The following is a 230,686-nucleotide window of genomic DNA, read 5'->3' as shown; positions in this document are numbered from 1 at the left end:
TGTCATAGTCGGCGATGAGGTCCATCCATGCGACTTTCGTATTGGGCAGCGTGGCGCGCGCGATGCCTGCAACGATAGCGGGCTCCGAGCGCAACTGGTCGGAAGCGGGCGTGAGTTTTCCCGCCGACGCGTGAACCATGGACATCGAATCTTCCACGGTGATGGATTGACGCCCGCTGCTCTGCATGTCGAGCTCCGTGCGGCCGAGACACGGAAATATGTAGGTTTCCTTCGCAACCAGCAGATGCGTGCGATTGAGCTTCGTGCCGACATGAACGCTCAAGTCGAGCGCCGCCATCGCGGGAAACGACTGTTCGGAGTCGGGCAGCGCAACCGCAAAATTGCCGCCGAGGCAGAGCAGCGCCTTGGCCTTGCCGTCGATCATCGCCTGCATGGCTTGCACCGCGTCGTGGCCGTGTCCGTCGGGCGGCGTGAATCCGCAGGCCTTCTCGATCAGCTTGAGGAAATCTTTCGATGGCTTCTCGGTGATGCCCACGGTGCGATTGCCTTGCACGTTCGAATGGCCGCGCAGCGGACAAATGCCCGCGCCAGGCTTGCCGAAATTGCCGCGCAGCAACAGCAGATCGGCGATCAGGCGCACGTTGGCCGTGCCTTTGTTGTGCTGGGTGACGCCCATGCCATACGTGACGATGGTCGCGTTCGACTTCGCATAGGCAATCGCCACGTGCTCGAGGTCGGGCCGCGTGAGGCCGCTGGCTTTCTCGATGTCTTCCCACGAGGTTGCTTCGAGGTCTGCGGCGAAAGCGTCGAAACCTTCGGTATGCTGCGCGATGAACGCCTGGTCGATTACGCCGCCTTGCTCGGCCTCCATCTGCAGCAACACCTTCATGATGCCCTTGAGCGCAGCCGCGTCGCCGCCCGCGTCCAGCTGGAAGTAGGTGGATGCGATGCGGGTCGAGCCGAACGTGGCCATTTCGATCATGCTCTGTGGGTCGGCAAAGCGTTCGAGCGCGCGCTCGCGCAGGGGATTGAAGACGATGATGGGCACGTTGCGCCGCGATGCTTCGTGCAAGGTGCCCATCATGCGCGGATGGTTGGTGCCCGGGTTGTGGCCGATCGAAATGATGAGTTCGGTCGAATCGAAATCTTCGAGCGAGACGGTGCCTTTGCCGATGCCGATCGATCGCGGCAGGCCAACGCTGGTTGGCTCGTGACACATGTTCGAGCAATCGGGGAAATTATTGGTGCCGTACTCGCGCGCGAAGAGTTGGTACAGAAACGCGGCCTCGTTGGACGCGCGCCCCGACGTGTAGAACTCGACCTGATCCGGCGGGAGCGAGCGCAGGATTTCGCCGATGCGTGCGAACGCGTCTTCCCAGTCGACGGCGCGAAACGTGTCGCTTGCGCGGTCGTAAACCAGCGGGTGGGTGAGCCGGCCCATGTCTTCGAGCTCATAGTCGGTCTTTTGCAGCAGCGAGGCGACGGTGTTCGCAGCGAAGAATTCCGGCGTCACGCGCTTCGTTGTGGCTTCCCAGGTCACGGCCTTCGCGCCGTTTTCGCAGAACTGAAAGGTGGAGCGATGCTCTTTGTCGGGCCACGCGCAACCGGGGCAATCGAAGCCGTCGGGTTGATTGGTCCGCATCAGCGTAATAGGCGCCGCGATGCTTTCCATTTGATCGTGAATCGCCTGCGCGGTTGCTTTGAGCGCGCCCCATCCGCCTGCGGGACCGGTGTAGGGATGGACGCCGGGCACATCACGTAGTTTCGTCATGGGAAACTCCATTGTGTTTTCTATGCATGCGGCGCAAGGCCGGAGCCACGCTGCATCGGGACCGCACAGGTCTGAGAATCTGTAGCGTGAATTGATTTAAGGCGAACATTTTCCAGCTCATTCTAGGGAGGCGGCGTGCTGGCGTGAACGGTTGCCGATCCGATATTAGTTATCGGTTATCGGTCGCGAAACATCTATGCACAAGCATAAGCGCTAAAAGCGGCATCCATGACATACAGAATTCAGCTGCAACCTTGAGTACAGTTTCGCCCGGCACAGTACACTGCACGAACTGTGCTGCAAGCGACCACTGGGGAGATCGCAGTGAAACTTTACGAAAAGCTCGCGGACGATATCCAAACGCTGATTCGCAAAGGCGTTTATGGGCCAGGCGACCGCGTGCCTTCGGTGCGCCAGGCGAGCCAGCAGCACCGCATCAGCATCACCACCGTGATTCGGGCGTACTTGCTGCTGGAAAGCCGGGGGGTGCTCGAGAGCCGCCCGCAGTCCGGCTATTTCGTGAGCGCGCGCATGGGCGCAGCGGACGTGCATTCGGACGAACTGCGCACGAGCCGGCCGATCGCGGTATCGGCCACGGTGGACGTGAGCCGCCTCGTGCTGTCCACCTTGCGTTCCATTGGCACCGACGACGCCGTGCCGCTCGGTTCGCCGTATCCGGATCCGCAGCTTTTTCCCTACGAAAAGCTCAATCGCTATGCGTCCGCGGCGGGACGCAGGAAGTCACTCTGGGGCGTCACCAACGCGCTGCCGCCGGGCACCCCGGAGCTGGTTCGCCAGATCGCCCGACGCTACCTCGAGAACGGCATGGCCGTGGACCCCAACGAGATCATCGTAACGGTCGGCGCGACGGAGGCGATCAATCTGTGTCTGCAGGCGGTCGCCAAGCCGGGCGACGTGATCGCCGTGGAGTCGCCCACGTTCTACGCCATGCTGCACGCCATCGAGCGATCGGGCATGAAGGCGATCGAGGTGGCGACGCACCCCGAGTACGGCATCGAAATCGAGGCGCTGACGAAAATCATTGAAGCGGGGCCGATTGCTGCTTGCATGGTGATGCCGAATTTCCAGAATCCGCTCGGGTTTCAGATGCCTGACGAGCGCAAGCGCGCACTCGTCGATCTGCTCGCCAAGGCGGGCATTCCGGTGATCGAAAACGGCGTTTACAACGAGCTGTATTTCGGCGACTCGCATCCCACTACGCTCAAATCCTATGACAAGAAAGGCACCGTGCTGCACTGCGGGTCATTTTCGAAAAGTTTGACAGCGGCGTATCGCATCGGCTGGGCTTTGCCGGGCCGCTATCGCGACGAGCTCGAAAAGCTGAAGTTTCTGAATACCCTGACGACCTCGGTGATTCCTCAACTGGCCATTGCCGAATACCTCGAGCGCGACGGCTATGAGCATCATTTGCGGCGTATCCGCAAGAACTACGCGCAGCAGGCCAATCTGATGAAGTCGATGGTCACGCGCTTTTTTCCAGCGGGCACGCGCACGTCGACGCCGATGGGCGGGTACGTGCTATGGATCGAGTTGCCGGCGCAAGTGGATTCAATGAACCTCTACCAGCTCGCTCTGGCGCGCGGCATCACGATCGGACCGGGTTATATGTTTTCCGTGTCGAACAACTATCGCAACTTCATCCGGCTCAATTACAGCACGCCATGGTCGCCGGAAATCGAGCGGGCGGTCATCACGGTCGGAAAGCTGGCAGCATCGTGCGCGCGCCAGGCGTAAGCACGCGCCTTTACTTCTTCATCATGGCCACCACGAGAAAGTGAAACGGTAGCGTAAGTAAAGCGGTTGCGCCGAATCCAACGCACCAGAGAATGACCGTCCACTTCAGGTCGCGCAGAAGCGGGTGCCGCCGGTCCTTATGTTCACGTGTCACTTTCGGCTCCCGTTGGTTCGTCATCCGTAGAGGGATTATGGCACCGTCGTGCGCGGCCGATCAATCGCATCGAACCGAACGGGCTTTGAATTGCCGGCTTTGCTCAGGCGATTTGAAGTATCGGAAAATAGCAGGTCGATTTTTTAAAAACTGGCGAGACAGCGCACGGTTGCGAAGGCAATCCGGACGGCGAGCAACGTAACGCACCGGGTTGCGGTCGATTCAGAACTTCTTAAGTTCAGGCAAGAAAAAGCTGAATGTACAGGGATTGCTGTGCCACCTAACCTTGCACTCCATAAATCGATGGCAGGCAAGAGAAAGAGGGGGGTGGTGAATATCGGGCCATGCGGTGCATGGCCCGGCCCGTCTCCGGCGGCGGAGACCGATCCTTATTGGAGCAGCAATGTACGCGGAAAGTATCGACCTGTTTGCGAAAAGAGGCGCCAACCGTGCGTCGACGGCGCTGCATGCGCCTCTGGCGTTTCTGATTGGTGCTGCGATGGCAGGCGCCTATATCGGCTTCGGTGACATTCTGATGTTTACGGTGGGTGCGCACGTCGATCCGGCTTTCGTGCATCTCGTGATGGGCGCGGTGTTCGCCTGCGCGCTCACCATAGTTGTGTTCGCCGGCTCCGATCTGTTCACGGGAACGGCCATGTATATGCCGCTGGCCCTGTTGCGCGGGGAGACCGGCGTGGGCGGCCTGCTGCTGGTATGGATAGCGTCGTGGACAGGCAACCTGTGTGGCGCCATTGTGCTCTCGGCCATCTTGCTTGCGGGCGGCGGCGGCGTGCTGTTGACCGATGGCTCAGCGGTATTCTTCAAGGCTGTGGAGGCAAAGATGGCGGCCCCGGGCCTCGTGCTCTTCTCCAAGGGTCTGCTTTGCAACTGGCTGGTGTGCCTCGCGATCTGGATGGCCGCTCGCACGAAGAACGATGCGGCAAAGCTCGGACTCATCTTCTGGCCCATCTTCGCATTCGTGGCCTGCGGCTTCGAGCACAGCGTGGCCAACATGTTTGCCTTCGCGCTGGCGCTGATGGCCGATCACCCCGCGTCGATCACGCTCGCCGGAGCGATCCACAACGAAGTTTTCGTGACAGCGGGGAATATCGCCGGCGGAGCGGTTTTCATGGGCCTCGGCTACTGGCTGCAGGAAGGCGGCATCGGCCACGCCTCGAATGCGGCCACACCGGCGTCGGAAGGCGCCGGTACCTGAGTTATCCGAACGAATGTACGCCGTTGCGCCAGTGCCGGGCAACGGCGGTTTCGCCGTTTCAAATCCGATTACATCGGCGGCGTAGTCGATTCAAATCCGATTCTAAATATCGGCTACGCCCACGCTTTTCATGTCTGTCCGAATTCTTGCGACAGATAATTTTCCGCGTGCTCGAGCATGAAATAGCGAAACGCCTCGGCGGGCGGCGACAATATCTTCGACAGCAGGTTTACCATATACCACCGGCGCAATACCGGTGTGTCTTCGACGTCGACTACGACCAGGCGTCCGCTGCTCAGTTCGAGCCCCAGCGTGTGAAGGGACAGGAGGCTGACGCCCATATTGGCCATCACGGCCTGCTTGATCGTTTCGTTGCCCGACATTTCCATGGTGATGTGCGGCGTCAGGCCGTGCTTCTCGAAGTAGGCCTCCAGCACCGCGCGGGTGCCTGAGCCGGGCTCGCGCACGATGAAGTCATAGCCCTCAAGCGCCTGGGACGGCACGGGGCCGAGCCGCGCCAGCGGATGGTCCGGCGCCGCGACGAACACGAGCGGGTGGGCCGCGAACGGCTCCGCGCGCGTGGCAAGCTCCCTGGAAGGGCGTCCCATCACGGCCAGATCCACTTCGTTACGCTGCAATTGCTCCACCAGCGTCTGACGATTGCCAACGGTTAGGCTCACCTCGACGCCCGGGTGGTCCTTGCAAAAGCGTCCGAGCAGTGGCGGCACGAAATACTGCGCGGTACTGACCATTCCGATCACGAGCCGCCCGGTCTGGACCTTCTTGAAGCGGGCCACCATGTCCTCGGCGTCTTTCAGCGTCGCCAGGATCTTGCGCGCATAGACGAGGAAATATTCGCCCGTGATGGTGAGCGAGACATTCCTGCCTTCACGGTCGAAGAGCGGCAAGCCGATCTGCGTTTCGAGCTCGCGGATCTGCATCGTGACCGCGGGCGGCGTGAGGCTCAGCATTTCGGCCGCGCGCGAGAAGTTCAGATGGCGTGCCACTGCGACGAAGACACGGATCTGCCGGAGCGTCACGCCTCTCATTAAGAAATCCTTAATCGACGAAAAGAAATTCGTGAATGTACATGAATTATCCCGCCGCATAACCTTGGTGTCCATGAGGTCAGCCACCAAGGAGCGAGACGATGACCAAGCCTGTGGAAAGCGGTGTGATTACGGACGCCAAGCAACGTTATGCGGCCGGCGTGCTCAAGTACAAGCAGATGGGGTACTGGCAGCCGGATTATGAACCCAAAGATACGGACGTGATCGCCCTGTTCCGCATCACGCCTCAGGAAGGTGTGGACCCGGACGAGGCGGCTGCGGCCGTCGCGGGCGAATCGTCCACCGCGACATGGACCGTGGTGTGGACCGACCGGCTCACCGCCTGCGACAAGTATCGCGCGAAGGCGTACCGCGTCGACCCGGTGCCCAACACGGGCCCCGGCACGTCTACCGAGCAGCAGTACTTCGCCTATATCGCCTACGAGCTCGAGCTGTTCGAGGAAGGATCGATCGCGAACCTCACCGCGTCGATCATCGGCAATGTGTTCGGCTTCAAGCCCCTGAAGGCATTGCGCCTGGAAGACATGCGCATTCCGGTCGCCTATGTGAAGACCTTCAAGGGGCCGCCGACCGGCATCGTCGTGGAGCGCGAGCGGCTCGACAAGTTCGGCCGCGCACTCCTCGGCGCGACCATGAAGCCCAAGCTCGGCCTCTCCGGCAAGAACTACGGGCGCGTCGTCTACGAGGGGCTCGCCGGCGGTCTCGACTTCACGAAGGACGACGAGAACATCAACTCGCAGCCCTTCATGCATTGGCGCGACCGCTTTCTGTACTGCACGGAAGCGGTCAAGCGCGCGGAGGCGATGAGCGGCGAGATCAAGGGGCATTACATGAACATTACCGCCGCGACGATGGAGGACATGTACGAGCGCGGCGAATTCGCCAAGGGGCTGGGTTCGTGCATCGTGATGGTTGACCTCGTGATCGGCTGGACCGCGATCCAGTCGATCTCGAACTGGGCGCGCAAGAACGACATGATTCTGCATATGCACCGCGCGGGACACAGCACCTATACGCGGCAGAAGTCCCACGGCGTGTCGTTCCGCGTGATCGCGAAATGGCTGAGGCTCGCGGGCGTCGATCACCTGCACACGGGCACGGCGGTCGGCAAGCTCGAAGGCGATCCGCTCACCGTGCAGGGCTTTTACAACGTCTGCCGCGACGAGCGCAACGGAGTGGATCTGCAGCGCGGCCTGTTTTTCGAGCAGGACTGGGCGGCGCTGAAGAAGGTCTTGCCGGTCGCCTCGGGCGGCATCCACGCGGGGCAGATGCATCAATTGCTCACGCTGTTCGGCGACGACGTCGTGCTGCAGTTCGGCGGCGGCACGATCGGCCACCCGATGGGCATTCAGGCCGGCGCGACCGCGAATCGCGTCGCGCTTGAAACGATGACGAAGGCACGCAACGAAGGGCGCGATATCGCGGCCGAGGGGCCACAGATTCTCGAAGAGGCTGCGCGCTGGTGCACGCCGCTCAAACAGGCGCTCGACACCTGGCGCGACGTGACCTTCAACTACGCGTCCACTGACACGCCGGACTTCGTGACCACGGCAACGGCCTCGTAACGCACGCCACAAGGATAGGAGAACGATATGCGACTCACACAAGGGACTTTTTCTTTCCTGCCGGATCTCACCGACAACGAGATCCGCGCGCAGATCGACTACGCGCTGCGCGAGGGCTGGGCCTGCTCCGTGGAATTCACCGACGATCCGCACCCGCGCAACGCGTATTGGGAAATGTGGGGCCTGCCGATGTTCGATCTCAGGGACGCCGCCGGCGTGATGCTCGAAGTCGATGCGTGCCGCAAGGCTAAGCCGAGCCATTACGTGAAGGTGAACGCGTTCGATTCCACCTTCGGGTTCGAGACGACACGCCTGTCGTTCATCGTCGCGCGGCCGGCGAACGAGCCGGGCTTCCGCCTCGGACGCGACGACGGCGCGGCGCGCAAGCTCCACTACAGCCTGCACCCCTACGCGGACGACAAGCCATCGGGCGAGCGCTACGCGTGATGGGCGCACGCGCAACGGCTTGATACCGATACCCGAGCGGCGCGCGGCGCAAGCCGCACGCCAGGCAATCCTCACTATTGACGGGACTGGACGCCATGAGCACTGAAACCGCCATCGATCTGCAGGCCATCGTGCGCGACGCACAGATTCACGATGTGCTCGAGCGCCTCGATCGCGAGCTGATCGGATTGAAGCCCGTGAAGACCCGCATCGCCGAGATTGCCGCGTTTCTCGTGGTCGAGCGCGCGCGCAAGGAGCTCGGCATGGCGACCGCTGCGCCGTCGCTGCATATGTGCTTCACCGGCAACCCGGGCACGGGCAAGACCACGGTCGCGATGCGCATGGCCGAGATCCTGCATCGCCTCGGCTACGTGAGGAAAGGCCACGTGGTGGCCGTGACCCGCGACGACCTGGTGGGCCAGTACATCGGCCACACCGCGCCCAAGACGAAGGAGGTGCTCAAGCGCGCGATGGGCGGCGTGCTCTTCATCGACGAGGCGTACTACCTGTATCGCCCCGAGAACGAGCGCGACTACGGCCAGGAGGCGATCGAGATCCTGCTGCAGATCATGGAGAACCAGCGCGACGACCTCGTTGTGATCCTCGCCGGCTACAAGGAGCGCATGGATACTTTTTTCCAGAGCAATCCAGGTTTCAAGTCGCGCATTGCGCATCACATCGATTTTCCCGACTACACCGACACAGAGCTCTTCGAGATTGCGGAACGGATGCTGCACGACATGCACTACCGGCTCGACGACGAAGCGAAGGCCGCGTTCCACGACTACATTGCGCGGCGCAAGGCGCAGCCCAACTTCGCGAATGCGCGCTCGATCCGCAATGCGCTCGACCGTGCACGGCTGCGCCAGGCCAGTCGCGTGTTCTCGTCGCACGCGCCGGTGACGCGGGAAGCACTCGAGACCCTCGTGGCTGCCGACATTCGCGCGAGCCGCGTGTTCGGCGGCAACGCATAAAAGACAGATCGATAAAGGAGACGTTCATGCAACATGGCCGAACGACGCTCTCGAAGTTCATCATCGAGGAGCACCGCCGTCATCCGGCGCAGGACGAGCAGCTTGCCGCGCTCGTCAACGATATCCAGACCGCCTGCAAGTATATCGGCGCACGCGTCGCTCGCGGCGCGCTCGATGGCGCGATAGGCGCGGCGGGCATGAAGAACGTGCAGGGCGAGACGCAGCAGAAGCTCGACGTGATTTCCAACGAGATCATGCTCTCGTGCTGCGAGTGGGGCGGCCAGCTCGCGGGCATGGTCTCCGAGGAGCTCGAGCACGCCTACGAGATTCCTGCGGGGTATCCGCGCGGGCGCTATCTGTTGCTGTTCGACCCGCTCGACGGCTCGTCGAACATCGACGTCAACGTGACCGTCGGCACCATCTTCTCGGTGCTCATGGCGCCTCCCGGCGTGACCGAGCCGACGGTGGAGGACTTTCTGCAGCCGGGCACGGCGCAGGTCTGCGCGGGCTATGCGCTGTTCGGGCCCGCCGACATGATCGTGCTGACGCTCGGCCGCGGCGTGCACGGCTTCACGCTCGATCCGGAAATCGGCGCGTATATCCTCACGCACCCGGATATGCGGATCTGCGAGGAAACGCGCGAGTTCGCCATCAACGCGTCGAACATGCGCTATTGGGAGCCGCCCGTGCAGCGCTATGTCGACGAATGCCTCGAAGGCAAGGCCGGTCCGCGCCAGAGGGACTTCAACATGCGCTGGATTGCGTCGCTGGTGGCAGAGGTGCACCGCATCCTCATGCGCGGCGGCGTGTTCATGTACCCGAAGGACAAGAAGGATCCGGCGAAACCCGGCCGGCTGAGGCTGCTCTACGAGGCGAACCCCATGGCGATGCTCGTCGAGCAGGCGGGCGGGCGTGCATCGACGGGGCGCGGACGCATTCTCGAAGTCGAGCCCGATGCGCTGCATCAGCGCGTGCCGGTCATCCTCGGCTCGCTGCGCGAGGTCGAGCGCATCGAACACTATCACAGCGAGTTCGACCGAGGTGCCGGCGAGCCCTTCGATTCACCGCTTTTCAATACGCGTTCGCTGTTCCGCGCGCCGCACTGAGGCGCGCGCCAACGAGATCGAGCATCAGGAGGAGACATGTCGACCAAACATCCGATTGTGGTGATCACGGGTTCGTCGGGCGCAGGCACGACAACCATCACCCGTGCGTTCCAGCACATTTTCCGGCGCGAGAGTGTGAACGCCGCCATCATCGAAGGCGATTCGTTTCATGCCTACGATCGCCTGCAGATGCGCCAGAAGCTCAAGGAGGCCGAGGCGGCCGGCGAGCACGCCTTCAGCCACTTCGGGCCGAGCGGGAACCTGTTCGAGGAACTCGCGCAACTGTTCGCGGCCTACGGCGAGAACGGCACGGGCCGCTGCCGCAAGTATCTGCACGACGAGGTCGAAGGCACCGAGTACGGCCAGGCGCCGGGCACGTTCACGCCGTGGGCCGATCTGCAGGAAGGCACGGACCTGCTGTTCTACGAAGGGCTGCACGGCGCGGTCGTGACCGACCGCGTTGACGTCGCGCAGCATGCGGATCTGCTCGTGGGCGTGGTGCCCACGATCAATCTCGAATGGATCCAGAAGCTGCATCGCGACCAGAACCTGCGCGGCTATTCGCAGGAAGCGGTCGTCGACACGATCCTGCGACGCATGCCCGACTACGTGAGCTACATCTGCCCGCAGTTCTCGCGCACGCATGTGAACGTGCAGCGCGTGCCGGTCGTCGATACGTCGAATCCGTTCATCGCGCGCGACATTCCTTCGCTCGACGAGAGCATGCTCGTGATCCGCTTCGCGGACCCGAAGGGTATCGATTTTCCGTATTTGCTTTCGATGCTGCACGACTCGTACATGTCGCGGCCGAACACGATCGTGTGTCCGGGCGGCAAGATGGGGCTCGCCATCCAGCTGATCTTCACGCCGATGATCCTGCGCTTGATGAGCAATCGCCGGCAGGCGCTGCTGTAACCGCACGCTCACGAAGGAGGTGTCCTCATGAATCACCCCAGTCATGCGGGCCGCGAGATCGCGGCGCCGCCAAGCCGGCGCCAGCTCGCGAATGCGCTGCGTTTTCTCGCTATCGACGCTGTGGAGGTCGCCAGGTCGGGGCATCCCGGCATGCCCATGGGCATGGCCGACATCGCCGAAGTGCTGTGGCGCGATCATCTGCGGCACAGCCCGCGCGATCCGTCCTGGCCGAATCGCGACCGCTTCGTGCTCTCGAACGGGCATGGTTCGATGCTGCTGTACGCGGCGCTGCACCTCTCGGGCTATGATCTGCCGCTCGATGAGTTGAAACGCTTCCGGCAACTGCATTCCAGGACGCCTGGGCATCCTGAATATGGCTTGACGCCTGGTGTCGAGACGACGACGGGACCGCTCGGCCAGGGGCTCGCGAATAGCGTGGGCATGGCCTTCGCGGAGCAGTTGCTGGCCGTGCGCTTCAACCGGTCTGGATTTCCCGTCGTCGATCACCATACCTACGTGTTTCTGGGCGACGGCTGCCTGATGGAAGGCGTGAGCCATGAGGCGTGTTCGCTGGCCGGTACGCTCGGGCTCGGCAAGCTGATCGCCTTCTACGACGACAACGGCATTTCGATCGACGGCCACGTAAGCGGCTGGTTTACCGACGACACGGTGGCGCGTTTTCGCGCGTATGGCTGGCAGGTGGTCGGGCCGCTCGACGGCCACGACGCGGCGGCCGTGGAGGCCGCGATACGCGAGGCGCACGCCGACGAAGCACGCCCGACGCTGATCGTCTGCCGCACGACCATCGGCTGGGGTTCCCCGAACAAGGCCGACACGCACGACGTGCATGGCGCGCCGCTCGGCGCCGATGAAATCGCAGCGACGCGCCGCGCGCTCGGCTGGGATCACGCGCCGTTCGAGATTCCCGAGGCGATCCGCGCGAGCTGGAGCGAGGTCGAGTGCGGCGCGGCCCGTGTGCGCGAATGGCGGGCGTTGTTCGAAGCGTATCGCATCGAGTATCCGGACGAGGCGGCGGAGTTCGAGCGCCGGACGAACGGCGAGCTTCCTGAGGACTGGCCGCGTATATCCGGGCAGCTGATTCGCGCGGCATGTGACGCCACCGCGCCGTGCGCCACGCGCAAGTCGTCGCAGCTTGCGCTCGAAGTGCTGGTGCCTGCATTGCCCGAACTGTTCGGCGGCTCGGCGGACCTGACCGGCTCCAATCTCACTGCCGTCAAGGCGTCCCGCGCGTTCGTGCCTCGCGGCACGCCCGATTCGCATGCGAACTACCTTTCGTACGGCGTGCGCGAGTTCGGGATGATGGCGATGATGAACGGCATGGCGCTGCATGGCGGCTTCATTCCGTACGGCGGCACGTTCCTCGTGTTCTCCGATTACGCACGCAACGCCATTCGCATGAGCGCGCTGATGAAGCTGCGCGTGATCCATGTGCTCACACACGATTCGATCGGGCTGGGCGAGGATGGGCCGACCCATCAGCCGGTCGAGCACGTTGCCAGCCTGCGCCTGATTCCGGGGCTCGATGTGTGGCGCCCGTGCGATTCGGTCGAGACCGCGGTTGCGTGGCAGATGGCCATCGAGCGCGCGCACGGACCGACCTCGCTCGTGCTGTCACGTCAGAACCTGCCGCAGGCGCCATCCAACGACGCACGGATCGAACAGATCCGCAAGGGCGGCTATGTGCTGAGCGACTCGGTGGATGGCGCACCGGAAGTCGTGCTGATTGCTACGGGATCCGAAGTGTCGTTGGCGGTTGAAGCGCAGGGGCGGCTCGTGCAGCAGGGCGTGCGCGTACGCGTGGTGTCGATGCCGTCGACCTCCGTGTTCGACCGGCAGGACGCTGCATATCGCGTAGCGGTGCTGCCCGCGGACGTGCGCCGCGTGGCGGTGGAAGCCGCGCACGGCGACTTCTGGCACAAGTATGTGGGCCCGGACGGCAAGGTAATCGGCCTCGCGTCGTTCGGAGAATCGGCGCCCGCTTCGGAGCTGTACGCGCACTTCGGCGTGAGTGTGGAGCGCATCGTGGAGGCGTGCCTGGCATGAAGACACAGCTCATCACCTTCGATCTCGACGGCACATTGTTCGACACGGCACCCGAAATTACGCTTGCGGTCAACCGCGCGCTCGAAGCCCGCGGTCTCTCGCCGGTTTCGCTCGACACCGTGATCGGCTACATCGGCAACGGCACGCGGGAGCTGATGCGCCAGGTGCTCGCGCGCCACGGTCTGGAAGCACAGGTCTCGCTCGACGAGATGATGCCCGTATTCGACGCGCATTACGACGCCACGGCGGGTACGACGGCGAAGCCCTATCCGGGTGTGCCGGCCGCGCTCGCGCGGTTGCGCGCTGCCGGCATGCGCATGGCCGTGGTCACGAACAAGGACCATCGCTTTGCCCAGCGGCTGATCGAGCGCGCGGGATTTGCGCAGTATTTCGACGTCGTGCTCGGCGGCGACAGCCTGCCTGACAAGAAGCCGCATCCGGCGCCGATCCTCTATTGTGTGGAGCGCCTCGACGTGTCGACGGACGCGGCTGCGCACCTGGGCGATTCGCGCACCGACGTGCAGTCGGCGCGCCGCGCGGGCGTCGCCGCATGGGCCGTGCCCTACGGCTACAACCACGGCGCGCCCATCGCGCAGGCGCATCCGGACCGCGTGTTCGCGTCCATTGCGGAGATGGCGGACCACGTGCTGCCGCCGGAATGAAGCTATTTGGAATCCGAACAGAATCAGAACTGAATCAGCATTGGGCGATGCCCATTCACAACATCAAGGAGACGACATGCCTGTCAAGGTAGCGATCAACGGTTATGGCCGCATCGGGCGCAATGTGTTGCGTGCGCTGTACGAATCGAAGCGCACGCGTGAAATCCGCATCGTGGCGATCAACGATCTCGGCGACGCGCACATCAACGCGCATCTCACGCGTTACGACACTGTGCACGGCCCGTTCTCGGGCACCGTCGAGGTGGACGGCGATGCACTCGTGGTCGACGGTGATCGCATCCAGGTGCTGTCCGTGCGCGATCCCGCGCAACTGCCGTGGCGCGCGCTCGATGTCGACGTCGTGTTCGAGTGCACGGGACATTTCACGAGCAAGGAGATGGCGTCCGCACATCTGGCTGCAGGCGCGCGCAAGGTCATGATCTCAGCGCCGGGCGGCAAGGACGTCGACGCGACCATCGTCCATGGCGTCAACGATGCGCTCCTGCGCCAGTCGTTCACGGTCGTCTCGAACGCGTCGTGCACCACCAATTGTCTCGCGCCGCTCGTCAAGCCGCTGCATGCGGCGCTTGGCGTCGAGCACGGCCTCATGACGACGATTCATTCGTATACGAACGATCAGGTGCTCACCGACGTGTATCACGAGGACCTGCGCCGGGCGCGCTCGGCCACGCACTCGATGATCCCCACCAAAACGGGCGCCGCTGCCGCCGTCGGCCTCGTGATTCCGGAGTTGAACGGCCGGCTCGATGGCTTTGCGATACGCGTGCCCACGATCAACGTGTCGGTGGTCGATCTGACCTTCACGGCCGCACGGGCAACGAGCGTCGAAGAGGTCAACGAGATCGTCAGGGATGCCGCGCATGGCGAGTTGAAGGGCATTCTCGGCTACAACGACTTGCCGCTGGTGTCCGTCGATTTCAATCACGACCCGCGTTCGTCGATTTTCGACGCCACGCAGACGCGCGTGATCGGCGGCACGCTGGTCAAAGTGTTGAGCTGGTACGACAACGAATGGGGCTTCAGCAACCGCATGCTCGACACGACGCTCGCCTGGATGGAGGCGTCGCAATGAACGCGTCGGTGCCTGAGCTCGACGATCTGGCCGCGCGCGGCGCGTTGCGCGGCAAGCGCGTATTCATCCGCGCGGACCTGAACGTGCCGCTCGACGAACAGGGGCGTGTGGTCGAGGACACGCGGATTCGCGCGTCCCTGCCGGCCATCGCAATGTGCGCGCAAGCCGGCGCGGCGGTGATGGTGACATCGCATCTCGGGCGTCCGGTTGAAGGCGAACCGAGGCCGCGGGACTCGCTCGCGCCGGTCGCCGCGCGTCTATCGGAATTGCTCGGCTGCGAGGTGGGGCTGGTGCAAGACTGGGTCGATGGCGGCTTCGACGTCGCGCCGGGCGAAGTCGTGCTGCTAGAAAACTGCCGCGCGAACTCGGGCGAGAAGTCCAACGACGATGCGCTCGCGCAGAAAATGGCGCGCCTGTGCGACATCTACGTGAACGACGCATTCGGCACCGCGCACCGCGCGGAAGCCACCACCGAAGGCATTGCCCGTCACGCGGGCGTCACCTGCGCGGGGCCGCTGCTGATGGCCGAACTCGATGCGCTCGGCAAAGCGCTCGATGCGCCGGCGCGCCCGTTGGTCGCGATCGTCGCGGGCTCGAAGGTGTCGACCAAGCTGACGATCCTCAAGTCGCTCGCGACGAAGGTCGATCAGCTGATTGTCGGCGGCGGCATTGCGAACACCTTCATGCTGGCAGCGGGGCTGCCGATCGGCAAGTCGCTCGCCGAGCCGGATCTCGCGGGCGAGGCGCGCGAGATCATGGACTTGATGGCGGCGCGCGGCGCGTCGGTGCCGATTCCGGTCGACGTCGTGTGCGCGAAGACCTTCAGTGCAACGGCGCCGGCCGCCGTGAAGGATGTTAAGGATATCGAACCGGACGACCTGATTCTCGACATCGGCCCGCAGACCGCAGCGATGCTGGCGGAGCGGCTTGCCCGGGCGGGCACGATCGTCTGGAACGGGCCGGTCGGCGTGTTCGAGTTCGACGCGTTCAGCCACGGCACCGAAACGATCGCGCGCGCCATCGCGGCATCGCCCGCGTTTTCGCTCGCGGGCGGCGGCGACACGCTGGCGGCGATTGCGAAATACGGCATCGCCGCCGACGTGGGCTACATCTCCACGGGCGGCGGCGCCTTCCTCGAAGTGCTGGAGGGAAAAGTGCTGCCGGCCGTCGACATCTTGCAGCGCCGAGCGGGCTGATTCGCGGTTCGGGCCGCATTCGTTTTTATAGAGGAGACTCTCATGGCACTCATCTCACTGCGCCAGTTGCTCGATCATGCTGCCGAGCACGGCTACGGCGTACCGGCGTTCAACGTCAACAATCTCGAGCAGATCCAGGCCATCATGGAGGCCGCCGAGGACACGCAAAGCCCGGTGATCCTGCAGGCGTCCGCCGGCGCGCGCAAGTATGCGGGCGAGCCTTATCTGCGCCACATGGTGCTCGCGGCCATCGAAGCGCATCCCGACATTCCCCTCGTGCTGCATCAGGACCACGGCGGCAGTCCCGCCGTGTGCCAGATGGCCATCCGCTCCGGTTTTTCCAGCGTGATGATGGACGGCTCGCTCGAAGAGGACATGAAAACGCCGGCCAGCTACGAGTACAACGTGCGCGTCACGCGCACCGTCTGCGAGATGGCGCATGCGGTAGGCGTGTCGGTGGAAGGCGAGCTCGGTTGTCTCGGCTCGCTCGAGACCGGCGAGGCCGGCGAGGAAGATGGCGTCGGCGCACAGGGCAAGCTCTCCCACGACATGCTGCTCACCGACCCCGGCGAGGCGCGCGATTTCGTCGAACGCACCGGCGTGGATGCGCTGGCGATTGCAATCGGCACGTCGCACGGCGCCTACAAGTTCACGCGCAAGCCGAGCGGCGACATTCTCGCCATCGACCGCATCGCCCGGATCCACGAACGCATTCCCGATACGCATCTGGTGATGCACGGCTCGTCTTCGGTGCCGCAGGAATGGCTCGAAATCATCCGGCGCTACGGCGGCGACATCAAGGAGACCTACGGCGTGCCGGTGGAGGAAATTCGACGCGGCATTCGCAGCGGCGTGCGCAAGGTGAATATCGACACCGACATCCGGCTCGCGATGACGGGCGCCATGCGCAAGCTGTTCGCCGAACAGCCTGCGGAATTCGATCCGCGCAAGGCGTTCGCGGCGGCGAGAAAGGCGGCGCGCGGCATCTGCGCCGCCCGTTTCGAGGCATTCGGCTGCGCCGGGGCGGCCTCGCGCATCAAGCCGGTGCCGCTCGAACGGATGGCCGAACGCTACAGCAAGAAGGGGTGACGCCATGGACGCGCTCAATCCCTTGCTCATCGCGCCGAGCCTCCTGTCCGCCGATTTCGCGCGGCTCGGCGAAGAGGTCCGCGCGCTTGAAGCGGCCGGCGCCGACTGGCTCCATTTCGACGTGATGGACAACCACTACGTGCCGAACCTGACGGTCGGCCCCATGGTGTGCGCAGCGCTGCGCCCGCATACGTCATTGCCGATCGACGTGCATCTGATGGTGCGGCCCGTCGATGCGCTCGTCGGCGAGTTCGCGCAGGCCGGCGCGAACTCGATCAGCTTTCATCCCGAGGCGAGCGATCACGTCCACCGCACGCTCCATCTGATCAAGGAGCGCGGATGCCGCGCCGGTCTCGCGCTCAATCCGGCCACACCGCTCGCGTGGCTCGACGAGGTGCTGGGCGACCTCGACTTCGTGCTGCTAATGTCGGTGAATCCCGGTTTTGGCGGGCAGAAGTTCATCGAGCCGGTGCTCGGAAAGATTCGCGCGGTGGCCACGCTCATCGACCATGCGGCGGCGCAGACCGGTCGCCGGCCGCGCCTCGAGGTCGATGGCGGCATCAAGCTCGATAACGTGGCGCAGGTGGCGGCGGCGGGCGCGGATACGCTCGTTGCCGGCTCCGCGGTGTTCGGCGCGCCGGACTACCGGAGCGTGATCGAAGGGCTGCGCAGCCGCGCGGAGCACGCGCGGCTTCAGGCGCGTGAACACGCGAGTGAACGAGCGCGCGAACCTGGTGTGGCCGGTTCGCGAACGGCGCCGTGACCGGCGCTCATGGCGTCATGGCGTCATGGCGCAACACAGCAAGGAGAGGCGACCCATGCAGGCGCTCATATTCGACGTGGACGGCACCATGGCCGACACCGAGGCGGTGCATCGCGAAGCGTTCAACGCCGCGTTTGCCGAAGTCCGGCTCGACTGGCATTGGGACGAGGCTTTGTACACGCGTCTGCTCAACGTGGCAGGCGGCAAGGAGCGCATCGAGCGCTACTGGCGCTGCGTCGAGCCGGAAGAGACTGATGGCAGGCGCATGAAGGAGACGATAGCCGCGATCCACGCCATCAAGACGCGGTATTACACCGAACGCGTGCAGGGCGGCGCGGTGGCGCTGCGGCCGGGCATCGCGCGCCTGATCGACGAGGCGAACGCGGCGGGTTTGCCGCTGGCGATTGCCACCACGACCACGACGGCCAATCTCGACGCGCTGCTCAGCGGCCCGCTCGGCGCCGGCTGGCGCAAGCGTTTCGCGGCGGTGTGCGATGCATCGAGCGCACCCGTGAAAAAGCCGGCGCCCGACGTGTATTACGCGGTCTTGCAGCAGATCGGCGTGCCGGCGGCCGCATGCCTCGCGCTCGAAGATTCGGAAAACGGCCTGCGCGCCGCGTGCGCCGCGGGTATTCCTGCTGTGATCACCACGAATGCCTATACGGAATCGCAGTGCTTCGACGGTGCGCTGCACGTGCTGCCCCATTTGGGCGACCCGCGACAGCCGTTGCCGGAGAGCGTGGCAGGCGCGGAGGGTGGATGGGTGGATCTGGCGTCGCTAAGGCGTTTGCACGGCGGCTCTTCAACCCATGAAGGTTGGAAAGCGAATATCTGAGTTCCGAACTCGAACGCAGGTGGTCAGATCCCGTTCAGGGCAGTTGAGAGGCCAGGCGCTCGTCAGAACGCCTGGCCGTTTTGTTCAATCTTCGTCTTCGTCCAACCGTTCGGCTTGCTACACGAGTTCTTCAGCGCGCTGACGTTGCGCGATCCGCTCGTCTGACGCCGCCTTGCGGTTGAACCCCAGCACGTAATAAAGCACCCCCAGCGCCACGAGCCAGGCCGGGCCCACCACGAGCGCCACGCGGGTATCCGGGAAGTAGCCCATCAAGCCGATCACCACCAGCAGAAAGCCTAACGCGATGTACGAGCCATACGGCCAGAAGGGCATTTTGTAGAAGAGGTTGGCCTGCTCATGACGATTGAGGCTGCGGCGGAACTTGAGTTGCGACAGCAGAATCACGGCCCAGGTCCAAACCGCGCCGAAAGTGGAAATGGCCGTCAGCCAGCTGAACACCTCTTTGGGCGCCAGGTAGTTGAGCAGCACGCCGCCCAGCAGCACCACCACCGACATCAGCACGGCCGGCACCGGCACGCCTCTCTTGTCCACTTTTGCAAACAGCGGCAGGGCCTGCCCCTGCTCGGCCAGGTTATAGAGCATGCGGCCAGTGCTGAAGATGCCGCTATTGCACGAGGACAGTGCAGCGGTCAGTACCACGAAGTTGATGATGCCAGCGGCAGCGGGAATCCCCATGCGCGCGAAGGTCATCACGAACGGACTGCCCTGCGTGCCGATCTGGTCCCACGGATAGAGCGACATGACCACGAACAGCGCGCCAACATAGAAAATCAGGATGCGCCAGAACACAGAGTCAATGGCGCGCGCCAATGTCTTCTTCGGGTTTTTCGCTTCACCGGCGGTCAAGCCGATCATTTCCACGCCCAGGTAGGCGAACATCACCATCTGCAGCGACATCAACACACCCTTGACACCGTGGGGCATAAAACCGCCATGGCTCCACAGGTTTGAAATGCCGGTCGCCACGCCGTGATTGCCCAGTCCAAAAAAGATCATGCCGAGACTGGAGACGATCATCAGCACGATCGTGACGACCTTGATCAGCGCGAACCAGAATTCAAACTCGCCGTAGGCTCTCACGCTGATGAAGTTGACGCAGCCCATGATCGTCAATGCGGACAGTGCCCAGATCCAGTGCGGCACGCCTGGAAACCATATCCCCATGTAAATGCCGACGGCGGTGATTTCCACCATGCAGGTCACGACCCAGAGGAACCAATAGTTCCAGCCGGTCAGATAACCGGCGAGCGGACCGAGATAGTCTTGCGCATAGCGGCTGAACGAACCGGCCACCGGGTTGTGAGTCGCCATTTCGCCCAGTGCACGCATGATCAGGAAAATGGCGAGGCCGCCTAATGCATAGGACAGCATGATGGCCGGACCGGCCATTTTGATGGCGCTGGCCGAGCCCAGGAACAAGCCCGCACCAATGGCCGCACCGAGCGCCATGATATTGATGTGCCGCTCCTCCAGCCCGCGATGTAATGTCTCTTCCTTCTCGTTCACAGGTGTCTCCTCTTGAACATAAATCTCGTTCCCATCGATCAGATTGGGAAGGCGTCTTGCGTGGCGTGATCGCACCGCTTTTGTCCGCAGTTCCGACGCGCAACGGGGGCAGCGCAGCCGGTTTTGTCCCCATGCGTCCTGGCATCGCGTTCACTGCTTCGGGCGCGGGGCCGGGCGGGCGTATCGAGCCATCACGCGCATGGCATCATCGAAACTGCAAATTCGCAGCTTGTCAGTAAGGTTTGCTATGTTATGTGCAGGTATCAAGTTGAAGATAACGAATTTTAGAGAAATAAAGGAAAAACAACTGTTCCTGGGGGCTGTTGGAATAGCTCCCGCCGCCATCGGAGCGGCAAAGGTTGAAACGAAGGAACGGACAACACAGGGACCGAAACGGCGCGGCGCGCACGGCTGCACCGTGGCGATGGTCAAAATGCGAAGCGGGATGAGTTGGCGCCGGCCTGTCGGGCGAGCATGTCAGCGGATGGAGCGGGTCGGTGGTGACCAGACTCTGGAGAGACGAGGCAGACAAAGGCGCCGGGTTTCATTACCCTGGCGCCCCAAACACACCATCAATCCTTTTCAGGCAGGAACCAGTTCATCACGAGCGCACAGATGCCGCCCGTGGCTACGCCCGATTCCAGCACGTTCCTGAGCGCATGCGGCAGGTTCGCGAGGATCTCCGGCACCTGCGAGACGCCCAGGCCCAGCGACAGCGAAACCGAGATGATGAGCAGCGCGCGGCGGTCCAGCCGGATGCCCGCGAGGATGTTGATGCCCGAGGCGGCCACTGCGCCGAACATCACCATGGCCGCCCCGCCCAGCACGGGTTCGGGCACGGCTTGCAGCGCGCCCGCGACCGGCGGGAACAGCCCGAGCACCACGAGCATGGCCGCGATCCAGATGCCCACATGGCGGCTCGCGATGCCGGTGATCTGAATCACGCCGTTGTTCTGCGCGAAGACCGAGCTCGGGAAGGTGTTGAACACGCCGGCGATCAGCGAGTTGGCGCCGTTCACGAGCACGCCGCCCTTGATGCGCCGCATCCACACGGGGCCTTCCACGGGCTCATTCGAGATCTTGCTGGTGGCCGTAACGTCGCCGATGGCTTCGAGCGAGGTGACGAGATAGATGATCAGCATCGGCACGAACAGCGACCACGAGAAGCTCAGGCCGAAGTGCAGCGGAATCGGGATCTGAAACAGGGCGGCTTCGCGGGCGCCCGTGAAGTCGAGCCGGCCCATGAGGCCGGCCACGATATAGCCGATCGCGAGCGCGATGACGAGCGCCGTGCTGCGCACCCAGACGATGGGCACGCGGTTGAGCACGATGATGGTGCCGAGCACGACAAACGAAAGCGTGAGGTTCTCGGCGCTCGCGAAGGTGTGGCTGGCAATGGCGCCATAGCCGCCGCCCATGCTGATGAGGCCGACCTTGATGAGCGTGAGGCCGATCAGCAGCACCACGATGCCCGTGACGAGCGGCGTGATGAGCCGCTTGATGAAGGGCAGGATGCGCGAGACGCCCATTTCGACGAACGATCCGGCGATGACGACGCCGAAGATGGCCGGCATCACCGTGGTCACGGGCGTGCCTTCATGGACCATCAGGCTGCCGCCGGCGATCAGCGGGCCGACGAAGTTGAAGCTCGTGCCCTGCACGATCAGCAGGCCCGCGCCCAGCGGCCCGAAGCGCTTGCACTGGAGAAACGTGGCGATGCCGGAGATCACGAGCGACATCGAAACGATCAGCGTGGTGTCGCGGCTCGAGACGCCCAGCGCCTGGCAGATCAGCAGACCCGGCGTGACGATCGGCACGATGATGGCCAGCAGGTGCTGCAGGGCGGCCACGAAGGCAAGCGTGGGGGCGGGGCGGTCGTCGGGACCGTAGACAAGGTCGCGGGTGAGGTCGGCGTCATCGGCGGCGCCGTGGGACGTGCGTTGAGCGGAGGAAGCGGGTTGCATCTAGGGCCAGCGGGTCGAGAAGGTCAAAAGGGAAAGGGAGGCCTAGCCGAAGGTGGAAACGGCGGACAATGTGGGTAATACGGAAAAGCGCGGGAAGTGCGGGATTTTAACGGCAAGACCACGGATTCGCCTCGAAAATCAACGATCGGCATAAGATTGGAGCCGGCTATTCGTGCAACGCGATGCGTCGAATAAGCCGGCGCATATGATTGCGTTGGCCGCAAGCCGCGTCGCAAACGCCCGGCAGGAGGAACGACATGACGAACAGGTTCAAGCCCGGTGACCGGGTCGGCTGGAATTCCGAGGCGGGCTGGGTCACGGGCACAATCGTTGCGGTGCACACGGCGGACTTTGACTATAAGGGGCACACGCATCGTGCGTCGCCGGACGACCCGCAGTACGAGATCAAGAGCGACAAGACCGATCACATTGCCGCCCATCGCGGCCGCGTTCTTCAACGGATTTGAACCGGAGGCAGCCCTTGACGCTCCCGTTCTTTACGATCGGCCACTCGAATCGCACCCTCGACGACTTCATGGGGTTGTTGAGCGGCGCGGAGATCGCGTTGCTCGCGGACGTGAGAAAAATGCCGGGGTCGAGAACCCATCCGCAGTTCAACGAGGCGACGCTTGCCGATGCGCTGGCGGCATCCGGCATTGCTTACGAGCACGAGGCTGCACTGGGTGGCCTGCGCGGCAGGACGCGCACGGTCGCCGAGAACGTCAACAGCTTCTGGACGAACAAGAGTTTTCATCGTTACGCCGATTACGCGCTAACCGCGCCATTTCATGCGGGCCTCGATCATCTGATCGAACTGGGGCGGTCGCGGCGCTGCGCGGTCATGTGCTCCGAGGCCGTGTGGTGGCGTTGCCATCGGCGCATCATCGCCGACTATCTGATCGCGCGCGGCGAGTCCGTCTTCCACATCATGGCGCCGGGCCGCGTCGTGCCCGCCACGCTGACCGAAGGCGCGGTGGTCCAGCAGGACGGAACGATCGTCTACCCGCGCTAGCCGGGCGGCAGACTATTTGGTGATGTGCTGGATACTAAGGATGCCAAATAATCAGGCGGCGCTGCGCGCGCCCGAGGCGCAATGGCGATCTGCGCCTCAGGCGATGTGCAGCGTCGTGTCGATGCGCGTGCCGCGCTTGATGAAGCGCGTGACCGGCGTTTTCTCGCAGATCTCGGCAAGCCGCGCGCGTTGCGTCTCGTCGAGCGGGCCCGCCACGGCGACGCCCCGACGGATGTATTGCGTGCCGTCCTGGTCGGCGTGCAGGCTGACTTCCACGTCGATCACCGCGTTCGGCCATGCCTTGCGCTGCATATACATGCGCAGCGTGGCGGCCGTGCAGGCGGCCAGCCCCGAAAGCACGAGCGCGAACGGCGCCGGGCCGCGATCCTCGCCGCCTTCGTGCGGGCCTTCGTCGCCAGTCAGCGCATGGCGGCCGGCCTCGAGGGCGACGACATAGTTGGGCGCCTCGGCGGCAAGACGGGCGGTGGCGGTGGCGAGCGGCATGGTCGACTCCTCGGGGCAGGGGTTTTTGTGGCAGTGCGGCGGCAGCGACGATTGTGCCATCGACTCACGGCATGTGCCGGACGGCCTGCGCGGAAGTCTGCGTCGCCTGCGCGACACGATTTATGCGTTACGGGTGATTTTGCTTCGGATAATTCCTAAAAGTCCCGAAATCGCCGCTGGATTGACAATATTTGTCCATTCCGAGATACGAAGTGCAAGAAAATCGCTTGTACGGGAACAGTGATCGAGCGTTAAAAAAAGGGCGATATCGAGTCGGATACCGTCCCAATACAACAGGAAGACCAAAGCCTAGCCATGATTAATATTTCGCAGAAGAAAATCGCATGTGGTGTCTGGAAACTCGTTGAGAGCGGCATTCTGCAGTACGTGGCCGATCACGGTCGCAAGCCCGCGGCGCTTATTCTGCATCCGGAGCAACAGGCCGAATTGATGCGTGAAATGGGACTGAAAAGCGAACTGCTCGACGGCGTCTCCATTTTGAGCAGCCCGTGTTTCGAAATGCCGATACTCGCGGACAGCTACGGCAATTTTGTCGATCTTTAAGCAAAGCGCTGAACAGCCGATAAGCGGCTTCAAACCACACGATGAAAATCCACAAGAGGCTGGCGGCGCTGCCGCTCACAGCCCTGGTTACGCTCGCGTCGCATGCGCAGCACGCACCGGGCCCGGCTGACGAGGCTGCGGCCGCACGAGCGAACGCCGAGCAGAATCGCCAACTCCAGCAACAGCTCGTGCCGCCGCAGGGTTTGTCGTCGGGCGTGCTGACGCTGTCGCTCGTGCCAGGCGTGGTGCGGCAGGTGCGGTTTGCCAAGCCGTCCACGCGGGGTACCTGGAAGACCGCCTTCGCGGTGACCGGCGGCGACTTGCTGAACCTGCGCGACCTCGAACAGGGCCTCGAGCAGATGAAGCGCGTCGCGAGCCGGAACATCGACATGAAGATCGAGCCTACCGACCTGCCCGGCGAAAGTGACGTGGTCGTGAGCGTGACGCGCACGAAACCATGGACCTTCGTGGCATCGGTCGACAACTCGGGCAACGAGGGCACGGGCAAGCGGCAGGGCAACGTGAGCCTCGGCATCGACAATCCGCTCGGGCTGAACGACATCTTCACCGTGGGCGCGAACCAGGACCTGTACTTCAGCAACAAGTCGCTGGGTTCGCACGGCTTCAACGGTTCATATTCGGTGCCTTGGGGCTACTGGAGCGCGACGCTCTCGGGCAACACGAATACCTACTATCAGAACATCGCGGGTGTGAACCAGACGTTCGTCTCCAGCGGCAATTCGCAGACGGCGGCGCTGAGGCTTGCGCGCGTGCTCGCACGCAGCCAGAACGATGTTTTCGGGGCTTATTTCCAGTTCTCGAAGCGGTTTGGCGAAAGCTTTATCGAAGATACGAGCATTGCTGCGCAAGCGCGCAACAACACGTTCATCGAAGCGGGCTTGACCGACCGGCATTACATCGGCACCTCGCAGTTCGACGGCTCGCTGGCCTGGCGTCATGGCATCGGCGGGCTGGGCGCGCGACCGACGATCCGGTGCAGAGCGATGGCACACCCTTCTTCAACAATCCGACTTACCGCTTTCAGATGGCGGTGCTCGACGCGAATCTCTCCGTGCCGTTTGCAATCGCGAACCAGCGTTTCGCTTACGTGACCACGTTTCACGGCCAGTACACCAACGGCGCGCCGTTCTATATCGACGATCTGACGATCGGCAGCCGCTACACCGTGCGCGGCTTCGACGGCAACACGATGCTTGCCGCGGAGAAGGGCTTCTACTGGCGCAACGAGGTGCAATGGCCGGTGTTCCAGACCGGGCAGACGCTTTATGCCGGGGTCGATTACGGACGGGTGTTCGGGCCCGCCACCGAGTTCCTCGCGGGCACCCGGCTCGCGGGCGCGGTCATCGGCATTCGGGGCGGCCTGCTGGCGAAATGTGCGAGCTTCAGCTACGACTTGTTTATCGGAACGCCGGTCTACAAGCCCAGCGGTTTTCCGACCGCGAGTGTGACGGCCGGGCTGCAGGCCACGGCGCGGTTTTGATCGACGCGGTTTTGATCGATATGGCGCGCGCGGCGGCTTGCCGAAGCAACCCGCCGCGTGGCCATCATGCCGTTATCGCGCGCCTGCCGCTTCCCGCGCGATCTGGCCAAAACGGCCGCTATTGAAGTCCTGCACCGCCTCGCGGATTTCATCGGCCGTGTTCATCACGAACGGGCCATACGCCACCACGGGTTCGTCGATCGGCTCGCCGCCGAGCAGCAGGATCGTTGCGTCGCTGGACGCGTCGATTTGCACGCCGGTATCCGCGCGCTCGAACAGCACCATCTCGCCGTCGCCCACGCGCTCGCTGCCGTTCACCACGATGCGCCCGCGCGACACGATCAGTGCAAGCGAGCGCCCGGCGGGGTAGTCGAGGCGCGTGCCGTGGCCGGCCTTCACGCGCATGTCCCACACGTCCATGGGCGTGAACGTGAGCGCAGGACCCGCGTGGCCCGCGTACTCGCCTGCAATCACGCGCACGCTGCCGGCGTTCCCGGGCAATTCAACAGTCGGAATCGCGCTCGCGAGCAGCGTTTGATAGCGCGGCGGCGTCATCTTGTCCTTCGCGGGCAGGTTGACCCAAAGCTGCACCATTTCCAGCGTGCCGCCCGACTTCGCGAAATCCTCCGAGTGAAACTCCTCGTGAAGAATGCCCGCGCCCGCGGTCATCCACTGCACGTCGCCGGCGCCGATCTTGCCGCCGCCGCCCGACGAGTCGCGATGTTCGAGTTCGCCCTCGTACACGATCGTCACGGTTTCGAAGCCGCGATGCGGGTGCTGGCCGACGCCGCGCCGTTGCGTGGTCGGCTCGAATCGGGCGGGGCCCGCGTAGTCGAGCATCAGGAACGGGCTCAGCTGGCGGCCCACCGTGCGGTCCGAAAACAGCGAGCGCACCGGGAATCCGTCGCCGACCCAATGCTGGCTGGGGTTGCTGTACTTGCCGATAATTTTCTTCATGGTGCGAATCCTTATCTTCCGGCCGCAATGGCCTCGTTGACATGCATGGAAGATAGGACCGGAACCGGGTTACCGGTAGGGGGCGCCGGTAAGCCACTGTGTCTCATGAATGGAACAATCAAACGAACGTTCGAGTTTCGTTTTTCCGACTGTTATATCAGCCTGGTTATGCGGATGTTTAGATCGGCAATTTATATGGCCGGAGATCATAGGAGATCGTGCGCGCGCCTGGAATGCCTTTCGCGGGAAATCAGTATTGCGCGTGAGGGATAACCTTATTGGGGCATTGATCCATAAGCTATTGGCAGTTCATGAGATTCGCGCGCCCCTCATGGGTGGGGGCGGCGCGCCACGCAGTCCGCGGAGAGGAAATGAAGCGAAACCGTAATGCAAAGATCATCGCCACGCTCGGGCCGGCCAGTTCGGACCCGAAGGTTATCCGTTCGCTTTTCGAGGCCGGCGTCGACGTCTTCCGACTGAATTTCAGCCACGGCACGCACGACGACCATAGCCAGCGTCATGCGCAAATCCGCCGGCTCGAACAGGAATACGGCCGTCCGGTCGGCATTCTGCTCGATCTCCAGGGGCCGAAGCTGCGTCTCGGCACGTTCGAGACGGGTTTTGCGGAACTCGCCGTGGGCGCGCGTTTTCGTCTCGACCTCGATACGACGCCGGGCAATCAGGAGCGCGCGCCGCTCCCGCATCCCGAGATCTTCAAGGCTGTGAAGCCGGGCTCGGAGCTGCTGCTCGACGACGGCAAGGTCCGTCTGCGCGTGGAAGCCTCGGGCGACGATTTCGCCGACACCGTCGTGCTGGTGGGCGGGCGCATTTCCGACCGCAAGGGCGTGAACGTGCCGGGCTCGCACCTGCCGATCTCGCCGCTCACGAAGAAGGATCGCGCCGACCTCGCGTTCGGCCTCGAACTCGGCGTCGACTGGGTGGCGCTGTCGTTCGTCCAGTGCGTGGAAGATATCGAAGAAGCGCGCGAGCTGATCGGCGAGCGCGCATGGATCATGGCGAAGCTCGAAAAGCCGCTGGCGATCGATCACCTCGAGGGCATCGTGCAGCGCGCCGACGGCGTGATGGTGGCGCGCGGCGATCTCGGCGTCGAGCTGCCGGCCGAGCAGATTCCGGAACTGCAGCGCCGCATCATTCGCGAATGCCGCCGCGTGGGCCGCGTGGTGGTGGTGGCGACGCAGATGCTCGAATCGATGACGAATTCGCCGGTGCCCACGCGTGCGGAAACCTCGGACGTCGCCGGCGCGATTTACGAAGGCGCCGACGCGGTGATGCTGTCGGCCGAATCGGCGAGCGGCAAGTTCCCGCTCGAAGCGGTCAGCACGATGAACCGCATCATCGAGCGCGTGGAAGGCGATCCCGCTTACCGCGAGCAGATCGACGCTTCGCACACGCGTGCCGAAGCGACCGTTGCCGACTCGATTTGCTGCGCGCTGCGCAAGGCTGTGCAGTTGATCGAACCGGTTGTCACCGTCACCTACACGAGCTCGGGCTTCACGAGCCTGCGGGCGGCGCGCGAGCGCGCGCCGTCGCGCATCGTCGCGCTGACGCCTTCGGAGCAGGTGGCGCGCCGTCTGGCGCTGACCTGGGGCGTGCATGCCGTGCCGCGCGTGGAAGCGTCCAACGTGGACGAGATGATCGGTCTCGCATGCCGTGCGGCCGTGACCGAGGGCTTCGGCCGCGAAGGCGACCTCGTGGCGATTGCGGCCGGCCTGCCGTTCGGCGAGTCGGGCACGACAAACCTGCTCCAGATCGCGAAGATTTCGGGCTGAGAGCGTCGAACCCGTTCGCTTGCGCTAGCTGCGCAGGTTTGCAGCGCCCCTCACAGCAGTGGCAGCGTCAGCCGGATGTGTCCGGCAAACGCAGCGACGAGATGTGAGGGGCGTTTGCGTTCGAACTTCAGCGTAATGCCGACACTGGGCAAGGGCGGCAGACCGGGTTCGCCGTGCAGGATGGCAAGGTCCGCGGGCACGGCCGTCTGCGTCATCACGGCGAAGGCTTGCCCGGAGCGCACCAGTGCGGTCAGACCGGAGAGGCTGCTGCTCGCATAGGCCACGCGGTAAGCGCGGCCGATACGCTGCAGCGCCTCGCACGCGGCCATGTGGTCGAGCGTGTCCGGGTCGGAGAGCGCGAGCGGCAATGGATCGAAGTGCATGGGTTCCAGCCCCGGATAGCCGATCCATACGAGCTGCTCGTGGCGGATGATGTCCTCGTTCGCATGGCCGTTCGCATCTTCCGGCAATGAAATCATCGCGAGATCCACGGCGCGGCTTTCGAGTTGCTCGATAAGGCGCGGCGTAGGTCCGCAAACGACCTCCACGAGAGCCTGCGGATGTTGGCGCGAAAACTGGCGCAGCAGTGCGGGCAGAAACACGGCGGCATAGTCGTCCGGGCAGCCGAAGCGGATCGTCCCCGTCAATCCCTTGCCGCATAAATCGGCCATGGCTTCGTCGTGCAGCCGCAGCATGCGCTGCGCGTGAATCAACAGGCGCTCGCCGGGATTCGTCAGGGCCACGCCACGCCCGGTGCGCTGAAACAGCGGCTGGTCGACTATCTCCTCCAGACGCTTCATCTGCTGGCTCAGCGCGGACTGCGTGCGGCCGACCCGGCTGGCCGCACGGCTCAGCGAGCGCACTTCCGCAACGACGGCAAACGAACGCAGCAGATCGATTTCGAGCGACCGGCTCACGGTATTCGTCACGATATTCGTCCCGGATATTAACGGCCGACGATGGCCGCTGAAATTGGCCGCCGATATTAGCCAGACTGCTGGCTCGCATTAAAACTATTCGTTTCTATAAAACCAGAGGCGCGCCTACACTGCAAGTCATTCCCACCAAGCCCTCGTTTGGCAGCCAACCACCAGGAGAAGCACGGTGTCCCGGAACAACGACGCAACGTTTTGGCGCAATGCCAGGCAGCACCTCATCCGCTACGGCGGCACGTTCGAGCCGATGATCATCGAGCGCGCCAAAGGCAGCTTTGTCTACGATGCGGATGGCCGCGCGATCCTCGATTTCACCTCGGGGCAGATGAGCGCGGTGCTGGGGCACAGCCATCCGGAAATCGTCTCGGTCATCAACGAGTACGCCGGCAAGCTCGACCATCTCTTCAGCGGCATGCTCTCGCGGCCCGTGGTCGATCTCGCCACGCGTCTGGCCGAGGTCACTCCGGAGGGGCTCGACCGCGCGCTGTTGCTCAGCACCGGCGCGGAGTCGAACGAGGCCGCTATCCGCATGGCGAAGCTGGTCACGGGCAAGTACGAGATCGTCGGCTTTGCGCAGTCGTGGCACGGCATGACGGGGGGCGCGGCGTCCGCGACCTACAGCGCGGGCCGCAAGGGTGTCGGGCCCGCGGCGGTCGGCTCGTTCGCGATACCGGCGCCATTCACGTATCGGCCGCGCTTCGAGCGCAACGGCCATTACGATTATCTTGCGGAGCTGGATTACGCATTCGACCTGATCGATCGCCAGTCCAGCGGCAATCTCGCCGCCTTCATCGCCGAGCCGATCCTGAGCTCCGGCGGGATCATCGAACTGCCCGTAGGCTACATGGCGGCGCTCAAGCGTAAATGCGAAGAGCGCGGCATGCTGCTGATTCTGGACGAGGCGCAAACCGGGGTGGGGCGCACCGGCACGATGTTCGCCTGCGAGCGCGACGGCGTGACGCCCGACATTCTCACGCTCTCGAAGACGCTGGGCGCCGGGCTGCCGCTCGCGGCCGTCGTGACCTCCGCGGAGATCGAAGAGCGTGCGCACGAACTGGGTTATCTGTTCTATACGACGCACGTGTCCGATCCGCTGCCAGCCGCCGTGGGCCTGCGCGTACTGGACGTGGTGGAGCGCGAGGGACTGGTTGCGCGCGCGAACGTCATGGGCGATCGGTTAAGGCGTGGCCTGCTCGATCTGATGGAGCGTTTCGAGTGCATCGGCGATGTGCGCGGGCGTGGGCTCCTTCTCGGCATGGAGATCGTCAAGGATCGCCGCACGAAGGAGCCCGCCGATGGCCTGGGCGCGAAGATCACGCGCGAGTGCATGAGCCTCGGACTTAGCATGAACATCGTGCAGTTGCCCGGCATGGGTGGCGTGTTCCGGATTGCGCCGCCGCTGACTGTGAGCGAGGAGGAGATCGACCTGGGTGTTTCGATGCTGGGGCAGGCGATCGAGCGCTCGGTTTGAGCGCTCGATTCATCGCACAGTGGGTTTTTCCCGCTTGTTTTCGCGCTTATTTCCCAGGCACCAGCACGACTCTGAAACGCGCCTTTCCGCTCATCATCTGCTCGTAAGCTTCTGCTGCACGGCTGAGCGGATATTCCTCGATCATGGGCTTCACGCCCGAGAGCGCGCTGAACGCGAGTGTGTCCTGGGAGTCGGCCGCCGTGCCGGACGGCCAGCCCTGCACCGAATTGCGCCCCATGATGAACTGCGTGATGGGCACTTCCACGGGCTCGTCCGACACGCCGACCATGATCAGCTTGCCGTTCACACCGAGCCCGCCGATTGCGGCGCTCATGGCCTTGCCGCTCGTGGCCGTCGCGAGAATCACGCGTGCGCCGCCGAGCGCTTGCAATGCTTCGGCCACGTTCTGCGCTTCGCTGTCGATGTAATGATGGGCGCCGAGTTGCGTCGCGAGCGGCTCCTTGTCCTTGCCGCGCGCGATGGCCACGGTCACGAAGCCCATCTTGCGTGCGTACTGCAAGCCGAGATGGCCCAGCCCGCCAATGCCGAGGATCGCCACGACATCGCCCGCGTGTGCGCCGCTGCGGCGCAATGCATTGAAGGTGGTGATGCCCGCGCACAGGAGCGGGGCGGCGTCGACGTCGCAGAGATCGTCGGGCATGCGGGCGAGGGCTTCCTGCGGCGCCACCATGTACTGCGCGTAGCCGCCGTCGTAGCTGATGCCAGGCACGAGCGCGCTTTTGCAGAGTACGAAGTCGCCGCGCCGGCAGCTTTCGCAGTGGCCGCAATGCCCGCCGTGCCAGCCCACCCCCACACGTTGCCCGACCTGCCAGTCTTCTATGCCAGTCCCGAGCTTTTCGACGATACCGGCGATTTCGTGTCCCGGCACGCGCGGATACTGAAGCCCGGGCCACAGTCCTTCCTTCGTGAGCGAGTCGCTATGGCAGATCCCGCAGGCCTGCACCTTGATCAGCACGTGTCGTTCGGGCGGCTCGGGTATGTCCCGCTCGACCAGTTCCAGCGGGCCGCCTGCTTTCGTTACCTGCACTGCCTGCATCTTGCGCATCGTGTGCTCCTTCGCGTGTTCCTGATGGGATTCGCCCCCGGGCAGTGATCTGACGGGTGGAGTGCAGCGCCATTGGGGCGTGCTTCTACTGGGTCATTGTAGGACGCGATATGGGTGCGGCGGGCTGAGGGAACCGATCACGAGCGCGGAGGAAGGTGCAGCCACGTGATTGCCACGACGAGCAGGAACCTCAAATAGCCCATCAGGCATCCGGCTTGCTCAAATGGGGCGATATGCCTTTATGGGTGATGCCAATCCCGGGGCCACCGCTCAGGCCGGCCTCGATATCAACCAGAAAAATACGATGTACGAAACGTCATTCGTCGACTTCGTTGGCTCGCGGATTCAGGCGGTTGCAACTCACTCGCTCGTCGACGTGCGCCCGGGGCCGAGCGGGAAGCGCTGCCTATGAGCCGCCGCATCGAGGACTACGCGCTGCTCGCGGACGGCCGTGGCGCCGCGCTAACGAGCCGTGACGGCACGATCGAGTGGCTCTGCTGGCCGCGCTTCGACAGCGAGCCGTGCTTCGCAGCCATGCTCGGTACAGCCGGGAACGGCCACTGGCGCATGGCGCCCGCCGAGCCGGCACACAGCGTCAGCCGCCGCTACGAAGAGGACACGCTCGTGCTGCAAACCGATTTCGAGGGGCGCAGCGGCTGCGTGCGGCTGACCGATTTCATGGCGGCCGACACCCGCGAGCCGTGCATCGTGCGTATGGCCGAAGGACTGCACGGCAGCGTCGCCATGCGGTCGGTTCTGCATCCGCGTGCCGATGCGGATGCACCGCCGCCCGTGATCGTCCCTGAGCAAGGCGCCGTGACAGTGCGCACGGCGAGCGGTGCGATGACGCTGTGCGCAGACTTGCCGCTCGCCGTGCACGGTCACGCGCTCGAGGCCTCGTTCACGCTGCGCGAAGGCAAGCGTGCTGTGTTCACGCTGTGCCATGGCGACCAGCCGGGCGTCGATACGGTTGCGGCTGCGCTTGCGCTGCAAGACACGCGCCGCCATTGGCGCCGCTGGATCGACGGCTTCGACGACAGCCGCACGCATTGGCCACAGGCCGTGCGTCGCTCGCTGCTCACCTTGAAGGCGCTGATCTACCGCCCGAGCGGCGCGATGGTGGCCGCGCCCACGACCTCGCTGCCCGAGGCGCCGGGCGGCAGCCTGAACTGGGACTACCGCTACTGCTGGCTGCGCGACGCGAGTTTCGCAATGGAGGCGCTCATAGAAGCGGGCTTTCACGGCGAGGCGATGGCGTGGCGCGACTGGCTGCTGGACACGCTCGGCGAAACTTTGGACACCTTCCACATCATGTATTGCGTCGATGGCGGGCACGTGCCGCGCGAGCGCAGTGTATCCGCACTCACGGGATGGCGCGGCGCGCAGCCGGTGCGTATCGGCAATGCGGCGGCGAGGCAGTATCAGCCCGACGTATTCGGCGAGGCGCTCGATTGCCTCTATCTCGCGCGCAAGGCTGGCCTCCCGCCAGCGGAGGGCGAGGCGGCGCTCGAAGCGCGCATCGTTCGCTGGCTGCTCGATCATCGCGACCGGCCGGGCTCGGGCATCTGGGAATCGCGTAGCACGCCTTGCCACTTCACCAGCTCGCGCGTGATGGCCTGGGTGGCGCTCGACCGCTTCATCTCGCACTGGCGCGATGCTGGACCCGGCCGGGGCGACGCCCTCATGCAACAGGCGGTCGCACTGCGCCGCGCGCTGCACGACGAAGTCTGCACGCGCGGCTGGCATGCCGGGCGCGGCGTGTTCGTGCGCGGCTATGCCGACCCGGAGCTCGACGCGAGCGTGCTGCTCATGCCGCTGGTGGGTTTCATGCGCGCCGACGACGTGCTCATGTCGACGACGCTCGATGCCATTCGCGCCGAGCTCGGCGACGGCGGCCTGATCCGCCGCTGGAAACGCGGCGGTGAAGCGCCGGACGAAGGCGCGTTTCTAGCGTGCTCGTGCTGGATGGCCGACTGCCTGTACCTGCGAGGCGACGAAGACGCCGCGTGCCGCCAGTTCGAGCGCGTGCTCGCCGTGGCAAACGATCTGGGCCTGCTTGCCGAAGAATACGATGTGCATGAGCGGCGCCTCGCGGGCAACTTTCCTCAGGCGCTCACGCATATGGCCGTGGTGAAGACCGCCTTGCTGCTGAGCGGCACGGCGAAGCGCCACCGCAGCGCGGCGGCGCATTAACACGCGCGTGTTGCGGTGTCCATGCGCGCCACCCCGCGCCGGGCGACCACCGGCTTTGCGCGCCGCGCTTACTCGATGCTCGGGAAGTAGTCGTCCTGGTCGGCGTGGAATATTGCATCGTCCAGCACCACATCGAATGCGCAGGCGCCGCCAGGCTGGGAGGGATCCTGGCGTTCCTCGAATTGCGTGCGCACACACTGGCGGATGCGTTGCTGAATGGTGCGCCGTTGCGCGGTCTCCAGACCCGCGTAACGTTCGAGCTGTGCGCGTGTCGCGTGGAGCGTGGCCGCACAACGCGCATCGAGTGTGGAATCGCGTTTCGACTCCACGACCCAGCTCAAACGCAATACGACGGTGTCTTCATCTTTGAGGCAGCTCACGGTCGACGCCTTGGGTGATTCGAAGAGATTCGCCAGTGACATCTGGATCTCTTCAAGACGCTGGTCGAAATCGAAAGTTTTCATGGTTGCTCCATTGGTCTTCCAAGACGACAGCATCGCGCGTTCCCTGGTCGGGCGGGCATGCCATGTGCTTGCGATGCATTTTTACGCGAGATACAGCGACCCGAGACCTGCCTGCGCGATGCACACGACCGAAACGCAATCCATCGTCGAAACCAACCTTCCCGCCCGCCTCGACCGCCTGCCGTGGGGGCGTTTTCATGTGCTGATCGTGGTGGCGCTGGGCGTCACGTGGCTGCTGGACGGGCTCGAAGTGACGCTCGCGGGCGCCGTGGCGAGCGCGCTGAAGACGAGCCCGGTGCTCCATTTCGATAACACTCAGGTCGGGATTGCCGGCAGCGCCTATATTGCCGGCGCGGTGTGCGGCGCGTTGGGCTTCGGCTGGCTCACGGACCGGCTGGGGCGGCGCAAGCTCTTTTTCATCACGCTCACGGTCTATCTGGCCGCCACCGCCGCCACGGCATTCTCGTGGAGCTTCGCAAGCTTTGTAGTGTTTCGCGCGCTCACGGGCGCGGGCATCGGCGGCGAATACGCGGCGATCAATTCGACCATTCAGGAATTCACGCCCGCGCGCGTGCGCGGCTGGACCGACCTCGGCATCAACGGCACATTCTGGGTGGGCGCGGGCATTGGCGCGGCGGGCTCGCTGATCGTGCTGGAACCGCATCTGCTGCCGCCCGACTGGGGCTGGCGCGTGTGTTTCTTCATCGGCGCGGTGCTCGCGCTCGTGATCCTGCCGATGCGCGCATGGATACCCGAAAGCCCGCGCTGGCTGCTCACGCACGGCGAGCACGACGAAGCGCGCGCCATCGTCGAGACCATCGAGGCACGCTTCCGGAAGACCGGGCATGTGCTTGGCGATCCTCCGGGAAAGCCGCTGCGGCTGCGCGCGCAAAGCCATACGCCGCTCTCAACCGTGCTGCACGCGATCTTCGTGCAGCACCGCCGCCGCGCGGCGGTCGGACTTTCGCTGATGACCGCCCAGGCATTTTTCTACAATGCGATCTTCTTTACCTACGCGCTGGTGCTCACGGACTTCTACCACGTGCCGGGCGGCGACGTGGGCCTTTACCTGCTGCCGTTCGCGCTCGGCAATTTTCTTGGGCCGCTCCTGCTGGGGCGGCTGTTCGACGTGATCGGACGCCGCAAGATGATCGCCACGACGTACGCGCTCTCGGGCCTGTTGCTGACGGGAAGCGGCTATCTGTTCGCGCAAGGGATGCTGAACGTCATGACGCAAACCCTCGCGTGGATGGTGATTTTCTTCTTCGCATCGGCGGCGGCAAGTTCCGCCTATCTGACCGTGAGCGAATCCTTCCCGCTCGAAATCCGCGCGCTGGCGATTGCGGTGTTCTACGCGTTCGGCACCGCGCTGGGCGGAATTGTCGGGCCGGCTTTCTTCGGACATCTGATCGATACCCATCAGCGCGGCGCGGTGTTCACGGGCTACCTCGTGGGGTCCGCGCTGATGGTGGGCGCGGCGCTGGTTGCCGCGGTGTGGGGCGCGGACGCCGAGCGCAAGTCGCTGGAGCACGTGGCCGCGCCGCTTTCTGCGGTGCCGGACGAGCCGTGAGTGGGTGGCAGCCATTCAACCATTCACGGCCCGCTGGCGCGCGGGGGGCTGACTCAGGATCCCCACACCTGCATTTCGTCGAGCGAATAGCCCCACTGTGTTGCGCGCTTAGTGCCGTACATCCGCACATAGCGGCCCTGGCCGTTGAGATTCGACAGCTTGACGTGGCCGTAGGCGACGCCGTTGGTCGTCGAGTAGAGCGTGGTCCAGTTGACGTTGTCGCTCGAGGTCTGGATCTGATACACGCTGGCGCCCGCATCCCAATACAGGTCGACGCCGCTGATGCTCTTCACCGCGCCCAGATCCACGGAGATCCATTGGGGATCGACGCCCGCGCCTTCGGGCGAGTCCCAGCGCGTGCTGGTCGTGTTGCCGTCGAAGGCCTTGTCGGGCGTGAGCGACGTGTTGTAGCTGGCCGACGCGCTGGCGGAATGCCCCTGCGAAAGCAGCGCGGTCTGGCTCGCGGCCGGGCCGCCGTAATAGTTCGACCCTAGCTTGGCCTTGGTGGAGTCGGCGTTCACGCCGAACTGCGTGAGGCTCCAGCGCTGGCCCGTGGTCACGTCGGCCATGTAGAGTTGATAGCCGCCCGCCGTCGTCGACGAGAAGAACAGGTAGTTCGTGCCGTTCACCGGGGCCGGGTCGGAGTTGTTGCTGATGCAGTCGTTGAGCGACAGCTGGTTCGGCGTCGAAGCCGGGTCCGACGTTTTCTCGTAGATCTGGTCGAGGCCGCCGGTGTCCTTCCAGCGCGCGTAGAACACGTTGCCGTCCGCGCGCACGATCGGATAGTAGGTTTGCAGCGAAGGCGGATGATCGAATACGGCCGTGACGCCGGTGGCGATCGTGCGCTTCATGAGCCCCATGTTCGCGCCGGTGCCGGTCGCGTAGTAGACGGCGCTTGCATCAGGCGCGAGATAGGGCATCGAATACTCGGCGCCCGAGGGGGCGTTGGTCAGGCTCACGATCGACGTGAAGGCCGGACCCGCGCTCGTGTACGAAAGCGTGGCCTGCTTGACGTCGCCGTTCTGCTTGAACACGAGGGTCTTGCCGTCCTTGCTGAATTTCGGATCTTCATTGCGCGTGGCGCCCGTGCTGTTCGTCATGTTCACCGGCGGGTTGCTGGTGCCGAGCTGATACATGAACACATTCCACGCGTTGTTGGTCACGCCCATGAAGGCGATCCACTTGCCGTCGGGGCTGAACACGGCGTTCATCGGGTCCTTGATGCCCCACGAGGCATTGCTGAGCTGCGTGAGCGAGCGTGCCGAAAAATCGTAGAGAAAGATCTGGCTCGTGCCGTCGCCATATGTCACGTAGCTGTGATACACGAGCTTGCCCGTGAGCGTGGCGGGAAACGAACCGTCGGGCTGGGCGGCGGGGTTGGTGACGCAAGCTGCACCGGCGGCGCCGGCAAACACATTGAGGGCGACGCCGGTCATCAGGCCGGCAACGAGGTTCTTCACTTTCACAATCAGTTATCCTTATCAAACGGAACTGGGTAATGCGCAGGGCCTTGCTGCGAGTTTGAAAAAACTCGCGAGGGTTTGCAGGCTGTCTGCTGACTGGAGGCGCTTGCGGGACTCGCTAGGCAAGCGCCTCGGTTGGACCAATCTCCTGGTCCTTCGGGCTGAACCGGTAGCCGCCGCCCGAACGCTTGGCGTCGTACATGGCCTGGTCGGCTCGTACGACGAGATCGGCAAGCGTTTCGCTCGCCGCTTCACGGATTGCAATGCCGATGCTCAGGCCCACAAAGCCGAACTCGCGCGCAAGCGGGGCTACCGCCGCAATCAGCCTGGCGCAAAGCTGATCGACATCCGTGCGGTTGGCGAGACCCGGCGCGATCAGTACGAATTCGTCGCCGCCCACGCGCGCGAGCAGGTCGCCGGAGCGCTTCACTTGCCGCAGCCGCTCCGAAACACGGCGCAGCAGCGCGTCGCCGCTTGCATGTCCCTGGGTGTCGTTGATGAGCTTGAAGCCATCGAGATCCATGAACAGTGCGGTGATAGGGGCGTGCGCCCTTGCCGCGTGGCCTTCGAGCGCGCGAAGCTGAAGATCCAGATCGCGGCGGTTCGGCAAGCCGGTGAGCGCGTCGCGCAACGCGGCGCGCGTCATGCGTTCCGCGCCGCGCACGACACCGGTGAACGCCTTTCTTTGCATGACGGTGGTGTACGCCAGCAGCGCGAGGACGCCCAGCAGCAAACCGGCGAATGCGTAGCCCGCGCGCTCGACGCGGAAGGTTTCGTCGCGCAGCGCCGCCGCGCCTTTGGCGTCGCAATCGGCGGCGATCGCGCTGACGCTTTCGCGCAGCCGGTCCATCGCCGCCTTGCCGGCATTGGTCTTGACCACGGTGAGTGCGCGCTTATGCTGGCCGCTGCGCTCGAGCTGCACGGTCAAGGCCAGTTCAGCGAGCTTTTCGTCCATGTCGTCGCGCACGTTCCGTAGCGCGGCGACCTGCTCGGGGCCACGAATCAAACCGGAGAGCCGGGCGAGCGCGTCGAGCGCCGCCGCCTTGCCGCGCACATAGGGCGCCAGATATTGTTCGTCGGCGGTCAGAAGAAATCCGCGCTGCCCGCTCTCCGCGTCTTTCATGCCGCTGAGCAAGGCGTTGCTGGTACTCACGAGCAGGGCCGCGCGGTTTTGCGCGCGGGCATCGGCGACAACCGCGCTAGCCTGCCAGGCAGAAGCCACGGCGCTGGCAAGGAGGGCGGCGACGATGCTTCCATAGACCAGCAGCGAGCGGCGCCGCTCCGCAACAATGGCTCTTCGCACCTCGATCACCGTCCGCTCCCCATGTCGCTGGCGGAAATACTCCGCTTCAGCATTGCGAACCCAGTCTATCTTTCTGTATGAACATCAATTGGGGGATTAGAGGTAATTCGTGCCGGCAGCTCACTCATTTAACCGCGGGCGGTAGCTCTTGCCGATCGTTTCGCTGATCTGCGTTGGCATATGAAAATGCGGGTCGGAAACGCAAATTTCTACCTGCCACCGCGGCCGGAATTATAACGTCTGCGGAAAGTCTTTCCGGCTAACGACGGGAGAAATCAAGCGCAATAAAGTTGATGTATCAACGAATTGCGTAGTCATGCAGAATGAATTTATGAAAGCGCACGCAACTGTTTGCGCAGCCGGTCGACCTCTGCAGAGGAGAACGGTTGCTCGATCTCGGCATGCGTGCGCTGCCACACAGGGAATGCTTCGGCGAGCAGGCGTTCGCCTTCGGGTGTCAGGCTGAGCAGCCGGCTGCGTTTGTCGTCCGGGTCTTGTTCGATGCTGACGAGGCCGCGGCGCTCCAGGGGTTTTAGCGCAGCCGTGAGCGTGGTGCGGTCCATGGCCAGCAGCGCGGACACATCCTTGATGGCTGGCGGATGCGGCCGGTTGAGCGACATCAGCAGCGAGAACTGACCATTCGTGAGATCGAGCGGGCGCAACGCTTCGTCAAAAATGCGCGCGAGGTTGCGCGCCGCGCGCTGCATGTGCAGACACAGGCAGCAATCGCGCACCATGAGCGTGGTTTCGAAAGGGATTTTCTTTGCGCGTGACATGTTGCAATTATGTTGATATCAACCTATATTGTCAAGGCCAGATGAGCAACATCCCGTTGCTCGCAATAGCAGACGGAGGACGCATGAGCGACCAGAAATTGTTTCTCGCCGTTTTTCTCGGCAGTCACGACAACCCGCGCGCGCAGGCGTGGTGGGCGCTTCCCGAAGACGAGCGGCACGCCCGCGAGCGCGAGGGCATCGCGGCATGGAAGGGGTGGGTGGAGCAGCACAAGGCGGACATCGTCGAGCTCGGCGGACCGCTCGGCAAGACCAAACGCATTGGCCCGGACGGCATCAAGGACACCACCAATGCGCTAACAGGCTTCACGGTCGTGCGCAGCGCTTCCATCGACGAGGCCATGAAGCTGTTCGAAGGCCATCCGCATTTCACGATCTTTCCCGGGGATGCGGTCGAGGTGATGCCGGTGCTGCCGATTCCTCCGGGCTGAACCGCGCAGGCGCTTTTCGACGGATTACTTTGGAGAATCGTGATGAAGCTTTACGGATTTGGTGGAACCCGTTCGCAGCGTGCGCTATGGGGTCTCAAGGAAGTCGACGCAGATTTCGAGTTCATATCGGTCAATTTGCTCGAAGGCGAGCATAAGCGGCCGGAATTCCTGCGCGTCAATCCGGCCGGCAAGGTCCCGGTGCTGATCGACGGCGACCGGGTCATTCCCGAATCGGCGGCGATCGTGCTGTACCTCGCGGACAAATATCCGGAGAAAGGCTTGATGCCGGCCGATCTGGACGCGCGGGCGCAGGCTTATCGCTGGATCCTGTTTGCGGTGACGGAACTCGAGCAGCCCCTGTGGCGCATCACGAAGCATTCGATGCTTTATCCGGCGGACAAGCGCCTGCCCGCCGATATCGAGTTGGCACGCGACGAATTCGCAGCCATGGCGGCGGTGCTCGAAAAGCATCTGGAAACACGCGCATTCATCGTGGGGGACCGGCTCACGGCGGCCGATTGCGTGACCGTCTACCTGATGGACTGGGCCAACGAATTCCAGATGCTCGGTGGTTTTCCGCGTTTGCAGGCCTATCTGGAGCGGCTCTATGCACGCTCCGAAGCGCCGCCGCGCATTGCCGACGCCCGCAAGGCGGCATGAGCCCGATCGATTGAGCCGGACTGGCGGCTCGATCGATCACTCGATTGGCTATTCAGTCGCAGCGCAATCACAGTTCAATCGCCCGCGATCAGCTTGCGCCGCGCCGCCTTCACGCGGGCGAGATGCGCCTCGTCCCAGTCGTAAAAGCCCGCGCCGCTGCGCGCGCCAACGCGTCCGGCGGCCACCTGCTCGCGCAGCAGATCGATCACGTCTTCGTCCTTTGCGAGCGTGGGCATGAGATGCGAAGCGATATCGACGAAGGTATCGAGGCCGCCCATGTCCGCGCTTTCGAGCGGCCCGACGATGCCCCAGCGGCGGCCAAGGGACGCCTTCATTACGCGATCGACCACGTCGGGGCTCGCTGCGCCCGAGCGCACGATGTTGAGCGCCTCGCGCAGCACGGCGAATTGCAGCCGGTTGCCGACGAAGCCGGGAATCGACTTGGCGAGCACGACGGGCTCCATGCCGATCGCGCGCATGAGCGTCTCGGTGCGCGCCGTGACCTCGGGCGCGGTCGCGCGGCCCGGCACCACCTCGACGAGCGGAATCATATGAGGCGGGTTCCAGAAATGGGCGATCACGAAGCGCTCGGGCGCGGGCAGGGGGCCGGCTAGCAAATCGGGTTCGAAGCCGCTCGTATTGCTCGCCAGAATCGCATCGGCGGCTAGCACGGCGCCGAGCCGCGCATAGAGCCGGTGCTTGAGGTCGAGCACTTCGGGCACCGCTTCGAAAACGAACTGTGCCTGCGCCATGGCGTCGAGCTGCCCCGTGGTTTCGATGCGCGCGAGCGCGGCTGCACGCTCGGCGGCATCGATGCGCCCGGCGTCGATGAGTTCGTCGAGCACGGCCTCGGCCTTCGCCGCCACGCTCGCGAGCCGGGCGGGATCGACGTCATGCACGATCGTGCGCAGGCCATGCAGCGCACATTGCGTCGCAATGCCGACACCCATCAGCCCCGTGCCGACCACGCCCGCCACCGTCGCCGTTCTTCCCATGCCCACTGGCCTCCTTGCCGGGTCCTTGTCGAACGGCAAGCATAGCGCGTTGCGTTTCGCCTCCGGATGCAGATGGGCAATCGTTGGCGTGCGAGGCAAGCGGCACATCTGCAAACGTCTGAATTTTGACGCGGATGCATGATGGCAACTTTGGCCGAACAATGGCAATGTGTCGGCTAAGATTGGATTCATCTTGTCACCGTGCCACGACATTCGCGCCCGCCGCGCCGAGGAGATGAACATGGCTGACCACGACTTTGCCGAGTTTTCCTGGGATGAACAGGCGGACGTCAAGGCGATTCTTCTAAGCCGGGGGTTCGAACTCGGTGAATTCAGGATCACGGATAAAGAAAGCGATTCTGCTGGCGCCGGGAAGGCGGTAATCCGGCAGGTTTCGGTGACACGTATAGTCAACGGCAAGACGGAGATCTACGACACCGACCATTTCGCTCCGTGGATCACCGATTTCGATGAGGCGCTTCAGGCCGGGAAGTTCGACGATTGAGATTGCCGCCATGTGCGATCGGCAAATCGGCGAGGGTTATTTTTTGGCGGTTTTTTCGCGTTTCCTCGTATTCCGGCGCAATATAAAGCATGTGGCAACCGTTGAAGACGACGGAGGCGGACATGGCCATCTCCACGCGGCTAGAGTTGCTCTGCCGATTGTTTATCGGACTTTTTGTGGGTTTCTTTTGTGTAACGACAGCCCTTTTTGTCCGATATAAATCGATGCATCCGCTCCCGCAGGTCGCCGCGGTGCAGTCGAGCGGTGCCTCGCCTGCCTTGCCGCGCGGCACCGCGATCATGTCGTTCTCCGCGGCCACCCCATCCAGTCGTTCAGCGCCGCCGCTGAATTCCGCGCAAATGACGCTCATTGCGTCGTCCAGTTCCACTGTCGTGACGTTCATTGCGGCGCTGGTGGTCAACTTGATGAGCTGGCGCAGCAGGCAACGCAGGCAATCAGGCAAAGACGGCGCGCGTCCACCGGATGCTCATCACGGAGATGCGCGCAAGCGGGTCCGGGATGGCAGGAACGGGTAGTGCTTATTCGATCTTTTTCCACGGAGGTCACATGAACGCTAGCAACAACGCCGACGTGCGCGCATTCGTGCACACCGCCGAGCGCACTGGCGGCTGGGTATGGGTTATCTCGCTGGTCGACTTCGCCGCGCGAGACGTGCGCCGCGTACTGGTATCCGACGAAACCTATGTCAATCAACGCGCGGCGAAAGACGCGGGTGATGCGCGTCTCACCGCGCTGGCACAAGACCAGTAGTTGCGCGGGCAGCTATCGCGTTTCGCATGTTTCGCGGGTTTCGCGCATTCCGTGACATTCCGGAATCCGGCCTCTGCATGATTTGCGCGGCCGCGCGAAGACTCGGCCGCGCGCTCATGGGAATATCGGCGTGGTCGGTTCGGCGCCTTCCGGATCGGCTCTGGGGACATGCTTTGCGACCGTCTGCGCAATTTCCTCCTCGCGCGCGGCGGGCACATCGGCCATGATCAGGAATTGCCCGTTGCGGATCGCTTCGCGAAAGCGCTGGAGCCGGGCGTTCGGTTCGTCCACGCCGATCATGGCGGCGGTCCACGCGCCGAAGCTCGCGCCCGCCAACGTCAACGTCACGACCGCTCCGCCGCCGATGACCAGTCCGGCAGGCGGAAAAACCAGCGCCGCGAGACCCACAATGGCGCCGGCCGCGCCGCCTAGCGCCACGCCGCGTTCGAGCGCGTGCACGACGTCGCTGCTTTGCAGCAACGAGGCGCCCGGCAATTGATCGAGCTGGACGGTGTGATTCGCGAGAACGTGCAGATGCCGCCACGTAATCCGCGCCAGCAGCAAGTCGTCCACGACGGCTTTCGCCGTGGGTATGTCAGGTGCCAGAAAGTAAAGACGTCTCATGTTGGCTCCCCTTTGATCAAGCGGTGTTCGCCGCAGGGTAAGCATTGATGGTACGCCTGCTGCAGCGAAGTGGCGTGCCGCTTTTTTCAGCGATCGTGTGGATGAAATGGCAAGTCGGCGCGCAATTGCGTCGTGGCCGTGTACGATAGAAGCCGTAATGCCGTGCAGTTCCAATCAGCGCAGGTGCCCTCATGATTTCAACCTCTCGCGAATCTCACGACGCCGATGCCGAGGCATTGGCCACGCTGGCCGAATATCTCGAGCTTCTGCTCGACAAGGGCAAGAGCCTGATTCTGGTTCGAAGCCAGGCGGAAAGCAGCGACGTGTTCCTCGGCGACGCGGGCGAGCCCGAAGAGGACTGGACACGGTACGGGAAAATCCGCAATGCCGTGGCGAGCGCGGTGCTGGGCGTGACAAGTTCGGGGTTCAATGAACTCACCATTGGCGGGCAGACTTATCGCTTCGTGCGGGCATTCACCGAAGTTTCCCATCGGGGCGCGGTGGTTTTCAGCGCTGCGTAAAATCTTCGTCACAGCACACCCGCGCGATAAGACCTACGATATTTGAAAACACCAAGGAGGCCGTCATGACCACGGCTGCCAGTTTTCAAATCGGCTACACGCAGTACCTCGGGCACGACGGCGAGCCCGTTCATCCACTGCCGCCTTTCGCAAGCGACCCTGCCGCGCTGTTGCCGCTCTATCGCGCCATGGTGCTCACCAGGGCGTTCGACACCAAGGCCGTGGCCCTGCAACGTACGGGCCAGCTCGGCACCTTTGCTTCGTCGTTGGGCCAGGAGGCGATCGGCGTGGGCGTGGCCAGCGCGATGCGGCCCGAAGACGTGCTGTTTCCCTCCTATCGCGATCACGCTGCGCAATTGCTGCGCGGCGTCACCATGACCGAAAGCCTGCTTTATTGGGGCGGCGACGAGCGGGGCAGTGACTTTGCCGGGCCGCGCTTCGACTTTCCCAATTGCGTGCCGATCGGCACCCAGGTTTGTCATGCGGCGGGCGCGGCTTATGCTTTCTTGCTTCGGCAAGAGCCGCGTGTGGCCGTCACGATTTTTGGCGACGGCGCCACTTCCAAAGGCGATTTTTACGAGGCGATGAATTTCGCGGGCGCGTGGCGCGCGCCGCTCGTGCTCGTCATCAATAACAACCAGTGGGCGATTTCGCTGCCGCGCAGCCAGCAGAGCGCCGCGCAAACGCTCGCGCAAAAAGCCATCGCCGCCGGCATCGACGGCGTGCAGGTCGATGGCAACGATGTGATTGCCGTGCGCCAGGTGGTGGGGGCGGCGCTAGCGAAGGCGCGGCGCGGCGAGGGCCCGACGTTGATCGAGGCGCTAAGCTATCGCCTCGGCGATCACACGACCGCAGACGACGCCACGCGCTACCGCGACGCCGAGGTGCTCAGCCAGCAATGGGAACACGAGCCGCTGCGCCGCCTGCGCGCTTACCTCATGCGCATGAACGTGCTGGACAAGGCGCAAGACGAGCAGTTCGGCAAAACTTGTCACGAGCAGGTCGAGCAGGCGGTTGCGGCGTATCTCGCGGTTGCGCCGCCCGAGGTGGCGTCGATGTTCGACCATCTCTACGAGGTGCTGCCGCGCGCCATGCATGAGCAACTGGCGATGGCGCAGCGGTTTGCACCGGCGGGTCCGGCCACGGAGAACGATCATGGCTGATCTGAACATGGTCGAGGCGATCAATCTGGCGCTCGCGTGGGCGCTCGGGCATGACCCGGACGTGGTGCTGCTCGGCGAGGACATCGGCGTGAACGGGGGCGTGTTTCGCGCCACGGCGGGCTTGCAGTCACGCTTTGGCGCGCAGCGCGTGATCGATACGCCGCTTGCGGAAACGGCGATCGGCGGCGCGGTGGTCGGCATGGCTGCAATGGGCTTGAAGCCCGTCGCGGAGATTCAGTTCAGCGGCTTCATCTACCCCGCGATCGATCATCTGCTCAATCATGCGTCGCGTTTGCGGCACCGGACGCGCGGCAGGCTGGCGTGTCCGCTCGTGGTGCGCTCGCCGAGCGGCGCAGGCATCCATGCGCCGGAACATCACTCCGAAAGCCCCGAAGCGTTGTTCGCGCACATACCGGGCTTGCGCGTGGTGACCCCTTCGTCGCCCGCGCGCGCTTACGGCCTGCTGCTCGCGGCGATTCGCGATCCGGACCCGGTGATCTTCTTCGAGCCCACGCGCCTTTATCGTCTCTTCAGGCAGTCGGTGGAGGACAACGGCGAGGCGCTGCCGCTCGACTGCTGCTACGTGCTGCGCGACGGCGCGGACATTACGCTGGTTGGTTGGGGCGGTGCGCTGCAGGAAGCGCTGGCGGCGGCCGAGCTGCTGGCGCTCGAAGGCGTGAGTGCGGAGGTGATCGACGTGGCCACGCTCAAGCCGCTCGACATGGACACCATTCTTGCTTCGGTATCCAAAACAGGCCGCTGCGTAATCGTGCACGAAGGTTCGCGCACGGGCGGCGTGGGTGCCGAAATTGCCGCCGGCATTGGGGAGCGCGGTCTTTATTCGCTGCTGGCGCCGGTGCAGCGCGTCACGGGATACGATGTGGTGGTTCCGCTCTATCGGCTCGAAAGCCACTATATGCCCGGCACGGCGCGCATCGTCGCGGCGGCGCGGCAAGCGCTGGAGGCGCAGTGAAGCCATGAAAATCTTCAAGCTGCCCGATCTGGGCGAAGGCCTCCAGGAAGCGGAAATCGTCGAATGGCACGTCAAGAGCGGCGACGAGATTCTCGCGGATCAGCCGCTCGTCTCGGTCGAGACGGCCAAGGCGATTGTCGAGATTCCGTCGCCGCAAGCGGGGCGCGTCGCAAAGCTGTTCGGCAAGCCGGGCGACATCGTGCACCTGGGCGCGCCGCTATGTGCGTTCGAAGGCGATGGCGCGGGCGCCGAGGATGCCGATGCGGGCACCGTGGTCGGCCACATGGAGGTGGGCCGGCAAACGGTGCAGGAGGCGCCCGCCGCGCTCGGCAGTGGCGCGGGAGCGGGGCATGGGACGATCAAGGCGATGCCCGCGGTGCGCGCGCTGGCACGCAAGCTCGATGTCGATCTGGCGATGGTGACGCCGTCCGGCCCCGAAGGCGTCGTCACGGCGGCCGATGTGCAACGCGCGGCGCGGCTGCTCGCCGAACTCGGTCCGCCCGAAGTGCTGCGCGGCGTGCGGCGGGCGATGGCGCAGAACATGGCGCGCGCGCAGAACGAGGTGGCGGCCGCCACCGTCATCGACGATGCCGACATCCATGCATGGCCGCCGCACACCGATGTCACGATCCGTCTGGTTCGTGCGCTGGTGGCCGGGTGCCGTGCGGAGCCGGGATTGAACGCCTGGTTCGACGCGAAGATGGAGCGGCGCCATGTGCTCGCGAAAATCGATCTCGGCATTGCCGTCGATTTGCCCGAGGGCCTGTTCGTGCCGGTGCTGCGCGACGTCGCGCAGCGCGACGCGGCGAACTTGCGCGCCGGACTCGACCGCATGCGCGCCGATATCCGGGCGCGCAAGATTCCGCCCGAGGAAATGCGCGGCAATACGATCACGTTATCGAACTTCGGCATGATTGCCGGCAAATATGCGGCGCCCGTGGTGGTGCCGCCCACGGTGGCGATCCTCGGCGCGGGACGCATGCACGATCAGGTCGTGGCGCACGAGGGCGCGCCCGCCGTACACCGGATCTTGCCGCTGAGCTTGACGTTCGATCATCGGGTGGTCACCGGCGGAGAGGCGGCGCGCTTTCTGGCCGCCGTCATCAAGGATCTGGAAATGGCGCAATGAGTGGCGCGATGCCCAGCGCGAAGGGCCGCACTTCGGCGCAATCCCGTTAGAATTGCGCACGACCGGCGCCGCGTTGCGCGCCGGCGCTTTCCGAATTCCTTGCCATGGCCGGTTCATTCCACGCGTGACGACCTCCACCCTCGAACAACTGCGCGCGGGCCAGCTCGCCGGCGCACGACAGATCAAGCTCGCCTGCGGGCTGACCGAATTTCCGCGCGAAATTTTCGAGCTTGCCGATACGCTCGAATTGCTCGACCTTTCCGGCAATGCACTGAGCGCGCTGCCCGACGATTTGCCGAGGCTGCGCAAGCTGCGCATTCTGTTTGCCTCGAACAATCCGTTCACGGCGTTGCCGGACATGCTGGGCGACTGCGCCTCGCTGAGCATGGTCGGCTTCAAGTCGAACCAGATCCGGCACGTGCCGGCGAGTGCGCTGCCGCCGCAATTGCGCTGGTTGATTTTGACCGACAACGCCATCGAGACACTGCCGCAGGAATTGGGCGAGCGTGCGAATCTGCAGAAACTGATGCTCGCCGGCAACCGGCTGCGCGCGCTGCCCGAAACCATGGCCGGATTGCGCTGCCTCGAACTGCTGCGGATCTCCGCGAATCGACTGGACGCGTTGCCGGACTGGCTGCTGCGCCTGCCGCGGCTCGCGTGGCTCGCCTATGCCGGCAACCCGCTGAACGCCGCGCGCGAGCGCACGGCGCTGGCTGGCGCGCCGGTGCCCGATATCGACTGGCATACGCTTGCGCTCGGGCAGACGCTGGGCGAGGGCGCATCGGGCGTGATTCATCGCGCGACGCGTCTTTTGCAGGACGGCCATCCGTCCGGCGCCGTTGCGGTAAAGCTGTTCAAGGGCGCGGTAACGAGCGATGGCTTGCCGGACCTCGAAATGGCGGCTTGCCTGCAAGCCGGGCAGCATCCCAATCTGATTCCGGTGCTGGGCAAGATCACGGGGCATCCGCTCGACGAGCATGGTCTCGCGATGGCGCTGATCGACCCGGCGTTCGGCAATCTCGCGGGGCCGCCGAGCCTGGACTCATGCACGCGCGACGTGTATGCAAACGATGTGTCGTTCACCCGGCCAGCCGCATTGCGGATCGCGCGAGGGATTGCTTCCGCGGCGCGGCACTTGCACCGGCGCGGGATCATGCATGGCGATCTTTACGCACACAACATCCTTCATGACGGCGCGGGCCACGCGTTACTCGGCGACTTTGGCGCAGCATCGTTTCATGAAACGGACGATCCGGCACGGGCGCAGGCGTTCGAGCGGATCGAGGTGCGCGCGTTCGGCTGCCTGCTCGAAGAGCTTGCACAACGCGTAGCCCCGGTTTCCACCGATGGCGCGGCCGGATTCGACTCGCTGATAGCGGATTGTCTGAACGAGCACGTCGACGTGCGGCCATTGTTCGATGAGATTCTCAATCGCTTGAACGCACTTTGATTACGCGTTGAAGGCGATTCGAATGACGCTGCATGGCAATTGTCACGATTGCAGCGAGTAAATTAAAGGATCGATTTTTCCCGCCGATAGACAGATGAGGCATCATTGTGAACCGGCCCGGCTTCCGATGAAGTGCCATCCTCATCAATCTGAAAGCGAGCCTTGCATGGGACGAGCCAAGCTCTTCTGGTGGTGGCGATACGGTTTGACTGGCCTGGTTGTCCTGCTTCTCTTTTCCGGCTGCCACGCGCACAAAGATGCTACGCCAGCCACGCCTCCTGCCGCCCGGACCACCATCACCGCTTTGGTGTGGGCGCCCGACTGGCCGCAGGAAATGCTTCAGATTGCCGCCGAATTCAGCAAGCTCAATCCCGACGTGCGCGTGGACGTCCAGTTCATGATCGGCAATTCGGTCGAGGAAAATATCAAGCCGCGCGTGGCGGCGGGCACGCTGCCCGATTTCGTGAGCGTCAATCCCAACGGCTACTCGGCCGAACTCGCGGACCAGGGCGTTCTTGCTGATTTACGGCGGACCGGCGCGTGGAATAACATGCTGGCTCCCCTCAAGGCGGATTGGACCAGCCGCCGCGGTAAGGGGTTTGGCATTTCGGGCGGCGTTGCGACGACCATGATCTATTACAACCGGGAAATGTTCGCAAAGGCCGGCATCACCCAGGTGCCGACCGACTTCGATGCTTTCCTGCGGATGTGCGCGCAGCTCAAGCGGGCGGGCTTCACGCCCATCATGTGGAGCGGCGGATTTCCGAATATGCTCGGCAACGGGCCCTTTGCTTCGGGTTTTGCCAACGACGTAGTGGCCAACGAGGCGGACTGGCGCAACAAAATGGCTGACGGCACGCTGAATCTCGACACCCCGGCGGTGGCGGACATCTTCGCCAAGATGGCTTTGATTCCCGAACGCGGATACGTTCAGCCCGCCTTCATGACGACGGGCTATGACGAAGGCATCCAGCTCTTCAAGGAGGGCAAGGTGGCAATGGCTTTCGAAGGCAGTTGGTCGGCTGGCTCGATGCTGCACGGCAACGCCTTTCGGACCGGCGTATTCGTGCCGCCGTGGAATGCGCGCGGCGCGCAGGTTGTGCCGGTGCTCGGCAGCGAAACCGGGTTTGCCGTGTGCGAAACGCCGCGCAAGGCCGCAGCCGTGCGCTTTCTGGAATTCATGGCGGGCCCGGGCTTCCTGATTCTGCAAAAGAAACGGCATAACATTTCACCGTTCCGCGAAAATGCCGGCACCGCGGTGAGCGACCCGGTGATCGTCGATTACACCAACGCGGTCCGCCGCTATCCCGTCACGGCGAGTCCGTATTATTCGTCGCTGCCGTCGAATACCATCGAATACGTGCATGGGCTCATGCAGGATGTGCTGCTTTACAAGATCACACCAGGGCAAGCCGCGAAGCGACTGGACCAGTCGGTCAAGAACGAAGCGAAAATGCACTACAAATAATGAACTTGATCCCCGCTCCGCTACGACCCGCATTCGACTACCTCTCGCAGGATCTGCTTCGTCGCGTCGAGATCCGTCACCGGCTCATGGCGGCGTTCGTGCTGCTGTGCCTGCTGCCCGTGATCATTTCGGGCTGCATCTCGTACGTGAAATCGGTCGCGGCGATCAAGGAGAATGCCGAGGTCCTTTCGCGCGAAGTGGTCGAGCAGGTCTCCAAGAACGTGCGCATGCGCATGGAGCAGATCGAGACCGAGAGCAGGCTGCTCGTGGTGTCGAGCCGGCTGCAAGGCGCGCTTGCCGGCGCGGCGAGCGCCGGGCGCGGCAGCGAGGCGCGCGAAGACATCGCGCGCCTGCTGCTCGAACATTTCGGTTCGGTGGATTTCATCAACCAGAAATATCTGCTCGACAAGAACAATCGCATTCTCGACACGCAGGCGTTCGCGCAATTGACGCGCGGCGTCACCAGCCTCGTCGAGCGCGCCGGGGCCCAGAACGAACGCACTTACTGGGGCAGCTACGATAACGGCGTCGGCGAGCAAAACCTGGGTGTGGTCACCGGGATCTTCGACAAGAGCAACGACCGGAAAATCGGCAATCTGGTTCTGGTGGTGAGACCGCAGTACTTCTCCACGATCTTCAGCAACGTGGCTTCGCGAAGCGGCATGGAGATCTGCATTCTCGATGCAGATAGCAAAGCCGTCATTATCCGCGCCGACGATGCCACAGTTCACGGCGACAAGCCATGGGTGTCCGGCCTGCCAGGGCGCATCGAAGCCAACGGGCCAGCAGGCGATGCAAGCCGCTTCCTGAGCGTGCCGGGCATTCAGGGCGAGCGCTACCTCGTCGCCTATACGCGCATTCCCGGCACAAGCTGGCTCGTGGTGAGCACGATTGCGGAAACGAGCCTGACGACCGAGGCGCGCGCGGTGCGCAACCAGATCGTGCTGGTGGGCATCTCGGGTTTTCTGCTTTCGCTCTTTCTGGCGTATTTCATTTCGCGCAGCATTTCGGAGCCGCTCAGCAAGCTCGTGCGCAAGATGCACGATGCCGGCGACGATGCGGGCGTGCCGTTCGAGGACGGCGCGCCGACGGGAACAGCGGCGCGAGGGCAGGACGAGCTCGCGAGGCTCGAATTGCGCTTCGAGCGAATGCGCGGCGCGATCGGCCAGAAAATACAGAAGATCAACGAGATCAACGCCTCGCTCGAACAGACCATTGTCGAGCGCACGGCCGAACTCGTGGCGCGCGAGCGCGAGTCGCGCACCTTGATCGAGAATTCGCCGGATACCATTACCCGTTACGATCGCGACGTTCGCCGCATTTATGCGAATCCTGCGTTTTGCGCGTCGTCCGGGAGCCGTCTTGTCGAGGCGCTCGGCAAGCGGCCATCGGAACTCCCTGGCGGCCCCAACGCACTGATTTACGAAAGGAAGATCCGCGAAGTCATTGCCAGCGGGAAAAGCGCGCAATTCGAGCTGAGATGGATCGGCAAGGAAGGCGCCGAGCAATGCTCGCATATTCGCATCACGCCGGAAATCGACCTCTTTGGCGAGGTGAATTCGGTGATGGCTGTCGGGCGCGACCTCTCGGACCGCATGGCGTTCGAGGCGACAATCTGGCGGCAGGCCAATTTCGACGCGCTCACGGGCTTGCCGAACCGCCAGATGTTCCATGAGCGTCTCGAGCATGAAGCGCAGCGCTCACGCCGCTCGGGCCGGCGCATGGCGCTGATGCTGATCGACCTCGACCGCTTCAAGGAGGTCAACGACTCGCTCGGACATGACACGGGCGACGTGCTGCTGGTGGAGGCGGCTCGGCGCATCAACGCGTACGTGCGCGAAACGGACACGGTGGCGCGCCTGGGCGGCGACGAGTTCACGGTCATTCTCCCGGAACTCGACGACGATGAGCAGGTAGAGCGGATCGCGCGAACGATCAATGCGGGCCTGGCCTTGCCATTCAAGCTTGGTGCGGACGAAGAATTCATTTCCGCGAGCATCGGCATTACGTTTTATCCCGATGATGCCGGCGAACTCGACATGCTGTTCAAGAACGCCGACCAGGCCATGTACGCGTCCAAGAGCGCCGGACGCAATCGCTTCTGCTACTTCACACCCGCCATGCGCGTGGAGGCGGAAAGACGCTTGCGACTCACGAGCGATTTGCGCGCCGCCTTGCCGGAAAATCAGTTTCAACTCTTCTACCAGCCGATCATCGAACTGGCGACCGGCACGGTGTGCAAAGCCGAGGCGCTGATCCGCTGGTTCCATCCGGTGCGCGGCATGATCAGCCCGCTCGAATTCATTCCGCTGGCCGAAGACACGGGATTGATCGTGCCGATAGGCGACTGGGTATTCCTGCAGGCGATGCAGCACGCGCGGCGTTGGCGCGAGCGGTATCACGGCGCGTTTCAGGTGAGCGTGAACGTGTCTCCGGTGCAGGTCCGCCAGGACAGCATGCAATGTGCGCGATGGTCCGAATATCTCGCGCGCGAAGGCGCGGCCGGCGGCAGCGTTGCCGTGGAGATCACCGAGGGCCTGCTATTGCAGTCGGAATCGAATATCGATGAAAAGCTGCGGACCTTGCGCCGTGCCGGCATCGGCATTTCGATCGACGATTTCGGCACGGGCTATTCGTCGCTGGCTTATCTTCAGCGCTTCGAAATTGATTATCTAAAGATCGACCGGTCGTTCGTGCAGAACTTGAGCGTGAACGCAGATAATCAGGCGCTTTGCGAAGCGATGGTGGTGCTCGCGCACAAGCTCGGTATTCAGGTGATTGCCGAGGGCGTGGAGACGGTGGAGCAAGAGGCGTTTCTTAAAGCGGTGGGATGCGACTTCGCTCAGGGCTTTCTTTATTCGAAACCCGTGCCGCCCGAGCAGTTCGAGGCGTGGGCCTGGCGGCCCGACGCTGAACTGGCGGACGAAAACCGGGGCGGCCAGGAAAGCGACCAGGAGCGCGGTCGGACCGAAACGCAGGAGAATTCGGGCTGAACGATGCAGAGGGCACATCATGCAACGCGATTCGAATGACGCACAGGCCGCTGTGGTTACGGTTCATCCCGCAAGGGAACTCGCCACGACTCAGCGCTTGCCTTACTTCGTCGGCATTTCCTCCACGACGGCCGGAGCGAAGGGATTGTCGATGCATCTCGTCGTCATCCCGCCCGGCGCGCACGCCGAGCCGCATAGTCATTGCGGCTACGAAACCGGCATTTACGTGCTCGAGGGTAGCGTCGAGACGCGCTATGGCCCAGGGCTGCGTCAGTCGGTAATCACCGAAGCCGGCGATTTTCTGTTCATTCCGCCCGATGTGCCGCATCAGCCGTTCAATTTGAGTGCGACGACGCCCGCAAGGGCAATCGTCGCGCGCAATCATCCGGAGGAACAGGAGCAGGTCGTGCCGTACGATCCGACTCGCGACGAATGAGGGCACCAGGCTGTTGCGCGTCACACATCGGCTGCGGGAGCCTTGCTGACCTGTACTGGAAGCGCCGTTCGGCCTCGTCCAGCGAAGTACCGGGCTGGAATCATGGTGAAATAAAAAATGCGCCCCGGATCCGGATATGCCAGATACGGGGCGCATTGCAATACCGTCTGCAATAACGCGTTAGCTCTGCTTCACCAGCTCGCGTTTTTTCTCACTGGAAGCGGGCTCGCCATTGAGCTTGCTGCACGCCCACCAGCCCACGGTCATCAGCGCGATCCAGCCGATGCCGACGAACAGGGCAATGCGCGTGTCCTGCTCGTAGCCCAGAATGCCGATCACGAAAATCATGAACGCGATCGCGACGGCGGGGCCGACGGGCCACAGCGGCACCTTGAATTTCAGCGCGCGCACTTCGTCGCTCGACAGACGCCGGCGCATGGCCACCTGCGAAAGCAGGATCATCAGCCAGACCCATACCGTGGCGAACGTCGCGATCGAAGCGATGATCAGGAAGATCTGGTCAGGGATCAGATAGTTGAGCAGCACGCCGCCAAGCAGCGCCACACCCATCACGAGCACCGTCACCCAGGGCGCGCCTGCACGCGACGTGATCGCGAAGACGCGCGGCGCCTGGCCTTGCGCGGCCATGCCGTACATCATGCGGCACGCGCCGAAGATGTCACTATTGATCGCCGAAACCGCTGCGGAAATCACGACCACGTTCAGGATCGTCGCCGCGGACTTGATGCCGAGTCCCGAGAAGATCTGCACGAACGGGCTACCCTGGCCGTCGATCTTGCTCCACGGGAATACAGCCATCAGCACCACCATGGTGAGCACGTAGAACAGCAGGATACGCACCGGCACCGCGTTGATCGCGCGCGGCAGGACCACTTCGGGATTCTTCGCCTCGCCGCTCGTGATGCCGATGATCTCGACCCCGCCATACGCGAACATCACCACCGCGAGCGAGGCGATCAGGCCGCCCACGCCGTGCGGCGCGAAACCGCCGTGGGTCCAGAGATTCGAGAGCCCGTGCGCCTGCTCGCCATTCATGCTGATGCCCAGCACGAGAATGGCGGCGCCGCCGATGATCATCGCGCCAATGGCGAGGATCTTCGCGAGTGCGAGCCAGAACTCCATTTCGCCGAAGATCTTCACATTGCACAGATTGAGGCCGCAAATCAGCAGCACGATTGCCAGCACCCAGATCCATTGCGGCACGTGCGGAAACCAGAAGGCCATGTAGATGCCGAAGGCGGTGACGTCCGCAAGGCCCACGATGATCATTTCGAGGATATAGGTCCAGCCGGTGAGAAAGCCGGCGAGCGGGCCGAGGTAGTCGCCGGCGTAGCGGCTGAACGAGCCCGAAATCGGATTGCGCACGGACATCTCACCGAGCGCGCGCATGACCATATAGACCGCTGCGCCGCCGAGGATATAGGCGAGGATGACCGCCGGGCCTGCGAGCTGGATCGCGGATGCCGATCCGTAGAATAGTCCCGTGCCGATGGCCGAACCGATTGCGAGGAACCGGATGTGGCGGGCGCCGAGATTACGTTGAAGATTTTCCAATGTCTCTTTCCTTGAGCGGGCCGGCCCCGGTGGCTGGCGCCAACCTGGCTAACCGCCGGCCCGCTTCGTCTTCTCCTGGACACGGCCGCAGAGGATCACCGGGCATTGCTCGGGATTCCTCAGGGCCGTGCGTGCTTGATACGCGATGCGGCCTTTACAGGCTCGGCAGCGTGGCGGCGGGCAGCAGTGCGCTCAGGTGGCGCTGGGCAATCAACGCGCTCGCTGCTTCGATATCGGGCGCGAAGTAGCGGTCCTTCTCGTAGAACGGCACATCCTTGCGCAGGATATAGCGTGCGGTTTCCAGGGCGTCGGTGGTCTTCAGGCCTTCGCGGAAGTCCAGCCCCTGGCACGCGCCAAGCCATTCGATCGCGAGAATGCCCTTGACGTTGTCGGCCATTTCCCAGAGACGGCGACCGGCATTGGGCGCCATCGACACGTGGTCTTCCTGGTTGGCCGAGGTCGGCAGGCTGTCGACGCTGGCGGGGTGGGCGAGCGCCTTGTTGTCCGAGGCGAGCGCCGCGGCCGTCACCTGCGCGATCATGAAGCCCGAATTCACGCCGCCGTTCGCCACGAGGAACGCGGGCAATTGCGACATGTGCTTGTCCATCATCAGCGAGATGCGGCGTTCGCTGAGCGAGCCGATCTCCGCAATCGCGAGCGCGAGATTGTCGGCGGCCATCGCAACGGGTTCGGCGTGGAAGTTGCCGCCCGAAATGACGTCGCCTTCCTCCGGGAACACGAGCGGGTTGTCCGACACCGCGTTCGATTCCACTTCGAGCACTTCAGCGGCGTTGCGGATCTGCGTGAGGCACGCGCCCATGACTTGCGGCTGGCAGCGCAGCGAATACGGGTCCTGGACCTTTTCGCAGTTCGCGTGCGATGCGCCCACCGGGCTCGATGCGCCCAGCAGGTGGCGATACACCGCGGCAGCGTCGATCTGGCCGCGCTGGCCGCGCGCGGCGTGAATGCGCGGATCGAACGGTGCGCGCGAGCCGAGCATGGCTTCCACGCTCAGCGCGCCGCACACGCTGGCGGCGGCGTAGAGGTCTTCGGCAAGGAACAGGCCCTTGAGCGCGTAGGCGGTCGAGGCTTGCGTGCCGTTCAGGAGCGCGAGACCTTCCTTCGCGGCGAGGCTGAGCGGCTCGAGACCGGCGATCTCGAGCGCTTCGCGCGCCGGCATCCAGCGGCCGTCGTGGCGCGCCTCACCTTCGCCCAGCAGTACGAGCGACATGTGCGCGAGCGGCGCGAGGTCGCCCGAAGCGCCCACCGAACCCTTCACGGGAATGCGCGGATACACCTCGGCGTTCACGAGCGCGATGAGCGCGTCGATCACCGAGCGGCGGATGCCCGAAATCCCGCGTGCGAGGCTGTTGATCTTGAGCACCATGATCAGGCGCACGAGCGCATCGTCCAGCGCTTGGCCCACGCCTGCGGCGTGCGAGAGCACCAGCGAGCGCTGGAGATTTTCGAGGTCTTCGCGCGCGATGCGCGTCGATGCGAGCAGACCGAAGCCGGTGTTGATGCCATAGGCCGTGCGGTCTTGCGCGATGATCTGCTCGACGCAGGCCACGCTGCGCTCGATGGCCTCATTGGCGCTGGCGTCGAGCGAGAGTCGCACGGGGTTCTGATGCACGGTGCGCAACTGCGGGAGCGTGAGCGTTCCGGGGGTGATGCACAGCGCCGTAACTTGATGGGTATCCTGGCAACGCGAAGTCACGGACTTCCTCCACATAAAAAATTGATCGCTAAGGCAAGTAGCTTTACTGCCACGCTCGAAGCATATTGTATAGACAACTTTGCGGATATGAGGGTTTACGCAAAGGTGATTTGTAGCCAAATTTGCTGGGATTTCTTGCGGCTTACTCGGCGTAAGCCTGCTAAAAGTTGTCTAATCAATGCAAATTGGGGGCGGAGCGAAAGGCCGCGAGCGATAAAGCCCCGGCTTGCGGCGCGCGTTCTGTTCGGATTGATTCCTGGCCCTCGATCAGACCATGGGACGAATCGGAGTGCGCTAGATCGGATTCGGCGGCGCGTTCTCAGGGAGAGCCGCGTTGCTGACCGCTAGATGGGTTTTCAACTGAAGCGCGAAAAACAGAGCAATCGAACGTCGCCCCGATCAAGGCAGCACTATTGCAGTCAAGGAATGACTCGACCGCCATTCAGAATGGAAGCTGGGTCGATAACGCTCTTGATCTTGCGCATGAGATCGAGTTCTGCTTCGGAGCGCGTCAGACCGATGAAGGCGCGCTTGACCACGCCAATGCCGTGTTCCGCGGATATGCATCCCCCTGCATCGCGCACGGCTTCATAAACGAGTGCCTCGACTTCGAGCAGCGCCGCTTCACCGGCAAACGGGCCGCTCAGGACATGCAGATTGCCGTCGCCGAGATGGCCAAAAAACAGATGACGCTGCTCAGGAAAGCGCTCGCGAAGGCGCGCACGCAGCGTCGCGACGCAGTGCTCCATTTCGTCCATCGGCACGCCCACGTCGAATGCCGCGTGCGGGCGCGTAGCGGCGAGCAATTCGCCGACCGATTCGCGTGCGGCCCACAGCTGCTTTGCCTGCTCGATCGATTGCGCGACGACCACATCGTCGATCACTCCGGTTTCCAGCATGTCGCCGAGCGCGCTTTCGAGCGCGCGTTGCGCGTCATCATCGGCGTCACCGAGCGTTTCGACCAGCGCATAAATCGGATAACGCGTCGAAAACGGCGACTTCAGGCGCGCTACCTCGCACGCCGCCGCCAGGAAGTCGTCCCACATGAGTTCAAAGGATGAGAGGCCTGGCAGGCGCATGCGCAGCGCCTTTAGCAGCCGCGCGGCGGCGTCGAACGAGCCCAGTGCGCAGAGCGCCGTCTGCGCGGCGGCGGGCTTCGGTTCGAGCTTGAGCACGAGCCGCGTGATCACGCCGAGCAGGCCTTCCGATCCGATGAACAACTGCTTGAGGTCGATGCCCGTCGTATTCTTTGTCACGCGATTGAGCATCGAAAGCACGGTGCCGTCGGGCAGCGCGACTTCGAGGCCCAGGATGCGCTCGCGCATGGTCCCGAAACGCACGACGCGATTGCCGCCCGCATTGGTCGCCGCGTTGCCGCCGAGCTGACACGAGCCGCGCGCGCCGAGATCGAGCGGGAAGAACCAACCTTCGGCTTCCACCTGCGTTTGCAGTTGCTCGAGCACGACTCCGGCCTGCACCGTCACGGTGCCGCCCGTCGTATCGAACGCCTCGATGGCGTTCAGGCGCGCAAGCGAGAGCGCGACCTCACCGGCCTGCGGCGTGGCCGCGCCGGCAAGGCCGGTCAGGCCGCCTTGCACGGCCACCGGCTGGCCGTAGCGGGCAAGCACCGCTAGTGCGCGGGCAACTTCTTCGGGAGTGCGCGGCAGAATCACGAGCGACGGCGCGCAGCGCGGCGCGTCGCTCCAGTCGGCGGCGTGCGCGTCGGCGATTGTCGGGTCGGCGCTCACGCGGTCGGCGCCAATGGCGTTCGCGAGTGCGTCGTGCAGGGAGATGGTGGGCGAAGCGTGCATGGGTTCGGATGGCGATCGTTTAATCGGGGGCGGGAGGGAAGTGCGTGCAGGGCGTCTCAGTCGGCATGGCTCACGCGCTCGACCTTGCCGCCGAGTCGCTTTAGCACGAGACCGGCGACGAGCCCGATGCACGCAATCGCCGTCATGTAGATGCCAGGCGCAATGGGGCCGATGCGATGCAGCAGATCGGTGACGACGAGCGGCGTAATGCCGGTAAAAACCACTGTCGCGAGATTGAGCGAGAGCGCGATGCCGGAGAAGCGCACGTTCGTGGGGAACAGGTCCGCGAGCAAAAACGCGTATGTTCCGTTCACGAAGCCGCCGACGAAGCCGATTACGGCGAACATCGTGAAAGGATCGATTGCGTGCGCGGCAACGAGCCGATAAAACGGATAGCTGCCCGCAAGCATGATGAGCGCGCCCGCGCGATGGACGAGACGCGGCGCAATGCGGTCGCCGAGCCACGCGCACACGAGCAGCGACGCCGACATCGTTGCGATACCAACGTTCTGCGCCGCGCTCGCGAGCGGCGCCGCCACGTGCAGCACAGTCGTGAGATACGAAGGCAGCACGACGAACAGTAAGCTGTTGGCGGCATTCACGATACCCGCCACCCCCACGCCCGCCACGATGTGCCATGGCCACGCGCGCAGGACCGTGCGGAACGGCCGCCTGGACTTGTGGCTGCGCAGGCGCTGGAATTCCGTCGATTCCTCGAGCGAGGTGCGCAGCCAGTAAGACAGCAGGCCGATCAGGCCACCGAAGATGAACGCGATGCGCCAGCCATAAGTCACGACGTCGGCGGCATCGAGGGTGGCATGGAGCGCGAGGCTCATCAGCGTAGCCGTCAGCACTCCAGAATTCAGGCAGAACACGACGAGTCCGCCCACGAGGCTCGCGCGCTGCGGTATCTCTTCGACGACGTAGGTGATCGAGCAGGGCAGCTCGCCCGCGAGAAAGAAGCCTTGCGCGAGACGCAGCAGCACCAGCAGCACGGGCGCGAATACGCCAATGCTCGCGTAGCCCGGAATCAGGCCGATGCCGATCGTCGAAGCGGACATGGCGAGCACGGAGACGAGAAAGATCACGCGCCGCCCGAAGCGGTCGCCGAGGCTCGCGAGCACGATGCCGCCAAGCGGACGCGAAACGTACCCGATCGCAAACACGCCGAAAGCGCTGATGAGCGAGGCAAGCGGATCGGCGGCCGGAAAGAACTGCCGCGCAATCTCGCGTGCGAATACGCCGTAGATGATGAAGTCGTAGATTTCGAGCGAGCCGCCGAGACTCGCGAGTATCACCGTCTTCCATTTGCGCCGCAGGCCGTCGCGAGCGGCCGGCGCGGCCACGGTGGTGTGTTGGGCTGGGTGCATCGTCGTCTCCGGTCTGTTTTGTCGTCGTGGTCTATGCGGTCGCGCTGTGTGCCTGGTTGTGTGCCTGGTTGCGCGTCTCAGGCAGCCGGCACGGGCGTTGCCGCCGGTGTGCCGGTTTTCAGGGCCGCTTCGCGCCCGCCGAATGCCTCCACGAGGCGCGCCTGATCGGCTTTCGCGGCGGCATCAATGGCTTCGGGGTCGAGCAGCGCGCGCAATCGCGCCTCGTAATGCGCGAGCACGCTGGCGTAGGCGGGATCGTTCGCCACGTCGTTCAGCTCCTCGGGGTCGGTTTGGAGATCGAACAGCTCCGGGCGCAGGCCCACATAGTGGTGATACTTGTAGCGTGCATCGGCGAGCATGTAGGCCGCCGTTTCCGATCCAACGGCATGGTACTCGCTGAAGGCGAGGCGATCGGGTTGCGCGGCCTCATTAGCGAGCTGCGCCAGCGACGTTCCCGGCCCCGTCATCAAGCCGGGCGGACAACCGGCCAGATCGAGCAGCGTGTTCTGAACGTCGACCAGCGAAACCGGCGTCTCGTTCACGTTGGCCGCCGGAATGCCGGGGCCGGCAAGGATCATGGGCACGCCCGTCGATTCGCGATACATCAGGCATTTGTTCCACATGCCGCGCTTGCCCAGGTTGTCGCCGTGGTCACTGCTGTAGATGACCGTGGTCGTCTCTTCGAGGCCGTGTTCGCGCAGCGCGTCGAGCACCTTGCCCGCCTGCGCGTCCATGAACGAGACAAGCGCGAGATAGCAGGCCACCGCGAGACGCCGCCGTTCCTCGCCACCGATGGCCGCGTCGTGGTCCATGTGGCGCGCCTGCCGCTCGACCCACGGATGACGCACATAACCCGTCGAAGGATGCAGCAACGGGAGATCGAGCGACTCGGGCGGATAAAGATCGAGCCACTCCTGCGGCACGACGAGCGGAAAATGCGGCGCAACCAGTCCGACGTAAAGCACCCATGGCTGCTCGTCGCGCGAATGCTCGGAAAGCCAGGTGGCGGCCGTGTCCGCGACCCGCATGTCGAAGCGGTTATAGCTCGATGTGCCCGCGCCGATCTTGTCGTAGAGCGGCGAGCGGCCCATCGTCTCGGGCATCGGCTCGCGCACCGAACCCCACACCTGCCCGATGCCTTCCAGGATATGCACGGCATGATGCTGCCGATGAAGCCCGACTGGCGCATCTTCCGAACGGTAATGCAGCTTGCCGACCGATTCGCAGAGCACGCCGTGCTCGGCGAGATGATGCGCCCAGCCTTTGGGCACGCCGTCGTAGGCGAGTGCGTTGTCCCAGCAGCGGATGTCGTGGACGTGACGGCCGGTTGCGAGACTCGCGCGCGCGGGCACGCAGATGGGCGAGGGCGTGTAGGCGTTGGAAAAGCGCGTGCCACGGGCGGCCAGCGCGTCGAGGTTCGGGGTGCGGATGAACGGGTGACCCGCACAGCCCATGAGGCCGTGCTGGTGCTCATCCGAAAGAATGAAAAGGACGTTGGTCGGTCGCATGATGGATGTTTTCGCTGGCAGCCCGTGGGGTGGCCGGGCTGCGTCTCCTGCCGTCAATGGTGGTACGCTTGCGCATGAGAAGCAAGTGACCATTTTTGTTGTACGAATAACTTTCAGTTATTCGTAAAAGAACCGCCCGCCGCGCCAGAACCCCATGGATCCGATCGAACGCTTTTTCGAGGCAGGCCTGAAGCTTAGCCACCTGCGCCTGTTGACGCTGTTTGACAGCCTCGGGCAAATCCGTCTTGTCGCGGAACGGCTGAATCTGACCCAGCCTGCGGTGTCGAAGCAGCTCGCCGACCTTGAGGCGGGACTCGGCACGCCGGTGCTGGAGCGGGTGGGCAACCGGCTTCATTTCACTGCTGTGGGCGAGGTGCTCCTTCGTCATGCGCGCGAGGTGTTCCATCAGATCGAACGGGCGCGCTATGAAGTCGATGTGCTCACCAGCGGCCTGTCGGGGCGCATTGCGGTGGGTGCCGTGCCGACGGTGTTGTCCGTGTTCGCGCCCGAACTCGTGCTCGAACTGAAAAAGCGCGCGCCGCACGTGAACGTGTCGTTCTTCGAGGCGACGAGCGACCGGCTCTTTTTGATGCTCGCAGCGGCGGGGCTCGACATCGTGCTGAGCCGCAATGAGCCTTCGGACGACGTAGCCGGGCTTGCGTCGCGCGCGCTGCTGGATGATCCGATTGTGATCGTGTGCGGACGAGATCATCCGCTGGCCGCACGCCGCGCCGTCGCGCGTGCCGATCTGGCAGGCCTGCCGTGGATCTTGCCGCCGCGTGAAGCGCCCACGTTCATTGCGCTCGAACGCTGGCTTCAGCAGGGCGGCCTCGAACTGCCGGCCGGTTGCGTGCAGTCGGTTTCGCTTCAGGCGAATGAAACGATGCTTGGCCTTTATCCCTTTCTTGCGCTGATGCCGCTGACCGTGGCGAGACGCGGCGTGGAGCGCGGTGCGCTGGCGATTCTCGCGCTCAAGGGCGCACGATTTCTGGAGACAGTGCGCCTCTATTACAGCGATACGTCACCCAACCCCGTGCTGGCGACAGCGCTTGACTGCGTGGCGGCCGTGAAGGTGCGCATTGCAGGATCGTTGGCCACGTGGTGACTTGTGCGGGAGCACGCGGCCCAGGGACGCGTTCAACGACGAATCTGCCGTATCGAAACGGCTTGGTCTGGTACGCATCTGTGGCGACGATTCGCAATTGTTGTGGGGTCACGCACTATGAAATAACGTATTCGAATTTATTAATCATGTGGTCGATAAGCTTCATGTCAATATTTTTCTTGTTGGGGACTATGAACAGGCACTGTCTGCCGAAAGTGTCGGCACGAGGAATGAAGTCCTCGACTATATGATAATGAGGGCGATTCGTGTAATCGTCGAAGATGATTTTCGTCCCTTCATTGGATAATTTTAGTGTTGTTAAAAAGCATAGAACGCGAAACCGACCGTCAATAAGAACAATGTCGGGGTTATGGTGGCCTGTCCATGGGGCATTGGCGTATCTAAAAAAATTTTCCTTCCTTTTGTAGCTAATTGGAGCGCCCCATTCCCCCAGTTCTCCGCAATCGACCCACTCAATTATGGCGTCTTTTTCGCCAATTCTATTCCGCACAAAATCAATCCATTCTTTGCTCGTGTCGATGCTATGGATCTTTGCCTTGGTATTCTCTGCTACCCAAATCGTGCTTTCTCCGCAGCCGTACTCAAAATAGAGGCTCGATGAGGCTGTGAGTCGCTTGAACATTGCGTCATCGCCATCGAAAAGACCCTTCCTTTTTTCGGGGGCGAGTAGTTTCCTGACTCCAATGGTAATCAGCGGAGGGGTGATAAGTTTAAGGACTTTAATTGCTGACATGGTTGTCTCCATTGAACAAGGACACGCAGTTCGGCCACCTGACGGTGCGTTATCGCGGGTTGATGAAGAACACGCAGCAACGGCATACGCTGTTCGCCCTGAGCAATCTGTGGATGACACGTCGCCGAATTCTGCAGAGGTCTGCCGGTTGCGACTTCCTGTCTGTCGCGACAAGATCCTTACTCCATGACCATGCAGGACATACTGGCGAATTTCTGTGGCCTTGCGCACAGTAATGCCACTAACCAGGGTGCGCCCCTCATGCAAGCGGCATAACACGCCCCTGAACCGCCATTCGGCTCACCGTCTCGCACGTGTCCGCTTTCAAGATCATCGCCGTCATTGGCTGAGTCTCTGTCCCTTGAAAGCTCGCCCGAGCAAGCAGTCGCAGGGCCTGCCCATCCCTTCAGCAATCGCGCAAACCAACCGTAAACAAAAGGAAGGATGTTCTGACACGGTCTGGGAGCCGCAATGAAAAACATGAAAGTATCCACCCGCCTGATGACTGGCTTCGGGTTGTTGGCAGCACTATTGCTGACCGTGGCGGCGACCGCTTTTTACGGGCTGTGGCAGTTGAACGTACAGCTGGACGCGATCGCGCGGGTGAATAACAGCGAAGCGCGTTTGGCTAATCGCCTGCGCTCAACGATACAGGATCGTGCGATTGCCGTGCGAAACCTGGCGTTGCTTACGGATGCGCAGGAAATGGCGAAGGAAGCCGAGCGCATCAGCAAACAGGAGCAGATCTATGCAGACGCATACCAGAAGCTCTCCCGGATGTTTGCAGATGAACCGGGCACTACCGAGCGGGAAAGGACACTCATTGCACAGCTGAGGCAGGACGAGGCGGCTGCAATGCCTCCACTGCGCAAAGCAGCGCAGCTAGGATTGTCGAATGATACGGTCGGTGCCAGGACAGAGCTGCTGCACAATGTCAGATCACCGCAGGGGGTATGGCTGGCACATGCCACAGAGCTGGCGGATTTCGAGGACCAGCTTAGCGTACAGGCTCAGCAGGACGCAGTTGCCACTTACTCGAGCGTTCGGGTACTGATCTCGGTCATCGTTGCGTGCTCCATGCTTGCGGGGGCCGCGGCAGCGATCCTCATCACCCGCAGCATCCTGCGGCAGCTTGGCGGTGAACCAGCGCTCGCCCAGTCTGTCGCGTCGGAGATCGCCAATGGCAACTTGACGGTGGATCTGCACCTGAGGCGCGGTGACTCAACCAGCCTTATGGCGTCTTTGGAGGCCATGCGCGCAAGGCTCACGTCTATCGTTCAAGGGATCAAGACCTCTGCCGAGTCCATATCCGTTGCCGCTAATGAAGTCGCGCAGGGCAATGTCGACCTCTCCCAACGCACAGAAGAGCAGGCCGCATCGCTCGAAGAGACCGCTGCCAGCATGGAAGAGCTCACCTCGGCGGTGAAGCAGAACACCGACAACGCCCGTCAGGGAAGTACGCTCGCGGTAACGGCTTCGCAGACCGCTTTGTCCGGCGGTGAGGTGGTCAGGCAGATAGTCGGTACGATGGAAGACATTACATCGAGTTCCCAGAAGGTTGCCGAGATCATTTCAGTTATCGAGGGCATCGCCTTCCAGACAAACATTCTGGCGCTCAACGCGGCGGTCGAAGCGGCGCGCGCAGGAGAGCAGGGGCGTGGTTTTGCTGTCGTCGCTGCGGAAGTGCGCACCCTGGCGCAGCGCAGTGCGGTGGCGGCCAAGGAGATCAAGGAGTTGATCGAGACGTCGGTATCGCATGTTGCTGCTGGTTCGCAGCTGGTTGCCGGCGCTGGCACGACCATGGACGAGATTGTCCGTTCAGTGAAGCGCGTCACCGACATCATGGGTGAAATCGCCGCTGCGTCCGCGGAGCAGAGCACCGGAATCGAACAGGTCAACGTCGCCGTGACCCAGATGGACGAGGTCACCCAGCAGAACGCGGCTCTGGTCGAGCAGGCAACCGCCGCGGCGCAGTCGATGGCCGATCAGGCGGCAAGCCTGCGAGCAGCGGTGTCCATCTTCCGGGTCGACGCTATGTCCCAGAAGGAGCCTGTAGCCCCTAAGGTGCATGGCACGGTGAAGAAAACCACGCGTCGTCCGGAACCGTCGAAGCCGGAAAAGGCCGCGATCAAGGCGGCAAGCGGCGAGTGGGCAACGTTTTAAGAGAATGCATCCAGCCGTTCACCATAGGGATGTGACGACTGCCGCATCCGCAATCGGCCTAAAACGCGCCGCACTCGCGAAACACACGAGCGCGGCGCGCAAATTTCCCGAGCAGTTACTTCTTCGTGCCCACGGTCTGCAACGGCACCCACTTGCCGCCCTGGACCTTGTACACCGTCACGCCGCCATACTTCAGGTCTCCGTACTGATCGTAAGAGAGCTCGCTGGTGGTGACGCCCTTCATGTTGGTCGCCTTCAGTGCCGTGAGGAACACATGCGGATCAGTCGAGTCCGCCTTCTTCATGGCGTTGAACACCGCCATCGTGCCGTCGTACGCATACGGCGCATACAGTTCCACCGGGTGATTGAAGCGCTTTTCATAACGCTCGGCAAACGCCTTGCCGCCCGGCATCTGGTCGAGCGGGCTGCCTTCCGATGCGGCCAGCGTGCCTTCCGCCGCATCGCCCGCAATCTTGATCAGGTTTTCCGACTGCACCATGTCCGGCCCGATCAGCGTGGACTTGATCGCCAGCGAGCGCATCTGCTTGAGCATCGGCGCGGCCTGGGTGTCGGCGCCGCCGTAGAACACCGCATCCACGTTCGATGACTTGATCCTCGTGAGAATCGAGCGGAAGTCCACGGCCTTGTCGTTCGTGAATTCCTGATCGACGATGGTCGCGCCCGCTGCCTTGGCGGCCTTGGCGAACTCCACGGCCACGCCTTGCCCGTAGGCGGTGCGGTCGTCCACGATCGCAATGCGCTTGAACTTGAGACCCTTCACCGCGTAGTCGCCAAGCACGCTGCCCAACTGCGTATCCGAAGTCAGCAGACGGAACGTGGTGGGCAGGCCAAGACGCGTGTAGGTAGGCGCCGTGGCCATGGCAATTTCGGGGATGCCCGCCTTGGCGTAGATCGGCGCGGCAGGAAGGCTGGTGCCCGAGTTGTAGTGGCCGATCACGGCGGCTACGCCGTCGTCCACGAGTTTTTGCGCGACCGTCGTGCCGGTGCGCGGGTCGGCCTGGTCGTCCTGGGCGTCAAGGACGAAATGCACGGGCTTGCCGCCGATGACCGGGTTGGTGGCGTTCATGTCCTCGACGGCGAGCTCCACACCGCTGCGGAAGTCGGCGCCGTAGTGCGCCTGGCCACCCGTGAGCGGTGCTGCGAAGCCGATCTTCACGTCGACCGGCGAGGCTGCAAAGGCGCCGGAAGCGCTCGCCAGGGTAAAACCCAGGATACATGCGGCGGAAAGGGCAGTGCGATAAAACGTCATTCTTGTTGTGCTCCTCGATGGTAAATCGTGCAGGTGCCCGCACCCACGACAGCCTTGCAGGCACATGTCTCCTCGCGTTCCGTTCTTTACGGTCGGCTGTCACCAATATACGAACCCGGAGCTTGTCGGGTCTTGTGGGAAATAAACTCTGCCGATGCAGAAATCAGCATAGTTGCAAGACCTGTCCGAGGCAACGTTAGCCGTGCGCGTCCGCTACCGTTCTGAACACCGCGACCGCTTCCTGAAGACGATGCGACTGCTCCTCGAGCGATTGCGTGGCCGCAGCCGCTTGCTCGACGAGTGCCGCGTTCTGCTGGGTCTTGTCGTCCATCTGTGCGACGGCGGCATTGATCTGTTCCAGCCCATTGCTCTGGTCCGCTGCCGCCGCCGCGATCTCGTGAACGATGCTGCTCACGCGTCCGATCGCGCTTTGTGCTTCGCTGATCGTCGCGCCGGTGGCCTCGACGAGTTCCGCACCGTTGCCCACGCGCTCGACCGCCTGTCCAATCAACGCGCGGATTTCCTTTGCCGCGTTCGCGCTGCGCTGCGCGAGCGTGCGCACCTCGGCCGCCACCACTGCGAAGCCCCGGCCTTGCTCGCCGGCGCGTGCCGCTTCCACGGCGGCGTTCAGCGCAAGAATGTTGGTTTGAAACGCGATGCCCTCGATCACGCCGATGATGTCGACCATCTTGCGCGATTCGTCGCGAATCTCCTGCATGGTTGCGACGGCGCGAGTGACCATGTCGCCCCCGCGGTTCGTGATCTGCGCGGCGGTGCCGGCCAGTTCGCTCGCTGCTCGCGCGTTTTCCGAGGTGTTGCGGACCATTCCAGTCAACTCATGCATGCTCGACGCCGCTTCTTGCAGCGCAGCGGCCTGGCTTTCGGTGCGCGCGGACAAGTCCATGTTGCCGTTGGCGATTTCTCCCGCAGCGGCCGCGACGTTGCCGGCGCTTGCCCGTATCTGCGCGACAGTCATCGCAAGTGCGTCGCGCATCTGCCTGATCGCGAACATGAGGCTGCGTGAGTCCTCTTCGCGAATGGCGAAAGGTGTCGCCAGGTCACCGGCGGCAATCGCACCGGCCATGTGCGCTGCCGTGCGAGGATCGCCGCCGATCGTGTGCTCGATGCTGCGGTTCGTGTACACGACGATCAGCGCGAGCAGCGCGGCCACCGCGGCGAACACGCCGCCCGACGCATAGAGCGACTGGATAAACGCGCGTTCGATGTCGTCGATGTAGGCGCCTGTCGAGATGATCCAGTCCCACGGCGCGTAGCGAACGACATAGCCGAGCTTGTCGACGGCCTTGGCCGGCACGACGTTCGGATGCGGAAACACATAGTCGACGAAACCGCCTTCCGGGGACTGGGCGACGGACGCGAAGGTCAGGTAATGGCGCCTGCCATCGGCATCCACCACCTCAGAGAGGTTCTTGCCCTCGGTGCCAGGCTTGATCGGATGCATGATCATGCGGGGCGTCGAGTCGATCACGAGCAGGTAGCCGTCGCTGCCATAGCGCAGGCCGCGCAACCGTTCCAGCGCTTGCTTGCGCGCCTGCGTCGGCGTTAGCGCGCCGCCGTGCGCGAGCGCGGCATATTCCTCGACGATGCGCAGTCCGACCTGCGCGATATTCTTCAGATCATTGCGGCGTTCCTCCATGCGTGTCTGATAGGAGAGCCATGCGGAGCCGATCGATACAAGGAGCAATGCAGTCAGGCTGACTACGAGAGGCAGCCAGAGTTTTTGCCGGAAGCTGAGCGTGTACATCGGAGAATATTTCCTGGTAGCTGTACCGTGGATTCGGTCGTGAGATTACCCGTGGGATTACCCATTCCGCACCTTTACTGACGGCACAACAAACCGTTGATTGATAGTGTTAAACCCGCATGAAAACGGGCTGCATATTATTCAGGATGCCGGCGCAATAATGCTGTCTGGTGATGCCCAATGCGCATTGAAATGTCAGTTCATCTGTGCCCCGATTCGCTCCGACCCCGCAGGAACGCGCTGCCGCGAGAGACGTACCGGCGTGTTCGAACCACGATTAGGCGGCCGCCATGAATTGGGGAAACCCCCAAACATCCTGAATGAACGGGACAGATTTAACAAAGTTAGAATGAAGTCTCTAAATTGAGCGGCGCATCCCTATGCAGGCAGCAGAGCTTCTGGCTGCCGTGGCGCCGGTCATTGGCCGCTGTGGCAACGGCCAGCCTGTCGATGCAAAACGGGAGACGATGCGTGACGGTTCCTGAAAGAACGTCTTTTGCCACTACGCCGGAATCCAGCGCGGCTGTCCTGCTCGCCCTGGCCGGCTACGTTGCGCCTGCAACGGTACTGGCTCCGCAAAAACGACGACGCCCTTTTCGGGGGCGTGACGTATCGGCTCGATAGCCAACGTTCCCAGCGCCACACGGCGCTCCATCGACAGCGCTGATCTGCAGCCGCTGCTGCAGGTATTTGTTCATTCTGTTTTCGGCTTTACGGGTGGAGGTAGGGTCATGTTGAGTCCTCACGAGCTTGCGACGCTGATGCTGGTGAAGAGTGCGCCCGAATGGATCGAGCCGGACCGGATCGAGCTCGGCGCGCTTCGCGAGCTTCAGTTGATCGATATCGGCCCGCAGGAATTCGGCGTTCCGCTACCGCGCGTGACGCCGCGTGGCGATGCGCTATTGCGCGCGGTGGCGCGCGTGCGCTAGGAGAGCGGCTGCGCAGCCTCGATCATCACGACGGGTACCGATAGATTCGAGTCATACGCTAAGTATCACGAATCAAAAAGACGGCAGGGGCAACGGCGTCTTTCGAGCGGAAACGAGGTTGAATTGGCAGCGACGCCGACAGGACATGTAGTCCTGCAACAAGCGACGGGGATCTATCTTGAGCAACGATTTCGCCGAAAGAGATCTGGCGCACATTGGCAATGTTCTCTGCTATCTGGAGCAGTCGGCGGTGGGAGGACGCGTGCCTGAAACTGGCCCGATGACGAGTCTCGACTATTGGCAGGCCAGGGTCCGCGCGATCCTGGCCATGCCGGCACTGCCGATGCACGCACAGGAGCAGGCCAAAGACCTGCTTGCGCGTCTCGACCGGTTGAAAGACTTGCGCCGATGCACAACCAGCCGATGACGCGCGGGCTCAAGTTCCGCACGCATGAATCAGAAACTGTTGCAGCGCGGCGGCGGGCCCGCTCATCTGCCCATTCTTCTGCCAGATCATGCCGGCTTCCATGGGCGGAATCGCGTCGAGCACGGGGCGCGCCTCGATGCGCTTGCCTTCGAGCGACCACGGCCGAAACACCATATCCGATAGCACCGTCACGCCAAAGCCATGAGCGACGAGCCCGCGCAGCGCCTCCATCGAAGACGTGCGGAACGCGATATTCGGCTTGGCGCTTTTCTTTTTCCAGTAGCGCAGTGTCGACTGCTCGGCTTCGTCCACTGTAATCAGAATGTAGGGATGCGCGGCGATGTCCTTGAGCGACGGCGCATCGATCTGCGCGAGCGGATGCGAGGGCGCCATCCACAACTGCCGCCGCGAGCGATTGAGCACATGGCTGCCGAAGCGGTTCAGGCGTTCGACGTTCGATAGCAGCACCACGCCCAGATCCAGTTCGCCGTTCAGCACCGCGGTTTCGATATCGGGACGTTCGCGGTCCTGCAAGTCGAAATCCACGAACGGGTAAGTGGCGCGAAAGCGCGCGAGCAATTCGGGCAGGAAATAGCCGAGCAGCGTATAGGTCGCGGCAATGCGCACGGTCCCGCGCATGTCGTACGCGCGGAACGGCGGTTTGTGCACCGCATCACGCGCGGCATCCAGCACGCGGCGCGCGTGGTTGTAGAAATCCTGACCGTCCGGCGTGAGCACGACGCCATGGGGCAGGCGCTCGAAGAGCCGGGTGCCCAGCCCGCTTTCCAGCGCCAGCACGGCATTGGTGATCGCCGATTGCGAGACGTGCTCGTTGGCCGCCGCCATCGAGAACTGGCCCGTTTGCGCCGCCGCCACGAAGTAGCGGAGCTGCCGCAGAGTGAGATCGAACGCCATCTGTTTTTCGCATATCAGAGTTGCCTATTTGTGATTTTACGATACGAATATGGCTTCCTATACTCGCCGGAAAACGATCATCCATTGGAGACACAAGCCCCATGAATGCGCGCGACCAGATTGCACACGATGCACAGGACGTAACGATCGACTCGCCGGCCACCCCGGTTTCGCTCGACGACAAGTACACGCTTGAACGCGGGCGGGTTTACATCAGTGGCACGCAGGCGCTGGTGCGCTTGCCGATGCTGCAAAAGGCGCGCGACCGCAAGGCGGGGCTGAACACCGCGGGCTTTATTTCGGGCTATCGCGGCTCGCCGCTGGGGGCGCTCGATCAGTCGCTGTGGAAAGCCAAAAAGCATCTGCACGACAACGACATCGTGTTCCAGCCGGGCGTAAACGAGGATCTGGCCGCCACCGCCGTGTGGGGTTCACAGCAGGTCAACCTGTGGCCGGGCGCGACGCGTGACGGCGTATTCGGCATGTGGTACGGCAAGGGCCCGGGCGTCGACCGCACCGGCGACGTCTTCAAACACGCGAATTCCGCGGGCAGCGCGGCCCACGGCGGCGTGCTCGTGCTCGCTGGCGACGACCACGCGGCGAAGTCGTCCACGGTCGCGCATCAGTCCGAGCACGCGTTCATCGCGGCGGGCATTCCCGTGCTCTATCCGTCCAATGTGCAGGAGTACATCGACTACGGCCTGCACGGCTGGGCGATGAGCCGCTACTCGGGCCTGTGGGTGGCCATGAAGTGCGTGACCGACGTGATCGAATCCACGGCATCGATCGATCTCGATCCGGACCGCGTGGAGATCGTCACGCCCGACGACTACGCCATGCCCGCGGGCGGCCTCAATATCCGCTGGCCCGATACGCCGCTCGTGCAGGAAGCCCGCCTGCTCGACGAGAAGTGGTATGCGGCGCTTGCCTACGTTCGCGCGAACAAGCTGAACCGCGTGGTCATCGATTCGCCGCAGCCGCGCTTTGGCATCATGACCGCGGGCAAGGCCTATCTCGACGTGCGCCAGGCGCTCAGCGACCTCGGCCTCGACGATCAAACGTGCGCGCGGATCGGCTTGCGCGTCATGAAGGTGGGTTGCGTGTGGCCGCTCGATGCGCAGGACGCACGCGCATTCGCCACCGGCCTCGAAGAAATTCTCGTGGTGGAGGAAAAGCGCCAGATTCTCGAATATGCGCTGAAGGAAGAGCTCTACAACTGGCGCGAAGACGTGCGCCCGAAGATCTACGGCAAGTTCGACGAACGCGACAACGAAGGCGGCGAATGGTCGGTGCCGCGCGGCAACTGGCTGTTGCCCGCGCATTACGAACTGTCGCCGGCGCTGATCGCGAAGGCCATCGCTCGCCGTCTCGCACGCGCCGATCTGCCTGACGATGTGCGGGCGCGCATGCTGGCGCGCGTGGCCATTATCGAGGCGAAGGAGCGCGAGGCCGCCAAGCCCCAGGTCGGCGTCGAGCGCAAGCCGTGGTTCTGCTCGGGCTGCCCGCACAACACCTCGACCAACGTGCCCGAAGGCTCACGCGCGCTCGCGGGCATCGGCTGCCACTACATGTCGATCTGGATGGATCGCAAGACCGAAACCTTCAGCCAGATGGGCGGCGAAGGCGTGACGTGGATCGGGCAAATGCACTTTGCCGGCGACAAGCATGTTTTTGCGAATCTCGGCGACGGCACCTATTTTCATTCCGGACTGCTTGCCATTCGCGCGGCGATCGCGGCCAACGCGAACATCACGTACAAGATTCTCTATAACGATGCCGTCGCCATGACGGGCGGCCAGCCTATCGACGGCGTGCTGACCGTTTCGCAGATCGTGCACCAGGTCCATGCCGAAGGTGCGAAGCGCATCGTGATTGTTTCGGATGAGCCGGAGAAATACGATTCGCGTATCACGCTGCCCGCGGGCGTGGACATTTTCCACCGCGACGAACTGGACACAGTGCAGCGCACGCTGCGCGAAGTGCCGGGCACGACCGTGCTGATCTACGACCAGACCTGCGCGACGGAAAAGCGCCGCCGCCGCAAGCGCGGCACGTATCCCGATCCTGCGCGCCGCGCGTTCATCAACGACGCGGTTTGCGAGGGGTGCGGCGATTGCTCGGTGCAATCGAACTGCCTGTCCGTCGAACCGCTCGACACGCCGCTCGGCACCAAGCGCAAGATCAATCAGTCATCGTGCAACAAGGATTTTTCGTGCGTGAAGGGTTTTTGCCCGAGCTTCGTGACGGCGGAAGGAGCGCAGTTGCGCAAGCCCCAAGCCGCGCGCAATGCCGCCGCGCCCGATTTCGACGCGCTGCCCGCGCCCACGCTGCCCGCGCTTGCACGGCCTTACGGCATTCTCGTCACCGGCGTGGGCGGCACGGGGGTGGTGACCATCGGCGGGCTGATCGGCATGGCTGCGCATATCGAGCGCAAGGGCGTGACCGTGCTCGACATGGCGGGCCTCGCGCAGAAGGGCGGCGCCGTGCTCAGCCACGTGCAGATTGCGTCCGCGCCCAGCGCGCTGCATGCGACGCGCATCGCCACGGGCGAAGCGCGGCTCGTGATCGGTTGCGACGCGCTGGTGAGCGCATCGAGCGATGTGCTTTCGCGCACCCAGCACGGCGTGACGGTGGCCGCGGTCAATAGCGGCGCGACGCCCACGGCGGACCTCGTGCGCAATCCCAAGTGGGCATTCCCTGGCGCGCAGACGGAAGCGAGCCTGCGCGAGAGCATCGGCGAGGGCTGCGAGTTCATCGACGCCAATGCACTCGCCCTGACGCTGCTGGGCGACACCATCTACAGCAATCCGCTGCTGCTGGGCTTTGCGTGGCAAAAGGGCTGGCTGCCGCTTGAGCTTGCGAGCCTGCTGCGCGCGATCGAGCTCAACGGTGTGGCGGTCGAGAAGAATCGTCTTGCGTTCAACTGGGGCCGCCATGTGGCGCATCACGGCGAAGCCGCCATTCAGGCGCATGCGAAGCCCGCGCAGCAGGCGATTGTCGTGCGCATGCCCGAGTCGCTGGACACGGTGATCGCCTCGCGCGAAGCGTTGTTGACCGCGTATCAAAGCGCGGCGTATGCCCGGCGCTATCGCGATGCCGTCGAGCGGATTCGCGCAAAAGAAACGCAAGCCACCGGCAATGCGAAGCTGCCGCTCACGCGTGCGGTTGCCGTGAATCTCGCGAAACTCATGGCCTATAAGGACGAGTACGAAGTTGCGCGTCTCTATGCCGATCCAGTCTACCTTGCGAAGCTGCGCGAGCAATTCGAAGGCGAGCCGGGCCGCGATTACAAGCTGAAATTCCATCTCGCGCCGCCGTTGCTCGCAAAGCGCGATGAACAGGGCCGCTTGAAGAAAAAGCAATTTGGTCCGTGGGTACTTCCGGCCCTGCGTGCGCTCGCGCGCCTGAAGGGGCTGCGCGGCACGGCGCTGGACGTGTTCGGCCACACGGCGGAGCGGCGCGGCGAACGTCAGTTGATTGCCGATTACCTCGCGCTGGTGGAGGAATTCTGCGCGACGCTCGATGCCGAACGTCTTGCGATGGCGCTCAAGCTGGCGGGCATTCCCGACGATATTCGCGGTTTCGGTCACGTGAAGGAGAACAATATTCGCGCTGCAGCCGGCAAGCGGGAGCAATGGCTGCGCGAATATCGCAACCCGGTGCGCATGGCCGCGAGCGCGTAAGCAAACGGCCATTTCCACCTGCCGTGTGTCGTCCCTCTCGCCGCAAGACGTTCCGCCGGCGAGAGGAACGACCAGATTTGTTCCATCACGTTGTGATATAAATATCCCCGTGGGTGCCACCGACCCTCCCGCACCCGCCAAGGGGAATCATGAGCGAGCACAGCGCGCACAAGGGCGATTTCGCAACCGATGTCCGGCTTCTGCGCATCAGCGCCATCGCGGCGGTGGGCGGTGCACTGAGCACCGTTGCCGCCGACTTTCTGCTGCACCTCATCCGCTTCTTTACGAACCTGTTTTTCTTCCAGACCTTGTCGACCGGGAATCATTCGCCTGCGCAGAACACGCTAGGGTGGTTCGTGGTGGCTGCGCCCGTGATCGGCGGGCTGCTGGTGGGGCTGATCGCGCGCTTTGGCTCGGAGCAGATTCGCGGCCACGGTATTCCCGAAGCCATCGAGGCGATCTTGTTCGGCAAGAGCAAGATGCCGCCGAAGGTGGCCGTGCTCAAGCCGCTCGCCTCGGCCATCGCGATCGGCAGCGGCGGGCCGTTCGGCGCCGAAGGGCCGATCATCATGACGGGCGGCGCGATCGGCTCGCTGATCGCGCAGTTCTTCCATCTGTCGAGCGCCGAAAGAAAGGCGCTGCTGGTGGCGGGCGCCGTCGCCGGCATGACCGCCGTGTTCGGCACGCCGGTGGCCGCCGTGCTGCTCGCCATCGAGCTGCTGCTGTTCGAACTGCGGCCCCGCAGCCTCCTGCCGGTTGCCATCGCCTGCGCCGTGGCGGGCTTCGCGCGCCCGCTGTTTCTGGGCAGCGGCCCGCTGTTTCCGCTGCATACACTACCCATCGGCCCGATCGGCATCGTCTCGGCGGCCATTGCGGGCGTGATCGCGGGCGCGTTGTCGTGGGCCTTGTCCACGTGGCTCTACAAGGTGGAGGACCTGTTCGGCAAGTTGCCGGTTCACTGGATGTGGTGGCCCGCGTTGGGCGCGATTGCCGTGGGCATCGGCGGATATTTTCAGCCGCGCACGCTCGGTGTCGGCTACGACGTGATCGGCGACCTGCTGCAGAATCATCTGGCCATGCAGGCCGTGATCGGCATCGTCGTGGTGAAGGCCATCATCTGGGTGATCGCGCTGGCCTCGGGAACGTCGGGCGGCGTGCTCGCGCCGCTGCTGATGATGGGCGCGGGCGTGGGGGCACTGGTGGGGCCCTACATGCCGGGCCATGACCCCGCGCTATGGCCGCTCATCTTCATGGCCGCCTCGCTTGGCGGCATGATGCGCGCGCCCGTGATGGCTGCGGTGTTCGCCTTCGAGCTGACCGGCGACGCCAACGCGTTGCTGCCGCTGCTTGCTGCTGCCGCCGTGGCCTATGGCTTCACGGTCATGTTCATGCGCCGCTCGATCCTGACCGAGAAAATTGCGCGGCGCGGCTATCACATCTACCGCGAATACAGCATCGATCCGCTCGAGCGCCATTATGTCGACGAGGTAATGACGCGCAATGTAGTAACAATCGATGCGGCCACAACGGTTGCCCACGTGCTCGACGACTATTTCGGCAAGGGGCAGAAGTTTCGCGCGTTTCCGGTGCTCAGGAACGGCGTGCTGGTGGGCATGGTGGATCGCACGTTGCTCGACCGGATTGCGCCGGGCAAGGCCGGGATGCCGATTGGCTCGGCTTTTGCCCGGACGCAGCCCGAGATCGCCTTGCCCGGCGAGACTTGCCGCAATGTGGCGGCGCGGCTCGCCATTACGGGTCTCGACCGCGTGCCGGTCGTGGATGACGCGAAAACCTTGCGCCTGCTCGGCGTGGTGTCGCGGCACGACCTGGTCAAGCCTTCGATGCAGGTCTTCGCCGAGGAGCGCGAACTGGAGCAGTTCCGCCAGGTATGGATTCCGCGCAGCACGCTGTTTGCGCCCACGCGCAAGCGCCAGGACGTGCCCGATGAGCACGCCGATGCGAGCCGATAGCACGACCAACGCAAACCCAGCGGAATAACGCCTTGGCGCACGTCGCCCACGGCGTTTGCTTGCCTGCCGTCGGCGCGATTACGCAAGAAATATCCGGCTCACCCGGAATAATCTCGCACGCAGTTGGTTCACCCCATTAAGACTCAATGACTTGCAGGGGGAACCATCGTGCGAATAGTCCAGCGCGCCGTTACGGCCGGCGTTGTCATTCTCGGGTTGTGCGGTCCGGCTGCATTCGCGGCGGGCTCGCAGGCCGCATCTTCCGACGAAACGTCCTTCATGGCCGAGAACGACGCCGCCATGACAAGGATGATGGACGGCATGTCGGTCAAACCGACCGGCGACATCGACCGCGATTTCGTCGCGATGATGGTCCCGCATCATCAAGGCGCCATCGACATGGCCCAGGCCGAGTTGCGCCACGGGCACAACGAACAATTGCGCCGCATTGCACAAGAGATCGTGGTCGAGCAACAGCAGGAAATCGTTGCCATGCGCCTCGCGCTCGGGCAACCCTTGCCTCCTCCTGCAAGCACGCCCGATCAGCAGCAAGGGCCAGCCTCCGGACCCGCAGCCCACCTTGATCCGTCGACGCAGCAGGGCATGCCGATGCGCATGCCGAATCCCACACAGAAGGAGCCGTGATGAAACGCATATCGTTTTGCACCGTCGCCATGTCGGCGGCGGCTATGGCAGCCGCGCAGCTGGTCTGGGCCGGGCAGGCCCCTGGATTGTTATCCGCCCCCGACATTCCGGTAAGCCACCGCGATCGCGTCTATGCCGCCGAGCAATTTTCCAACACCGTCTCGGTGATCGACCCGGCCGATAACAAGCTGCTTGGCCTGATCCGTCTCGGCGATCCGTCGCCGGGTAACTTCAGCCCGCTGTACAAGGGGCAATTGCTCGTGCATGGCATGGGTTATGCGCCGGACCATCGCACGATCGCGGTGGTGTCGATCGGTTCGAACTCGGTCTCGTTCATCGACACGCAGACCAACGCCGTCAAGCACGTCACCTACGTGGGCCGCTCGCCGCATGAGGCGTTCTTCACGCCTGACGGCAAGGAAGTATGGGTGACCGTGCGCGGCGAAAACTATGTCGCCGTGCTCGACGGGACGACGTATGAGGAGAAAACGCGCATTACCGTTCCGGCAGGCCCCGGCATGCAGATTTTCTCGCCTGACGGGAAGTATGGCTATGTGTGCTCGTCCTTCAATCCGCAGACCGAGGTGATTTCGGTGGCCGACCACAAGATCGTGGGCACGGTCAAGCAGGCCAGCCCGTTCTGCCCGGATCTTGCCGCCACGCCGGATGGCAAGCAGGTCTGGTTCACGCTCAAGGACGTGGGCAAGGTGCAGGTGTTCGACGCCAAGCCGCCGTTTGCCGTGCTCAAGACCATCGACACGGGCCCGATCACGAATCACGTGAACATCGTGCATAACGCGAAGGGCACGTTTGCCTATGTAACGGTAGGAGGACTGAATGTTGTGAAGGTGTTCCGGACCGACGACTTTTCGCAAGTCGCGACGATTCCGGTCGGCAGCTTGCCGCACGGCCTCTGGCCATCGGGCGACGGCAGCCGCATCTATGTCGGCCTGGAAAACGCCGATGCGATGGCGGCGATCGACACGCTCACGAACACCGTGGTTGCCACGGTGCCGATCGGCCAGGCGCCGCAGGCTGTGACCTATGTGCCGGACGCGGTGCCACAAGGCGATGGCACGCAGAACCTGCAGCCGCTGGGACTCGCGGGGCAGACCGCCCACGTTGCGCTGGTGCCGGCGGGTTCTGCGGCTTCGGGCAGCGCAACGGACGCCGCGCACGCGCCTACCACGGTTGCTTTGTTCGACCAGGGGCTCGTGCAGGTTCTGCAGGCCGCCGTGACCGGCTTGCAGCCGAAACAGCACTATGCACTGGGACTTGCCGATCATTCCGATGGCACCGGCGACGTGCAGGTGCTTGCGAACTTCATGACGAACCCTGCGGGTTCCGCAATCGTCAACGCGCTCGGGCAGATTCGCCAACTGGTCACGCCGGACACGAGCACGTCCGGCGACAAGCGCCGCTATCTGGTGGTGGTCCCGCTCGTGGAGGGCAAGCCGGGCGCGCCGGTTCAGGTGCAGACGCTATGAGCGGGCAGGGCGCGCGGGCCGGCGCCCCGCGCGCTTCGCCGCGGACTGCACGGGCGCGCCGCTCATGCCGTTCATGAGCTCGAGAATCTGGGCGCGCAGCCACAGACTGGCCTGGTCCTGCTCGCTGCTGCGATGCCAGTACAGATGCCATTGCAGATCGGGAAGCTCGAACGGCAGTTCGAAAATGCGCGCGTCGTGGCGTTGCAGAAGCTCGACCGGCGCGGTTAGCGCAAGGTCGGTGCGCAGCGCCACGAGCGGCGCCACCATGTAGTGCTGCACGCGCATTTGTATGCGCCGCTGCCGGCCGAGTTTCTTCAGCTCCGCATCGACGAAGCCGCTTCCCTGGCGGCGGCTCGACACCTGGATATGGCCGAGCGCGAGGTAATCGTCCATGGTCAGCGTCTCGCCCGCAAACGGGTGATCGTGGCGCAGCATGCACGCATAGTGGTCGTTGCCGAGCGGCGCCTGATGCAGTTGCGGATCGTCGACGAGCGGCACGTCGATCGCAAAATCGATCTTGCCGGTGGCCAGCGCCGTGGACATTTCGCTGCGCGGCGTGAAATAGCATTCGATGCTCATGCCGGGCGCCTGTTGCTGGAGCACCTCGCCCAGCGCGGGCAGCAGCATGGCCTCGCTCAAGTCGGGCATGCTCAGGCGGAAGGTTCGCTCCGAAGTGGCGGGCACGAACACATCGCCTTCGGTCGCGCTCGCTTCGAGCAGTTGCAGCGCCTCGCGCACCCGGCCAATGATGTTCTCGGTGAGCGGCGTGGGCACCATGCCCGTCGACGTGCTCACAAAAAGCGGATCGTCGAACGCCTTGCGCATGCGGGCCAGTGCATTGCTGACCGCGGGTTGCGTGATGAAGAGCGCCTCGGCTGCGCGAGTCAGATTGCGCTTTTCGTAGATCGATTCGAATACGACGAATAGATTCAGATCCAGTTTGGGGGAACGCATCTCACAGTCTCCGTTTGCCGCCATCATAAACGAGAGGCGCCGTGACGATGCGTTCGTTCCGCTTCGGCCTTCTTTCGCCGTGCTGCGCGAGGGATCAATCGCGCAGCGGGGCGTTCAGGTAGGCCGCCATCGCGCCGAGCCGTTCCTTGCCGCTCGCAAGCTCCATTTTCGCAATGGCCTGGAGGTGGACTTCGTCGGGGCCATCGGCGTAGCGCAGCGCGCGCCCCCAGGTCCAGTGATCGGCCAGCGGCGTGTCGGGGCTCACGCCCATGGCGCCGAATACCTGCATCGCGCGGTCGCAAACCGCGGTATGAACCTGCGGCACCAGCGCCTTGATCATCGAGATCTCCTTGCGCGCCGCCTTGGCGCCCACCTCGTCGATCAGCCACGCGGCCTTGAGCACGAGCAGCCGGGCCTGATCGATTTCGATGCGCGACTTCGCGATCCATTCGCCCACCGTGCCGTGCTGATGCAGATACTTGCCGAAGGTCTTGCGCTCTTGCGCGCGCTCGATCATCAATTCGAGCGCGAGTTCCGCGGCGCCGATCGAGCGCATGCAGTGGTGAATGCGTCCTGGTCCCAGACGCGCCTGCGCGAGCGCGAAGCCGCTGCCTTCCTCGCCGAGCAGGTTCGATGCCGGCACGCTCACATTGGTGAACGTGATTTCGCAGTGACCTTCCGGCGAGACGTGGTTCATGACCGTGATATTGCGCACGATCTTCACGCCGGGCGTACCCGCCGGCACGAGAATCATGCTTTGCTGGCGGTGGGTTTCGGCATCGGGATCGGTCTTGCCCATCACGATGAAGATCTTGCAGTTCGGATGCGCCGCGTTCGTGATGAACCATTTGCGGCCGTTGATCACGTAGTCGTTGCCGTCGCGGCGGATCGACGTGGTGATATTCGTTGCATCGGAGGAGGGCACATCCGGCTCCGTCATGGCGAACGCCGAGCGAATCTTGCCTTCGAGCAGCGGCACGAGCCACTGCTCGCGCTGCGCCGGCGTCGCGAACATGTGCAGCAACTCCATGTTGCCGGTATCGGGCGCATTACAGTTGAAGACTTCAGGCGCCCACGAAACGCGTCCCATGATTTCTGCAAGCGGCGCATATTCGAGGTTGGTCAGGCGCGTGCCGGGTTCGTCGTCGTGCAAATGCGGGAGGAACAGATTCCACAGGCCTTCGGCTTTGGCGAGGGCCTTGAGATCTTCCATGAACGAGACCGGGTAGCGGCCCGCGTGTACTTCCTCGTGCCATTGGCGCTGGCGCGGCACGATGTGCTCGTCCATGAAGTGGCGCACGCGGCGGATCAGGTCATCGACCTTGGGGCTATAAGCGAAATTCATGTTGGGTTCACTCCGTAAGCTAGATCGTCAGTCCGCCATCGACGACGATGCACTCGCCGTTCGTATAGCTCGCCGCGTCGGACACCAGATAGAGCACGGTGCCGGCCATTTCCTGCGGCTCGGCGTGGCGGCGCAGCGGGATCGCACTGATCCAGCTGTCGTGGATGTCCTTGTTCTCGAACAGCGCCCCGGCAAACTTCGTTTTCGTGAGACCGGGCAGCAGCGCATTCACGCGAATGCCGAGCGGGCCGCACTCCTTGGCGAACGCGCGGGTCATGTTGACAACCGCCGCTTTCGTGATCGAATAAATGCCCTGCTGATCGCCGGGCTGCAGCGCATTGACCGAAGCGGTGTTCACGATGGCGCCGCGGCCCTGCGCCTTCATCATCTTGCCGGCTTCGACCGACATGAAGAAATATCCGCGCACATTGACTTCGACAGTCTTGTTGTAGGCAGCCAGATCGGTATCGAGAATATGGCCGAAATACGGATTGGCTGCCGCGTTGTTGACGAGAATGTCGAGCCGCCCGTGCTTCTCGCGGATATGGGCGAACGTGGCGGTGATGTCTTCCATGCGGCCGACGTGGCAGGCGAGCGCTTCGGCGCTGTGGCCGTTCTCGCGAATGCTGGCGGCAACGGCTTCGCAGTCTTCGAGCTTGCGGCTCGACACGATCACATGGGCGCCTTGCTCGGCCAGCAGCCTCGCGGTGGCTTCGCCAATGCCGCGGCTTGCGCCGGTCACGAGCGCGATCCGGCCCGAGAGGTCAAACAGGTTCGTGGTCAATCTCGTCTCCTTGATTCGGTGTCAGTGTCCGGACGCGGGTGAGGCGTCATGCAATCAGTTCCGCCGCGAGGCTCGCGAGCGGTTCGACCATACCGCCCACTTCGAGCGCATTCGCGCTCGAAGCATTGCCTTGCAGCGCGCGTGCTTTCACGCCCTGGGCAATCGATGCCAGGCGAAAGAAGCTGAACGCCAGATAGAAGTTCCAGTTGGCAATGCCGGGCAGGCCGCGTAGTTTGCAGTACTGCGCAATCATTTCTTCTTCTTCGGGAATGCCCAGCGCGGCACGGTTCTGGCCGCGCAGCCCCGTGATATGCCCTTTCGACGGCAGACGCAGGCACATGCAGAAGTACGCGAGATCTGCGAGCGGATTGCCGAGCGTCGACAGCTCCCAGTCGAGTATGGCGCGCACGCGCGGCGTATCGTGGTCGAAGATCAGGTTGTCGATGCGGAAGTCGCCGTGCACGAGGGCGGGACGCTGCGTGTCGGCCGGGCAATACGCGGGCAGCCATTCGATCAACGCCTCCATGGGCGCGATTCGCTCCGTTTCGGCCGCGCGGTATTGTTTGGTCCAGAGTTCGATCTGGCGCTGGAAGTAATTGCCCGGTCGGCCGTAGTCGCTTAAGCCCACACGTTCGGGGTCGACATCGTGCAGCGCGGCGAGCGTCGTGACGATCGCGGCGTAATAGTCGCGCCGTGCATCGCGGTCGACTTCGGGCAGCGCGGGGTTCCAGAAGATCCGCCCATCCTCGTAGCTCATCAGATAGAACAGGCTGCCGAGGATGTCGCGGTCTTCGCAGAGGTGCCAGACGCGTGCCACCGGAACCGGCGTTTCGGCCAGCGCGCTCAGCACACGAAATTCGCGGTCGACGGCGTGCGCGGATTTGAGCAGTTGCCCCGGAGGCTGGCGGCGCAGCACATAGCGGCTGCTTGGCGCTTCGATCAGCCAGGTGGGGTTGGACTGGCCGCCCGGGAACTTAGTGGCTCGCACGGGGCCGCGAAAGCCCGAGAGATGCTGTTCGAGGTAGGGCGTGAGCCGGTCGAGGTCGAGCGACGGGCTGGAAGGTTCAGTGGTCATATCGTTCGATGCTTGACGGGTTCGGGCTGATCGTGGCGGGGTTTGGCAGAGGATCTAGCCGTAGGTTCGAAACGCGTGGCGCTGCGGATCGTCGAGATGGGCGAGGCCGTTGAAGCTCGACAGTTGCAGCGCCTCGCGGTTGAAGTAGCAATGCGTCACGCTGCTATTGAGGATTTGCATGTTCAGCGCGATGGCCATTGCAGCAGGGGCTTGCAGGATCTGCTGAACGAATGCGCCAATCACGCCGCCAGAGGTGACCACCAGTACGCGCTGCGCGCCGCTTTGCTGGATGGCGGCCCGGGCGTTGGCAACGCGCTGTTGAAATGCGCTCCACGTTTCAGGCACGCGCCCGTCGAGTGCGCCTTCGGTCCACAGGTGCAGAACCTTCCGCAAGGCCTTGAAGAACTCGCGCGAATCATGCTTTGCGGCATCGGCTAGGTGGCGATGCTCGTCGGGCAGCGCAGTAAAGAGCGCGTAAAAATCGTATTCGTTCAGCCCGGCGTGTGCTTCGCAACCGGCGGGAAGGCCTGGCATGGCATGGCGGATTGCGTCCAGCGTTTGCGCGTGGCGGCGCAGCGTGCCCGACATGATGCAATCGAACTGGACGCCGTCGCGCGCGAAATGCTCGCCAAGCCAGCGGCTTTGTTGTTCGCCCGAGGCCGAGAGGCAGTCGTAGTCGTCCGCGCCAAGAGACGCTTGCCCGTGTCTGATCAAAAAGAGTTCAGCCATCGCTTCGCTAGCCATTGAAGGAGTAGGGCTAGATTAGCGGCGGTGGGGGTATTGATGAAGTTTATTTGATGAATGAGGTGGAATTCATTGCGGTGATGGTGCTCAGGCAAGCTTAACGCGTCCTGCGCAACCTGTAAGACATATCGGGGCGATCGATTCCGGAAGGACGTGTGGAGAGGAAGGCATTGAAGCCGAGCTGGCCACGGCTGCCGAGTTCAACCGGGTTCACGCCTTCGCGACGGAGCACGAGACAGACTTCATATTCGAGCGTCATGCCGACCAGCAGATGCAGCATGCGGGCAAGCGCGTGCGAGCGCTCCGACCCCGGGAGGAATTTGTCGTACTGCGCTGCCGTTAGCGGCCCGAGGACCAGACGCACGCGCAGGTTGCGCAGCCATATCCGTTCTCCGGCCAAGGCGTTCGTGCCAAGGACGATATTGCTTTGTCCGAGCTTCGACTGCTGACTGAGCGAGACATCGTACATATGGCCGACAAATTGCTCGATACGGACGCGTACATCGAAATAGTCGGACAGCGTGCGCTGGAGGTAGTACGCCGAGACGGCGCGATGACGTGCCACCGCGCCATGTCCTGCTACCGCATCGCCGATGAGCGCACCGGGTTGCCGGCGCAGCGCTTGCTGCGTGCTGGCGTCGGCGATGCCGGCTAGAGATTGCAGAATCGGCAGATAGCGCTGGTTTCGGTCGAGTTCGTAGTGGTAGGGCAGCCGGTACTTCTTCCATGCGGAGTAAAAGTAGGCTGTTGCCCGGTTCGAGAAGATGTCGAGAAACGCTCGACCGGAACGGTCGCGGTTAGCATGCTCTTCGTTCGTGATTTGTTCGGTATAGCGTAGGGGCAGTGCGCCCTGGCTGCCGAGCAGGCCAAAGAGGGCTGGGGTGAGGTCGACGCGGAATACCTCGGAGGCCGTATGTTGCGACATGTCGGTCAGACGTTCGCCAGCGACGTTATACAACACGATTTGCTTGATCTCGCTGGGCGGAAACGTGGTCGATAGCGTCGTGCGAAACGTGATTCGGTAGGCGAGTGCGTCGCGTGGCCGTGCTCCGCCGTGCTCGACGAACCAGCGTTCGAGCAGGCGCACCGCGTTGAAGAACCCGAAGCGCCAAGGCTCGGTTAGCAGGTGGTCGAGGGTGCTGGGGGTGGGCGGCCAGGTTGACATAGAGTGATGTGTAAGATCCCGGGCATATTCCAGTTATCGACAATGGGGGCGCTGTCGATCGAAAAACGCTGTGATGCAGGCACCGAATTGGTTCAATCGCCGAACGAATCCTCGGTAAATTTAACTGCGGCTCCATTCACGGAGAATTTGCACAGAATGGTGCTGAAATTGCGGATAGGTCGCATAGAGTACGACACGCGTACACCATCGACGGAGAATTCTGTTCGAACCATATTGCTATCGATCTTGCCTGAAATGATACCGGCCGAATAAGGTGAGGTCGAACCCGGCTCGGTCAGAGACTTGGCTATTTCGTGCATGCGATAATTTTGCTCACTCGGATCGACAAGCTTTGCCTCGTAAATATACTTCCAGCCCGTGATGGATTTTATATGTTCGACGTCATAGCTTTTCCATGGATATTTCTTGAGCAGATCGGCAAGCGTGATTGGCACGCTCTTGCTGACCTTGACGCAGCAAAGCACCACGCTCCTGCCGCCCAAATCTAGCAGCGCCGTGAACACCGCGCTATCCGAGAGCTTGCGGTCAACAAATACAAGGTCGTGGCGTGTCACGTTCTGACCATCTGCATCTCCCGTTGCAAGATGTTCCCATAATCCGACAGTCGGCACCTGTTGCGCTTGCGTGATGCCGCAGGCAAGCGAAACAGAAGCTGTCACCAAGATTTTTTTCATAAAATTCTAGCCAATGATACTTAATCTGGGAAATTATCCTCGGTGAATTTCATCAATCGGCCATTTATAGAGAACTTGTACTGAATGGCACTGTATTTGCGAATCGTCTGCACCGAATACGACACGCTTACCCCATCAATCGAGAATGTTGTTGGAACTTCGTCACGATCAACTTTGCCGGATATGATGCCAGCCGAGTAAGGCGACAGTGAAGGCGGATGAGTCAGATTCTTGACTAGTTCGCGCATGGCAGGGTTTTGTGAAGTCGAATCGATAATCTTTGCTTCGTAAATATACTTCCAGCCCGTGATTGATTTGAGGTGGTCCGCATCATCGCGTTCCAATGGGTATTTCTTGAGAAGATCGGCAAGCGTAATCGACGCGTCCTTGCTGACCTTGACACAGCAAAGTACGCCGATGCTCGTATCTGGATTCATTAGTGCACTGAAAACCGTGTCGTCGGTTAGCTTACGGTCAACAAACACAAGGTCATGACGCACGACGTTCCCACTTTGCAGGTCTCCCATTGCAAATTGTTCCCATAGTCCAACAACAGGGATCTCATGTGCCTGAACAAGGCTGCAAGCAAGGGAAAAATAAATAAGTGTTGTGAATTTTTTCATGGATTTTTACTCAATGTCCATTATCAGACCAGTGCATGTTTTCTCTTTGAAAATAAATTACACCATATTGCCTTCCCACATGTTCAAGATCCTCGAATGAATTCAATAGTACCCATGCATCCGTTGTGTCTTTAATGCGCTTTCCCGTGTATCCTGAAATATTAAGATCAATTGCGGCCCCAAAATTATGCCGAGAACTTCCTGGAATCCCAACCATTTGATTCGATGAATGAATATTAAGGCCATAGCCTCGGCACATTTCTTTGGCTGCCTCAACGGATTGCAGTAGATCCATGTTGCCATTCGTGTTGCGATGGACCCAATCGATATGAACTCCGGCTCGCATCGGCACCTGATTCGGACGCTCTATTCCCTTGGCAATTCTGAACGCGTGGTACATAAGATACGAACGTTGAATTGGCCGGAACGCGGCATTGATCCTGACCGAAATGCCTGCATCGCGCATTGCCTTAATGAATGCACTGGCCTTTGGCCTAAACGAGTCGTTAAGTGAATTGAGTTCCGCGCTACCAGGAAATCGGCTACACCACACCGCACCGCTGGGTTCGAGATTGGGCGAACTCACCACAGTTTGCGGATAACCATTTGGCGCGTGTTGATGCACGACACCAGACGTTGAAGCAGGCGAATGCTGTACTGAAGCCGTCGATGTCGCTGAAGCTGCGGCCGGTATGGCACCTGTTGATGCGACAGCATTGGCCCTGCTGGCACCAGACTGCCCCTTCACACTGGCTTCCTGAGCCGGAACCTTGAGATGCTGGCTGGCATAGATACGGTTCGCATCCGTCAGCTTGTTAAGCGCAACCATCGCATCGACCGTCGCACCATAGCGGCCTGCAATTGCCGTTAATGTCTCACCGGACTGGACGATATGCACACGAGGCCGCGAGGACTCGTCTTTCGCATGCAGGCGTGGCCGTGTTGGTAGCAGAAAGTAAGGTGCGTTGAAGGTGAACGCATTGGCTTCCGATATCGTGGATACCTGCCCGATGGGTTCATATTCTCCCTCGCGCTTGTAGGCAATACTCACATCTTGCCCGAGAAGTCCGCTATACAGACAAGGCAGGTCGCCACTCTGGTCCGTCTTGACATCCAGGTTGAAGTCGCCACTCTTAATCTGAATAGTTTGTCCCGCAAAAGGCTGGCTAAGTTTGTCCAGAACCTGAACCTGCACTGGCTTGCCGAGATACTTGATGACGCCTGGCACCCACCCTTCCTGCTTCTCCATCGCGATTGAAACGGATTCGATTTTTTCGGCAGGCAATAAACCGACGACATCGCTGGGCGCAACACCAGCGGCCCTGGTCACGAAGCCGATATAGCTTTCCGTATCGTTTTCGGAAGGCGGCGCATAGGACGTGAGCATGCCGCGAATCGTGCTATCGCGGTACACGGTCTTGAGCAGGTTCCGGTGCGCCTCCTGTCCCGCGGCGCGGTCGGGGAAAATGACGAACTGGACCCTTGAGCTTGCTGTTCGCTGCGCATAGCCGATCGCCGACGATATGATGTAGCCGCCAGGCTTAGTCAAATTGCCGGGGTTGGTGGTGCGCCACGCAAACGACCCGCCGATGTAAAGCGTTTCGTTGCCTTCTTCGTCAAAATAGTGAACGGCCCGCTTTTCGCGATCATAGGTTGCTCGAACGAACATGATTCACCTTCACTTCGAAAAGAACACTTTGTTCAATGCGTCGCCGGCGTCGAGCCATGCGGCTTTGCTGCTGGTGGTCTGCTCCAGTTTGAAGCGCGCCACGTTGAGATTGCCGTTAAAGCGATACACCTTGAACGTGATCGGTGCAGGCTTGAGAAAAAGATCAGGAAGCTTGTTGCCCGTCTTAGTCGCAACGACCGCATAGAGCTTTCCGGCCGAACGGTACATTGCGACTGCCTGCACGGTGGAGTCCGCGGATTCCACCGTGCGCAATTCAGCCGTCGTACCGTCGCGGTCTTCCAGTGGAATCTGAAGCCAGGTGCCCTCTGGATTCTTCGGGATGACATAGCTCACGTAAGTCTCATAGCTATGAGCTGTGAGCGTACCGACATAGCCCTTTATGACCCGTACCGTCATGCCGTCTAGTGTGACGTCGTTGGCACCGTCAACCAGTTTCAGTTCCGCGCTCGCACCTACCTCTTGAGCAGTGGCGCTTATCGCGAAGAAGGTGAGTGCCAGGCAGATAATTGCAATTAACTTCATGGTTTACTCCTCACCATCCGCGATGGCTTGTTTGATCGCCGGATCGTCAAACACCAGTTGATGAAGCAGTTGCTGCTGGAATTTCTCTGTCTCGGCATCGAAAGATAGGGGAGCATCCGGCGCGAGCGCCGTCTGCAGCGGCTGCCCGTTCTCGCCCGCATTGCCGCTGTCCGGTGACCCCACAAGGCCATTGAAATCCGCATGCGCCTGCGGCGGATGATCAATTGAGCAATCGCACACCGATTCATCGAGATGTTCGGTCTTGAGCCAGTCGCCTTTGTCGCCCAACATCAAGTGCAAGCGCTCTGTGTTGGTATGGAACATGCGCTGCGTCGCGCCCATCTGGTCCATGACTCCCTTCGCGACCACTGCGCCGCGTCCGTCGATGAACTGATAGGGCGTGGTACCCGTTGCACCGATGCGCTCTTGAATCTGTTTATCCACAAAGACTTTGGCGCTGAAGTTGGCGGGGATATGCCCAGGCCACAGCGTTTCGGAGTCGGATATTCGCGCTGGACCTTCCGAACGGAAGCTGGCGGATTTGAGCCTGATGTTGCCAGGACAGTGAAGTTCGATATTGCCATCGACGATCCTGATATAGGCACCACCGCTCATCAGCGTGATGCCTTGCTTTGCCGAGATCGTGACTTGATTGTTAATGCTGCTCATCATGACCTCCTGTTCGGCAGCAAGTGCAAGCTGTGCGTCGGTACTGCGCAATGTAAGGTTCTTTTGTGCGGTCAGGGACATTTCATCGCTCTGCGCCTGGATGTCGACCTTACCCCTCGCGGCAAACAGCTTGATCCCCGCCTTTTGCACGAACAGGCTGATTTTCTCGACGACGCTGACGATCAGCGAACGTCCGGCAGCAACATTGGCATCCCTGCCACTGACTATGTTGACGTACCGATCGGCGCCGATGTGTGTCGATTGTGGCGTGGACATCGCAATGCCCTCAGGGCTCGCCATCAGTAGGATCGGCTTCGAGAAACCGTTCGCACTGCCCAAGCCACCACCCGCCGTGAGCCCGCCGTTGGAGCCGCTTCCAGCCACACTGTGTTGACTCGCTTCCGTGAAGCGGCGTAGATCTTCCTGCCCGTCACGCATGCTTTCAGCTTGCCCAGCGACGCTTGCCCCCGATACCGCTTCGAGCACGTTCTCAGCGTTGATCAGTTGCTCGCTTGCGGGCTGTACGCTCAGTTGCTGGGTAGCCGTAGTTGCATGCGTCGATACATACAACCCCCGTCCCGCGAGAATCGCGCCATACGCATCCGACTTCAGTTCGAAGCCAATCCCCAGATAAGTACCGCGTGTATTGCCGTTCTGCGCAATCAGATACCCCAGGTGTAATTGCGAATTCGCACTCGAACTGTAAATTTGCAAGCGGTTCTGGTTCGTTGCGTCGTCCAGTACGATCTGGTTGTATCCGCTACCGCCATATTCCTTCGACCTGTATCCTGACAAAATTCCATTCGAGTGCCAGCTCGGCGCTTTCGAGCCGTTGTAGACGCGCCCGGTGACAATCGGCCTGTCGCAATCCCCGTCGATCCAATCCACGAGGACTTCCTCGCCCACGCGCGGCACGTGCACGCCGCCGTAACCGCCACCCGTATCCGACATCGCCACGCGCAGCCAGCACGAGGCATTTTCATCGCCGTCGTTCAGCCGGTCCCACTCGAAGCGCGCCTTGATGCGGTTCAACGGATCGGTGTACACCTCCGCGCTCGCGGGGCCCGTCACGGTTGCCGTCTGTATCCGCATTCGTGGCTTCCTGTGCTCGAACGGGCTGCGGTACGGCACGCTCATGCGTTGCGCCTCGACCCGCGTGAGAAAAAAGCCGTCGCTTTTGCCCATCGTGGACGCGCCTGGCTTTTCACCCGCCGGTTCTTCGCCGAGGTAGTCCGCGCGTACGCTTGCCAGCTCCGTCTCGAGACTCTTGGGAAACGGCCGCGTGTTGCCCGCCGGCAGGTTGCTGGCGATGAACCACCGCACTTCGATCGCCAGGAACTGACGCTCCTGCTGTGCGTTGCTTTCGTGGTCCGGATGATTGCGCAACTCGAAATACCGGCCCGCGTCCATGCAACGGATATCCCCGGCGCCATGAAACCGCTTGGCGCGCGACTCCCGTTCTTCCATCTGGAGCATGGCCAGATGATCCCCCCGCTTGTCGTCCAGCCAAGTGTATTTCCCAGTGTATTCGTAGACTTCGGTCTGGTCGGGTAGATCACCCTGATTGCGCAGCGTCTTCCTGCTGAGCGTCCTGTTTTCGCGCGGCACCTTGTAATCTCCGGTGACGCCCGTATAGCGCACGCTCTGCAGCGTGCGCGTGCCCGACCACAGCGAAAATTCGTCGACCTCGGTGCCGGGCGCTGTGCGGGAGAATTTGATCTGCCCGAGCGGAAGCTCATCGCAGAAGTAGTTGTAATCGGTAATGACCAGCGTATGGGATTTTCCGTCCTGCGCCTGCTCGAAGTAGCTCCACAGTCCCTCCGACTCCATGAGCCGGTGCACGAAATTCCAGTCGTCCTCGTATTGCATGCAGAACGAGCGCTGCGGCAATGGATTGCTCAGTCGTCCATATAGATTGAACCGGAATTTGCCGCGAGCCTGAGGATGCGCATTGAACACGTCGGCGAGAATTTCGGTTACGGTCTTGTCCTGCCAGATGCGCGCATCCTTGCGAAAGCGCAAGAAGTGCAGCCACGAGGCAAATTCTAGCTGCGTATGGACGAGCCCGCCGTCCGCCCCGAGCCGGCGCACGGTGTGCACGTAACCGTGATGCGGTTGATAGCTTTTGTCGTTCTGGCGGATCCACAGCGTGACGGGCTGGGCGATCAACTGCTTGAGTTCGATCTGTGCGGAGGTCGATACCATGTCGACCGTGAAGCCGTAATCACGCCCGATCCGCGAGTAGCCCGTCGCGCGCAGCGGCAGCAGCACGTCTTCGCCCACGGAGGTGTCGAGCTTCATCGGGCGGTTGTGCTGTCTCGCACGTGGGCTGAGGGACTTGATGTGTTCGTAGGCGTTCATGGCTCTTCCTTCGTTTCGGTGCGCGGTTACACGAGGATCGAATCGCCGCTGCGGGGCGGACAGCGGATGATTTCCAGGCCGCTATGCTTCGAGATCGCGACCAACTGCGTAAAGCTGTTGATATGCACGTAGAGGCCGAAAAAGCGGTCGAGCACGCCGATGAAGGTGGCAAGGCTCACGCCGGCGAAATGCTCTTCGTCCAGCGTCAGGCGGATCTCGATCCCGCGCACGAAGGTCGGGAAGGGCTTGCCATCCATCCACTGGATCGACTCGTCGGCTTCCACTTTTACAATGCCGTCGATATGGCGAGCGGACACCGGCGTATGGCGCTGGTCGTAAAGCCGCAACATTTCCCTGAGCGTTCCCGCACCGTCCGCCATCAGTGAAAGGTGGTTCAGCGATAAGTGGGAAATCAGCCGCCAGTGCGCGGCCTCGCGGCGATCGAAGCGGGTTACGGCTGTTGGTCGCATTAGCAGCGCGATGTGCTCGATGTTGCCGTCGCCGGCCTTGAACAGGTCGCCGCTTGCCGAACCGATCGACAGCCTGCCGGGCAGATCCCGGTTGGTCGCCGTGACGTCGATGCTCAGCGTGTCGCTTTGCGCGACAGCCGGATTGAAGCACACGTCGACCACCGAGATCTCGGTTTCGTAGCCGGGACTATTGCGTGCCACCCATTCGTTGCGCCGCACGAACCAGTAATGTCCGGCCTGCGAATGCTCGCCGTGGCGCAGCGAATGGAACGGCCTGAGTTCGGTGATCTGCCCGTTGCCTCCGGCCTTGCGCACGAGGTGAACAGTATCGAGGGAATACACCTCATGGTCCGCCGCTCGCTTCCCGTTGACGACGACTGGACATGACGCGGCTGTGTGCGCCCAGACCACGGGTTCGGCGTGCGCCTTGAAAAGATTGACGACGGGCGTGCAGAACAGCCGCAGATGATTGGCCGAAAGTGCCCCGAGCAGGCGGGCGGTGTGCGAGTCGGCACGGATGTTTTTCAGGACGAGGTGCAGGGTCAGCCGCTGGCAGGGATCGACGGCTTTCGCCATGGCAGCGAGGTCGATGTCGACGAAGCTGAACTGTTCCGGAAACGCAAAATACTCGGTCAGCAGCCGGTAGGCCGGATGCGAGCGCGCGGAATAGTCGATTAATGCATCGCTTTCGTCGAAGCCCGCCTGGCTCAACGGGATTGCGGACAGCCTGGTCCACCGGCCGCTCCGCTCGGGCTCGACGTATGCGGCTAGCGTATGGAGAAACAGACAGTCCTGGAGTGCTGCGATCAGGGGCGCGTCGCCGTTCAGATGTACGCGCAACCGGTCGAGCTTCAGTGCCGCGATACCGGATTGCGGCGCGGTCGACTCCAGGGTGATGGAAATGATGCCGGTAGCGCCCGTCGGCAGATTGACGAGACCCGGCACCACGGTGGTTGGGGCGTGGCGCGCTTCCGACACCCGCAGCGGGGCCAGCACGACGTCATGAACGGTGCGGAAAACGCATTCTGTTTCGCCTCTCTTGTCGGACTTCAGTTCTGTCCCGCGCGCGATGACAAGTGGCTGCGCCTCCGCGGCCGCTTTGGCGCTGCCGGTGAACTGCGCAATCGAGCACGCCGGAAAGGGCCGAAGATAATGCGGGTAAAGTACTTCGAGCAGCGCATCGGTAAACTCGGGATAGTCGTCCTCGATTTTCTTGCTGATGCGCGCGCCAAGAAACGCGAACGATTCGATCAGGCGCTCGACATGTGGATCCTCTACATGCTCGCCGATGATCCCGAGCCGGCCCGCGGTTTTCGGGTAGTGCTGTGCAAAATCGGCCGAATAGCGCCGCAGGAACGCCAGTTCACGCTCGTAATAAGGCAGCAGTTCATCCATCGATAGCACCGGGGCGCCTGCCGCCGGCACGGCTGACCGAGTATTGGCCCGTCGTGGCCTGAAATTGCGCGTCGAAGCTGACCGGCTCCCGCGCCGGGTGAACCACCAGCATGGCCTTGATGGCGAATTGCAAACTACCGATAGACTGCGGACGCTGCTCCAGCGTTACCTCGGCCCCCACCAGACGGGGCTCGTGCCGCTTGATGGCCACCCTGATGGATTCGCCGATGGCATCGCGAGCTTCGGAGTTCGAGAGACTGAGCCCCGTGAAATCGTTCAGACCGTAGGTGAGAATCGATTTGGTGCATTCGGGAAATCGGGTCATGTACTCCTCTGAAAATATCATGCGCGTATTCAGAATTGACTCGATATTCCGCGCCACCGAATTCTTGAGTTCATCGAGCGATATCTTGCGTACCGTAGATGAATCGGGCGCGTTATAAAAGAGCTTGTCAAACAGGTCTGGTTCGAAGCGCATGGTCTTGTTGCCGGAACACGGCAGAGGAATACCCTGGAACTGCCGGGAGCAGTTAATCGAATTTTATTAATATCGTGCGATATCCGGCGTCATAGTACGAATCATTTATCCGGGCGATCAATATTCTCCGGATAGATAATCCTCAATTACTGCGGCATGCCAAGCAAAGCGAAAATAATTATTTCTATGACAAAGTAAATAGTGGAAGTCATTGAATTGTATTCAACCCTATGCTTGGGTCGATAATGATTGCCGCTGTGGGGCGTTGTCGTCACTATTCCACTAGCCGTCACGGCTAGCGAGTGAGAAGTGGTCTGCGCGATTGCAGACCGGATTGCATGGTCGTATGCTGGGTGTCACGCTCGGTGGCTTCGAAACAGGCGCCGCCGCAACGGCGCAACGGCGCCTTCAGGACAGCCCGTCTTCCCCGCTCAATTCACGTCGCGCAACTGCACCTCCGCCGCCTCCAGCGCTTCCTCCCGTTCCCGCTCGAGCAGCGGATACGCGAGCGCACAAATGTGCGACTGAATCCGCACCAGGTCGCGCAGCACGTCCAGATGCAGCGAGCTCGACGCAATGCTGTCCGGCAGGCCATTGCGCAGCCGTTCTAGGTGCCGGTCGCGCGCCGAGCGTTCGAGCCGCCGCAACGCCTGTTTGTCGGCGATGAGTTGCGCAGCGGTCTGGGTGCGGCCCGACACCAGCAGCGCCTGGGCGCGATGGAAGCTGCCGCTCACGGAGCGGTGCATCATGCGCAACTCCTCCGCGCCTTCGGGCGAAAAGCTCAACTGCATCTTGATCTTTTTCTGCGCGATTTCCAGCAGGTTCTTGTCGATGATGTCGCCGATATGCTCGAGGTTGATCACCGCCGTCATGATCGCCGAGGCCCAGCGCCGGTCCTCGTCGCTCAACGGTTCGCGCGTGATGTCGGTGACGTAGCGCTTGATCGCGTCGTGCAGCATGTCGACGGTGTCGTCGCGGTCCGCCAGCTCGCTGACCGCGCGGCGGTCGTTGGCGAGCAGCACCGGCACGCTCTCGCACAGCATCGTGTCCACGACCTCGCTCATTCTGATCACTTCGCGCGCCGCGCAGGCCAGCGCCTGGGCGGGCGTCTGCAGGGCTTCTTCGTCGAGGTAGCGCGGCGAGTCGGAATCGTCGGCTACGCCGGGCGCGGGCAGCAACCGCTCGAGCAGCCGCGACACCGGATCGAGCACGCCGATGAAGAGCACTGCAATGCCAACGTTCACGCCGGTATGGAAGTTGGCGATCGCGTGGCTCGCGTCGCCGGGCATGCGCTCGAGCAGTTGCGCAAGCGGTGTGCACAGGCCGAGCAACAGCAGGCACACGCCGCCGCGCAGCAGCAGGTTGCCGGCGGGCAGCCGGCGGCGGCTGCGGTCGTCGCCTTTGGCGGCTTCGAAATACGGGTTGAGCGCGCTGCCCACGTTCGCGCCCAGCACCATGGCGATGGCGCTGTCCATCGGCACCGAATGGAGGTTCGCAAGCGACATCACGAACAGCACGACAGGAATGCTCGAATGCGCGGCCCATGTGAGCAGGCAGGCGAGCGCGGCGTTGAGCACGGGTTCGCCGGCCAGCGCGCCCAGCACCGTGCGCAGCGCGGGCGCGCTCTCGGCGGGCTGCACCGTGGAGACGAGCAGGGTGAGCGCGAGCAGCATCAGGCCGAGACCGATCAAGGCGCGTCCGATGTCACGGTTGCGCGAGCCCTTGCCCTTTTCGAACATGCCCATGCCCACCAGCAGGCAAGCCGGCGAGATCCAGCTGAGATCGAGCGAGAAGGCCTGCACGATCAGTGTCGAGCCCACGTTCGCGCCGAGCATCACAGCAAGCCCGGTAACGGGCCGCATCAGCCCGCGCGCTGCGAATGACGACGCGATCATGCCGGTCGCCGTGCTGCTCTGCAGCGCGCCGGTGATGGCGAGCCCCGCGAAAAAGGCGTTGAAGCGGTTGCCGAGGCTCTTCCCCATGAAGCGCTTGAGCGATGCGCCGTACGCGCGCATCAGTCCCGATTCGACCATGTGCAGGCCCCACGTCAGCAACGCGACGCCGCCTGCGAGATGAAGGACGATCAGAATCACGGGTTCCTCCCTGTGCTTTTTTTGTGCCTGCAGCAACCTGCGTGCCCGCCGTGATTGCCCTTTGCGTTTCCTGCCAGCTATCTCCCTGGATATCCTGAGCGTCTTAGCGCACCGCAGCCTTGTTCGAGATGCGCGAAAGCCCGAGCAGCACGAGCAGCGTGGCTGCACCAAGGACCATCGTGAGCGTCGATGCATCGAAGATCGCCCCGCGGTCGGAGAGCGCGAAGATGCCCACGGGCAGCGTCACCCATCCCGGCGGATAGATCATCAGCGTGGCGCCTAGTTCGCCCATCGAGAGCGCGAAGCTCAGGCTGAACGATGCGAGCAGGTAGGGCGCAACGAGCGGCAGCGTCACGCGCGTGAGCTGGTAGAACGGTTTCGCGCCGAGGCTTTCGGCCACCTCGCCATATTCGGGCGCGACCCGGGCGAGCCCTGCCGAGACGTTGCCGTATGTGAACGCCGAGATCAGCAGGAAATGCGCGAGGAACACGATCGTGGCCGTGCCGTTGAGCAGCACCGGCGGCTGGCTGAAGGCCACCAGCAGTCCGAGACCGATCGAGACCGAGGGCACCGCGCTCGGCACGAAGAAGATCACGTCGAGCACGCGCTTGGACATGCCCTTCATGCGCTTGAGCGCGAGCGCGGCCCACGTGCCGCTCACGAGTGCCGCGGCGCTCGCCAGCGCGCCGGTGAAGACGCTCACGCGCAGCAGTTCGGCGGAATCGCCGTGCAGCGCCCGCGTGTAGTGCGAAAGCGTGAAGTGGCTCGGCAAGATGCCGTTCCATTGCCCGCTCACGCTCGCGAGTGCGATCATCGCGACGGGCAGCCCGTAGATCGCGCAAAACAGCAGCGCAGCGGCGCTCCACGTCGACATTCTTGCCCATCTAGCCCAGAGCAGCACGGTGACCTCCGAAAAGTGACAGGACAGTGCGATAGCAGGCATAGAGCCCAAGCGACAGCGCGATGTTGATGACGGCGATCACGCATGCGGTGGTGTAGTCGAACTCCTGAATCGCCTTGCCGTAGATGAGCAGCGGCAGCGTGATCACGTCCTTCGCGCCGATGAACAGCACGATGCCGAACTCGTTCACGGTGAGCAGCAGGCAGAGGCTGCCGCCCGCAAGCAGCGCGGGCAGCGCCGCCGGCAGGATGATCTGCCGGATGATGCGCAGCGGCTTCGCGCCGAGGCTGCTCGCCACTTCGATCTGCGCGTTGTCGATCTGCGAGAAGCAGGCGAGCAGCGGCCGCATGATGAACGGCGTATAGACCGTGATTTCCGAGAGCACGACGCCCCATTGCGTGTACAGGAAGTCGAAGGGCGGGAGGTTCAAATGAAAGATCGCCATCAGCGACTGGTTCAGCAGACCGGCCGATCCGTACACGAACGTGAACGCGAGCGCGACCAGAAAAGTCGGCAGTGCGATGAAGGTGTCGATCAGGCGGCCCACGAAGCGCGCCCCCGGAAACGGCACGAACGCGATCACGAGCGAGAACACGAAGCCGAGCACGAGACAGCCCGCCGATGCGCACACCGCAATCGCGATCGTGTGATAAAGGCCGCTCAGAAACTGCCGCGAATGCAGCACCGTGGTGAAGTTCTCGAGCGATAGCGTGTGCGTGTCGCCGCCCAGCGCCTGCGCCACGATCAGGCCGAACGGGTAGAAGAAGATGGCCGCGAGCACGACGAGCGGCGGCGCGATCCACAGGTTGCGCGCGAGCGCCCTGGCCGCGCCGGCGCGCGCCGGCGGCGGCGCTATCGCGAGATCGGCGATATCAGACATGGCCTTCGCCCTCCGGTACGAGCGTGACGTCCGCCGCATCGAAGTGCACGGGCAGCACGGCGCCGGGTTCGGGTGGGCTCGACAGCGGCGCTCGCGTGAGGCGCAGCATCTCGTCGCCCACTTCGAGCATCACGCTGTGCAGCTCGCCGAGCCACTGCACGCTGCGCACGACGCCCGTCACGCTGTTGGACTTCTGCGCGCGCGGCTCGAAGTGCAGGTCGTGCGGCCGCACGCATACGTAGCAGGCGCTGCTCGCGGCCAGGTTGTGATGGTTGCGTCCCTCGATCACGAAATCGCCGCAACGCACGCGTGCGAAGCCATCGTCGAGCGGCTCCAGTTGGCGCGCCGGCAGCACGTTCGCGCGGCCGAGGAACTCGGCTGCGAAGCGGTTCGGCGGATGCCGGTACAGCCCCTGGGTGTCGCCATAGGCCACGAGCTTGCCGTCGCGCATGATGCCGATGTGATTCGCGAGCGTGAGCGCCTCGGTCTGGTCGTGCGTCACATACAGCACGGTCAGCGAGGGCAGGCTGCGGTGCAGCTTGGCGAGCTCGTCGAGCATCGAGCGGCGGATCTGCGCGTCGAGCGCCGAGAGCGGCTCGTCGAGCAGCAGCACCTGCGGCCGGATTGCCAGCGCGCGGGCAATCGCGACGCGCTGCTGCTGGCCGCCCGAGAGCTCGCGCGGGTAGCGCTTCGCATACTTGGACATCCCCACGAGCCCGAGGCACTCGGGCACGCGTGCGCGGATCAGGTCAGCTTCGGCGCCGCGTGCGCGCAGTCCGAAGGCGACGTTGTCCTCCACGCGCATGTGCGGAAACAGCGCGTAGTTCTGCACCACCATGCCGATATTGCGCGCATAGGGCGGCAACTGCGTCACGTCCTTGTTGCCGATCACGATGCGTCCCGCGCTCGGCTGCACGAAGCCCGCGACGGCCCGCAGCGCGGTCGTCTTGCCCGAGCCCGAAGGGCCGATGAGCGCGACGATCTCGCCAGGCTTCACGGTGAGCGTGAGCGAATCCAGAATTGTCTGCCCGCCGTATGCCACCGACACATTTTCGAAACCGATGCCGCTCGCACCTTGCGCGAGAGAAGCCGGCACCGGGGAGGCTTGCTGCTGCCTCCGTTCCATGGTGAGGGAATTGGCCATGAGTCGCTCGATCAGTTGCTGGAAATCGCGTGGTTGTATTTCGCCACGTCGGCTTTCAGGTCGCGCATGACCTGATTCCAGTCGGGCGACCAGACGTCGACGCCCTGCATCATGGCGTTGAGCGTCTTGAAGTTGTCGTCGGTGGGATGCACGTCGGTGCGCACCGGCATGCCGTAGGCGGTCTTGCTGACCTCTTGCTGGGCGGCGGCGCTCAGCAGGAAGTCGATCAGCTTCTTGCCGTTATCGGCATGCGGCGCACCGGCCACGAGCCCGACGTAATAGGGCAGCGAGAAAGTCGTGCGCTTGCCATCGGGACCGGCGGGGAAAAACACCTGGATGTTCGGGTTCTCGCGTATCTGCGAGAGGTTCATCTGCAGGTCGCCGTTGGCCACGTAGAGCTCGCCCTTGTTCACGAGCGCCGTGAGCTTGCCCGTGGAGGCGGACGGCCCGAGGTTGTTCACCTGGAGCTTGCGCAGATAATCGAAGCCGCCGTCCTTGCTGCCGAACGCGTGAAAGGTTTGCAGCATGAGCGCGGTGCCGTCACCGGCCTGGCCCGGCGTGGAGTACTGCACCTTCTGCTTGTATTGCGGCGCGAGCAGATCGGAATAGGCTTTGGGCGGGGTCTTGAGCACCGCCGAGTTGTAGATGAAGGTCGGATAGTTGTCGACCATCGCGACATACATGCCCTTCGGATCCTTGTCGCGTGCCTCGATCTTGTCCGCGCCGGCCGGCGTGTAGGCCTGCAGCAGACCATCGGCGGCGGCCTTTTGCATGAACGGCGGCAGCGTCACGAGCACGTCGGCCTGAATGTTCGACTTCTCCTTGCCGAGGCGGTCCACCACGCCGCTCGAACCGGCTTCGATGTATTGCACCTTGATGCCGGTGGCTTTCGTGAATGCTTCGAATTGGTTGCCGTACCAGCTCGGCGTGCCGTCATGAAGGCCGTCCGCGCTATAGATGGTCACGACGTTGGATTGCGCGTGGACAGCGCCCGCTGCGAGCGCGAATGCGCAAGTCACCGCGGCGATCAGTTGAGTCTTCATATCCATCCTTCCTTGCGTTGGGTTCGGATGCTGGGAAAATCTCGTGTGTTCTTGCAGTTCTGCCTGCAGTTCTGCCGTGTGACAACAGCGTGGCAATGTTGCCTGTTCGATTTGTTGGGGACCAGCCAGGGTTACTGCGCGGCCGCGCCTGGAGCATCAGCAGAGGCCGCGCAACACGTGCTTCGTGAGTGCCTTATTCCCAGGGCATCGACCACGTTCTCACGTTCGTATAGCTCTTCATGGCCTCGACCATGCCTTCCTTGTAGCCGTTGCCCGAGTCCTTGATGCCGCCGAACGGCGACATCTCCGTGCGATAGCCCGGCACTTCCCAGACGTTCACCGTGCCCACCTCCAGCTCCTTGACGAAGCGCGTCGTATAGTCGAGCCGGTTCGTGCAGATGCCCGAAGAGAGGCCGTATGCCGTCGAGTTGGAGATGCGGATCACCTCTTCGATGTTGTCCGGCACGCGGATGATCGGAATCACCGGGCCGAACGTTTCTTCATGCACGAGCTCGCAGTCGTAGGGCACGTGGTCGACCACGGTGGGCGCGAAGAGGGCGCCGCGACGTGGTGCGCCGTACAGCACGCGTGCGCCGCGCGCTTCAGCGTCGGCCACGCGGCGCTCGAAGAGTTGCGCGGCGGCCTCGTTGATCACGGTGCCCACGTCCACGTTTGGATCCATCGGGTCGCCGCACTTGAGCTTCTTCGCGTGCACGAGCACACGCTCGACGAATTCGTCGGCCACGCTCTCCACCACGAGAATGCGCTTGACCGCCGTGCAGCGCTGGCCCGAGTTTTTGGTCGCGCCCGTGACCGCGAGCTGCGCGGCGCGCTCGAGGTCGGCATCTTCCATCACGATGAGCGGGTCGTTGCCGCCGAGCTCCAGCACCGTGCGGCGATAGCCGGCGTTCTGCGCGATGTACTTGCCCACGCGCACCGAGCCCGTGAAGGTGATCAGGTCGCAGTGCGGGTCCGTGATCATCGAGTCGCCCATGGTGCGCGGATTGCCGGTGACCACGCTCAGCATCTCGGGCGGCAGGCCCGCTTCGTAGAGCACGTCGGCGAGCGCGAGCGCGGTGAGCGGCGTGAGCTCGGTGGGCTTGAGCACGACGCGGTTATTGGTGGCGATGGCTGGTGCGAGTTTGTGGCTCACCATGTTCAGCGGGTGATTGAACGGTGTGATGGCCGAGATCACGCCGAGCAGCGGCAGGCGCGTCGTGAAAATCTTGCGGTTCTTGCCGTTCGGGCTGATGTCGCACGAATAGATTTCGCCATCGTCCTTGATCGTGAGCTGCGCGGCGAACGACCAGACATCGTAGGCGCGGCTCGCTTCATAGAGCGAATCCTTCCAGCAGAGCCCCGATTCGGCGGTGATGAGCCGCGCGAAATCTTCCTTGCGATCGCGCAGCGCCTCGGCCGTGGCTTGCAGGATGCGCTGACGCTCGAAGCGCGTGAGCGTCGGCTTGTAGGCATGGCCTTTGGCAAAGGCCTCTTGCACATGCTCGGGACGACCCGCCGGCACGGTGCCGACGACTTCGTTGCTGTATGGGTTCAGGACTTCGATCACTTCGTCGGTCGCGACCTGCCGGCCGGCGATGCGCATGGACTCCTGCTTGAATGCGGGTTTCGTCATGACGTTCATCGCTACCTCGTTCCGTGTTTCGGTTTCGGTGAGTTTTTCGTTGGCTGTGCTTTGGCCTGCATGCGCCGTTCGCCCAGGCGCGGCGGCATGCAGGGTGGGTCCGTTGCTTGTGGTGCTGGTCGCGCCTGTAGTGGATCAAGCGATGGCGGTTTGCACCACGCAGTTCAGCGCGACGTCGAAAATGTCGAAGTTGCGCAGCGCGCGGCCCTGCGGCCAGTCGATCTTGCGGTTCACGAGCAGCGGCACGTCCTGCTCCGAGAGCCCGCCGTGCGAGCGCAGCGGCTCGGTGAGCCCGGAGAAGTCGTGGCGCGCCGCGCTCGTGCCGAAGACCTTGCTGCGAGTACCGACCACCACGATGTCGCCCACACGGTCGGGCGGCAGCTCGAAGCGCTCGCAGGCGGCCGCGTTGTCGAGCGCGAGCTCCACGCCATCGGTCTTGCGCAGGCGTTCGAGGAGCGCCGCCGCGTCCGCGCCTTCGGGCAGATAGACGGTGGCGAACGAGCCGAGCGCGCCATGGTGCGCAACGTAAGGGTCGGTGATCGGCAGGATCACACGCGCCTTGCCCTTGCCAATCCACTCGTCGAACAGGTCCTGGAGGTAGAGCACGTCGGGCTCGCCGTTGGCGCGATGCTTGTCGTTCATGCCGTGGTCGGCGGTGATCGCGAGCACGCAGCCGGCCGCGTCGAGCTGGCCCACGTAGTGGTCGAACATCGCGTAGAAGTCGTTGGCCTTCGGCGCGCCGGGCGCGGCCTTGTGCTGCACGTAGTCCGTTGTCGAGAGATACATCAGGTCGGGGCGGAAGGTATCGAGCAGCTTCACGCCCGCCGCGAACACGAATTCCGAGAGGTCGGCCGAGTACACGTCGGGCAGCGGCTTGCCCACGAAGGCCAGCACGTCGCCGATGCCGTTGGCCTCGCGCGTGGCCTGGTCGGCCTTTTCGGCGGAGAACCCGATCGCGCGGCCGCTCGAAAAATCGAGCCCCTTGCCCAGCAGCGTGCGCAGTTTGTCCTTGGCGGTCACGACCGCCACTTTCGCGCCGGCTCTAAAGAAGGTCTCGAAGATGGTGGGCGCGCGCAGGAAGCGCGCGTCGTTCATCATGACTTCTTCGCCGCTCGTGCGGTCGTAGAAGTAGTTTCCAGCGATGCCGTGCACCTTCGGCGGGCGGCCCGTGAGGATCGAGAGATTGTTCGGGTTCGTGAAGCTCGGGATCACGCACTGGGCGATGCGGCTCGTGCCGGTGCGCAGCAGCTTCCCGAGGTTCGGCGCGCGTCCGGCCTTGACGGCCTCTTCGATATAGGCGGGCTCGGAACCGTCGAGGCAGATCACCACGACGGGCGCGGTGGGGAAGCGGTATTCGCGGCCATTCACGGCCAGTGCGTTGTCGTTCAGCGTGCTCATTGCGTTTTCCTTCAAGCGGTTTTAGCGACCGGACTCGTCACACCTACGCTGGCCGCACCCATCTCGTCGAGCACCTCGCCGATCGCAACAAGCGCAGCGCGCATTTCTTTCTCGCCAATGCGGCCGATACAGCCGATGCGGAACGAGTCCGCTACCGTGAGCTTGCCTGGGTAGATCACGTAGCCGCGCACCTTGAGGCTTTCGTAGAACTGATTGAACACGAAGCGCGGGTCCTCGGGCATGTGGAACGTGACGATGATGGGGGCCTGCAAGGCATCGGGCAGCAGCGGCTTGAAGCCGAGCGCGCGCATGCCTTCGAGCAGGATCCGGCAGTTGTTGCGGTAGCGCGCGCCACGCCCGGCCACGCCGCCTTCGGCTTCGAATTCCTCGAGCGCCTGGTGGAATGCCACGATCACATGCGTGGGCGGGGTGAAGCGGTACTGGCTCGTCTTCTCCATGTTGACCCACTGTTCGTGCAGGTCGAGCACGAGCGTGGTGGCGTTGCCCTGCGTCTGCTCGAGCGCCTTGCGCCGGCAGATCACGAAGCCGAGGCCCGGCACGCCTTCGATGCACTTGTTCGACGAGGCGGCGACCGCATCGATATGCATGGTCTGCACGTCGAGCGGCAACGCGCCGAATGCGCTCATCGAATCGACGAGAAAGCGCTTGCCGTATTTGTGTGCGAGCGCACCGATCTGCGCGATGGGGTTCAGGATGCCCGAGGTGGTCTCGCAATGAATCGTGAACACGTGCGTGATAGACGGCGTGCTCGCGAGGATGGCCTCGACCTGCGCGAGATCGGGCGGCGTGTCTTCGGGCGTTTCATGAACCACGGTCTTGCGGCCGGCAATATCGAGGATGCGCTTTGCGCGCTTGCCGTAAGCGCCGTTGATCAGCACCAGCACCTCGCCGTTCGCGGGCACGAAGGTGGTGAGCATCGCTTCCACGGCGAACGTGCCCGAGCCTTGCATCGGCACCGTCACCCAGTCGTCGGCGCCGTTGGCGATGCTGGCGAGACGCGCGAGCACCGAGCGATTGATCTCGATGAAGTTCGCGTCGCGCGAGCCCCAGTCGTGAACCATCGCCGCCTTGACGGTGCGCGAGGTCGTGAGCGGGCCGGGGGTGAGCAGCAGCGGATCGCCAGTTTCAGAAGTGGCGGGCGGGCAAGACGTGGAAGAAGCTGTCATGAGGTGTCTCCGTGAAGCTTGGTTCTGACTTCGGTTCTGACTTCGGTTCTGACACTGCGTCACTGCATTGTTAAAGCCACTTTAGGCCTCGCAACAAAAACAGTCAATACGCCATAAATTGCCACATACCCAGGGAATATACCGATGTGTCGGGGAGGGCGTGCGCCGCGCCGGCAATCGATGGCAGTGCAGGCAGCGAAGTCGATCGGGGGGATGCAAGGACGGGCGGCCTGGGCCGCCCGGAGCGGGGATGCGCGAGGGCGCGTCAGCTTTGGCCGGTGGCGACGATCACGTTCCACTGGTTCTGCGCGAATACGCGCGACATATGCGCGGGCGGCGGCGCATCGACGATCAGCCCGGCGATGTGCGGCACAGGCGCGATCCGCACCGGCGTGCCGTGCTCGAACTTGCTGTGGTCCGCGAGCACGTAGACCTCTTTGCCGGCCTTCATCATGAGATGGCGCTGTTCGGCGGCGAGCCGCGAATAGTCGGTGAGCTCGCCTTCGGGCGAGATGCCGCCTACGCCCAGAAACACGAGATCGCAGCGGAAATGCGCGAGTGCCGCCATGGTCTCGACGCCGAACGCTGCCTCGTCGTTGGGCTCGATGTCGCCGCCGAGCATGATGACCTTCACACCCGGCGAGCGGCACAGTAGCAGCGCGATCGGCAGGCTGTTGGTGATCACGGTGAGGTCGCTATGGTTCGCGAGCGAGGCCGCGAGCCCGAGCGTGGTCGAGCCCGAATCGATCAGCACGACCATGCCGTCGGTCACGAGGCGCGCCGCCGCCGCGCCGATGGCCGCCTTGCCCACGGCGTTCGCCGCTTCGCGCGTGGCGAGCGACGGCTCGTCTTGCACGCGCTTCGCGGCGCCGCCGTGCACGAGGCTCAGGCGGCCCTGCTCGGCCAGCGCTTTAAGGTCGCGGCGGATGGTTTCGCGCGAGACCCCGAGCGTGGCCGACATGTCCGCGACGCTCACCGAGCCGCTCGCGTCGAGGCTTTGCAGGATGTAGTCGATGCGGCCCACGGCGAGCCGCCGGTTCAGCAGCGTGGCCGGCGTAACGGATGCAGCGGGCGGAGCGGCGTGGTTATCGGCCATGGTGGGGTTCCCGGATGAAACAGCTGAAGTCACAAAATACCACAAAATACCGCGTGACTCGATCCGGCGTGGTGCGCGGTACCCCGAAGGAGACGGCGCGATACGGTGAATTCCCGATGAGACGGATAGGGAACCCTTGTCGGAGCAGGCGGATGTGTCGTTCGGGCCGGGCAATTCCGTTAATCCCTGGATGTGACTTTGATGTTGTTTTTTGTTGTTTTGTGTTGCATTCTTTGGCCTGTCCGCTGTTGGTATGAATTGCCCGCCACGTCCTCTCTCTTTGCATCGAGGCTCATGCCCATGTCTACCTCTGTTCCCACGCATGCACGCGTCGTCATCGTCGGCGGCGGCATTGTCGGTTGCTCCGTCGCGTATCACCTCACCAAGCTCGGCTGGCGCGACGTCGTCCTGCTCGAGCAGGGCGCGCTCTCGTGCGGCACCACCTGGCACGCCGCAGGCCTCGTCGGCCAGTTGCGCTCGCAGCAGAGCATGACGAAGCTGATCCGCTATTCGACGGCGCTCTACGCCGAGCTGGAGGCCGAGACCGGGCTGGCCACGGGCTGGAAGCAGTGCGGCTCGCTCTCGGTGGCGCGCACCGGGGAGCGGATGACGCAACTCAAGCGCACAGCGGCCTCCGCGCGGGCCTACGGCGTGGTGTGCGACGTGATCGGCCCGCGCGAGGCCGGCGAGCTCTGGCCGGTGATGCGCACCGACGACCTGCTGGGCGCGGTCTGGCTGCCCGGCGACGGCAAGGCGAACCCCACCGACCTCACGCAGTCGCTCGCGCGTGGCGCCCGCCAGCGCGGCGCGCGCATTGTCGAGAACACGCGCATCACCGCGGTTCATACGGAAGCGACGCCCTCGGGCCGCGCGGCCACCGGCGTATCGTGGCGCAACAAGGACGGCGAGGAGGGTACGCTGCACGCGGAGATCGTCGTCAATTGCGCGGGGCAGTGGGCGAAGGCGGTCGGCCGCATGTGCGGCGTGACCGTGCCGCTGCATTCGGCGGAGCACTACTACATCGTGACCGAGCGCATCGCCGGTGTGCATCCCGATCTGCCGGTCATGCGCGATCCGGACGGCTTCATCTATTTCAAGGAAGAGGTGGGTGGCCTGGTGATGGGCGGCTTCGAGCCCAACGCGAAACCGTGGGGCATGAGCGGCATCCCCGAGAATTTCGAGTTCCAGCTACTGCCCGACGACTGGGATCAGTTCGAAATCCTGATGGAAAACGCGCTGCAGCGCGTGCCCGCGCTCGAAACCGCGCAGATCCGGCAGTTCTACAACGGGCCGGAATCGTTCACTCCCGACAACAATTTCATCGTGGGCGAGGCGCCCGAGTTGCGGCGCTTCTTCGTGGGCGCGGGCTTCAACTCGATGGGCATTGCCTCGGCGGGCGGAGCCGGCATGGCGCTGGCCGAGTGGATCGTCGCGGGTGAGCCGACCATGGATCTGTGGCCCGTGGACATTCGCCGCTTCGCGCGCTTTACCGGCAACGACACCTGGCTGCACGACCGCGTGAAGGAAACGCTGGGCCTGCACTATGCGATGCCCTGGCCGAACCGCGAGCTCGACACGGCGCGTCCGTTCCGCCGCTCGCCGATCTACGCGCAACTCGCGGCGGATGGCGCGTGCTTCGGCAGCAAGATGGGTTGGGAGCGCGCGAACTTCTTCGCGCCGAGCCCGCATGAAGCGCGCATCGACTACGCATTCGGTCAGCAAAACTGGCTGCCGTGGAGCGGCGCGGAGCACCGCGCGTGCCGCGAAGGCGTCGCGCTGTTCGACATGAGTTCGTTTGCGAAGCTGCTTGTGAAGGGTCGCGATGCGGAAGCGGTGCTGCAATCGATCGTCGCGAACGATGTGGCGGTGCCGGTTGGCTCCACCATTTACTCAGGGTTGCTAAACGAGCGCGGCACCTACGAGTCGGACCTCACGCTCACGCGTCTCGCCGACGATCAGTACCTCGTGGTGACCGGCTCGGCCCAGGCAACGCGCGATCTCGATTACCTGGAGAAAGCGATTCCCGCCGATCGCCACTGCGTGCTCGTGGACGTGACGAGCCAGTACGCGGTGCTCGCCGTCATGGGGCCGCATTCTCGCGCGCTGCTGCAAAGCGTGTCGAAGGCCGATTGGGGCGCCGAAGCGTTCCCGTTCGGTCAAAGCCGCGAGGTCGACATCGGTTATGCGACGGTGCGCGCGACTCGCCTCACCTACGTGGGCGAACTGGGCTGGGAGCTGTACGTGCCGGTCGAATTCGCGGTCGGCGTGTACGAGACCCTGCATGCAGCGGGCAAGGCCTTCGGGCTCGTCAATGCCGGCTATTACGCGATCGATTCGCTGCGCATCGAAAAAGGCTATCGTGCGTGGGGCCGCGAGCTCTCGCCCGATTGCAATCCGTTCGAGGCTGGTCTCTCGTTCGCGTGCAAGCTCGACAAGGACATTGCGTTCCGGGGCCGCGAAGCGCTCTTGCGGTTGCGCCAGCAGCCCTTGCAGCGCCGCCTGGTCGTGCTCACCGCAGAAGGCGCGAGCGAGCAGATGCTGTGGGGCGGCGAGGCCATTCTGCGCGATGGCGAGGCGGTGGGCTCGGTCACCTCGGCGGCCTTCGGCCACACACTCGGCTGCCCGGTCGCGATGGGCTTCGTCTCGCGCGAGGATGGCGCGGTCGATGCGGCGTGGCTCGCTGGCGGGCGCTATGCGATCGACGTGGCCGGGGAACGGGTTCCGGCCAACGTGCATCTGAGCGCCCCGTACGATCCGCGTGCATTGCGCGTGAAAAGCTGAGTCAGCACATGCCGCCGTTGGCGCGGATCGTCTGGCCATTGACCCAGCCGCCCTCCGGACCAGCGAGGAAAGCGACGACCTGCGCGATGTCGTCTGGCTGGCCAAGACGTTCGAGCGGGTTCATCTTCGCCATGTGATCGATGAGTTCGGCGCTCTTGCCGTCGAGGAAAAGCTCGGTGGCGACAGGACCGGGCGCGACCGCATTCACACTGATGCCGCGCCCCCGCATTTCCTGAGCCAGGACTTGGGTCAGGCCTTCGACAGCCGCCTTGGTGGCGATGTAGATCCCATAGGACGGCAAGCGAACGCCAATGACGCTGGACGAGAGATTAATGATTCTCCCGCCGTTGCGCAGGCGTTTTGCCGCTTCGCGGCAGACGTTGAAGGTGCCTTTGAGATTGATTGCGACGGTCTGATCGAAAGTCGTGTCGTCACACTCGGCAATTTTTGCGAGCTTCATGATGCCGGCACAGTTGACGACAACATCCACGCCGCCAAAGGCGCGCTCTGCCGCGTCGAACATGGCGATGACGGCCGCCGGATCGGCGACGTCGGCCTGAGCGACGATCGCTTCGCCGCCCGCGGCCTTGACCTTGTCGGCGACTGCCTGCGCCGGGCCGGCGCTGCCCGCATAGTTCACGACGACCTTGAACCCATCCGCTGCGAGACGAAGGGCGAGTGCCGCGCCGATACCGCGCGACGCCCCGGTGATGATGACGACTTTCTTTTCCAGCGTCTTCATTGCTGCTCCTTATGTCTACTCATGCCGTGCATCCGGCGACAAGAAGCAATGTAGATCGGCTCCATAAATAAAAAAAATGAATTATCATTATTTTAATAATGACTAAATGTATGTCTCATGGCGTTCGACAGCAGACTCCTGGGTGGAATCGGCGTACTTTCGGCAGTCATCGAAGCCGGCAGCTTTGCGCGGGCGGGTGAGGCCATGGGCTTGACGCAGCCTGCGGTGAGCCGCGCCGTGGCCCGACTCGAAGAGCGCGTTGGCATCCGCATTTTCAACCGCACGGCGCGCGCAATTTCGCTAACCGATGAAGGACGTCGCTTCTACGAAGCCGTGGCGCCGCACCTGGCCGGCATCGAGGAAGCCGCAGTCGACGCCGCGCAATCCAGGGCGCGCGTGAGGGGAAAGCTAAGGGTCAATGTGGATGGAACGTTTGGACATTACGCACTGGCCCCGAGATTGGCGGAGTTCCTCGAGCGTTTCCCCGATCTTTCCGTCGAGATCAGCGTTCGCGACCGAATGGGTGATCTCGTTGCCGACGGGTTCGACGTAGCGGTGCGTTTCGGCATTCCCGAGCCTTCCTCGTATCGCGCGCGACTGCTGCTGGAAACGCGCGTGCTCACCTGCGCATCGAAAGCGTATGTCGCTCGGTACGGTGAGCCCAGGCACCCCAACGATATCGCGACAGGACACCAGTGCGTGTTGATGCGCGATCCCAAGACCAGCCGCGCTTTCGAATGGGAATTCCATCGTGGGAACGAAATCATTCCGCTCGCCGTCGCCGGCCGACTGATGGTCAACGATACCGGTTCGCTGCTTGGCGCCTGTCTCGGCGGCACGGGCATTGCGCAATTGCTGGAACTCTATGCGAAAGAGCTGATCGCCGACGGGAAAGTCATCCTTCTTTTACCCGAATGGGTGGACGAAACATTCCCGCTATATGCCTACTATCATGGCTCGAATTTCGTTTCAGCGAAGGTCCGTGTTTTTCTCGACTTCGTGCGCGAAATCGCCGCCTGAGGTGCTGCAATTCGATGCGAGCTCATTGTGCCGACTGGCGCCGCGTGACCTATTCTGAAGAGACACCAGACGTTCATTTCTTTTCTGGTTTTCGACAGGAGGTATGCCATGTCGATCTCGCCAACTTTGCAGGAGTGCCTGCGCAGCAAGGGCTCCCGTTACGAAATCGTGCGTCACCCTTACAGCCATTCCAGCATGGAAACGGCTGCCGCGGCGCACATTCCCGGTGACCGCCTCGCAAAAACCGTGCTGCTCGAAGACGAGCACGGTTATGTGGCCGCCGTGCTGCCCTCGACCCACGCCGTGCAATTCTCCGAGCTATGGAGCAAAACCGGACGCCGCCTCGCGCTCGCCACGGAGGTCGAGCTGCGCGAATTGTTCAAGGATTGCGATGCGGGCGCCTTGCCGCCGGTGTGCATGGCCTATGGCATGAAAACCTGGCTTGATTCGAGCCTCGCGGGGCAACCGGATGTCTACTTCGAAGCCGGCGACCACGAAGCGCTGATTCACATGGACGCCGATCAGTTTCTCGCGCTGATGGACGACGCCGAGCGCGCGCATTTTTCACGGCGCATGCGCGGCATGGGTGCGATGAGCAGCATGAGCGCACGGCACTGACCTAACTCCGCAGCGCAAGGCCGGGGAGCGCGGCGCCAGATTTCGACGGCTGGCTGCCGCGGTGTGATAATGCCTTCGCCGGAGTTCCGGCGACCTCTTTGAACTTCCACACCCTCACACCGAGCCGCGCGCGACGCGCGCGGCGCTCACCTTGCCACGCTCATGAACATCGATTCCGCCATCGTCGACGCGTTCGCGCCCACCGGCACGCTGCGCGCTTCCATCAATCTCGGCAATCCCATTCTCGCGGGGCGCGACCCGGCTTCGGGCGAAGCGTCTGGCGTGTCCGTCGATCTTGCGCGGGCGTTCGCGCAGCAACTCGGCGTGCCGCTCGAACTCGTCGTGCTCGACACGGCGGCGCAGTCGGTGGAAGCGGTGAGCGAGGCGCGCGCCGACTTCGGTTTCTTCGCCGTCGATCCCAAACGCGGAGAGACCATCGCCTTCACCGCGCCCTATGTGCTGATCGAAGGGTTCTATCTGGTGCGCGACGACTCGCCGGTGCGCGTCAACGCGGACGTGGACCAGCCGCATAACCGCGTTGCGGTCGGCAAGGGTAGTGCATACGATCTTTTTCTCACACGCGAGTTGAAGGCTGCGCAAATCGTGCGTGCGCCGTCGTCGCCCGCGGTCGTGCAAACGTTCCTCGACCAGGGGCTCGAAGTGGCGGCAGGCGTGAAGCAGCAACTCGAAGCGGATGCACGCAAGGCGCCGGGGCTGCGTTTGCTCGACGAGCGCTTCATGGTGATCCGCCAGGCGATGGGCGTAGCGAAGCAACGCGGGCCGCACGCGGCTGCGGTGCTTGGCGAATTCGTCGAGACGATGAAGGCGTCGGGCTTCGTGGCCGAAGCACTGGCACGCCATGGCATCGAGGGCGCTTCGGTTGCTCCGGCGGCATGAAAGACGGCTTGAACACGATGCCTCGCCGCGCACAACGCGGCAACTGTTAAAGAAAGTCAGCCAATCGTCAGCAATTGCAACCGGAGTAACAGTCCTCAAGAATCGACGATTTCTTGCCCAAGGCTCGCTAAAGTGGCCCTGCCTGCCGCACGGTGCGGTGAGCAAAAGATGAACGGCCGGGACGATTCGGTCGAGATCATCCAAGCCTGATTGATGCCTTTAGTGACTTTAGGGAGAAAACCATGAACACGATTCGCACGATGTTGCTCGGCGCCGCATTGACCGCTTTCGCTACCACGGCTGCTTTTGCGCAAACCAACCAGGCGGGCGCGCAGGGTTCGGCCGGCGTGGGCGCGAATGTCCAGACGCCGGTTCTGGGCGCAGGTGCGCAGGCAGGCGCCGGTGCGAACGCCGCTGGCACGGGCGCGGGTGCCGGCGGTCTCGTCGGCGGCGCGGTGAATGGCGCTGGCAAGGCGGTGGGCAGCGCTGGCGAAGCTGCTGGCAACGTCGCCAACGGCGCGGCGAATACCGCGGGCGCGACGGCTGATACCGCCGAGGAGACCGCGAAGTCGGCGACTCATTCGACGAAGCAGCACGCGAAGCACGTCGCTAAAAAGACGAAGCATCAAGCGAAGGAGGCCACGTCGAGCGCCGAAGACGCCGTAGGCGGCGCGAAGGCGAAGGCTGGCGAAACGCTCGACGGCGCGGCTGCGGCGCAAGGCGGCGCATCGGTTGGCGTGAAGGGCTCGGGCCAGGGCTCGTCGATGTAAATCGCCGCAAGTCTGCCGGCGCGGCGCTCGATTCGCACGAGCCGCCGTGCCGGCATGTGTCGGGCGAGGTGCGGTGCTACGGAAGCGGTTTGATCACGGTGTAACTTTTCAGATGGCCTGGACGAACTAGAAGCGAGCACGCCACGTTTCGGAGGTCCATCGTGTACGCCCGTCTTGTTGCCGGTTTCGCCTTGCTTGTTGCAGTGCCTGTCGCCGCGTCGGCCCGGCCTGTCGTAGTCGAACTGTTCACCTCGCAAGGATGTTCTTCGTGCCCGCCTGCCGATGCCTACCTGTCCGATCTTTCGAGGGGCCGCCAGGACGTGCTTCCTTTGGCGTTTCACGTGACCTGGTGGGACGGCCTCGGATGGAAAGATCCGTATTCGCTGGAAGCGGCCACGCGACGACAGGCCGCCTACAGTTCGCGTTTCGGCAGCAGTTCCTATACGCCGGAAATGGTCGTGGACGGTCGCAAGAGCTTCGTCGGCTGGGACCGTCACGCCGGAGAGAAAGCCATCCTCGCGGCTCAAACGAGTGACGCCAACCCGGTGTCCGTCAAGGGCATGCGCTCGGGCAACACGCTGTCGATTACGCTGGGAGCCGGAAACGGACAAGGCCAGATCCTTCTCATCGGCTACGACCGCGAGCATGTCACAGCGGTTGGACGCGGCGAGAACACCGGCCGCGCGCTCAAGGAGTCGAACATCGTTCGCTCCATCGAGCCCATCGGCGAGTGGAACGGCGCTTCGATGACGCTCAGTCATCGCGTGCCTTCTGGCGATCTGGCTGCGGTGCTGGTTCAGGCGCCGGACGGCAGTATTCTGGGCGCAACCAGAGTCGACTACGGCGCGCATTGAGACGGCTTTGGCGCGCGGCCCGAATAGCGCACGACATCGCGTAAAATCGGCTTCGTTCTCATTCCCGCATCGACACTCATGCCTGCGGAAAAGCCGCTCAAGAAGGAAGAAGGCGTTGCCGTCATTGACCGTGCGTGCGCCATCCTGTTCGCGTTTCGCCCCGACGACGGCGCGCTCACGCTCGCCGAACTCGCGGCGCGCACGGGCCTTTACAAGAGCACGCTGCTGCGCCTCGCGGGCGCGCTGATCCAGCACCGGCTGTTGCTGCGTCTCGACGATGGCCGCTATCAGCTCGGGCCGGCCACCTTCACGCTCGGCGCGCTTTATCAGCGCAGTTTGAATCTGGGGGATATCCTCGTGCCGCTGATGCGCGAACTCATGGACGCGAGCGGAGAGAGCGTTTCGTTCTACGTGCGTGAGAATGCGGTGCGCGTGTGCCTGCATCGCGTCGATTCGAAGCACGTCGTGCGCCATCACGTGCGCGAAGGCGACGTGCTGCCGCTGGAGACGGGTTCGGGCGGGCGCGCATTGCTCGCGTTCAGCGGCGAGCCGGGCGAGATTTTCGAGCAGACGCGGCGGGACTTCTACTGCATGTCGATTGGCGAGCGCGAGCGCGAAACCGCCGGCGTGTCGATGCCGGTATTCGGCGTGCAAGGCGCATTGCGCGGCGTGCTCACGTTAGCGGGGCCGAGCTCGCGCATCGACCGTGCGTTCATCGAAGCCCATCTCGACGCGCTGTTCGACTGCGCCGCGCGTGCCACCGACGCGCTGGGCGGCGACTCGCGCGCGTTGCGCGCCGCACAGCGCGCCCGCGCCGCGAATGCGGGCGCCTGAGCCCGGCGTATGTTTTAGCGGCTGTTTTCAGGCGCCGCCGGTTTCGAGGTGGCGCTCGCCCGGTCCCGCATACGCATAAGGAATCTGCCGTGGCATGGGCCCTTTGTTGCGCTCGCCGCGTGCGCGCTGCTCCCACGCATGCGCGAGAATGCCCACCGCACGCGACAGGCAGAACACGCCGCGCGCGAGTTCGGGCGCGAAGCCCAGCTCCGCGTAGATCACGGCGGTCACGCCGTCGATGTTCATCGGCACCGGCTTGTCCTTGCGCTTTTTCAGCAGGGCTTCGATCCCGCGCGCGATTTGCGCGTAGCGTCCGCCAATGTCGCCCGCCAGCACGCGCGCATCCACGAGTTCGAGCAGCCGTCCCGCACGCGGATCGACAGGATGGAAGCGATGCCCGAAGCCCGGCAAGTATTTTCCGTGTGCGGCGACGAACGCATCCACGCCTGCTTCGACCGCTTCTTCGAGCCCATTGCCCGCATCGATGCGCGCGGCAATCGCCTCGTAAAGCTCGACCGCCTGCTGGCCCGCGCCGCCGTGCACGTCATCGAGTGCGTTGAGCGCCGAAGCCATCGCGCCATTGAGCGGCAGCCCGCAACTCGTCGCCATGCGCGAGATCGCGATCGACGGCGCGTGCGGACCATGATCCACCGAAGCCACCAGCGCCGCTTCGAGCAGCGACGCGTGTGCTTCATTGGGCAACTCGCCGCGCAGCATCAGCCAGATCATCTGCGGGAAGCTCACGCGGCCGATGAGCTCCTGGATCGGGTAGCCGCGCACGGCAATCGAGCCCGGATGAATGTCGATGATCGAGGTGCGCCAGTAGTCGGCGCATAGCGCAGCGGCGTCGGGGTGCTCTGCCCGGAGCGATGTCGGTTGGCCCGTCGCGTCGTTTGTCGTGGACATGTTCAGATGACTCCTTGCGCGTGCAGCGCGTCGATGCGCGCGGCGTCGTAGCCGAGCTGAGCGAGCGTTTCGCGCGTGTGTGCGCCCAGCGCGGGCGCGGGCGCGGTGGGCGCGGCGTCGCCGTCCGAGAGGCGCAGGCCCGCGCGGGTTACGCGTTGCGCAGCCTCGCCTTGGGCTGGAGCGAATTCGCGTACGAAACGCCGCTCGGCCAGATGCGGATGCGCGAGAATCTGCGGCACCGAGAGCACGCGGCCCACCGGCACGCCGCGCGCGAGCAGACGCGTTTCCCAGTTCTCGGCGCTGTCGCCCGCGAGCGCGGCCTCGATCTCGGTTTTCAATTCGGCGCGGTAGTGTTTGCGTGCATGGCGTGCCGCGAAGCGTTCGTCGCGCGCCAGCTCGGGACGCCCGATCGTCTCGCACAGGCTCTCGAACTGGCGCGTCTCGTTCGCGGCAATGTTCAGCAGCCCGTCACCCGTCTTGAACGTGCCCGAGGGCGCGGCGGTGAAGTTCTCGTTGCCCATCGGCGTGGGCTCGACGCCTGCGTTCAGGTAGTTCGACACCACCCAGCCCATCGTCGCGAGCGTGGCTTCGAGCATCGAAACGTCGAGACGCCGGCCGCGCCCGCTTGTGCGCGCATCGACTAGCGCCGCGCAAATGCCGAACGCCGCCGTCAATCCGCCTACCGTGTCCGAGACCGGATAACCGACGCGCAGCGGCGCGCTCGTCGAATCGCCCGTCACGCTCATCACGCCCGCCATGCCCTGGATGATCTGATCGTAAGCCGGGCGGGGCGAAAGCTCGCCGCTATCGCCGAAGCCGGAAATCGCGCAATACACGAGGCGCGCATTTGCTTCGGATAGCCGATCGTATCCGAGCCCCAGACGATCCATCACGCCGGGGCGGAAGTTCTCGACCAGCACGTCGGCGTCTTTCACGAGTGCGAGCAGGATCTCCTTGCCGCGCGGGTCCTTCAGGTTCAGCGTAATCGAACGCTTGCCCGCGTTCACCGCCACGAACGAGGCGCCCATATTGCGCGCGGCTGCATCCTTGTCGGCGCCCAGGCGCCGCGCGAGGTCGCCGCCTTCGGGATGCTCGACCTTGGTGACGTCGGCGCCCAGCAGCGCAAGTTGATAGGCGCAGAATGGACCCGCGAGTACGTTGGACAGATCGAGAACGCGCACTCCGGCCAAAGGCAGCATAGTCACAGTGATTCCAGCCTCTTGATCAATGAGAAATATCGTCGAGCGCGCGATTGTTGGTGCGCGGGCCGAACAAACCGATTGCCGCCATAACCACCGCCATCGCGCCCGTGATGAGCGCGAACACGCCGGGAACGCCGAAGTGGCGCAGCGCGAACGCAATCATGAAGCCCGAGAACATCGCCGAAAGCCGCGACATCGAGTAGACGAAGCCCACCGCCGTCGCCCGCATGCGGGTAGGAAACAGCTCGACCTGATAGGCGTGATAGCCGACCGAGAGCAGCGTGCCGCCCAACGTGATGAGGACGCCGAACAGCATCAGCATGGCGGGCGCGGTCTGCATGGCGAACAGCGCGCCGCACACGGCGATGGCGAGCGCCGAGAGCACCACGAGCGTCTTGCGCTCGATGCGGTCGGCGAAGGTCATGCCGATAAGCGGGCCGAACGGATTCGAAGCGGCGATCACGAATGCATAAAGCAGGCTGTGCGTGACCGTAACGCCCTTGGAGACGAGCAGCGTGGGCACCCACGAGGCGAAGCCATAGAAGCCGATCGCCTGGAACAGGTTGAAGACGAGCATCGTGAGCGTGCGGCGGCGATACGGCGGCTGCCAGATTTCGGCGAAGCGCGCCTTGCTTTGCGGCGCGCTGGCGCTTGCGCGAGCGTAGTCGGGCGCGGGCAGCGGGCGGCCGTATTGTGCCTCGACCTTGGCTTCGAGCTTCGCGAGCACGCGCGCGGCCTCTTCGGTGCGGCCGCGCTGCGCGAGCCAGCGCACGCTCTCCGGCACGCGGCGGCGGATCGCCCAGGCGATGAGCGCACCGCACGCGCCGAGCAGCACCACCCAGCGCCAGCCGTCGATGCCGAGCGGCGCGCGCGGCACGAACCACCACGCGAGCAGCGCCACCGACGGCACCGCCGTGTACTGCACGAAATGGACGAAGGCGAACGCGCGGCCGCGCATGTGCATCGGCACGAGCTCGCTCACATACGTATCGATGGTGACCAGCTCGACGCCCACGCCGATGCCGGCGATCAAACGCCAAACGTTGATGGCCGGCGCGGTGGTCTGCAACGCCATGATGAAGGTCGCGGCCGAGTACCAGAGCAGCGACGCCGTGAACATCGTCCGGCGGCCATAGCGGTCGGCGAGCCGGGTGAAGCAGAACGTGCCGATGAACAAGCCTGCGAACGAGGCGGCCACGAAGGCGCCGAGCCCGGAGAAGCCGAAGAACGACGCGGTGGTGGTCGAGTAGAGGCCGCTCTTCACGAGACCGGGGCCCACGTAGGCGGTGAAGAACAGATCGTAGAACTCGAACCAGCCGCCCAGCGAGAGCATCAGCACGAGCGCCCAGATCGCGCGCGTGGCGGGCAGGCGGTCGATGTGCGCGTTGACTTGCGCGGCGCTGGCTGCAAGGGCGTGAACTGGGGGCGGTTCGTGGATGACGTCGAGCGGCAGGCTGGACATGATGGGGCGCCTCCTGGGGGCGGAATAAGGGCTTTGCTGTCTTGGTGTTCTATCTAGCAGAACAGCGTTCTAAAAAATGTGTGCGCATGATAGCGCAGGCCACTTGGCGGACCGCCCAGGGGTTTCACTGAGGGGGAATTGGTGTGCGGTTGAGTGGTATTGGCGGAACGGACAGCAATCCGGGGCCGTTGCGCACATTGCAGCCGCTCGATTCAATGTCGAGCTATCGTCGTTTGTCCAACGTACGGAGTGGTTCCATGCGTGTCGAACGGGTTCCAGCGCGGCTCATTCATTTGATCGATCTATATCGTCGCGAGCCGGTGGCGAAATGAGGGAGGGGGCGTCGCATTCCCGGGCGCGCTGGCTGCCTTCGCTCGTCTGGACCATTCCGCTCGTCGCAGCCTTGCTTGGCGTCGTGCTGATCGTCCGGTCGGTAAACTCGCGCGGTCCCACCGTCACGATCAGCTTTGCTGCCGCCGGAGGCCTCGAGCGCGGCAAGACCCGCATCAAATGCAAGTCCGTCGACATCGGCATTGTCCGCGCGATCAGGCTTTCTCACGACCTCTCCCGCGTGCTGGTTACCGTTGAACTCACCAGGGACGCGGAAAAATTCACCGCGAAGGACAGCCGGTTCTGGGTGGTGGCGCCACGAGTTGGCGCAAGTGGCGTGTCGGGACTCTCCGCACTGCTGAACGGCCCGTATATCGAAGCCGACGCCGGCCGATCGAAACAGCAGGCAAGCGATTTCGTCGGCCTGGAAGCGCCGCCCGCCGTGACTATCGATGAAAAGGGCCATCGCTACCGGCTGCACGCCGAAACGCTCGGCGCCCTCGACGTCGGCTCGCCCATTTTTTACCGGAGAGATCGGGTTGGTCAGGTGATCGGCTATTCGATCGGCAAGGACGGGGCGAGCGTCAACGTCGACGTGTTTGTGAAGGCCCCCTTCGATCAGTACGTGATGACGAGCACGCGATGGTGGCGCGAGAGTGGCGTGAAGGTGAAAATCGCCTCGAACGGCGTCAATATCGATACGCAGTCGCTCGCAAGCATCCTTGCGGGAGGGCTGGCATTCGAAGCGCGGCCCGATAGTCCGCCGCAGCCTCAAGCCCCCGACAACACGGCGTTCACGCTGGCTGCAAACCAGGCCGAAGCAATGCGTGAGCCGGACGGTTTACCGCTGCGCGTGGTGATGTATTTCGATCAGTCGCTTCGTGGGCTCGCGGTGGGCGCACCGGTGGACTTTCAGGGAATCGTGATCGGCGAGGTAACGAACATCGGCATCGGTTACGATCGCCGGGCGCGTACTCTCATCATGCCGGTGAGCATGAATGTGTACCCGCAACGCCTGCAGCGCCTTTCGCACGGCGAATTTCCTGAAACGCACTCGATCGAGGGTAAAGCCGCGATGAAAGCCATGGTCGCGCGCGGCTTGCGCGGACAACTGCGCATCGCCAACGTGCTGACGGGGCGGCTCTACGTGGCGCTGAGCCTGTTCCCGGAGGCGAAGCCCGCCAAGGCAGATTTCGATCACGATGTAATCGAATTGCCGACCGTGCCAAGCAAGGTCCTCGCGCTGCAAAGCCAGGCCGGCGAGATGGCGGCAAAGCTCGACAAGGTTCCGCTCGATGAAATGGGCATGAACCTGAATACGTCATTGCAAGGCATGAACCGAAAGTTGACGTCTTTGAGCAATGATGTCCTGCCGCCATTGAGCGACGCTCTGGACGCCACCCAGCAATCGCTTGCTGGAGCCGGGGTCTTCTTGCAGCAAGGCTCGCCATTCCATGTGGAGGTGCATCAATCCTTGCAAGGCCTGACGCCCACGTTGCAATATTTCAACGCGATGGCGGATTACCTGGAGCGCCATCCTGAATCACTGCTTCGGGGCAAAAGCGGGCAATAAGCCGTGGGCGCAAACTTTTGCGCACAGGCTTATTGCCTATTCCTTCGCCCTCTGGGCAACCTGCGCAATGCGGTCGCGCACGACACCGATCGCCTGCTTCAGCGCGTAAACGTCCTGAAAATAGCGATAGGGAATCCGTATCCGGCTGGCGTTCGCGTCGATGTTTTCGATCTCATCGCGCCATTGCGCAATTTGTGCGCGAGACGGCTCGCGGTTGTTCCACACTTCGTCTTCCAGCGCCTTGATTTCGCGGTACCAGACCACGAGCCGCTTTTTCATCCGCGCTTCCACCATGCGTGGCAATGCCTGAAGCAGACCGATCAGGAGCGCCGCGAATGGCACGAGGATCAATAACCGCCGTTCAATCAGGCTCGCGAGCCAGAAGGGCAGATAGCGGTAAAGGAATGGCTGGCCGGATTTGAAATAGCGGATGCTTTCATCGGAGATTGGAAATTCCTCGGTGCGCAGGTTCGGAAACGTGCCAATCGGCGTGAAGTAATCTTCGCCGCCGTGAATGGTGTGAGCCGCGTCGAGCAGCAGATAGGCAAGCGCCGGATGCATCGTGTCTTTCGATACGAGCAGTGCCGTTGCAGCGAGCAGCGTGACGTCGGTGCGTGGCAGGTCCTCGGCGACACTGGTGGAGGCGCGCGGCAACACAATTTTCGAAAGCGACGGGAATTTCTGAACCAGCGCGTCGGCCTGCGCGAAGTTCATCAACTTCAGGGTCTTGTTATTCAGCAGGGCTTTCTGCATATCGGCATCGGGTCTGCCAATGAAGAACGCCGCGTCGATCTGGCCGCTTTGGAGTCCCTGATAAGCGGCGGGCGCATCCATTTGCAGCAGCGTGGAATTTTCGCTCGTGATGCCGCTATAACCGAGCAATATCTTTGCCACGTTGAGCAGACCGCTGCCGGGCACGCCCATGGAAATCCTCTTGCCGCGCAGTTGCGTCAGCCGGTCGACCGTGGTGTCGCTGCGATAGAACACCCAGATCGGTTCGTACGACACGGCAGCAATCGTCTGCAGACCGTCGGTTGCCTGCGGACTGGTCGTGCCCGACTGGATAAAGCCGACTTCATAGGCGCTATTCGGGTCCCGCAGCCGCTCATAGTTCTCCACCGAGCCGGATGAACTGCGGATGTCGAGTTTGATGCCTGCGCGCGTCAGGATCGGCGCATAGCGATCCGCAAAGCCGCGATAGATGCCGTTGTCCGCGCCCGTGGTGATGACGATGGTGTGCTGGAAGGCTGGGGCGATCACGCTCGCCAGTATCGCGCCAAGCGCCGCTAACAAAGCGATTGTCCCAAAGATCAAGAGGCGCCGCTTCGCCCGGGTCATGGGCGGCTTCTGGCTGCGATGCAGCGTGGGATTGGGTCTGGACATCCGTGACTCGCTTCTCCAGTTTTATCGCATCAAGATTCGTGACAAACCGTGATTCGCTATGGTGGAAACGCTGGCAATACCCGTGATTCGAAACCAGATTATCTGGCGACAGATTATGGCGTATTTTTCACTCGGCCTGCTCACGCTGCTGCTTGCCCTTTATGGCATTTCAGAGGTCGCAGCTGAATCAGGCCGATACGCCGATTCGCGAGTATCAAAACTGGCAAAACCAGTAACCCGGAAGCGAATCAATACCTTTTAAACGACCGAGCGCAACCACTCAGAAAACGCCGCAATGGTGCGCTCGCGCGGATGGTTTGGTTTGCGTACCACATAAAATCCATAGCCAGGCAAGCTCAGTGGGAAGGCTTTTACCAGCGTACCGGCGGCGAGTTCGGGCGCCACGAGCATGTCGCTGAAAATGCCGATGCCCTGGCCTGCGATGACCGCCTCAATCGCATGCAGTTCCTCGCGGAAACTCAGGTGCTGCATGTCCTTGAACTCGGGTACGCCGCGCCACCTGCGCGCAGCCACGGCCAGCCATCGCTGCCACGTGGGTGGGTCACGGTCGGCCGGCCCCCACCAGGCGTGGACCAGGACATGCCTCGCGAGATCGGCGGGCCGCTTTAGTTCGCCTTCTAATAGCAGGTGTTGACTGCAGACGGGCCAAAAGGTATCGCTCACGAGTGCATCGACGATTCCGTCCGAGGGCGTTTTCCGGCAGGTCGCATAACGAATGGCGACGTCGCCATCGCCGGCCTGCAGATCGAGCACGGCATCGGTGCCGATCACTTCCAGCGGCACGTGTGGATGCAATTTCCGCCATGCCGGCAGTCGGGGCACCAGCCAGCGGCTGGCGAAGGCGTTGGTGGCCGTTACACGAAGGGGCTGCTGGTCGCCATCCCGTTTCACGGCCGCGATGGCAACTGCGAAAGATTCCAGTCCGTTACGCACGCCAGGGAGCAGCCGAGCGCCGGCTTCGGTCAGCGCAAGAGGCCGTGGCCTCCGGCGAAACAGCGCGCAGCCGCAGTAGCGCTCGAGCAGCCGGATCTGGTGGCTGATCGCGGTGGGCGACACGCACAATTCCAGCGCGGCCTTCTGGAAACTCATATGGCGCGCGGCAGCTTCAAAGGTGCGGAGCTCGACGAGAGGCGGCAGCTTGTGCATATGGGCAGTGTAGATGAAATCATTTCACCTTCAGCTGAATTCTTCGCGTTTGCTCCTGGGGTCGTTTCGATGGAGACTTGAAGCGAACTCGAGGAGAAAACGCCATGCTGCCGATTGGGTCCCTGGCCGAAGCTGCGGCCGAGCTTGCAACCACTTTCCGCGGGCAGCTGCTGTGTCCCACGGACGCTGGCTATGACGATGCGAGGAAGGTTCACAACGGTCTGGTCGACAAGCGGCCAGCATTGATCGCCCGATGCCTTGGCGTGGCCGACGTGGTGGCCGCCCTCGACTTGACCCGCAGACTCGGCCTCGAAGTCGCCGTACGAGGCGGTGGCCACAACGTGGCGGGGCGGGCGACGATCGATGGCGGGGTGGTCATCGACCTGTCGCTGATGAAGGGCGTCCGCGTGGATCCGCAGCACAGAACGGTCTGGGCGCAAGGCGGCGTCACCTGGGGCGAACTCAACCGCGAGACGCAGTTGCACGGCCTGGCGGTCACCGGAGGCGTGGTCTCCAGCACGGGCATTGCAGGGCTGACTCTCGGAGGTGGAATCGGCTGGCTGATGAGCAAATACGGACTGGCGCTCGATAACCTGCTGGCGGTGGAACTCGTCACAGCCGACGGCAAGGTCCTGCAAGCGAGCAGGGAGCAGGAGCCCGAACTGTTCTGGGCGCTGCGCGGCGGCGGCGGGAACTTTGGAGTCGCCACGGGTTTCGAGTATGCGCTGTACCCGGTAGGCCCGACCATCATCGGCGGGCCAATCGTCCATCCGATCGAGCGCGCTCGCGATCTGCTGGAATTTTTCCGCGATCGCACACGCGCGCTGCCCGACGAGCACACGCTGTTCGCGACGCTGACACATGCGCCGGACGGCTCAGGCCTGCCGGTGGCCGCCATGGTGACTTGCCACTGCGGGCCGCTGGAGGACGCCGAAACGGCCATGCGCCCGCTCAAGCAGTTCGCCGCACCCCTGCTGGATGCTGTGGGGCCCATGCCCTACACGCAACTCAATGGCATGCTCGACGCCAACTACCCCAAAGGCGCGCTCAACTACTGGAAGTCCAACTTCCTTGCTGAACTAAGCGATGCCGTGATCGACACCATGATCGATTGCTTCGCGCGTTGCCCGACGCCTATGGGCCAATTGCTGCTCGAGCATTTTCACGGCGCGGTCACTCGTGTCGATGTGAGCGATACGGCTTTCCCGCATCGCCGCGAAGGCTACAACTTCCTCGTGCTCAGCCAATGGATGCAGCCTGCCGAGACCGGGGCATGTGTGGCTTGGGCGCGTGAGACCTACGAAAAAATGCAGTCATTCTCCGCCTCCGGCCGCTACGTCAACTACCTTGATGACGACGAGGCGGGCGAGCCCATTGCCGCGGCATACGGTCCGAACTACCGGAGGCTTCAGCAGATCAAGGCCCGGTATGATCAGACGAACTTCTTTCGCATGAATCAGAACATCCGGCCGTTGCCTTGATGGCGGCCATTCGCATTCAGGCGGTTCAGCCGGGAGTTGGCGGGCAGCAGTGAAATCCCCAAGCCGTTCGACACGAGCGCGAAGACTGTCGACGGAAACGAAACCTAAAAGGCCACGTTGAGGTGGACGCGTTGCGCACCGATATGGGCATCAAGATCGCTGAAAATGGCGCGGCATGCCTGCTCGAGCAGAATGAAATCATGACCGAGGCGCAATGCAGGTGTCGTGAAATGGCGCAGCGCTTGTCCCTCGCCGGCTAGTGCAACTTGCCCGCCAAAGGGGTGGCACGGCTTGGTGTGCCAACAGATGGCGTCGATGCGAGCGCGTATTCAGGCGCGCGAGCGCGGAAACCCGCGCCTTGCCCGGCGTTGCTCAGTCTGCCCGCACCTTGACATAACGGCCCGGTGCCGGCTCGAACGGCTCGTGCTTGCGATTCCCAAGCCGCGCGCGGGCCTTGACCCGGCCGCCCGCGTGAGTCGCCAGCCAACTGGCCCAATGATTCCACCAGCTCCCAGGCATTTCCTCCGCAGAGGCCAGCCAGCCTTGGGCGTCGCCGCCGAGATCGCCTTCGGCCCAATAACTGCGCTTGTTCTTCGTTGCCGGATTGATGACGCCGGCAATGTGACCGCTAGCCCCGAGGACGAAGTTCACGTCGCCGCCAAGCAGCTGCGTGCTGCGCCATGCCGATTGCCACGGCACGATGTGATCGTCCTGCGTGGCCAGCACATAGGCGGGCGTGTCGATCAGGCCAAGATCCACCGGCATGCCGCACATGCTCAGCTTGCCGGGCTCGCACAAATTGTTCTCGAGATACATATTGCGCAGGTACCACGTGTACATCGGTCCCGGCAGGTTGGTGCTGTCGGCGTTCCAGTACAGGAGATCGAAAGCCGACGGCGTTTTGCCTTTCAGATAGTTGTTGACGACATAAGGCCAGATGAGATCGTTGGCGCGCAGCATCTGAAACGTAAAGCCGAGTTCGCGGCCAGGGTAGATGCCGCTGCGCCCAATCGTCAGCTCCCGCTGTGAAACGGTTTGCTCGTTGATGAAAACACCGAGATCGCCGGGATCGGTGAAATCGAGCATCGTCGTGAGCAGCGTCAGGCTCGCGACCTTGTCTTCGTTGCGCGCACGCGTCACCGCCAGCGCCGACGAGAGGATCGTGCCGCCCACACACCAGCCGACGGTGTTGACCTTGTCTGCGCCCGTAATCGCCAGCGTGACGTCGATCGCCTGCATAACGCCCGATTCCAGATAGTCGTCCCAGCTCGTGCGTGCCAGATCGGCGTCGGGATTACGCCAGGAAATGATGAATACAGTTTGTCCCTGCTCGACCGCAAAGCGCACAAACGAGTTTTCGGGCTGCAGATCGAGAATGTAGAACTTGTTGATGCAGGGCGGCACGATCAGCAATGGCCGCTTCGCGACCTGTGCGGTTAGGGGTGCGTACTGGATCAACTGAAAGAGATCGTTTTCGAATACGACTGCCCCTTCCGATACGGCGACGTTGCGGCCCACTTCGAAAGCGGTCTCATCGGTGATGGAAATGGTCTTGCGAGCGAAGTCCTCTTGCAGGTTGGCGATGCCGCCCCATAGACTTTCGCAGTTTGATTCGAGCGCCGCCCGCAGGGCTTCCGGGTTCGTGACGCCATAGTTTGCCGGGCTGGCAGCATCGATGAACTGGCGCGTGAAGAACCGCAGCTTTTGCTTTTCCTTATCATCAAGGGATACTGCCTCGACGTACTGTTCGAGGAGGCGGGCGTTGAGCAGGTAGTTTTGTTTGAGAAAGCTGTACCAGGCATTGCTCGACCAATCGTCCGCCTGAAACCGGCGGTCGTGCCGCTCAGGGCTGATCGCAGGCAGCGTGTCCATGCCAACGGAGCGGGTTAGCGTGGCGGCCCACAGCGTCAACTGTTGTTGCAAGTATTGCGTGCTCGCGTCAAGTTGCGGACTCGGGAGAGCGTCTGCAACAAATGCGACACCGGAGAACATCTTCAGGAAGTCCAGCATCGCGTTGGACCACGCCTGAACGGCGCCTTCCGCCACATTGGGTTGAGTAATCATTTGCGCGCTCGTTGAATATTTATCGATTCACCACGCTCAACTTGGCGCTACTGCGCTTCTGAAGTGATGTGGGCATGACGACGGCTTCGCCATCGATGACCACTTTTCCTGCCACCGTACACACGGTATCCAGAACAACGCGGCACTTGCCCGGAATCAGTTCGCGGACTGTCACGGTTGCCCGTACCGTATCGCCGGGCTTGACGGGCGCCTTGAAGCGCAGATTTTGCCCGAGATAGACAGTGCCCGGTCCCGGCAGCCGGCCAGCGATCGCGGCAGAGATTACGCTTGCAGTCAGCATTCCGTGTGCTATGCGGCCCCCGAACTGCGTGCCTTGCGCAAATTCTTCGTCGATATGGACGGCATTGTTGTCACCCGACGCGCCAGCAAACAGGACAATGTCTGCTTCAGTGATCGTTTTTGCGAAGCTTGCCTCCATACCGGGTTTCAAGTCTTCGAAGTCGTAACCAGAAAGCTCATTCATGGGTTTCTTTAATCTAAAGGATGGGTATTCGTTGTTGCTCTGCACAATACGACAATCCCGCATCATATTTTTATGATTGGACGCCAGAGTTTTGGTATTTCGTGACACTCGGTGTTAACACCAGTACGAGCTGGCAATCTGTCATCGTCATTTATATGACAAATCAACTATGTTCAATTGCGATGAAGATGGTGTTGGTATCGCGTCGCCAACGAATGCCGATGGGATCCGATGCAGATCGTGGACCAATCGCCTAATCTCGGCATCAGCCCGGCCTATAATGGCGAGGCAAAAAATCCGGAGTTGGCGATGCCGCGTACATACGATGAGATCATGTTCGACATCCAGAATCTGCAGATAGAGGCGCAGGGAGCGCTGGAGCGCGAGCGCGCCGAGGCGATCGTGAGAATCCGCGCGGAGATGGCCAAGTTTGGCATCACGCTTGAAGAGGTGAGCGCAAGCGCCGAAGTCGAAAATCCCGTCGTCCGCCGCAAGCCTGCCACCGCGGCCGGGAAGGCGAGTGCAGCGGCCCCGAAGACGGCCGCCTCGACCGAGGCCGCACAGTTGGCATCCGCGAGCGCAAGCGCGGACAAAGGCAAGCTGGCTATCGATATCCTCGATAAAGCGGGCATCGACTTTCGTAGCAAGACACCCGAGCGGAATGCGCGGCGCAGCCCTCGGGTTGCGGCAACGGCCGCGAAACAGCCAGCGAGGAAGGCGGCAACCAGGCCCACGCAGGCAAAAAAAACCCGCCACGTTTGAATCTGGCGGGTTTGCTTCAAAGGGTGTCCGGGCTGACGGGGCGATAGGGTAATTGATGGCAGCCAGAGCGGCAGCCGCGCGCGGTGAACTCCATGCGACCGTTAGCGGCAGGGAATTCGCCGGCTCGCGGCAGCCCTTTCAGGATTCGTCCCATCCGTTGATGGAGAGCGCCTTGTCCAACAGGTAGCGCAAAGCCAGGAGTTCTTCTTCTTCCATGCCCTTATAGAGTTCCTTGTCCCGTCTCTCCATCGCCGGACCGACTTTTTTGAAAATCTTCCGGCCGTCAGCCGACAGCCCGATCACCACGCTTCTCCCGTCAGCGTCGTTGCTTGATTTCGTCAGCATTTCCTGGGCGATCAGGCTTTCCACGGTACGGCTTGCCTGGCCCTTGTCGAGATTGCCACGGCGGGAAATATCCCTGATGGTTTGCTGACCGAACGTCCCAACGACGCTGAGCACGATCGCCTCGGGGTAGCTCAGGCCAAGCCTGTCGCGCGCGACTTCGCCGCTCTTCTTGTCAGCGATCTTGCTTAAGGCCTTTAGCCGGTACGTCAGGGATTGATCGGGCGCTGCAGTGATTGCCATGACTACTCTCTGTTTGTGGACTTGACATTCAATCTGGCCTTATTTTACATGGACCCCATCGTGGTCGTTACGTTGCATCGCCCAGTGCGGGGCGATCGAACCACGAGCGGCAAAAGGTTGATAGATCAATCATGAAGTTGAATCATCGACCATGACGAAGGCCGTTGCCGAGTGGCTATCCTGCGCGCAACGCGATCGCCACGCGGTCATTTCAGGTGGCTACTGCGCCAGTCGCGCGGCGTCATGCCAAAGCGAGCGCTGAACCAGTTCGTGAATGAGCCCTGCTGCGAATAGCCAAGCAGGAGGGAGACCCGCCCGATCGGATAGCGTGGGTTATTCATGTAGCGCACAGCCAGCTCGGAGCGCACTTCCTCGATGAGGCGCGTGAAGCTCGTATCGGCGAGCCCAAGCTGGCGCTGCATGGTGCGAACGCTCAGATGCAGATGCGCGGCCACCCGTTCAACAGTGGCCTGCTCGAGCGGCAGCAGCAGGTAGATCGCCTTGCGCGCTTCGAGCGCGACGGAGCCGACGCCCGCCACATTGAGCGAATCGACGAGGCTCTCGGCATAGCGCACCAGCTCAGGGTCGGCGGCGGGGTTCGGGTAGTCGAGGTCGGCGGCGGCGCATACGAGGCCATTGAAGTCGCTGCCGAACTCCAGCGGGCAGCCGAAGAAGCGGCGGTGAAACGTGAGATCAGCCGGCCCACGATGGACGAAATGAACGGAACGGGGTTTCCAGCGATCACCGAGCAGGGCGCCGGCGTGGCGCGCAAGCGCGCCAACAGCGAGTTCGATCGCCTGATTCGTCGGAATGCCCGGATCGACGACCAGTTCCTCGCGGATGGTCACCGTGTCACCCGCATCCTCGACATAGATCGCGAGGGCTTCGTTCAACAGATGGCGGTATTCGGCCGCGGCGAGCAGCACTTCGCGCAGCGTGCGCTTGTGCGCGAGCAGCACGTTGACGAGGCCCGTGCCGAACTTCTGGCGCGTTTCGGCCATTCGCAGGCCAAAAGTCGGGCACGATGCCTTTTCGGCCGTGAGCTCGAGGACCCGGCAAGCGGCGGAGGCGGGAATGCGCCCGTCCGGATTTGCGAGCGCCGCGGCGTCGATTCCGGCTTCCTGAGCAAGCTCGACCGGGTTCAGCCCAGCCCGCCGCGCCACGTCGAGATATCCGCTCATTGCGCCCGCGCGCAGCATCGTTTCCATGATTATGTCTCCCCCACGCATCTGGCTTGCCGCCTGTCGTCATTCGGCAGCGGCCGCGTTTTCGCATGGATTGGTGTTAACGCCTGGTGGCACGAAGCCCTAAAACGATGGCGTCCAATCATAAAAGTGTATCGCGATTCAGGCGTATCTTGCCATCGCCATGGGTCAGTAATGTTCCGGGCGTTTCATGCGAGCAGACGCGGCGCGAAATGCCGGGACACCCATATCGAAGAACACGATGCAATTCTCGGCGGGCTGGTGACGGCCCAGCCAGTATCGATAACGTGCCGCCATTTTTCCGGTGTGCAGCATGTCACAACAGCGCCCGACCTCGAGCGCGACGTTAGGAGACCCAAGATGCTTACCACGCATGCCGAGCCCATTGCGGGCGATTTTTCGGTGAAACATACGAACGTGCGCACATATGCGTGGGTCGTGTTCGCCTTGACCGTCGGGTTGCTGCTTTCCGATTACATGTCGCGGCAGGTGTTGAATGCCGTATTCCCGCTGCTCAAGACGACATGGCACCTCTCGGACACCCGGCTCGGCTCGCTGAGCAGTGTGGTCGCGCTGATGGTGGGCGTGCTCACCTTTCCGCTTTCGGTGCTGGCCGACCGCTGGGGCCGCGTGAAGAGCATCGCCCTGATGGCGGCCATGTGGAGCCTCGCGACGCTCGGCTGTGCGCTCTCGACCAACTATGGCGAAATGCTCCTCGCGCGAGCCTTTGTCGGTATTGGCGAAGCCGCCTATGGCAGCGTCGGAATCGCGGTGGTCCTAAGCATTTTCCCGGCGCGGCTGCGCTCCACGATCACCGGCGCCTTTATGGCGGGCGGCGCGTTCGGCTCGGTGCTGGGCATGGCGCTCGGTGGTGCGGTTGCGGCTCATCTCGGCTGGCGCGCCTCGTTTGGCGCGATGGCGGCCATGGGGATCGTGCTGGTCGTTCTCTATCGTATCGTTGTCACCGAAAAGCGGCTTGCGCCGCTGCAGCTGGAAAGCGTGGGCAGGCAAGCGCAGGACATCGGTATGCGCACGAGCTTGCGCGCGTTGATGAAGGGGCTGTTTTCCACGCGTTCGGTCGTATGTGCCTATGTGGGCAGCGGCGTTCATCTGCTGGTTCCGGCCGCCATCTGGAGCTGGATGCCGAGCTTCCTGAACCGCTACTACGGCATGGCCACCGGCAAGGCTGCCGTGACTGCCGCGGCGTTCGTCCTGGTGACGGGCCTCGGCATGGTGGTGTGCGGGAACCTTGCGGACCGCTTCAGCAGGCACGTCGGCGAACGGAAATGGAGCATCGCGATAGCGTACTGCCTGATCTGCTTCGCACTGCTCGCAATTGGCTTGCGCATGCCGGCAGGTCCGGCGCAACTCGCCACGATCGGCGCCGGCATGTTCTTCTGCGCAGGCGCGGCCGGCCCCTCGGGCGCGATGGTGGCGAACCTCACGCCGCCGTCGATCCACGCCTCGGCGTTTGCCACGCTGACGCTGGCTAACAACCTGCTGGGGCTCGCGCCCGCCGCCGTGCTGACCGGCTTCATGGCCGATCGCATCGGGTTGCTCGGTGCGCTGCAGCTCGTGCCATTCGCGCCGCTGGTTGCAGCAGCCGTGTTCCTGATCGGCAGGCGCAATTACGTCGTCGATCTCGATCGCGTGAACATGTTGCGCGAAGAGGCCGCGCGCTAAATGTGATTGGTTTTGCAACTATATAATTGATTTAACATCGTGTTTTTAAAAGTTGCACGAGAAAATTTCCCGTAGTCATGGGTGCCGCCGCGTGCCTTGCAATTCAAGCAAATGCAGATCAGGGAAAGACGCCTGGGGCAGGGACGAGCCAGTTCCGCCACAGGCGAATTGCTTTTTGCGTCCGAGTAAAAAACAAGAGATTCGACATCGCGCAAAACAGAGCGCTTGCATGAATCTACCGGGCGGCGTAATGGCCGGCTGGATTACCGCGTTTCACCCAGCAGCAATAACCACAGGAGTATGTAATGAACACGACTACGAAGACCCTCAGCCTGGCGCTCTGCGCACTGCTCGCCGCAGCGGCCCTGAACGCGTCGGCCCAAACCTCGGCCAGCGCACCTGGCACTGCGGCTGCGACGGCGTCCATCACAGCGGCGCCCGCTGCACCAGGCAACACCAAGCTGCGCCGTGCGGTGTACGCGGCGATTGCGAGGCACAAGGAGATCCACGGCGGCAGTATTGGTGTCACCGCAAAGAATGGGGCGGTGACGCTGAATGGCTCGGTTACGGATGGCGCACAGGTCGAGCAGGTCGCTGAGATCGCCAGGGGCGTTCCCGGCGTGACCTCGGTGACAAACAAGCTGACGGTCCAGAAGCCCCTGGGCGGTATGTAAGCATGCAAGGCACGCCGCAGGCTGTAGCCTGCCGGCGGGCCATGCAGATTGGTGGCGGAAGTGGATCGGGTCCGACGTTTCGTGGATGCGCGCTACAAGATCGTGGGCGGCGCAGAAACGACAAAGCAGAAACGACAAAGCAGAAATGACAAAGCCGCCTTTCGGCGGCTTCGGGTTGAGCGGATACGTCTTAGAAGGTATGGCGCATGCCGATGTTGAAGGCCGTGGTGTTTTTGCCCGGGGCTACAGGCGTTCCGTAAATAAGTTCCTGGTTCATCTGGCCGCGGTTGGACACGTAGCCAGCCTGCGCATAAACCAGCGTGCGCTTCGATACGTTGTAGTCGGCGCCGATTGCGTAGGCGGTCGACTGGTTCGAGTTGTTCTTGTTGTCCTTCAGGTAGTAGACGCCCGAGGTGAAGTTGAGCGCCGGGGAGAAGCGGTAGCCAAGACCGCCAGTCCACATGTCGAAGTCACCGGAGACCACAAATGCCTTCGGTACCCCATTCGGGTTGGCCGGATTGCGCCCGTTGCTGAATGAACCGGAGATCGAGATGCCGTGCCACGTGTATTTCGCACCAAAATAGACGAAGCGGTTGTTGTTCAGGCCGGTCGGCTGGATGCCGGTCGTGGCAGTCGCAGGGTTACCGAGCGAGGCATACGAGTACGGGTTGGCATCGTGTCCGTTGTAGTAGACGGCATCGGCGTTCAGACCAAAGCCCGAATACTTGAGCACGGCCGACTCGCGCGTGCCGCCTTGAGCCTGCCCCGCCACGCCGCCGGGAGCAAACTCGAGTGCAGCGGACACACCGTAAAACGACGGCGAGTTGTAGACGATCGCATTGTCGTCATACAGTGCGCCAATCTGGCCGTTCGTGTTGCTTCCGGTCCAGCCCGACATCGTGTTCATGGTCAGCCAGGCGGTCAGGACGCTGCCGAAGTACTGCGCATTGCGCACGTCCGTTTCGGCCATCGCATAGGCCATCGGAGCGAACTGACGGCCAAAATCGATCTTGCCGAACGGACCCGACACGCCGACGGACGTGACCTGGGTGAACATCGCGGTTCCAGTGGGCGTGCCGGTCTTCTGCGACTGGCCCGTGGAACTGTTGAACGCGCCCTGAAGCTTGAAGTTGACGGCGTACCCGCCACCAAGGTCTTCCGAGCCCTTCATGCCAAAGATGCTCGAGTAAATGCCACCGTCCTTGAGCTGAACCACATGACCTGCGTTGCCGTTTATTTTGGTGTTCGGCAGGAAGGGCGCCGCTGCGTACGATGCCGACGTGCTCTGGTAAAGCAAACCAGAGTCCACGACTCCGTAAAGCGTCACCGACGATTGCGCGTGTGCTGCGCCTGCAAATGCGAAAATGGCCGCGGCGCACGTGATTCTCAACTTCATGTGGTCTCCTGCGTAACTATGTTCTATCACCCGGGTGACAGCGCTCCAGAAAGATGACGCTGCAACTGATTAAGAAGGATACGTGCGAGCGTACAAATCCTTCCCCCCATCAGTGGGTGGGCGGGTTTTCCGTAATTCCGTGACGTGGTATAAGCCGGAAAGCCTTGCGGGTCGGACTTCCGGGCCCGATCAGCAGGCGCTTTTCAGGTCCATGACACCGGGTGACGTCCTATTCGCGTTGCATCCTGTTGACAAAATCATGGAGTCCCCGTTCGATTCGGCATTAGGTTGACATGTCATCTATCGATGAGGTTAATCGTTCAACGTTTGAAAATGCCGTACTTCAACGTAGAACTTTGAATCTTGTCATTCATCGTAGGGAAAACGCGGAGAGCCTTTAAGACGCTGACGGGTTCATTGGGTCCCTCAGGCGATTTCCTGAATCAAACCCATCAGTTGCGCGCGGCGAACGATCTGCTTGCGCGACGTCGCGTCGAGCTTGACGAAGAGATTCTTGAGATGCCACTTCACCGTTTCCTGGCCGACACCCATGGCAAGCGCAATCTCCTTGTTCGTGAGGTGGCGACTTACCAGTTCGAGCACGGTGCGCTCCTTGGGCGTGAGCGCGGTACTGGGCATGACGCGCGGGCCGTCACCTGTTTCGGCATCCTGCAACGCGGCAGCGGGCGCGGGCATGGTCGAGCGGACGCGCACGGGCGGTGCGTCGCTGTCGGCCGCGCGCTCGCGCAACCAGTCGACGAGCGCGGGATGAAGGGCGAGCGCGGCGAGATTCATTCCATAAGTCGCCGCCAGATCTTTCGCTTCCCGCAGCAGCGCGGTGCCGTCTTCCCCGCAGCGGTCCCGCGCGAACGCCCGTAAAGCCATGATCTCGGCGCCAACGACTCCGAGCTTCATCGAATCGGTCCACCGCTGCGCAAGTGCCAGTGCCTCGTCTGCGCTTCGCCAGTCCTGCGCAGCGAATGCGAGAAACGCTCGCGCGATCTGCTGGTGCATGAGCAGGACGCCGCGCGCGAGCGGTGCATCCTCGGTGGCGTGTCCGGCGACCAGATCGTCCAGCCGGTTGGCAAGCGCGTGACAGCTCGCCGAACGCAAACGGCCGCTGTGCAGCCTGATCTGCTCGGCCAGACTCACCACGCTTAGCCGCGGCATATGGCGGGCGGCGCCGATGGCATTGAGCGTTTCGAGCAAATCGAAGGCCCGGTGCTCCGCGCCGCAAGCCGCTGCGACCCGGGCGGCGGTACGGTAGGCGAAGATCACCGCATCGGGCGTACCGCTGCGCTCGATGACGTCCAGCCGGTTTGCAAGCAACGCCGCCGCTTCGTCGAGATCGCCCTGGTTGTAGCGCGTTGCAGCGAGCAGGGCCGCGAGCATGCAGGAAAACGGGTGGCGGCGACCGAGATCGTCGTCCGCCTGCACGAGCGACGGGCGCAACGTGCGCTCCGCCAGCAGGACCTGCCCTTCGAGCAGGTAGCTGAAGCCCGTAAAGCACGTGCGCCAGCGAACCACGTAACGGTTGGCCGCACTGGCACCCCCGCGCGGCGCATGTCGTCCGTACTGACGCGCCGCCGCGTATTCACCGGCCATGATGGCGCGCACCGACAGCCGGTTGGCTTGCACCTGTTGCAACCAGGGATCGCTAACGGGCGGAGCGTTGCCCCAGCGTTCGATCAGGTGCGCCGCCCGGTCCGGCTCATCCGCGAAGTAGGCCGCCGCGCTCAGAATGAGGTCGATCTCAAAGCGCATTGCGTCATCCGGCTCGGTGCTGCGCAAGATCGCCTGCGCCTGCTCCTCGGCCTGTCGCTGCCGGTCGCTGAGCGCAAGCGCCCATGCCATCGCTAGCCGTAGTCGCGGATGTCGCTCCAGCACGGGCTCAGGCAACCATTCGAGCCACTCGAGCACGGCCACGACATGGCCCTGCGTGACGGCCTCATGCAACGACCGCTGGGCGAGCACATATGCGGTTTCCTCCTGCCCGCACGCGAGCGCGTGGCGCGCGGCCGCTTCGGCCATGCCGTTCTCGGCCAGCCACTGCATCGCGCGGCGGTGCAGATCTTCGCGTGCGGACTGTGGCTGCGCGCCCAGACGCGCGCGCAGCGCTTCGCGCGCCATCGCGTGCATGCGGAACCATTGGCCACGCCCCTGCGCGCCGACAACGAAGAGCGGCGTCTCCCGCGCAAGCCGCAGGAGGCGCTTACCTGCGTCGTGTTCCCCCGTGAGTGCCGCGCAAAGATCCTCGTGCTGAATCTCGACAATGGATACGCGCACGAGGAACTCCGTGTCCTCAGTGCTTAGCCTCTCCAGCAGCGCGGTGACGAACTGTTCGCGAATGCCGGCGGTGCTGTTGGCAAAGGCGTCGATGCTCGCTACGGGGTCACCGGAGTCGGCAATGGTGGCAAGGGCGAGTTGCAGGCCTAGCGGCCAGCCTTCCGCGATGTCATGCAATCGTGCGCTCGCTTCAGCATCGACAACTGCGTCGAGCCGCTTGCCTATCAGGGCAATGGTTTCGCCCAGCCGAAAGCGAAGCGCAGCGGCATCCACCGTGACGCACCGTCCAGCGGCCCCCAGGCGTCTGATTACCTTGTCGAAGCCGGCGCGCGCGGCAATCACCACACGCAGGTTGGGCGGCAGGTTTTCGAGCAGATAGACAAGCGCGTCCTGGCTCGCCTGCGGAAGCTTTTCGGCTTCGTCGAGCATCAGAACGGTATCGAACGCAGTGCGGGCCACTTCCGCCAGCCATACCGTGAGCGCCTCCAGTGGCGACTCCGCAATCGTGCCGCCCTCGAGCAGGCGCTTGCCGAACGTCACCTTGCCGGACCCGGCGCGCACGGCAAGCGTGAGACCGCCGAGCAGGCGTTGAGGATCGTCGTGCCCGTCGAGCGAGAGCCACGCAACAGCGCTGCCGTGTCTCAGGTATTCCTGTCGCCACTGGATCAGGAGCGACGTCTTCCCGAAGCCCGGCGGCGCCTGCACAACGGTCACGGCGCGATCGCGAAACTGCTCGCTGTCCGACCTCAGACGGGTACGGGCCAGCATGTCCCTCGGCGCGCGCGGCGGAATGATCTTGAGCGTCGCTTCCGGACTTTGGGCTGATAGTTGCGTTGTCATCGGATTGGGGGCAAGGACCGCGTCGCGAACGTGCCAATGCAAACGGGGCAGGCGGGGTTGAATTGATTATAGCGTTCTACCGTTACATCTCCCTCAACCTGACAGTGCCCGCGGAAGGCGGGTGGAGCGCAAATTGCCACATTCCTCTGGCATCGATCACGATGCACGTTTTGTCCGGGTGAACGTTGTCTCTGTCCGTTGAGGGGAATGCGGCACTGGCTCTAAATTGGCGGCATTAAACCCACCGGGCGCTTGCGAGAAACACGGTTAGCTCGCGCCGCCCCAGCCCGAGCATGCCGCCTGCGGAGCGCCATGTTCGGGCGGCTCTAGAGGAGACACCGCCATGGCCCACCAGATAAGCCTCCGTTTTGAGGATGGAGTGACCCGCTTCATCGAATGCGAAGATACAGAGCGCATCACCGATGCCGCCATTCGCGCGAAAATCAATATTCCGCTCGATTGCCGTGATGGCGTTTGCGGCACCTGCAAGGCGGTTTGCGAGTCTGGCGAGTACGTTCTGGGCGACTGCGTGGAAGATGCGCTTAGCCCTGAGGAGGCGAGCGCCCGCAAGGTTCTCACCTGCCAGATGAGCCCGCGTTCGGACTGCGTGATTCAGATCGCCACGAACTCCGATGTTTCGGGCACCGGCCCGTCCTCCTTCAGTGGACAGATCATCGCCTGCCAACGAGCGTCGGACAGCACGATCGTCTTCTCGGTCGAACTCGATAATCGTGCGGATCTCAGCTTCCTTCCTGGGCAGTACGTCAACATCCGGGTGCCCGGCACCGATCAGACGCGGTCCTACTCGTTCAGTTCGGGGCCGTCCGAGCGGCACGTGTCCTTCCTTGTGCGCAACGTGCGTCAAGGCACGATGTCGACCTGGCTTTGCGAATCCGCCAAAGTAGGGGATCCAATCGAATTTCGCGGCCCAATGGGGAGCTTCTACCTGCGCTCCATCGAGCGCCCGGTGCTGTTCCTGGCGGGTGGCACGGGCCTCGCGCCGTTTCTCTCGATGCTGGACAAGATTGTGGAGGCCGGCGGCAGCCCGTATCCAGTCCACATGATCCTCGGCGTGAACAACGACGAGGATCTGGTCGGCCTCGACCGGCTCGAAGCCTATGCGCAGCGCCTGCCGAACTTCACCTATGCCTGCACCGTCTCCAACCCCGACAGTGCCTATCCCAACAAGGGGTATGTAACTCACCACATCGTTGCCTCCCAGCTCAACGATGGCAATGCGGATGTCTATCTCTGCGGCCCGCCGCCGATGGTCGATGCAGTACGCAATTTTCTCTCGTCCGAAGGGCTGACGCCGCGTAACTTCTATTATGAGAAATTCGCCGGCACTGGCCTGGTGGTGCAGACCGGCGAGGAGCGCATCGCGCCTGTTGATGTCGATGAAGCCTTCGACCTGCGCATGGCTCTCGAACTGGGAGCGGCTCAACTGACGATGGGCCGGCTGTCGAGCGAGCAATTGATCAACTTTCGCCAGCTCGCCGAAGCGACGGCGCAGTTCGTGTGCGGGCAGCGCTTTACCGACGTGGCGCGCTACATCGAGGCAAACCGCGCCTTCCACATGTTCACGATCGAAGCTTCTGGCAATACCCAGCTGATCGCGCTCTACCGGCAACTGGCTGTGCAGGACTACATCGCCCGCGCGCTGACCGACCAGATCGAGATCGTCGGCGATATCGTCCAGCAGCACCGGGACATTGTTGCCGCGTTCGAACTGGGGGACCTGAATGCGGCGCGGGACGTGATTGCGCTGCATGCTCACCATTCCAGGGCCACGATGAGCCGGGCGCTGGAGCGTATGGCGCTGGGCAAGAGCGCACCCATGGTCGCAGCGCCCACCGCTGCCCCGTTTGCCGTGCCGCAGAGCGCACCGCAGATTTGCCCGTTCACCGCCAGGACTCTTCCGGCCTATTCACACGAACTGGACTGGCCCGAGGGGCTGGAGCCATTCAAGGTGGTCGATGACGGCTCGCAAGGCGACCCTTACGAGCACTACCGCTGGATGCGGGAGCACGCGCCGGTGCTGCGTTGCCAGTCGGCGACTTCGGACGTCTGGTTCCTCTCGCGCTATGACGACGTCTATCAAGCGATTCGTAATCCGAAGCTGTTTTCATCCGAGGTTGTCAGCCCGCCGCCACTGACGTTCCTCACGTTGTTCGATGCGCCCGATCATTCGCGCTTACGCAAGGTCGTCCAGCCGTCTTTCCTGCCGCTGTCGCTCGATCCCTTTGTCGAACAGATCGCGCAAAGGGCAGAGGACCTGCTCGACGCGATGATTGACAAAGGCGGCGGTGATGTCGTCAACGATTTCGCCATCCCGCTCAGCATCTCGACCATCTCCACGATGATCGACGTGCCGAACGAGGATGAGGAGAAGATGAAATTCTGGTCGGACGAGACCTTTAGCTATTTCGGGCGGCTCGCCCGCAATGCACCGGGGACCGGCACCGACGAGCAGAGCGCGCAGGCTTTCTTCGCATACCTGAAGGAAGCGATGGAGCGGCTTGCTCTCACCGACAGCCAGTCGATTGGCGGGCATATCGCGCGCATGTGGAAGGACGGTCTGCTTTCGGAAAAGGAGGCGAAGGAACTGTGTGCCTTCGTCTTCATCGCCGGGCATGACACGACGACAATCCTTGTCGCCAACGCTTTCCGCATGCTCGCCGAACAGCCGCATCTGCTGGGACGGATCCGCGAAAACCCCGCCGACGCCGACCGTTTCGTCGAGGAGGTGGCGCGCTATCGCGGAACAGTCCAGCGTGTGAGCCGCATCACCACCGAAGCGACCACGGTCGCGGGCGTTGATCTGCCCAAGGGTGCGGTGGTGCGATTGCTGCTGTCGGCCGCGAACCGCGACAGCCGCAAGTTTGCCGACGGCGAGACGTTCGACATCGACCGCGATTCCAGCGGCCACCTGGGTTTCGGCAACGGCATGCACAAATGCCTTGGCGCGCCGCTCGCCAAGCTGGAAACACTGATTGCGACGAAGGCGCTGGCCCGCAAGATTGGCGGTATTGCGCTCGATCCAGCAAGGCCGATCCAGTATGTGCGGGGAAACAATCTGACCAACTCAGGGCCCGAGCACCTGTTCGTCAAGCTGGGCAGGTTGTCGGCCTGAACCGGAGGAGGGGCGCTCGGGTCAGTCCGCTTCCCCCTTTTCAGGCGGCAAGGATCGATTGTGGGCCGCAAAGCGGTATTCGGTTGGCCGCAGTCCCGTCTGCTTGCGGAAGAATCGGCCGAAATAGGCCTCGTCCTGAAAGCCCAGTTCACTGGCGATCTGCTTCACGCTGAGCGTCGAATAGCCGAGCAGCCGCTTGGCCTCGTGGATCGAGCGTGCGTCGATTGCCTCGATTGCCGAGACCCCGAAGGTGGCGCGGCAGATGCGCGAGAGCTGGCCGGTGGTTACACCCATCTCGTCGGCGTAGCTCGCCACTGGCCGCCGCTCGCGGCAATGGCGGTCGAGCAGGGCGCGGAACCGTTCGATGCGCGCCGCCATTGTCCGCTGCTCGGAGCTTGCTGAAAGCCGGGCGCTCTCGCTGAGGCGTCCGATCTTGACGAAGAGGGCGATCGCCAGTGCCGCGCCTGCGGTGAACTGCCAGCGCTCGTGGCTCTCCGCCTCGTGCCCGATTGACTGAAAAAGCGTGTCCAGCGGTGTGCCGCGTTCGACGTCGGGATCGACCGTGAGCACCGTTGGCGTGCGCATGAATTCCAGCAACTCGGGCGCGGCCGTCATCGCCAGCGATTCCAGCGCGGGCTGAGCGGCTGTAATGACGTGCCCGTCGATGTCGCTGCGAAAGTGAAAGCCGTGGACCGAGTGAGCGGGCACGACGATCAGGCATGGTGCAACGACTGCCCATGTTTTGCCGTCGATGAAGGTTTCGCCGCCCCCGCGGGTGACGTAGAGCACCTGGATCAGCGCGTCGTGGACGTGCGGCTTGATCTCGAAGTCGAAGCGGCCGGCTCGCAGGGGAATTGGCTCGTAATGGACCATGTCGACCCAGGATTGGCCGGCTTCCGCGCCGTAGAGCGCGAAGTGCAGAACGGTCCGGCGGCGCTTTGGGTCATGGGCCATGATGCACGGTATGTCCTGTTATATGTAGTCTCTGTCCATTGTTCCACAGGCGCTTGGGGCGTTCAATGGCGATACGGATTTCAGGAAGCGTAATTGCACGGAAAATTTTAGGGAAAGTAATTACATGGCACAGCAAATCGAAAATCTCGCCGCCGTTTCGGCCCCCTACGGTCTGAACCTCGACGGCAAGGTCTGCGTGATCACGGGCGCGGGTAGCGGCATTGGTGCCGGTATTGCGCGCGCCTTCGCCGGTGTTGGAGCACGTGTGGCGCTCGTAGACCGGAATCTTGCCGGCGCTGAAGCCGTTGCCGCCGAACTTCGGAAAGACGGCGCCGTGGCGCACGCTATCGGCTGCGACGTGTCGAACGAAGCTTCGGTTGCCGCAGCCGCCGGCGAAGTTCGCGCAGCGCTCGGTCCGGCCAGTGTGCTGGTCAACAATGCAGGATTGCTACGCTCCGGTCCGCTCGAGACGGTCTCGATCGAAGACTGGAATCAGGCCATCGCCGTGAACCTCACCGGCTATCTGCTGTGTGCCCGCGCGTTCGGGCGCGACATGCTGGCAGCGGGCAAGGGCAGTATCGTTCATGTTGCCTCGATTGCGGCGCTCAATCCGCAGACCAATAGTGGCTCCTATAGCCCGAGCAAAGCCGGCGTGCTGCTGCTCTCGCGGCAGTTGGCGGCGGAGTGGGGCCCGCGCGGCGTGCGCAGCAACTGCGTGCTGCCCGGCATGATCCGCACTGCGTTGTCCGCGAAATTCTACGAGGAGCCTGGATTCGAGGCTCGCCGCGCTGCGGCTACCGCGAGCCGCCGCATTGGCGAGCCGGAGGATCTCGCCGGTCCGGCACTGTTCCTTGCCTCTGACCTGGCGGCCTACGTCAATGGCGCCGAAGTGCTTGTCGACGGCGGGCTCGATTGCATGCTGATGGACATGGTTCCGCGCCCTGGCTTTAACGCCACCCCGGCCGTGTGAGCACCCCTCACACCATAACGAAAAGGAGAGTGAATATGGCCAAGGAGATCACTTGCGATCTGGTCGTGGTCGGATCGGGTGCCGCAGGCCTCGCCACCGCGATCACTGCAAAGAAGCGCGGCCTCGATGTCATCGTGCTTGAAAAGGAGTCCGTGTTCGGAGGTACCACCGCGCTGTCGGGCGGGGTCTTGTGGATTCCGCTGAGCAAATATGGCCGGCAGCAGAACCCGGCGGACACCGTCGAGCGCGTGCGCGAATACATGATGAGCGAGACGGGCCGCAACTACGATGCTGCTGCGGTCCAATGCTTTATCGAGAACGGGTCGAAAATGGTCGAGTTCTTCGAGCGGGAGACCGAGATGAAGTTCGTGCCCACGCTCTATCCGGACTACCACCCGGATGCGCCCGGCGGCGTCGACATCGGCCGCTCGATCCTCGCCGCGCCCTATGATATTCGCGGGCTGGGCAAGGACATGCAGCGCCTCAAGCCGCCGCTCGAGACGATCACCTTCATGGGAATGATGTTCAATTCCTCGAACGCTGACCTCAAACACTTCTTCCGCGCGACCAAATCCCTTGTTTCGTTCTGCTACGTGGCCCGGCGTCTGGCCACGCACCTCAAGGAACTGGCGCTCTACCGGCGCGGGATCAACGTCACGAGCGGCAACGCGCTTGCTGCGAGGCTCGCGAAGTCGGCGCTGGCAATCGATATTCCGATCCGCACTTCGACGCCCGTGAAGGAACTGCTGAGCGAGAACGGCACGGTGGTCGGTGTGCGCGCAACCGCTGCGGACGGCGATCTTCGCATCACTGCCCGGCACGGCGTCGTGCTGGCTTGCGGCGGCTTTCCGCATGATCGCAGACGCATTGCGCAGGTCTATCCGCATGTGAAGCGTGGGGGGAAGCATCTCTCGCCCACGCCCGTCGGCAACACGGGCGACGGGCTGACCATGGCGGAGAAGGCGGGCGGCGCAGTGCAGCTTGGCTTTCCCGATGCGGCGGCCTGGATGCCTGTCTCCGAGGTGCCCTTCGGCAAGGGTCGCACAGGCGTGTTTCCGCACCTGCTCGACCGCTACAAGCCGGGCGTGATCGGTGTGCTGCGCAGCGGTCAGCGCTTTACCAACGAGTCGAACTCCTACCATGATGTTGGCGCGGCGCTGATCCGCGCCTGCGAGGGTGAACGGGAGACGGCGATGTGGCTGATCTGCGATAAGGTCGCGCTGGCCAAGTATGGACTGGGGTACGCGAAGCCCGCGCCGATGCCGGTGGGTCCGTTGCTGCGCAAAGGCTACCTGATCAAGGGCGAGACGATCAGCGAATTGGCGCGCAATTGCGGGATTGTTCCTGATGCGCTCGAAGCGACGGTCAGCGCCTACAATCTCGACGCCAAGCGCGGAGAAGACCCGGCGTTCCATCGCGGTAGCACGTCGTTCAATCGTTATCTCGCCGATCCCGATAACAAGCCCAACCCCTGCGTTGCGCCGATCGCGACCGGCCCCTTCTATGCAGTGAAGGTGGTGATGGGCGATCTGGGCACGTTCGACGGCCTCAGGACCAGCGTCACCGGCGAGGTACTGCGTGCCGACGGCAGCGAGATCGAGGGCCTTTACGCGGTCGGCAATGACCGGCGCAGCGTGATGGGCGGCAACTATCCGGGTGCCGGCATCACCCATGGACCCAACATGACGTTCGGCTATGTCACCGGTAACGCCATCGCCACCAAGGCCATGACCTGCAAAGAGAAGGTACACGCATGAGCACCCAACCAATGTATCTGGCAAAGCCCCTCGTGGACTTCCGGGTCTACACGATCGCGCTGCGCAAAATGCCGGAGTTTCTCGAAGTGTTTGACAGGCTCGCCATGCCGATCCTGCTCGAGACGCTTGGACATCCGCTCGGCTTTTGGACAAGCCTGGTCGGGGCGCAGAACCAGTTCACGCACCTGTGGGGATATGACGATCTGGCAGACTACGAACGACGATGCCTTGCACGCGATACGCATCCAGATTTCCCGGCCTATCTCGAGGCATCGGGCCATCTGATCACGGCACAGGAGACGCGGCTCATTCGTGCGGCCGCGCTGAGTAGCGTCGCAAAGTAAGCCAACTACGCCGTACCCAATGCAAGGTCGCGATGAGCCGAGCTTTGGAATTCGCGGGGTGTCGCGCCGGTCTGCTTGCGGAAGTAGCGGCTGAAATAGGCGCTGTCCTCGAATCCCAGGCTGTGCGCGATCTGTTTGACGGTCATTCCCGAATAGACGAGGTCGCGCTGCGCTTCGCGAATCAGATGGTCGTTGATTAGCGCGGTGGGTGACGCGCCGAGCTCGTCGCGACAGATGCGCCCGAGTTGTGGCGCGGTGATATCGAGCGCGTCTGCATAGAACTCGACCGGACGATGCTCGCGGAAATGCTGGGCAATCAGTTCACGAAAGCGTCTGATTTGCAGACTGCGTCGCGCGGCGAGGGCGGCCACCGGCATGTCGGCATGTTCGACCAGTCGCGCCGCCTGTATGAAAAGTGCCATTAACAGTGACATCCCCGCCGCCGTATAACCTGCCGCACCACGGCGGAATTCCAATTCGAGCAGATTGAATAGCGGCATCAGTGTTTCGTCGCTGGCCGCCGGCCCGCGCACCGGGATCACGGCGGGGCGCTGGAGAACCGTGATAAGCGTCGTCGAAACAGACTTCGCGATGGACTCCAGCGCGCGCTGCGCCGCCGTCACGACAAGGCCGTCGATCTCCGGCGAAAACACGAAACTGTGCACCACCGTCGCGGGAAGGATCACGAGGCACGGCGGGTCAAACGGGGTTTTTTCGCTCTCGATGACGACGTGGCCGTGGCCGTTGCGGATGTACAAAAACTGCAGGAGTGCGTCATGGCGGTGCGCGGGAATGTTCCAGTCATTCGGCCGGCTGCGCTCGGGAATCCACTCGAAATTGAATGCATCGTGCCACGGGGGCCGGGCGGACGACGCTTCGCCGTATAGCTCGTAATTAGGGATTTTCCTCATGATGTCTTCCCTCGCATGTGCAGATTGTCCTGTTTTTACATAGTTTTGTCCATGATCGGCCGACGCCGTCTGCCTATACTTCAGGCAGGCGGAATCGACAGAAATTCTTTCGTGGAAGACGCAGAACATGTCTTGTGTCCGCTCTTCACGGAAGAGATTCGGATGCCTGATTACGATGGGGCGGGAAGCGACCCTGTCACCCTGGCCGTTCCGCGTCCGCGGGTACGGCGCAGCAATAAAACCACATCGACCCTTGGAGACATTGCAATGGAAACGCTCGATCGCGCCGGCTCCGCCCGCGCGTTGCCCCCGCTCGTTTATCACTTTGCTGGAGGGCTGTAATGAAGACCTTGGAACGCGTCGTCGATACCCAGGCCTTTATCGACACCCAGCGGTTCTCCCCATTTCAGTGGATCATTCTCGTGCTGTGCTTTCTCGTTGTGGCGGCCGACGGCTACGACACGGCAGCCATCGGCTTCATCGCGCCGTCGCTCGTGCAGCAGTGGGGTATTGCGCGAGTCGCGCTGGGTCCGGTAATGAGCGCGGCTCTGGTCGGGCTTGGCATCGGTGCAGTTCTGGCTGGTCCGCTCGCCGACCGCCTCGGGCGCAAGACGGTGCTGGTGCTTTCGGTAGCCTTTTTCGGACTATGGAGTCTTGCAGCGGCATTCGCCAGCTCGGTCGAGTCGCTAACCATCCTGCGCTTGTGCACGGGCCTCGGACTCGGCGCGGCCATGCCGAACGCCGTCACGCTGATGTCCGAATATGCGCCGACACGCGTGCGTGCGGTTGTCGTCAATACGATGTTTTGTGGCTTTTCCACCGGCCTCGCGCTCGGGGGATTCGCGTCTGCATGGCTGATTCCGCATTTTGGCTGGCAAAGCGTGCTGATCGCGGGCGGCATCGGGCCGATCGTGCTTACCTTTCTGTTGATCTTGCTCTTGCCGGAGTCGGTTCAGTTCATGGCGGTAAGTCAACGTGCCGACGCGAAAATCGCGAGCATCCTCGGGCGTATTGCGCACGGTACAACGCTCGAAGGTTGTCGCTTCGTTGCCCCGGAGCGCGGCGTGTGCACGAAGCGCGAATCGGCGATTCGCGTCGTCCTGTCGCGACAGTACCGCTTCGGGACGCTGATGCTGTGGCTCGCGTATTTCATGGGCCTGCTGATCTATTACCTGCTCACTAGCTGGCTGCCTACGCTCTTTCGCGACACTGGCTTCTCCGGCGAGCGCGCTGCGCTCATGACGTCACTGTTCCCGCTCGGCGGTGTAGTCGGCAACCTCTGTGTGGGCTGGGTCATGGACCGTCTCAACGCCAACCGCGTGATTGCGGCCACGTATGTGCTGGCTGCACTAATGGTCCTGCTGGTGGGGCGCGGTGTCGGACATCAGTTGTGGCTCGGCACGCTTGTGTTTCTGACTGGCACACTGGTGACGAGCGCAGTGACGTCGATGTCCGCGCTTGCTGCCGCCTTTTATCCGACGCACGGGCGGGCGACGGGCGTCGCATGGATGCTCGGAGTCGGCCGTATCGGCGGGGTGGCGGGGGCGCTGGTCGGCGCAGCGCTGATGGGCTTCGGCTGGCAGTTCGGCTCGGTATTCGGCCTGCTCGCGCTCCCGGCCCTCGTGTCCGCGTCCGCACTGTTCGCTATGATCGGGCGCGGCGGCAGCGTGGTTCAGTCGGATGTTCAGGCAAGCGTGCCCATGCACTAGGGCCGTTTGTTAGTGTTGTAGGCGCTCGGTCCACAGGCACGTCTGCAGTGGCCACCCTGAACAACGCGGACGACTCGTCGAACGGCGGCCACGTGCTCGTGCGCGCGCCCTTGCACCGTGGTTGGAACTGTGGCCCGCAAAATGTTCGACGACGGTTGTGTGATGTTGAGCAGTTCCGCGCCAGGCAATGGTGAAGATCGCTTGTTGCGACAAAGCCTGCTTGAATACGACCGATCCGGCCGGATTGTGTTAGCGCGAGAGCATGTAGGGTGGTTTTTCCGTACACGGCCGGATATTGAAAGCGGAGAAATCATTCTCGCTTGCGAAAAGCGTTTGGCGTAGCGCCCGTGAATCGCTTGAAGAATCGCGTGAAATACGCCGGTTCCGTGAAGCCCAGAAAGTCGGACACCTGATTGATATTGAGCGAGGTGTAAGTCAGGCTTCGCTTCGCTTCGAGCAGCAGTCTCTGATGGACGAGAGCGAGCGCGCTCTTGCCTGCAATGCGCTGGCAAACCATATTCAAATACACCGGCGTCACCCCGAGGCGTTCGGCATAGCGGCTAATGGGAAAATGTTCGCGGTAATGCTTTTCGATCAGCCCGGAGAACGCTTTCAGGAGCGCTTGGCCGCGATCCTGGGGGGCGTCCCTTTCCTCGCCATCTTGATCCTGACGGCTGACCCACACGACTAGCGCGCTCACGAGCGACCGAAGCAATAAGTCCCTCGAAGGCGCGGGAAGGCCGTACTCCTGGTTTAACTGGCTGCACAGGGTATTCAGGTAGGGCAGATCGTTGCCGACCGAATAGCACGCTGGATGCTCCAGTACGCGGCGAGGCGCATCGATTTGCTGCTGAAGCCAGTTCGTCAGGGGCGCGGCGATCGTGATCACGTAGCCGTCGACTTCCGGAGAAAACTGGAAACCGTGTACGCACATCGGCGGGACGACCTGGACCGAAGGCGTGTCGATCCTGGTCTTTTCGCCCTCAATTTCGAGCAGTGCAACTCCTTTCTGCACGTACAGCAGCTGCGCGAGGTCGGCATGGGTGTGCCGCCTGATTTCCCAGTCGTGCAAACTGCTTCGCTCAGGTATCGACTCACAGTGCAGCAAGTCGAGCGTGCTCCAGTCAGGTCCTTCTCCGTATAACTTGAATACAGGGATGTTGTGCTGTGCCGGTTGCTTCATGGATCTGTCACCGGTTGTCGGCCCGCAGGAGACTTTCTAAAAGTCCAATTTTAATCGAAAAAATTGCCTTACCAGCGCCCTGTATTTCTAGAAAAATGCAATTCAACCGTGACGCCAATGATTCGGGCTCGAAGAGCAAAAGTGAAAAGGTCACGGTGTAGATAGGAATACAGGAGACATCGGTTATGAAAACCCAGGTAGCGATCATCGGCGCCGGGCCGTCCGGCCTGCTGTTGGGGCAGTTGCTGCACAAGGCGGGCATCGACAACGTCGTTCTTGAGCGTCAAAGCGGCGAGTACGTGCTTGGCCGAATCCGCGCGGGCGTGCTCGAACAGGGCATGATCGATCTGATGCGCGAGGCGGGGGTGAGCGAGCGCATGGATGCGGAAGGACTGGTTCACGACGGCATTGAACTTATTTTCGGCGGGCGACGCGACAGGATCGATCTCAAAGCGCTCACAGGTGGCTCGTCGGTCCTGGTCTATGGCCAGACCGAAGTGACGCGTGATTTGATGGCAGCACGCGAGGCTAGCGGTGCAACCACGATTTACGAAGCGGCCAACGTTCAGTTGTACGACGTGAAAGGCGACGCGCCCTACATCACATTCGAAAGGAACGGCGAAACATACCGCCTGGATTGCGATTACATCGCCGGCTGCGATGGCTTTCATGGCGTTTCACGCAAGACGATCCCGGTCGAGGTGCTCACACACTACGAGCGCGTCTATCCTTTTGGTTGGCTCGGCCTGCTCGCCGACACACCGCCGGTCAATCACGAACTGATTTATGCGCACCACGAACGCGGTTTCGTGCTCTGCAGCCAACGTTCGACGACGCGCAGCCGCTACTACCTGCAAGTGCCGTTGACCGAGAAGGCCGAAGACTGGTCCGACGAACGCTTCTGGGAAGAATTGAAAGCGCGCCTGCCGCAGAACGTGGCTGAGAAGGTGGTCACCGGTCCGTCGCTCGAGAAGAGCATCGCACCGCTGCGCAGCTATGTGGTTGAACCGATGCAGTACGGCAAGCTGTTTCTAGTTGGTGACGCGGCGCATATCGTACCGCCGACCGGCGCGAAAGGGCTCAATCTTGCCGCGAGCGATGTGAGCACGCTGTATCGGATTCTGAATCGGGTCTACCGCGACGGTCGCACCGATCTGCTGGAAAAATATTCGCAGATCGCGCTGCGCCGCGTGTGGAAGGCAGAGCGCTTTTCATGGTTCATGACGAACCTGCTGCACGAGTTCTCGGAGCGAGACACCTTCGACAAGCGCATGCAGGGTACAGACTACGACTACTACACGACGTCCGAAGCTGGACTCAAGACGATTGCGGAAAATTACGTGGGTTTGCCGTACGAGCCAGTCGAGTGATTTTTGATCTTGTACTGAACAATATCGCTTCTGGGCGCTCGCCAGTTACACCGATGTCGCGGCGAATCGCCCGGGGCCGGTCAGGCCTGCGATGCGAAAGCTGGACTGGCAAGGCGCATATTTTTCGGCATCCGAACGATGAACGAGCGATCATTGTTGTACGCGGTGGCCGTATCGATATGCCGATAGCTGCGGTCGAGCGCCTGCTTGACCGCGTGCGTGCATTCGTCGCCAAGCATGGGCCAGATGCCCAGGCCGAACGTGGGCATGTTCAGCTGATGGCGATTGACGATGTGTCGAATGAATCTTTCTCCATTTCAGGCCCACACTTTGGCCTTGTGCGCGCCCTGTAGGGTCGCGGCTCCGCCCTGGGCGACGAACTTTGCGATGCGCCAGCCGAACACGATAGCCGGGCCGAGTGTCGTGCCGGGTCCTGGGTAAGTGCCGCGGAAGATCGAAGCAAGATCGTTGCCGCATGCGAAGAGGCCAGGAATGACATTGCCGCCGTGATCGAGTACTTCGCCATTCGCGGTGCCGCTCAGGCCCGCGCTGCACGCGAGATCCGCAGGCCAGACGGTCACAGCGTAATACGGCCCCGGCCCGATTGGCCGGATGCACGGATTGGGCTGCTGGCGCGCATCGCCATTGAAGCGGCTCATCGGACTGCTGCCGCGCTCGAATGCGGGGTCCATGCCATCGGCTGCGGCGCGATTGTAGGTCTCGACCGTGCGCGCGAGGCCCGCCGCATCGACCTGAAGCTTCGCGGCCAGTTCGGCCAGCGTATCGCCCTTCACGAGATAGCCAGAGCGCTCGAACGCGGCGATGCGTCCCGCGCTGCGCGCCGGCATCAGCAGTCCGAGGCCATACTCGCGTATGAATGCGGCGTCGACAATCAGGTGAGCGGGCACGCTCGGCCCGTCGCCGCGTTGCACATCGCGCAGCATCCCCATCACGAAGTCATGATACGAGTTCGATTCGTTGACGAAGCGCTCGCCACGGCTGTTCACCGCAATGAGTCCGGGCTTCGCACGATCGAGGATGATGTGCGGCCAGACGCTGTCCTTGCTTGCGTTGCCGCCGGGCGCGCGGCGGATCGAACAGGGCATCCAGAGACCGGGGCTGTCGCCGCCGTTCTCGACGTTTGCGCCGAGTTGCTGGGCCCGGTCCACGCCGTCGCCCGTGTGCGTCTCCGGCGCAAGCGAAAGGCCGCGTGCACCGGCGGGAAAGAGTTGGTTGCGCAATCTCGGGTGGTGCGTGATGCCGCCCGTTGCCAGCACCACGCCACGGCGCGCCCCAATGCGTCGGCGACCGCCGCCAGGCGTCGCGACGACCGCACCGGTCACGCGGGCGTTCTCGCGTACGAGTTCGACTAGTGGTGTGTCGAAGCGCACCTCGACACCGCGGTTGCGCAGGCTGTAATAGAGCCGCGCGACGAGCGCGTTGCCCATCACGAGTTGTGTGCCGCGCGGGTAGCGCAGCCGGTCCATCGCATAGCGGCCCACGACTGCGATCGTCCGCCTTAAATTGGTAAGCGATGCGAACGGTTCGAGCAGCATGTTCAGATCGTTGCGCGCGACCATCATGCCGCCGAGCCCCATGAATTCCTTGCGCGGAGGCCGCACGCGCACGAAGTCTTTGCCGAGCACGCGCGCGTCGAACGGCGCGGGAGCGAGCGCTCGGCCTCCAAAGGCCGAACCGGGTCCGTTCACGTAGTCGGGGTGGGCAGTGGCGGCGACGAACTTGACGTCGCTGATGTGCGCCAGTTCGTCGATGGCCTGCGGTCCGCTTTGAAGAAAGGCCTCGCGTGCTTCTTCTCCGCCGCGTGCGCCGACCACCGATTGCAGGAAGCGGCGCGCATCGTCGACGCTATCGGGCACGCCTGCCTCCACACTGAGTTTCGTGCCCGGCACCCACGTCGTGCCCCCCGAAGTGGATGTAATGCCGCCCACCATGCCGGTCTTCTCGCAAAGCAGCACGTTCATTTTCTCGTGATCCGCCACGAGCGCGGCCGTCATGCCCGCCGCGCCAGCGCCGAAGATCAGCAGATCGACTTCCTCGTCCCAGCGCTGTTGGCCGGGCTGTCTTGTGCTCGAACCCATGTCCGTGCCTCCTCCATTCTGGTCTGGTTCGCCGCGCGCCCGGCTGGGCGCGGAAGGCGAACGTTGCCTTGATGATTTTGGAATGTTATTCCAATTTAATTAAAAATGGAATAGTGTTCAACAAAATGGAGTTGCGTCGGATCACAACAGTTAGAACCGGTGCACGATCCCCACGCCAACGGCCACCTGGTTGCGGGTGGAAGACGGGGTCGAATTGAACCCGTCGCCGAGCGTGGCCGTTGCGTCGATGATCCGGCCGCTGCCGGCGGTGCCGAGCGTCGAGCCGTTGGCGTGCTGGTACGCCTCCAGCATGTACAAGCCCGTGCGCACCGACAATGCATAGTATTGCGACAGATTGAACTGCTGATATTGCGCCGCATTCGTGATGCCGTTGGCCTTCGTGGCGCGCGTGTAGCTATAGCCCGCGCCGAAATCCCATGCCGCAGCCGGCTTCCAGTGCAGCACGAGGCCGCCTGTGTTGAAGATCGCGGTGTCGGTGAACTTCGAGCCTGTGCCGCGAATGTACTGCACATTCGAGTAGGTCGCCGAGACATCCCATGCGCTGTTGAACCGGTAGCTCGCGCCCACTGCGAAGCGCTGCTGGGCCTGCGCGGTCTGATAACCGTTGGTGAGCGCGGAGACGCCGGCCGGCGCGCCGTTGTTCGAGGTCGTGGAGTCGGCGCCGAACGCGCCGCCGCCAGGCGTCGAGTTGTTGATGCGCGAAAAGCCCACGCCCATGCCGACCGGGCCATTCAGGTACTGCACCGCCACCGTCCACGTCGATCCCGCGTTGAAACTGCCCGGCACGCCGCCCGGCGAATACGAGCCGCCGAAAGAGAAGCCGTGAAATTTCGGCGAGAGGTACTGGATGGTGTTGTTGGCGCGATAGATGGTATCGAAGCCGTCGATGTCGCCGGGATGCGCGCCGTAGAAGCCGGTGAGCGAGTTGGTCGGGCTGAAGGGGGAGAGCAACTGGTAATACGAGGCGTACTGGCGGCCGAAGGTCAGCGAGCCGTACGCGGGGTTGGTGACGCCGACCCACGACTGGCGTCCGAACATCGCATTGGTGTATTGCTGCGCGCCCGTGGCCGAGTTGATGCCCGATTCGAGCGTGAAGATGGCTTTCGTGCCGCCGCCAAGGTCTTCGGAGCCCTTCAGGCCAAAGCGGCTGCCCGCCCACACGCTGTTCACCATCTTCACCGCCGAATGGCCACTGGTAGTGGAGCCGAGCGTGGTCTGGTTGTTGGCCCAGCCAATGCCGGTGTCGACCACGCCGTAGAGCGTCACGCTCGACTGCGCGAAGGCGGGGGAAAGGGCGAGCATGGCGGCGCCGGCCGCAACGGTCTTGAGTCCGGTGCTGCGATTCATCGGTTGTCTCCTGTTTGTTGTAGTGAGAGAGAAAGGGGACGGCGACGCGATGCGCCGCCGTTATGCGAGAAGCGAATCAGTAATTCGCGCGGCCTCCGGAGAGGTCGAAGGTCGCGCCGCTCGAATGGGGGTGAGTGCAAGCTCCGTGCACATGGATTTGGTGAACGCGATGACGCTCGCCTTGGCGGCCGAGTACGCTGACATTTGCGGATTGCCTTCCTTGCCCGCGCCGCCAGTCACGACCGCGATCCGCAAGTCTGCATTCATGCCTGGGAATCCAGAAGGAACTCGACCATGCGATCGCAAACGCGCGCGAACATTTGCGTACCGGTCACCGTCTTGCATCCGCGTGCGCGTGCGGCTTCGATGAACGGCGTGAGCGGCGGCTTCGTCACGACATCGCCGACGAAAGTGCCCGCAGCCAGGCGAGATACGTCGATGGGCAGCGGGTCTTCGGGGCGCATGCCCATGGGCGAGGCGTTCACGACCACCTCGTACGATTCGGCCGGCACGTCGGCAGCGGCGACGCGCACCGCGCTACGCCCGTGCATCGCAAGCCGTTCGACGAGCGCACCGGCGCGCGCGCCGTCGTTGTCGCGCACGTCGAGCGAGGCAACGCCCGCATTCACGAGCGCCTGCGCGATGGCTGAGCCCGCGCCGCCCGCGCCCACCAGCAGCGCGCGCTTGCCGCTCGGGTCGCAGCCTTCGTCGGCGAGCGCGGCGACGAAGCCGGTGCCGTCGAACATGCCGCCGTGCCAGCCGCCGTTCGCCGTGCGCCGCAACGTGTTCGCCGCGCCGAGAAACGCGGCTTCTTCGGAAAGGCTCGTGCAGAACTCCGCCGCGCTGAACTTGTGCGGCACGGTGATGATGACGCCGTCGACGTTGCGCATTGATGCGACGCCCTCGAAGAACGCGGGGAGACCGGCGGGCGCGACATGCGCGGGTACGACGAGCGCGTCGCGGCCCGCGTCGCGCAGGGCCGCCGTCACACCTTTCGGCGAGCGCACCTGCGCGATCGGATCGCCGACGATGAAGTAGACGCGCGTGGCGCCGCTCAGCCCTTCGTCGAGCGAAACGGGCGTGGCCGCAATGGCATTGGCGGATGGGGAAACGGGGGAAGTCATGCTGATTTCATCTCCAGGGTGGTGCCCGCATCGCCGTTCACGATGCCGAGCAATCTTGCCTGCGCGAGCGCGTCCTGTTCCAGGGCGCCCGCGCTGTTTTCGTAAGCTACGCGGCCGTTGACCAGCACGTAGGCGCGGTCGGCGATCGGCAGCACCATGTCGGCCTGGTGCTCGACGATCACGATGCTCGCGCGCTCGCGCAGTTTCAACGCGGCGTCGAGCACTTCTTGTCCTCGTTGTGCTTTTCCGTCATCTGTCTCCGCTCCTGTCCCGATTGAATGGATCTGTTTCGTTGTGGCGCCACGTCGTGCCAACCCGTTGCGCTGAAATTTCTGTGAACTCTAATTCAAAGTGGAATAGTATTCAACAAGCAAAGAAAATTTCAGGGTATCGGGATAATCACCGTAGCAACGCCCTGGAGGCAATCGTTCAACCGAAGCAAGGAGGAGAGTGGCAATGGCAAGAAGACGTCTGGCAGTAATCGGCGCGGGCGCGATCGGCAGGATGCATGTGGAGCGCGCGCGGTTGCATCCGCACGCACAGGTAGTGGCGATCGCGGACCCGTCGCCGGCTGCCGGGCAGTTCGCGCGCGCCGAAGGGCTGCGCTGGTTCGTCGACTACGAGGCGATGCTCGACGAAGTGCGCCCCGAAGGCGCAATCGTTGCGACGCCGAACGCGACACACGTCGATGTCGGGCTGGCGTGCGTCGCGCGCGGGATACCCGCGCTGATCGAAAAGCCGGTCGCCGATCATGTGGAGGACGCCTTGCGGCTGGACCGCGCCGCGCGCGAGGCGAACGTGCCGCTGCTGGTGGGCCACCATCGCCGCCACAACCCGATCCTGCGCCGCGCGCGCGAAATCGTGCAGTCGGGCAGGCTCGGCAAGCCCGTTGCGGCCAATGCGCTGGCCACGTTCTACAAGCCCGATGCGTATTTCGACGTGCAGTGGCGACGCCAGGCGGGTGGCGGTCCGGTGCTCATCAACCTGATCCACGACATCGACATCATGCGGTTCCTGCTCGGCGAAATCGTCGAGGTACAGGCGCAGACCTCGAACAGCGTGCGGGGGTTCGAGGTGGAGGACACGGCCGCCGTGCTGCTGCGCTTCGCGAGCGGGGCGCTCGGCACGAGCGTCGTCTCGGACACGGCCGCTGCGCCATGGAACTGGGATCTCGCGGCGGGCGAGGCGGCGCATTATCCGCGTCAGCAGGAGAACACGCATTTCCTGATCGGCACGGATGCGTCGCTCACGCTGCCGCAGCTCGAGGTGTGGGAGTACCGCGGCGGCAAGGGCTGGCACGAGCCGCTGACGGTGGAGCGCGGCACGCCGCACGCGCGCGACCCCTATCACGAGCAGTTGCGTCACTTCGCGGCCGTGATCGCGCGCGAAGAAGCACCGGTATGTGCGGCCGATGATGGCGCGCGCACGCTGGCCGCGACACTGGCAGTGCATCGCGCGGCCACGACGCGCGCGCCAGCCGCGCCGATGCTGGATGAAGCGCTCGAGGCGGCGCAGCGTTAGACGATCAGGATGCCTGATGACCGTGGCGATAGAACGCCACGGTCTGGCGCAGACCGTCATCGAGCGGCGTTTGCGGCAGGTCCGGCAGCAGGTGCGCGAGCGCGGGATCGTGCGGGAACACCGTGGCGATCGGCAGCGGCGGCCCGCTCGCGTCGATTTGCGCACCCGGCGCGATCGCCGTGATCTTGTCGACCAGCACGCCGACGGGAGTCATCTCGCCCGCGAGCGTGAATGCATGCGCGCCGTCGAACTCGCTCAGCAGCGCCGCTTCGTAGGCTGCGGCGACATCGTCTGCGAACACGAGACCCGTCTGTCCGCTGAACGGAATCGTGTAGCGTTCGCCGCGCGCGGCAGCGCGGCAGGCGAGGCTCGGCCCCGCGCTGGAACCCGTTTCGCGCCCCGCGCCGTAGACCACCAGCGGCCGAAAGCCGATGCTCGCGATGCCGTGATCGTGCCAGTACGCGCGCGCGGAGCCTTCGCAGGCGAGCTTGAATGTGCCGTAGTGCGTTTGCGGCAGCGGCGTGGCGCCGTCGTCGGGGCCGAACACGCCCGCGCTGCTCGCGTAGAGCACGCGACGCATGCCCGCAGCGTGCGCGGCTTCGAACACGTTGAGCGTGCCGATCAGGTTGATCTGTGCGCCGCGCACCGGGTTCGCCGCGCAGTCGGGCGTGAGGATGCCGGCGAGATGAACGACGGCATCGCAGCCTTCGAGTGCGCGTGCGGTGTCGTCCGCGCTGGCGATATCGCCGGTGCGCCATTGCACCAAAGCGGCGCGACCGGGCGCAAGCGCCTCGACGATCCGCGCATTCGCGCGCAGGTCGAACGCGACGCAATCCATGCCGCGCGCGAGTAGCCGCTTCATGATCCACGCCCCAAGAAAACCACTGCCACCCGTGATCAGTACCCGCATCGTCTCGTCTCCATGTTGTTCGTCAGGTCACAAAGTCTTTGCCAAACCGGCATTTGTGGAATAGTATTCCAAATCGAAAACATTTTCTACAAAGGCGGGATGGGCACTGCCTCTGGAGACACGGAAACAATGGCGATACCGAACATGAAGCGTGAACCGATACTCGATTGCGACGTGCTGGTGCTGGGTTCCGGCGCGGGAGGGCTCTCGGCGGCGGTGACGGCGGCGGCGCAGGGTTTGCGCGTGATCGTCGCGGAAAAAGAAGACGTGTTCGGCGGCACGACCGCGTGGTCTGGCGGATGGATGTGGATTCCGCGCAACCCGCTGGCGACGTGTGCGGGCATACGCGAGGACATCGAGACGCCGCGCACTTATTTGAAGAGCGAACTAGGCGAGCAATATGATGTCGCCAAGGTCGATGCGCTGCTCGAGCGCGGGCCGGAAATGGTCGAGTTTTTCGAGCGCCATACGGCCGTGCGATTCATCGACGGCAATCGCATTCCCGATTTTCATACCACGCCGGGCGCGGGCACGGGTGGCCGCTCCGTGTGTGCGATGCCGTTCGACGGCCGCGAGCTGGGCCCGTTGATCGGCAAACTGCGCACGCCGCTCTCGGTCACGACGATCAAGGGCATGGCGCTCGGCTCCGGCCAGGATCTCGCCCACTTTTATCGTGCTACGCGCTCGCTGCGCTCGGCGCTCTATGCGAGCCGCCGCCTCGCGGCATTCGGCTGGCAGAAGCTGCGCTACGGGCGCTCCATGCATCTCGTGAATGGCAACGCGCTGGTCGCGCGGCTGTTGAAGTCGGCAGCGGATCGCGGCGTGGATCTGCGTACGCGCGCAAAGGCGGTCGGACTCTTGCGCGATGCGTCGCACGTGACGGGCGCACGCGTCGAGATCGATGGCGTGGTGCACCAGGTGCGTGCCGCACGCGGCGTCGTGCTCGCATGCGGCGGCTATCCGCATGATGTGGCGCGCCGCGCGCAGACCTTCGGCTATACGCCTTCTGGCCGCGAGCACTGGTCGGCCGCGCCGCGCAGCAATACGGGCGACGGCATCTGCCTCGGCGAGTCGATCGGCGCGTATTTCGACGGCGCGCTGGAGGCGCCCGCTGCGTGGGCGCCGGTGTCGATCGTGCCTGAGCACGACGGCGTGAAAGACGTTGCGTTCCCCCACCTGATAGAGCGCGCGAAGCCCGGTGTGATCGCAGTCACGCGCGCAGGCAAGCGCTTCGTGAACGAGGCGTCGTCGTATCACGACTTCATCGGCGCGCTGCTCGGCACCACGCCAGCCGGCGAGGAAGTCTGCGCGTGGCTCGTGTGCGACCACCGTTTTCAGCGCCGCTACGGCCTGGGCTTCTCGAAGCCGTTTCCGTTTCTGACCGGGCCGTATCGGCGCTCGGGTTACTTGAAATACGGCGCGACGCTCGCGGCGCTGGCAGCGCAATGCGGCATCGACGCGAACGCACTCGCCGAAACGGTCGCGACCTACAACCAGTATGCGAAGCAGGGCTTCGATCCGCAGTTTCACAAAGGCTCGACGCCGTACAACCGCGTGCAGGGGGATGCCGGTCACAAGCCGAACCCGTGCCTCGCGCCAATTGAAAACGGCCCGTATTACGCGGTGAAACTGCTGCCGGGGAGTCTGGGCACGTTTGCGGGCCTCGCTACGGACGCACAGGCGCGCGTGCTCGACCGGGGCCGCCGCGTGATCGATGGCCTCTACGCCGTGGGCAACGACAGCGCCAGCATGATGGGCGGCTGCTATCCGGGCGGCGGCATCACGCTTGGCCCCGCGATGACCTTCGGTTATCTCGCAGGACTCTCGCTTGCCGGGTCGCGGCAGACCGTTGCGCGCGCATCAGATTCCGGTTCAAACACCATTTACCCTCAAGGACAATGCAATGACACTGTATGACGTAGTGACGCTCACCGTGAAAATCGGCGCGAACGCGCAGGTTTTCGAAGGCATCAAGGCAAGCGGCGATCCGCAGGGCGGCAAGCTACTGGGCTGCTGGTACTCGGATATCGGCGTACTCGGCAAAGTGCTCGTGCTGCGCGGCTTCGAGTCGGAGGCGGCGCTCGTGGGGGAGCGCAAGCGCATGCTGCTGGAGGGCAATCCGTTCGGCGTGGGCGAGTTCGTCGACGATGTGAAGACGGAAAGCTACGCGCTCTTTCCATTCCTGCCACCCATCGAGCCCGTCGTGCATGGCGGCATCTACGAGATGCGCATGTACGGCACCAAGCCTGGCAGCCTGCAGCACACGATCAATGTGTGGGAGCAGGCCGTGCCCGAGCGCACGAAGCGCTCGCCGCTGGTGGGCGCGATGTATTCGCTCGACGGCGACATGCCGCGCTTTCTCAACATCTGGCCGTACGCGAGCGTGGATGAGCGCTCGCGCATTCGCGCGGAAGCGGTGAGGGACGGCGTGTGGCCGCCCAAGGGCGGACCGGCGCATCTCACGACGATGGAATCGACCATCTGCGTGCCGGCGCCGTTTTCGCCGCTGCGCTAACCGGGAGGACACCATGACCCAGCCTCAACCGCGCGCGCTGTCCCTTTCGGCTCTGACCGTGCTCGAACTGAGCCCGCCGCAGATGGTGCAGTGCGCCGCCGACGCGGGTTACGACTACGTGGGCCTGCGCCTGCTGCCCGCGACTGACCACGAAGTGCGTCACGAGATCATCGGCGATACGCCGCTCAGGCGCGAGACACTTGCGGTTCTGAAGGACACGGGTGTGCGCGTGCTCGACGTCGAAATCCTGCGCCTGAAGCCCGATACTGACCTGAACAGCTACAAGCCGATGCTGGAGACGGCTGCCGAACTGGGCGCACGCTATGTGCTCGTGGCCGGTAACGACCCGGACGAAAAACGCACCATCGACCGGCTGGGCCAGCTTTGCGACCTCGCTGCGCCGCTTGGCCTCGCGCCCTCGCTGGAGCCGATGCCGTGGACCGACGTGAAGGACATCACGGCCGGCGAGCGCATCGTGAAGGCGAGCGGGCGGACCAACACCGGTCTCATCATCGACCCGATCCACTTCGACCGCGCACGCTCGTCGCTCGAAGCGTTGCGTGCCCTACCGCGCGAGTACTTCGGCTACGTGCAGTTCTGCGACGCGCCGGCCGAGCGCCCCACCGACCTCGACACGCTGCTGTTCCAGGCGCGCTGCGATCGGATGATTCCGGGCGAGGGCGGCCTCGACCTGGTTGGCATCCTGCGCGCGTTGCCCGACCACCTCCCGGTCAGCGTCGAAGTGCCGACCGAGCAATGGGCAAAGACGACGCGCGCCGTTGACCGCGCGAGGCGTTTGCGCGAGGCGACGCTCGTGGTGCTCGAAACGGCTTTTGTGACGGCCTGAGAAGGTAGCTCGTCCCAAACATCGAGTGGCCTGGCGAGGCGGCCAGCCGAAGCGCCAACCAGGCTTGCATATGCAATCGACAACAAAAAGAACATGACACGGAGACAAACATGACTTTTTCAGAAGCGGCCCAACCGGCCAGCCAACGTCAATTCGCAGGCAAGAATGCGCACGCGCTAGACGTCCAGCAGTTTCTCGACGACCAGCCGGTCGGGCGCTTTCAGGCGCTCGTGCTCCTGCTATGCATGATGATCGTGATGCTCGACGGCCTCGACACGGTCATGATCGGCTTCATCGCACCGTCGCTCTCCAGCGCCTGGGCGGTTCCGCGCGAGGCGCTCGGGCCGGTGATGAGCGGCGGCCTGCTCGGCCTTGCGTTTGGGGCTCTGGCCGCCGGCCCCATGTCGGACCGCTTCGGGCGGAAGTCGGTGATGACGGTGGCGGTGTTGTTCTTCGGCGTGTGGAGCCTCGCTTCCGCGTTCGCCGTGAACGTGCCGTCGCTGACGGCGCTGCGTTTTCTCACGGGCATCGGTCTCGGCGCCTCGATGCCGAATGCGGCGACGCTCATGGCCGAATACGCGCCGCCGCGCCGCCGCGCGCTGATGGTGACGGCGGTGTTTTGCGGCTTCACGTTCGGCGCGGCGGGCGGCGGTTTCGTGAGCGCGTGGCTCATCGCGCAGTGGGGCTGGCAGTCGGTGCTGCTGCTCGGCGGCGTGCTGCCGGTCGTGTTCGTGCCGGTGCTCATCAAATGGCTGCCTGAGTCGGCGCGTTATCTCGCGCTCAAGGAAAGCCAGCGCGAACGCCTCGTGAGCGTGCTCAACCGCATGAAGCCGGGTTCGGCCAGCGAAACCACGCGCTTCGTCGCCCAGCAACCGGCCCACGCGCTGCGCAGCCCCGTGCGCGCAATTCTCTCGCGCGAGCACGCGTTCGGCACCGTGATGCTGTGGATCTGCTATTTCGCGGGGCTGCTCACGGTCTATCTGCTTGGCAACTGGCTACCTACGCTGATTCGCGGCCTCGGCTTTTCGCTCGGCGAAGCGGCGGTCGTGGGCGCCTTGTTCCAGGCGGGCGGGACGCTCGGATCGGTGCTGATCGGCTGGCAGATGGACCGGTTCAATCCGCATCGCGCGCTGGGCGCGACCGTGCTGGCGGGCGGCGTGCTTGCGTGGTACATGGGCGCGTCGGTTCACCCGTTCAGTATCATCTGCGTGCTCGCGTTCGGCATGGGCTACTGCATGAACGGTTCGAACACCGGGTTCTGCGCGCTCGCGGCCGGCTCGTACCCCACCGAAATGCGCGCGACCGGCACGAGCTGGATGCTCGGAGTGGGCCGCTTTGGCGGCATTGCGGGCGCGATGGTGGGCGCCGCCATGCTGCATGCGAACTGGAGCTTCGGCGCGGTCTTCACGGCGCTGGCGGTGCCTGCGGCAGTGGGCGGCATGGCGGTGCTGCTCAAGGGCGCGCGTCACCGCGGCGAGTTTGCGGCGGTGAGCGTGAGCGCCGGGCATTGAATGAGCGCACACTCATACAAATCAGCTTGAATTCCAGTGTGGAATTGTGTTCTCATTTGTCTATCACCATACTGATGAGAAAACGATATGGCAGGGAATCTTGAGCGTGCGCTTGGCGTCCTCGAACTGTTGGCGAAGAACGGTGGCCGCATGCAGCTGGCCACCATCGCGGACACGCTGGATATCCCCCGCAGCGGCACGCACCGTCTTTTATCGATGCTGATCGACGAGGGCTTCGTGCGTCAGGACGAGGAGCATGGCGAGTACATGCTGGCCATGAAGCTCGTTTCGCTGGCGTTGATCTACCTGTCGACGAGCGGCGTGTTCGACATTTCGCAGCCGGTTCTGGACCGGCTGGCCGAGGCTTCGGGTGAACTCGCGCGGCTGGGCGTAGTGGAGGACGATCACATCACCTTCGTCGGCAAGGCGCAGGGTGCGAAGTCGGGCCTGCGCTACGACCCCGACATGGGCAGCAACCCGCCGTTGCACTGTACGGCGAGCGGCCAGGCGTGGCTCGCCACGCTGCCGGACGAGCGCGCGATCGAACTGGTGTCGAAGCAGGGTGGGCTCGGGCCGAAGGCGCAGAACGCGCCGCGCGCGCCAAAGACGATCCAGCAATTTCTCAAAGATCTGAACGGTGCGCGGCAACGTGGCTATGGCATGGCCATCGAGACCTACGAGGCTGGCATGACGTCGATTGCGGCACCAGTGCGCAATCCTGTGACTCAGGAAGTTGTGGGCATCGTGAGCCTCGCGGGACCGAGCAGCCGCTTGCCGGAAGAACGGCTCAAGGAGCTCGCGCCGTACCTGCTCGAAGCCGCTTCGGACATGGGGGCAGCCACGCTCAGTTCGCGAATTTTCAAACGCAGCGTGGCATCGGCACCGGCACCGGAGGCCGCTCAAGCACCTGCCGCCAAAGGGCGAAGGCGGTCAGCTCAGAGATGAGCAGCCGGGTTCACAACCATCTAGCGCTCGCCATACTTATATTTAAATGCCGCTCAAGCGTCGCTGAGACATCAGCTTAGCTGCGCGACGATCATCCTGGCTCGTTCGACGACGGGGCGAGCGACCAGCTTGCCGTCCACGGCGATCGCGCCCGCGCCGCTTTGCGCGACAGCGTCAAGCACGCGGCGTGCCCATGCGCCGTCGGCTTTCGTCGGCAAGGATCCGCGTTTGACCGCTGCCACCTGGCGCGGATGGATGCAGAGCTTGCCGCCCATGCCGAACATCCGCGCGTGGCGCACTTCCTTTTTCGAGTGCCTGTTCGTCGCCAAGGTCGAGCTTGAGCGATTCGGCTGCAGCCTCGCGAACAGCGGTGAAATCTTCCACGAGATCTGGGACATCCTCAACAAGGGTCTGAACGAAAAGGTCTTCGACTACAAGGGGAAGCATTTCGAAATGCTGCTGACGTCGATCGCGATCCGCACGGTGCAGGAACAGGTTCCGCTCTGGATTACGTCGATGAACCCGGGCACGCTGGGGCGCGCATTCAACGAAAACGTGAACCTGTTCACGACGGTTCTGCACGGCGACGACGACGCGCTGCGCGGTCTGCGCGGTCGCCTTGAGGGTCTCGCTTCGGAGTGGATGACGTCACACTCGACATTGGCCAACGCGTCAACCAGAATCGGCAGGCCGTCCAGACCCGAGTCCCATTGCCCGCTCGCAAAGCGGGGGCAACCCTGGGGCTCCTTCAGGAATTTCGTCACCACGTCTTGGTGGGCCTGGCCCAGGATGTTGGCCACGAACTTGCCGTTGGTCTTCAGCGGCTCGAGCATGGACGAATCGCGGTGCACGAAGAAGCCGACCAACGGCGGCTCAGCCGAAATCGCCGTCAGGCTGGATACCACCATACCGCTCGGATTGGTGATATCTCCCATGGTTATCGCGGAGACGCGACGACCTTGGGCACACACGAGATGTTCGTGGGCGAGATCCGCAAGACGACCACCGACGATGCAGGATCGCCGATGGTGAACTTCAACGCAGGGATTCGCGGGCTGACGCAGTAATCGGAGATCCAGATGGTGACGCAAGACAGGAATATCAATGCTGCCCCGCAAGCGGCAAACGCGATCTCCGAACTTCTCGGGACCACGATCGTATCTGCATTCGCGAGCCGCAGAGACTACGGCGTCGATCTGTCCAGCTATTTCAGTGACGCTGCTGTGGAGGTGCTCAATTTCCGGGTGCAAGGAAAGACCTGATTCGTGAACCGCGATTGGTGGGTTCCGAATAGTAATGAAAAGAAGGGAAGCCAGACTATGGCTATCGCTAATCCGAATGACGAAATCCGTCGCCTTGCGTGCAGCGTTGAAAAATATACGGTCTTGTGGGGAACAATACCCGTCGTCTGGCGGAAATTCGGTTCGGGCTCACCGTTGGTGCTCATTCACGGCGGGTATGGTAACTGGTTGCACTGGGTCAAGAATATCGAGCCTCTCTCGTGGAAACACACGGTCTGGGTGCCGGATCTTCCTTCAATGGGCGAATCCGGAACCATGGTCGAGAATGAAGACCCGATGGAATCGTTGAAGGATATGGCCGCAGCGCTCGTTGATACGTTATCCAAATTAATCGATCCAGAAACCGAGATTGATGTCGCGGGTTTTTCCTTGGGGGGTGTTATCACCGCCCTGTTTGCGCAGCAGTGGACCACGATTCGACGTATCGCGCTGCTCGGCCCCAGCGGACATGGCCAGGGGCGCCGGCAAACGAAAGACATGATTTCATGGCGCAAGCTCGAAGGTCGGGAACAGAAAAACGCGTTCCGCCATAACCTCATGTCGTTGATGCTTCAACGCTCTGCCTGCGCAGATGAAATGGCACTCGAAGTCTATGAATCGACCTGCCGCCAGTGCCGGTATCGCGGTGGGAAGCTTACGCGGCAAAGTATGATACGGGACATGTTGGAGACGTTCGGGAATCCCATTCTGTTCATCTGGGGTGAAGGCGACGTAACCGCGAATTACCCGGCCAAGGTCGCAGATTGGCTCTCACGGAGTCGTCGCGGCCGCAAGTGGGCGGTTCTTCCCGGAGGACAGTGGATTCAATATGAGAACGCTGAATCGGTAAATCAAATGCTTCTCTGCTGGTTCAGTGCGTTCGCCAGTCCGTGTGCCTCGGTCAATGTCGACGTTGCCGCACAAATCGGTAGAGGTGATGGCGATGAAAAATGAAAACCAGGCCTTAAGCCTGGTTCGCCATTTATGGGTCACTTCTTGCCGAACGTTTTTGGCCAGCGGGCTTACGGATTGACGATGGTGATTGTGCTTTTAATGTTGCAACGCTGTATCCATTCAGCCTGGCCTTCGCCGTTGGCCTGAACGTTTTGCTTGCAGGCCAATCGTCGCTTAGCTTCGAGAAGATCGTCCGGGTACAGGGTATTGCTGGTGATCTCGGGGCGATATCCAACAGGCTTCAGATCAATCACCTGCTGTCGGACTTCGGCACGGGGCAGGGGCTGAGGTCCATCCATGTAGTTGGGTGATGATTGTGCGAAGGCCACGGGACTAGCGAACAGCACACTTAGGGCAGCGATCTTGATGCCGCGTTGCAGATTCATATTCCCTCCGTCGACGTGGGCAATGGTTGACAACGGGACTGCCGAAGGCTACGGAAATATAGCCCCCATTCCAAATGAGCAAGGACGGGGAGCGGCGCAAGGCCTCACCGGTCGTCGGACCTCGAAGAACAATTGCCAGGGTTTCCACGTAACTCGTACTCAAAGATCACGTGTCATGGTAATCGCGTTAGCTAACAAGTCGTCGTGAAGAGTCCTGGACGATTGATTGGCTGGGGGCCGATGATCGCGCGGAGCCGGCTTCGGCGCCGAGTGCAGTCTGCGAGCTGCTATTCCGCCGGCCTGGTGGAGTGGCGATGCACCTCGAGAAGATCAGCACAGGCTAGCGAAATAGCACCGGCGCGACTGAGGCCTTTGCGCATTGCAAGGGAGTCGAGGGACGCGAGCAGATCGGGATCGATTGAGACGATGACCCTCACCTTGTTCTTGCGGACGGCAATGGGTGGTTGCATTTCGGCCGTCGTGCGCTCGACGGGCGCATTTCCAGCACGTGTGCATGAAGGGACTTCGTTGGCGAGGGATATTGATCTGTTTCTTGCTGACATGCGGTAATCCACAAAACCGGAACGGGCGGGACGTGCCGTCCGGGTTACTGATGCATTCCACCCGGCTACGGCTCAAGCGGCGCCTTGTATGGAGGTTCTAAGCGAAGACAGGCATCCGTCACCAAGCAGCTCGAGAACCGACGCCGCAAACGCGGCGGATGCCACGGAACGGTAGGCACGCTTGCATCGCAGCAGCGCGACGGTTCTTACCGGAAAAGCCGGGTTCAACGACACATACTGCAGGTTGCGGTGCTCGAATTCGATTGAGCTGGGCAATATGGTCGCAATCGTTCCGCGGCTCACGATCTTGAGCACTGCACTGATCGAATTCGCCTGCAATGCAACCGTGGGCTGCAAATCGCGCGACAGAAAATAGCTGTCGACATAAAAGCGCGAAACGAAGCTCGTGGTGAGCAGCGCAAGCGGCGTTTTCGCGAATTCCTCCGGTGTGACCGCGACACGCTGTTTAGCCAGTGGATGACTGTTGCCGACCACGAGCATCAATTGCTCGGAGAAAAGCGGTTCCGCTTCGATCTCTTCGGAGCGTACGTCTGTAAAGCCGAATGCGAGATCGACCTGGTCCTCGACCAGCGCGGTTTCGACGGCGTCCAGCGACATCTCGATCATTTCGATGACGATGCCGGGATACAGCTCATGAAAATGCTCGACGACAGGGGCGACGAGATATTCGGTGAACGTTGGCGTAAAGGCGAGACGCAACTGTCCGCGCGAAAGGTCCTGTACGTCCTGTACGGCGCGTTGCGCCGTAAGAAGATCATAGTATGCGCGGCGCGCGTACTCCAGGTAGATTGTGCCGAAATCGGTCGGGCGCACGGCCCGACCGCCACGATCGAACAACTGCGCGCCAAGCTCGTCCTCCAGTTGTCGAACCTTCTGCGAGAGGGCCGACTGCGAAACGAATAGTGCATCCGCCGCACGCGTGAAGTTTCGATGTTCGTCGACGGCGAGCAAATAGCTGATGTTTCGCAGGAGCGGATTGCGATGCATCAGATTTCGGTTGCGGAGGTTGAATCCGTGATTGGCAACGATGGCTTTCCCGGCCGGGATCGAGGGTTGCGCGCAAGCAGCGGTCCCGAGATCAGTGTGCTGCGGTGTTGCGTTGGTATTTTCGAGCATCGATTGGAAGTCAGGTAAATAACAGGTTGGGCTGGGTGAAATGCTGCGTGACTAGCGGAGGGTCACTGCCATCCGCCTCCCAACGCCAGAAAGGTGGCGATTTGATCGTTGTTGACATCGGCCTGCGCAAGCGCGACGGCACTCTCGGCTGCTAGCCTCGTGCGTTGCGCATCCAGCGCTGCCAGACCTCCGACCTTGCCGCCGCGCCACAGCTCGTTGGTGCGGGCGTCGACTTCACGCGCTTCGTCGCGAGCGGATTGGAGCCGCTCCAGCCTGGCGAGTGCACTCGCGTAATTGTCGAGCGAAGTTTCCGTTTCGCGCAGCGCTGCGAGCACCGTGCTATCGAAATGTGCGAGGCTCGCGCGGCTCTGCGCACGCGCAGCCGCAATCCGGTCGCGAATCGCGCTGCGATGGAGATCCCAGCTGACCATCGGGCCCACAGCAAAGCGGTTCGTGAGTGGGGAAAGGAAACTGGTGGCCGCACCGGTCGATCCGATCGACGCTCCAATCTTGATGTCCGGATAGAGCGCCGCCGTCTCCACGCCGATATCCGCAGTCGCTGCGGCCAGATGGCGTTCGGCTGCGCGAATATCGGGCCGGCGGCTCAACAATGCGCGGCCGTCGCCCGTGGGAAGCGGCGCCTTCAACTGTAGCGGCGTGTGGCAGGCGAGCAGGGCTTTGTCGTAGTTGGCGGGCGGCTCGCCCATCAAGGTGGCTAGACGAAACGCGGCGTTCATGCGGCCTGCTTCAAGCGGAGCGAGTTGTGCGCGGCTGCTCTCGATTTCCCCTCGCTGCTGGTCCTGGCTGAACGCGGGGGCACGGCCGTTCGCAATCAGTTCTCGCGTGAGTGCGAGGCGTCGCTCCTGCACGGCGATCTGCTGTTGCACAATGTCGATCTGATTGCCGGCGTTGCACAGATCCGAATAGGCGCGCGCCGTTTGCGCGGCGACGTTCACGCGCACGAGGTCCCGGGCCGCGACGACCGCGTCGCGATCGGCTGCAGTTGCCTCGATGCCGCGGCGAATGCCGCCGAAGAGATCGAGGTCGTAGCTGATAGAAACACCCATGTCGTAGATCTCGTGCCTGGGCGGCTGGACATGCGAAAGCACGGCCTGCGCAGACTGCTGGGTGTAGCTGGTGGACGCGCCGATTGCGACAGACGGTTCGCGCGCCGTGTGTGCGAGCGCGAGCAGCGCATCGCTGCGTTCGAGATTGGCCTCTGCGGCCTTGAGATCGACGTTGTTGGCAAGCGCGTTGTCGACCAGGCGATCGAGCACAGGGTCATTGTAGAGGCGCCACCAGTGATCGGGCAGTGCATCATCCGAGGCCACGGTCGCCCCGGAAATGAACGTACCTTGCGCCACCGGCGCGTTGACGAGCGCTTGTGGCGGGACCTTGTAATCGGGACCCACCTCGGCGCAAGCCGCGAGAAGCACACTGATCGCTACAGCCGCAACGGCTCGCGCGCTTACCATGGCAAGCTCCGGCGTACCGCGACATCGCCCGCACGCGCTTGAATCTCGACGGAAGCCGTCTGACCCGGCACGAGACGCACGCCAGCGGGCACCGAGTCGATCGCAATGCGCACCGGGATACGCTGCGCAAGACGGACCCAGGTGAACGAAGGGTTCACGTTGGCGAGTTGCGCGTCGCCGCCTTCGCGTTCGCGATCCTGCACACCGCCGGCGATGCTCTGAACGTGGCCGCGAATGGCGGTGGCGACGCCCATGAGATAGACGCTGGCCGGATCTCCAACGTGTATACCCGGCAGCTTGGTTTCTTCGAAGTAGCCTTCCACGCGCAACGACTGGTTGCTGACGAGCGCCATCGCCCCCTTTCCGGCAGTCAGATACGTGCCGGGCAGCAGGCCCACATTGGACACCGTGCCGTCGACGGGCGCCCGTACGAGCGTGCGATCGAGATTCAATGCGGCGAGGTTGCGGGCAGCCTGCGCCTGCGCAACGGCGGCACGCAGCTTCTGCACACGGGCCGTGCCTTGTTCTGTGGACTCCGTTGCGACCACGTCGGGCATGGAGCGGTTGCGGCGGTCTTCGCGTACGGCCTCATTGAGGTCGGCGCGTTCACTCTGGAGATTGGCGTCGGCCTGGGCGAGTGCAATCTGGTAGCGCGACGGGTCGATCACAAGCAGAACTTGCCCCTGTTTGACCGTTTCGTTGTCATGTACGCGCACATCGGTCACGAGTCCGCTGATATCGGGGGCGATCGGCACGATGTCGGCGCGCACCTTGCCGTCTCGCGTGAGCGGCTCGATCTGGTAGCGAACCCATAGGGCGTAAATGGCGGCCAGGATGCTGAGGATGATCGCTACGGTGAGGCCGGTGCGCAAGAGGCTGGAAGATCGCTGCATGTCAGGAAATGAAACCGTGGGGGCAACAGGCGTCGGCGAGGCGGGTGAGTCCCCACCAAAGTGCGAAGAAGGCGGCGAGATCGATCAACGCGGGATGCCACAGCACTTGCCGCAGAGGCAAGCGCAACAGTGCACCGCGCAACAGAAACGTGACGATCAGTGCGATGGCGGCCCAGAAGAGCGCCGCCGGCATATAGACCCCCAGAATGCGGATCTCTTCAATCATCGTTCGACCTCTCGGTGTTGATATGTCTGCGGGAACAGGTTGCATCGCAAGCCAACGAGCGCCATGAGTGTGGGGTCCGCACGTTCCAGTGGCTGGCCGGCGACAAAGTCGATCGCGCGGTCGAGCGCTTCGAGCAATTCGGGCGAGCCGGGCAGCGGATGATGGGCCGCGAGCCTCGCGCGGTACAGCTTCGACACTTCGCGCAGCGCCGTTTCGATGGCGATGGGCGTGGCCGCATCGCGGCTCGCGCGACCCTCGCGCGCGCGAATGAGGTTGCGGCCGATACGCAGGTCGTCGAGACCATCGGCGGCGTGCAGCACATCGTCGGCACTCGCGAGCGCCATGCGTGCCGCAACCTGGCCAAGACGGTCGACAGCCTGTGCCGTCCAGGCCTGCGCATCCAGCGGATGAGCCATATCCGCGAGTTGCGCGAGATCCGCCCAGCTTTGGCGCACAATCCGATAAGCGGTCCAGCGTGAACTGGCAGAACGAAACAGCCGGGTGACGACGAGGGTGGTGACGATGCCGCCAATTTGCGCAAGCCCCGTATTGAGGAAGCCCGCGAAGTCGGCCTGAAAGCGGTCGAGAAAACCCATCGCGACGATGAAGCAGGAAAGCATCGGCAGCGCGCGCGCGCTGTGCGCCGGATCGGCCTGGAGATACCCCATCCATACGAGAGCCGGCGCGAGCGTCACGATGAGCATGATGGCTCCATCCACGCGCGGCAGGATCACGAAGAGGTAGAGCGCAGCCAGCGGAAACGTCATGAGCGTAGCGATCAGATAGCGGCCTATCACCGGCGCGGGGTCGTCCTGAGCGGCAAACGAGCAGGTGACGAGTGCGGCGAACGCAGCCGTTGCAGCGCCGCTGGGCCACGCGAGCAGAATCCATACGGCGCAATAGATCATGATGGCCGTCGTCATTGCTGCGCCGGCGAGCAGTGCCACGCCATGGTCCCGCGCTAGCGGGAAATTGTCGTTGCTCGAGGCGAGTTGCATCGTGGGGCCATGCACGGGCTTGTCCTCGACGAACGCGCGAACCAGGCCGCGCGCAGCATGCAGTGTCTCGATGAACTCTGCGGTGCGCTCCAGCAGGTTCGCGGCGAGCAAGGACTGCCATTGCCTGCTGTGCAGACGCTCCGCAGCGAGGGCGCGGCAGCGGGCGACCAGGTCGTCGTCACACGCATCGCCCACTTCCTGCGAGGCGCTCAGGCTGCTCACCAGTGAATCGATCAGCGCTTCGGTTTCGCTGTCAACTGCATTGAGCGAGCGAAGCAGATCGAGCCGGTTCGCGGCCGCGGATGCAATCGAAAGCAGCGTAGCGAGCCGATGCTGCAATTCGGTCACGGCGGAACGCGTCGCATAGGCGAAGCGATGTTCGGCGCGCAGATTCACGGCCATCATGCCCAGTTCGGTCACGTCGGCCGCGAGCTTGCGACGGTGCTCGTATTCGAGGCGCGTGTGCTGAACGCCGAAGGCTTCACCCGTCCAGCGGCAGGCATCGTTCAGGAACGACAATGCACGCTGGTGAATGACGGAGCGAATATCGACAGGCCGGAAAATCCAGTGTGCAGTGGTCACACAAAGAATGGCCACCGTCATCTCCTCGACGCGCGAAATCGTCGTCGTGAAAATGTACGAAGGATCATCCAGATATGGAAAGCAGATGACGGCCGAACTGAATGCCGCCATCTGGAAAAGGAAGGCGCGCGGCGTGCGATCCAGCACCGCGAGATAGATGCACAGACCGATCCAGATGGCCAGGCAGAGAACCAGCAATACAGGGGAATTCTGCAGATTCGGCGCGATTGCGATCGTAACGAGCGCGCCGGTAGCGATGCCGGCCAGGCGATAAAGCACGCGCGGGCGAAACGCGCCCGCCATGGGCTGCGCCGTAACATAGACCGTAAGGAGTGCCCACCATGGTCGCGGCAGACTGGCCGTGAACGCGATGACTAGCACAAGTGCTGCGGCCAGATAAGTGCTCAGCGAGAAAAGCACCTTTCCAGAATCAATGGTGAATGCGTCGCGCGACCGAAGCGGCGCGGCAGAGGCATGCGGCACGGGAAATCCTGTGAAATTCTGCGAAGACAACGGCCGGTGGTATCAGGCGCGAAGCGCGGTCTGCATCGTCACAGCGGGTGGTGTGCGTCGACGCGGGTCGCCTGGGTGACAAGCGGTGGCACTTGCCAAACGGTGAGGGCAGAGGAAATGGCGGGGATGATCTGTGTGGGGAAAAAGTTCCACACGGAAAGTACTGGATATACAGGCATTTTTGGCGCGAGCGCACCACGTGCCGCGCCGGGGCAGGGCATGTCGATATGCGCTCTGACAATCAGGGTCAGTGATAGATCCAACGAATGGATCCGGGTTTTACTCTATTGCGGACGCGACAAATTGTGCCTGCCGCCCGATGGCGCGTCCAAGTCGGATTTCTGAAAGAACCGATCGGTTTTACTTATGGCAATGCTGGGCGATCACGCGGGAGCGCGGCACCATCCATGAAATGGTCACGAGGTGATCATCGGTTTCCCTTATGGAGCAGATCGATTTTTCGGCTTGGACATCGTGCGCCAGACGCTGCATGCTTCGGTCCGTCGATCCGCCGCCTCACCGGCTTACGGTACGCGGGCCGGATGGATCGACAAAATCGTATCTGGATTTTCGCAAGGAACTGAAAATGAAGAAGCAATCGATGACCCGCCTCGCGGCAATTGCGCTTGTCTCCATGGGCGCGTTTGCGACCGTATCGGCGCAGGCTTATGCGCAGACTGATGTAGCCGACGCACAGGGGCACCCCGGCGGCGCTCGCGCCACGCTAGTCGCTGATCTTCAGGGTACGGTTGCAGGCGTACAGCGTGAAGTGGCAGAAGACCACGCGCCGGCAGCTGTCGCTGCTCAACATACGAAGGCTGCGCGGGATCGGGCAGCGAATGCATGCGTCGGCCCCGTGAGTTTCTGTTCGGTGTTCTTCGGTAGTTGAGCCATTTGCGCGAGCGGGCGTCTGTCCCTCGCTCGTGCTAGTTCCGCATTGAATCGAATGCCTTTCTGATCTTCTCCTGATCAACCGTCGGGCGAGCGTAGCGGAAGCCTCGTTCGAGCGGCCATCGTTCTCTCCCGACTGACCTTCCCATTGGCGCGCCACGCAGCATCCGGCGCGCTTTGCTTCGTTGCGCGCCTTCGGCTCCATTGGCCGGCAAAAGCCCGAAACTAATCGTTTATCCTTATAGACTGAATCGAAAAAACGATTTGGACAGTCGCCCGAGTTTGTCGCATGATTCATCCGTCGACAGCGAAGCAGGGAAACAGAACGATGCGAAGCAGGCATCCTGATTCAATGATTCGCAGTTCGAATTTAATCATTCTGGAGTTCAATCATGTTTAAAGTTTCGTCCGCCAAAGTCATCGTTTTTGCCATCGTTTCGTTCGGATTCGCCGCAGGCGCGTTCGCACAACAAAGGCCGACTGAGAAGGACCCTGCTGTAGCTGCGAATCAGTCACACCCGTTGCAGGTCGCGGCCACGCAAGGCGTGGCCAGCAAGGACACAACCAAAGCGGCTACGCCCGCCGCGGGCAATCAAAACCCGTCTCCTTGCGTCGGCCCTGCAAGTTTCTGCAATATCTATCTCGGCAGCTGAACCCATTCCTGAATGGCGTCTATCCAAAGCCGCAAAGGCGGTGTCCAGACGCCGGTCGACGTCCGATTTTTCATGCTGATTCAGGTGTCAATTTGAACCATCTCATCGCTGCCATGCGTACGTTTCTGAAAGTTGTTGATATGCATGGCTTTACACGAGCCGCTGAGCAATTGCAGCTTTCACCTGCAAGAGTGACGCGCCATGTCAGCGAACTGGAAGCACATCTCGGCGTGCGGCTTTTCCAGCGCTCGACACGCCGAATTGTGCTGACCGAGGTGGGGGCGCGCTATGCGGATGGGTGCCGCGCGCTATTGGCCGACCTCGAGAGAATCGAAACCTGCGCGATGCATGAGTCTGGCCGCGTTTGCGGGGACCTGCACGTGGTCGTGCTCGGGAGCCTCATGTCGCCCGAACTCGCTGCGCTGTTTGCAGATTTCAGGGCGCGCTATGCCGACGTTGCACTGCGCATCACCCTGACCGAAGCGGAAGTCGACCTGCTCGCAGGTGGTTTCGATGTCGGGATGGTCGCCGACAGGATGATCACCTCCGTATCGTGGGTTTCGCGCGCGCTTGCGCGCGCACCGCTCGTGGCCGTCGCCTCACCCGCATATTTGATGGGGGCGCCAGCACCGCTGCGGCCGGCTGATCTCGCCAGGCATCGCCTGATCACCCATACGGCTCACGGCAAAGTACTGCATTTAACCGACGGAGACGGCATTGATCACAGCGTTCCACACGAAGCAAGCTTCGCGGTAGACAGCGCGCTGATGCAAAGGCATATCGCGCTTGCCGGCGCCGGTATCGCCGTCGCGCCCGAGTTCGTGGTGGCCAACGACGTGAGGTTCGGCACGCTGATCCGGGTGCTGGATGAATATCGAATCGGCAACGACGACGTCACCATAAACATCGTCTACCCGGCGCGGGAATTCCTCCCGGGCAAGGTGCGCGCATTTGTCGATCAGGCGGTCTCGCATTTTGATCGGCCCGTTATTCGTTCCGAAGCGCAACGTGAATTTCGCCAGCGCGAAGTTGTGTTGCGCGATAGCGAGGTGTTGCCTGTTTGAGCCGAAACCGCGAGGTGTGGAAGCAGGACGTGGCAAGTTCCGGAACGTCGCCGCAACCCACAAATTCACCTGGAGAGGTTGGTGATTGTTGCCTTCGTATTTTTTGTTGTTGCATCGGTGTCCGCGGTGTTTGCCTTTGGTGGCGCTACCAGCGCGATACACGGCTTCGCACGGGCGATATTCAACGTCGCTGTGATCCTTTTCGCCCTGACGCTCGAATACCGCAGAAGGTAGCAAACGGACTAAATGCAAGTCCGCCGCCATTGGTGCCGCGCTGCTGTACAGCTTCCTGACGTGGCGGAGCAAGAGCGGGACGTCGACGCGCGCGTGCGCCTCAAATCGGACCCGGGTACGACATCTGTACTTTGCCAAGGTACGACACTACTACTTTGCTCTTACGCTTAAAACATTGATAATTTATCTTATGTAAAATAAAGGGGAAGAAAACCATCAACGTACATGATCCGGCCAGGCGCTTCCCCTTCGCCTATTTCGTGCACGAAAAATGGGCGTGCAACGGTTGCGCCGTTGCTTTTCCCCCGGGGTCCCCATAGGTACGATGGCTGCTCCTTCACGCCATTACCCACATCGCAAGGAGCACGATCATGGAAAGGACACACGCACGCGGCATCGTTGATGAAATGGCAGGCGGCGCCCAGGCACTCGCTGGTGACGTTCTCGGCGATGCGGAAATGCAGGTCGCCGGCAGAGTGAAGGCGCTGTACGGAAAATCGCACCGGCTCGCGAGCAACGCCGCGGATGCCACACGCGGGACCATCGTGGACAATCCGCTCGCGGCGCTGGGCGTGGCGGCAGGCATTGGTCTCGTATGCGGCGCGCTATGGGTGTGGAAGCGCGAATGAGCGTCGCGCCGCAAGCCGAAGAATCCGGCGGCCCAACAGCAAGTTTCTCCGCTTGCCCCCCCCTTGAACGAGGAGGCCAATATGCGATGCCGCCTGTCACGGTATTTTCGCTACGCTGGTTGGGGCGTGGGATTCGCGCTCGCGAACGCCGGCGCATTTGCCCAGTCCGGCTCTGGCGCCGCGCGCCCGGAGGTTCCTCCACCGCACGGCCTGGTCGCCGGGAGTTCGTCGGTCGGCTCAGAGACGAACGACGCGATCATCACCGCCCGAGCGAGAGCGGCGTTGCTCGGCACTGCTGATCTCGACTCGAACGATGTGCACATTACGACGAATCGCGGTGTCGTGACGCTCACGGGTACGGTCTCCGACGATGCACAGAAGAATCGCGCCGCCCAATCCATTCAAGAACTGGACGGAGTCACCTCGGTCACGAACGCGCTACATGTCGGCAAGACCTCGCACTAACGCGACTAACATGCGCATGAGCGCCGCCGCGAACGCCGCGGACGCTAGTCCGCGAGACGGCTGACCGTCAAAACCCGCAGCAACGCCATCGGCGCGGCCAGTGCGGTCGGCCCGAAGCGCTGCTCGCGAAGCTGCACTACAACGAGCCGGGTGCATTCCCGACGCCAGCATTACGACGTATCGCAGACGATCGCCGAACAGGTGCTGCTTCCGGCCGGCGCAAGGCGCCGCCCGAGACACTCGTGATTACTGCCGCCCTCCGGAAGAGGACGGCTCGACATGGCATACGTCAGGGGGCCTCGTTGCCCACGCCTTTCGACACATCGGCGGGATTCGCGAATTCGCGCTCCGGCAGGCCGTCGAGGGCGTGCACGACCTCCTCGCTCGCGCCGTTCGAACGCGCGCATTCGAGCAGACTTTGCTTGTCCGCCGGATAGGACGCGCCCTTTAGCGCTTTTTGCACGTCGATGAAGCGATGTCCAGCGTTGCTGTCGTGCGATGAGGCGTGCCCTCGGGAATGCTGAGTCATGATCGTCACCTCCTGGGTTGCGTTGGCGTAGTGAAACCGTGCAACGGATGTGCCGCAAGCGCGCCCACGCGTCGCGCAGCCACGCGCCGTCACGTCACGCGGCGTTTCATCGCTTACCTGTAGCTTCTACATGCGCGGTTCGACGTTTCTCTCGCGCTCACTTCGCGACGGCTCGATGCGTTACGCCCTTCGCTTCCATTGAGCGTCGCGAGCGGCCCTCAAGTCTTGCCTTCGTCCTCGTTCTCTTCTTCGTCCGCGCCCTCTTGCGCCTGTTCTTCCTCGATGTCGTCCGGCAATACATCGCTGCCCGGGCGCAGCGTCTCGTCACCATCGGCGCTGGCGCGCTCACCGGTGCCGCTGCGGTCGGTGTCGCTCTGCGCTTCGTCGGCGCCGGCTTCCAGCGCGTGATTGTCGAGTTCCGTGTCGCGATCGAAGTCGTGGCGCTTCGCACCTCTGCTGTCGCTGCCCGTATCGGACGAGTCCCCAGGGCCCAGTGCCTCGTTGTCGTGGCCCGGTGCGGCAGGTTGCTGTGTCGGTTCGTTGTCGGGGTCCAGCGTGCTGTTCATGACGTCCTCCTTTGACGACGCGTGGTTGGCGCGATGCTCTGCGCGGATGGCGAGCGCGGCAAGTCGCCCTCTCATTGCAGCAGTCTGCGTTCCTTTGCGAATCGCGGTGCGGGCGCCGCGCATTTTCTCGAGCTGGGCACAATCGTTGCTCGAACGGGCGGCAAAGCGGCGCCGTTGCCGGCGCGCGCAGGACACGCGATGAACGGCCCGCTGCCAGCGCCTGATGAAAAGCCAGCGACCGAACCAGCGAACAATCGAGCGGATGAACCAGCATGACACTCGGCTGCCCCGAATGCGGCGCGCTTCAGGACCTTCCGCCGCTCTCCCCGCACGGAATCGCGCGTTGCCGGACCTGCCATTACCCGCTGGAGCGGCGCAGCGGCCGTAGCGTGGACGCTGCACTCGCCTGTGCGGTCTGCACCTTTGTTCTGCTGTTCCCGGCCAATCTCGCGCCATTGATGACGGTACACATGCTGGGCGCCGAGCGCTCGTCGGTGCTCGCCTCGGGCGTCGTGGCGATCTGGCGCGACGGCTCGCTGATCCTCGCGCTGCTGCTCGGGGCGTGCGGCATCGTGCTGCCTTTCGTGCGCTTCGGCGGCCTCGTGCTCGTGCTGGCCGCGGTGCGCTTCGGCTGGCGCTTCAGGGGCATGGGACGGCTCTTTCGCTGGACCATCCGGCTCGACGCCTGGGCCATGCCCGACGTTTATCTCATGGGCTGTTGCGTCGGCTATGCGCGGGTGACGCAAAACCTTACGGGTACGATAGGCGTGGGCGGATATTGCTTCATCGTCGCAGCGTTGATGTCGATGCTCGCACGCGCATCGCTCGATCGCCGCACCGTGTGGCGCGCGCTCGCCGCGGAACACACGCTGCACCCGCGCGAGCGCGCCCTGTCGTGCACCGTATGCGATCTGGTCGTGCCCGTGTCGCACGAAAACCGGCCCTGCCCGCGCTGCGGGTTGAAGCTGCACGTGCGCAAACCCGACGCCGTCGTGCGCGCGGCGGCCCTCTCGCTCGCGGCGCTCGTGCTGACGGTGCCAGCCAACCTCTATCCGATGACCGTCTCGCTGCAACTCGGCCAGCACGATTCGCACCGCATCGCCGATGGCGTCCACGAGCTCTTTCTCGCGGGCCTCTGGCCCTTCGGCATACTTATCATTGGCACGAGCATCGTCATTCCCGTGGCCAAGATCGTCGGCATGGGCTGGTTCATCGCGTCCGTGCGGCGGCGCTCGCGCCGGCATCTGCGCACGAAAACCCATCTGTACCGCTGGATCGACGAGCTGGGCCGCTGGTCCAATGTCGATGTCTTCACCATTGCCGCCTTCGTGCCGCTGATCCATTTCGGCGGCATGGCGCAAGCGCGCCCAGCGATCGGCGCGACGGCATTCGCGCTCGCCGTGATGCTCACGATGGCGGCTTCGCACGCGTTCGACCCGCGCATGATGTGGGACGTGCATCTCCGGAGCCGGCCATGACAGACGCGCGCTCGCGGCGCACCCAGGCCGAGGTCCGTCGCAGCGCCTGGCCAGGCTGGATCTGGGCGGTCCCCATTGCGGCGATCTGCGTGACGGGATGGCTCGGCGTGCAGGCGCTGGTTCACAAGGGGGAGACCGTCACGGTCAGGTTCGACAACGCCTATGGCATGGCCGCAGACGAAACGATCGTCACGCTGCACGGCGTCAAGGTGGGCCAGGTGTCGAGCGTGGCGCTCACGCCCGACGGGCGGCGCGTCGAGGCGAAACTCGAAATCGACCGCAAGGACGCGCCATACCTGCGCGCCGGTACGCAGTTCTTTCTGCGCGGCGCCGAGCTGGACTTGAGCGATCCGGCATCGATGAAAGCACTGCTCTCCGGACCCGAGATCGTCATGGAGCCAGGCCGCGGCAAGCCCGCCACGCACTTCGATGGCGCTGAGCGCCGGCCCGCGCTCGCGCCGCTGCATGGGCCGATGGTGAGCTATGCCGTGCGCTTCGAGGGTGCCGCCGGCGAGCTCAAAAGCGGCGCCAATGTGCAATTGCGCGGATTTTACGTGGGCACGGTCACCGGTGTGCGCCTGAACTATGACGCCGGCACGGGAGCACTGAGCACGCTCGCGCAACTGGCGCTCGATCCATCGCGGCTTGGCATCGCAGGCGTGGCGGCGCCAGCCAACGGCGACTGGCGGCCGATCGTCGACACCATGCTCGAACGCCTCGTCGCTCGAGGCTTACGCGCGCGTCTGTCGCAAGACCCGCCGCTCGTGGGACCGCGCAAGGTCGTGCTTGACTTCGTGAAAGCCGCGCCCGCCGCCACCCTCACTGCCGAAAACGGCGTACCGGTGATTCCGGATGCGCCATCCGCCGATCTCGACGCCATCGCCGCGCAAGCCAATGACGTCGTGGCGAAGATCGACGCACTGCCGATCAAGGAAACGGGCGACCAGGTCCGCAGCATCGCGGCCCACGTTGATGCCTTGAGCAACTCGCCGCAGATCCGCGAGAGCCTCACCCACATCGACCGCTCGGTGGCACAGATCGACCGCACGCTGCAACAGGTCTCGCCGCAAGTTGGGCCGCTCGTGGCGCAACTGCGCGAGACCGCGAAGGCGGTCGATAGCACCGTCGCCGCTGCGAACCGCACGCTCGGGGGCGATGTATCAAGCCAGGACGATCTGCCCGCTGCCCTGCGCGAGTTGAGCGACGCGGCGCGCTCGGTGCGAACGCTCGCTGACTACCTCGACCGTCACCCTGAAGCGCTGGCGCGCGGCCGGCCCGAGGAGTAGGCCCATGATGCGCCGCTCCCCGCGACCGGCTACACGCACAGGCGTGCACTCTGCGTCATATGCCCCCCTCGCCCGCTTCAGGGCAGCCGCCGGGGCGGCCGCGCGGATGGGCGCGATGCTCATACTCGCGGGTTGCGGACACAGCCCGCCTATGCACTATGTGACGCTGAGCGCGGCGCCGGCCCAGGCAGCGGGCGCCATGCCGGCAATGCAGGCGGTGCAACTGACCGCGGTGCATATTCCCGCCGAACTCGATCGGCCCGAAGTGGTCACGCAGATCGCACCGAACCGGCTGGCGATCGATGACAACCACCGATGGGGTGCGCCGCTCGCGCGTATGATGAGGCGCACGCTCGCTCAGGACCTCGTGATGCGATTGCCCGCCGGCGCCTTCGTTTTCCCCGACGCGCCGGTGCCCGCGGACACGCGCACGCTGGTCGTCACGATACTCGGCGTTCAGGCCGATGCGCGCGGTGCACTGAAGATGCAGGCATCGTGGACGTTGTTGTCGGGTCAGCCCACGCGTGCCACGCTGACTCGCGAGGCGACGCTCGAAACCGCGGCCCCGGCCAGCACAGCGGACGACGAAGCAGCCGACGCCGCAACGGCCCAGGCCGCCGCGATGAGCCGCGTGCTCGGGATGCTCGCAGACCGGATCGCGGCGTCCATCGCCGCGCACTGACACACATCGAACAAGCCTGCACGTGAACGAAGCCGCAAGACGCGCTCAGCGCGCCTGCGCCACCGCGTCCTCCGCAGTCGACCCGTCGCCGCGAGCGAAAACTTCGCGCGTGGTCGCCTGACTCCAGATGCGCTCCTCGATCAACGTGGGCGTCGGCGCGGCCTGGCACGTGATCACACGCGCCAGGCCATGCGCGCGCCCCGCTTCAGCACTTGGCCGGCGAGCCCTTTAGATGCGCGTGGCCATGCAGCGCCGGCGGCGTGGCATTACCGCCGTGCTCCGCCAGATAGCGGCAGGCATCGATGATGTCACGCCCGAGATTGCTCGCGACGTTGCGGTTGATGTGCGGGCGCACCACAACGCGCAGGCTTCTCACCGACTCCGCGTCTGGCGGCATCGTATAGGCCGATAGCACCCAGCCCTTCTCGCGCACCTTGTTCGACACGTCGAATTCGTTGAAGCGCGTGATTTTCTTGTCCAGCGTAACGGCCACCACCGGAATGCGCTGCGTATCGTTCATGATCGTGAAATAGCCGCTTTTCACGAGCATTTCGCGCAGCGCGAGCGCGTTATCGAGGGTGTGCTGCATGACGCGCTTGTAGCCATCGAATCCAAGGCGCAGGAACTGATAATACTGGACGGCCAGCTGGAAACCATTGCGGCTGAAATTCAAAGTCGCGGTGGGCATTTCACCGCCCAGATAGTTCACGTAGAACACCAGGTCTTCATTGAATACCTTGCGGTCGCGGAATATCACCCAGCCGAGCCCCGGCGGCGTGAGGCCGTACTTGTGTCCGGATGCGTTGATCGATTGCACTCGCGGCAGCCGGAAGTCCCATTGGTAATCCGGATAGAGGAACGGGTGAATAAAGCCGCCCGACGCCCCATCGATATGCATCGGAACCGAAATTCCCGTGCGCCGTTCGTAGTCGTCCAGCCAGGCATGAATGCCGGCAAAGTCGTCGTCTTCCCCCGTAAAGGTCTGCCCGGCAATGGCCACGACGGCAATCGTATTCTCGTCGACGTACTGGCCGAGATCGTCGGCCGTCAAACTATATTGACCCGGCTTGAGCGGCACGATGCGCGGTTCGACGTCAAAGTACCGCATGAACTTCTTCCAGACGATCTGCACGTTGCCGCCCGTCACCAGATTGGGCCGGCTTGCGTCCTTACCCGCTTTCTCGCGCTGCTGCTTCCAGTTCCATTTGTGCGCGAGACCCGCGAGCATGCACGCCTCGGATGAGCCCACCGTCGCAGTTCCGTAAGGCTCCGCGTCGCACGGGCCATTCCACAGTTTGTGAAGCCAGCGCACCATTCGCGTTTCCATCGCGAACAACTGCGGGTACATGTCGTGGTCGATATAGTTCTTGAAGATATTGCGCTTCGCTGTCTCCAATGCTTCGGGTTCGGCGAAGGTCGTCACGAACGACGACATGTTCAGAACAGGATTGGTATCCGTCCATTCGTCGCTTTCGACAAGCGCGGCTGCGGCCCTGGCCGACATTCCGGTTGCCGGAAATTCGTCCTGCGGAACCGGTAAATTGAATTCGTCGTACGGAGTGATCTTCTCGAAATCCCAAGACATCTGAATGCTCCTTTCGGTACGCGCCCTCGGGTTGGACGCTTCATTCCCACGCACCGCCTCAACCGGCTGCGCGGACGGTTGAGGCAGCGCCTGGATTAGCGCGCTACGCTCTTACCCGTCTGCGCGCAATAGCGCTCCAGGTATTCGTCCAGCAGCGTTCGAATCGCATTGCCGATCGCGCGATAGTCCGACTCATTGAGATTGGCGAGCGACACGCGGCCCGACGGATGAGGCGTGCCGAAGCCCTGGCCAGGCAGGAGCACGACATGTGCGTCCCTGGCGAGACGGAACAGCAGTTCAGAAGGCTCGGTGTTCTTGAGCAGCCACTCGACGAAATCGCGGCCATAGGCGCGCTCGCCGAAGTACTCGAGATCCAGCACCGTGTAGTAGTCGACGACGTTCGGATCCCCTTCCTTCAACGGAATGCCGATGGTCTCGAAGAGCGCACGCTTGCGGCTGCGAATGAGGCGCTTGAGCGCATTCTTGTACGCGTCCGGTGTGTCCATGAGCGAGAACAGCGAGAACAGCACCATCTGCACCTGCTGCGGCGTCGAAAGGCCGGCCGTGTGATTGAGCGCGACGGTGCGGCTGTCCGCGACCAGCCGGTCGATGAACTTCAGCTCCTCCGGCTCCGTCGTGATCGACTCGTAGCGCTTGTGCAGCGTCTGTTTTTGCTCTTTCGACAGCTTCGCAAGCGCGCTGTCAAGAACGTTCTCGCGGTGCGTCGCGATTGCACCCAGACGCCAGCCCGTTGCGCCAAAGTATTTCGAATACGAATACACGAGAATCGTGTTCTTCGGAGCGAGTGCGAAGAGCGAGACGAAGTTGTCGGCGAAGGTGCCGTACACGTCGTCGGTGAGGATAATGAGGTCCGGGCGCGTCTTGACGATCTCGGCGATATATTCGAGGCTCGCCGCGTCCACCTTCACTGAAGGCGGGTTGCTCGGATTCACGAGGAAAAACGCCTTGACCTTCGGATCGCGCAGCTTGTCCAGTTCCTTCTTCGAGTACTGCCAGCCGTTCGCGACATCCGCTTCGACGTTGACGATATTGAGCTCGTAGTCGTTGAGCGCGGGAATTTCGATGTATGGCGTGAAGATCGGCATGCCGAGCGCGATCGTGTCGCCCGGCTTGATGAAAAAATTCTCCCGCATCGTGTTGAAAATGTACGTCATGGCCGCGGTGCCGCCCTCCACCGCGAACACGTCGAACTCCCCCACGAACGGATGCTTGCCGATCATCTCGCGGCGCAGGTACTGGCCGACGATGGTTTCCGTGTTCTTGAGGATGCGGTCCGGCACCGGATAGTTGCAGGCGAGAATGCCTTCACACATTTCGTAAAGAAAGTCGCCTGCGGAAAGGCCCAGTTGGTCGCGCACGTACGACACCGCACCCGCGAGAAAATCGACGCCGGCTTGCCCCTTGTTCTCGCGCACGAACAGGTCGAAGCGCTCGACAATGCCTTCGCGCTGCGGGAAGCCGCCCACGCCCGCGGGCATATAGGCAAACGAGCGCTCCGACTCTCGCATGGCGAACAGGCCCAGTTGCCAGAAGCCGTGACGCGGAATCGTCGCGAGGAAGTTGGGATTGCCGCGGCCGGCGTTGAGCATGGGCAGGTTTGCAGCCGAGCGAGCCGTTGCGCCGCCACCGGCCGCCTTGATCAGTTCGTCCTTGAGTTCGAACGGACTGAGCGCCGAGAATTTTTGCGCGTGGGTTGCGTGGTTGTCTTTTGAAGTCGTCAATTTTTGCTCCGTTTCATTAGTTAGCGAAATATCCAATTGGTCCAGACATCAGCTCAGGATCATCACGAGCACCATTCCCCAAATCGTCAGAAGCGTGTTGCCGACCGCGTAGGTCACCGTATAGCCGAGTCCGGGCACCTGGCTGCGTGCGGCGTCGCAGATCATCCCCAGTGCCGCCGTTGTGGTTCTTGCCCCCGCGCATACGCCGAACAGGATCGCGGGGTGGAACTTGAACACGTAGCGCGCGATATACATGCCGACGACCAACGGCGCCGCCGTGGCGAAAATGCCCCAGAGGAACAGGCTGACGCCGAGTTGCTGCAAGCCGGCGACGAATCCGGGGCCCGCAGTGATGCCCACCACGGCAATGAACACATTGAGACCCACGGAGTTCATGAACCACACGGTAGGTTCGGGAATGCGCCCGAAGGTCGGGTGGATCGCGCGCAGCCAGCCGAACACGATCCCGGCGATGAGCGCGCCGCCCGCCGTGGACAGCGTTAGCGGAATGCCGTGCACATTGATCACGATCGCGCCAATCAACGCGCCCAGCGCGATGGCCAGGCTCACGAAGGCAATGTCGGCAACCGTGCTGGGGCGATCGAGCACGCCCAGCGCTTTGGCGGCGGCGCTGGTGTCCTGGGTGCGGCCCACGATCGTGACGGTATCGCCGCGTTCGAGCTTCGTATTGGGCAACACCGGGATCGGCGTTTCGGTGGGCCCGCGCTTGATCTTCTTCAGGTACACCCCGCGTGCGCCGGGCAGGCCCGCGAGTTCCTGCAAGGTCTTGCCGGCAACCGACTTGCTGGTGACGTAAACGTCCACGCCCTCGGTGCTGACGGCGACCAGTTCCGCGTCCTCCACCTCTGCCCCACTCGCACCGAGTTGCGACACGAGCTGGTCGCGCGGTCCGGCAACGGCTATGACGTCACCGGCTTGCACAACGAAGTCCAGCGTGGCTTCCTGGACGGCGTCCGCGCGCCTGACGCGCTCGATGAAAAGCCGCACACCCGCCGCCTCGGAAGCCTCAATCTGGCCAATCGTGCTGCCGATGAGCGCGCTGTTGCCGGCAATGCGATAGGCGCGCAGCTGGTAGTCATGCCATTCGCGGCCCTCCTGCGCGCCGGCACGCTTGCCGCCCAAGCTTGCTTCGTACTCCTTGCATGCGGCCGGCAGGTCGATGCCGAGCAGCCGCGGGCCGAGCGTCGCGAGAATGAGCGCGGAGCCGATCGTGCCGAAGATGTAGGTGACGGCATAGGCGGTCGGCATGGCGTCGAGCAGCGCCTTGGCGTGCTCTGGCGGAAGATGGAGCCGGCCGATGGCATCGGTCGCGAGCCCCATCGAGGCGGAAATGGTTTGCGAGCCGGCGAACAGGCCCGCAGCGGATCCCAGGTCATAGCCGGCGAATCTGGCGGCGACGATGGGAGCGGCGAGGCACAACAGACACTGCACGACAGCGAACAAGGCCTGCGGCAGGCCGTCCTTCGCGATGCCGCGCACGAACTGCGGCCCCACCCCATAACCGACTGCGAACAGGAACATCAGGAAGAACACGGATTTGACATTGGCTGAAACCGTGATGCCGAGCTGGCCAATGGCGATAGCCGCAAGCAGGGTTGCCGTAACGGCCCCGAGGCTGAAGCCCCTGAAGCTCTTGCCCCCCACCCAGTAGCCAATGCCTAACGAAAGAAAGATGGCGATCTCGGGGTACTGCCGAAGTGTGCCTGTCAGCCACGACATAGTGTTTCCTTTTCATGGTCTTGCCGAACGACACGCATCGCGCGGGCATGGCGAATTTCATGTCTTCGGATTTTGAGCGGAAGCATCGCACAGGCCTCTCTTGAAGACTCTCGTTTCTGTCAAATTCCGATGCAATTAAATTGGCGCTTTGATAGCGCTCTAATTCTTGTGAGAATTAACCGAATTTCAGTTGATCGATATAGCGCCGCGTGCTGAAGGACCCGGTGTTTCCGAACCTGACAGGCCGTTCCCAGCGGGCGTAAACACGGTGGGCGAGCGGCTCCTCGGGGAGCGCACGAAGACGCGCGAACAAGCGTTGTGCTTGCACGCGGGCAGGAAATAGCGTTAAGGGATCGAGTCGATGCGAATAAATGAATGCGTGCAATTGACGCAATTCATTCATGAAAGGCTTTATTAATTATTGAAAGAATCTGAATGGACATTCACATTGACTCGTCGAGATTATCAATTCCGGAGATTAAATCTATTGATTGACGCAATGCCAATTCGCGAAATGTTCAGCAGGGGAACCACCCGCATTTAGCCGATGGTTCCCGCGTGACGTCTTGCACCTCAAGGTCGCTCCAGCGCCGCCATCGCGCGCACGATCACAAGCAGCACGGAAAGGCTCACGCCACTCGTCGCACGCAACTCCGCTAGCAGGTGCCCGTAGCGTTCGAGCGCCGCTGCGTGCTGTTCGCACCAGGCATCCACGAGGGCTTGCGCATCGGCGCTGTCGGGCGCGGCGGCAAGCGCGTTCGTGGTGAGAGCGCGCTTGAGGCGCGCCACCTCCGCAAGCGCCGCTGCACGCGCCATCGTGTCCCAATGCGTGGGTGTAGGCAGCGCCGCCGCGCGTTCGCCGATCCAGCCATAGTTCAGGCGCATGTCCAGCGCGAAATAGGCTGCCGCCACGTGCTCGAGCGGCCGGTCGCACGCCGCCGCCACATCGGCAATATCGAGCAGCGCGATGGAAATTTCACCGCTTGCCACCCGCACCGCCAACGCGCTCTCCACGCCCGCGTTCACGAGCGCCGCCTGGCGGGCCGACAATGCATCGAGATCGCCGGCAGGCAATAGCATCGGCAATTGCGGCGCGAGCCGCTGCGCCGCGTCGCGGCAACGCGCGAGCAGCGCCCCTTCGCTGTCCACCGCGCCCGCCTGCAGATGCCGCAGGAACCAGAGCGCAGCGCGTTCGAGCAACCGCGCAACGTCGACGAACATGCGTGCCTGCACGTCGTCGGGCACGCGGTTGTCGAGCGCGTCGATGTCGCGCCACACCTCGTTGAGGTCGAACACGTCGCGCGCCATGATGCATGCGCGCACGATGTCGCCGGGCTGCACGTCTGTTTCTTCCATCAGGCGATGCACGAACGCGCAGCCCACGCGGTTCATGAGCGCGTTCGTCAGGTGCGTCGCGAGAATCTCGCGGCGCAGCGGATGGCGCTGCATCGGTTCGCTGTAGCGCTGCTGCAGCGGATTCGGAAAATAATCGATCAGCAAGTTGGCGACGAGCGGATCTTCCGGCACGTCCGATTCGAGCAGCGCGTCGTAGAGCCACATTTTGCTGTAGGCGAGCAGCACGGCGCGCTCGGGCGACGTGAAACCGAGCTTCGCCCCCTGCCGTTCCGCGATTTCCTCGTCGGTCGGCAGGAACTCGATGGCGCGGTTCAAGCGGCCCGCGCGTTCGAGCCAGCGCATGAGCCGCGTTTCCGCATCGAGCAGTTCCGCGCTGTAGCGGCCCGCGATCGAGAGCGCCTGGGTCTGGTAGTAGTTGTCGCTGAGCACGAGCAATCCGACCTCGTCGGTCATGTCGGCGAGCAGCGTGTTGCGCTGCTTCATGGTCATCTCGCCATCTGCCACCACGAGGCCAAGCAGGATCTTGATGTTGACTTCGTGATCCGAACAGTCGACGCCCGCTGAATTGTCGATGGCGTCGGTATTGATGCGCCCGCCGCGTTGGGCGAATTCGATGCGGCCGAACTGCGTGACGCCCAGATTGCCGCCCTCGCCCACCACCTTGCAGCGCAGTTCCGCGCCGTTCACGCGCACCGCGTCGTTCGCTTTGTCGCCGACCTGGGCATGGGTCTCGCGCGCGGCCTTCACATAGGTGCCGATGCCGCCGTTGTAGAGCAAATCGACGGGCGCGAGCAAGATCGCACGAATCAATTCGGTTGGAGCGAGCGACGCGGCCTCGATGCCCAGCGCGCTTTGCACGGCCGCCGAAAGCGGAATGGTCTTCACGGTGCGCGCGAACACGCCGCCGCCCGCCGAGATGGCCGCTGGATCATAGTCGGCCCAGCTCGATCGCTCGAGCGCGAAGAGCCGGCTGCGTTCCGCGAAGCTCGTTGCCGGATCGGGATTGGGGTCGAGAAAGATATGCCGATGATCGAACGCGGCAACCAGCTTGATGTGCGGCGAGAGCAGCATGCCGTTGCCGAACACGTCGCCCGACATGTCGCCGATGCCGACCACGGTGAAGTCGGTCGCCTGCGTATCGACGGCCATCTCGCGGAAGTGCCGCTTGACCGACTCCCACGCGCCGCGCGCCGTAATCGCCATCTTCTTGTGGTCGTAGCCCACCGAGCCGCCCGAAGCGAAGGCATCATCGAGCCAGAAGCCATATTCGTGCGAAATCGCGTTGGCGTAGTCGGAGAAGGTCGCGGTGCCCTTGTCCGCCGCAACCACCAGATACGGATCGTCGGGGTCGTGGCGCACCACGTCGGGCGGCGGCACGATCACGTTGTTCACGAGGTTGTCGGTGAGATCGAGCAGGCCGCGCAGGAAGGTCTGATAGCACGCCACGCCTTCGCGCATCCACGCTTCGCGGTCGGTGAGCGGCGGCGGATTCTTCACCACGAAGCCGCCCTTCGAGCCCACCGGCACGATCACAACGTTCTTCACCATCTGCGCCTTCATGAGGCCGAGGACTTCGGTGCGGAAGTCCTCGCGCCGGTCGGACCAGCGCAAGCCGCCGCGCGCGACGCGCCCGCCGCGCAGGTGCACGCCTTCCACGCGCGGCGAGTAGACCCAGATCTCGAACATCGGCTTGGGCTCGGGCAGCCCGGGCACTTTTGCCGGATTGAACTTGAACGACAGCGACGGAAGCAGCGCGCCGTCCGCATCGCGACGGTAATAGTTGGTGCGCTGCGTCGCGTTGATGACGCCGAGAAATTGCCTGAGTATGCGGTCTTCGTCGAGATTGGGGACCTGGTCTAGCGCGCTTTCGATGGCTTTGAGCGCGCGCTCGGTGCGCACCTCACGCGCTTCTCCCACATCGCCGACCATGGGATCGAAACGAATGACGAACAGCTCGACGAGCTGGCGCGCGATAGCCGGGTTGCCCGTGAGGGCACGCTCGATATAGGCATCGCTGAATGTCGATCCCACCTGGCGTAAATACTTTGCATACGCGCGCAAAATGGTGACTTCGCGTGCGCTCAAATATGCGCGCAGCACGAGGCGATTGAAGTTGTCATTCTCGATACGCGCGCTCCACACGGCTTCGAATGCATCTTCGAACAGATCTTTCACGCGTTCGATGTCGAACTCCGCGTCGTCGGCGAGCTCGAGGCCGAAATCGTGCACCCATGCGGGTTCGCAGCCCGGCGCTTCGATGATGTAAGGACGCTCTTCATCCACGCGCACGCCCAGATGCTCGAGCATCGGCAGGCTGCGCGACAGCGCGATGGCTTCGCCCGTGCAGTACACCTTGAAGCGGAACGCGCGCGGTCCGGCTTCAATGGGGCGGTAAAGATTCATGGCAATGCGCCGCGTGCCTTGCACGCGCTCGATCAGCTCGATGTCGCGCACGGCGGTGCGCGCCGGATAGTCGTCGCGATAGCCGGCGGGAAACGAATCGGCGTAGCGGTGCAGGAGCCGGGTGCCCTGCTCTTCGCCAAAGGCGTCGAGCAAAGCGTCGGCCAGATCGTCTTGCCAGCGCCGCGTGACCTGCACGAGCCGCGCCTCCAGCTCGCGCGTGTCCACCTGGGGCATCGCGCCGGTTTTCGCATGGACTACGAAATGAATGCGTGCGAGCGCCGATTCGGACAGCAGCGGCGTGAATTCCACCGATTCGCCGTTGAACGCTTCCTTGAGCAGATTGGCAACGCGCAGGCGCAGATCCGTGTTGTACTTGTCGCGCGAAACGTACACGAGGCAGGACACGAAACGGCCGAAGCGGTCGCGCCGCACGAACAGGCGCGTGCGTTGATGTTCCTGCAAGCGCAATACGCCCATGGCAACGTCGAAAAGGTCGTCTTCGTCGGCCTGGAAGAGTTCGTCGCGCGGCCAGGTTTCGAGCACCGTCACCAGCGATTTGCCGAGGTGCCCTTTGGGCAGGAAGCCCGCGCGCCGCACGATGTTCGCGCATTTGCGGCGCACGATGGGAATTTCGGAACTGGAGACCATATAGGCCGTGGAGGTGTAGAGCCCCACGAAGCGCCGCTCGCCGCTCACCTTGCCGTCCTGCCCCACGAGCTTCACGCCCACATAGTCGAGATAGCCGGGCCGATGCACGGTCGCGCGCGAATTCGCCTTGGTCAGGAAGATGGGCCACGCGCCCGTGATGATTTCCGACGCCGCGCTGGGCAGCGGCGTCGTGTCGGGCGTGCCGGGCGCGCGCAGCGACTCGCGCAGGATGCCGAGGCCCGAGCCTTCCACGCCGCGCAGGGCGAAGCCATCGCCGTGCTCGACGAGCGCGTAGTCGCGCTGGCCGAGGAAGGTGAAATGGTCGGCCGCCATCCATTCGAGGAACGCGCGCGATTCGACGTCTTCGGCGCTGCTTTCGCGCGCCTTCATGGCCTTGATCGTGGCGCGCGCCACCTCGACGATCTTCGGCCAGTCCTCGACCGCCGCGCGCACGTCGCCTAGCACCTTGGCGATAGCGCCACGCAGTTCCTCGAGTTTCGCTGCATCGCCGCAGCGGTCGACTTCGAAATGGATGAACGAGGCGAGTTGCGACTGGCCGTCGTCTGCGCCCGCGCCGCCCATGTCCACCCGCACGATCGCACCGTCCTGGCCGCGCCAGATGCGAAACACCGGATGCATCACCGAATGCAGCGCGAGCCCGAGCTTGTTGACGGCCATGGAGACCGAGTCGACGAGAAACGGCATGTCGTCGTTGACGATCTCGATCACCGTGTGGTCGGAGTGCCAGCCGTGCTGCTCGAGGATCGGGTTGTAGACCCGCATGCGCTCGCTGCCCGGCACGAAGCGCTGCGCCGCCTGCCAGTGCGCCATGGCGGCGCCGTAGAGATCGGCCACGCTGCGGCTGCGCAGGTCTTCGGCGTCGACGAAGTCGTAGTAATGCCTTAGAAAAGGTTCGACGATCTGGAAGGTCTGTTCGGGTAAACGCCCACGCGCGAATTCCACTAGATCGGAGAGCAGATGGGTGACGAATTCCTCGTTTCTTACTTGCATGGCGGACTCCAGAAAGGACGGCCATGGACTGCATCGGCGGGAGTTCATTATGCACCGGCCTCACGCTGGAAAGGGCTGGATGTGCGCGTTGCGCGCGGTACTGAACAGCGTGGCGCGCCGCATTGCAGCATTTACAGGACCCTATTGGCAGTGCGCTTTTCAATTTACGGGGTCGAATACGGGTTACAAGAAAGCGACAATTAACGCCTGAAAATGACTGCATTTCGTTTAATGGATTCGTATACTCCCGGGGTAAAGTCGAATCTGCCGGAGCAGCTCCGCTGCCAGCGCTTCCCGGCTTTCAGGAGAGATGCGGTGGATTCGTTTAGCAATACGAGGCAATTGACGCTGCGCGCGATGATCGCGTGCGCAGCGCTATTGGCTCCGGTGCTTGCCCAGGCGCAGGACGTCGGCGCCACGGGCAGTGCGCTCAGCGGCGCGTTATTCAACGGCTCCAGCGTTTCGGTCAAGGCCACGCGCAACATCGTCGACAGCGCAAAGGTCGACAATCTCGCCATTCCCCAGCTCGATTCATCCGGAAAATCCAAGGCGCCGCCGCCGCGCGTGATGCCTTTCATCGACGGCGGCTATGGGCGCAGGCGGCCGGCAGTGGGCCTCGACTTCTCGTTCGAGCTGGGCGAGGCGTGCAACAGCCGGCCCGCATCATCACCGGTTTAGCCGATCCTGAACTTGTCGAAGTCGTCCTGCCAGGTCGAGCGCTGATTGCCACGGGCAGAAAGCGCAAAGCGCGCCGCAAATGCAAGGGCCGGCGCCTAGAACCGGTCGATCATCCCGAGCTGCACACCCCGCACCGTCGCACCCGGCCACGATGGCGGAAGACCGGTGACGCTCACGCCACGCAACGTCATTTCGCCCTGCCCGTGATTGCGCAGCCAACCAGCGCTCGCGTAAAGCAATACGCGCGCCGAGACGTCGTACTCGCAAGCCGCGCTGAACTGGTCGGCGTCATTGTCGCCGCCGGAGCGGTCGCGCATAAACGTGTAGCCCAGCGCAGCGCGAAAACGCGCGCTCACCGCATAGCGCGCCGATATCGACACGCCATCGTTGTGATAGCGCGGCGTGCCGCCATCGCCGTTGAAGAACGAAACAAAACCCGTGATCGGGCCGTATACATACGAAACGCCGCCCAGATTCGCACGCAGCGCGCCATTGCCATGCGTTTGCTGGTGCGCGTATGAAATGCGCAATGGGCCGTTGCGATACGCAAAGGTTTCGATGTTTCCCGCGATGCCGTTGCCATCGTCATCGCTCGCATTGCGCAGCGCGATCATCAGCGTCGTCGAGAAGCCGTGGAATTCGGGCGAAAGCCAGGTGATGGCGTTGCTCTCGTACGGCGTGATCTTCGAGAGATTGTTGAGCCCCGAGGCGATGGTGCCCGCGCCGAACGCATCGAGCCCGCCCTTGAATGGAATGTAGATGGGTGAGTACTGGCGGCCCACGCGCAGCGTGCCGTACGGCGTGCCCAGGCCGATCCATGCCTGGCGGTTGAAGATCGTGTTATTCACCGCGAACGTGCCGTCGTTCGAGCCGAAGCCGTTCTCCAGGGCGAACAGAATCCGCACACCGTTGCCGATGTCCTCGGCGCCGCGCAGGCCCATGCGCGAACCGCGATACGCGCCCGAGTCCATGCGCGCGACGTAGCCCGCGCCAGGGTTGGTGACTTCGATGCTCGTGTCGAGCAAGCCGTAGAGCGTGACGGTGCTTTGGGCATGCGCGTCACGCGGGTGCGCCGCCAGCACAAAGAGCACGAAGAGCAAGACGAGCGCGCCTGGCGGCGCGCTCCGCTCGCAAAAGCGGGCGCGAAGCCGCACACAAAACCACACACAAAGCCGCACGCGTTACTGCGGCAACGCGTAGGCGATCACGTAGTCGCCGAGCTTCGTGCCGAACGAGCCATGCCCGCCCGCCGCGATCACCACGTACTGCCGCCCGTTGACCGAATAGCTCATCGGCGTGGCCTGGCCGCCTGCCGGCAGACGGGCGCGCCAGATCTCCTTGCCGGTGTTCACGTCGAACCCGCGGATATAGTTGTCCGCCGTCGCGCCGATGAAGGCCACGCCGCCCGCCGTGACGATCGGGCCGCCCAGCATCGGCATGCCCATCTTGAACGGCAGCGGAACAGGCGAGCTGTCACGCACCGTGCCGATGCGCTTCTTCCACACGATCTCGTTAGTTTTCAAATCGATTGCGGCCATGTAGCCCCATGCCGGCTGCTTGCACGGCAGGCCGAACGGCGAGAGGAACGGGTTGAGCGTCACGCCGTAGGGCACGCCGTATTGCGGCTGGATGCCCGACTCCGTGCCGCTGCCCTTGGCGCCCGGCTCCGGCTCCATCGGGTTGCCCGGGCCGCGCGGGATCAGCCGCGAGACGAACGGCAGCGCGATCGGGTTGGCGATGGCGATCTGGCGGTCCGTATCGACGGCAATGCCGCCCCACTCGAACATCCCGAGGTTGCCCGGGAATACCAGCGTGCCTTGCAGCGAAGGCGGCGTGAAGGTGCCTTCGTAGCGCAGCTTGTGGAACATGACGCGGCACACGAGTTGGTCGTACATCGTCGCGCCCCACATGTCGGCGTCGGTGAGCAGCTTCTTCGGACGGAACGTGAGCGCGGAGAACGGTTGCGTCGGCGCGACGTGGTCGCCCGGCGCCGCGCCTTGCGGCACCGGCATTTCGGGCGCCGGCACGACGGTCTGGCCGGTGCGGCGGTCGAGCACGAACAGGTTGCCCGTCTTCGCAGGGCCGTACACCACCGGCACGGTCTTGCCGTCCTTGTCGGCGATGTCGGCGAGCGTGGGCTGCGAGGGCATGTCCATGTCCCACAGGTCGTGGTGCGCGGTCTGGTAAAACCAGGCGAGCTTGCCTGTGGACGCGTGCAGCGCCAGGATGCCGCTCGCGTAGCGCTCCATCAGCGGCGTGCGGTCGCCGCCCCAGATGTCCGGCGTCTTCACGCCCATCGGAAGATAGACGATGTCGAGCTTCGCGTCGTAGGCGGCGGGCGCCCACGAGTTCGGCGAATTCCACGTGTAATGCTCGCCCGGGCCTGGAATCTTGTTCGGACTCTCCGCGCCCGTGTCGAACACCCAGAGCAGCTCGCCCGTGCGTACGTCGAAGCCGCGGATCACGCCCGACGGTTCGCGGTTCGAGAAGTTGTCCTCCACCGCGCCCGCCATCACGATCACCTTGTTCGTGACGACCGGCGGCGAGGTGGGCTCGTACATGCCCGGCGTATTGACCGGCATCGCATGCTGCAGGTCGAGCTCGCCGTTGTTGCCGAAGCCCGCGCAGCGCTCGCCGGTGATCGCATCGAGGGCATAGAGGTGGCCGTCGTTCACGGGCAGCAGGATGCGGCGCGTGCAGGCGCCGTTCGCCGATGCGGTGGTCGCTGGCGCGGCCGGTGCGGCATCGCTCGCCGGCGCGGCAGCTTGACTGGCCGATGCGCCTGCGTCGCTGGCGGGCGCAGCGCCCTGCGTCGACGAAGCGGCTATGGCGTCCGATGCCGCGGCTTGCGCGGACGAAGCGCCGGCTGCAACGTCGCTCGCGGCGGCGGCGGGCGTCGTTGCCGCGTTCGCCGCATTCGCCGCGAGATCGATATACGACACGCCGCGGCAAGTCACATGCTGGAAGGACGGATCGGCCTGCAGCTTCGGATCGAATTTCCACTTGAGCTCGCCCGTCTGCGCGTCGAGCACGAAAAGCTTCTGGTGCGGCGAGCACAGATAGAGCAGCTTGCCGATCTTCAGCGGCGTGACCTCATTGGTGATCTCGACCGGATCGTTCGGGCCTTTCATGTCGCCCGTGCGGAAGGTCCAGGCCACCCGCAGGTTCTTCACGTTTTCCGGCGTGATCTGTTGCAGCGGCGAATAGCGCGTGCCTTCCTGAGTGCGACCGTAGGCGGGCCAGTCGGCAGGATCGATGCCGTCGGGATTCGCAGCAGGCGTCGTACCCGCCGATGCGCCGAACGAACCGTTGATCGTCTGCGGATCGTTGAAGCACGCGTAGACCAGCACGCCCGCCCAGATCACGAGCGCGGCGACGAGCGTGCTCACGCCCAGCTTCTTCGCGCCTTCGAGCCGCCAGCTCACGAGCAGCAGGAGCCACACGCCAAAGACGACCAGCACGCCAGAGCGCGGCGCGAGCGCCCAGAAGTCGGGCCCCGACTCCCAGAGCGACCAGATTGCCGTGCCCACCAGCACGAGCGCATAGAGCGCGAGCGCGGCGGGACTGCGCCGGTGCAGCAGCCACGTCACGCCGAGCAGCACGACGCCGGTCACGACGTAGTACGGGGAGCCGCCGAGCGAAAGCAGCCATGCGCCGCCCGCCAGCAGATAGAGCGCCGTAAGCGCGATGAAAACTAGCGTAATGCCGCCGATGAACCCCGGCGACGTCGACGATGCAGCTTGCCTGGACATGATGGTCTCAACCTCCGTTTGAGGGCGCCGCTTTCACCGCTCTAGATCAGATCAGAATACGTGCATCATGCCGATGTACGCGCCAGTCTGCGACTCGCCGGCCATCGGGCTCGTGGGCGAACCCGAATCGCGCGGCGTGGCGAACACCGAGAAGGTCCCGTTCTTGCTGTTATCCACGTACGCAACGGTGCCGTAAAGGAAGGTGCGCGCGCTCAGGTTGTAAGTGGTCCCGAGCGCATAGAGCATGGCATGGCTCGACGGATCGTGCGCAGCGTCGCCACCGCCCTCGCCCACGTGAATATAGAAACCCGCCGCCGTCATGGCCCAGCGCGGCGTAGCCTGGTAGGTCGCGCCCAACCAGTAGTGGTCGGCGCTATGCGCCACGCCCACGGGCGAGTCGGGCGCGGAATAGTGCGTGTAGGCAGCCTGAATCTTGAACTTCTGCACGCGCAGATTGCCGCCCGCGAAATACTCGCGCGAGGCCGTGAAGATGTTTGAAAGGCGGCCGTTCTGATCGCGCAGCTCGTCGTAGATGCCGCGCACGTCGAAGAGCGACGAGTGATACGTGAGCATGATGCCGTCCGAGCGGCCGAACTCGCCCGGCGCGCCGCTGTTCCATGCGCCCGGCTGATTACCGAACGCATATTGCCCCTGCACGTCGAAGCCATGCCAGACCGGGCTGTGATATTCGACGTTGTTGCTGGTCTGCTGCCAGTTGCGGCCGCGCACGAGCGAAGCCGACGACACCGCCTGCTGCACGAACGGATCGAATTCCCATACGCCATCGCTGTCGATGAAGAGATTGCGGCCCGCCTGCAACTGGCCCCACGTCTCGTTCTTCATGCCGACATAGGCGCGGCGCGAGAACAACCGGCCGCCCCCCGTGGTGCCGTTCATGATCTGCACGGCGGTTTCGAGGTCGAACAGCGCACGGGTGCCGCCGCCCAGATCCTCGCTGCCCTTGAGGCCGAACATGCTGGTGCCCCAATCTCCGCCTTCCGCGCTCCAGCGGGTCGAGCTGCCGCCCGTGCCGTTGGCGACATGGTTCAGGTATTCGATGCCACCGTCGACGCGGCCATAGAGCGTCACGCTCGATTGTGCCGAGGCAGCCGTGCTGGCTGCGAGCAGGACACACGCGCCCAGTTGCTTTTTTCCCATCTCAGCTCCCAGGTGGGTTTCTTGCTTCGCTTTTCCGTACCGCTGGGGATGCTTCACGCGGCGCCAGGGGCCAGGCATCGTTCGATGCACACTGATCCAACCGCACTGCGTCTGGAAAAATATAGCGCGTCATTGAAGCGAGTGCTTTCTCGCTGCACGCCGCCATCATGCGGGGCATGGACGGCCGCGCTTCATCGGCCCTTGAACACGCTATCGTTCGTTTTGGTGTTGCCGATCGTCGGCCGGATTGGTACGTGAATGCGTGTGCCTCGCGCCTTCACGCGCATGAAACACGGGCAGACGCCAGCCGAAATGCAGCGCCGCGAGCCGCAGCGCCACGCAGGCCGCAGTCGCGACCCATGGCGTCCAGGACGACGACCACTCGGCCGCATTGAGCCCGACCTGTAACGCCGCCCCCAGGAGCGCAGCCGACGCATAGATCTCGCGCTCCAGAATCGCGGGAACGCGCGAAAGCAGAATGTCACGCAGCACGCCGCCGCCCACCGCGCTCACCATGCCGAGCAGGATCGCGGTCTCTGCACTGTTGGTCCAGATCCACGCCTTCTGCGCACCCGACACCGCGAACAGTCCCAGCCCGATCGCATCGAAAAACAGCACCGGATGGCGCAGCCGCCGCACTTTCGGATAAGCGGCAATAGTGAGCGCCGCCGCGAGCAGGGACACCGCCAGATACGCCCAGTTGGACAGCCCCGCGGGCGGAATCGCGCCGATGCTCACATCGCGCACGATGCCGCCGCCGCACGCCACCATGAAGGTCACGACGATGATGCCGAACAGATCGAGCCGCCGCTGCCGCGCGGCCACGGCGCCCGAGATCGCGAATGCAAAGGTGCCGACCAGATCGAGGACCGTGTACGCCGTATGGGCGTTCATATGCGCGCTGACGTGCGCACCCAGTGCTGCGCTCACGCTGCCTCGCTTTCCTGTCCGGTTGTGCACTCGCGCTGATTCTCGTAGCCAAGCCACGCGCCGGCGGCGCAAAGCATGGCTTCGACGCCCGCACGCAGCGTCGTGTCGATAACCGGCGCGAACAAGGGCGAGTGATTGCTCGGAATCTCGTTGATCTTCTTTGCCGCTTTGGCCTTCGCGTAAATCTCGGGATCGGTGCCGCCGACGAACCAGAACGCGTATGGCACGCCCCATTCGCGGCCAAACACGCTGAAGTCCTCGCTGGCGGCTGCAGGCTGCGTTTCGTAGGCGCGCTCGCCAAAATGCGCCTCGAATGCCGTGCGCAGGCGCGCGGTGGTGGCGTCGTCGTTCACGGTAAGCGGGAGGGTCGAGATCGTGGTGAACTCAGGTTCGCGCGGCGCATTGGAAGCTGCACATTCCGCGCAGCAAATGCGCCGGATCGCGCCGAGCATGTACTCGCGCACGTCCTCGTCGTAGGTGCGCACATTGAGCTTGAGCGTGGCATCGTCGGGAATGATGTTTTCCTTCGTGCCCGCCTGCAATGAGCCGACGGTGAGCACGGCGCGATCACTCGGCGCGATCTCGCGCGAAACGATGGTCTGCAGGCGCAGCGTGGTAGAGGCCGCCATGATCACCGGATCGATCGACGTCTGCGGCTGCGAGCCGTGCGAACCGCGGCCGAAGAGCTTTACCTTGATGCTGTCGCCGGCCGAGAGAATCGTGCCGCTGCGATACCCGACCGTGCCCGCCGAGCCCACCATCACGTGCTGGCCGAGGATGACGTCGGGCTTCGGAAAGCGCGCGATCATGCCGTCGTCGACCATGCTGCGCGCGCCGCGGCCCACCTCCTCGCCGGGCTGGAACACCGCCATGAGCGTGCCGCGCCAGGCGTCGCGATGCACCGCCATCAAACGCGCGGCGCCCAGCAACCAGGTCACGTGCATGTCATGGCCGCAAGCGTGCGCGACACCCACCTGCACGCCGTCCTCGTCCTTCACGGTGACCTTGCTCGCATAGGGCAAACCCGTGGACTCGGTCACCGGCAACGCGTCCATGTCGGCGCGCAGCATCACCACCGGGCCCTCGCCGTTGCGCAGCAGCGCCACCACGCCGGTCACGCCGACTTCGCGCGTGACTTCGAAGCCGAGCTTTTCCACGTAATCGGCCACGATTTGCGCAGTGCGGAACTCCTGCATCGAGAGTTCCGGATGCGCGTGCAGGTCCTTGTAGATCGACTCAAGCTCGGGCAAAAGCGCGTCGATGTCGGGTGCGAACGATGAAGCCAGATTGTGCATGAGTCACTCCTGGTCAGGTTGCGCCGCTGGCGTTCACCAGCAGGCTATCTGAAAGTTTTTCCAGCAGGCGGTCAAGTATCTTGCGCTCGCCAAGCGTGAGTGCGGCCGAGAGCTCGGCTTCGAGCGCGGCGCCCGCCTTCGCGGAGGCCCTCGCCACCTTGACGCCTTCGGGCGTGCCGCTCAGTGCGACGCTGCGGCGGTCCTGAGCATGCGTATCGCGGACGATCAGGCCGCGCCCCTCCAGTTCGGCCAACGTCTTGGAGAGCAGGGTTTTTTCGATCAAGGCGCGCTGCGAAACGGCTTTGGGCGTGATGCCGGCCTCGCCGCAAACGAGCCGCAGCACGCGCAGCGCGCGCACGTCGAGACCCCAGCGCTCGCGGTAGACGGCGTTGGCGCGCTCGATCAGCAGCGCGCTCGCGAGGTCGAGCCTGAAGGTGAGAAAACCGGAATAGAGTCCTGTGGACAAGCGCGTACTCCCGTGGCGTGCACCGGCAAGACCGGCGACGCATGGGAGTATAGTTATTTAGTTGAAAATTTCAACTAGATTCCTGCAAATGACGCGTCGCCGCGCGTGTGGCCGCCCGGTTCATTTTTGAATCACGCTCATGCGGGGTTGGCGCACAGACTTCCATCGCAGCAACGCGTGCGCCGCGAGACCGAACAGCAGCCCCCAAAAAGCCGCACCCAAACCGAACAGCGACATGCCCGATGCCGAAACAATAAATGTGACCAATGCGGCGTCGCGATCGCCGACATCGGTCATCGATGCGGCCAACGCGCTTGCGACAGTCGGGAACAGCGCAAGCCCCGCGAGCGCGGCGATCAACTCCTTCGGCAGCATGGCAAACAACGAGAGCACTGTCGCGGCGATGGCGCCAAGCACGATATACAGCATACCGCCCGATACCCCGGCGACATAGCGTTTGCCCGGATCTTCATGCGCCTCGTGGCCGGTGCAAATGGCCGCCGTGATTGCGGCCAGATTCAGGCCATGGCACCCGAACGGCGCGAGCAAAGCGGAAGCCGCCGACGACCATGCTATGACCGGCCCGGCGCTGGGCCGCGTGTAGCCCGCGTTGCGCATCACCGCCATGCCCGGCACCCACTGTCCCGTGAGCGCCACCACCACCAGCGGCAACGAGATGTTGACGATGGCCTGCCAGTCCAAACGCGGCGTGGTCCAGACCGGGCTGGTGAGCTGCATCGGCGGTACGTGGCCGACGAGCTTTCCGAGCGCGACCGAGATCAACGCACCGACCACGAGCACGCCTGCCACGGCATAGCGCGGGAACGCGCGACGGCCTATAAAGAACGCAATGAACATCGAGCCGACCAGTACCGGCTGCGCGGGCAACACGACAAACAGCTTCGATGTGAAGCCGAACAGAATACCCGCGAGCATCGCTGCGGAAATGCCCGCCGGCAACCTCGAAACGATCTTGTCGAACGTTCCGGTGACGCCCACGAGACAAATGACGAGGCTTGCCGCGAGATACGCACCGACTGCCGCCGCATAATCGACCGTGGGCAGCAGCGAAATCAGCAGCGCCGAGCCCGGCGCCGACCACGCGATGACCACCGGCACCTTGTAGCGCAACGACAGCACGATGCCGAGCACGCCGGAGCCCACCGCGATCGTCCACACCCATGATTCAAGCAGCGCATGGGGCAAGCCTTGCGCCGCCTGGAACACGATGACGAGCGGCCCGGCGAACGAGATCAGCGTGGCGATGCATCCGGCGAGCACGGCAGGCAGCGAGCAATCCTTGATCAACTGGCGCATGGCGTTCATGTGTCAGCCGTTGTCTCCGCCCGCGACCGGCAGCACGGTGCCTGTGATATAGCTGGCCTCGTCCGACGCCAGAAAGAGGATCGGCGCGATTTGTTCGTCGAGTGTGCCGTAGCGCTTGAAGAACGTCGATTCGGTGACCTGCTGCACCGCTTCGTTCATCCACGCTTTTTCCTGCTCGCTATCTCCGGCCGCATTGCGCGCAACGCGGCGTGCGGGCGCGCTAGTGCCGCCCGGGGCGCTCGCGACCACGCGAATATTGTGCTCGCCGTATTCCATGGCCAGCGCCTGGGTTAGCGTGTTGACGCCGCCCTTGGCCGCCGAATACGGCACGCGGCGAATACCGCGCGTGGCGTTCGACGAAACGTTGACGATGGTTCCGCCACCCCGCGCGAGCAAATGCGGCAGCACCGCATGGCACGCATACAGCGTGGGCATCAGCGAGCGGCGAATTTCCGCGTCGATCTGTGCCGGTTCGAATTCGGCGAACGGACGCATGCGAATCGCGCCGCCCACGCCGTTGATCAAAATGTCGATGCCGCCGAACTTCTCGGCAGCGAACGCCATGGTCGCCCGCGCGCCTTCGTAGGTCTCCAGATCGGCGACGAATCCCGCGGTCTGCGCGCCTTCAGCCTCGGCGGCGACTTCAGAAACGAAATCGGCGCGATCGACGAACACCACCTTGCCGCCCTCGGCGGCCGCACGCAGCGCCACGCCCCGCCCGATGCCCTGCGCCGCGCCCGTGACGACGACGACCTTGCCTGTGAATCGTTGCATGTTCATGCCGCCTTCGCCGGTGCGTTGGGAGTGAACTTCTCGTATTGGAAGCTGTTCGGCTTCACGCCTTCGTCGTCGAAATACTTGCGCACCGCGTCGACCATCGGCGGCGGCCCGCACAGGTACACGTCGACATCGCCGTCGTTCAGTGCGTCGGCCGGAATGTGCTGCGTAACCCAGCCCTTGCGCGGATGATTCGATTCCGCTTCGGCCACGACAGTCGCAAAGCTGAAATTCGGCAGCTTCGCCATATACGCCTCGATCTCCTCCACCTGCACCAGATCGAGATCGCGTGTGACGCCGTAAATCAGATGCACCTTCTGCTGCGGATTCGTGCGCGCCAGCACTTCGAGCATCGAAAGGAACGGCGCGAGGCCCGTGCCGCCGGCCAGGAACAGCAACGGCCGCTGCAAGTCGCGCAAATAAAAACTGCCAAGCGGCCCGTGCAACTCGAGCTTTTCGCCGGGCTGAGCCGATTCCAGCCACGTGCTCATGACGCCGCCGGGAATCTTCTTGATCAGGAAGCTGATTTTCGCTTCGCCCGGCGCCGATGAAAACGAGTACGAGCGACGCTGTCCGCTGCCGGGAACGTCGATGTTCACGTACTGCCCTGGCAGGAACACCGGCGCGTTCGCATCCACATTCATTTCGAGCACCACGGCTGCATCGTTGTGCTGCTCGACCTTCGAGACGGTCGCGGCAAATTTGCCGTGCCCCGTCTTGCACGCGGAAGACGAGGTGGGAACCGCAATCACGCAATCGCTTTGCGGCACCATCTGGCAGGTCAGCACGAGACCGCCGTTCTTTTCCTCCTCGGTCAGCGCATCTTCGATGTAATCGTCGCCGAGATCGTAGCTGCCGCTCTCCGCGCGGCACTTGCAGGTACCGCACACGCCATCGGAGCAATCCATCGGCAGATTGATCTTCGCGCGAAAGGCAGCGTCGAGCACCTTCTCCCCCGCCTTACAGTCGATGAAACGGGTGACGCCGTCCTCGAAATTCAGTGCAACCTTGAAACTGGACATGGGAACCTCCTCCACTGCCTGTGATACTTGCCTCTGATGGCTTCTGGCTCGACGTCAAACGTGGTAGACGTCGAGAACCTGCCGGATATAGTCGTTCTTCAGCACGATCTTCTTGTATGCGATCAACAAGTCGTCGCCAGCCTTTCGCAACGTCACGAACATCGTGCCGAAGTATTGGTCATCCACCTTGTAGCGGTGGCTCAGCGTGTGAAAGTTGTAGCGCACGTCCACTTCGTTTTCGCGCTCGGCCAGCACTTCCACGTTCGTGACGTTGTGACTGGTGCGCGGCTCGGGCGTCGAAGCGCCGCTGCGCTCGGTCTTGATGCGAAACACGCGATCTTCGAGGCCGCCTTTATCGGGGTAATACATCAGCGAGATCTGGCTTTCGTGGTCGTCGGTCAACTGGTCGTCGTCGTCCCATGCGGGCATCCAGTAAGTGACATCGTCCGTATAGCAGGCGAGCCATTCGTCCCACTGGCGGTCGTCCAGGAGACGCGCTTCACGGTAGAGCGCTGCGCAAATTTTCCGGTAATCGAAGCTCATGCCCGTGCCCCTTGCTGTTCCTTCTTCAGTGCGTCACGCATCACGCGCACCCAGTATTCGTGCTGACACACGAACAATCCCTCGTCTTCGCTGCGCTCGCCCGAAATGAGCGGCTTCAGCCCCATCTTGCTGGCGTTTTCGTCGGGGCCTTCGACCCACAACGGCGCACCGCGCGACAGGTCGTTCCACATTGCCGTGATGCCGGCGTAACCGTTCTGGCACGCGCGGAACTCTTCCAGATCGTCGGCGGTCCCCATGCCGGAGACGTTGAAGAAGTCTTCGTACTGGCGAATGCGTGTCGCGCGGTCGGCGGCGCTTTCCCCCTTCGGCGCGAAGCAGAAAATGGAGACTTCGGTTTTATCCACGCTGATCGGCCGCACGACACGAATCTGCGTGCTGAACTGATCCATCAGGAACACATTCGGATACAGGCAGAGATTGCGCGTCTGATTGACGATGAAGTCCGCCTTCACCTCGCCCACGCGCGCCTTGATTTCGTCTCGCTGACGATAGACCGGCCGCACTTCGGGGTTCATCGTTTTCGTCCACAGCAAGATGTGCCCGTAGTCGAAGCCATAGACGCCGGCCACGGATTTGCTCCAGCTATTCGCGTCCACGGCTTGGGTGCCGTCTTCCTTGCGGCGCCCCATCGTGGCGGCGTAATTCCAGTGAACAGTGCTGACGTGGTAGCCGTCGCAGCCGTTCTCCATCTGCATCTTCCAGTTGCCTTCGTAGATGTACGAGGAGTTGCCGCGCAGCACTTCGAGACCTTCCGGAGCCTGGTCGACAATCTGGTCGATGATCACGCGGGCTTCACCGAGGTAGTCTTCGAGCGGCACGGCATCCGCATTGAGACTGCCGAACAGGAAGCCACGGTAGTTCTGGAAGCGCGCAACCTTCTTCAGATCGTGCGAGCCGTGCGTATTGAATTGCACGGGATATTCGGTGGTCTTTTCGTCCTTGACTTTCAGCAGCTTGCCGGTATTGGAAAAGGTCCAGCCGTGGAACGGGCAGGTGAAGCTGCCCTTGTTGCCGTGCTTGCGCCGGCACAGCATCGCACCCTTGTGCGCACAGGCATTGATGACGGCGTTCAATTCGCCAGTCTTGTCGCGTGTGATGACCACGGGCTGGCGGCCAATCCACGTGGTGTAGTAATCGTTGTTATTGGGAATCTGGCTTTCGTGCGCGAGATACACCCAGTTGTTCTCGAAGATGTGTTTCATCTCAAGTTCGAACAAATCGGCGTTGGTGAAGATATCGCGGCGGCAGCGGAAGATACCGGCCTCTTTGTCATCCTGCACCGCCGTGGCGAGCAGATGATCCAGTTCGTTAGCTTTGTCGATAATGGCGGACATGGTTCCTCTCCGTGGACGCGAACTGGCCCCTGCACAGAACTCGCGCATCGGTATCGAATGATTTTTGCGGGATCCCGCTATGGCAGCAGAATTAGCTGGCCACCGTCATAGCGGGATGTTGCGGGGTATTACGCCGTGACTGAAGCGCGCGGGCGATTGACGATCTGGTTGTCCTTGCCCTGCACCAGCGTGGTCAGTGCGAAGTTGAACTCGATGTCCTTGTACGTGTCAGCCTTCAGGCCCAATGCCGTACCGCCGGTTTTCTCGACGACGTGAGGAATCAGCTCCTCACGCGTGGCGTAGGCGAAGTCGTCCCAGATCAGCGGATCGCCTTCGATGTTGAACTGCGTCGTGAGCTTGCGATGACTGTCGCTGGTGACAAAGAAGTGCACGTGCGCGGGACGATTGCCGTGACGGGCAATTTCGTCTAGAAGCTGCTGCGTGGCGCCTTGCGGAGGGCAGCCGTAGCCCACCGGCATCAGCGTGCGGAATTCGTACTTGCCGTCGGCACCGGTCTTCACTGCGCCGCGCAGGTTGAAGTCGCTTTGTGCGCCGGTCGGGTCGAAGTGCGAATAAAAGCCCTTCGAATTAGCGTGCCAGCATTCCACCACCGCGCCGGCGAGCGGCTTTCCATCCGGACCGGTAACCGTGCCGTGAATGATGAGCGGGCCCGCGTCCGCGTCGGGATTGATGTCGATTTTCGACACGCCATCGCGCAGGGGCGCACCGGCCACATACAGCGGGCCTTCGATGGTGCGTGGCGTGCCGCCTTCGATGCCGGCAGCCTTGTCCGCTGCATCCATGCGGATGTCGAGATACTTCTCCAGGCCGAGCCCCGCCGCGAGGAGCGCAGCCTCGCCATCCTTGCCGAGCTTGTTCAGATAGTGAATGCCGGCCCAGACTTCATCGGGAGAAATGTCGAGATCGTCGATGGCTTTAAACAAATCGCCCAGCAAACGATTGAGAATCTGCTTGAAGCGGGGATTGCCGTTCGCGCCACCGAGGTTGGTGGCTGCTTTCAGCAGGTCTTGCACTTCCTGGGTGTCGAATACCTTCGCGCTCATGGCTACTGTCTCCACTTCTTTATCTCAGGGAAAATAACTCGGGCATTTCTCGCCGCTTCAATCGGACCGGAGTTTTCATGCTCCGAAGGTATAATGAATGGCGTCGAATGCTGTGAGAGAAGCATAGTTGGCAGGCAGTAGGCGCGTCCAACACTGAATTAGTATCAGGACCATATCCGGCAGGTATGAACATGGAGCTGAGACACCTGCGCTACTTCGTGGCCGTCGCCGAAGAGCGCAATTTCACGCGCGCCGCCCAGCGGCTGCATATTGCCCAGCCACCGCTTTCGCGGCAAATCCAGCAGCTCGAGGAAATGCTGGGCGTGCAACTTTTCGAGCGCGACTCGCGCCCGCTCAAGCTCACCGACACCGGCCGCTTCTTTTATCAGCATGCGGTGCAGCTACTCGCGCAGACGGCCGAGCTCGAGTCCATGACGCGGCGCGTGGGCAAGATCGAGCGCAGCCTTTCGGTGGGCTTCGTCGGCTCGACGCTTTACGGCATGCTGCCGAAAATCATCCGGCGCTATCGTCAGGAGAATGCCGCAGTCGAATTGAGCCTCATCGAAATGTCGACGACGGACCAGATCCAGGCGCTCAAGGAAGGCCGCATCGACGTCGGGTTCGGGCGCATTCGTCTGGAGGATCCGAGTATTCGCCGCGTGGTGCTGCGCGAGGAACGCCTGATCGTGGCGCTGCCGCTCGGGCATCCGCTCGTCGGTGCCAAACCCACGCTTTCGCTGCGCGAGCTCGTCAACGAGACCGTCATCATTTACCCGAAGCACCCGCGCCCCAGTTATGCCGACCAGGTGCTCGCGGCCTTTCACGACCGTGCGCTCGAACCGCAACACCTTTACGAGGCGCGCGAACTGCAGATCGCACTCGGACTCGTGGCGGCCGGCGAAGGCATTTCGATCGTGCCGAGCAGCGTCTACGGCCTCAAGCGCGATGACGTGTCGTACAAGGATCTCGACGATGCCAAGCTCACCTCGCCCATCATCATGAGCACGCGCATGCTCGATGAATCCGAGGATGTGCGCCGCATGCTCGAACTCATCTACGTGCTCTACGCAGAAGAGAAAATGGAGCACCTCGCACCGCCCGAGCGCTAAACCTGCTCGCCATTCAATGCGCATGCGCCGTCGGCGCCATACCTGGCAAGTATCGATTCAGACATTTTCGGTGTTGGACACATCGCCCGCACGGCCTGCATACTCGGTCCAACTCACTTGATCCAATCTGCCAGGTATGAACGCAACCATCAGCTCCATTGAAGCGATCCTCGTGGATCTGCCGACCATTCGCGCCCACCAGCTCGCGATGGCCACCATGCAGCAGCAAACGCTCGTGATCGTCCGATTGCGCTGCAGCGACGGCGTCGAAGGCATCGGCGAGGCGACCACGATCGGCGGCCTCTCGTATGGCGACGAAAGCCCCGAAGGCATCAAGCTCACTATCGACACCTATCTTGCACCCGCGCTCAAAGGTGTGGACGCAACCAATATTCACGCGGCCATGGCGCGGCTCGACAAGGTCGCACGCGGCAACCGTTTCGCGAAATGCGCACTGGAAACGGCGCTGCTCGATGCCCAGGGCAAGCGCCTTGGCGTTTCGCTCGCCACGCTGCTCGGCGGCGCGGTGCGCACCGCCCTGCCCACGCTGTGGACGCTTGCGAGCGGCGACACGCAGCGCGACATCGACGAAGCGGAGCGCTGGCTTGGCGAGCGCCGCCACGACACCTTCAAGCTCAAGATCGGCCGGCGCAGCGTGCGCGAAGACGTGGCGCACGTCTCAGCCATCAAGCGCGCGCTGGGCGACCGGGCGCGCGTGACCGTGGACGTCAACCAGGCCTGGAACGAAGCCGATGCGGCAACCGGCATCGCCATGCTCGAAGCCGCCGGCATCGACCTGATCGAGCAGCCGGTGCCGCGCGAGCAGCGCGCGGCGCTGGCGCGGCTTGCGGCGCGCTTCGTCGTACCGATCATGGCCGACGAAACGCTGATGGGCCCCGAAGATGCGCTCGACCTCGTGCGCGGGGCGTGCGCCGATGTGTTCGCGCTGAAGATCATGAAATCGGGCGGAATCTACGGCACGCTGCGCACGGCCGCCGTGGGCGACGCGGGCGGCATGGCGCTCTATGGCGGCACGATGCTCGAAGGCAGTGTGGGCACGCTCGCGGCGGCGCATTGCTTCGCGACGCTGCCAAGGCTCGCGTGGGGCACGGAATTGTTTGGGCCACTGCTCGTGAAGGACGATATCGTGGTCGAGCGGCCTGTGTATCGCGACTTCTGTCTGCATCTGCCGGAAGGCCCCGGGCTTGGCATCGCAATCGACGAAGACAAGCTCGCTCACTATCGCCGTAAATAATATTCACGTGTATTTTGGCTTCCTGATTAATTGATTTTGACGAGGACAGAACATGCTTTTCATGGTTCGTATGGACGTGCACATTCCCGCCGATATGCCCGCTGCACAGGCCGAGGAAATCAAGGCGCGTGAGAAGGCGTACTCGCAGGACCTGCAACGTCAGGGCAAATGGCTGGCGCTGTATCGCATCGTGGGCGAATACGCGAACTACAGCCTGTTCGACGTGGAATCGAACGACGAGCTGCACACGCTGCTTTCCGGGCTGCCGCTGTTCCCGTACATGACGATGCACGTCACGCCGCTCGCGAAGCATCCCTCTTCCATCCGCTGAGCGCTGCCATCACGCAGCCTGAGGTGAACGGCTAAGACACGAGCCGTTGCGCGGAGAAGCGCAGCCCGTCGAACAGCTTCGCTGCCACGCGCTCCGGAAAGCCTTCCGGCAACGTGGCGGCTACCTCGTCGATGACTGTCGGCGTGCGAGCAACGAAACGCTCGACGATCGAAGCAGCGTCGGCGCCGTAGTGGCATAGCTGCGCGGTGGCGTCGAAGTGGCTGCGCTTCACGTCGCGCATGCGGTAGTGCCGTCCCTTGCCCCACACCGCCATCGCCAGCGTAGCCTTGTGCCACGACCACTGATTGCCGCCGTCGCCCGCGACGGGCCAGATCGACATGACGTCGTAGAGCGGTGCAAGCTGAAAGCGCCCGCCCGGCAGGAGACGCAGGCTGAAATTCTTCGCATGGCCGTCGGGCGCCGCCAGCATCCAGAAGGCAATCTGCGCGGCGAGGAAAGTTTCGATGTCTTCGCGCGCGGCTTGGGACTGGCGCAAAAGGTCCGCGATCTCGCGCACGCCCGGGCCGCCCTGAGATTCGTACTTGAAATGTGGCGGCACGCCGAGCGCCTGGCAGAAATCCTCCTGCGGCAAGCGCAGCAGCATGCCGCTGCGCGACACCGCGCGGTCGAAGCGCTCGACCGCCAGCACTTTCTGCGCGCCGAACGTGACGATCTGCGCGTTCGACACCGGCAGCCCATAGGCCTTGAGCAAAGCCAGGCACAGCCACTCGTTCTCCACCGAGGTATGAAAATCCACCTTGCGATGGCCGATCAGGCCAAGCGGCAGCTTGAGGATGTGCGTCGTGGGCGTGGCGCCGTGGGGTAAATGCCAGCGGCCCTCGTGATAAAGCAGCGCGGTCTTTTCCTGCGCGCCCGCGAGCGAGATGCGCAATTCTTCGTCCGGGGCGCCCATGCCGCCCGGCAGCGCGCCTGAAGTTTCCAGCAGGAGCCGTTCGACGGCCGCATCGTCGAGCGGCGTGCCCTCGATGCGTTCGATGCGCGCCGGCGTCTCGTCCTCTTCCAGCAGCTGCACGGCGCCCACGCAGTCGCGGCCGACCGCCTTGAGCAGGTCGAACGCGCCGAGTGACCCGGTGCTAAAGCGCGCCGCGATGCGTCGGCGAATTTGCGTGCTGTCGGGCAGCAGATTGTCGAAGTAGTTGTACACTCGCGCGCCGCGCAGCGGCCGCTCGCCCAGGCCGAACGGCAGCGAGAGCGAAAGCGGCCGCCCCGCCGCCGATGCCTTCCAGGCGGGGTCATAGCGCAGTTCGGTCTCACCCAAGGGCGGTACTGTCCAGGTGCCGACGCGCTCGCCGTTGGCCCAGATCGAGAGTGTGCGGGAGTGCGATTTGCGCCCCATCTCCTACCACTCCGGCCGGTCTTCTCGCGCCTCGTACAACTCGCCGTGATCGCGCGACTGCACGCACAGTTCGAGTTCGTAGAGCGCAAACAGCGCAAGCATCTGATTGAGCGAGATACTCGCTGTGCCAGTGGTTTCGAGCGCGGACAGGCGCGGCTGCCCGATGCCGAGCGAGGCGGCTGCCTGCGCCTGGGTCATGCCGCATGCCTTTCTGGCCGACTGCAGGATCTCGGCGAGCCCCGTCGGCGTATGGACGATGATCTTCATGGGATATTCCTGAAAAGCATAAAACGAGTATATGCCTGTAGACGATATTTTACCAATATCGCTCATAAGCATAAATTAGGAATATCATTATCACCGATACTACTCGATGCAGCACGACGCACTGCGTGCACCAGGCGGCGAAACCGGTTTTCGCCCTACACTGCAAGGCATCGGCCGAGCCGCATCAGCCGGCTCCGGATTCATGTCTGCAAGGAGTGCCGTCATGCACACGAAAACCGTGAAGATTCCTGGCCCGGATCATCCCATCACGATCGAGCCTTCTCCATTGCGCGTGGTCGTGAAGGTCGCGGGCAAGACCGTCGCCGATACGCGACGGGCGCTGATGCTGCGCGAAGCGAACTATCCGGCCGTGTTCTACGTGCCGCGCGAAGATGCCGACATGTCGCTGCTCGCGCGCACGGACCATGCCACGTATTGCCCCTACAAAGGCAACTGCAGCTACTACTCGATCGTGCCGGGCGGTGAACGCTCGATCAACGCGGTGTGGACCTACGAGTCGCCGCACGACGCCGTCGCGCCCATCAAGGACCACCTGGCCTTCTACCACGACCGGGTGGACTCCATGGAAGAACTGGACATCTGAACCAAACGGCGCCCGAGGAGATTCTCGAGGCGCCCCCCCCGCCCGCGCTCAACGCGCCTTTTGCACAGGGGGCACCCCCGCCAGCAACGCGACGCCGCTTGCCACCAGCAGCGCGGTAAGCATATAGAGCGCATTGTCCATACTGCCCGTATGCACCTTGATGAGCCCGATCGCCCACGGACTCACGATTCCGCTCGTAATGCCGATGCTGCTGATTAGCGCGATGCCAGCAGCCGCTGTCTTGCCCGTCAGGTAAGCAGGCGGCACGGCCCAGAAAATCGGCAGCGCGGCGAAGATCAGCACGGCAGCCAGCGACAGAATCGCCATCATCGCGGCAAAGCTCGCCAGGTGCAGCGTGAGCAGCGAAAGCGCCACGCCCCCGCCGATGGTGCAGGCCGCGAAATGCCAGCGGCGCTCGCCGCGTCGATCGGATCGGCGCGCGATCAGCATGAGGCCCACCGCGCCTATCGCGTTCGGGATCACGGTGTAGAGGCTGATCGCCAGCACGTCATGCACGCCGAAGTCGCGAATCATCAGCGGCATCCAGAAGTTGAGCGTGAGCGATGCGCAGGTCAGCGAAAAATAGATGAACGCGAATAGATAGACACGCGGATTGCGCAGCGCCGCGCCGAACGAATGTGACGACGCCTTTACGTGCTTGCTCGCGCGCGCGTCCAGCGTCGCTCCGTCGCGCTGCGCGAGCAGATGAGCTTTTTCCGAATCGCTGAGCCAGCGTGCCTGCTCCGGACCGTCGACGAGCCAGAACGCCGCCATGAGGCCCAGCAGCACAGCGGGCAGGCCCTCGATCGCGAACATCCAGCGCCAGCCCTCCAGACCCATGACGCCACCCATGTCGCGCATGATCCATCCGGAGACGAGCCCGCCCAGCACGCCCGCCACCGCGACACCGGCAAAAAAGATCGAAAGCACCGCAGCACGGCGGCGCGGCGGAAACCAATAAGTCAGGTACAGCACGATGCCGGGGAAGAAACCCGCCTCGAACACGCCAAGCAGGAAACGCAGCGCGTAAAAGTGCGTGGGCGTATGCACGAACATCATGCAGGTCGATGCGATGCCCCACAGCAGCATGATGCGCATGAACGTGCGGCGCGCGCCAAAGCGTGCGAGCAGTAAATTGCTCGGCACCTCACACAGCACGTACCCCACGTAGAAAATGGCCGCGCCGAGTCCGTACATCGCGTCGCTGAAGCCGAGGTCGTGCTTCATCTGCAACTGCGCGAAGCCGATGTTGATCCGATCGAGAAACGATACGACGTAGCAGACAAATAAAAACGGAATGACGTGCCACGCGACTTTGCAGTACAGCAGGTCGTCGCTGGTCGGGGAAGCGGCGGCGGACGGCGCGAGCGTGGGGTCGGATGCGCGGTCCGTGATGATCGATTGCGGCATGTGCCTGTCTCCAGATTTTTGGGAAATCCGCGCCACGCGGATCTCCGTTGAGTGGCGTCTGACGCGCCTTCGGAATGACTCGATGAAATCTCCACTAACGGCAGCCCGGATTCGGATGCGGAGGATTGCTGCGCCGCCGTGCCTCTTGCGACTACCGTTGGCGCATCATAGGAGCAGCGTAATTTATTTGTCAATAGCTAATCAATTAGTCAAACGTAAACGATTAAAGTGAACCACCGGTCTCCAGGGCAATAATGGCTTTCAGGCAGGCCTCTTCTCGAGCTCCGTCGCGCGCACGCGTCTATGCTTCGTCTGTTGCTCGCAACGACAAGCTCGCCAACACCCGCGACGCCGCGCTGCGGCGCGTACCAGGAGATCGTCATGAAAGCCATCCAGCTGATCGCGCCCGCCGGGCTCGACAATCTCAAGCTCGTGGATCTCGCCCCGCCAGGCGAGCCGCAGGCTGGTGAAATTCGCGTGCGTCTGCACGCCAGTTCGCTGAACTACCATGATCTGGGCGTGGTGCTCGGGAAAATGGGCGCCGCCGACGGGCGCATTCCCATGTCCGACGGCGCGGGCGTGGTCGAAGCCGTGGGTCCTGGCGCAAGCGAATTCGCCGTGGGAGACCACGTGGTGTCCACGTTCTTCCCGCCATGGCTCGACGGCGAGCCCACGCTTGCCGACTTCTCCGCCACACCAGGTGACGGCGTCGATGGCTACGCGCGCGAAGCCGTGGTCGCACCCGCCACGGCCTTCACGCACAGCCCGCGCGGCTACAGTCACGCCCAAGCGGCCACGCTCACCACGGCGGGGCTGACCGCATGGCGTGCGCTGGTTGTGAACGGCGCGCTCAAGGCCGGCGACACGGTGCTGGTGCTGGGCACGGGCGGCGTGTCGGTGTTCGCACTGCAATTCGCCAAGGCGATGGGCGCGACCGTGATCGCCACCTCGTCATCCGACGAGAAGCTCGAGCGCGCGCGGAAACTCGGTGCGGACCACACCATCAACTATCGCAGCGAGCCGCAATGGGCGGGCAAAGTGCTGGAATTCACGAATGGACGCGGTGTCGATCACGTGGTCGAGGTCGGTGGACCCGGAACGCTCGAACAGTCGATCCTGGCTACGCGCGTTGGCGGGCATATTGCGCTGATCGGCGTGCTGACCGGTATCGCGGGCCCGGTGCCCACCGGCACGATGATGCGCCGCCAGCAGCGCCTGGAAGGGTTGATCGTCGGGAACCGGCAGCATCAGATCGAGCTCGTGCGCGCCATCGACGCCACCGGCATCAAGCCCGTGATCGACCGCTCGTTCCCGCTGGAGGCGATTGCCGATGCGTTCCGTCTGCAGCAGGCAGGTGGGCACTTCGGGAAGATTGTTCTGGAGTACTGATGCGTCAGTGGATGATTTACCCGGACTGGGAAGCGCGCCGTTTTGCGCCTGGGGCGCGCGGCCGCTTGCTTTGCGCACCGTGGGCGAATTGCTCGCGATACGCGGCGGGACTCGTAAGCGCGATGCGCCGGAAATGCCGCCGCAGCGACTCCTCGGAGCCGAAGCCCGCCAGATCCGCCACACGGTCCATGGGCAAGTTTGGCCGCGATTCGAGCAGATCGCGCGCGAGGCTCACACGTTCCCGCACCACCCAGGCGTAAGGCCCCATCCCCGTCGCATCGAGAAACTGCCGCTGCAGCGTGCGCGCGCTCATCGCAGCGCGCGTCGCGAGCGAAGCCACGCTGTGGTCGAGGCGGGGATTGGCGCGAACCCAATCCATCAGCTTGGCAAGCGGACTGGCTTCGTCGCGCGGCATCGGACGCGGCACGTATTGCGCCTGGCCGCCCTCGCGATGCGGCGGCACGACCAGTCGTTGCGCCACGCGATTGGCCACAGCTGCGCCGTGATCGCGGCGCACGAGGTGCAGCAGCATGTCAATGCCCGCCGCCGATCCCGCCGAGGTCAACACCTGCCCTTCTTCGATATAAAGCGCATCCGGTTCGACATGCAGTTGCGGATAGCACTGCTGCAACCGTTCGGCATAACGCCAATGCGTAGTCACGCGCTTGCCGTCGAGCACGCCAGCCGCAGCCAGCACGAACACACCCGAGCAGATCGAGCACAGCCGCGCCCCGCGTGCATGCGCCGCGCGCAGCTTCCTCAGCAGCGCTTCGGGCGGACGCTCCCCGGCATCGCGCCAGCCAGGTATCACGATCGTCTGCGCGCGATCGAGCATCGCAAGCGTATAGGGTGCGGACACGGTAATGCCGCCTGCCGCGCGCAGCGGCCCACGCTCGACAGCACACACGGCGAAGCGATACCAGGCGACGTCGAGCTCGGGCCGCTCGAGTGCGAAGAACTCCGTCACGCAACCGAATTCGAAAGTGCAAAGACGGTCGTAGGCGAGCGCAACGACGAGATGAGATGTGGAATCGGACATGGCGCGATATTACCGGAAATTGTCGATCGCGCCACTGTCGACATCACCGTGCGAGGCGAGAGAATAAAGCCATCGACACCACAACAAGGAACCGGCATGTCACCTGTATCCGAACTCCCCGCTGCACCGAGCGCCGAGGCACTCGCGCATTTCAGCGCCTCACTCGCCTTCGAAACCGATTGCGCCGACGTGTATGTGTCGCTGTCCGGCAGTCCGTCCTCGGCGGACTTCGTCCTGCTCGACGTACGCAGCCCCGCGCTTTTTGCGCGCGGCCACGTGCCGGGCGCGGTGAATCTGCCGCACGGCAAGATCGTCGCGTCGAAGCTCGAAGGCTACCCGCTGAACACGCTCTTCGTGACCTATTGTGCGGGCCCGCATTGCAACGGCGCAACACGTGGCGCGATCCGGCTCGCTCGACTCGGGCGGCCCGTCAAGATCATGATCGGCGGCATCACGGGGTGGCTGAACGAAGGGTTCGAGCTGGCTGCAGGCGAAGCGGAGTTTTAACGTCGCGCGCCACTCGAGCACGGCATTTCGACGAACCCGGTGTCCGCTACACGGGTTCGTCCAACCATCCTTTGCCCCATCACTCGGCCGATGATCACCTGCTCCCTGTGCTACGTCATCGCTCGCTACCGCCTGGCCGGACGCAATCGCAAAGCGACCCCGCCTGCCGGGCCGCCTTTCAATACGCAAACGATACACGTTGCATAGTCAGCCACGAACGCAGTTTCATGCGCCTGGTATTCGGGTAGGATGCGAGTTATCCGCTGCGCCGCCCGCGCTCGCGCCATCCCCCTCTCAACGCACGAAACATGCAACAAGGCACACAGGCAACCGCCGCCAGCTTTGCCAACATGGGCGTCGACCTGCTCGACTTTTTCGACGTCACCCCCACCTCGCTTTGGCTCGAAGACTATAGCCAGTTGCGCGCCCTGTTCGACCGGTGGCGCGAAGCGGGCGTCACGAATCTGCGCGCGTGGCTCGAAGAAGACCCGCGCCGCGTAGCCGAATGCTCGGCCTGCATCCGCGTGCTGAAGGTCAACCGGCATACGCTTGCGCTTTACGGCGCGCGCAGCCATGAGGAGCTCACCGCGCGTCTTGCCGACGTGCTGCGCGACGACATGTTCCAGGCGCACGTGGGCGAACTCGAGCAAATGTGGCAAGGCCGCACGACGTTCCGAAGCAAGAGCGTGAACTACACGCTCGGTGGCCGGCGCATGGACATCCTGCTGCGCGGCGTGATTTTGCCCGGTCACGAAGGCGACTGGAAACGCGTGCTCGTCTCGATCGAAGACGTCTCCGCACTGGAGGATGCACGCCATCGCGCCGCCATGAGCGAGCAATACGCGCACGGCATCTTCGAGCATGCGCCAGTATCGCTATGGGTCGAGAATTTCACGGCGATTCGCCAACTGCTGGACGAAGTGCGCATGCAAGGCATCGTCGATTTCAGAACATTTACCGACGTGCACCCTGAATTCGTCGAGCGCTGCATGAACGAGATCCAGGTGATCGACGTCAATCACTACACACTCGGCATGTATCGCGCACCCGACAAGGACACGCTGCTCTCGCGCCTGCCCGAAGTGTTCCGTGACGACATGCGCCCGTATTTTCGCGAGCAGCTTCTCGATCTATGGGAAGGCCGTCTCTTTCAGCAGCGCGAGGTCGTCAATTACGCACTTGATGGCAGCGCGCTCAACGTGCATCTGCAATTCTCGGTGTTTCCCGGTCACGAAGAGTCGTGGGATCTCGTACTGCTCGCGCTCACCGACATTACCGCACGCAAGAAGGCCGAAGCCTACCTCGAATTCCTCGGCAAGCACGACGTGCTCACGAAACTGAAGAACCGCTCGTTCTACGTGGATGAAATGAACCGCCTGCAGCGCAAGGGGCCGTTCCCGGTGAGCGCGATCGTCGTGGACATGGACAACCTGAAGGCCGTCAACGACCAGTTGGGCCACGCCGCCGGCGACGCGTTGCTACGCCGCGCAGGCGAGGTGCTGACAAAAGCGATTCAAAAGCCTTACCACGCCGCACGCATCGGCGGCGACGAATTCGTGGTGCTGATGCCCGGCAGCGGTCCGCGCGACGCCGAAGTCGTTGCGCAAAGCATCACAAAGCTGGTGGAATTGAATAACCAGTTCTACGGCGGACCGCGATTGAGTTTTTCGCTGGGCTGGCAAAGCTGCGAGGAAGGCGAAAGCGTGGAAGCGATGTTGCGTGCCGCGGACGCAGCCATGTATGAGGCCAAACGGCGGCGCAACGAATTGCAGCGCACTGGGGCGAATGATGCAGGCGACGCGGGTGATGCGGACCGGGACAGCCCGGCAGCCAACGACGGTCACTGTAATGAACTGAAATAACCAGACGGACACCTGGCGATTCGGCGCGGCAAAAAGAATACCGGGAGCGAGGCGTCGTGCGCCCTGCTCCCGGTTTATGATGCGCTTCGCCACCGCAACCTCACGCGGCGGCAGCCCGCATCACGACGCGTTGACGGCGTCCTTGAATGCCTTGCCAGCCGTGAACTTCACCGTCTTTGCCGCAGCGATCTGGATTTCCGCACCCGTTGCCGGGTTGCGGCCCACGCGGGCAGCACGCTGGCCGGTCGAGAACGAACCGAAGCCGACGAGTTGCACGGAATCGCCCGACGTGACCGCCTTGGTGACCACTTCGAGGATCGCGTCGATTGCGGCTCCGGTGGCTGCCTTGGTCTCGCCCGTGCTTGCGGCGACTGCGTCAATGAGTTCCTGTTTGTTCATCTGCTACCTGTGTTGAGTTGAGAAAACCTGCATACCCTACCTCACACGGGCCAAACAGGCAAATTACGTTGCATATCGAAACGCAAAGCACACGGGGCTTACGGGCTGGGCGACTGCCAGGAATGATTCCTGCAGGCGATTTTCTCGCCGATTTTGTCACTATTTCGCGTTATTTTACAAAAACCACCGATATTCTCGCGCACCGATCGAATTCATAAAATCGAGGTGGTCCTGACGTTTATTTTCACAATAAACCATGGTGAAATCGTCGCCGAGCCCCTCCCGCACGCCGGCATGCCCGCGCATGGCGGCCACCGCCGAAAGCATGTCGCACGGAAAATCGACACCGCTCGTGCGGTCCTGATTGAGCGACGCGATCGGCTCGCGGCCCGCTTCCAGGCCATATTCGATGCCCGCGAGAATGGCCGCGAGCACGAGATACGGATTGGCATCCGCGCCCGCGAGCCGGTGCTCGATGCGCAGATTCGCCTCATCGGATTCGGGAATGCGGATGCAGGCATCGCGATCCTCGAAACCCCAACTCGCCCGGCTTGCCGCGTTCACCATCGCGCCATAGCGCCGGAATGCATTGTGATTGGACGCAAAAACCGGCATGCAATGCGGAAGCAACGCGAGGCAGCCCGCCACGGCATGCCGCAACGCGCGCTGCTCTCGCGCGGCGAGCACGTTGCGGCCCGCCTCGTCGTAAAGGCTCACGTGCACGTGCATACCGCTGCCGGGCGCATCGAGAAATGGCTTCGACATGAAGCTCGCCCGATAGCCGTGCCGCAGCGCCACTGCGCGCGTGCTCCGGCAAAAGAGCGCTGACCAGTCCGCCGCGCGCAATGCATCGTCGCAATGGCCAAAGTTGATTTCGAATTGCCCCGGCCCGAGCTCGGCGGTGATGACCGTTGCGTCCACACCCTGCTCGCGCGCGGTCTCGACCATCTCGTGCAGCACGGGCGCGAAACGCGAAAGGCGCTCGATATGCATGTTCGGCTGATTGTCTTCGTCATCGCACAGTGGATCGCGCGCATGACGGGGCAGCCCTTCGCTCAGCTTCGCATCGAACAGATAGAACTCCAACTCGAACGCGACCACGGGTTTCAGGCCGCGCTTCGCAAAACGGTCGAGCACGCGGGCGAGCACCTGGCGCGGTTCGAAGCCGATGGGCGTCGCGGTGCCGTCCGAGGTGATGAGCATTTGCGCGAGCGGCTGCCGCTCCCAACGAACCCGCTTGAGCGTGCCCGGCACCAGGCGGCGCGGCACATCGGGATCGCCGTCGTGGAAGCAGTATTCGCCGATCGGATACACCCCGCCTTGCGCACCGAGCAAGATGCAGTTTTGCGGCAGCTTGAGCAGTGCACCGGCGGCCACTTTCTCGAGCATGGCGATGGGGTAACGCTTGCCGTAGAAATGCCCGGGGATGTCGAGGCAGATCAGGTCGACGTATTGCACATCGGAATGGGCCGCACGAAAGGCGCGTACTTCGCTCACGAGGTCAGTTATGGTGGTGCTCACGTCGAGTTCCTCTTTAGCGGGAAATGGTGGATCTGTCATTTAATCCGGACTCCAAATCATGATGAACACGCGCGCGCCGGCAAAGCGCGTGTCTCTCGTAGCGACGTATCAGGCAGGCGTCGAGGCAGTCATCGAATCGGGCCTCAGGTGAACACCCAAAGCACGCGCGCGTCCTTGTCCGAGCGATTCGCGTAACTGAAGCGGCAGCGCGCCGGCAGTTGGAAGCTGTCACCGGCTTTGAGCGTGACCGCTTCATCCTCGCCATCGAGCCAGATGGTGAGCTCACCTTCGAGCACGAAACCGCCCTGCTCGTCGCTGTCGTCCACCGGGCGTTCGCCGCTCGTAGCGCCCGGCTCCAGCAGGCTCTCCAGCATCGAAAAGCCCGACGACATGCTCGGCGAAACCAGCACATCGGTGATGCCGCCACCGTAGTAAAGCGTGCGCCGCTCGCCGGGCCGCGTGACCCACGGTAGCGCGCGCGGCTTGCTCACGCTGTAGAAGTACGTGGTCGGCGTTTGCAGCGCCTCGCCGATGGCGGTGAGATCGGCGACCGTGGGCCGCGACATGCCGCGCTCGACCTGCGAGAGAAAACCCACCGAACGGCCGATCCGTTGCGCGAGATCGGCCAGCGTCACCTTCTTGTGCTTGCGCAGATCGCGAATGAGGATCGCGAGGCCCTCGATCTCTTCTTCCTTGTCCATGCCGAATACCTCATTCAGACTACGTCGCGCATGCGATACCAAAGCTTGCCGAGCGCTTCGAGCGGCGCGGCCAGCGCGTCGCCGCCCGGGAAACGCGGATTATGGATGGCCTCGTAGCACGAGAGCAAGCGCGTGTCGCCGAGGATCGCATCGGACACGGCGCGCGCCGCGGCCAGCGTGGGCAGCACGCCGTGCCCCGAGAAACCCTGGAGCCAGTAGCGCCCGCGCGCGTGCCCCACGTCCGGCGTGCGCCGGATGCTGATATCGATATGGCCGCCCCACGCGTATTCGAGCTCGACGCCACGCAGTTGCGGGAAAACGCGTTCGAGGCTCGGCCGGATCGCTGCGCGAATGTCTTTGGGAATACCGCCGAGATACGTGCACGCGCCGCCGAACAGCAGCCGATGATCGGGGCTCAGCCGGAAGTAGTCGGGAACGAACTGGTTATCGATCACGCAGCTATTGCGCGGCAAGAGCGTATGCGCGAGTTGCGGGTCGAGCGGCGCGGTCGCCACCTGATACGTGCCGACCGGCAGGACACGGCGCGCCAGTTCGCGGTCGAGCCGGTCGATATAAGCGTTGCAGGCGAGCACGAGCGTGCCCGCGCGGATCTGGCCATGGGGTGCGGTCGCGACGAAACCCGTTGGCGTTTCGCGCCATTGCTGCACGCGGGTCTGCTCGAAGATGCGCCCGCCCGCGCGCTCGATGGCGGCGGCAATGCCCAGCGCCAGCTTGAGCGGATTGAGGTGGCCGGCCTCGGGATCGTAAAGCGCCGCGAGATAGCGCGGGCTGCCCACCCATTCGGACATGTCCGGCTCGACGATAACGCGCAACGCGTCGTAGCCCCATGTGCGCGCGGCTTCGTCGCGTGCCTCTTCCAGCAGCGCAATGCGGTTGCGCTTCACGGCGGTCCAGAGGCTGCCGGGCCGGTAGTCGATATCGAAGCCGTGGCGCGCGGGAAGTTCGCGCACCTCGCGCGCCGCCCAGCGCATGCTGTCCCATAGCTCGCGCGCGCTCTCGAGTCCCAGCGACTGCTCGATCTGCCCCATATCGCACGACCAGCCGAGCAGCGCCTGCCCGCCGTTGCGTCCGGACGCGGCCCATGCCACGCGGCTCGCCTCCGCGACCACCACGCGCCGGCCCGCTAGCGCCAGCCGCAGCGCGGTATGCAACCCGCTGAAACCCGCACCGACGATCAGGATGTCGGCGTCGCACTCGCCCGCGAGGGACGGGCGCTCCGGCGCCTCGCCGGGCAGCGTGCGGGCGTAATAGCTTTCCACATGACGGGTCGATTCGACGAACATGGCAGCATCCGTGAAATTTCATCGGCTTAATTTCATGAAAAATTAGCACGACAATTTCACGGATGCAATCGTCTTTTCGGGCTTTGCGGCTTCGACGTTACGCCGCAGCGGCCTTGCGCAGCCGATTGACGATCTGGTTGTCCTTACCCTGAACCAGCGGCGTGAGCGTGATATTGAACTCGATGGTCTTGTACGTATCGCCCTTCAGACCCAGCGTCGTACCGCCGGTCTTCTCGACCACGGGCGGAACAAGCTCCTCGCGCGTAGCGTAGGCGAAGTCATCCCAGGTCAGTGGGTCACCTTCGATATTGAATTGCGTAGTGAGCTTGCGCGAATTTTCGGCGGTGACGAAGAAGTGCACGTGGGCCGGGCGGTTGCCATGGCGGCCGAGCCTGTCCAGCAGTTGCTGCGTCGCACCGTGCGGTGGGCAGCCATAGCCTACGGGCATGAGCGTGCGAAATTCGTATCTGCCGTCCGCGCCCGTCCTCACCGCGCCGCGCAAGTTGAAATCGCTCTGCGCGCCGGTCGGATCGAAGTGCGAATAGAAGCCCTTCGAGTTCGCATGCCAGCATTCCACCAGGGCGCCAGCGAGCGGCTTGCCGGCCATATCCGTGACCGTGCCGTGAATCACCAGCGGCCCTGCGTCCTCATCCGGATCGATGGCGATGGCCGATACGACCTCGCGCACCGGCGCGCCCGCCACATAAAGCGGGCCTTCGATAGTGCGCGGCGTGCCGCCTTCCAGACCAACTGCCTTGTCCTCGGCGTCCATGCGAATGTCGAGGTACTTCTCGAGACCGAGCCCGGCTGCGAGCAGCGCCGCTTCGCCATCTTGGCCGAGCTTGTTCAGATAGTTCACGCCGGACCAGATTTCATCTGGTGTGATGTCGAGATCGTCGATGGCCATGAAGAGATCGCGCAGCAATCGATGGACGATCTGCTGCAAACGCGCGTTGCCGCTGCCGCCATTGAGATTCGCGGCCGCCATCAGCAGGCTGTGCACTTCCTTCGAGTCGAATACTTGTGCGCTCATCATTCCGTCTCCTGAAATTAGGGAAAATTGGTCCAGGCATCGTTTCCTTGAACAATCGTCGATGCGGTCACGGCTAATACCGCTCCTGGCGGATTCACAGGGATCCGTCTTACGCCTCATCGATCCATCGCTGGATCTGCGCGCGATCGTTCGTACAACTCAGCGCGAGCATCAGCAGAACACGCAGCTTCTGCGGGGCAAGGTCACCGCCCGCGAGCACGCCGGCTGCTTCGAGGAACGCCTGGGTTGGCACTTCGCTGCGCGCTGCGCGGCTCGATTGCACCACCACCACGCCGCTTTTCGCCGCGCTGGCGAGCGCGGCCTGCTCCGCCGCTGCAGGGCGTCCCGGCACCAGGCCGGCGCTTACTATCGCGCGGCTGCCCGCAGCAACGAAGGCGTCGATCGCCACGGCGTCGGCACCCGCGTACGAGAGCACGATATCGACGCGCGGCAGCGTGCCGAGCGTTTCCATGTCGAGCGGCAGACTTGGTCCGGCGCCGACGCGCCCGCGCCGCATGACGACGCGCCCCGAAGGCTCGACGCGCCCAAGCGGACCGAACGGCGGCGCCTCGAATGCGCCAAGCTCGAAGCTTGCGGCCTTCGTCACGTCGCGTGCGGCAAACACCTGGCTGTTCATGACCACGAGCACGCCCGCGCCACGGGCCTCATCTGACTGCGCGAGCGCGAGCGCCGCGCGCAGGTTGCCGGGCGCGTCGCTGCCGGCCGTATTCAACGGGCGCTGCGCGCCCGTGATGACCACCGGCACATCGAGATGGAGCAGCAGATCGAGACACCACGCGGTTTCCTCGAGCGTGGCGGTGCCATGCGTGACGACGAAGCCTGCAATGCCAGGGTCCGCGGCGGCTGTGCGCCGGATCAGCTTCGCCAGCGCCAGCCAGTCGGCTGGCGCGATGGCCGTGCTGCCCAGCGCCCGAAACGGAACGGGTACGAGTTCGACAGTGTCTGCAACGTTGCCGAGCGCGCCCATCTCGTCCATCAGCTCGTCAATCGATCGGACGACGCCGCTTTCGCCATATTCGATCCAGTCGAAACGATGGCGTGCCTGCATCGCGAACGTGCCGCCCGTGCCGATCACGGCGACCCGCGGCTTGCCACGAACAGCCAGCGCGGCGCGATTGCCTGGCGCCTGCATCACGCTTTCTCCGGCAGTGCTTCGGTGTTGACAAACACTACGCCGTCCTCGACCTTCACGGCGTGGCAGCGAGCGTCACGCGAGAGCGGCGCGCATAGCGCGCGGCCGTTGCGCACGTCGAACAGCCCTGCGTGCAACGGGCATTCAACCTCATGGCCTTCGAACTCACCTTCGGAAAGGCGTGCGTGGCCATGCGTGCAGATGTCGTCGAGGGCGTAGACCGTGCCGTCGATCTCGAAGAGCGCCAGCTCATGATGCTCGATGCGCACGCCGCGGCTCGGGCCGGCTGCGAAGAGCGTGGCCACCTCGCCGGCGCGATACCAATGCACCGGCTGGGCGGCCGGGTTGGCTTCGCTGTGGGCTTCGTCATGTGCGATTGTCAAGGTACACATATTCAGGTTTCCTGTTGAAAGTTCACGCAATCACGCTCGAACTGATCGAGCAGCGTCGAGCGCCGCAAGCGTCGCGGCGAGCGGGCTCGCACCGGCGCCGAGCGGCGCAAGGTGGATCTGTGCGAAATTCATGTAAGCGCAACGCCATGCGCCATCGGCGTCGCGCCGATATCGTTCTCGCGTGACGGCGGCAAGCAGCACGACCTCGCGCGTGTCCTCGCGCATGGCGAGTTGCCACAGCCGCCAGGTGCCACTCGCCTCATCCGCGCGAATATCGAACTGTGGACTGCCGTAGTAGTGCGCCGCAAAGCACCACGGCGAGCGCTTGAACCACTCGTGCAACTGCGCGCGGCCCACCAGCGAGTCGCCGAATCCCGCACCACCTTCCCACACGGCGTCTTCGGTAAAGCACAGTGCCTGGTCCCATGCCACCCGTGCCAGCACGTCGGCGGGCTGGCGTTCGTGGGTGCTCGTGTATTTTGCGTCGGCAAGTGCCGCGTAGCGCGCCTTGAGTTCGCGAATCGCCTCGACGGCTTCCAGGCGCGCCACGCGCTCGTGCAGGCTTGCGTCGTTCATTGTGCAAGCTCCTTGAGCGGAATCGACGCGTCGCCAAGCCGCTCGGGCGCCGGCTTCGCGCGCCGGGCGACGAGTGCTTCGAGATGGCGGCGCTCGCGGCCGTTATCGATCAGCACGCCTCCCGTGACGCATCCTTCGCACAGCAGCAGCACCGTAGACGGATGACCGTTGCGCGTTGCGCGAACGCATACCTCGTCGTCGCGCGAAGGCAGGCCGACAACCTGGACGTTGTGCCCAGCCTGGTCGGTCCACATCCACGGGATCTCCATGTACGGTTCATTGCGCCCCATGATGAAGCCCGCCACGGCCGCTGCCTGGTTTTCGGCATTGCGCCATGTTTCGAGGCGCACAGGCTTTCCGTAAAGCGGATGCCAGGCCTGCGCGACATCGCCCGCCGCGTAGCACCACGGCGCGAGCGGGCTGCGGCAGCGCTCGTCAACGCTCACCCCTTCGCGCGAGGCGAGGCCTGTGCCATCCAGAAAGCCCACCGCACATTCAATGCCGACGGCCACGAGCACGCGCTGGGCCGGCAATGCGAACGTCGTACCGTCCTCTCGCATGGCTTGCACGATATAGCCGCACTCGCCCTCGTTGGGCGCGATGGCCCGCACCTGCACACCGGTCTCGATACGCACGCCTTGTGATTCGTGTCGCTCGCGCAGCCATGCGCAAAGCGCGGGCGGAAGACTGCGCGCGAGAATGCGCTCGCCGGCCTCCAGCACGGTGACCTCGATACCGAGCGCGCGCGCGCTGCTCGCCACCTCCATGCCGATCACGCCCGCGCCGACGATGGCGATGCGCTTCACGCTGCGCAACGCTTCGGCAAGCGCGAGGCCGTCGTCGAGCGTGCGCAGACCGATCACGCCAGACAGCATCGCACCCGGCACGTCGAGCATGCGCGGTGCGCCGCCGCTTGCGATCACGAGTTCGTCGAAGCCGAGGCTCGTGCCGTCGTCGAGCGCGAGCCGCCGCGCCTGCTTGTCGACGCCCGTGACGCGCGCATGCACGCGCTCGACGGTACTGGCGTCATCCCAGAACGAAGCGGGGCCGAGCACGAGTTCGTCGCCGCGCTTTTCGCCGAGCAGCAGTTCTTTCGAGAGCGCGGGCCGTTCATAGGGCGCGTGCGTCTCCTCGCCGATCAGCGTCAGCCGATCGCGATAGCCGAGCGCGCGCAGATGCTGGGCCACGCGACCGCCTGCATGCCCCGCGCCGACGATCACTACATGCCGCGCGGCGCTCATGATGCCCCCGCCTCGCCGGCTGCGAAGCCGCCCTGATTGATCACGCGATACAGCACACCGGTGGCGGACGTACAGGTCCACGCCCGCGCCGCGCCAGGCGGAATGATGATGGCTTCGCCAGACGAGAGCCGATAGTGCTCGCCAGCCGCTTCAATGCTGAAGCTGCCTTCGAGAATTGCCGCCACTTCTTCGCCTGCGAGTCCGGCGGCCGCTTCGATCCGCTCGCCGCCCCGCAACTCGCGAATGCTCATGTCGAATGCCGAACCGCGCGTGGCGGACTCTGCTTGCCTGACGAGCAGGCAGGGCTGCAAGGATGATTCGCTCACGGCTGCTCCTTGCGCTCGGCAAGCGGATAGTAAGGCACCGTGTCTTCCGCGCCATACTCCTTGCGCGGCGGCGTGACCGCGTTCAGGCGCAGGCTCATGCCGGCAGGTTCGAAGCGGTTGCGACCGTAATGCGGCGTGTTGGCGGGAATCAGCAGCGCTTCGCCAGCGTGCATGGGAAATTCGGCGTCCGTGGCGGCGCCCTCGCCCGTGAACACCGAGCAGCCACCGCTCACCTGCAGCGATGCTTCCTCACCGTGCTGGTGCGATTTGGCCGGCAGGGCGTGACCAGCGGCCTCGACGAACTTCACGACCGCAACGCTCATCGTCTGCCCGAAGAGATGCTTCATGTAGAGACCATCTGCCACGACTTCCTTGAGGTTGTCGTCGATGGCGAAAACGCGGCATTGACTCATGCTTGTCTCCTTGCGTCGCTCAAAGCGCGGGCGACATGACGAACGCCTCATCGGCGGCGAAACGGCGCGGGTCGAACCCGTCCACAACGGCCTGCTGCGCGTAGAACTCGACGGCCGGCGCGACTTCGGCCAGTGAAAGCGTCAGACACATCAGCGCGCGCGCGTCGGCAGGCAGGGCGTTCATGTCGAAGCGATCGAGCCACGCGAAAATGCGCTCCATTTCGGGCAGCATCGCGGCAACGAACGCGTGGATCTCGTCCATCGTCACGGCGTGGCGGCGCACGTTGCGCGCAGTTTCCGTGTCGAGCGCCCAGCCGGAAAACCACTGCAGGCTTGCGAATTCCGCTGGCAGTTCGGGCACCGGCGCGGCGGTGGCGCGCAGCGCCTCGATATTGATGGTCTTCGTTTCCATAAAAAATCCTCAGGATTTAAAGGCGGGCGTGAGTTCAGATGGCAGCAGCGACAAGCCGGTCGACGACGTGCGCGCCATGCCGGACCAGAATTTCGCTATCCTGAAGAATCATGTGAGACTTCGCCCCTGTTTCCGCGGCGCGCTGGGTGCGCTCCAGCGTGCTCATGTCTTCCAGCAGTACGTCGCGCAGCGCGACCTTCATGTACTCGAGGAAGAAGCGCCCGCCCGCAGTGGTCATCTCCGGGTAATACACGCGGCCTTCAAACAGGGTTTTGTTGTGAGCGATGGGCCGGAAGTTGTACGCCTGGCAATAGTTCGGACGCAGCGAAACGTAGAAGTCGGGGAATACGACGTTGATGTCGAACAGCCAGTTTTCGCTTTTCGTCCAGTTCACGCCCGTGGGCAGCGCGTCGAGCGGAAACTCATGCTTCGCGCTGCCGATCGCCGCGCGCAAGGCCGCTGCCGCAATCGGGCGAGTTTGTGCGGATTCGGCCAGCGCCTGCTCGGCCGCGGCGCCGCCCGAGGTCACGGCCTTGGGGTTGCCATACACGGACTTCTGGTTGCCGGCGAGCGAAAGTCGCCGGTGCAGGTCGCCGCATACCACGTCGAGCGGGCGCATGCTGCCGCCTTCGCTGCGGTCAATGGCATCGGCAATCGAGCGTCCGTGCACATAGGCAACGTGGTAAGCCTCCTGGAATGCATCGAGCGCGAGCTTCCAGTTGCAGTTCACAACGCTCGTCCACTGAAAGCCGCAGGTGAGCTTGTCGAACGGGTAGCCCTCCACCTCCCCATAAACCGGCTGCATGAACTCGGCCAGCGATTGCGCTGGCTGCGGGTCCATGTTCACGAAGATAAAGCCTTGCCACACATCGCACGACACCTGGGCGAGACCATAGTCCTCGCGCCTCATGTCGAAGAAGCAGTCTTCGTCGGGCACGCCGGTGAGCTTGCCGTCGAGGTCATAGGCCCAGCCGTGGAACTTGCAGAAGAATTTGCGCGTATGGCCGCACTTGTCGTACACGAGTTGGTTCATGCGGTGCGCGCACACGTTGTGCATGGCGCGAATCTGGCCGGCCTTGTTGCGCACCACGATGATTTCGGTATCGCAGGCAGCCAGCTCCTTTACGAAATAGTCGCCCGGATGCGGAATCTCTTCGACACGTCCAACTTGCAGCCAGGTCTTCTTGAAGATCTGCGTCTTCTCGCGCTCGTAATACTCGGGTGAGACATAGGGTTCGAGCGGCACCGGGCCTTTGCCAAGCTCGGGATAGCGGTCCGTGAGGAAAAACGTTTCGGGTTTCATGGTGCGATGCCTCCGTTCAATCAGCTCTCAAAATTAAATGCCATTCTGTTTTTCAGCGTTAGCCTTGTCAAGTGTCAATTTATCCGGACCAAGACTTAACGCCGATCGACATGCCGAGCCCGGGAGGCCTGGTAAAATAACGAATGCAACCCGGTCATGACACGCTCCGGGATCGACCGCTCAACAACGGGGCCGCGCGGGAAGCGGCGGCCGCACAGGGGACATGGATGGCACAAGTCAAAAAGGCAGACGTGCGCGACGCAATCGTCGCCGCGGCATTCGATCTGTTCTGTCGCAAGGGCTACACGGCGACGACAATGACGGAAATTGCCCGCGCTGCGGGCATGACGGTCGCGAACCTGTATGTATATTTCGATTCGAAGCTGCTGATCTTCTACGAGATCTATACGCCGTGGCTGATGCAGCAGCTCGAGACGCTGCGCGATGCGGTGCGCAAGTTCCCCACGCCGCGCACGCGCCTACGCCGCGTCGTACTGGGGCTTTGGGGCGATATTCCGGCCGCCGACTACTCGTTCGCGAACGCCATGATCGAAGCACTCGCGAGCGCGCCGCGCGGCACGCCCAAGCCCAACGACCTGCTCGCGCGTTGTGAAGACTTCGTGACGGAACTGATCGTCGAGAGCCTGCCGCCCGAGGTCGCCCATGTGGCAACCAACAAGCTGCTCGCGCATGTGCTGTGGATGGCGCACGACGGCTTCGCGATCAACAGCCGCATCGGCGACACGCGCGACCTCGAAGCCGTTGCGGCGCTCATGGTCGACCTCGTGCTGGGGCCGGAGGTACCGGCGCCACGCACGCGTCGCAAGCGTGCGGAAAGCGTATAACTAATACGATTCACACAATTCCAGCGCCGCGCGTTTACCGCGGCGCACGGCCTCCCGCGCAGAATCCACAATTCCCCTGAATTTATGGCTTTTTTCCTGATCCCTATCGCGCCACGCAGGGAGAAATTTGATATGAACCAGGGTTAACACTGGTTTGCGCTCAAAAATAATGAATGCCACTATTTATTCGAGTCGCTGAGTCTGACGCGCCATGGCATCGCCTGGGCGGTCCCCATAGCGCCCGTTCCGATTCCATATTTCCCAATCATCCGGAGATGTCATGCACGTTGCCGATGCGGCGGCCGAAAGCCCCGCCCAAACCATCCCGCTGCGCACAACCTGCCTCGTCCTCGCGCTATGCTGGGTCGCCATCGTCTCCGAGGGCTACGACATCGGCGTAATGGGCACGATCGTCCCCTCGCTGCTGGCCGATACGCACTGGCACCTCATGCCGCTGGAAATCGGCCAGATGAGCAGCGCTGCGCTCGTCGGCACGCTTTTCGGCGCTTACTTCATCAGCCTTCTGAGCGATCTCGCGGGCCGCAAGCAACTCCTCATCGGTTGCGTCGCCCTGTTTTCGCTGTCGATGCTCGGCGCGGTGTGGGCGCCAACCCCTGCCATCTTCGCGCTCATGCGCGGCATAGGCGGCCTTGGACTCGGCGGCGTCATTTCCGTGGCGGCAGCACTGACCATCGAGTATTCGCCGCCGAAGCGGCGCAACCTGAACTTCGCGATCATGTACTCGGGCTATCCGATCGGCGCGCTCGTTTCGGCGCTCTCCGGCATGGCGTTCATCGAGAGTTTTGGCTGGCGCGCGGTCGTGGCCATCGGCGCAACACCTCTGCTTTTCGTGCCCGTGCTGATGATGTGGCTGCCCGAGTCGCTCGAGTTCCTCGTGCGCAAAGGCCGCCACGAGGATGCGCGCAAGCTTGCCGTGCGGCTCGGCATGAGCGAACCGGCGCGCGGCGCGCCGGGCGAGCAGAAAAAGGCGCAGTTTCGAGAGGTACTGCATGAAGTGTTCTCGCGCAAGAACGCGATGGGCACGCTCTGCCTGTGGGCCGCGCAGTTCATGGCGATCATGCTTGTCTACGGCCTGGGCACGTGGCTACCGCAGATCATGCGCAAGAACGGTTACGATCTTGGCTCGAGCCTGTCGTTCTTCGCGGTGTTCAATCTTGCGGCGGCAATGGGCGGCGTGGCGATCGGGCGTATTGCAGACCGCTTCGGCCCGCGCCTCACGATCGCCTCGGCGTTTCTCGTCGGTGCAGTGTCGATCGCCGCGCTCTCGTATAAAAACGTAATGGTAGTGAACTACCTTCTCGTCGCGTGTGCGGGGTTTGGCAGTATCGCCGTGGCGCTCGTGCTGCTCGGCTACGTGGCGAACTACTACGCTCCGCACGCGCGCGCATCCGGCACGGGCTGGGCAGTGGGCATAGGACGCTTCGGGGCGATGTGCGGCCCGGTGATCGGCGGCTACCTTGCCGGTCTGAATATCTCCCCCTTCTGGAATTTCGTGATGTTCGCCGCGACCGCGCTGCTCGCATCGCTTGCCGTGCTGCTCACGCCCACGCCGGAACACGTGCGGCGCGCGCGCGACGCATGATGCGCACGTGCTTCGGCAAATCTGTTTTCTTGTCACGGAACTGGTTATGAGTCTCGGCTTTGGCACTCGGGCCCGCATTGGGCATTTGTATCCGTCCGGCGGGTTGTGCGACTTTGAAGTGCAATTGATGGCGCCCGAGGGAGTTCAGTTCGTCACCACGCGCATGCCTTTCTCGCGGACCTCGCTGGAGAGCGACACCGCTGTCGTTGCCGACGTGGAAACGCACGCAGGGTTGCTCGCCACAGCCGCTGTCGAGCTCATCGCCATGAACTGCACGGCCGCCAGCATGGCGGTCGGGGCTGATGCGATCAACCGGCGCATTCTCGCGGCAACCGGCATTCGTTCGGTCACCACCACCGACGCGGTGCTCGCCGCGCTGACCGCCTGCGGCGCGAAACGCGTCGCGTTGATGACGCCGTATCCGGCCGAGGTCGTCGAGATGGAGCGTGCGTTTCTCTCGCGCGCGGGCATCGAGATCGTAAGTGAAATCTCGGACCCGCGATCCACGCCGGTCGAGCAAGGCATGCTGCCGCCAGAGCACTGGGCGGAGCTCGCCAACCGCGTGGATCTCGCCAATGTCGACGCGTTCCTGATCAGTTGCGCTGGCATTCAGCTCGCGCCCGTCATCGACGCCATCGAAGTGCGCGGCAAACCGGTGGTGACCAGCAACCAGGCGCTGCTCTGGCATTGCTTGCGCACGCTCGGTCTCGCGCAACGGCCGCACGGCTACGGGGCGCTGCTCGCAGGCGCGTTCGACTAGGCTCGCCGCCCAAGTTCCTTTAGACCGCACCGGGACGGCCTGCCCGTCCCGCGACAATCGAATCGTCTTTCCTGTCCAATATTTTTTGGACTGCCAATCGTAGCGCCGCTGGAAACGTATTCCCATCACCATCAGAAAGAACAATAACTGCAACCCCATGCAAGGCGTTCGTGCGCCTGAGAACCGGTTTCATCCTGACATTCGGCCTGGTGGCACTGCATGCGCCCGCGAAGGCGCAAGGCTCCATCACGCTGTACGGCATTCTCTCAGAGGGTCTCGCTTGGGCCAGCAACGAGGGCGGCCATGCCAACCTGAAACTCGTCTCGGGTACGAACCAGAACAGCCGCTTCGAACTGCGCGGGATGGAAGACCTGGGCGGCGGCGTGAAAGCGATCTTCACGCTGGAGAACGGCTTCGACATCACGACCGGAAAGTTTCAACAGGGCGGCCGCATGTTCGGGCGCCAAGCTTACGTGGGTCTGAGCAGCGAGCGCTTCGGCACGTTGACGGCGGGGCGGCAGTACGACACCGCTTACGATTACCTCGCGCCCTTCGAATCGGCCATTGCCGCAACGGGGCTTGCCGTGCACCCAGGCGACAACGACGACGTGTTCGGCAGTTATCGCTACAACAATTCGCTCAAGTACCAAAGCCCTACGGTCGGCGGTCTGCACGCGCAGGTCATGTACGCCGTGAGCAACGCCGCCGGCCAGTGGGCGCTCAATCGCTCGGTGAGCTCGGGTGTTGCTTACGAGGCAAGCCAGTTCAGGCTTGCGGCCATCTACCTGCAGAACGATCGCCCTGGCGCGGGTGCCAACCCTTCGGGTGCGCTGACCGACGACTACGCAGGTGCCCCCTTCCTGCTCTTCCATTCGAGTCCGTTGGATCCCTCAGTGGGCGTACGGTGTCAGCGCGTCTCCGGTCTCGTGACCGACGTGCGGTACGACTATCTCGACACGACCAGCCTGCATCTTGTAAACGTCGATGTGAACGCGTCATATAGCGTAACTCCGGCGCTGCTGCTTTCGACGGGCTATGTGTACACTGCCGGCCGATATGGCGGCCATAACCGCGCGCCGCACTGGAACAACATCCAGGCCGGTGCGGATTACTTCCTCTCGAAGCGCACCGATATCTACCTTTTCTGCGACTACCAGCGGGCCAGCGGTGCGAACGCCGACGTCTACATGTTCTCTCCGTCCAGCTCTGCAAGCCAAACCGTGGTGGTGGCCGGGTTGCGCCACAAGTTCTGAGTGTGCTGGCAAGCCGATAACGCGCCGTATCCGGAAATCAGCAATGCAACCGAGGACGACGGGAAAAACTTTGCGCATGCAAAACGCATTGCCATCGATCCTCTCGCGCAATCACGTTTCGGATACCAAAGTTTGTTTTCGATATTTGCGAAAGCGCTTTCATCTATCCACACGTGAATAAACATTCGATACTGAGATGCTTAAATAATCTCCAACGAACGATTCGCGCGTGAGGTGCCTCACACCTGAGGAATGAGCGATGCGCAATCTCGCCGTTTCTTGACAAGATTCACCCATCGTCTACGCTCAACGCACGGCAAAGCCTTTTGAATTTCAATTCAAAACAGTGCTGTCTGTTTTCATCGTAGTGCCACGATTGTCTGCAGGCTAGCGAAGAAAGGATGCCAGCGTGAACTTCGTCGATACGGTCCTCATCAGGCTCGCTGATCCGGCGGCTCGCGGTGGTGTTTTCGACAGCGACAGCCTCGCGCAAATCGCATCGACGGCTTACGACACCAGCGCGATGCCCATTCAAGGACCGTACAGCGCGGTCTTCGACGATATCCAGCTCGGCCTCGCGGTCCCGCGCGTTGCCACTCTCGATGGATACTGGGGACGCTCGGCCACGGGCGAGCGCACCGACTCGCAGTTCGTGCTGTCGGGGCTCGGCGAAAGCGCGATTCGCGTGGATGCATTCTGGCGCGGCGCGATCATCGCCCGCTCGACGCCGCCTACCGGACACGTGAGCGCGGCGCGCGGCAACGTGGTCGATGCTGGACAGATCGATGCGGAGATCGTGGCCGCGCTCGGCGCACTGCCGGCCGATTCCGCCGCGCTCGAAAACGAACGGCGCACGCGCTTGCTCACGCATCTGCGTGCAGCTTTCGCGCAGCCCGACCTGATGACAGGCGCGCTGCTGGACCAGTGGCTGCGCGACAACGGCGCATCGTCCGTGAGCGACCTGATTGTGAACCTGCGCGGCGTGCTCCATGCCTATCCCCTGCAAATCACTTTTTCGCCGCCCAACGACGTGCCGTCGCTGCCCGAGCCGCTGCCGATCGGGACCGCGCTGATGATCCGCGACGTGGGCTTTTCGGTTGGCGACCTGCTCACGGAATCGCGGATCGTTCGGCAGCAGCTTGGCCAGATGGGCCTCACCCGCGCGGTAGACGCCACGCTGCCGATCCGCGAGCCGCTGCCGATCACCTGGATCGTGCCGGCCGCGACGTTCGACGATACCGGCTGGCCGGGCGCCGCCGCAGGCATGGCGGCCGACGCCGCGCGAAGCGCGCGGCGTGCGGCGGCCGCTGGCTGGCTGGTGCTCCAGGGAATCGGCCTCGCGGTCGTCTAAACAAGCATGTTAGCAATCCATATCGATTCGAGCCGTTAAACCTGGCATTGCGAAATTTCCCCGGGCCAGCATGGATCGCCCGTTTCGTGTTCAGAACTGACATCAAAGGAGCAACTTATGTCAGCAACCGTCCCTGCGGCGTTTCCCTTCATCCTGGTCAACATCGATACGTCCGCGCTGATGC

General features: G+C 63.1%; 204 protein-coding genes and 4 pseudogenes (2 of these 208 running past the window's edge). 96 read left to right on the top strand and 112 right to left on the bottom strand.

From position 1 onward, the window contains the following. Positions 1-1,732: the 5' portion of an FdhF/YdeP family oxidoreductase gene (locus PWP93_RS31270; RefSeq protein WP_421047463.1), read on the bottom strand. The gene continues 542 nt to the left of window position 1, outside the view; the window shows 1,732 of its 2,274 coding nt (coding positions 1-1,732); the start codon lies at positions 1,730-1,732; its stop codon lies off the left edge, out of view. Between the two features lie 324 nt (positions 1,733-2,056). On the opposite strand from PWP93_RS31270, the gene PWP93_RS31265 reads away from it, so the two are divergent. Continuing rightward, a complete protein-coding gene (locus PWP93_RS31265; RefSeq protein WP_421047462.1) occupies positions 2,057-3,487 on the top strand; it encodes a PLP-dependent aminotransferase family protein in 1,431 nt (476 codons plus the stop codon). A gap of 10 nt (positions 3,488-3,497) precedes the next feature. Here PWP93_RS31265 and PWP93_RS31260 read toward each other — a convergent pair whose 3' ends face one another. Next, the gene (locus PWP93_RS31260; RefSeq protein ID WP_421047461.1) at positions 3,498-3,641 is read right to left on the bottom strand and encodes a hypothetical protein; all 144 of its coding nucleotides are present in this window, start codon (positions 3,639-3,641) and stop codon (positions 3,498-3,500) included. A gap of 403 nt (positions 3,642-4,044) precedes the next feature. Here PWP93_RS31260 and PWP93_RS31255 point away from each other — a divergent pair, with 403 nt between their 5' ends. After that, on the top strand, positions 4,045-4,857 hold the full coding sequence (locus PWP93_RS31255) for a formate/nitrite transporter family protein (RefSeq protein ID WP_421047460.1): 813 nt from the start codon (positions 4,045-4,047) through the stop codon (positions 4,855-4,857). A gap of 128 nt (positions 4,858-4,985) precedes the next feature. Here the strand turns inward: PWP93_RS31255 and PWP93_RS31250 are convergent, their stop codons facing one another. Next, on the bottom strand, positions 4,986-5,906 hold the full coding sequence (locus tag PWP93_RS31250) for a LysR family transcriptional regulator (protein ID WP_421047718.1): 921 nt from the start codon (positions 5,904-5,906) through the stop codon (positions 4,986-4,988). Positions 5,907-6,007: 101 nt separating this feature from the next. Between PWP93_RS31250 and PWP93_RS31245 the strand changes: the two genes are divergently transcribed. The 12 genes from PWP93_RS31245 (at position 6,008) to PWP93_RS31190 (ending at position 18,636) form a co-directional block, all read left to right on the top strand. Further along, positions 6,008-7,492 (top strand): form I ribulose bisphosphate carboxylase large subunit, encoded by a 1,485-nt coding sequence (locus PWP93_RS31245; protein ID WP_421047459.1) that lies wholly within the window; start codon positions 6,008-6,010, stop codon positions 7,490-7,492. Positions 7,493-7,519: 27 nt separating this feature from the next. Continuing rightward, the gene (locus PWP93_RS31240; RefSeq protein ID WP_421028735.1) at positions 7,520-7,939 is read left to right on the top strand and encodes a ribulose bisphosphate carboxylase small subunit; all 420 of its coding nucleotides are present in this window, start codon (positions 7,520-7,522) and stop codon (positions 7,937-7,939) included. A gap of 95 nt (positions 7,940-8,034) precedes the next feature. Beyond that, positions 8,035-8,913 carry a CbbX protein gene (gene cbbX, locus PWP93_RS31235; protein ID WP_421047458.1) on the top strand — a complete coding sequence of 293 codons (879 nt, stop codon included), beginning with the start codon at positions 8,035-8,037 and terminating at the stop codon, positions 8,911-8,913. A gap of 26 nt (positions 8,914-8,939) precedes the next feature. After that, on the top strand, positions 8,940-10,019 hold the full coding sequence (locus PWP93_RS31230) for a class 1 fructose-bisphosphatase (protein ID WP_421047457.1): 1,080 nt from the start codon (positions 8,940-8,942) through the stop codon (positions 10,017-10,019). 36 nt (positions 10,020-10,055) lie between these two features. Continuing rightward, the gene (locus tag PWP93_RS31225; protein ID WP_421047456.1) at positions 10,056-10,934 is read left to right on the top strand and encodes a phosphoribulokinase; all 879 of its coding nucleotides are present in this window, start codon (positions 10,056-10,058) and stop codon (positions 10,932-10,934) included. 27 nt (positions 10,935-10,961) lie between these two features. Beyond that, positions 10,962-12,998 (top strand): transketolase, encoded by a 2,037-nt coding sequence (tkt, locus tag PWP93_RS31220; RefSeq protein WP_421047455.1) that lies wholly within the window; start codon positions 10,962-10,964, stop codon positions 12,996-12,998. Then, a complete protein-coding gene (gene gph / locus PWP93_RS31215; RefSeq protein ID WP_421047454.1) occupies positions 12,995-13,660 on the top strand; it encodes a phosphoglycolate phosphatase in 666 nt (221 codons plus the stop codon). Before tkt ends, gph begins: the two co-directional genes overlap by 4 nt. Positions 13,661-13,736: 76 nt before the next feature. Next, positions 13,737-14,753: a type I glyceraldehyde-3-phosphate dehydrogenase gene (gene gap, locus PWP93_RS31210; protein ID WP_421047453.1), complete on the top strand. Its 1,017-nt coding sequence runs from the start codon at positions 13,737-13,739 to the stop codon at positions 14,751-14,753. After that, positions 14,750-15,949, top strand: a complete 1,200-nt coding sequence (locus PWP93_RS31205; RefSeq protein WP_421047452.1) for a phosphoglycerate kinase — start codon at positions 14,750-14,752, stop codon at positions 15,947-15,949. The genes gap and PWP93_RS31205 overlap by 4 nt, the downstream gene beginning before the upstream one ends. A 42-nt stretch (positions 15,950-15,991) precedes the next feature. Beyond that, entirely contained in the window at positions 15,992-17,038 is a 1,047-nt protein-coding gene (gene fba, locus PWP93_RS31200) for a class II fructose-bisphosphate aldolase (protein ID WP_421047451.1), read from the top strand. Positions 17,039-17,042: 4 nt separating this feature from the next. Beyond that, positions 17,043-17,801 carry a ribulose-phosphate 3-epimerase gene (rpe, locus tag PWP93_RS31195; protein WP_421047450.1) on the top strand — a complete coding sequence of 253 codons (759 nt, stop codon included), beginning with the start codon at positions 17,043-17,045 and terminating at the stop codon, positions 17,799-17,801. Between the two features lie 55 nt (positions 17,802-17,856). Further along, positions 17,857-18,636 carry an HAD-IA family hydrolase gene (locus PWP93_RS31190; RefSeq protein ID WP_421047449.1) on the top strand — a complete coding sequence of 260 codons (780 nt, stop codon included), beginning with the start codon at positions 17,857-17,859 and terminating at the stop codon, positions 18,634-18,636. Positions 18,637-18,753: 117 nt separating this feature from the next. On the opposite strand, the gene PWP93_RS31185 is transcribed toward PWP93_RS31190, so the two are convergent. Both PWP93_RS31185 and PWP93_RS31180 read right to left on the bottom strand, forming a co-directional pair. Continuing rightward, the gene (locus PWP93_RS31185; RefSeq protein ID WP_421047717.1) at positions 18,754-20,106 is read right to left on the bottom strand and encodes an amino acid permease; all 1,353 of its coding nucleotides are present in this window, start codon (positions 20,104-20,106) and stop codon (positions 18,754-18,756) included. A 629-nt stretch (positions 20,107-20,735) separates the two neighbouring features. Next, complete coding sequence (locus tag PWP93_RS31180; RefSeq protein ID WP_421047448.1) at positions 20,736-22,127, bottom strand: uracil-xanthine permease family protein; 1,392 nt, start codon at positions 22,125-22,127, stop codon at positions 20,736-20,738. Between the two features lie 257 nt (positions 22,128-22,384). On the opposite strand from PWP93_RS31180, the gene PWP93_RS31175 reads away from it, so the two are divergent. Both PWP93_RS31175 and PWP93_RS31170 read left to right on the top strand, forming a co-directional pair. After that, complete coding sequence (locus PWP93_RS31175; RefSeq protein ID WP_421047447.1) at positions 22,385-22,594, top strand: DUF2945 domain-containing protein; 210 nt, start codon at positions 22,385-22,387, stop codon at positions 22,592-22,594. Between the two features lie 14 nt (positions 22,595-22,608). Beyond that, positions 22,609-23,139, top strand: coding sequence for a DUF488 family protein (locus tag PWP93_RS31170; RefSeq protein WP_421047446.1), 531 nt, complete (start codon positions 22,609-22,611; stop codon positions 23,137-23,139). A 96-nt stretch (positions 23,140-23,235) separates the two neighbouring features. On the opposite strand, the gene PWP93_RS31165 is transcribed toward PWP93_RS31170, so the two are convergent. Then, positions 23,236-23,643: an OsmC family protein gene (locus PWP93_RS31165; RefSeq protein WP_421028721.1), complete on the bottom strand. Its 408-nt coding sequence runs from the start codon at positions 23,641-23,643 to the stop codon at positions 23,236-23,238. On the opposite strand from PWP93_RS31165, the gene PWP93_RS31160 reads away from it, so the two are divergent. From PWP93_RS31160 to PWP93_RS31150, 3 genes and pseudogenes are all read left to right on the top strand, one after another. Then, on the top strand, positions 23,642-23,887 hold the full coding sequence (locus tag PWP93_RS31160; protein ID WP_421047445.1) for a hypothetical protein: 246 nt from the start codon (positions 23,642-23,644) through the stop codon (positions 23,885-23,887). The genes PWP93_RS31165 and PWP93_RS31160 overlap by 2 nt on opposite strands. 71 nt (positions 23,888-23,958) lie before the next feature. Next, complete coding sequence (locus tag PWP93_RS31155; protein ID WP_421028720.1) at positions 23,959-24,207, top strand: hypothetical protein; 249 nt, start codon at positions 23,959-23,961, stop codon at positions 24,205-24,207. A 41-nt stretch (positions 24,208-24,248) separates the two neighbouring features. Next, positions 24,249-25,708: pseudogene (locus PWP93_RS31150) on the top strand (ShlB/FhaC/HecB family hemolysin secretion/activation protein). A gap of 72 nt (positions 25,709-25,780) precedes the next feature. On the opposite strand, the gene PWP93_RS31145 reads toward PWP93_RS31150, so the two are convergent. Then, positions 25,781-26,665: a pirin family protein gene (locus tag PWP93_RS31145; RefSeq protein WP_421047444.1), complete on the bottom strand. Its 885-nt coding sequence runs from the start codon at positions 26,663-26,665 to the stop codon at positions 25,781-25,783. A gap of 371 nt (positions 26,666-27,036) precedes the next feature. Between PWP93_RS31145 and pyk the strand changes: the two genes are divergently transcribed. Continuing rightward, positions 27,037-28,455 carry a pyruvate kinase gene (gene pyk / locus PWP93_RS31140; protein ID WP_421047443.1) on the top strand — a complete coding sequence of 473 codons (1,419 nt, stop codon included), beginning with the start codon at positions 27,037-27,039 and terminating at the stop codon, positions 28,453-28,455. A 50-nt stretch (positions 28,456-28,505) separates the two neighbouring features. Here the strand turns inward: pyk and PWP93_RS31135 are convergent, their stop codons facing one another. Next, entirely contained in the window at positions 28,506-29,372 is an 867-nt protein-coding gene (locus PWP93_RS31135; RefSeq protein ID WP_421047716.1) for a LysR family transcriptional regulator, read from the bottom strand. A 187-nt stretch (positions 29,373-29,559) separates the two neighbouring features. On the opposite strand from PWP93_RS31135, the gene PWP93_RS31130 reads away from it, so the two are divergent. Continuing rightward, entirely contained in the window at positions 29,560-30,861 is a 1,302-nt protein-coding gene (locus tag PWP93_RS31130) for an aspartate aminotransferase family protein (protein WP_421047442.1), read from the top strand. A 46-nt stretch (positions 30,862-30,907) separates the two neighbouring features. Here the strand turns inward: PWP93_RS31130 and PWP93_RS31125 are convergent, their stop codons facing one another. Then, positions 30,908-31,927, bottom strand: a complete 1,020-nt coding sequence (locus PWP93_RS31125) for an alcohol dehydrogenase (protein ID WP_421047441.1) — start codon at positions 31,925-31,927, stop codon at positions 30,908-30,910. A 408-nt stretch (positions 31,928-32,335) separates the two neighbouring features. Here PWP93_RS31125 and PWP93_RS31120 point away from each other — a divergent pair, with 408 nt between their 5' ends. After that, positions 32,336-34,120 (top strand): glycoside hydrolase family 15 protein, encoded by a 1,785-nt coding sequence (locus PWP93_RS31120; protein WP_421047440.1) that lies wholly within the window; start codon positions 32,336-32,338, stop codon positions 34,118-34,120. A gap of 68 nt (positions 34,121-34,188) precedes the next feature. On the opposite strand, the gene PWP93_RS31115 is transcribed toward PWP93_RS31120, so the two are convergent. Beyond that, the gene (locus tag PWP93_RS31115; RefSeq protein WP_421047439.1) at positions 34,189-34,584 is read right to left on the bottom strand and encodes a hypothetical protein; all 396 of its coding nucleotides are present in this window, start codon (positions 34,582-34,584) and stop codon (positions 34,189-34,191) included. A gap of 118 nt (positions 34,585-34,702) precedes the next feature. Between PWP93_RS31115 and PWP93_RS31110 the strand changes: the two genes are divergently transcribed. Next, positions 34,703-36,154, top strand: coding sequence for an MFS transporter (locus PWP93_RS31110; RefSeq protein ID WP_421047438.1), 1,452 nt, complete (start codon positions 34,703-34,705; stop codon positions 36,152-36,154). 53 nt (positions 36,155-36,207) lie between these two features. Here PWP93_RS31110 and PWP93_RS31105 read toward each other — a convergent pair whose 3' ends face one another. The 3 genes from PWP93_RS31105 to PWP93_RS31095 all read right to left on the bottom strand — a co-directional run bounded on the left by PWP93_RS31105 (position 36,208) and on the right by PWP93_RS31095 (position 39,696). After that, positions 36,208-37,620 carry a discoidin domain-containing protein gene (locus PWP93_RS31105; protein ID WP_421047437.1) on the bottom strand — a complete coding sequence of 471 codons (1,413 nt, stop codon included), beginning with the start codon at positions 37,618-37,620 and terminating at the stop codon, positions 36,208-36,210. 115 nt (positions 37,621-37,735) lie between these two features. Beyond that, positions 37,736-38,920, bottom strand: a complete 1,185-nt coding sequence (locus PWP93_RS31100; RefSeq protein WP_421047436.1) for a diguanylate cyclase domain-containing protein — start codon at positions 38,918-38,920, stop codon at positions 37,736-37,738. Positions 38,921-39,249: 329 nt separating this feature from the next. Next, complete coding sequence (locus tag PWP93_RS31095; protein WP_421028708.1) at positions 39,250-39,696, bottom strand: MarR family winged helix-turn-helix transcriptional regulator; 447 nt, start codon at positions 39,694-39,696, stop codon at positions 39,250-39,252. Between the two features lie 83 nt (positions 39,697-39,779). Between PWP93_RS31095 and PWP93_RS31090 the strand changes: the two genes are divergently transcribed. Continuing rightward, a complete protein-coding gene (locus PWP93_RS31090) occupies positions 39,780-40,145 on the top strand; it encodes a hypothetical protein (RefSeq protein ID WP_421028707.1) in 366 nt (121 codons plus the stop codon). A 42-nt stretch (positions 40,146-40,187) separates the two neighbouring features. Further along, a complete protein-coding gene (locus tag PWP93_RS31085) occupies positions 40,188-40,805 on the top strand; it encodes a glutathione S-transferase family protein (RefSeq protein ID WP_421028706.1) in 618 nt (205 codons plus the stop codon). Between the two features lie 74 nt (positions 40,806-40,879). Here PWP93_RS31085 and PWP93_RS31080 read toward each other — a convergent pair whose 3' ends face one another. Further along, entirely contained in the window at positions 40,880-41,800 is a 921-nt protein-coding gene (locus PWP93_RS31080) for a 3-hydroxyacyl-CoA dehydrogenase family protein (protein ID WP_421047435.1), read from the bottom strand. Between the two features lie 241 nt (positions 41,801-42,041). On the opposite strand from PWP93_RS31080, the gene PWP93_RS31075 reads away from it, so the two are divergent. Then, positions 42,042-42,305, top strand: a complete 264-nt coding sequence (locus tag PWP93_RS31075) for a hypothetical protein (protein WP_421028704.1) — start codon at positions 42,042-42,044, stop codon at positions 42,303-42,305. Here the strand turns inward: PWP93_RS31075 and PWP93_RS31070 are convergent. Further along, positions 42,259-42,708, bottom strand: a complete 450-nt coding sequence (locus tag PWP93_RS31070; RefSeq protein ID WP_421047434.1) for a hypothetical protein — start codon at positions 42,706-42,708, stop codon at positions 42,259-42,261. The two genes, PWP93_RS31075 and PWP93_RS31070, sit on opposite strands and share 47 nt — an antisense overlap. A gap of 164 nt (positions 42,709-42,872) precedes the next feature. Here PWP93_RS31070 and PWP93_RS31065 point away from each other — a divergent pair, with 164 nt between their 5' ends. Continuing rightward, positions 42,873-43,076, top strand: a complete 204-nt coding sequence (locus tag PWP93_RS31065) for a hypothetical protein (RefSeq protein ID WP_421028702.1) — start codon at positions 42,873-42,875, stop codon at positions 43,074-43,076. Between the two features lie 114 nt (positions 43,077-43,190). Here PWP93_RS31065 and PWP93_RS31060 read toward each other — a convergent pair whose 3' ends face one another. Next, positions 43,191-43,700: a DUF1269 domain-containing protein gene (locus tag PWP93_RS31060; protein WP_421028701.1), complete on the bottom strand. Its 510-nt coding sequence runs from the start codon at positions 43,698-43,700 to the stop codon at positions 43,191-43,193. Positions 43,701-43,891: 191 nt separating this feature from the next. Here PWP93_RS31060 and PWP93_RS31055 point away from each other — a divergent pair, with 191 nt between their 5' ends. The 8 genes from PWP93_RS31055 (at position 43,892) to PWP93_RS31020 (ending at position 53,833) form a co-directional block, all read left to right on the top strand. Beyond that, entirely contained in the window at positions 43,892-44,221 is a 330-nt protein-coding gene (locus tag PWP93_RS31055) for a hypothetical protein (protein WP_421028700.1), read from the top strand. A 65-nt stretch (positions 44,222-44,286) separates the two neighbouring features. Continuing rightward, positions 44,287-45,384 (top strand): pyruvate dehydrogenase (acetyl-transferring) E1 component subunit alpha, encoded by a 1,098-nt coding sequence (gene pdhA, locus PWP93_RS31050; protein WP_421047433.1) that lies wholly within the window; start codon positions 44,287-44,289, stop codon positions 45,382-45,384. After that, the gene (locus PWP93_RS31045; RefSeq protein WP_421047432.1) at positions 45,377-46,357 is read left to right on the top strand and encodes an alpha-ketoacid dehydrogenase subunit beta; all 981 of its coding nucleotides are present in this window, start codon (positions 45,377-45,379) and stop codon (positions 46,355-46,357) included. Before pdhA ends, PWP93_RS31045 begins: the two co-directional genes overlap by 8 nt. Positions 46,358-46,361: 4 nt before the next feature. Then, on the top strand, positions 46,362-47,486 hold the full coding sequence (locus PWP93_RS31040) for a dihydrolipoamide acetyltransferase family protein (RefSeq protein ID WP_421047431.1): 1,125 nt from the start codon (positions 46,362-46,364) through the stop codon (positions 47,484-47,486). A gap of 124 nt (positions 47,487-47,610) precedes the next feature. Then, positions 47,611-48,936, top strand: a complete 1,326-nt coding sequence (locus PWP93_RS31035; protein WP_421047430.1) for a leucine-rich repeat-containing protein kinase family protein — start codon at positions 47,611-47,613, stop codon at positions 48,934-48,936. A gap of 166 nt (positions 48,937-49,102) precedes the next feature. Further along, the gene (locus PWP93_RS31030; RefSeq protein WP_421047429.1) at positions 49,103-50,404 is read left to right on the top strand and encodes an extracellular solute-binding protein; all 1,302 of its coding nucleotides are present in this window, start codon (positions 49,103-49,105) and stop codon (positions 50,402-50,404) included. Next, positions 50,404-53,397 (top strand): bifunctional diguanylate cyclase/phosphodiesterase, encoded by a 2,994-nt coding sequence (locus tag PWP93_RS31025; protein WP_421047428.1) that lies wholly within the window; start codon positions 50,404-50,406, stop codon positions 53,395-53,397. Before PWP93_RS31030 ends, PWP93_RS31025 begins: the two co-directional genes overlap by 1 nt. 19 nt (positions 53,398-53,416) lie before the next feature. After that, positions 53,417-53,833, top strand: a complete 417-nt coding sequence (locus PWP93_RS31020; protein ID WP_421028693.1) for a cupin domain-containing protein — start codon at positions 53,417-53,419, stop codon at positions 53,831-53,833. A gap of 180 nt (positions 53,834-54,013) precedes the next feature. Here the strand turns inward: PWP93_RS31020 and PWP93_RS31015 are convergent, their stop codons facing one another. The 5 genes from PWP93_RS31015 to PWP93_RS30995 all read right to left on the bottom strand — a co-directional run bounded on the left by PWP93_RS31015 (position 54,014) and on the right by PWP93_RS30995 (position 61,814). Then, positions 54,014-55,408, bottom strand: coding sequence for an amino acid permease (locus tag PWP93_RS31015; RefSeq protein ID WP_421047427.1), 1,395 nt, complete (start codon positions 55,406-55,408; stop codon positions 54,014-54,016). Positions 55,409-55,562: 154 nt separating this feature from the next. Continuing rightward, entirely contained in the window at positions 55,563-57,125 is a 1,563-nt protein-coding gene (gene hutH, locus PWP93_RS31010; RefSeq protein WP_421047426.1) for a histidine ammonia-lyase, read from the bottom strand. Positions 57,126-57,544: 419 nt separating this feature from the next. Further along, positions 57,545-58,936: an FAD-binding oxidoreductase gene (locus PWP93_RS31005; RefSeq protein WP_421047425.1), complete on the bottom strand. Its 1,392-nt coding sequence runs from the start codon at positions 58,934-58,936 to the stop codon at positions 57,545-57,547. Positions 58,937-58,992: 56 nt separating this feature from the next. Next, positions 58,993-60,306 (bottom strand): MFS transporter, encoded by a 1,314-nt coding sequence (locus tag PWP93_RS31000; RefSeq protein WP_421047424.1) that lies wholly within the window; start codon positions 60,304-60,306, stop codon positions 58,993-58,995. A 77-nt stretch (positions 60,307-60,383) separates the two neighbouring features. Then, a complete protein-coding gene (locus tag PWP93_RS30995; protein WP_421047423.1) occupies positions 60,384-61,814 on the bottom strand; it encodes a sulfatase-like hydrolase/transferase in 1,431 nt (476 codons plus the stop codon). A 154-nt stretch (positions 61,815-61,968) separates the two neighbouring features. Here PWP93_RS30995 and PWP93_RS30990 point away from each other — a divergent pair, with 154 nt between their 5' ends. Continuing rightward, entirely contained in the window at positions 61,969-62,919 is a 951-nt protein-coding gene (locus PWP93_RS30990) for a LysR family transcriptional regulator (RefSeq protein WP_421047422.1), read from the top strand. Between the two features lie 115 nt (positions 62,920-63,034). On the opposite strand, the gene PWP93_RS30985 is transcribed toward PWP93_RS30990, so the two are convergent. After that, positions 63,035-63,673 (bottom strand): hypothetical protein, encoded by a 639-nt coding sequence (locus tag PWP93_RS30985; RefSeq protein ID WP_421047421.1) that lies wholly within the window; start codon positions 63,671-63,673, stop codon positions 63,035-63,037. 26 nt (positions 63,674-63,699) lie between these two features. On the opposite strand from PWP93_RS30985, the pseudogene PWP93_RS30980 reads away from it, so the two are divergent. Both PWP93_RS30980 and PWP93_RS30975 read left to right on the top strand, forming a co-directional pair. Continuing rightward, positions 63,700-63,807, top strand: a pseudogene (locus tag PWP93_RS30980) (IS5/IS1182 family transposase); the annotation flags it as partial. A gap of 337 nt (positions 63,808-64,144) precedes the next feature. Then, a complete protein-coding gene (locus PWP93_RS30975) occupies positions 64,145-65,836 on the top strand; it encodes a methyl-accepting chemotaxis protein (protein ID WP_421047420.1) in 1,692 nt (563 codons plus the stop codon). Between the two features lie 115 nt (positions 65,837-65,951). Here PWP93_RS30975 and PWP93_RS30970 read toward each other — a convergent pair whose 3' ends face one another. Together PWP93_RS30970 and PWP93_RS30965 are read right to left on the bottom strand one after the other, a co-directional pair. Then, the gene (locus PWP93_RS30970) at positions 65,952-67,106 is read right to left on the bottom strand and encodes a branched-chain amino acid ABC transporter substrate-binding protein (protein ID WP_421047419.1); all 1,155 of its coding nucleotides are present in this window, start codon (positions 67,104-67,106) and stop codon (positions 65,952-65,954) included. Between the two features lie 196 nt (positions 67,107-67,302). After that, complete coding sequence (locus PWP93_RS30965) at positions 67,303-68,871, bottom strand: methyl-accepting chemotaxis protein (RefSeq protein ID WP_421047418.1); 1,569 nt, start codon at positions 68,869-68,871, stop codon at positions 67,303-67,305. Positions 68,872-69,602: 731 nt separating this feature from the next. On the opposite strand from PWP93_RS30965, the gene PWP93_RS30960 reads away from it, so the two are divergent. Both PWP93_RS30960 and PWP93_RS30955 read left to right on the top strand, forming a co-directional pair. Beyond that, a complete protein-coding gene (locus tag PWP93_RS30960) occupies positions 69,603-69,800 on the top strand; it encodes a hypothetical protein (RefSeq protein ID WP_421047417.1) in 198 nt (65 codons plus the stop codon). A gap of 178 nt (positions 69,801-69,978) precedes the next feature. Further along, positions 69,979-70,227: a hypothetical protein gene (locus tag PWP93_RS30955; protein ID WP_421047416.1), complete on the top strand. Its 249-nt coding sequence runs from the start codon at positions 69,979-69,981 to the stop codon at positions 70,225-70,227. Between the two features lie 9 nt (positions 70,228-70,236). On the opposite strand, the gene PWP93_RS30950 is transcribed toward PWP93_RS30955, so the two are convergent. Next, positions 70,237-71,142, bottom strand: coding sequence for a LysR family transcriptional regulator (locus PWP93_RS30950; RefSeq protein ID WP_421028679.1), 906 nt, complete (start codon positions 71,140-71,142; stop codon positions 70,237-70,239). 101 nt (positions 71,143-71,243) lie between these two features. Here PWP93_RS30950 and PWP93_RS30945 point away from each other — a divergent pair, with 101 nt between their 5' ends. The 4 genes from PWP93_RS30945 (at position 71,244) to PWP93_RS30930 (ending at position 78,927) form a co-directional block, all read left to right on the top strand. Further along, positions 71,244-74,825, top strand: a complete 3,582-nt coding sequence (locus tag PWP93_RS30945) for an indolepyruvate ferredoxin oxidoreductase family protein (protein WP_421047415.1) — start codon at positions 71,244-71,246, stop codon at positions 74,823-74,825. A gap of 149 nt (positions 74,826-74,974) precedes the next feature. After that, positions 74,975-76,795 (top strand): chloride channel protein, encoded by a 1,821-nt coding sequence (locus tag PWP93_RS30940; RefSeq protein WP_421047414.1) that lies wholly within the window; start codon positions 74,975-74,977, stop codon positions 76,793-76,795. Positions 76,796-76,963: 168 nt separating this feature from the next. After that, entirely contained in the window at positions 76,964-77,440 is a 477-nt protein-coding gene (locus tag PWP93_RS30935; protein ID WP_421047413.1) for a DUF305 domain-containing protein, read from the top strand. After that, positions 77,440-78,927, top strand: coding sequence for a YncE family protein (locus tag PWP93_RS30930; protein ID WP_421047412.1), 1,488 nt, complete (start codon positions 77,440-77,442; stop codon positions 78,925-78,927). Before PWP93_RS30935 ends, PWP93_RS30930 begins: the two co-directional genes overlap by 1 nt. Here PWP93_RS30930 and PWP93_RS30925 read toward each other — a convergent pair. The 22 genes from PWP93_RS30925 to PWP93_RS30820 all read right to left on the bottom strand — a co-directional run bounded on the left by PWP93_RS30925 (position 78,922) and on the right by PWP93_RS30820 (position 105,281). Further along, entirely contained in the window at positions 78,922-79,881 is a 960-nt protein-coding gene (locus PWP93_RS30925) for a LysR family transcriptional regulator (RefSeq protein ID WP_421047411.1), read from the bottom strand. The genes PWP93_RS30930 and PWP93_RS30925 overlap by 6 nt on opposite strands. A gap of 94 nt (positions 79,882-79,975) precedes the next feature. Further along, positions 79,976-81,226: an acyl-CoA dehydrogenase family protein gene (locus PWP93_RS30920; RefSeq protein ID WP_421047410.1), complete on the bottom strand. Its 1,251-nt coding sequence runs from the start codon at positions 81,224-81,226 to the stop codon at positions 79,976-79,978. 19 nt (positions 81,227-81,245) lie between these two features. Continuing rightward, positions 81,246-82,010: an SDR family oxidoreductase gene (locus tag PWP93_RS30915; RefSeq protein WP_421047409.1), complete on the bottom strand. Its 765-nt coding sequence runs from the start codon at positions 82,008-82,010 to the stop codon at positions 81,246-81,248. A 46-nt stretch (positions 82,011-82,056) separates the two neighbouring features. Next, positions 82,057-83,085: a phosphotransferase gene (locus PWP93_RS30910; protein WP_421047408.1), complete on the bottom strand. Its 1,029-nt coding sequence runs from the start codon at positions 83,083-83,085 to the stop codon at positions 82,057-82,059. A gap of 54 nt (positions 83,086-83,139) precedes the next feature. After that, positions 83,140-83,814 carry a histidine phosphatase family protein gene (locus PWP93_RS30905; RefSeq protein ID WP_421047407.1) on the bottom strand — a complete coding sequence of 225 codons (675 nt, stop codon included), beginning with the start codon at positions 83,812-83,814 and terminating at the stop codon, positions 83,140-83,142. Positions 83,815-83,926: 112 nt separating this feature from the next. Next, a complete protein-coding gene (gene tssG, locus PWP93_RS30900; RefSeq protein WP_421047406.1) occupies positions 83,927-84,994 on the bottom strand; it encodes a type VI secretion system baseplate subunit TssG in 1,068 nt (355 codons plus the stop codon). A 92-nt stretch (positions 84,995-85,086) separates the two neighbouring features. Beyond that, on the bottom strand, positions 85,087-85,689 hold the full coding sequence (locus tag PWP93_RS30895) for a hypothetical protein (RefSeq protein ID WP_421047405.1): 603 nt from the start codon (positions 85,687-85,689) through the stop codon (positions 85,087-85,089). 20 nt (positions 85,690-85,709) lie between these two features. After that, positions 85,710-86,312, bottom strand: coding sequence for a hypothetical protein (locus PWP93_RS30890; RefSeq protein ID WP_421047404.1), 603 nt, complete (start codon positions 86,310-86,312; stop codon positions 85,710-85,712). Positions 86,313-86,322: 10 nt separating this feature from the next. After that, positions 86,323-87,981 carry a LysM peptidoglycan-binding domain-containing protein gene (locus PWP93_RS30885; RefSeq protein ID WP_421047403.1) on the bottom strand — a complete coding sequence of 553 codons (1,659 nt, stop codon included), beginning with the start codon at positions 87,979-87,981 and terminating at the stop codon, positions 86,323-86,325. Positions 87,982-87,990: 9 nt separating this feature from the next. Continuing rightward, on the bottom strand, positions 87,991-88,524 hold the full coding sequence (locus PWP93_RS30880) for a hypothetical protein (RefSeq protein ID WP_421047402.1): 534 nt from the start codon (positions 88,522-88,524) through the stop codon (positions 87,991-87,993). 3 nt (positions 88,525-88,527) lie between these two features. After that, the gene (locus PWP93_RS30875; RefSeq protein WP_421047401.1) at positions 88,528-91,554 is read right to left on the bottom strand and encodes a type VI secretion system Vgr family protein; all 3,027 of its coding nucleotides are present in this window, start codon (positions 91,552-91,554) and stop codon (positions 88,528-88,530) included. A gap of 26 nt (positions 91,555-91,580) precedes the next feature. Then, entirely contained in the window at positions 91,581-93,419 is a 1,839-nt protein-coding gene (gene tssF / locus PWP93_RS30870; RefSeq protein WP_421047400.1) for a type VI secretion system baseplate subunit TssF, read from the bottom strand. Then, positions 93,412-93,897, bottom strand: coding sequence for a type VI secretion system baseplate subunit TssE (gene tssE / locus PWP93_RS30865; protein WP_421047399.1), 486 nt, complete (start codon positions 93,895-93,897; stop codon positions 93,412-93,414). Before tssE ends, tssF begins: the two co-directional genes overlap by 8 nt. Before the next feature lie 431 nt (positions 93,898-94,328). Beyond that, a complete protein-coding gene (locus PWP93_RS30860) occupies positions 94,329-95,990 on the bottom strand; it encodes a Na/Pi cotransporter family protein (protein WP_421047398.1) in 1,662 nt (553 codons plus the stop codon). Positions 95,991-96,093: 103 nt separating this feature from the next. Next, entirely contained in the window at positions 96,094-96,864 is a 771-nt protein-coding gene (locus PWP93_RS30855) for an ABC transporter permease subunit (protein WP_421047397.1), read from the bottom strand. A gap of 10 nt (positions 96,865-96,874) precedes the next feature. Next, positions 96,875-97,771, bottom strand: a complete 897-nt coding sequence (locus PWP93_RS30850) for a 2-aminoethylphosphonate ABC transporter permease subunit (RefSeq protein WP_421047396.1) — start codon at positions 97,769-97,771, stop codon at positions 96,875-96,877. Continuing rightward, positions 97,764-98,915 (bottom strand): ABC transporter ATP-binding protein, encoded by a 1,152-nt coding sequence (locus PWP93_RS30845; RefSeq protein ID WP_421028660.1) that lies wholly within the window; start codon positions 98,913-98,915, stop codon positions 97,764-97,766. The genes PWP93_RS30850 and PWP93_RS30845 overlap by 8 nt, the downstream gene beginning before the upstream one ends. A gap of 11 nt (positions 98,916-98,926) precedes the next feature. Next, positions 98,927-99,958: a 2-aminoethylphosphonate ABC transporter substrate-binding protein gene (locus tag PWP93_RS30840; RefSeq protein ID WP_421047395.1), complete on the bottom strand. Its 1,032-nt coding sequence runs from the start codon at positions 99,956-99,958 to the stop codon at positions 98,927-98,929. Between the two features lie 193 nt (positions 99,959-100,151). Continuing rightward, positions 100,152-101,600, bottom strand: coding sequence for a phosphonoacetaldehyde dehydrogenase (gene phnY / locus PWP93_RS30835; protein ID WP_421028658.1), 1,449 nt, complete (start codon positions 101,598-101,600; stop codon positions 100,152-100,154). Between the two features lie 135 nt (positions 101,601-101,735). Beyond that, a complete protein-coding gene (gene phnA, locus PWP93_RS30830) occupies positions 101,736-102,998 on the bottom strand; it encodes a phosphonoacetate hydrolase (protein WP_421047394.1) in 1,263 nt (420 codons plus the stop codon). An 11-nt stretch (positions 102,999-103,009) separates the two neighbouring features. Next, entirely contained in the window at positions 103,010-104,185 is a 1,176-nt protein-coding gene (locus PWP93_RS30825; protein ID WP_421047393.1) for a 2-aminoethylphosphonate--pyruvate transaminase, read from the bottom strand. 265 nt (positions 104,186-104,450) lie between these two features. Continuing rightward, positions 104,451-105,281 (bottom strand): DeoR/GlpR family DNA-binding transcription regulator, encoded by an 831-nt coding sequence (locus PWP93_RS30820; protein ID WP_421047392.1) that lies wholly within the window; start codon positions 105,279-105,281, stop codon positions 104,451-104,453. 300 nt (positions 105,282-105,581) lie between these two features. Here PWP93_RS30820 and PWP93_RS30815 point away from each other — a divergent pair, with 300 nt between their 5' ends. Continuing rightward, the gene (locus PWP93_RS30815) at positions 105,582-108,062 is read left to right on the top strand and encodes a GcvT family protein (RefSeq protein WP_421047391.1); all 2,481 of its coding nucleotides are present in this window, start codon (positions 105,582-105,584) and stop codon (positions 108,060-108,062) included. A gap of 1 nt (position 108,063) precedes the next feature. Here the strand turns inward: PWP93_RS30815 and PWP93_RS30810 are convergent, their stop codons facing one another. Next, the gene (locus tag PWP93_RS30810; protein ID WP_421047390.1) at positions 108,064-108,804 is read right to left on the bottom strand and encodes an SDR family oxidoreductase; all 741 of its coding nucleotides are present in this window, start codon (positions 108,802-108,804) and stop codon (positions 108,064-108,066) included. A 117-nt stretch (positions 108,805-108,921) separates the two neighbouring features. Here PWP93_RS30810 and PWP93_RS30805 point away from each other — a divergent pair, with 117 nt between their 5' ends. The 6 genes from PWP93_RS30805 (at position 108,922) to PWP93_RS30780 (ending at position 113,797) form a co-directional block, all read left to right on the top strand. Next, a complete protein-coding gene (locus PWP93_RS30805) occupies positions 108,922-109,824 on the top strand; it encodes a LysR family transcriptional regulator (protein ID WP_421047389.1) in 903 nt (300 codons plus the stop codon). A gap of 108 nt (positions 109,825-109,932) precedes the next feature. Next, positions 109,933-110,442 (top strand): aminoacyl-tRNA deacylase, encoded by a 510-nt coding sequence (locus tag PWP93_RS30800; protein WP_421047388.1) that lies wholly within the window; start codon positions 109,933-109,935, stop codon positions 110,440-110,442. Between the two features lie 162 nt (positions 110,443-110,604). Then, complete coding sequence (locus PWP93_RS30795; protein WP_421047387.1) at positions 110,605-111,339, top strand: ABC transporter substrate-binding protein; 735 nt, start codon at positions 110,605-110,607, stop codon at positions 111,337-111,339. A gap of 242 nt (positions 111,340-111,581) precedes the next feature. Continuing rightward, positions 111,582-112,109, top strand: coding sequence for a hypothetical protein (locus PWP93_RS30790; RefSeq protein WP_421028649.1), 528 nt, complete (start codon positions 111,582-111,584; stop codon positions 112,107-112,109). Positions 112,110-112,270: 161 nt separating this feature from the next. Next, the gene (locus PWP93_RS30785) at positions 112,271-112,963 is read left to right on the top strand and encodes a DUF1223 domain-containing protein (protein WP_421047386.1); all 693 of its coding nucleotides are present in this window, start codon (positions 112,271-112,273) and stop codon (positions 112,961-112,963) included. A gap of 78 nt (positions 112,964-113,041) precedes the next feature. Next, positions 113,042-113,797, top strand: a complete 756-nt coding sequence (locus tag PWP93_RS30780) for an IclR family transcriptional regulator (protein WP_421047385.1) — start codon at positions 113,042-113,044, stop codon at positions 113,795-113,797. A gap of 27 nt (positions 113,798-113,824) precedes the next feature. Here PWP93_RS30780 and PWP93_RS30775 read toward each other — a convergent pair whose 3' ends face one another. From PWP93_RS30775 to PWP93_RS30765, 3 genes are read right to left on the bottom strand one after another with little or no spacing between them, the layout of a single operon-like run. Then, positions 113,825-114,703, bottom strand: coding sequence for a citryl-CoA lyase (locus PWP93_RS30775; RefSeq protein WP_421047384.1), 879 nt, complete (start codon positions 114,701-114,703; stop codon positions 113,825-113,827). Between the two features lie 2 nt (positions 114,704-114,705). Next, the gene (locus tag PWP93_RS30770) at positions 114,706-115,902 is read right to left on the bottom strand and encodes a CaiB/BaiF CoA transferase family protein (RefSeq protein ID WP_421047715.1); all 1,197 of its coding nucleotides are present in this window, start codon (positions 115,900-115,902) and stop codon (positions 114,706-114,708) included. Positions 115,903-115,927: 25 nt separating this feature from the next. Next, the gene (locus tag PWP93_RS30765; RefSeq protein WP_421047383.1) at positions 115,928-117,367 is read right to left on the bottom strand and encodes an MFS transporter; all 1,440 of its coding nucleotides are present in this window, start codon (positions 117,365-117,367) and stop codon (positions 115,928-115,930) included. 328 nt (positions 117,368-117,695) lie between these two features. Here PWP93_RS30765 and PWP93_RS30760 point away from each other — a divergent pair, with 328 nt between their 5' ends. Next, positions 117,696-119,270 (top strand): intermembrane transport protein PqiB, encoded by a 1,575-nt coding sequence (locus tag PWP93_RS30760; RefSeq protein ID WP_421047382.1) that lies wholly within the window; start codon positions 117,696-117,698, stop codon positions 119,268-119,270. 36 nt (positions 119,271-119,306) lie between these two features. Here PWP93_RS30760 and PWP93_RS30755 read toward each other — a convergent pair whose 3' ends face one another. Beyond that, positions 119,307-120,608, bottom strand: a complete 1,302-nt coding sequence (locus PWP93_RS30755) for a TAXI family TRAP transporter solute-binding subunit (RefSeq protein ID WP_421047714.1) — start codon at positions 120,606-120,608, stop codon at positions 119,307-119,309. Positions 120,609-120,711: 103 nt separating this feature from the next. Here PWP93_RS30755 and PWP93_RS30750 point away from each other — a divergent pair, with 103 nt between their 5' ends. Beyond that, entirely contained in the window at positions 120,712-120,915 is a 204-nt protein-coding gene (locus tag PWP93_RS30750; RefSeq protein WP_421047381.1) for a hypothetical protein, read from the top strand. Here the strand turns inward: PWP93_RS30750 and PWP93_RS30745 are convergent. Further along, positions 120,912-121,820 carry a LysR substrate-binding domain-containing protein gene (locus PWP93_RS30745; RefSeq protein ID WP_421047380.1) on the bottom strand — a complete coding sequence of 303 codons (909 nt, stop codon included), beginning with the start codon at positions 121,818-121,820 and terminating at the stop codon, positions 120,912-120,914. The two genes, PWP93_RS30750 and PWP93_RS30745, sit on opposite strands and share 4 nt — an antisense overlap. Positions 121,821-121,924: 104 nt before the next feature. Between PWP93_RS30745 and PWP93_RS30740 the strand changes: the two genes are divergently transcribed. Beyond that, the gene (locus tag PWP93_RS30740) at positions 121,925-123,301 is read left to right on the top strand and encodes an FAD-binding oxidoreductase (protein ID WP_421047379.1); all 1,377 of its coding nucleotides are present in this window, start codon (positions 121,925-121,927) and stop codon (positions 123,299-123,301) included. 372 nt (positions 123,302-123,673) lie between these two features. On the opposite strand, the gene phaC is transcribed toward PWP93_RS30740, so the two are convergent. Together phaC and PWP93_RS30730 are read right to left on the bottom strand one after the other, a co-directional pair. After that, positions 123,674-125,311, bottom strand: a complete 1,638-nt coding sequence (gene phaC / locus PWP93_RS30735; RefSeq protein ID WP_421047378.1) for a class I poly(R)-hydroxyalkanoic acid synthase — start codon at positions 125,309-125,311, stop codon at positions 123,674-123,676. A gap of 73 nt (positions 125,312-125,384) precedes the next feature. Continuing rightward, the gene (locus PWP93_RS30730; protein ID WP_421028640.1) at positions 125,385-125,849 is read right to left on the bottom strand and encodes a MaoC family dehydratase; all 465 of its coding nucleotides are present in this window, start codon (positions 125,847-125,849) and stop codon (positions 125,385-125,387) included. Between the two features lie 231 nt (positions 125,850-126,080). Here PWP93_RS30730 and PWP93_RS30725 point away from each other — a divergent pair, with 231 nt between their 5' ends. Beyond that, positions 126,081-126,611, top strand: coding sequence for a hypothetical protein (locus tag PWP93_RS30725; protein WP_421047377.1), 531 nt, complete (start codon positions 126,081-126,083; stop codon positions 126,609-126,611). Between the two features lie 138 nt (positions 126,612-126,749). Here PWP93_RS30725 and PWP93_RS30720 read toward each other — a convergent pair whose 3' ends face one another. Together PWP93_RS30720 and PWP93_RS30715 are read right to left on the bottom strand one after the other, a co-directional pair. Then, positions 126,750-127,196 carry a MarR family winged helix-turn-helix transcriptional regulator gene (locus PWP93_RS30720; protein WP_421047376.1) on the bottom strand — a complete coding sequence of 149 codons (447 nt, stop codon included), beginning with the start codon at positions 127,194-127,196 and terminating at the stop codon, positions 126,750-126,752. Positions 127,197-127,402: 206 nt separating this feature from the next. Then, a complete protein-coding gene (locus tag PWP93_RS30715) occupies positions 127,403-128,404 on the bottom strand; it encodes an AraC family transcriptional regulator (protein WP_421047375.1) in 1,002 nt (333 codons plus the stop codon). A gap of 357 nt (positions 128,405-128,761) precedes the next feature. Between PWP93_RS30715 and PWP93_RS30710 the strand changes: the two genes are divergently transcribed. Together PWP93_RS30710 and PWP93_RS30705 are read left to right on the top strand one after the other, a co-directional pair. Continuing rightward, complete coding sequence (locus PWP93_RS30710) at positions 128,762-130,084, top strand: MFS transporter (RefSeq protein WP_421047374.1); 1,323 nt, start codon at positions 128,762-128,764, stop codon at positions 130,082-130,084. Between the two features lie 305 nt (positions 130,085-130,389). Beyond that, positions 130,390-130,758 (top strand): BON domain-containing protein, encoded by a 369-nt coding sequence (locus tag PWP93_RS30705; RefSeq protein WP_421047373.1) that lies wholly within the window; start codon positions 130,390-130,392, stop codon positions 130,756-130,758. A 190-nt stretch (positions 130,759-130,948) separates the two neighbouring features. On the opposite strand, the gene PWP93_RS30700 is transcribed toward PWP93_RS30705, so the two are convergent. Then, positions 130,949-132,154, bottom strand: coding sequence for a porin (locus PWP93_RS30700; protein ID WP_421047372.1), 1,206 nt, complete (start codon positions 132,152-132,154; stop codon positions 130,949-130,951). Between the two features lie 426 nt (positions 132,155-132,580). Next, a complete protein-coding gene (locus PWP93_RS30695) occupies positions 132,581-135,208 on the bottom strand; it encodes a LuxR C-terminal-related transcriptional regulator (RefSeq protein ID WP_421047371.1) in 2,628 nt (875 codons plus the stop codon). 415 nt (positions 135,209-135,623) lie between these two features. On the opposite strand from PWP93_RS30695, the gene benC (PWP93_RS30690) reads away from it, so the two are divergent. Next, on the top strand, positions 135,624-138,413 hold the full coding sequence (gene benC, locus PWP93_RS30690) for a benzoate 1,2-dioxygenase electron transfer component BenC (protein WP_421047370.1): 2,790 nt from the start codon (positions 135,624-135,626) through the stop codon (positions 138,411-138,413). 21 nt (positions 138,414-138,434) lie between these two features. Here benC (PWP93_RS30690) and PWP93_RS30685 read toward each other — a convergent pair whose 3' ends face one another. Then, positions 138,435-139,367, bottom strand: coding sequence for a helix-turn-helix domain-containing protein (locus tag PWP93_RS30685; RefSeq protein WP_421047369.1), 933 nt, complete (start codon positions 139,365-139,367; stop codon positions 138,435-138,437). A 124-nt stretch (positions 139,368-139,491) separates the two neighbouring features. Between PWP93_RS30685 and PWP93_RS30680 the strand changes: the two genes are divergently transcribed. The 3 genes from PWP93_RS30680 to PWP93_RS30670 are packed head-to-tail and all read left to right on the top strand — an operon-like array spanning position 139,492 to position 142,438. After that, positions 139,492-140,337 carry an SDR family NAD(P)-dependent oxidoreductase gene (locus tag PWP93_RS30680; protein WP_421047368.1) on the top strand — a complete coding sequence of 282 codons (846 nt, stop codon included), beginning with the start codon at positions 139,492-139,494 and terminating at the stop codon, positions 140,335-140,337. 14 nt (positions 140,338-140,351) lie between these two features. Beyond that, a complete protein-coding gene (locus tag PWP93_RS30675) occupies positions 140,352-142,094 on the top strand; it encodes an FAD-dependent oxidoreductase (RefSeq protein WP_421047713.1) in 1,743 nt (580 codons plus the stop codon). After that, the gene (locus PWP93_RS30670; RefSeq protein WP_421028627.1) at positions 142,091-142,438 is read left to right on the top strand and encodes an NIPSNAP family protein; all 348 of its coding nucleotides are present in this window, start codon (positions 142,091-142,093) and stop codon (positions 142,436-142,438) included. The genes PWP93_RS30675 and PWP93_RS30670 overlap by 4 nt, the downstream gene beginning before the upstream one ends. Positions 142,439-142,443: 5 nt before the next feature. Here PWP93_RS30670 and PWP93_RS30665 read toward each other — a convergent pair whose 3' ends face one another. Then, positions 142,444-143,349, bottom strand: coding sequence for a helix-turn-helix domain-containing protein (locus PWP93_RS30665; protein ID WP_421047367.1), 906 nt, complete (start codon positions 143,347-143,349; stop codon positions 142,444-142,446). Positions 143,350-143,690: 341 nt separating this feature from the next. Between PWP93_RS30665 and PWP93_RS30660 the strand changes: the two genes are divergently transcribed. Next, positions 143,691-145,058 (top strand): MFS transporter, encoded by a 1,368-nt coding sequence (locus PWP93_RS30660; protein WP_421047366.1) that lies wholly within the window; start codon positions 143,691-143,693, stop codon positions 145,056-145,058. Positions 145,059-145,368: 310 nt separating this feature from the next. On the opposite strand, the gene PWP93_RS30655 is transcribed toward PWP93_RS30660, so the two are convergent. Next, a complete protein-coding gene (locus tag PWP93_RS30655) occupies positions 145,369-146,241 on the bottom strand; it encodes a helix-turn-helix domain-containing protein (RefSeq protein ID WP_421047365.1) in 873 nt (290 codons plus the stop codon). 185 nt (positions 146,242-146,426) lie between these two features. Here PWP93_RS30655 and pobA point away from each other — a divergent pair, with 185 nt between their 5' ends. Continuing rightward, positions 146,427-147,611, top strand: a complete 1,185-nt coding sequence (pobA, locus tag PWP93_RS30650) for a 4-hydroxybenzoate 3-monooxygenase (RefSeq protein ID WP_421047364.1) — start codon at positions 146,427-146,429, stop codon at positions 147,609-147,611. An 80-nt stretch (positions 147,612-147,691) separates the two neighbouring features. On the opposite strand, the gene PWP93_RS30645 is transcribed toward pobA, so the two are convergent. From PWP93_RS30645 to PWP93_RS30620, 6 genes are all read right to left on the bottom strand, one after another. Continuing rightward, the gene (locus PWP93_RS30645; RefSeq protein ID WP_421047363.1) at positions 147,692-147,880 is read right to left on the bottom strand and encodes a hypothetical protein; all 189 of its coding nucleotides are present in this window, start codon (positions 147,878-147,880) and stop codon (positions 147,692-147,694) included. Positions 147,881-147,928: 48 nt separating this feature from the next. Continuing rightward, complete coding sequence (locus tag PWP93_RS30640) at positions 147,929-149,710, bottom strand: FAD-binding protein (RefSeq protein ID WP_421047362.1); 1,782 nt, start codon at positions 149,708-149,710, stop codon at positions 147,929-147,931. A gap of 150 nt (positions 149,711-149,860) precedes the next feature. Continuing rightward, positions 149,861-151,078: a porin gene (locus PWP93_RS30635; protein WP_421047361.1), complete on the bottom strand. Its 1,218-nt coding sequence runs from the start codon at positions 151,076-151,078 to the stop codon at positions 149,861-149,863. A 60-nt stretch (positions 151,079-151,138) separates the two neighbouring features. After that, positions 151,139-151,345 carry an SDR family NAD(P)-dependent oxidoreductase gene (locus PWP93_RS30630; RefSeq protein WP_421047360.1) on the bottom strand — a complete coding sequence of 69 codons (207 nt, stop codon included), beginning with the start codon at positions 151,343-151,345 and terminating at the stop codon, positions 151,139-151,141. Beyond that, positions 151,342-152,202 carry a shikimate dehydrogenase family protein gene (locus PWP93_RS30625; RefSeq protein WP_421047359.1) on the bottom strand — a complete coding sequence of 287 codons (861 nt, stop codon included), beginning with the start codon at positions 152,200-152,202 and terminating at the stop codon, positions 151,342-151,344. Before PWP93_RS30625 ends, PWP93_RS30630 begins: the two co-directional genes overlap by 4 nt. Continuing rightward, positions 152,199-152,426: a hypothetical protein gene (locus tag PWP93_RS30620; protein ID WP_421047358.1), complete on the bottom strand. Its 228-nt coding sequence runs from the start codon at positions 152,424-152,426 to the stop codon at positions 152,199-152,201. Before PWP93_RS30620 ends, PWP93_RS30625 begins: the two co-directional genes overlap by 4 nt. A gap of 232 nt (positions 152,427-152,658) precedes the next feature. On the opposite strand from PWP93_RS30620, the gene PWP93_RS30615 reads away from it, so the two are divergent. Next, complete coding sequence (locus tag PWP93_RS30615; RefSeq protein WP_421047357.1) at positions 152,659-153,723, top strand: Gfo/Idh/MocA family protein; 1,065 nt, start codon at positions 152,659-152,661, stop codon at positions 153,721-153,723. A gap of 4 nt (positions 153,724-153,727) precedes the next feature. On the opposite strand, the gene PWP93_RS30610 is transcribed toward PWP93_RS30615, so the two are convergent. After that, entirely contained in the window at positions 153,728-154,633 is a 906-nt protein-coding gene (locus tag PWP93_RS30610) for an NAD-dependent epimerase/dehydratase family protein (RefSeq protein WP_421047356.1), read from the bottom strand. Positions 154,634-154,777: 144 nt separating this feature from the next. Here PWP93_RS30610 and PWP93_RS30605 point away from each other — a divergent pair, with 144 nt between their 5' ends. The 5 genes from PWP93_RS30605 (at position 154,778) to PWP93_RS30585 (ending at position 160,451) form a co-directional block, all read left to right on the top strand. Next, positions 154,778-156,550, top strand: coding sequence for an FAD-dependent oxidoreductase (locus PWP93_RS30605; RefSeq protein ID WP_421047355.1), 1,773 nt, complete (start codon positions 154,778-154,780; stop codon positions 156,548-156,550). Next, positions 156,537-157,148, top strand: coding sequence for an NIPSNAP family protein (locus PWP93_RS30600; protein ID WP_421047354.1), 612 nt, complete (start codon positions 156,537-156,539; stop codon positions 157,146-157,148). The genes PWP93_RS30605 and PWP93_RS30600 overlap by 14 nt, the downstream gene beginning before the upstream one ends. 13 nt (positions 157,149-157,161) lie before the next feature. Beyond that, positions 157,162-157,995, top strand: a complete 834-nt coding sequence (locus PWP93_RS30595) for a sugar phosphate isomerase/epimerase family protein (protein WP_421047353.1) — start codon at positions 157,162-157,164, stop codon at positions 157,993-157,995. Between the two features lie 110 nt (positions 157,996-158,105). Beyond that, positions 158,106-159,506, top strand: a complete 1,401-nt coding sequence (locus PWP93_RS30590) for an MFS transporter (protein ID WP_421047352.1) — start codon at positions 158,106-158,108, stop codon at positions 159,504-159,506. 87 nt (positions 159,507-159,593) lie between these two features. Beyond that, positions 159,594-160,451 carry an IclR family transcriptional regulator gene (locus tag PWP93_RS30585; protein ID WP_421047351.1) on the top strand — a complete coding sequence of 286 codons (858 nt, stop codon included), beginning with the start codon at positions 159,594-159,596 and terminating at the stop codon, positions 160,449-160,451. Positions 160,452-160,522: 71 nt separating this feature from the next. Here the strand turns inward: PWP93_RS30585 and PWP93_RS30580 are convergent, their stop codons facing one another. Next, entirely contained in the window at positions 160,523-160,726 is a 204-nt protein-coding gene (locus PWP93_RS30580) for a hypothetical protein (RefSeq protein ID WP_421047350.1), read from the bottom strand. Between PWP93_RS30580 and PWP93_RS30575 the strand changes: the two are divergent. Then, positions 160,707-161,027: pseudogene (locus PWP93_RS30575) on the top strand (LLM class flavin-dependent oxidoreductase); the annotation flags it as partial. The gene PWP93_RS30580 and the pseudogene PWP93_RS30575 overlap by 20 nt on opposite strands. Before the next feature lie 119 nt (positions 161,028-161,146). Here the strand turns inward: PWP93_RS30575 and PWP93_RS30570 are convergent. Then, positions 161,147-161,359 (bottom strand): annotated as a pseudogene (locus PWP93_RS30570) (flavin reductase); the annotation flags it as partial. Between the two features lie 171 nt (positions 161,360-161,530). Between PWP93_RS30570 and PWP93_RS30565 the strand changes: the two are divergent. Then, positions 161,531-161,713: a hypothetical protein gene (locus PWP93_RS30565; RefSeq protein ID WP_421047349.1), complete on the top strand. Its 183-nt coding sequence runs from the start codon at positions 161,531-161,533 to the stop codon at positions 161,711-161,713. A 3-nt stretch (positions 161,714-161,716) separates the two neighbouring features. Then, on the top strand, positions 161,717-162,685 hold the full coding sequence (locus PWP93_RS30560; RefSeq protein ID WP_421047348.1) for an alpha/beta fold hydrolase: 969 nt from the start codon (positions 161,717-161,719) through the stop codon (positions 162,683-162,685). Positions 162,686-162,753: 68 nt separating this feature from the next. On the opposite strand, the gene PWP93_RS30555 is transcribed toward PWP93_RS30560, so the two are convergent. Both PWP93_RS30555 and cynR read right to left on the bottom strand, forming a co-directional pair. Further along, complete coding sequence (locus PWP93_RS30555) at positions 162,754-163,071, bottom strand: DUF4148 domain-containing protein (protein ID WP_421047347.1); 318 nt, start codon at positions 163,069-163,071, stop codon at positions 162,754-162,756. A 635-nt stretch (positions 163,072-163,706) separates the two neighbouring features. Next, the gene (cynR, locus tag PWP93_RS30550; protein WP_421047346.1) at positions 163,707-164,642 is read right to left on the bottom strand and encodes a transcriptional regulator CynR; all 936 of its coding nucleotides are present in this window, start codon (positions 164,640-164,642) and stop codon (positions 163,707-163,709) included. Here cynR and PWP93_RS30545 point away from each other — a divergent pair. Beyond that, positions 164,586-164,789: a hypothetical protein gene (locus PWP93_RS30545; protein ID WP_421047732.1), complete on the top strand. Its 204-nt coding sequence runs from the start codon at positions 164,586-164,588 to the stop codon at positions 164,787-164,789. The genes cynR and PWP93_RS30545 overlap by 57 nt on opposite strands. 44 nt (positions 164,790-164,833) lie before the next feature. Here the strand turns inward: PWP93_RS30545 and PWP93_RS30540 are convergent, their stop codons facing one another. From PWP93_RS30540 to PWP93_RS30525, 4 genes are read right to left on the bottom strand one after another with little or no spacing between them, the layout of a single operon-like run. Further along, a complete protein-coding gene (locus tag PWP93_RS30540) occupies positions 164,834-166,246 on the bottom strand; it encodes an efflux transporter outer membrane subunit (protein ID WP_421047345.1) in 1,413 nt (470 codons plus the stop codon). Next, positions 166,240-167,139 carry an efflux RND transporter periplasmic adaptor subunit gene (locus tag PWP93_RS30535; protein WP_421047344.1) on the bottom strand — a complete coding sequence of 300 codons (900 nt, stop codon included), beginning with the start codon at positions 167,137-167,139 and terminating at the stop codon, positions 166,240-166,242. The genes PWP93_RS30540 and PWP93_RS30535 overlap by 7 nt, the downstream gene beginning before the upstream one ends. 1 nt (position 167,140) lies before the next feature. Continuing rightward, the gene (locus tag PWP93_RS30530; protein ID WP_421047343.1) at positions 167,141-167,365 is read right to left on the bottom strand and encodes a DUF1656 domain-containing protein; all 225 of its coding nucleotides are present in this window, start codon (positions 167,363-167,365) and stop codon (positions 167,141-167,143) included. Then, a complete protein-coding gene (locus tag PWP93_RS30525; protein WP_421047342.1) occupies positions 167,362-169,365 on the bottom strand; it encodes an FUSC family protein in 2,004 nt (667 codons plus the stop codon). The genes PWP93_RS30530 and PWP93_RS30525 overlap by 4 nt, the downstream gene beginning before the upstream one ends. 535 nt (positions 169,366-169,900) lie before the next feature. On the opposite strand from PWP93_RS30525, the gene PWP93_RS30520 reads away from it, so the two are divergent. The 6 genes from PWP93_RS30520 (at position 169,901) to PWP93_RS30495 (ending at position 173,394) form a co-directional block, all read left to right on the top strand. Beyond that, positions 169,901-170,347 (top strand): hypothetical protein, encoded by a 447-nt coding sequence (locus PWP93_RS30520; protein ID WP_421047341.1) that lies wholly within the window; start codon positions 169,901-169,903, stop codon positions 170,345-170,347. Between the two features lie 394 nt (positions 170,348-170,741). Next, the gene (locus PWP93_RS30515; RefSeq protein ID WP_421047340.1) at positions 170,742-171,002 is read left to right on the top strand and encodes a hypothetical protein; all 261 of its coding nucleotides are present in this window, start codon (positions 170,742-170,744) and stop codon (positions 171,000-171,002) included. A 92-nt stretch (positions 171,003-171,094) separates the two neighbouring features. Further along, on the top strand, positions 171,095-172,066 hold the full coding sequence (locus PWP93_RS30510; protein ID WP_421028616.1) for a LysR family transcriptional regulator: 972 nt from the start codon (positions 171,095-171,097) through the stop codon (positions 172,064-172,066). A gap of 81 nt (positions 172,067-172,147) precedes the next feature. Beyond that, complete coding sequence (locus PWP93_RS30505) at positions 172,148-172,300, top strand: DUF1328 domain-containing protein (protein ID WP_421047339.1); 153 nt, start codon at positions 172,148-172,150, stop codon at positions 172,298-172,300. Between the two features lie 371 nt (positions 172,301-172,671). Then, positions 172,672-172,929 (top strand): CsbD family protein, encoded by a 258-nt coding sequence (locus tag PWP93_RS30500; RefSeq protein WP_421047338.1) that lies wholly within the window; start codon positions 172,672-172,674, stop codon positions 172,927-172,929. Positions 172,930-173,055: 126 nt separating this feature from the next. Then, positions 173,056-173,394: a BON domain-containing protein gene (locus tag PWP93_RS30495; RefSeq protein ID WP_421047337.1), complete on the top strand. Its 339-nt coding sequence runs from the start codon at positions 173,056-173,058 to the stop codon at positions 173,392-173,394. A gap of 289 nt (positions 173,395-173,683) precedes the next feature. Here the strand turns inward: PWP93_RS30495 and PWP93_RS30490 are convergent, their stop codons facing one another. Both PWP93_RS30490 and PWP93_RS30485 read right to left on the bottom strand, forming a co-directional pair. After that, positions 173,684-173,923, bottom strand: a complete 240-nt coding sequence (locus PWP93_RS30490; RefSeq protein WP_421047336.1) for a DUF2795 domain-containing protein — start codon at positions 173,921-173,923, stop codon at positions 173,684-173,686. 218 nt (positions 173,924-174,141) lie between these two features. After that, the gene (locus tag PWP93_RS30485) at positions 174,142-174,489 is read right to left on the bottom strand and encodes a chemotaxis protein (RefSeq protein WP_421047335.1); all 348 of its coding nucleotides are present in this window, start codon (positions 174,487-174,489) and stop codon (positions 174,142-174,144) included. A gap of 272 nt (positions 174,490-174,761) precedes the next feature. Here PWP93_RS30485 and PWP93_RS30480 point away from each other — a divergent pair, with 272 nt between their 5' ends. The 3 genes from PWP93_RS30480 to PWP93_RS30470 all read left to right on the top strand — a co-directional run bounded on the left by PWP93_RS30480 (position 174,762) and on the right by PWP93_RS30470 (position 177,935). After that, on the top strand, positions 174,762-175,967 hold the full coding sequence (locus PWP93_RS30480) for a paraquat-inducible protein A (protein ID WP_421047334.1): 1,206 nt from the start codon (positions 174,762-174,764) through the stop codon (positions 175,965-175,967). Continuing rightward, a complete protein-coding gene (locus PWP93_RS30475; protein ID WP_421047333.1) occupies positions 175,964-177,253 on the top strand; it encodes an MlaD family protein in 1,290 nt (429 codons plus the stop codon). Before PWP93_RS30480 ends, PWP93_RS30475 begins: the two co-directional genes overlap by 4 nt. A gap of 115 nt (positions 177,254-177,368) precedes the next feature. Beyond that, positions 177,369-177,935, top strand: a complete 567-nt coding sequence (locus PWP93_RS30470; protein ID WP_421047332.1) for a PqiC family protein — start codon at positions 177,369-177,371, stop codon at positions 177,933-177,935. A 205-nt stretch (positions 177,936-178,140) separates the two neighbouring features. On the opposite strand, the gene PWP93_RS30465 is transcribed toward PWP93_RS30470, so the two are convergent. The 4 genes from PWP93_RS30465 to PWP93_RS30450 form a co-directional block, all read right to left on the bottom strand. Further along, entirely contained in the window at positions 178,141-179,520 is a 1,380-nt protein-coding gene (locus tag PWP93_RS30465) for a glutamate decarboxylase (RefSeq protein ID WP_421047331.1), read from the bottom strand. A 95-nt stretch (positions 179,521-179,615) separates the two neighbouring features. Beyond that, positions 179,616-181,262, bottom strand: coding sequence for a bifunctional aspartate transaminase/aspartate 4-decarboxylase (locus PWP93_RS30460; RefSeq protein WP_421047330.1), 1,647 nt, complete (start codon positions 181,260-181,262; stop codon positions 179,616-179,618). Between the two features lie 48 nt (positions 181,263-181,310). After that, positions 181,311-183,002: an aspartate-alanine antiporter gene (gene aspT, locus PWP93_RS30455; RefSeq protein ID WP_421047329.1), complete on the bottom strand. Its 1,692-nt coding sequence runs from the start codon at positions 183,000-183,002 to the stop codon at positions 181,311-181,313. A gap of 573 nt (positions 183,003-183,575) precedes the next feature. Then, positions 183,576-188,420: an NAD-glutamate dehydrogenase gene (locus PWP93_RS30450; RefSeq protein WP_421047328.1), complete on the bottom strand. Its 4,845-nt coding sequence runs from the start codon at positions 188,418-188,420 to the stop codon at positions 183,576-183,578. A 315-nt stretch (positions 188,421-188,735) separates the two neighbouring features. On the opposite strand from PWP93_RS30450, the gene PWP93_RS30445 reads away from it, so the two are divergent. After that, positions 188,736-189,098 carry a hypothetical protein gene (locus PWP93_RS30445; RefSeq protein WP_421047327.1) on the top strand — a complete coding sequence of 121 codons (363 nt, stop codon included), beginning with the start codon at positions 188,736-188,738 and terminating at the stop codon, positions 189,096-189,098. 95 nt (positions 189,099-189,193) lie between these two features. On the opposite strand, the gene PWP93_RS30440 is transcribed toward PWP93_RS30445, so the two are convergent. From PWP93_RS30440 to catA (PWP93_RS30385), 12 genes are all read right to left on the bottom strand, one after another. After that, positions 189,194-190,198, bottom strand: coding sequence for a porin (locus tag PWP93_RS30440; protein ID WP_421047326.1), 1,005 nt, complete (start codon positions 190,196-190,198; stop codon positions 189,194-189,196). Positions 190,199-190,279: 81 nt separating this feature from the next. Further along, on the bottom strand, positions 190,280-192,850 hold the full coding sequence (locus PWP93_RS30435) for a glucose/quinate/shikimate family membrane-bound PQQ-dependent dehydrogenase (RefSeq protein WP_421047325.1): 2,571 nt from the start codon (positions 192,848-192,850) through the stop codon (positions 190,280-190,282). Between the two features lie 51 nt (positions 192,851-192,901). Beyond that, positions 192,902-194,008 carry a porin gene (locus PWP93_RS30430; protein ID WP_421047324.1) on the bottom strand — a complete coding sequence of 369 codons (1,107 nt, stop codon included), beginning with the start codon at positions 194,006-194,008 and terminating at the stop codon, positions 192,902-192,904. A gap of 210 nt (positions 194,009-194,218) precedes the next feature. Next, the gene (locus PWP93_RS30425) at positions 194,219-194,902 is read right to left on the bottom strand and encodes a trimeric intracellular cation channel family protein (protein WP_421028793.1); all 684 of its coding nucleotides are present in this window, start codon (positions 194,900-194,902) and stop codon (positions 194,219-194,221) included. Positions 194,903-194,934: 32 nt separating this feature from the next. Beyond that, positions 194,935-196,233 carry a M20 family metallopeptidase gene (locus PWP93_RS30420; protein WP_421047323.1) on the bottom strand — a complete coding sequence of 433 codons (1,299 nt, stop codon included), beginning with the start codon at positions 196,231-196,233 and terminating at the stop codon, positions 194,935-194,937. 13 nt (positions 196,234-196,246) lie between these two features. Next, positions 196,247-196,699: a MarR family winged helix-turn-helix transcriptional regulator gene (locus PWP93_RS30415; RefSeq protein ID WP_421028600.1), complete on the bottom strand. Its 453-nt coding sequence runs from the start codon at positions 196,697-196,699 to the stop codon at positions 196,247-196,249. Between the two features lie 120 nt (positions 196,700-196,819). Further along, positions 196,820-198,025 carry a benzoate/H(+) symporter BenE family transporter gene (locus PWP93_RS30410; RefSeq protein ID WP_421047322.1) on the bottom strand — a complete coding sequence of 402 codons (1,206 nt, stop codon included), beginning with the start codon at positions 198,023-198,025 and terminating at the stop codon, positions 196,820-196,822. Positions 198,026-198,028: 3 nt separating this feature from the next. Continuing rightward, positions 198,029-198,805 (bottom strand): benzoate diol dehydrogenase BenD, encoded by a 777-nt coding sequence (benD, locus tag PWP93_RS30405; RefSeq protein ID WP_421047321.1) that lies wholly within the window; start codon positions 198,803-198,805, stop codon positions 198,029-198,031. Beyond that, positions 198,802-199,824, bottom strand: coding sequence for a benzoate 1,2-dioxygenase electron transfer component BenC (benC, locus tag PWP93_RS30400; RefSeq protein ID WP_421028597.1), 1,023 nt, complete (start codon positions 199,822-199,824; stop codon positions 198,802-198,804). Before benC (PWP93_RS30400) ends, benD begins: the two co-directional genes overlap by 4 nt. A gap of 54 nt (positions 199,825-199,878) precedes the next feature. Then, entirely contained in the window at positions 199,879-200,367 is a 489-nt protein-coding gene (benB, locus tag PWP93_RS30395; protein WP_421047320.1) for a benzoate 1,2-dioxygenase small subunit, read from the bottom strand. Then, on the bottom strand, positions 200,364-201,722 hold the full coding sequence (locus PWP93_RS30390; protein WP_421028595.1) for a Rieske 2Fe-2S domain-containing protein: 1,359 nt from the start codon (positions 201,720-201,722) through the stop codon (positions 200,364-200,366). Before PWP93_RS30390 ends, benB begins: the two co-directional genes overlap by 4 nt. A gap of 128 nt (positions 201,723-201,850) precedes the next feature. Further along, the gene (gene catA / locus PWP93_RS30385; RefSeq protein ID WP_421047319.1) at positions 201,851-202,786 is read right to left on the bottom strand and encodes a catechol 1,2-dioxygenase; all 936 of its coding nucleotides are present in this window, start codon (positions 202,784-202,786) and stop codon (positions 201,851-201,853) included. A gap of 191 nt (positions 202,787-202,977) precedes the next feature. Here catA (PWP93_RS30385) and PWP93_RS30380 point away from each other — a divergent pair, with 191 nt between their 5' ends. The 3 genes from PWP93_RS30380 (at position 202,978) to catC (ending at position 205,481) form a co-directional block, all read left to right on the top strand. Further along, positions 202,978-203,895 carry a LysR family transcriptional regulator gene (locus tag PWP93_RS30380; RefSeq protein ID WP_421047318.1) on the top strand — a complete coding sequence of 306 codons (918 nt, stop codon included), beginning with the start codon at positions 202,978-202,980 and terminating at the stop codon, positions 203,893-203,895. A gap of 136 nt (positions 203,896-204,031) precedes the next feature. After that, a complete protein-coding gene (locus tag PWP93_RS30375; protein ID WP_421028592.1) occupies positions 204,032-205,150 on the top strand; it encodes a muconate/chloromuconate family cycloisomerase in 1,119 nt (372 codons plus the stop codon). 52 nt (positions 205,151-205,202) lie between these two features. Then, a complete protein-coding gene (gene catC / locus PWP93_RS30370) occupies positions 205,203-205,481 on the top strand; it encodes a muconolactone Delta-isomerase (protein WP_213308028.1) in 279 nt (92 codons plus the stop codon). A gap of 31 nt (positions 205,482-205,512) precedes the next feature. On the opposite strand, the gene PWP93_RS30365 is transcribed toward catC, so the two are convergent. Then, a complete protein-coding gene (locus PWP93_RS30365) occupies positions 205,513-206,838 on the bottom strand; it encodes a type II toxin-antitoxin system HipA family toxin (RefSeq protein ID WP_421028590.1) in 1,326 nt (441 codons plus the stop codon). A 3-nt stretch (positions 206,839-206,841) separates the two neighbouring features. After that, positions 206,842-207,105 (bottom strand): helix-turn-helix domain-containing protein, encoded by a 264-nt coding sequence (locus tag PWP93_RS30360; protein ID WP_421028589.1) that lies wholly within the window; start codon positions 207,103-207,105, stop codon positions 206,842-206,844. 223 nt (positions 207,106-207,328) lie between these two features. On the opposite strand from PWP93_RS30360, the gene PWP93_RS30355 reads away from it, so the two are divergent. Then, positions 207,329-207,709 carry a DUF427 domain-containing protein gene (locus PWP93_RS30355; protein ID WP_421047317.1) on the top strand — a complete coding sequence of 127 codons (381 nt, stop codon included), beginning with the start codon at positions 207,329-207,331 and terminating at the stop codon, positions 207,707-207,709. A 48-nt stretch (positions 207,710-207,757) separates the two neighbouring features. Here the strand turns inward: PWP93_RS30355 and PWP93_RS30350 are convergent, their stop codons facing one another. Beyond that, complete coding sequence (locus PWP93_RS30350) at positions 207,758-209,119, bottom strand: MFS transporter (RefSeq protein WP_421047316.1); 1,362 nt, start codon at positions 209,117-209,119, stop codon at positions 207,758-207,760. Between the two features lie 381 nt (positions 209,120-209,500). Between PWP93_RS30350 and PWP93_RS30345 the strand changes: the two genes are divergently transcribed. Beyond that, positions 209,501-210,508 (top strand): zinc-dependent alcohol dehydrogenase family protein, encoded by a 1,008-nt coding sequence (locus PWP93_RS30345; RefSeq protein ID WP_421047315.1) that lies wholly within the window; start codon positions 209,501-209,503, stop codon positions 210,506-210,508. Between the two features lie 16 nt (positions 210,509-210,524). Here the strand turns inward: PWP93_RS30345 and ftrA are convergent, their stop codons facing one another. After that, a complete protein-coding gene (gene ftrA, locus PWP93_RS30340) occupies positions 210,525-211,547 on the bottom strand; it encodes a transcriptional regulator FtrA (RefSeq protein ID WP_421047314.1) in 1,023 nt (340 codons plus the stop codon). A gap of 96 nt (positions 211,548-211,643) precedes the next feature. Between ftrA and PWP93_RS30335 the strand changes: the two genes are divergently transcribed. Together PWP93_RS30335 and PWP93_RS30330 are read left to right on the top strand one after the other, a co-directional pair. Beyond that, positions 211,644-212,054: a rhodanese-like domain-containing protein gene (locus tag PWP93_RS30335; protein ID WP_421047313.1), complete on the top strand. Its 411-nt coding sequence runs from the start codon at positions 211,644-211,646 to the stop codon at positions 212,052-212,054. A gap of 308 nt (positions 212,055-212,362) precedes the next feature. Then, positions 212,363-213,916, top strand: coding sequence for a diguanylate cyclase domain-containing protein (locus tag PWP93_RS30330; protein WP_421047312.1), 1,554 nt, complete (start codon positions 212,363-212,365; stop codon positions 213,914-213,916). A 120-nt stretch (positions 213,917-214,036) separates the two neighbouring features. On the opposite strand, the gene PWP93_RS30325 is transcribed toward PWP93_RS30330, so the two are convergent. The 13 genes from PWP93_RS30325 to PWP93_RS30265 form a co-directional block, all read right to left on the bottom strand. After that, positions 214,037-214,315, bottom strand: coding sequence for an HU family DNA-binding protein (locus tag PWP93_RS30325; RefSeq protein WP_027818693.1), 279 nt, complete (start codon positions 214,313-214,315; stop codon positions 214,037-214,039). 174 nt (positions 214,316-214,489) lie between these two features. Then, complete coding sequence (locus PWP93_RS30320; protein WP_421047311.1) at positions 214,490-215,875, bottom strand: glutamine synthetase family protein; 1,386 nt, start codon at positions 215,873-215,875, stop codon at positions 214,490-214,492. A 104-nt stretch (positions 215,876-215,979) separates the two neighbouring features. Continuing rightward, complete coding sequence (locus tag PWP93_RS30315) at positions 215,980-216,537, bottom strand: helix-turn-helix domain-containing protein (protein WP_421028580.1); 558 nt, start codon at positions 216,535-216,537, stop codon at positions 215,980-215,982. Between the two features lie 14 nt (positions 216,538-216,551). Further along, positions 216,552-217,841 carry an NAD(P)/FAD-dependent oxidoreductase gene (locus PWP93_RS30310; RefSeq protein ID WP_421047310.1) on the bottom strand — a complete coding sequence of 430 codons (1,290 nt, stop codon included), beginning with the start codon at positions 217,839-217,841 and terminating at the stop codon, positions 216,552-216,554. A 97-nt stretch (positions 217,842-217,938) separates the two neighbouring features. After that, the gene (catA, locus tag PWP93_RS30305) at positions 217,939-218,874 is read right to left on the bottom strand and encodes a catechol 1,2-dioxygenase (protein ID WP_421047712.1); all 936 of its coding nucleotides are present in this window, start codon (positions 218,872-218,874) and stop codon (positions 217,939-217,941) included. A gap of 109 nt (positions 218,875-218,983) precedes the next feature. Further along, positions 218,984-220,027, bottom strand: coding sequence for an asparaginase (locus tag PWP93_RS30300; protein ID WP_421047711.1), 1,044 nt, complete (start codon positions 220,025-220,027; stop codon positions 218,984-218,986). Beyond that, entirely contained in the window at positions 220,027-220,419 is a 393-nt protein-coding gene (locus PWP93_RS30295) for a non-heme iron oxygenase ferredoxin subunit (RefSeq protein ID WP_421047309.1), read from the bottom strand. The genes PWP93_RS30300 and PWP93_RS30295 overlap by 1 nt, the downstream gene beginning before the upstream one ends. 30 nt (positions 220,420-220,449) lie before the next feature. Further along, the gene (locus PWP93_RS30290; protein ID WP_421047308.1) at positions 220,450-220,995 is read right to left on the bottom strand and encodes a nuclear transport factor 2 family protein; all 546 of its coding nucleotides are present in this window, start codon (positions 220,993-220,995) and stop codon (positions 220,450-220,452) included. Further along, positions 220,992-222,236 carry an NAD(P)/FAD-dependent oxidoreductase gene (locus PWP93_RS30285; protein WP_421047307.1) on the bottom strand — a complete coding sequence of 415 codons (1,245 nt, stop codon included), beginning with the start codon at positions 222,234-222,236 and terminating at the stop codon, positions 220,992-220,994. Before PWP93_RS30285 ends, PWP93_RS30290 begins: the two co-directional genes overlap by 4 nt. Next, positions 222,233-222,562 (bottom strand): cupin domain-containing protein, encoded by a 330-nt coding sequence (locus PWP93_RS30280; RefSeq protein ID WP_421047306.1) that lies wholly within the window; start codon positions 222,560-222,562, stop codon positions 222,233-222,235. Before PWP93_RS30280 ends, PWP93_RS30285 begins: the two co-directional genes overlap by 4 nt. Then, a complete protein-coding gene (locus tag PWP93_RS30275; RefSeq protein WP_421047305.1) occupies positions 222,559-222,975 on the bottom strand; it encodes a cupin domain-containing protein in 417 nt (138 codons plus the stop codon). The genes PWP93_RS30280 and PWP93_RS30275 overlap by 4 nt, the downstream gene beginning before the upstream one ends. Before the next feature lie 19 nt (positions 222,976-222,994). Then, positions 222,995-223,387 carry a hypothetical protein gene (locus PWP93_RS30270; protein ID WP_421047304.1) on the bottom strand — a complete coding sequence of 131 codons (393 nt, stop codon included), beginning with the start codon at positions 223,385-223,387 and terminating at the stop codon, positions 222,995-222,997. A 34-nt stretch (positions 223,388-223,421) separates the two neighbouring features. Further along, entirely contained in the window at positions 223,422-224,690 is a 1,269-nt protein-coding gene (locus PWP93_RS30265) for an aromatic ring-hydroxylating oxygenase subunit alpha (protein WP_421047303.1), read from the bottom strand. A gap of 227 nt (positions 224,691-224,917) precedes the next feature. Between PWP93_RS30265 and PWP93_RS30260 the strand changes: the two genes are divergently transcribed. From PWP93_RS30260 to PWP93_RS30235, 6 genes are all read left to right on the top strand, one after another. Beyond that, positions 224,918-225,535, top strand: a complete 618-nt coding sequence (locus PWP93_RS30260; protein WP_421047302.1) for a TetR/AcrR family transcriptional regulator — start codon at positions 224,918-224,920, stop codon at positions 225,533-225,535. Positions 225,536-225,815: 280 nt separating this feature from the next. Then, positions 225,816-227,138, top strand: coding sequence for an MFS transporter (locus tag PWP93_RS30255; protein WP_421047301.1), 1,323 nt, complete (start codon positions 225,816-225,818; stop codon positions 227,136-227,138). A 46-nt stretch (positions 227,139-227,184) separates the two neighbouring features. After that, positions 227,185-227,898, top strand: a complete 714-nt coding sequence (locus PWP93_RS30250; RefSeq protein ID WP_421047300.1) for a maleate cis-trans isomerase family protein — start codon at positions 227,185-227,187, stop codon at positions 227,896-227,898. Positions 227,899-228,068: 170 nt separating this feature from the next. Then, the gene (locus tag PWP93_RS30245) at positions 228,069-229,151 is read left to right on the top strand and encodes a porin (RefSeq protein ID WP_421047299.1); all 1,083 of its coding nucleotides are present in this window, start codon (positions 228,069-228,071) and stop codon (positions 229,149-229,151) included. Positions 229,152-229,560: 409 nt separating this feature from the next. After that, complete coding sequence (locus PWP93_RS30240) at positions 229,561-230,502, top strand: hypothetical protein (protein ID WP_421047298.1); 942 nt, start codon at positions 229,561-229,563, stop codon at positions 230,500-230,502. Positions 230,503-230,619: 117 nt separating this feature from the next. Further along, positions 230,620-230,686: the start of a hypothetical protein gene (locus PWP93_RS30235; RefSeq protein ID WP_421047297.1), read on the top strand. Its footprint extends 1,118 nt past the window's final position; the window shows 67 of its 1,185 coding nt (coding positions 1-67); the start codon lies at positions 230,620-230,622; the stop codon falls past the right edge of the window.

Source organism: Paraburkholderia sp. A1RI-2L (assembly GCF_048957375.1).
Lineage (GTDB): Bacteria > Pseudomonadota > Gammaproteobacteria > Burkholderiales > Burkholderiaceae > Paraburkholderia.
This window is presented reverse-complemented; position numbering and strand designations above follow the sequence as displayed.

Coding starts and splice junctions, on each gene's coding strand:
- PWP93_RS30535 (WP_421047344.1), bottom strand. CDS start 167,139: ATGCAGCGATCTTCCAGCCTCTTGCGCACCGGCCTCACCGTAGCGATC.
- fba (WP_421047451.1), top strand. CDS start 15,992: ATGGCACTCATCTCACTGCGCCAGTTGCTCGATCATGCTGCCGAGCAC.
- PWP93_RS30890 (WP_421047404.1), bottom strand. CDS start 86,312: ATGAAAAAATTCACAACACTTATTTATTTTTCCCTTGCTTGCAGCCTT.
- PWP93_RS30500 (WP_421047338.1), top strand. CDS start 172,672: ATGGAAAGGACACACGCACGCGGCATCGTTGATGAAATGGCAGGCGGC.
- PWP93_RS30595 (WP_421047353.1), top strand. CDS start 157,162: ATGACCCAGCCTCAACCGCGCGCGCTGTCCCTTTCGGCTCTGACCGTG.
- PWP93_RS30540 (WP_421047345.1), bottom strand. CDS start 166,246: ATGGTAAGCGCGCGAGCCGTTGCGGCTGTAGCGATCAGTGTGCTTCTC.
- PWP93_RS30800 (WP_421047388.1), top strand. CDS start 109,933: ATGTCGATCTCGCCAACTTTGCAGGAGTGCCTGCGCAGCAAGGGCTCC.
- PWP93_RS30850 (WP_421047396.1), bottom strand. CDS start 97,771: ATGTCTGATATCGCCGATCTCGCGATAGCGCCGCCGCCGGCGCGCGCC.
- gph (WP_421047454.1), top strand. CDS start 12,995: ATGAAGACACAGCTCATCACCTTCGATCTCGACGGCACATTGTTCGAC.
- PWP93_RS30565 (WP_421047349.1), top strand. CDS start 161,531: ATGGTGACGCAAGACAGGAATATCAATGCTGCCCCGCAAGCGGCAAAC.
- PWP93_RS31040 (WP_421047431.1), top strand. CDS start 46,362: ATGAAAATCTTCAAGCTGCCCGATCTGGGCGAAGGCCTCCAGGAAGCG.
- PWP93_RS30960 (WP_421047417.1), top strand. CDS start 69,603: ATGTTGAGTCCTCACGAGCTTGCGACGCTGATGCTGGTGAAGAGTGCG.
- PWP93_RS31165 (WP_421028721.1), bottom strand. CDS start 23,643: ATGCCGCTCGCCACCGCCACCGCCCGTCTTGCCGCCGAGGCGCCCAAC.
- PWP93_RS30660 (WP_421047366.1), top strand. CDS start 143,691: ATGAAGACCTTGGAACGCGTCGTCGATACCCAGGCCTTTATCGACACC.
- PWP93_RS30410 (WP_421047322.1), bottom strand. CDS start 198,025: ATGAACGCCATGCGCCAGTTGATCAAGGATTGCTCGCTGCCTGCCGTG.
- PWP93_RS30425 (WP_421028793.1), bottom strand. CDS start 194,902: ATGAACGCCCATACGGCGTACACGGTCCTCGATCTGGTCGGCACCTTT.
- PWP93_RS30700 (WP_421047372.1), bottom strand. CDS start 132,154: ATGAAGTTGAGAATCACGTGCGCCGCGGCCATTTTCGCATTTGCAGGC.
- PWP93_RS31020 (WP_421028693.1), top strand. CDS start 53,417: ATGCAACGCGATTCGAATGACGCACAGGCCGCTGTGGTTACGGTTCAT.
- PWP93_RS30680 (WP_421047368.1), top strand. CDS start 139,492: ATGGCACAGCAAATCGAAAATCTCGCCGCCGTTTCGGCCCCCTACGGT.
- PWP93_RS30880 (WP_421047402.1), bottom strand. CDS start 88,524: ATGAAGTTAATTGCAATTATCTGCCTGGCACTCACCTTCTTCGCGATA.
- PWP93_RS30925 (WP_421047411.1), bottom strand. CDS start 79,881: ATGCGTTCCCCCAAACTGGATCTGAATCTATTCGTCGTATTCGAATCG.
- PWP93_RS31095 (WP_421028708.1), bottom strand. CDS start 39,696: ATGTCACGCGCAAAGAAAATCCCTTTCGAAACCACGCTCATGGTGCGC.
- PWP93_RS30740 (WP_421047379.1), top strand. CDS start 121,925: ATGCTGCCGATTGGGTCCCTGGCCGAAGCTGCGGCCGAGCTTGCAACC.
- PWP93_RS30795 (WP_421047387.1), top strand. CDS start 110,605: ATGAACATCGATTCCGCCATCGTCGACGCGTTCGCGCCCACCGGCACG.
- catA (WP_421047712.1), bottom strand. CDS start 218,874: ATGAGCGCACAAGTATTCGACTCGAAGGAAGTGCACAGCCTGCTGATG.
- PWP93_RS30990 (WP_421047422.1), top strand. CDS start 61,969: ATGGATCCGATCGAACGCTTTTTCGAGGCAGGCCTGAAGCTTAGCCAC.
- PWP93_RS31090 (WP_421028707.1), top strand. CDS start 39,780: ATGAGCGACCAGAAATTGTTTCTCGCCGTTTTTCTCGGCAGTCACGAC.
- PWP93_RS30750 (WP_421047381.1), top strand. CDS start 120,712: ATGGTGGAAACGCTGGCAATACCCGTGATTCGAAACCAGATTATCTGG.
- PWP93_RS31205 (WP_421047452.1), top strand. CDS start 14,750: ATGAACGCGTCGGTGCCTGAGCTCGACGATCTGGCCGCGCGCGGCGCG.
- PWP93_RS30725 (WP_421047377.1), top strand. CDS start 126,081: ATGCAGATCGTGGACCAATCGCCTAATCTCGGCATCAGCCCGGCCTAT.
- PWP93_RS30355 (WP_421047317.1), top strand. CDS start 207,329: ATGCACACGAAAACCGTGAAGATTCCTGGCCCGGATCATCCCATCACG.
- catC (WP_213308028.1), top strand. CDS start 205,203: ATGCTTTTCATGGTTCGTATGGACGTGCACATTCCCGCCGATATGCCC.
- PWP93_RS30485 (WP_421047335.1), bottom strand. CDS start 174,489: ATGAACAGCACGCTGGACCCCGACAACGAACCGACACAGCAACCTGCC.
- PWP93_RS30780 (WP_421047385.1), top strand. CDS start 113,042: ATGCCTGCGGAAAAGCCGCTCAAGAAGGAAGAAGGCGTTGCCGTCATT.
- PWP93_RS30490 (WP_421047336.1), bottom strand. CDS start 173,923: ATGACTCAGCATTCCCGAGGGCACGCCTCATCGCACGACAGCAACGCT.
- PWP93_RS31065 (WP_421028702.1), top strand. CDS start 42,873: ATGAACGCTAGCAACAACGCCGACGTGCGCGCATTCGTGCACACCGCC.
- PWP93_RS31230 (WP_421047457.1), top strand. CDS start 8,940: ATGCAACATGGCCGAACGACGCTCTCGAAGTTCATCATCGAGGAGCAC.
- catA (WP_421047319.1), bottom strand. CDS start 202,786: ATGAGCGCGAAGGTATTCGACACCCAGGAAGTGCAAGACCTGCTGAAA.
- benC (WP_421047370.1), top strand. CDS start 135,624: ATGGCCCACCAGATAAGCCTCCGTTTTGAGGATGGAGTGACCCGCTTC.
- benC (WP_421028597.1), bottom strand. CDS start 199,824: ATGTCCAGTTTCAAGGTTGCACTGAATTTCGAGGACGGCGTCACCCGT.
- PWP93_RS30755 (WP_421047714.1), bottom strand. CDS start 120,608: ATGACCCGGGCGAAGCGGCGCCTCTTGATCTTTGGGACAATCGCTTTG.
- PWP93_RS30515 (WP_421047340.1), top strand. CDS start 170,742: ATGTTTAAAGTTTCGTCCGCCAAAGTCATCGTTTTTGCCATCGTTTCG.
- PWP93_RS30270 (WP_421047304.1), bottom strand. CDS start 223,387: ATGGAAACGAAGACCATCAATATCGAGGCGCTGCGCGCCACCGCCGCG.
- PWP93_RS30625 (WP_421047359.1), bottom strand. CDS start 152,202: ATGACTTCCCCCGTTTCCCCATCCGCCAATGCCATTGCGGCCACGCCC.
- PWP93_RS30430 (WP_421047324.1), bottom strand. CDS start 194,008: ATGGGAAAAAAGCAACTGGGCGCGTGTGTCCTGCTCGCAGCCAGCACG.
- PWP93_RS31115 (WP_421047439.1), bottom strand. CDS start 34,584: ATGAAAACTTTCGATTTCGACCAGCGTCTTGAAGAGATCCAGATGTCA.
- PWP93_RS30530 (WP_421047343.1), bottom strand. CDS start 167,365: ATGATTGAAGAGATCCGCATTCTGGGGGTCTATATGCCGGCGGCGCTC.
- PWP93_RS30965 (WP_421047418.1), bottom strand. CDS start 68,871: ATGTACACGCTCAGCTTCCGGCAAAAACTCTGGCTGCCTCTCGTAGTC.
- PWP93_RS31190 (WP_421047449.1), top strand. CDS start 17,857: ATGCAGGCGCTCATATTCGACGTGGACGGCACCATGGCCGACACCGAG.
- benB (WP_421047320.1), bottom strand. CDS start 200,367: ATGAGCTTCGATTACCGGAAAATTTGCGCAGCGCTCTACCGTGAAGCG.
- PWP93_RS30310 (WP_421047310.1), bottom strand. CDS start 217,841: ATGTTCGTCGAATCGACCCGTCATGTGGAAAGCTATTACGCCCGCACG.
- PWP93_RS30375 (WP_421028592.1), top strand. CDS start 204,032: ATGAACGCAACCATCAGCTCCATTGAAGCGATCCTCGTGGATCTGCCG.
- PWP93_RS30840 (WP_421047395.1), bottom strand. CDS start 99,958: ATGAAGACTCAACTGATCGCCGCGGTGACTTGCGCATTCGCGCTCGCA.
- benD (WP_421047321.1), bottom strand. CDS start 198,805: ATGAACATGCAACGATTCACAGGCAAGGTCGTCGTCGTCACGGGCGCG.
- PWP93_RS31180 (WP_421047448.1), bottom strand. CDS start 22,127: ATGCAACCCGCTTCCTCCGCTCAACGCACGTCCCACGGCGCCGCCGAT.
- PWP93_RS30360 (WP_421028589.1), bottom strand. CDS start 207,105: ATGAAGATCATCGTCCATACGCCGACGGGGCTCGCCGAGATCCTGCAG.
- aspT (WP_421047329.1), bottom strand. CDS start 183,002: ATGTCGTGGCTGACAGGCACACTTCGGCAGTACCCCGAGATCGCCATC.
- PWP93_RS30335 (WP_421047313.1), top strand. CDS start 211,644: ATGTCACCTGTATCCGAACTCCCCGCTGCACCGAGCGCCGAGGCACTC.
- PWP93_RS30885 (WP_421047403.1), bottom strand. CDS start 87,981: ATGTTCGTTCGAGCAACCTATGATCGCGAAAAGCGGGCCGTTCACTAT.
- PWP93_RS30985 (WP_421047421.1), bottom strand. CDS start 63,673: ATGTCAGCAATTAAAGTCCTTAAACTTATCACCCCTCCGCTGATTACC.
- tssG (WP_421047406.1), bottom strand. CDS start 84,994: ATGTCAACCTGGCCGCCCACCCCCAGCACCCTCGACCACCTGCTAACC.
- PWP93_RS30760 (WP_421047382.1), top strand. CDS start 117,696: ATGAGGGAGGGGGCGTCGCATTCCCGGGCGCGCTGGCTGCCTTCGCTC.
- PWP93_RS30825 (WP_421047393.1), bottom strand. CDS start 104,185: ATGACAGCTTCTTCCACGTCTTGCCCGCCCGCCACTTCTGAAACTGGC.
- PWP93_RS31120 (WP_421047440.1), top strand. CDS start 32,336: ATGAGCCGCCGCATCGAGGACTACGCGCTGCTCGCGGACGGCCGTGGC.
- PWP93_RS30715 (WP_421047375.1), bottom strand. CDS start 128,404: ATGGAAACGATGCTGCGCGCGGGCGCAATGAGCGGATATCTCGACGTG.
- PWP93_RS31160 (WP_421047445.1), top strand. CDS start 23,642: ATGGTCGACTCCTCGGGGCAGGGGTTTTTGTGGCAGTGCGGCGGCAGC.
- PWP93_RS30820 (WP_421047392.1), bottom strand. CDS start 105,281: ATGGCCGATAACCACGCCGCTCCGCCCGCTGCATCCGTTACGCCGGCC.
- tssF (WP_421047400.1), bottom strand. CDS start 93,419: ATGGATGAACTGCTGCCTTATTACGAGCGTGAACTGGCGTTCCTGCGG.
- PWP93_RS31175 (WP_421047447.1), top strand. CDS start 22,385: ATGACGAACAGGTTCAAGCCCGGTGACCGGGTCGGCTGGAATTCCGAG.
- PWP93_RS30875 (WP_421047401.1), bottom strand. CDS start 91,554: ATGAACGCCTACGAACACATCAAGTCCCTCAGCCCACGTGCGAGACAG.
- PWP93_RS31080 (WP_421047435.1), bottom strand. CDS start 41,800: ATGGGAAGAACGGCGACGGTGGCGGGCGTGGTCGGCACGGGGCTGATG.
- PWP93_RS30930 (WP_421047412.1), top strand. CDS start 77,440: ATGAAACGCATATCGTTTTGCACCGTCGCCATGTCGGCGGCGGCTATG.
- PWP93_RS31145 (WP_421047444.1), bottom strand. CDS start 26,665: ATGAAGAAAATTATCGGCAAGTACAGCAACCCCAGCCAGCATTGGGTC.
- PWP93_RS30615 (WP_421047357.1), top strand. CDS start 152,659: ATGGCAAGAAGACGTCTGGCAGTAATCGGCGCGGGCGCGATCGGCAGG.
- PWP93_RS31185 (WP_421047717.1), bottom strand. CDS start 20,106: ATGGCGCTCGGTGCGGCCATTGGTGCGGGCTTGTTCCTGGGCTCGGCC.
- PWP93_RS31045 (WP_421047432.1), top strand. CDS start 45,377: ATGGCTGATCTGAACATGGTCGAGGCGATCAATCTGGCGCTCGCGTGG.
- PWP93_RS30475 (WP_421047333.1), top strand. CDS start 175,964: ATGACAGACGCGCGCTCGCGGCGCACCCAGGCCGAGGTCCGTCGCAGC.
- ftrA (WP_421047314.1), bottom strand. CDS start 211,547: ATGTCCGATTCCACATCTCATCTCGTCGTTGCGCTCGCCTACGACCGT.
- PWP93_RS30705 (WP_421047373.1), top strand. CDS start 130,390: ATGAACACGACTACGAAGACCCTCAGCCTGGCGCTCTGCGCACTGCTC.
- PWP93_RS30695 (WP_421047371.1), bottom strand. CDS start 135,208: ATGCTGGCCCGTACCCGTCTGAGGTCGGACAGCGAGCAGTTTCGCGAT.
- rpe (WP_421047450.1), top strand. CDS start 17,043: ATGGACGCGCTCAATCCCTTGCTCATCGCGCCGAGCCTCCTGTCCGCC.
- PWP93_RS30685 (WP_421047369.1), bottom strand. CDS start 139,367: ATGGCCCATGACCCAAAGCGCCGCCGGACCGTTCTGCACTTCGCGCTC.
- cbbX (WP_421047458.1), top strand. CDS start 8,035: ATGAGCACTGAAACCGCCATCGATCTGCAGGCCATCGTGCGCGACGCA.
- PWP93_RS30295 (WP_421047309.1), bottom strand. CDS start 220,419: ATGTGTACCTTGACAATCGCACATGACGAAGCCCACAGCGAAGCCAAC.
- PWP93_RS30275 (WP_421047305.1), bottom strand. CDS start 222,975: ATGAGTCAATGCCGCGTTTTCGCCATCGACGACAACCTCAAGGAAGTC.
- PWP93_RS30640 (WP_421047362.1), bottom strand. CDS start 149,710: ATGGGTTCGAGCACAAGACAGCCCGGCCAACAGCGCTGGGACGAGGAA.
- phaC (WP_421047378.1), bottom strand. CDS start 125,311: ATGCTGGACTTCCTGAAGATGTTCTCCGGTGTCGCATTTGTTGCAGAC.
- PWP93_RS31030 (WP_421047429.1), top strand. CDS start 49,103: ATGGGACGAGCCAAGCTCTTCTGGTGGTGGCGATACGGTTTGACTGGC.
- PWP93_RS30790 (WP_421028649.1), top strand. CDS start 111,582: ATGAACACGATTCGCACGATGTTGCTCGGCGCCGCATTGACCGCTTTC.
- pyk (WP_421047443.1), top strand. CDS start 27,037: ATGAAGCGAAACCGTAATGCAAAGATCATCGCCACGCTCGGGCCGGCC.
- PWP93_RS30710 (WP_421047374.1), top strand. CDS start 128,762: ATGCTTACCACGCATGCCGAGCCCATTGCGGGCGATTTTTCGGTGAAA.
- PWP93_RS30610 (WP_421047356.1), bottom strand. CDS start 154,633: ATGCGGGTACTGATCACGGGTGGCAGTGGTTTTCTTGGGGCGTGGATC.
- tkt (WP_421047455.1), top strand. CDS start 10,962: ATGAATCACCCCAGTCATGCGGGCCGCGAGATCGCGGCGCCGCCAAGC.
- PWP93_RS30815 (WP_421047391.1), top strand. CDS start 105,582: ATGTCTACCTCTGTTCCCACGCATGCACGCGTCGTCATCGTCGGCGGC.
- PWP93_RS30585 (WP_421047351.1), top strand. CDS start 159,594: ATGGCAGGGAATCTTGAGCGTGCGCTTGGCGTCCTCGAACTGTTGGCG.
- PWP93_RS30635 (WP_421047361.1), bottom strand. CDS start 151,078: ATGAATCGCAGCACCGGACTCAAGACCGTTGCGGCCGGCGCCGCCATG.
- PWP93_RS30330 (WP_421047312.1), top strand. CDS start 212,363: ATGCAACAAGGCACACAGGCAACCGCCGCCAGCTTTGCCAACATGGGC.
- PWP93_RS30325 (WP_027818693.1), bottom strand. CDS start 214,315: ATGAACAAACAGGAACTCATTGACGCAGTCGCCGCAAGCACGGGCGAG.
- PWP93_RS31125 (WP_421047441.1), bottom strand. CDS start 31,927: ATGCGCAAGATGCAGGCAGTGCAGGTAACGAAAGCAGGCGGCCCGCTG.
- PWP93_RS30450 (WP_421047328.1), bottom strand. CDS start 188,420: ATGCAAGTAAGAAACGAGGAATTCGTCACCCATCTGCTCTCCGATCTA.
- PWP93_RS30665 (WP_421047367.1), bottom strand. CDS start 143,349: ATGAGGAAAATCCCTAATTACGAGCTATACGGCGAAGCGTCGTCCGCC.
- PWP93_RS30435 (WP_421047325.1), bottom strand. CDS start 192,850: ATGTCCAGGCAAGCTGCATCGTCGACGTCGCCGGGGTTCATCGGCGGC.
- PWP93_RS31240 (WP_421028735.1), top strand. CDS start 7,520: ATGCGACTCACACAAGGGACTTTTTCTTTCCTGCCGGATCTCACCGAC.
- PWP93_RS30670 (WP_421028627.1), top strand. CDS start 142,091: ATGAGCACCCAACCAATGTATCTGGCAAAGCCCCTCGTGGACTTCCGG.
- PWP93_RS30315 (WP_421028580.1), bottom strand. CDS start 216,537: ATGGACAAGGAAGAAGAGATCGAGGGCCTCGCGATCCTCATTCGCGAT.
- PWP93_RS30350 (WP_421047316.1), bottom strand. CDS start 209,119: ATGCCGCAATCGATCATCACGGACCGCGCATCCGACCCCACGCTCGCG.
- PWP93_RS31250 (WP_421047718.1), bottom strand. CDS start 5,906: ATGAGAGGCGTGACGCTCCGGCAGATCCGTGTCTTCGTCGCAGTGGCA.
- PWP93_RS31110 (WP_421047438.1), top strand. CDS start 34,703: ATGCACACGACCGAAACGCAATCCATCGTCGAAACCAACCTTCCCGCC.
- PWP93_RS30645 (WP_421047363.1), bottom strand. CDS start 147,880: ATGCCCACGTTCGGCCTGGGCATCTGGCCCATGCTTGGCGACGAATGC.
- cynR (WP_421047346.1), bottom strand. CDS start 164,642: ATGCATCGCAATCCGCTCCTGCGAAACATCAGCTATTTGCTCGCCGTC.
- PWP93_RS30805 (WP_421047389.1), top strand. CDS start 108,922: ATGGCGTTCGACAGCAGACTCCTGGGTGGAATCGGCGTACTTTCGGCA.
- phnY (WP_421028658.1), bottom strand. CDS start 101,600: ATGAACGTCATGACGAAACCCGCATTCAAGCAGGAGTCCATGCGCATC.
- gap (WP_421047453.1), top strand. CDS start 13,737: ATGCCTGTCAAGGTAGCGATCAACGGTTATGGCCGCATCGGGCGCAAT.
- PWP93_RS30630 (WP_421047360.1), bottom strand. CDS start 151,345: ATGAATGCAGACTTGCGGATCGCGGTCGTGACTGGCGGCGCGGGCAAG.
- PWP93_RS30480 (WP_421047334.1), top strand. CDS start 174,762: ATGACACTCGGCTGCCCCGAATGCGGCGCGCTTCAGGACCTTCCGCCG.
- PWP93_RS30605 (WP_421047355.1), top strand. CDS start 154,778: ATGAAGCGTGAACCGATACTCGATTGCGACGTGCTGGTGCTGGGTTCC.
- PWP93_RS30290 (WP_421047308.1), bottom strand. CDS start 220,995: ATGAACGACGCAAGCCTGCACGAGCGCGTGGCGCGCCTGGAAGCCGTC.
- PWP93_RS30420 (WP_421047323.1), bottom strand. CDS start 196,233: ATGCACAATCTGGCTTCATCGTTCGCACCCGACATCGACGCGCTTTTG.
- PWP93_RS31085 (WP_421028706.1), top strand. CDS start 40,188: ATGAAGCTTTACGGATTTGGTGGAACCCGTTCGCAGCGTGCGCTATGG.
- PWP93_RS30590 (WP_421047352.1), top strand. CDS start 158,106: ATGACTTTTTCAGAAGCGGCCCAACCGGCCAGCCAACGTCAATTCGCA.
- PWP93_RS30580 (WP_421047350.1), bottom strand. CDS start 160,726: ATGGGCGGCAAGCTCTGCATCCATCCGCGCCAGGTGGCAGCGGTCAAA.
- phnA (WP_421047394.1), bottom strand. CDS start 102,998: ATGAGCACGCTGAACGACAACGCACTGGCCGTGAATGGCCGCGAATAC.
- PWP93_RS31225 (WP_421047456.1), top strand. CDS start 10,056: ATGTCGACCAAACATCCGATTGTGGTGATCACGGGTTCGTCGGGCGCA.
- PWP93_RS30720 (WP_421047376.1), bottom strand. CDS start 127,196: ATGGCAATCACTGCAGCGCCCGATCAATCCCTGACGTACCGGCTAAAG.
- PWP93_RS31000 (WP_421047424.1), bottom strand. CDS start 60,306: ATGCACCCAGCCCAACACACCACCGTGGCCGCGCCGGCCGCTCGCGAC.
- PWP93_RS30655 (WP_421047365.1), bottom strand. CDS start 146,241: ATGAAGCAACCGGCACAGCACAACATCCCTGTATTCAAGTTATACGGA.
- PWP93_RS31055 (WP_421028700.1), top strand. CDS start 43,892: ATGATTTCAACCTCTCGCGAATCTCACGACGCCGATGCCGAGGCATTG.
- PWP93_RS30545 (WP_421047732.1), top strand. CDS start 164,586: ATGTTCGTCGACGGCGAGCAAATAGCTGATGTTTCGCAGGAGCGGATT.
- PWP93_RS30855 (WP_421047397.1), bottom strand. CDS start 96,864: ATGTCGACGTGGAGCGCCGCTGCGCTGCTGTTTTGCGCGATCTACGGG.
- PWP93_RS30920 (WP_421047410.1), bottom strand. CDS start 81,226: ATGAATTTCGCTTATAGCCCCAAGGTCGATGACCTGATCCGCCGCGTG.
- PWP93_RS30255 (WP_421047301.1), top strand. CDS start 225,816: ATGCACGTTGCCGATGCGGCGGCCGAAAGCCCCGCCCAAACCATCCCG.
- PWP93_RS31075 (WP_421028704.1), top strand. CDS start 42,042: ATGGCTGACCACGACTTTGCCGAGTTTTCCTGGGATGAACAGGCGGAC.
- PWP93_RS30745 (WP_421047380.1), bottom strand. CDS start 121,820: ATGCACAAGCTGCCGCCTCTCGTCGAGCTCCGCACCTTTGAAGCTGCC.
- PWP93_RS31245 (WP_421047459.1), top strand. CDS start 6,008: ATGACCAAGCCTGTGGAAAGCGGTGTGATTACGGACGCCAAGCAACGT.
- tssE (WP_421047399.1), bottom strand. CDS start 93,897: ATGCGCTTCGAACCAGACCTGTTTGACAAGCTCTTTTATAACGCGCCC.
- PWP93_RS30895 (WP_421047405.1), bottom strand. CDS start 85,689: ATGAAAAAAATCTTGGTGACAGCTTCTGTTTCGCTTGCCTGCGGCATC.
- PWP93_RS30995 (WP_421047423.1), bottom strand. CDS start 61,814: ATGCGACCGACCAACGTCCTTTTCATTCTTTCGGATGAGCACCAGCAC.
- PWP93_RS30380 (WP_421047318.1), top strand. CDS start 202,978: ATGGAGCTGAGACACCTGCGCTACTTCGTGGCCGTCGCCGAAGAGCGC.
- PWP93_RS30300 (WP_421047711.1), bottom strand. CDS start 220,027: ATGCAGGCGCCAGGCAATCGCGCCGCGCTGGCTGTTCGTGGCAAGCCG.
- PWP93_RS30320 (WP_421047311.1), bottom strand. CDS start 215,875: ATGACAGATCCACCATTTCCCGCTAAAGAGGAACTCGACGTGAGCACC.
- PWP93_RS30950 (WP_421028679.1), bottom strand. CDS start 71,142: ATGGCGTTCGATCTCACTCTGCGGCAGCTCCGCTACTTCGTGGCGGCG.
- PWP93_RS31060 (WP_421028701.1), bottom strand. CDS start 43,700: ATGAGACGTCTTTACTTTCTGGCACCTGACATACCCACGGCGAAAGCC.
- PWP93_RS30970 (WP_421047419.1), bottom strand. CDS start 67,106: ATGACGTTTTATCGCACTGCCCTTTCCGCCGCATGTATCCTGGGTTTT.
- PWP93_RS30265 (WP_421047303.1), bottom strand. CDS start 224,690: ATGAAACCCGAAACGTTTTTCCTCACGGACCGCTATCCCGAGCTTGGC.
- PWP93_RS30845 (WP_421028660.1), bottom strand. CDS start 98,915: ATGGCCAATTCCCTCACCATGGAACGGAGGCAGCAGCAAGCCTCCCCG.
- pobA (WP_421047364.1), top strand. CDS start 146,427: ATGAAAACCCAGGTAGCGATCATCGGCGCCGGGCCGTCCGGCCTGCTG.
- PWP93_RS31005 (WP_421047425.1), bottom strand. CDS start 58,936: ATGCACGCTTCGCCCACCATCTCCCTGCACGACGCACTCGCGAACGCC.
- PWP93_RS31025 (WP_421047428.1), top strand. CDS start 50,404: ATGAACTTGATCCCCGCTCCGCTACGACCCGCATTCGACTACCTCTCG.
- PWP93_RS30285 (WP_421047307.1), bottom strand. CDS start 222,236: ATGAGCGCCGCGCGGCATGTAGTGATCGTCGGCGCGGGGCATGCAGGC.
- PWP93_RS30910 (WP_421047408.1), bottom strand. CDS start 83,085: ATGACCACTGAACCTTCCAGCCCGTCGCTCGACCTCGACCGGCTCACG.
- PWP93_RS30775 (WP_421047384.1), bottom strand. CDS start 114,703: ATGTCCACGACAAACGACGCGACGGGCCAACCGACATCGCTCCGGGCA.
- PWP93_RS30945 (WP_421047415.1), top strand. CDS start 71,244: ATGAATGCGCGCGACCAGATTGCACACGATGCACAGGACGTAACGATC.
- PWP93_RS30470 (WP_421047332.1), top strand. CDS start 177,369: ATGCTCATACTCGCGGGTTGCGGACACAGCCCGCCTATGCACTATGTG.
- PWP93_RS30770 (WP_421047715.1), bottom strand. CDS start 115,902: ATGCTGCCTTTGGCCGGAGTGCGCGTTCTCGATCTGTCCAACGTACTC.
- PWP93_RS30465 (WP_421047331.1), bottom strand. CDS start 179,520: ATGTCTTGGGATTTCGAGAAGATCACTCCGTACGACGAATTCAATTTA.
- PWP93_RS30940 (WP_421047414.1), top strand. CDS start 74,975: ATGAGCGAGCACAGCGCGCACAAGGGCGATTTCGCAACCGATGTCCGG.
- pdhA (WP_421047433.1), top strand. CDS start 44,287: ATGACCACGGCTGCCAGTTTTCAAATCGGCTACACGCAGTACCTCGGG.
- PWP93_RS30260 (WP_421047302.1), top strand. CDS start 224,918: ATGGCACAAGTCAAAAAGGCAGACGTGCGCGACGCAATCGTCGCCGCG.
- PWP93_RS30600 (WP_421047354.1), top strand. CDS start 156,537: ATGACACTGTATGACGTAGTGACGCTCACCGTGAAAATCGGCGCGAAC.
- PWP93_RS30250 (WP_421047300.1), top strand. CDS start 227,185: ATGAGTCTCGGCTTTGGCACTCGGGCCCGCATTGGGCATTTGTATCCG.
- PWP93_RS30810 (WP_421047390.1), bottom strand. CDS start 108,804: ATGAAGACGCTGGAAAAGAAAGTCGTCATCATCACCGGGGCGTCGCGC.
- PWP93_RS30345 (WP_421047315.1), top strand. CDS start 209,501: ATGAAAGCCATCCAGCTGATCGCGCCCGCCGGGCTCGACAATCTCAAG.
- PWP93_RS30520 (WP_421047341.1), top strand. CDS start 169,901: ATGGAGCAGATCGATTTTTCGGCTTGGACATCGTGCGCCAGACGCTGC.
- PWP93_RS30765 (WP_421047383.1), bottom strand. CDS start 117,367: ATGTCCAGCCTGCCGCTCGACGTCATCCACGAACCGCCCCCAGTTCAC.
- PWP93_RS31155 (WP_421028720.1), top strand. CDS start 23,959: ATGATTAATATTTCGCAGAAGAAAATCGCATGTGGTGTCTGGAAACTC.
- PWP93_RS30975 (WP_421047420.1), top strand. CDS start 64,145: ATGAAAAACATGAAAGTATCCACCCGCCTGATGACTGGCTTCGGGTTG.
- PWP93_RS30905 (WP_421047407.1), bottom strand. CDS start 83,814: ATGGCTGAACTCTTTTTGATCAGACACGGGCAAGCGTCTCTTGGCGCG.
- PWP93_RS31255 (WP_421047460.1), top strand. CDS start 4,045: ATGTACGCGGAAAGTATCGACCTGTTTGCGAAAAGAGGCGCCAACCGT.
- PWP93_RS30390 (WP_421028595.1), bottom strand. CDS start 201,722: ATGTCCGCCATTATCGACAAAGCTAACGAACTGGATCATCTGCTCGCC.
- PWP93_RS30555 (WP_421047347.1), bottom strand. CDS start 163,071: ATGAATCTGCAACGCGGCATCAAGATCGCTGCCCTAAGTGTGCTGTTC.
- PWP93_RS30730 (WP_421028640.1), bottom strand. CDS start 125,849: ATGAATGAGCTTTCTGGTTACGACTTCGAAGACTTGAAACCCGGTATG.
- PWP93_RS31070 (WP_421047434.1), bottom strand. CDS start 42,708: ATGAACGTCACGACAGTGGAACTGGACGACGCAATGAGCGTCATTTGC.
- PWP93_RS30365 (WP_421028590.1), bottom strand. CDS start 206,838: ATGGGGCGCAAATCGCACTCCCGCACACTCTCGATCTGGGCCAACGGC.